This window comes from Nesterenkonia rhizosphaerae (assembly GCF_039544555.1).
Classification (GTDB): domain Bacteria; phylum Actinomycetota; class Actinomycetes; order Actinomycetales; family Micrococcaceae; genus Nesterenkonia; species Nesterenkonia rhizosphaerae.
This window is the reverse complement of record NZ_BAABLW010000007.1, coordinates 56483-285488: the sequence shown is the minus strand read 5'-3', so window position 1 is coordinate 285488 and position 229006 is coordinate 56483. Positions and strand designations below refer to the sequence as shown.

Below are 229006 nucleotides of genomic sequence, written 5' to 3'. Positions count from 1 at the left end.
CATCCTGGTACTCCCCCGGACCCGCCGGATCAGGGATGTGCTGAGCGGCGACGACGGCGGCACGCACCCACTGCGCAGAAACAGTCACAGGCTTCACTGGCATGGGCTCATCCTTCCACGCGCCGCTGACACACCAGATGCGTGGCGAACAATCAGCTGCCGCTTGGACTATTCAGCGGCTGATTCGCCGGTCTTGTCCCTGAGATGCCGGTCGCTGAGCAACATGAAGTCCTTCAGACGCTCATTGCCGCTGACAGTGACGTTCCACGCAGGCCGCAGAAAATCGTTCTTGGCCATCCGGAACTGCAGCTCCCATTCAGCCTGCTTGCCGTAGGCATCGGCCACGCGGCGGGTCCCGCTGGTGAAGTACCCCAGTGAGACGGACACCCGTTTGGAGGCCTCGTTCCAGTCATAGGCGCCAGATTCGGCGTACTCAGCGCCGAAGTGGTCAAAAGCCCACATCAGCAGCGCCGCGCGCTGCTCTTTGCCGTATCCCTTGCCCTGCTCGTCGCTGCGCAGCCAGCTGGCTGAACCGATAGTGCGCAGCACGCGCCAGTTCTCCGCGAAGGCATCCTGCATCCCAATGAGCGGACCCTCTGAGCCGTCGTCGTTGCGCTTGAACACCGCCAGCATCAGGTACCAAGAATCTGGCCCAATGCTCGAACGTTTGGACCACAGCCAGGTCAGCGAGTTCTTCGCCATATCCTCGGGCGGATTCTCATCCCAGGGAGAGATGAAGGGACTGCGGTCAGTGTTCTTGATTCCCGAGGTCGCTGCCGCCAGGTACTGCGGAAAGTCGGTTTCCCGGATTTGGCGCAGCACAAGACGCGGGGACTCGATGCGCAGACCAAAGGGCGGCCAGATGTCCTCCAGCGAATGGCCCGGATCATCAGCGTTAAGGCGGAACTCTTCCATGAAGCAACCCTACGCCGAGCCGAGAGCTCGTACCGGAACTTTGGAAGAACCAGCTCATAGTGCGGAGAGCTCGAACTCCAGGGTGAAGTTATTCAGCAGAGCCGGCAGGTTCCCCGGTTCCAGTGTGTGGCTGGTCAGCTCAACGTCTCGTTGGCCCAGAATCTGCGCTAAGAAATTGGAGGTCAGCAGCAGGACCAGATGCCGTCCGGGGCAGATGGCGGTGCCGCCGGAGAACGGCACCAACGGCCAGTCAGCCCGGGTGCGCGGCTTATCCCATACCTCGGGTGCGAACCGGTGGGCGAAATCCAGATTGCGCTCATCGCGGTGGAAGAAGGGCGCGAAGATCAGCACCGTCGTGCCAGCAGGCATCACCCCGTGCTCGAACTCCACGTCCCGGGTGGTCTCGCGCAGAATCATCGGTGTGGTGGCCCACAGCCGCAGCGACTCCAGTACCGAGGCGCGCAGCAGCGGCAGCATCGGCGCCTTCTCCTCCTGCCCCTGGGCGATCTGCAGCCGGGCTGCATCGAGCCGGTCAGGATGGCTGGCCAGCAGCGCCAGCGTCCGGAAGCTGGCCATACCTGCAGGGTCGAAGGCGAAGAGCCACTGGGGAATCTGGTTCTCCGGCGAAGACTCACTGCCCATCTCCAGGCTGCTCATAAAGGCAGCGATACTGCCGGGCTCACCCTTGTCCAGGGCAGCCTTGATCTGCTGCAGAAGTGATTCGCGGCCGGTCTTGTCCACCGGCTTGAAGAACGCCCAGTTTCCATCTGCACGCAGCTTCTCGGTCAGCTCCGTCAGCTGCTTGTCATCTCTGTAGGACTCACCAAGTACCACCCTGCGCACTACTTTGAACCAGGCGTCTAGGAAATCCGGGTAGGCCAGCACTCCGCCCTGAGCATCAACTGTTTTCAGCAGCTCGGCAGCTTCCTGCTCTACCACCGGCATGAAACTCTCGGCCATTCGATGGATGGGATGCCCATGATCTAGCGCCTGCTCATTCAGTTTCCGGCGCTGGGTGCGTTCGCCCCCGTGGGAGATCAGCGAGGACTTCGGCTCGAAGTGTTTCAGTGCGTTGCGTTTCAGCATCTCCGCAGGCGCAAAGGGTTCCGGAGACTCCTCAAGAATGCGGTGGACATGCTCAGGATCCAGCACCGTGGCCATGTTCATCCCCGGTATCGAGAGCATCAGCGGGCCCTTGCCGTATTTCTCGCTCATCTTCTGCATGCGCTTGACCGCGCGGGCCTCCAGGCCTAGACGCTCGACGACGCCCACTACCTTCGGGCGCCTGATGATGGGCCCCTTAGCAATCGTCGGCAATTCAACTTCGCTCAGGATGGCCAGAGTTTCCAGTGGATTCGCGTGAGGCAGCGGATTGTGAACTGCGGTGGCGGGGGCGGAATGGGCCGCCTCCACAGGGCGCATACTTCCGGTGGTGGGTCGGTTGTGTTCAGGGCTCATGGGTCCAGCTCTCTTCGCAGTGCGTACTCATGGGTCCGCGCATCTGGGGCCGTACCATTCGGCGCGCGCTATGCCCACAGAACCAAACTGACCTGGACAGTCGCTGTGACAATCGCCGACGACCTGCTCAGCGCCACAGGCTGAGGGTGTTACACAAGTCTCACCCTGGATTATTATGAGCTGAATCACTCAGTCGTTCTCTGGAGGCCCACTATGGATGCACCCAATTCCTTGGTGCTAGCAGTCATCGGTGTTGCGATGATGCTCACCGGGTATTTCCTCTATTCGAAATTTTTGGCAAAGAAGGTCTATAAGCTCAACGCTGAGTTCAAGACGCCTTCACATGAATTCAACGACGGCGTGGACTACGTGCCCACCAACCGTTACGTCCTCTGGGGTCACCACTTCACCTCCGTGGCCGGAGCGGCTCCCATTGTGGGTCCCGCCGTCGCGGTGATCTGGGGCTGGCTGCCTGCCTTCCTGTGGGTGACCATCGGCACCGTCTTCATCGCCGGCATGCATGACATGGGCGCGCTGTGGGCCTCCCAGCGCAATAAGGGGCAGTCCATCGGCACCCTCTCGGGCCGTTACATCGGTCCGCGCGGTCGCAACCTCTTCCTGGTGGTCGTCTTCCTGCTGCTGCTGATGGTGGTGTGCGCCTTCGCCGTCGTCATCTCCAACCTGCTGGTGGCCCAGCCCGGCGCGGTCATTCCCACCTGGGGTGCACTGATCGTGGCCCTGCTGGTGGGCCAGGCGATCTACCGGTTCCGGATGAACCTGCTGCTGGTGACTGCTGTGGGCGTTGTTGCCCTGTATGCACTCATCGTCCTCGGTGACAGCTTCCCGGTGACGCTGCCGGATGAGTTCCTGGGCCTGAACCCCAATGGCCAGTGGATTGTGCTGCTGTTCATCTATGCCGCAGTGGCCTCGCTGCTTCCGGTGTGGGTGCTGCTGCAGCCGCGTGACTACATCAATGGTGTGCAGCTGTTCATCGGTCTGGGCATCCTCTACGGCGCCACCTTGATCGCCACTCCCACCGTGGTTGCACCGGCTATCAACAACAACCTGCCCGAGGATGCGCCGTCGATTGTGCCGCTGTTGTTTGTGACCATCGCTTGCGGGGCCATCTCCGGCTTCCACGGCACAGTGGCCACTGGCACCACCTCTAAGCAGCTGGACCGTGAAACCGATGCGAAGTTCGTCGGTTACTTCGGTGCTGTCGGTGAGGGCCTGCTGGCACTGGGCGCGATCATCGCCTGCACCGCTGGTTTCCAGACCGTTGCCCAGTGGGAAGAGGTCTACAGCTCCTTCAGCGCCGGTGGCGTGCCGGTCTTCGTGGAGGGCGGCGGCGCCATCGTCAACAGTGGCCTGGGCATCCCGGTGAGCCTGTCGGCCACCATCCTGGCCACCATGGCAGTGCTCTTCGCCGCCACCACTATGGACACCGGTGTGCGCCTGATGCGCTTTGTGGTCCAGGAAATCGGCGAGATCGCCAAGGTCCGGATCAACATCTACGCCGGCACAGCAGTGGCGGTGCTGGTGGCTGGTGCGCTGACCTTCTCCCAGGGCGCCGATGGTTCTGGCGGCATGCTCATCTGGCCGCTGTTCGGCACTACCAACCAGCTGCTGGCTGCGCTGACTATGGGCATCATCACCGTGATGCTGCTGCGCAAGCGCCGTCCGTTCCTGCCGGTGCTGATCCCCATGGTGTTCGTGCTGGTCATGAGCCTCTACGCCGCACTTGTGCAGATCGGCAACTTCTTCCAGGCGGAGAACTGGCTGCTGTTCACGCTCAACGTCATCATCCTGGTGGCCGGCACCTGGGTGCTGGTGGAGTCCGTGGTCGCCATGCTTGCCACCCGCAAGCAGGATCCCGAGCCCGAGGATGAGGCTCTGACCCCGGATCAGAAGCTGACCACCGGCTGAGATCAGCGTGGGTTTTCTCAGACGTGTCGAAAGGGGGCTGCGTGATTTCTACGTGGCCCCCTATCGGCGCGTTTTCGCTCGGGCCAAGCGTGATGAAGAGGATCTGTTCATGATGCTGGTGCTTTCGGAGGCACTCGGGGTCCCCAACCCGGCCTCCGGTGCCACGTTGGAGCTGCTGCCTGAGATGCTGGAGCGCATGCATGACTGGCATACCCGACAGGGCCTGGATTCCTCCCCCATCGATGGGCTGGCATGCTGCTGAGCGCACAGAACCTGCCTGCGTTAGCGCGCAGCCGAAAAGTGCTGTTCATCGGCGGCAAAGGCGGGGTGGGCAAGACCTCTACTGCCTCCGCCCTAGCCCTGCAGCAGGCCCGAGCTGGCCGTCGCGTTCTTCTGGTCTCCACCGACCCGGCTCATAATCTGGGCCATCTGTGGGAGCGCCCTGTAGGTGATCACCCGGTGCTCCTCGACGACGCCGGGGCCGGCCTGCTTCTGGGCGTGGAGATCGATCCCGGTGCCACCCTGGATGCTCATCTGCAGGAAGTAGGCGCTACGCTGCGGGATTTTATGCCCGAGCATCTGCACCGGCAGGTGGAGGCCCATCTGCAATTGGCACGGCAGTCCCCTGGAACACATGAGTCGGCCATCCTGGAGCGGATTGCGGAGCTGGTGGAGAACTCCGATGACGTCGACCTGATCATCTTTGATACCGCCCCCTCAGGGCATACTGCCCGGCTGCTGGCACTGCCGGAGATCATGTCCGCTTGGACCGAAGGACTGCTGCAGCGGCGGTCCAAGGCGGAGAAGTTCGGTGCCGCCATCCGGGCATTAGACGGCGACGACGACCCGGCCTCCAGCACCGGCGCGAACCGGGACCGGCGGATCCGGCAGGTGCTGACTCAACGGCGGGCCCGGTTTGGGCGACTGCGGGAACTGGTCACCGACGCTAAGCGCTGCAGCTTCGTCGTCGTTCTCACCGCGGAGCGGCTGCCGGTATTGGAATCAGTGGAGCTCTATGAGCAGCTGGCCAAGCTCGGGGTACACGTGGGCGGGCTGGTGGTGAACCGGCTATCCCCCGCTGGTGCCGGTGAATTCCTGGCCGCTCGAGCCGAGCAGGAACAGAAGCATCTAGACGAGCTTCGCAGACTGCTGCCTCAGGCGCAGGTGGATACTCTGCCGATGCTCCCGGGTGATCTGGTGGGAGTTCAGGCCTTGGAGAAGCTGGCGCAGCAGCTGGGCTAGCGGCGTCGTCGGCTCGCCTCAAAGATCCACCTGCTGTGAGCTCAGCCTGCCTCGAGCACCGAATAAAGCACTGACACCAGCCCGTCCTCATCCACGGTGCCGGTGGTCTCATCGGCTACTTCCACCACTTCCGGGACTGCCTGGCCCATAGCCACACCGCGGTGTGCCCACTGCAGCATCTCGATGTCATTGCGCCCGTCACCACAAGCCAGCGTGGACTCGTGCGGGGCATCAACACGCTGCCGCAGAGCCTCCAGAGAGGACGCCTTGGTGACGCCGGCAGCCGCCACGTCCAGCCACGCGGACCAGCCCACTGCATAGGTGACTCCATGCAGTCCGATCTCCTCTACGGCCTCGGCAAAGTCCTGCGCGGTGGAGTCATCGGAGTTGACCACCAGGCGAACAGCTTCTGCCTGCTTCATTTCCTTGAAGCTGACGGGCTCAGCGTGCAGACCGAAGCTCATGTCATCAAAACGTTCAGTAGCGATGAACTGACCAGCTGAGGTCTCAATGGCGTATCGCGCCGTGGGCAGCCGTTCACCCAGTGCCTCCAGGGCCGGGGCTGGATCAAAGACGCGCCGATCCAGAATCTCGTAGCCGTCCTCCAGGGAGGTATCAATACGGACCGTCACTCCACCGTTGGAGCAGACCGCATACCCATGGGTGATGCCAAACGTCTCCACAATTGGAAGGGCCGCAGGAAGCGAGCGTCCGGTGGCGATCACCACAGTGTGCCCGTCTGCCACCACAGCGCGGCCAGCCTGTTTCACGGCTTCTGACATGAGCCCATCGTGGTTGACGATGGTGCCGTCAATATCCAGGCAGAACATCATCTTGCCCTGCTGGTGGATGAAGCTGCCGCCGTCGCCGGCTGCGGGCCGGGAGAACTCTGGCTGCTGGGTCTGCTTCGAAGTCTCAATGGGTGAATTCATGGTGTCTTCAGTCTACGGGTGTGTCATTGTCTGCAGAGTGGGCATCTGACCAGGCGTTTAGCTAGTGTTGAGGCAGGTGTTAGCTGCGTTCAGGTCTCGGGTTTCTGGCCGGAATCAGCAGCGCCGCCCCCAAAGATATAAGGAGACATCCCATGAGCAGCTCATCGGTCACCATCGCCGCAGGCGGCTACACCGCTGAGATCGCCCTGCGCGGCGGTCAGTTGCTGAGGCTGACCAGCCAGGATCCCACCACTGGCAGCGCCCAGAATCTGGTGGTCCCTGCCACGGCAGCCCCTGGTGGCTTTGCCGGTGCCGTGCTGGCCCCCTGGCCCAACCGAGTGGCGAAGGCCGCCTATGTCTTCGAGGACACCGAATACTCCCTACCCGTCAACGAGGAGGAGACCGGTGCAGCGCTGCACGGACTGCTCTATGACGTGGAACTCTCGGTAGACGCCCAGCGCTCCTCCGAGGTGCGCTTGACTGGAGTGATCGAAGCCACCGAGGGCTACCCGTTCCGGCTGGAGACTGTGCTGGTCTACCGTGTGGCAGCGGACCTTGGCCTCTCAGTGAGCCTGATGGTCCGTTATGCACCCCAGGACGACGACGCCGCCGGCTCAGCACCCTTCGGCGCGGGCTTCCACCCTTACCTCACCGCAGGCGATGCACCCCTGAAGGACTGCCGACTGCGCCTGCCCGCCACCACGGTGGCCAAGACCAAACCCAGCGGCAAGGTCGTGGACCGCGGGCCAGTTGCCGGTGACCTGGACCTGACCAACGGTCCGCTGCTGGTCAGCCGTCAGATCGACCATGCCTTCACCGGACTTCCCGACGGCGCTTGGTTCGCCGAGCTCCTGCACGGCCCCTCCGGGCTGTTGGTGCGGATGATCGCAGATACTCCCTGGGCGCAGGTGTACACCGGAGAACGAATCGACCGTGCAGGTGTAGCAGTTGAGCCGATGACCTGCCCGCCGAATGCCTTCAACTCCGGTGAAGACCTCCTGGAACTCGCAGCTGGCGAGTGGTTCCGAGTGGGCCTCAGCATCGAAGCGATTCGCCTGTAAGCGTCTCGCGCCGAGTCCGCGCCCCTGCGTTTTACCCGGGCTTCGGGGTTTTACCCGCCTATATATGGGTGGGTATTTCTCCTAGGGCCGGGTAAAACCAGCAGTGGCGGCCAAGGGCGCGTGAACCCCTTGGGAGCGCCAGCGAGGCAGCAGCGCCCTGACCGAACGCTCTAGGGGATCCAGTGCTGCGGGGCGTCCACGACGCCGCGCAGGGCGCGCAGTGCTCCGCCGCTGACCGCCGGGGCGATTCCGGTGCCTGATTCGCGCACCCGCACACTGGCCCACTCAGCCGCCAGCACGCGCTGCTTCAGCTGGTGTTCAATATGGGGCCGGAGGAGGTCCGTGAGCGGCCCGAACTCCCCGCCGAGCACTACCTCATGGACGTCCACCAGGTTCATCGCGCCCGAGAGCGCCACTCCCAGCGCCGTACCGGCACGTTCAATAGCAGCACGCGCGCGCTGACCGGCCTCATCCTCCCACTCGATGACGCCGACGAGATCCTCTGCACTGGCCCGCGGGTCAAGCCCCGCTGCCTGCAGCAGGGCCCGCTTGCCCGCATAGACCTCCAGACAGCCGCTGGCCCCGCAGCCGCACTGCGGCCCTGAGGGCTCCACCGCAACATGCCCGATCTCCCCGGCCCAACCATGCGGCCCGGCTTCCACCACGCCGTCGATGACCACCGCCGAACCCACGCCCATCTGCGCCGAGACATAGATGAAGGTCTGCTCCTCCCCCTCGGCGGCGGTCAGCTCCTGAGCAACTGCCAGGGCAGCGAGTTTCGCCTCATTGCCGGCCGAGACGAAACCGCCGAAGGTCCCGGGCGCGCCCTCCTGCTGGGACTGGCTCAGCAGCTCCACCAGGTCCAAGCCGTGCCAGCCGAGGTTCGGTGCGCGCATCAGGGTGCGCTCGTCATGGCTGACCAGACCGGGAATCGCCAGCACTGTCCCGATGATTCGGGCGCCCTGGGCCTCAGCCTCAGCGGCAACCCGCAGAGCCATGCTCCCCACAGCCGGCAGTACCTCGGCGGGGTCAGAATCGCGCTGATCGCTTTCGATGATCTCCTCGGCCAGCACCTCGCCAGTGAGATCAAGTGCCCGGGCGGCGGTGAAATCCACATTGACCTCCACGCCCAGTCCGGCCAGGGTCTTGCGTGCTGGGGTCAGCGGCACCGCCGGACGTCCGCGCGTATGCACCGCCACCGGCGATCCCTCGCGCACGATCCCCGCGCTGAGCAGATCATCAACCAGCCGAGACACCGTGGAGCGGGTCATCCCTGTCCGAATAGACAGGTCCGCGCGGGAAAGCGGCTCGGACGAGGCGAAGATCTCCTCGGTGATGAGCATCAGATTCGCTTCCCGCAGAGTCTCCTGGCGGGCTCCGGGACGCAGCGCTTCCTGGTGCGCCGGGCGGTCCCGTCGCTGCGGACGCTGGAAGTCGTGCCGAGCGGCGTCACTGTGACCGTTGACGCTGCCGTTGACGGCGCTGAGACCACGCGTCAGTGAGCGCCGTCCTAGCCGTGCCATTGACCCCGGGCCCGGTACCGGTCCAGGGACCGGCCCAGTCAAGGGCGCGGCGTCGTCGTCGTTCTTCTTGGGCACACAATTCTCAGCAGCAGGTTGGTCAAAAGTGGCGTACGTCACGAACTTGATCTTATCCCCCAAAGCATTTAGGTTTCATCTAGAAACAAATTGAGGGCCGCGTCACATCAGCGGGCGGCCCTGACCTCGACTCTTCAGGAGACCACTATGGCAGCGACGTCATCATCTGAATACAAATTCTCGTTCGGCCTGTGGACCGTTGGATGGACCGCGCGTGACCAGTTCGGCGAGGCGTCCCGCCCGGCCTTCGACCCGTGGGAGTACCTGCCCAAGCTCAAGGAAGCCGGCGCTTCAGGCGTGACCTTCCACGACGACGACGTCGCCCCCTTCGGCACCGATGAGACCGAGCGGGAGAAGTACTTCACCAAGTTCAAGGACGTTGCTGACCAGGTGGGCCTGAAGGTGGAGATGATCACCACCAACACCTTCTCCCACCCGGTGTTCAAGGACGGCGGCCTAACTTCCAATGACCGCTCCATCCGCCGCTTCGGCCTCCGCAAACTGCTGCGCAATGTGGACCGCGCCGCTGAGTTCGGCGCCGAAACCTTCGTGATGTGGGGCGGCCGTGAAGGCTCCGAGTACGACGGTGCCAAGGATCTCTACGCAGCTCATGAACGCTACGCCGAGGGCATCGACACTGTGGCCGCCTACATCAAGGAGAAGGGCTACAACCTCCGGGTCGCACTGGAGCCCAAGCCCAACGAACCCCGCGGTGATATCTTCCTGCCCACTATCGGCCACGCGCTGGGGCTGATCGCCAAGCTGGACAACGGCGACATCGTCGGCCTGAACCCGGAGACCGGCCACGAGCAGATGGCAGGCCTGAACTTCACCCACGGCATCGCCCAGGCGCTGTGGGCCGGCAAGCTGTTCCACATTGACCTCAACGGCCAGCGCTCCATCAAGTACGACCAGGACCTGGTCTTCGGTCACGGCGACCTGACCTCCGCATTCTTCACCGTGGACCTGCTGGTCAACGGCTTCCCCGGCGGCGGACCGAAGTACGACGGCTGGCTGCACTTTGACTACAAGCCCTCCCGCACCGACTACGTCGACGGCATCTGGGACTCCGCGAAGGCCAACGTGGAGATGGTGACCCTGCTGGCTGAGAAGGCCAAGACCTACCGCCAGGATCCCGAGGTGCAGGCTGCGTTCAAGGAATCCGGTGTCTTCGAGCTCGGCGAGTCCACTCTGGGCCAGGGCGAATCCTTCGCCGACTTCCTGGCGGACAAGTCCGCCTACGAGGAGTTCGACGCCGAGAAGGCAGCTCAGCGGAACTTCGGCTTCGTGAAGCTGAACCAGCTGGCGATGAAGCACCTCATCGGCTAATTTCGCATCCCCCTGGCTCGGGTGGACAATTTGCACGTTCTTCGGCGCTCATCGCGCAGCAAATTGTCCACCCGAGCTTCTGCGTCTTGAAAGGATCCACCATGACGACCCTCGTAGCCGGCATCGACTCCTCCACCCAGTCCTGCAAAGTGGTCATCCGCGAGGCGGAGACAGGAGCCTTGGTGCGGCAGGGATCTGCCAAACACCCTGAGGGCACCGAAGTCAGCCCGCAGGCGTGGTGGGATGCGCTGCTGCTCGCCATTGAGCAGGCCGGAGGACTCCACGACGTCGCCGCAGCAGCCATCGGGGGTCAGCAGCACGGGCTGGTGGCGCTGGACGCCGACGGCGAGGTCATCCGGGATGCGCTGCTGTGGAATGACACCCGCTCTGCTGATGCGGCAGAGGCGCTGATTGCCGAGTACAGCGCCGGAACCGGCCCAGAGGCTGTCAACAGTGGTGCTGCCGCCTGGACCCAGATGACCGGCTCTGTTCCGGTGGCATCGCTGACGGTTACCAAGTTGCGCTGGCTGGCCGACTCCGAGCCGCAGAACGCACAGCGCGTGGCTGCGGTCGCACTTCCGCATGACTGGCTGACCTGGAAGCTCTCCGGTGCCGCGGCCCTGCAGGACCTCACCACTGACCGCTCTGAAGTCTCCGGCACCGGCTACTACGACACCGCCCAGGGACAGTACCGCTACGACCTGCTGGCCCGCGCGCTCCGCATCAGCGAGGATCAGGCCCGGAGCATCATCCTGCCGCGCGTACTGGGTCCTGCTGAGCAGGCCGGAACAGGTGACGCGGCCCGCGGTTGGGGCCACCTGGTGCTGGGCCCCGGCGCTGGTGACAATGCCGCAGCAGCCCTGGGCCTGGGCATGAGCACCGGAGATGTGGCCATCTCCATCGGCACCTCGGGCGTCGTGTCTGCCGTTTCACCGAAGCCCATCCAGGACCCGGCCGGGGTGATCAACGGCTTCGCAGATGCCACCGGCGAGTTCCTTCCACTTGCAGTGACCCTCAATGGTTCGCGGGTGCTCGACGGCGCAGCACGAATGCTGGGGGTCGACCATACTGGCCTGGCGGACCTCGCCCTGGCTGCTGAGCCTGGAGCTCACGGACTGAGCCTGATCCCCTACCTGGAAGGTGAACGGACCCCGAACCTGCCACACGCCACAGGCAGCTTCATCGGCCTCTCGCTAGCCTCCATGAACCCTCAGGACGTGGCTCGCGCCGCCGTGGAGGGGCTGTTGTGTGGACTGGCTGATGGGCTGCAGGCAATGACCACATTGGGTGTGCCGGTGAACTCCATCCAGCTCATCGGTGGTGCAGCCCGTTCAGCGGCTGTCCAACAGATCGCGCCGGCTATTTTCGAACGCGAGATTCAGGTTCCCGAGCCCGGAGAGTACGTGGCCGACGGCGCCGCGCGTCAGGCTGCCTGGGTGCTCTCCGGTTCTGATACTGCCCCGCAGTGGACAACCTCAGCGGTGCAGACCTTCACTGCCGAACCAGCCCGGCATGTGCGGGAAGCCTATGCCGCACGCCGCCATCTGTTCGCAGAGCGCAGCTGACGCTGAGACGACGCGCCGACCGGTACCGAACCAGGCCGGTACCGGATCAGACCTGTACCGAACCAGGCCTGTGGCGGAGCTGTCCTGATCCGGCTCAAGGCTGCTGAGTGTTCAGCTCAGGGTCCTCAAGTTCCACAACCTCACGGTCCCCTAGCGGTTCTTCAAGGTCAACTGTGATGGCAATGGCCAGGGCTTCCTCCGTGCAGACATCTGCGGCGTCGGATCGCCAGCCGGTGATGATGGCCACGGCAACCTCTTCCGCGGTCTCCTGAAGCTCATAGCGTTGGCCGTAACATGCCTGATTGCCAGACCAGGAGAGAAAACGCAGCTGCGTCTCGGAGAGCACCTCGTATTCCATCCAAGCCCCGGAGACTTCACTGGTCATCTCTTCGACCAGTTCCGCATCCTGCTCGGGGAAGGGGATGCTCGGCACGTCCTCGCTGCCGGGGAGTTCCGTCACATCCGGCTCCGCCGGTGAAGTAGTGGGCACATGGGCATCGATGCCGTCGCCCGGGGCATCGGTGCCCGGGCTGTCGTCTGCGCTGGCGTCACCGGCGTTCCCGCAGGAGGCCAGCAGCAGCACGACAGCTGCGCTGAGGAGGACGGAGGACAGTCTGCTCGGATTCACAGCCCTACCGTGTCAGGCGGGGCAGGCATTGTGAAGTAGCCGCTGATGATTGTGACGATTTCGAGACGAAGGTGCTCCTCAGCAGCCCTTCCGGTGTCAAGCGGTCCACGTCTGTAGCCGACCGCACATGCCGAATACCCGCGGCTGCGGGCGGGGCTGGCCTCGGATGACTCTCGCCTGGTCAAGATGGCTGCCGTCCCCCAGAGCCAGGGCAGCGAGAGTAGAACGCACCCGCTCGGTCTCTGCGCCCACATTGGCCTCGAAAATTTCAGTCCACTCGGCAATCCGCGGCCGCACCAAATTGACCGCATGGTGCCGGAACCGGTCAAAAGCCCCAGAGCCCTCCGCTTCGATGGTCTCCAGCAGCTGCCGGTAGCCCTCAAGTGCCAGGTCACGGCGCGCCCGCGCAGCGTCGGCGCGTTCAGTTTCGCTGCCTTCGGCTGGCAGTGCCACGGCCGCCCGGTAGGCCTCCGGGTCAGCCACGATCTCCTCCGGAAAGGTCAACACCGCATCCCCCGCCTCGGGAAGCCCGGCGTTGGACATCACCACTGCCAGCTCGAGTCCTTCTATATTCACCAGCCGGTGAATGGTCCCGGGGGTGAACCACAGCAGCGCACCAGGTGCCAGCGCATCGCGCGCCGGTCCTTCCGCACTGATTGTGTGCACCTCGCCGCGACCGGCAGTGACCACGTAGGCCTCGGTGGAGACAGTGTGCAGATGGGGTGAACCGCCGTGCAGGCCGTCGGCAGTCTCCCAGTCGTAGACGCAGAGGTGACTGACAGCGGTGCCGCCAGGGAAGTCCGGCAGGGAGCGTGAGTCCTGACCCGATCGTGAATCGGTCACTGGTTGGTGGTTCACAGCTGAAACTCCTCGGCCCGACGCTGCAGCTCCTGACCTTCGAGCGTCTCGGCAATGAACACGAAGCGATGGTTCAACTGCAGAACACCGTCAGCAGGAAGATGGATTTCCTGGTCGAATGCCGGGGAGGGACTGGCCACAGCGAACGTGCCGGTGCGGGTGAACCACTTCACCGGAGGGACGTCGGTGTGCTCGCTGCGGCTGGTACCGGAGTAGACCAGCACCGTGCCGCCGCCGTCGAGATCATCGTGCTGCGAGCTGAACGCCACCCACTCCGCCTCGGTGCCCATGATCTCGGCCTCGTCGCTAAGACCGGTGGATGAGGTCACACTGCATCCGGTCCACGCGCGCGGGCCGCGCCAGAACCAACCGGTATACCCGGCAGCGGGTCGCCCGGCCGTCGTCGGGCTTCCCAGACGGATGGTTGAGCCACGAACATTTGTTAGCGTGGTATTCAGGTCAACCGCCCAGACACCGCCGCGTCCTGCTTCATCGCCGGGGTGAACTGAGTGCACGCGCTGGACGCGATGCTCATCCATCCAGCGCTGCCCTGCAGCAGTGATCCAATCAAGCTGTTCGTCAAAGACCACCTCGTCCCCACCTGTGGGTTCCTGATGAAAGTTCAGGTGCTTCATGGTTCCAAGGTTGTCTTTCATGACATACCACTGGGCCTCAGTGTCGAAGGAAGCACCTCCCCAGAAGTTCTGATCCTCTACGTGTGACCAGGTGAACTGCAGTCCGGTGTGCCAGCGATGATCCCAGGGACGGCGGATGGAGGCTTCACCACCATCGGTGAAGCGCAGCGGGAACAAATACGGCTTAGGGGCCTCTTCCTGGGGTGAGTCAGGGTTGGTGTTGTACCGCAGGATCTCTGTGGAGCCGACGACGACGGCCGTCTCGTCTCCCTGCTGGTGTACCTGGAATGCTGCGCTCATCCGTTCTGCCTTCCGTAGAGGTGGGGTGCCGGGGTCCAGCGCCAGAAGCTGTTGTCGTATCCGTAGTGGTGTTCCACCTCCACAGTGGCGTCCTGGAAGTCGAATCGCAAGTAGCTGGCTGGGGCTTGGCATGTTGGAAGATGCGCGATGGTAGCGATGCCTCCGGCACCTATAAGACCCATTCTGACGCGCGACATTAGACCCCCTTGTGGTGTGACTGGGATCACGTTATCACTTTTGCGTCACGATGTGACTTAAATCATCAGAATCTCTTGACCAGCCAGTTTGCCCCCTCTACAGTCCAGGTAAGCGCTTGCTGTGATTCAGCTCACAAACGAGGGATTGGTCCATGACAACTACGAGTAGTACGCCTGCCAGCACCCAGCCGCCGGCGCCCGCGGCACCGCCGCCCAGCAGAATCATTCGCACCGACACCTGGCGTCACCACCTCCGCAAGGACTGGAGACTGTATAGCCTGCTGTTGCTCCCCCTGGTGTTCCTGCTGATCTTCCGGTACCTGCCCATGGCTGGCAACGTCATCGCCTTCCGCCGCTACCGACCGGGGTCCAATATCTTCGGTGACGAATGGGTAGGTTTCCACTACATCCAGATGTTCATCAACGACCCTAAGTTCTGGGAAGTCTTCTGGAACACGGTGATCCTGGGCGGGCTGACACTTCTGGTCTGCTTCCCGCTGCCGATCATCCTGGCGCTGATGTTCAATGAAGTGCGCAGTCATAAGTTCAAGCGCATCGCTCAGTCCATCAGTTATTTGCCGCACTTCATGTCAATCGTGATCGTGGCAGGCATCGTGATGCAGCTAACCTCCATCAACGGCACCATCAATCAGGTCATCGGGTCGTTTGGCGGCGAGGCGATCCAGTTCATGGCCCTGCCTGAGTGGTTCCGCACGATCTATATCTCCTCCGAAGTGTGGCAGACAGTCGGTTGGGGAACCATCCTGTACCTGGCAGCACTGACCACCATCGATACACAGCTCTATGAGGCCGCCCGGATCGACGGCGCCAATCGCTGGCAACAGATGTGGCATGTCACTATCCCGGGTCTGATGCCCACCATGGTGGTGCTGCTTGTTCTCAATATCGGCACGTTTATGGCCGTCGGATTCGAAAAGGTCCTGCTGCTGCAGAACCCGCTGATCTACCAAACCGGTGATGTCATCGCTACCTACGTCTACCGACTAGGCATCAGCAACGGCAATTTCTCCTACGGCACGGCGATCGGTCTTTTCGAGGCAATTATCGGCCTGATTCTGATCCTCTCCGCCAACTACACCGCACGCAGAATGACGGGGACCTCACTATGGTGACCACTCACGGATTTACGCCCGGACCGCCGAACGTTCCGGCTGCGCCCACTGCTGAAGCCGCAGGTTTGGAGCCGGAGGCCGGCCAGCCGGACTCCAAGCGACGGCTGGGCCGGGGAACCCCCACCCAGTCCACCAAGATCAAAGATTCGAAGTCCTACACGGTCTTCCGAGTCGTCAATGGCATAGCGATCGTCCTGATCTGCGCGGTGACTCTCTATCCGTTCCTCAACATCGTGGCGCAGTCCTTCTCCTCCGAGGGCTACATCAACTCCGGCCAGGTCAACATCATCCCGCGTGGATTCAACGTCACCACTTTCGAAGTAGTGATGGGCGACCCCATGTTCTGGCGCAACTACGCCAATACTGTGGTTTACACGGTGCTGGCCACAGTGATCGCGATGATACTCACCACCACCTTCGCCTATGCACTAAGTAAGCGACACATCAAAGGCCGCAGCTTTTTCATCGGCGTCGCTGTCTTCACGATGTTCTTCAATGGTGGCCTGATCCCTAACTATGTGCTGATCAATTCACTGGGTATGACCAACACCATCTGGGCGATCGTATTGCCGAACGCCATCAGCATCTTCAACCTGCTGGTGATGAAGGCCTTCTTTGAGAACTTCTCTACCGAACTGGAGGAGGCAGCCGCCATAGATGGACTGACCACCTATGGCATTCTGTGGCGGGTTGTCATACCGCTATCCAAAGCGGTGATCGCCACCATGGTCCTCTTCTACGCAGTGCAGTTCTGGAACTCGTGGTTCCAGGCTTTCCTCTATATGGATCAGCGCGAGCTTTATCCGGTCACCGTGTATCTGCGGAATCTACTCGCTGGTGCCACCGGCACCCAGGACCTCGGCGGAGATCCTGGTGAATCAACACAGATCGCCGCAAATGTCCGGGCAGTCACCATGCTGCTGACCACTCTGCCGATCATCTGTCTCTACCCGTTCCTGCAGCGTTACTTCGTGCGCGGCATCATGCTCGGTTCGGTCAAACAATGAGACACCACCAGACCAACATTTCACTCACTCACCTATGAAAGGACACACCATGAACACCAAGTCCGGTGCCAGCCCCGGAGATGCGGTTACAGCGGCAAAGACGCCGCGCCGACGTCGATATGCTCTGCCAGCGGTTCTCACGATTGCGGCCTTGACCCTCTCCGCTTGTGGGGGTGGAGGAGGCGATAACGGATCAGATGAGCCTGAACCCGTGGATGAGGACGCTGTCGGCGTGGGAGCGATGGAGGATTTCGGTGCCGGGGACAGTTTCGTGGCGACCGAGCCGGTGGAGTTCTCGCTTCTTTATCGCGATCACCCCAACTATCCGATCCAGTCGGATTGGCGTTTCCTGACCTATCTGGAAGAGGAGCACAATGTCACACTCACCACGCAGAACGCTCCGCTGTCTGATTGGGAGGATCGCCGTTCGCTAGTCATCGGCGCCGGAAACGCTCCCGACTTCATCCCGATCTTCATGCCCGGGGATGAGACCCAGTTCGTGGCCGGAGGCGCCCTGTTGCCGGTCAGTGATTACCTGCAGTACATGCCGAACCTCACCGAAAAGATCGATGCCTGGAATCTGCAGGGCGACTTTGACGGTCTCTACCAGGAAGACGGCAAGTTCTATATTCTGCCCGGCATCCAGGAGCAGCCGCTGTACGAGTACGGCATCGCTGTGCGCGGAGATATCTGGGATGAGCTGGGCTATGACGACCCCGAAACCTGGGATGAGTTCGCCGAGCAGCTGCGCGGAGTCCAGGAAGCGTACCCGGATATGATCCCCTACTCCGACCGCTGGGAGATGAATGCGACCCTGAACCAAGCGGCAGCCAACTTCGGCACCCAGGCTGGATGGGGTTTCAGTGACGGCATGTACTACGACGCCGATGCTGATGAGTTCGTCTACGCCCCGGCAACCGAGGGATTCCGCGATATGGTCGCCTACTTCGCTTCGCTGGTGGAGGAGGGTCTGCTGGACTCCGAATCATTGATCCAGGATGATGATCAGGCCATCCAGAAGTTCGCCTCCGGCCAGTCAGCGGCCGTTTTCGCCAATGACCAAGAGATTCTGACCTACCGGGATTCCATCGAAGAAGTCGGCGATGACGACTGGGAGGTGCGTCTTCTTCCCGTTCCTGCTGGTCCTGCTGGCAATAACGTAGCTGGCGGCCAGCTCTGGGGTGGCCTAGTGCTCTCATCGGACGTTGCAGAACAGGACAATTTCATTGCGCTGCTGCAGTTCCTCGACTGGCTTTACTACTCCGATGAAGGACTGGAATACGCCAAGTGGGGAATCGAAGGTGAGACCTTTGAACGCGAAGGAGAACAGCGTGTTCTCAACGAGAACATTGATATCAACAACCTCAACCCTGGCGCGCCTGAGGCGCTGAACGTGGACTACGGTTTCCACAACGGCGTCTGGATGCTGACACACGGCTCCTCTATCGACCTGATGGACTCCATGGCCCGCGAAGAAGTGGTGGAGTTCCGCGAGAAGATGTCAGCTAAGGAGGTCCAGCCGGTGGCACCGCCTCGCCCGCTCAACGAACTGGAGCTTGAGCAGGCCTCGCTGACCGAGAACTCGCTGCGTGACACTACCAACACCCGTGTTGCCGAGTTCATTGTCGGTAACCGTTCTATGGACCAGTGGGACGACTTTGTCGCCGAACTCGAAGGTGCTGGCTTGGCACAGTTCGTCGAACTGCACAATGAGGCCTACCAGCGCCATAAGGAGGCCGGTATCGGTGTCGAGGAAGATATCGACGACTGATCTCTCCTTGAACTGATGCTGATCGGGGCCCCTGGTCCGACGGGTTGACATTCCGGTCGGGCCGGGGGCCCCTCCACTGCACGCTGCAGCGAGATCTCCTCCCGTTGCAGCGCAGATCATGGTACGAAAGGACTCATGAATCCCGAACGTGAAGGCCCGCTGACAAAGCTCACCAACTTCGTCTACCGGCTGTTGGTGATCGAGGCAGCATTTGTACTTGCTGTACTGCCAGCGCTGCTGGGGATCTTCTTTCTCGAACAGGACCCCAGCAATATTCCGCTCTATGCCTTCTTCGCGCTGTTCTTCGGACCGGCGATCACCGCCGGTGTGTACGCCTGGCGCGCTGACCATGACCTTGTGCCATGGCTGCGTTTCTGGAAGGGATGGGCCGACAGCCTCGGCCAGTCCCTGACAGTGTGGACTCCAGCCGTGGTGCTTGCCGCATTGGCAGCATTTAATGCTGCTTTTGCTCAGGTGGAGTTCGGCTTCATCCTGGGCGGTGCGGTCGTCGCAGCTGCCGGAGGAATTCTGGCTATCGCACTGCTGGTGATCATCGGTCATTTCAGTTTCCGGACCCGGGACCTGTTCACCGTGGCCATGTACGGAACGGCCTCCGCACCGGTTGCTGCCCTGGGGATCATCTCGCTGTGCATCCTGGCAGGCGCCATCGTCGTAGTCTTCTCAGACTGGGTCGCGGTGCTGATGGCCTCGCTCTTGCTACTGCTGCTGGGTCGCACCGCTCTGCCGATGATGGTGCAGATTCAGCAGGGACTCGTGACAAAGGACGGCTCCCAGAGGACGGCCTCCCTCTCCTAACCACTCACAAAAGTGAGTATGCCGCCAGTAGTTCATACGCAGACGGGTGTGGCCCGGACCTGATGGTCCGGGCCACACCTTTCTAAGCTGTCAGGCGTCAGCTCAGACGAGCTCCGCCGAAGTCGTCAGCGCCCGTTCACCGGTGATCTCACGCACCGCACCGGTGAGCTCAAGCTCTGCGGCAAGCGGCAGCTCCCCTGCGCTGGGGCCGACCCACAAGTCAATGACGCCCGGCTCCACGATCCGCCGGTAGTCCACTCCCGTGAAGGAGAACCGGTCAGCATGGACACTGAAGCGCACGCTGCGGCTCTCCCCCGGTTGCAGCTCCACCCGCGCATAGCCCAGCAGCTGCCGGACCGGACGTGCCACGGAGGCGTGACGATCCCCGAAATACAGCTGAACCAGCTCGTTCACGGGCCGCTGTCCGGTGTTGGCCACCGTAGCGGTGACCTCCACAGTCCCGTCGACCGCGATCTCCTCCGCGGCGAGCGACAACTCCCGGTACTCAACACTGCTGTAGCTGAGCCCGTGGCCGAAGGGGAAAAGCGGAGTCGGGTCAAGGTTGGAGACTCCAGAGCTGTTCTGGCCCAACGGTGTAGCAATATAGCCTGCTGGCTGGCCGCCCGGATGCACCGGAATCCCGATAGGCAGCCGTCCGCTGGGTTCGATAGCGCCAGTGAGCAGGTCAGCCAGGGCGGGCCCGCCCTCTTCTCCAGGGAAGAAACCCTGAACGACGGCGGCGCAGCGCTCAGCGATACCGCCCAGCGCATAGGGACGCCCTGAGATCACCACGAGCACCACAGGCGTGCCGGTTGCAAAAACGGCCTCCACCAGCTCCTGCTGGGCACCGGGAAGCTTGAGGTCCTCCACATCGCAGCCCTCGCCGGAAGTGCCGGCACCGAACATGCCTGCCACATCTCCAACAGTCACCACTGCGAGGTCCGCTGCCGCAGCGACCTCAGCTGCCTCACCGATGCGACTCTCGTCGTACTCTGTGATCGGCGCACCGAAGGCATGAGTGACTTCGGCGCCGTCGTAGGCCTTCTCCAGAGATTCAAGGATGGAAGGCATAGGAACCCCAATCCCCTTGTGCGGGAAGGTTCCTGCCGGGTACTTGGCCAGCACATGGTTGGGGAAGGAGTAGCAGCCCATCATGGTTCGTGGCTCATCCGCGGAGGGTCCGACGACGGCGATCCGCTTGCCGCTCAGTGTCTGGGCGGGCGCGGGCAGCACGCCGTCGTTCTTCAGCAGCACCAGGGACTGCTGGGCAACCCGACGGGCCAGTGCGCGGTTGTCCTCGGAGTCCAGTTCGACCGACTCGTCGATCTGAGGCTCCCAGTCCTCATCGAGCAGGCCCAGCTCGACCTTCTGGCGCAGCACCCGGCGAACCGAACGGTCGATGATGGATTCCTCGACCAGGCCGTCGCGGACCTGCTGGGCCAGTGTGCGGTAGCCGCCGGTGTGCGGCAGTTCGATGTCCAAGCCGGCGGTGATTGCCAGGCGGGCTGCCTCTGCTTGGTCGGCGGCGACGCGATGCATCTTCTCCAGGAAGGCGACAGCCCAATAGTCGGCCACCACTGTGCCTTCGAAGCCCCATTGCTCGCGCAGCACCTCGGTGAGCAGCCAGTGGGATGCAGCCGGGGGCTCGCCGTCGATGTCGGCATAGGAATTCATCACCGAACCGACGTTGCCTTCGCAGACTGCCATCTCGAAGGGGAACAGGATGAGGTCCATCAGCTCCCGCCGCCCCATGTGCACCGGGGCGTGATTGCGTGCGGCTCGGGATGCCGCGTAACCAGCGAAGTGCTTCAGCGTTGCGATGATCCCTGATTTCTGCAGGCCCTTGACGTAGGCGGTGGCCAGAGTGCCGATGACATAGGGGTCCTCGCCGATCGTCTCCTCGACGCGCCCCCAACGGGCGTCGCGGACCACATCGAGCACCGGGGACAGACCCTGGTGGACTCCGGTGGCGGCCATATCGCGACCGATGGCAGCGGCCATCTCCTCGATCAGCTCCGGGTTGAAGGTCGCCCCCCAGGCCAGTGAGGTGGGGTAGACGGTGGCCTGATAGGCGGTGTAGCCGGTGAGACACTCCTCGTGGGCGATGGCGGGGATGCCGAAGCGGTTGGCGTTGATGATCGCGGCTTGTCTCTCGCGCAGCAGCGCGGCGCCCTCGGGCACCGTGAGGGCCACTGTGCCGTAGGTGCGTGTCAGGTGGCCCTCCCCGTCGACGATCTCACGGTCGAAGGGGAGCTTCCCGGAGGACATGGCATCCTCCATGGGAGCCACTTCACCCTGAGCTTCGTTATCCTCGCGCATCTCCCAGTGAGAGCCCAGCTGGGAGACCTTCTCCTCCAGCGTCATCTGCGTCAGCAGGGCCTCCACCCGTTCCTCCACCGGGAGGGCGGCGTCGTTCCACGGTCCGGTTACACGATCAGCCATTTCTTTCCTTTCAGCACATGTACACGCCGCGCATCTCTGCGCAGACCTGCCCGCCACAGCCGGTTGGATCAGCGGGATGTTCGGAACTACTTGGAGAATCCTGCGGTGAGACCCGCAACGATGTACCGACGACCGAGCATGTAAGCCACCAGCAGAGGCACCGCCGAGAGAACCACGGCGGCAAGGGTAGCGGGCACGTCGATGCCGAACTGGCCCTGATACTCCCACAGGGACAGCGGCAGCACACGCACATCGCGGGACTGGGTCAGGACCAGCGGGAAGAGGAAGCCATTCCAGACCTGCAGGGCCTGGTAGATCCCCACCGTCATCAGAGCGGGCTTTGACATGGGCAGCACCAATGACCACAGGATCTTCCACTCTCCGGCACCGTCGACGCGCATCGACTCAAAGAGCTCATTCGGGATGTCCCGGACGAAGTTCACGATGATCAGTACGCTCAGCGGAATCGCGAAGGCGATCTGCGGCAGGATCAGCGCCCAGAGGGTGTCGTATAGGCCCAGCTCCCGGATGAGGTAGTAGACCGGGATGATGGTGGCCTGCACAGGGATAGCGATGCCCAGCAGGATCAGTTGGAACAGCCGGGTGCCGCCCCAGGAGGTCGATCGGGTGATGTAGTAAGCAGCCATCAGTGAAACAGCGAGCACAACGCTCACAGTCGCTGCCGTCACAATCACCGAGTTGAAGAAGAAGTGGAAGAAGTCGTTCTCGATAACCCGCTGGAAGGGCGCAATGGTGGGCGATGTGGAGGGCAGAAGCTGGTTGTTCGAACGCAGATCCTGGCTGGTACGGAAGGCCGTGATGACGATGTAGTAAATCGGCAGGATGATGATGGCCAGCCATATCCAGCCGAGCACCCCGCCGATGACGTTCGGGGACTCATTGGGTTTAACAGGTTTGCTCCGCCGAACCGGGGGCGCACCTTTGACTCCCCCGTCGGGCTCAGCGGGGTTCAGGGCCTGACCGGCGTCGGGCATCTGGGAGTGTGTGGAAGCGGTATGGCTCATGGGTTAGGCACCTGCCTTATCGGATTCCATCTTGGCGGAGCCGGAGATCTTGTTCAGCAGCAGCGACATCGTCAGACCGATTGCCACCAGGATGACCGCGATGACCGAGGCATCGCCGAGGTTATGGGAGCTGAAGCCAGTGATGTACATGTCTAGGGGCAGGATGCGCACCGCTGATTCAGGGCGGCCTCCGGTGAGCACGAAGATCAGATCGAAGTACGTCAGTGACCCCACCAGCATCAGAGTAGAGGAGGTGATGATCGTGTAACGCAGCTGAGGCAACGTAATGGAGAAGAACTTTCTGAAACGGCCGGCGCCGTCGATGGTAGCCGCCTCATACATATCCGTGGGGATCTGACGGGTGCCTGCCTGGTAGAGCAGTGCGTGGAACGGGATGAAGCACCAACCCACCACCAGGATCATCACGAACATGACGATGTCGGGGTTGGTCAGCCAATCGTTGGGCAGCCACTCGAACGGAAGGGCTGCGGAGAGCCCGTAGTTGGGGCTGAATAGCGACCGGAATGTCAGACCCACTGCTACTGAGCTGAACAGCAGCGGCAGGAAGTACAACACTGAGAGCAGAGCCCGGTACTTCTGTGCTCCGGCCATGAAAACTCCCAGCAGCAGAGAGATCGGCGCTTGGAACAGATAGGAGCCGATCACGAAGAGCACAGTCAGCCGCAGGGAGCGCCAGGTGGCGTCCCGCTCAGTGAGCACGGTCTCCCAATTCTCAGTCCCGGTGAAGCTTGGGCTGCCCAGCAGGTTCCATTCCATGAAGGACAAGACGATGACGCCGCCCAGGGGAACGAGGGCGAAGATGGCAAAGAAGAGGACCGCAGGAAGCGCCATCAGGAACGTGGGTCCCTGACGGCGCTTCCCGTCGGCCCTGCTGTCAGCAGCAGTGGTCATAAGGCAGAGTCAACTTTTCTCGTTGGTCTCGGTTGTTGGGGGCAGTGCTCGTGCGTCAGAAGTCTCAGGCGTTGTTCATCCGGTCGACGAACTCCTCTGGGGTGATCTCGCCAGAGAGGATCTGGGCAAGCGAATCTCCGAACGACTGCTCTTCTGCCGGGCTGATGGCCTGATCCCAGGAGAGCTGGAAGTGGTTGGCATTGGCTACCAGGTCATTGGCGAAGGTCAGGAAGTCCTCCGCCTCGGTGCCGGCGAACCGGTCCTCGATGTCGTTCAGCGGCGGCAGCGAGCCGTTGTTGAGCATCTCATCGACGGTCTCATCGTTGTAGAGGTGATCGCTGATGTAGGAGAAGGCGACTTCCTGCTCCTCTTCGGAGGCGTCAGCGGAGACGGACCAGAAGTTGGCGGGGTTGCCCACAATGTTGCTGGGGTCTCCGGCGCCATCCTCGAGGACAGGGAAGGAGGTGAATCCGAAGTCGCCGGACTCTGCGAATTCGGGGAAGTCCTGGTTGATGGTGGCGTAGACCCAGGAGCCCTGCAGCAGGAAGGCCGCGCGGCCGTCAGCCAGCAGCTGCGCGTCCTCGTTCTGGTCAGCGGTCACCGAGTTGTAGGTGTCGATGAAGCCGTTCTCGCCGAGCTCCTGCATGGTCTCCAAGGCGAAGAGGATGGACTCGTTGTCCCATGCTCCTTCTTCGCCTTCGACCACGGCCTGGAACGCGCCCTCACCGCCGTGACGGTCGGTCAGATAGGCGAGCCACATGTAGGCGGGCCACACGGATCCGCCGGCGAGGGAGAATGCGGCGACGTCATCGACGTCATCGAGCGCGTCGATGATCTCCTCGACGTCAGACCAGGTCTCGGGGAGCTCGAGGCCGTGTTCGTCGAGGACTGCCTGGTTGTAGTAGAGCACCACGGGCTGCACATCGTTGAGTGGGACGGCATAGACGGAACCATCGACGAGACCGTTCTGCCACACCGCGTCATGGACGCGCTGTTCCAGGTCGACGACGTGGTCATCAAGTGGAACCACCCGTTCCTCCTGGACGTATTCGAGCAGCGCACCACCGGTCCAGGACATGATCATGGTGGGGGCGTCACCGGAACCGACCGAGGTGCGGATCTGCTGTTTGTAGGCGTCGTTCTCAATGGCCTCCACAGAGATCTGCTGGTCCTCGTGCTCTTCGTTCCAGCGATCGAAGTCCTCCTGAATGGCCGGCCAGCCGCCGCCGGTGAGGATCCATGCCTCAGCGCCGTCGCCGCTGCCACCGCCGCAGGCGGAAAGAGCGAACAGGGAAGCCGCGGCAACACCCGCGGTCCCCATCTTCAGGGAGTTCTTACGCTTCATTGCGCGGTCCTTTCATCAAGGGAGAGAAACCCTCCGGCAGCTTTCTGCCGATGGGGAGAGTGTGGTGCGGTCCACATTTGGTCTTTCCGTAAGACTAAATAGAAGCCAAGACTGTGTCAAACAACACATGTGTCTTGCGCCACTGCGGACCTGGAGGCCCTGATCCGGCCAGCATCACTTCTGCCCGCTGGCCGGATCAGCCGAGCCAGACCCCGACTCAGGCTCCCGACTGCGTCTCGTTCATCCGCTCGGCGAACTCCTCCGGCGAGATATTGCCCTGGAAGACAAGGTCGAGGTTCTCCAGCAGCGCCTGCTCCTGACTCGGGTCCACTGCTTGGTCCCAGGAGAGCTGGAAGTTCGGCGCCTCACGCACCGAGTCATAGACATAGCCGAGGAACTCACTGTCCTCAGACTCCGCAATTTGATCATCCATCCCCTCCAACGGCGGGATGTTGCCCGTCTCGATCATCCGGCCAACGAACTCATCGTTAAACAGGTGCTCGGAGAGGTATCCGAGTGCCGCGTCCTGCTCTTCTTCTGAAGCGTCGGCGGAGACGGACCAGAAATTGGCGGGATTGCCCACCACACTGGCCGGGTCGCCTTGCCCTCCAGGGATTTCGGGGAATGGCGCGAAGCCCAGATTGCCCGAGGCTACAAAGTCCGGCTGTTCCTCCAATAGACGGGAGTAGACCCAGGATCCCTGAAGAACCATCGCCGCGTGGCCGTCGGCGACCATGTGGGCATCCTCATTCTGGTCAGCGACGACGGCAGCGAAGTTCGGGTCGAAGGCTTCCATTTCTACCAACTGCTGGATCCGCTCCATCGCTTCGATGATGGCCGGGTGAGACCACGCGTCGGGTTCCCCCGCAACCACAGCCTCAAAAGCCTCCGGCCCTCCGATCCTGTCGGTGAGATAGGCCGACCACATCAGCATTGGCCAGACTGACCCTCCAGCGAGCGCGAATGGATAGATGTCGGCGTCGTTGAAGACCTCCACCACCTCCAGCAGCTCATCCCAGTCAGAGGGGACTTCCGCACCCACCTCATCGAAGAGCTCCTGATTGAAGTACAGGATCACCGGCTGGACGTTATTCATCGGGACCGCATAAGTGGCCCCGTCGATGATCCCGTTGTCTGCCACTGAAGGGATAAGCCGCTCCTGCAGCCCCGAGACGGCGTCAGTGATGTCGAGGACATAATCACCGTCTATGTACTCCAGCAGAGTGCCTCCGGTCCAGCCGACGATCAGCGTGGGGGCCTCTCCGGATCCGACGGCAGTGCGGATGCGCTCTTTGTAGACATCATTGGCGAAACTATCCACCGAAAAGGCCTGGTCGGGGTTCTCTTCACCCCAGGCGTCGAAGTCCTCTTCGACCACGGGCCACACGCCCCCGTTGAGCACCCAGGCATTAGGGCTGTTGTCATCGCCTCCGTCGCAGGCAGTCAACGCCAGTAGACCCACAGCAGCCAGGGGGCCGGTGCCTCGTGTCAGACGATTCGTCATCGCCATTCCTTTCCTGGAGAGTGATTTTCCTCACAGCCTTGTGAGCTACGGCGAAACTATTAGCTGCTGGAACATATGTCAACACTCCGGGAACATTTGTTCAGGAAATGACCGCAACCGAGAATCAGGCCACGACGAGGTATAGGCCCCAGGCCAGAAGGAAGGCCATCGCCCCGATTGCTGTGGCGATCACAGACCAGGTTTTCAGGGTGGTCACCGTGTCGAATCCACAGAAACGCCCCACTAACCAGAAGCCCGAATCATTGAAGTGGGAGAAGGTGATGGCACCTGCCACGATGGCAACCACCACCGCCGCCAAGGCAAAGCCATCGAGTCCGAGGGTGGCCACAGAAGGAGCCATGATCGAGCCCGCCGTCGTCGCCGCTACCGTCGCTGATCCCTGAGCCACCCGTATGGCCACTGCCACCAGGAAACCAGCCAGCACCACCGGCAATCCCATCGCATCCAGGCCCTCGGCCACGGATCCGCCGATGCCGGTGGCGGTGAGCACCGCGCCGAATGCTCCTCCGGCGCCGGTGATCAGGATGATCGAACACACCGGGGCGAGCGCGTCGTCGACCAAGCGAGAGATCGCTTCGCCCATCCCCCGCGTGCCGCGACGAGGCAGCAGGTAGAGCAGCACCATCGCCGTCAGTGTGGCGATGAGCAGCGCGATCGGCGTCGGTCCGATCAGCCGGGAGAGCACATAGGCAGGGTTATCCGCAGAGACCGCTCCTGTGGCTTCAAGAGTGTTGAACAAGGTGTTGTAGAAGATCAGCACCAATGGGAAGAGCAGGCAGAAGATGACTGTCCAGAAAGACGGCAGCTCCGACTCGTCTTTCACATCGGGTTCACCGAAGAGCGAGGGCACCGGAAAGTTTGGATAGCCTTTGGCCAGCCACAGAGCCAACCGGTATCCAGCGAAGTACCAGGTCGGCAGTCCCACCAGCAGCGCTACCAGCAGCACCGTGCCGACATCGGCCCCCATGATGGTCGCCGCGGCGGTGGGGCCTGGATGCGGCGGGGTGAGAGCATGCATCATCAGGAAAGCGCCGATAGAGGGCAGCACATAGGTCATGAAACTGCCGCCCAGGCGCCGAGCCACAGCGTAGATGATCGGCAACATCACAATGAAACCGGCATCCAGAAAGATGGGGAAGGCGTACAGCAGCGAAGCAACCGACAGCGCCAAGGGGGCTCGTTTCTCCCCGAAGAGCCGCAGGAGCCGGTCTGCCATCACCTGGGCACCGCCGGATATCTCCACCAGTCGACCCAGCACCGCGCCGAAGCCGATGAGCAGGGCCACATTGGCCAGGGTGTTGCCAAAACCGGCCAGGACCACATCGAGCACCTCGTCGACGGCGATGCCGGCAACCAGAGCTGTGCCCAAGGCCACCAGTACCAGTGCGAAGAACGCATGCATCTTGAGCTTGGCGATGAGCACCAGCAGCACGGCAATAGCCACCAGCGCGATAGCGATCAGAGCTCCAGCGCCGAGCTCATAATTGAGCGTCGTTCCCTCAGACATGAGCACAGGGAGCAGATCTGCTGCGGTCATGGAGAAGCCCCCTTCAACTCTGCTGATCCGCTTGTCGACCCTTGGGCGCCGGGCCGAGTTCTTGGAGCAGCTCACCCATGCGCGCATAGGCCTTGTTGCGGTAGGCGATCAGGGCGGCTTTGGTCTCTTCGTCAAAATCGCCGGTCCACCCCTTCCCGTTCTTGACGCCGTGCCGTCCGGCGTCGACGTTCTCGCTCAGGAGAGTCGGGACCGATAGCCGCTCGCCGTAGGCTTCCGCAAGCGTCCTGAACCCGTTGACGTAGACGTCCAGTCCAGCCTGGTCAGCGATGGCGAAGGGCCCGAAGAATCCCAGGCGGTATCCGAAGGTAGTGCGCACGATGGTGTCAACATCCTCCTGGGTGGCTACGCCCTCTTCGACAACGGCGGTGGCTTCCTTGAGAAGGGCGTACTGCAGGCGGTTCAGCACCATCCCGGGGGTGTCGGCAACCTCGGCGCCCTCTCGACCGCAGCGGACCAACAGGCCCTTGACCGCGGCGACGACATCCGGAGAGGTCGCCTCCCCTGAGACCAGCTCCACACCGGGAATGAACGGGGCGGGGTTGGAGAAGTGAACGGTCAGAAAGCGCTCGGGGTTCTTCACCGCAGGGGCCAGCACGTGCACGGGTATGGTGGAGGTGTTGGTGCCGATGATCGCATCCGGCCGGGCGTGCTCGGAGATGAACCCCAGGACCTCGCGCTTGACCTCGGGGGACTCGAAGACCGCCTCCTCGATGAAATCAGCTTCGGCGACCGCCTCCGCCAGAGTGCGGCCTGCGGAGAGGTTACTGCGGATGGTCGCGGTGGATCCGTCCGGGTAGAGTCCTTGGTCCTCGAAGTCCTGGGCTTCGGCCAGCAGACGCTCAAGCCCGCGCAGCGAGGTGTCCACGTCGACGTCGACGATCTCCACGGTGAAACCGGCCAATGCCAGACTCTGGGCAATGCCGCCTCCCATGTAACCTGCTCCGACGACGGTGGCGGTGTTGATAGTTCTGCTCATGGTTCCTTCTTTCCTGGTGGTTCGGACGCCGGTCGAGCGGCTCAGAGAATTTCTGCTTCTGCACTGATCAATGCGGAGGCGAGCACCTGGCGGATGTAGTCACGGTTTTCTGCGCAGACACCAATGGAGTCGGAGCCGTAGTGCTCGCAGCAGAACGGCCCGGTGAAGCCCAGTGCAAGCGCGCGTCGGATGACCTTTCGGTAGTTGATGACCCCGTACTTCAGCGGCGCCGGCGCCGAAAAGTAGCTGCCAGTGGCGGGGTCCTCGTCGCGGAGATAGGACTTGATGTGCCAGAAGTTGGAGTACGGCAGGACCTTCTCGTACATCTCCTCCCCTTTCGGCATGGGACGGTGGAGGCGGACGAGGTTCCCCAAGTCGGGGTTCAGGCCCACAGCAGGATGGTCGACCTCGGTGATAAAAGCCACCGCTTCCTCAGGTGTACCGAGGAAGGTGTCTTCGTACATCTCCAGGCTCAGCTCGATGCCGTTGGCCCGGGCATGGTCGCCGAGCTCCCTGACCCGCTCGATTGCCAAAGGCCGCAGGGCGGGGTCGTCATGGTGGCCCTCGGCGAGCCAGAACCACAGGGCGTCCTCCTGGGCCGGTGTCAGTGCCTGCATGAACCCGGTGTTGACAATCGTGGCCCCGAACTGCGGCGCGATGTCGATGAGGCGGTGCGCATCGGCGAGATTACGCTCTCCGTACTTCGCGTCGACCACCGAGTTTCGCGTCATGGAGATCGATGAGATCTTCAGACCCTCGCCGTCGAGGACCTGCTCGAACTCGCGCAGCCGATCCTCGGAGAGCTTCTGCAGCGGTAACCAGGCATCTGTGGGGTCGATGTGGTCAAAGCCGAGCTCGCGCATCTGGCGCAGACAATCCGCCCAGTAGGAGGCCGGTGCATCCCAGGTGGGGGTGCCGTCTGGGGCGGTGGAGCCGAACGCGAGCATGTTGCCGGCAATCGGCCAGGATTCTGCGGTGTGCATGATGAGGTCCTTTCGCGGTGGGAGTCTCAGTCAGTGGAAGCCGCGAGAGCCAACAGCTTCAGGTAGCCGGTGACGTCCCAGGCGGCGCGGCCGATGAAGAGCCCGTCGATGGTGTGAATGGACAGCAGATCGGAGGCGTTCTCAAGGTTCACCGAACCGCCATAGAGGATGCCCGCGGTTCGTCCGCCGTAGCGGACTTGGAGCGCGTCGAAGGTCTCTACGAGCTCCTCGGGACGGGCTGGTCGGCCCTGCTCACCAATGGCCCAGATGGGTTCGTAGGCAATCAGCACCCGGGACAGTTCGCTCTCGGACAAGGAGTCGAGGGCACCGGCGGCTTGTTCGAGGATGTACGTGGTGGAGTTCCCGGCCCGGCGCACGGCAGTCGGTTCTCCGATGCACAGCAGCGGGATCAGGCCATGGTTCAGGGTCGCTGCGACCTTCAGCCTCGTGGTCTCGATAGTCTCGTTGAAATGCTCACGGCGTTCGGAGTGGCCGATCTCGATCATCTGGGCCCCGGCATCGGCGGCCTGGGGAACCGAGATCTCCCCGGTCCAGGCTCCAGCGGGTTCCCAATGGGCGTTCTGAGCACCGATGAGCACCCCGTCCGGAGCGCGGGTCAGGTCTCCGAGGGTCTCGGCGACTGCGGCGATCGCAGTATGCGAAGGGATGATGAACGGACGCACTCCAGCGGTGAGGGCAGGGTCCTCGGCCAGCGCCTGCCCCAGGGCCTGAGCGTAGTGCCGAGCCTCAGCTAGCGTCTTGTTCATCTTCCAACTGGTGCCCATCCAACGCTGTTTCATACGTAGCTCCTTACGAGGCTTCTGGCACGTGTAGTCGACTACTGCTGCTTCTGGCCGAGATGGTTGGCAAGAGCCTCCATGAGCATGGCGAAGGAGATCGCCCCCGGGTCGGGAGTGCCCAGTGACTTCTCTCCCAGCACCCGAGCGCGCCCGAGCCGGGCGGTAAGCTCGGCGGTCCTCTCGGCGGCGGCCTTGGCCGTGACCGCAGCGGCCGAGAGGGAGGTGAAGAGATCTCCGCAGCGGTTGAACTCCTTCTCCAAGGTCTGAGCGAAGGGTGCTGCGGCGTCGATCATCGTCTTATCTCCCGGCTGGGCTCCACCGAGGCGCTGCAGCGCGTCCACGGCTGCCAATAGCGCCCGGGTCTTGGTGGCAGGATCGGCGTCGGCCTCGTCACTGAGGACTCCACCGGCGGCGGTGAGGGCGGCGCCCCACAGCGCACCAGAGGTGCCGCCAGCGGATTCGGCCCAGGCGGTTCCGGCATGGACTAAGAGGGTACGGGCCCCGGCACCGCGCTCCAGCGCCTTCCTTCCGGCGTGGACCGCACCCGAGGAGCCAAGCACCATGCCTTGACCATGGTCACCGTCTCCGGCGATCGCATCGATGTGGCCGAGTTCCTCTTCATGAGCGCGCAGATTCTGCTCGAATAACTCAAGGATGTGCTGGATCCCGACGCCCAGCTGACGGGAGTCCTCGGTGGCATCCGGCACTGGTTCCTCCCCCGGGCTGTAGATCTCGGTACGCGGGGTGCGCTCAGAGCTTTCTGCGAGCCCGGAGAAGGTGCCACGGCGGTAGGCCGGAGTATCCACTGGGGCGTTCCAGTAGGTTTCGAGCTCCTCGTCGAGGAATACCAAGGTCAGGGAGAGCCCGGCCATGTCCAGGCTGGTGACGAATTCGCCGACCTCCGGGAGGACCGGTACCAGACCGGCCTGCTCGAACCGCTCTGCCAACCGGGCGTAGACCACGAAGAGCTCCTCGTACTTCACCGTGCCCAGGCCGTTGAGCAGCACTGCGACCCGTCCGCTGTGCTCACTCGGGGCATCGTCAAGGATGCCGTCGAGCAGCAGGTCGGCAACCTCCGAGGCCGTGCCCATCGGCAGATCCTTGATCCCGGGCTCGCCGTGGATGCCCAGGCCGACAGCCATTTTGCCGTCCTCGACATGGAACAGCGGCTCCTGGGCTCCGGGCAGGGTGCAGCCGTCGAAGGCGACCCCATAGGAGCGGGTGGCGTCATTGGCCTTCCATGCGATGCGCTCGGCCTCGTCGATATCGGCGCCGGCTTCAATGGCGGCTCCGGCGATCTTGAACACCGGCAGGTCCCCCGCGATACCGCGCCGATCTCGGTGGTTCTCTGCACTGTTGGAGGCGATGTCATCACTGACCTTGATGATGCGCACATCGACGCCTTCAGCGCGCAGCTTCTCCGCGGCGGCACCAAAATGCAGGACATCGCCGGCGTAGTTGCCGAAGCCCATGATGACGCCGCCGCTGTTCTCAGCATTGCGGGCCACGGAATAGACCTGTGAGGCCGATGGCGAAGCGAAGATGTTGCCGCACGGGGCGCCATGGCCCATGCCCGGTCCTACCCATCCGGCGAAGGCCGGGTAATGCCCTGACCCTCCGCCGATCACCAGCGCAGGCTGCCCTTGGGGTGTTTCAGTCGATCGGACGACGCCGCCGTGGACGGCGGTGACGTACTGCGGATGAGCGGCGGCGAAGCCTCGAACAGCCTCAGCGGGGAAGCCGGACGCAGTGTTGAGCAAATGAGTCATCGATCGATCCTCGAGGTCGTACCGCACCGCGGGGATTCGCAAAGCGCCAGCGGCACAGATGTTCTTTGACGATTGTGCTAGAGACACCATAGGGCACATTCTGTGATGTGTGCCACCTCGTGACTCGGCCGTCGAGAAAATCACAGCGATCCCCAGAAAGTGGAAAACTGAGCTATTGCCCGCTGTACGATGAGCCGATGGAGGCAAGAGCCGTGACCGAGGGGACTTCAGACTCGTCCCGAACACCGCAGGTACGCACCCGTGACCTGTCCACAGAGCAGGAGCGTCTTTACCGCGTGGCCCAGCTGTATTACGAACAGGGCGCCACGCAGGCGGAGATCGCCGAACAGCTGCAGGTCTCCCGCCCCTCGATCAGTCGGATGCTCTCCGAAGCCCGAGCTCAGGGCATCGTCGAGATCCGCGTGCACCGCCCGTCCACATCAGACATGGGGCAACTGCGGGAGGACCTGCAGCGCGGCCTGGGACTGCAGGCGGTGCATCTGGCACCCGGAGACCAGTCGCGCCGCATGGGGCCTGGCCTGGCACCGGCCACGCGCCAGGCGCTCAGCCTGACTGATCTCAGGGCAGGGGACGTCATGCTCATCGCCTCCGGGGAGACGACCTATGCTCTGGCGCAGCACACGCTGGGAGACTTCTCCGGGGTAGTCATCGCCCCGACCGTGGGAGGCCAGGCCGAACCGGATCCATGGCACCAGACCAATGAAGTGGTCAGGGCATTCACAGCCACCTCCGGCGGCTACCCCCACTACTTGTTTGCACCCTCGATGCCGTCGGAGGCCTTATTGGCGGCACTGCAGGACGACCCGGGTTACCGGCAGATCGTCGATGACTGGACTTCGGCCAAGGTCGCACTGGTGGGCGTGGGAGCCGCACCGCGGACCCGCAAATCCATCGCCCGTTCGGTGCCGCGTCATGACCCTACCCTGATGAAGTCGGTGGGTGACGTCTGCTTGGCCTTCTTTGATGCCGATGGACGCGAAGTCGGCTTTCCGGGAAATGAGCGGATGGTGCGCATCCCGGGGCCCACACTGCGGGAGGTCCCCACACGGATCGCCGTTGCTGTGGGCTCGCATAAAGCCACCAGCATTCTTACCGCGGCTAAGGCCGGGTGGTTCAACGTCCTAGTGACCGACGAGGAGACCGCCCGGGCGATCTCCCGGGCCCTGTAGGCCCAGTCCGCGTCGGCCCAGAGATGGATCAGTCACAGCTTCCAGTCTGCTCATAGTTGCTGATGGCCTGCACCTTCTGCGCAGAGGCGCTTGAGGTGTCGAACTCGTGGCTGAGCCACTCTTGGGCGAGCTTGCGGGCCAGCTCTTTGCCGATGACGCGCTGTCCCATGCACAACACTTGAGCGTTGTTGGAAAGCACTGCACGCTCCACCGAGTACGAGTCGTGGGCAGTGACGGCACGAATACCTGCAACTTTATTTGCCGATATCGCCACACCCAGGCCGGTGCCACAGATCAGCAGTGCACGGTCAGCCTTGCCGGCTGCCACGAGCTCGGCAGCCGCAACGGCGATATTCGGGTACGCGGTAGCATCCTCGCCGGAGACGCCCACGTCTTGAACTGAGGTGACGCGCTCATGGGCCTCCAGATCAGCCTTAAGCGCTTCCTTGTAGTCGTAGCCAGCGTCATCGGAGCCGACCACTAGGCGAAGCTTGGGGGTCATCATGCCCTCCTAAAAGGTAGGTCGCAGTGCCCTTTCCATCATACTCGGCATCGCACAAACGTGCTGGACAAGTGTTCAGCACGTTCTCCGAGCGTTCCACTGTCGCGGCCATCAGACCCTCGCCCGTCACCGTGAGAGGACAGTCGCGAGGACTTCCCCCTGGCTTAAGCTCACCGAGGCGCCTCAACGCAGTAGTGCCCGGCGCCTCTCAGGCACCGGGCACTACTGCGAATTGCTAGAAGGTCAGGCGCTGACCTTCTCCAGATGGCTGCGGATGAACCACTGGAACAGCTCAAGCTCCTTGGCCTGGCCGATCAGCAGATCCTCCGTGATGGGGTCAATATCGCCGACCTTGCTGAGCACCTGGCGATGATCCCCGATAACGCCGGTGTACACCTTGTCCAGCTCCGTCAGGTGGCTTTCCGCGTCTGCCTTGAAGAGCGGGTAGTCGCTCCAGGAGCGGTCGCTGACAAGCTCACCGCTGAGCCCGGAGGGAGCCTGGCCCAAGGTCGCAATGCGCTCGGCAACCTCGTCAGCAAACCCACGGACAACCTCGGTCTGGGGATCAAGCATCTCGTGGACTGCGATGAAGTTCGGGCCCACCACATTCCAATGCACGTGCTTGAGCACCAGATGCAGGTCGTTCAGGGCGTGAAGGCGGTCCTGCAGCAGGCCGGCGATCTCGCTGCCGTTGTCCTTGCCGAGGCCGGGGACGGTGTAGTCAGCAGACTTCTGGGTCATCTCAACACTCCTTAGGTGGTGTCGGCGACGCCGGCTTTTTGTCGGCGGTGCCTCAATCGTAGGAACCTCAGGCCCAGCAGCGCCAGGAAGCACAGGCTCCCCTCACCTGCAGGCCCGAAAAGCTCATGACTCTTGCCTATCGAGCCAAGGTGAGTGAAACCTGTGTGGTTTCTGGATGCTGGGCGAAGCCGCAGAACGACGACGGCGCCTGTGCCCCACGTTATAGGCACAGGCGCCGTCGTCAGCTCATAGCCGTTTTCGTGAGATTAAACCGGCTCGATGACCTCGAGACCTCCCAGGTAGGGGCGGAGCGCTTCGGGCACGCGCACGGACCCGTCGGCCTGCTGGTGGTTCTCCAGGATGGCCACCAACCACCGCGTGGTGGCCAGGGTGCCATTGAGGGTAGCCACCGGGCGGGTGGCAGCCCTGCCGCCGTCGTCGCTCTGAGTACGTTCACGAATATTGAGTCGGCGGGCCTGGAAGGTAGTGCAGTCCGAGGTGGAGGTCAGCTCCCGATAGGTGTTCTGGGAGGGGACCCAGCCTTCGCAGTCGAATTTGCGTGCCGCGGAGAGCCCGAGGTCTCCTGCCGCGATGTCCACCACCCGGTAGGGCAGCTCCATCTTCTGCAGCATCTCTTCTTCCCAGGCCAGCAGCTTGGCATGCTCAGCAGCGGAGTCCTCCGCAGAGCAGTAGATGAACATCTCCAGCTTGTTGAACTGATGCACGCGCAGAATTCCGCGGGTGTCCTTGCCGTGGGATCCCGCCTCGCGGCGATAACAGGTAGACCAGCCGGCAATCCGCTCCGGCCCGCGGCCTAGGTCCAGGATCTCATCTGCGTGGTAGCCGGCGATGGCGACTTCGGAGGTACCCACCAGGTAGAGGTCGTCACGTTCCAGACGGTAGATCTCGTCGTCGTGCTCCACATCGAAGCCGGTACCGGCCATAGTGTCCGGGCGCACCAGGGTGGGGGTGATCATCGGGGTGAATCCAGCCTTGACGGCCTGGTCCAGACCCATCTGCATCATGGCCAGCTCGAGGCGGGCACCGATGCCTTTGAGGAAGTAGAAACGAGCACCGGATACCTTCGCCCCGCGCTCCATGTCCAACGCGCCCAACCGCTCAGCCAGCTCCAGGTGGTCCTTGGGCTCGAAGCCCTCGGCGGCGAAGTCGCGCGGGGTCCCCTCAGTGCGCAGGGTCACGAAGTCCTCTTCGCCTCCGGCGGGCACACCGTCATGGATGAGGTTCGGGAAGGAACGCTGCAGCTTCAGCAGGGCGGCCTGTGCATCATTGGACTCGGACTCTGCGGCCTTGACGTCTTCAGCAAGCTGCTTGACCTCGGCCAGCAGCCGCTGCTTCTCCTCGCCCTGAGCCTTGGCCACGGTCTTGCCAAAAGCCTTCTGCTGCGCCCGCAGAGTCTCAAAACGTGTGATCGCCGCAGATCGGGCCTCCGAGGCAGCGATGAGGGCATCCACCGCAGATTCATCCGCCTGCCGCGCTCGCTGGCTGGCCTTGTACTTCTCGGGGTTTTCGATGAGGTCCTTGATGTCGATCACGGGCTACAGCCTAGTCCACCGGCTGCGCCGCCGGAGCCCGCAGTTAGACTTGGGCCCATGAATGACGCCGCCGTCTGGATCCTGCCAGCTGCTCTGGTAGTGGTGTTCGTGCTGCTGATCATCATCGCGCAGCTGAGCAGCCGCCTGAAGAAGTGGAAAGAGCGCGCCACAGAGCTCGAGCACAACATCGAGGTCAGCTCTGCAGTGGCCGCCCACCCCAAGAAACCGCATGAGCGCCTGGTGGGTGTGGTGATCAATGTCAGCAAGGAAGATGCCGATGAAGTGGTCCGGCTGGTTGAAGCCGGCTGCTCGGCGGCGGGGATGCCTGAGCCGCTGATCATGGCCTCCAGTGTGGAAGATCCTGGTTATCTGATGACCCGGCGCGCTCTTGAAGCCGGCTGTGATGTGGTCATCGCTGCTGGCGGTGATGGGACTATTCGAGCGGTGGCCAGTGAACTTGCCGGCACCGATGTGGCCCTCGGAGTTCTTCCATTGGGCACGGGCAATCTCTTCGCGCGGAATATCGGGCTTCCCTACCAGGACATCGCAGCCTGTGTTGATGAGGCGCTGCATGGCCAGCCGCACAAGGTAGATACTCTGCAGCTGAGCCTTGAGCGGCCCGGCGGCCGTAAAGACCACGAAGTTTCCCTGGTCATCGCCGGCGGCGGACTCGATGCAGAGGTCATGGAGGACACCCGCGATGTGCTGAAGCAGCGCGCGGGATGGCTGGCCTATGGTGAGGCCGGACTGCGTCATATCATGGGGTCCCGCAAGACCATCACTATCCAGCTCGACGACGGCGACCCCTCCACTGTGCGAGTGCGCTCTGTCCTGCTGGCCAACTGCGGTTCGCTGCAGGCTGGCATCGAGCTGGTTCCCACGGCGCTCTTCGACGATGGCCATATGGATGCGGTGCTGCTGACTCCCCGGCATGCCTGGGACTGGGCGCGCATCCTGGCGAAGACCACTATGCGGTTCTCTTCGGAAATCCCGATGATGACAGTGCGTCAGGCCGTTCGTGGACGCATCCGCATGGAAGAACCCCTGCCTTTCCAGATCGACGGCGATGCTGTGGGTGAGGTCATCAGCGTCAAAGCTGAAGTGGCGCCGCTGTCGTTGATCGTTAATGGTGTCCAGCGCGCCACGCTGGATAAACCCGACGACTGACCCCGACCCCCTAGGGGAAGAACGGGACTGCCCAGCAGGGCCTCACCGGTTCTGCAGGGAAGCGATCCACGTCTTGGCGGCGCTGAAAGCGGCTTCGGAGACCTCCGGCAGCACCTGCTGGGGCTTCTCATCCGCCCGCGGGTAGGAACCCAGGAAACGCAGTTTCGGGGAGATCCGGTGGATGCCGGCCAAGGCGTCAGCCACCCGGTCCTCCTGTATGTGGCCCTCCAGGTCAATGGAGAAGAAGTAGCTGCCCAGTCCGTTACCGGTGGGCCGGGACTCGATCCGGCACAGGTTGACCCCTCGGGTGGAGAAATGCTCCAGGATCTCCATCAGCGCACCCGGCCGGTCTTCCGGCAGTGGAATCATGATGGTGGTTTTATCCGCCCCGGTCATCGCAGGGATCGGTCCCGGCTTGGCGGTGAGCACGAACCTCGTCACGGCACCGGAGACATCCTCGATGCCAGTGGCGATGATGTGCAGCCCCAGCTGCTGTGCCACAAGCGGAGCACAGATGGCGGCATCGGCAATGGGACGTTCTGCCAGGAGACCGTGGGCTGCCGCGGCCGTGGATGACGCCGGGACATATTCGGCGGTGGGCACAGTAGCCTCGGCCCAACGCCGGACCTGCGCCCAAGCGTGGGAATGGGTAGCTACTGAGCGGATCGCACTGAGCGCTAGCGGCTCTTTTGAGACCAGCACGAAGCTGATGGGCACCAGCGCCTCAGCGACAATGTGGAGGTCATGGGCCACTGAGACAGCATCCAGCGTGGCGGTCACTCCGCCTTCCACTGAGTTCTCGATCGGCACTACGGCGCCGTCGGCCTCCCCGGTATCCACCATGGTCAGGGCCGAGAGGACGCTGGCGGTGGGTACCCGCTGGCAGGAGGCACCTCCGGGCATCTTCTGCAGGGCGGCCTCGGTGAAGGTGCCGTGGGGCCCCAGGAATGAATAGGTGAGAGTGGCAGCTGTCATAGAACTCGCGGTTCTCCTTCTGCAGATTCAAGGGGGCGCCCGTCCTGGATCCAGGCGTCATATCCGCCGGCGACGAAGAACACGGAGTAGCCCTGGGTGGTCAGCCATTGGGTGATCTGCACGCTGCGTCCGCCGGTTCGGCAGATGACGTAGTAGTCCTCGTCCGGGTCCAGCTCTTGCTCAAAGCGGGTGGGAATCTCATCGACTGGGATATGCAGGGCGCCTGGGGCGTGCCCGGCGTCGAACTCATAGGTCTCCCGCACATCCAGCAGGTATGCATCTGCTGGAACCTGCGCAGCTGGAACAGTCTCAAAGTCCATTCTGGCGCTCCTTCCCGTCTTGCGAGGACTTGCCGCTCCAGGGTATCCCGTCCTGTACCACCAGGGTCTTGGCGGGACACGTTGGTCCACATAGTGTGGTGACATGGAGCATCTGCCAGCAGCACCTGCCCCCTCTGCCGACCACATCACCGACCGCTCCATGACTGATTTTCGCGCTGCCGCCGCCTGGCAATGGCGTCAGGCAGTTCTCGATGGCGAGGTCTCAGTGGTGGAGCTTGCCTCCGCTGCACTGACTGCTGCGGCCACCAGGAGCGGGCTCGGCGCATTCGTTCATCTGGACCCGGACTACGCTCTTAGCCGGGCCGAGCAGCTGGATCGGACCATTGCTCAACTGCGTCGGATTCAGGGAACGACGACGGCGGCCGCGGAGCTTTCTGCTCGGGCGCCGCTATTGGGGCTGCCTATGGCGTTCAAGGATCTCGTGCCGGTGGCGGGCATGCCGCTCACTTTGGGTACGCGGGCGCTGCCGGTGCAGATCCCAGCGGTGGATGCACCTTTGGCGCGGAGGCTTCACCGTGCGGGAGCTGTGAGCATCGGTAAAACTCAGGTGCCCGAGCTGGGACTGCACTGCTATTCGGAGAACCAGATTGCCGCTGCTGCCAGGAATCCGCTGGATCTGTCCAGGACAGCTGGTGGGTCTAGCGGAGGGTCGGCCGCCGCTGTCTCTGCCGGAATCCTGCCATTTGCACCGGGCAGCGATGGAGGCGGGTCGGTGCGGATACCTGCGGCTGCCTGCGGACTGGTGGGGCTCAAGCCAGGACGCGGCAGGCTCCCTGATGATGATCAGGACCCAGGCGTGCAGAACCTGCCTGTTTCCGGGCCGCTGGCGTCCTCTGCGGAGGATGCGGCGTTACTTTTTGATGTGATGGCCGGGCATCGTTTTGCGTCGCCCACCGGTAGCCGCACACTCGGGCCGGCCACGGGGCCGGCTCAGCGCAGGGTGCAGCACGCTCTGAGTCAGGGACTGGAGCCGGTGCGGGTGGGCGTCACCATGGAGTCACCTTTCTCTCCGGAGCTGGAGATCGTGCTGGCAGATGATGCCGTGGTCGCCGTGCAGGAGGGCATTTCTCGACTCCAGGATGCCGGGCACATGATTCAGGGGACAGATCGCTGCACCGGTGCAGACCGATTCTGGCCCGCGGACTACTTCGAGAACTTCACGTCCCTGTGGACTTCCCGGCTAGCCGGTGCAGACTTCCCTACTGAGGTCTTCGCCGAACTGGAGCCTCTAACTCAGCACTACCTGGAGGTAGCGGCCTCGCGCTCAGCAGCCGATGTGCAGAAATCACTGACAGCACTTGGGGACTTCAGCGCCGGCGCTGAGGACATCTTCGGGCCCTGGGACGTGATTCTGACGCCGCTGCTGGCTTCGGCACCGCCAGAGATCGGCTGGTTCTCAGCCTTTAGCCCGGAACAGAACTACGTGGAGCAGTGTCGCTTCACTCCGTACAGCTCAGTAGTCAACGTCCTCGGACTCCCGGCTGTCAGTGTGCCTGTGCATACTGACAGCCGGGGCCTGAGCTGGTCGGTGCAGCTTATGGGCAAGCACGGCTCAGAGGAACTTCTCCTGGCCCTTGCTGCGGTGATCATGCGCCGGTAACCTCGGGCGCAGCATCAGTACTGCCGCGGCAGCAGATGATAGGCGCGGATGGCATCCTCACGGCTCTTCTCGGCGGCTAGTTGCGATTGCAGACGTGACCACTGCTTTTCTGCGCGCTGGGTCCGGCGCTCGTGGCTGGCTGCTGCGGATTGCTGAGCCCAGCGAACCAGCTGCTGACCTATATGAATACTTATTCGTTGAGGTATCGAGTAACGGTAAACGGTAGACATGATGATCCTGTTTCATGGCAGAAGACATAGTCCTGCCTGGGAATTTTTGGGCACAAAAAATGAGCGTGACAAATGACCAACAAATCAAGAGTCAAACTTGAGATACGCACTGCTTCTGGCGCCGATTTAGATGAAGAAGTGAGGGCGCTCTAAAAACAAGTGCGGTGATGTGCTTCATTGAAGCGGACGCAGTGGTACGCAGATCAGTTCATATAGATCTACGGCAGCAGCGAGAGTCCCGACGCCGGGCCCCGCGAATCATAGGGGATTCAGCAGGCGGCAGAGACGGATCTGCCGAGTTCGCGGGGCCCAAACACATCTGGGAAACCTCCCAGACGGTTCACCGTTGCTGTTGAAGCATTCATCCTGGTGATATTCATGTGCCCCTCCTCTCAAAGGCTAGATCCGATTAGTGACGTTTATGAAGATAGCACGTAAATACCGGTCGCGGAATCTTTTCGACGAAATTATTACGAACAAGTTTCTGCGCAGCTGGCTGGCATTGTTTGGACCGATTTCCTGAGGGCATGCAGAATGGTCGAGACTCTTTACCAAGCAAGAACTCCAAGTCACTAGTCTCTGGGCTCGCCCAAGCTCACCGGTTCAGGCTCATCGACTGAGGACAGATCCGCTGAGGCCAGCTCATCCCCTGCAATTCGCTCGGCAGGCTTATCTCTGAATCTCGGCGCGGGAGGAGTCCAGGGCTTGAGCTTCTGGAGGATCTCGGCATAGAAGTGGTCGACTGATGAAGTCACTGAACTAATAAAAGAACTGCTGCTGCGCGTCGAGCGTGCGACACCCATCGGGTAGATCTTTGTGACCCGGAACCGTGTGATCTCCTTGCTTGCATCAGGGATGATCACTTTCTCGTCTGCCCGTATCTCGTTGATGTCTGCCGCAACACCACGACCTCGATAGATAGCTTCGATGACGAGATCCGCCTGGTCCTCCCCCAACTGACGAAGCAGCCAACGCACACGGGTGTCACTACGTGCATGGCCGGAAGCCGGGACTGTAGCGGATACATGAATCTGCTGGCCCCGCAGGTCACAGCTGATCTCGATGTCTGCCACGGTGTCGGGGATCCGGATTCTCGCAGCTAGACAGCTATCCCGATTGAGGTGCTCAACAAGCTCCGCAGTCCGCTCAGATGGATTCTGGATATGGCGACGAGGCAGCTGAGGAAGGACCTCTGTACCTAACCTCTGCCCCAGCCTCAAACAGGCAAATCGGATGAGTGCGTCGAACCTGACCGCGATCTCCTCCACCTCAGGATCGCCTTTTCGAATGACCCCCTTCCGAGCAGCGTCTCGAACTCTTATCCACGAGGCTCCCATATCGCTGAAATCGAGTGCCCCGGAGTTCTCATGCTCCAAATAACGGATGAGCTCACCAAGTATCCATGCCTGTTCAGGGTCGTCGATGCCATGAACTTCTTTCTCCATCACTGCCATAGACATGATCCGAACCCACGAGAAGTGGAATACATCAACAGTCTTCAGTTTTCTCTTATCCAACTGCAGGGGGTGCGCCCCAAGGACCGGAGGAATCTCATTGGAAATCGTGATGACCGCGTCGAACTTCTGCTCCTTGGCGACGTCCAGGTACGCTTCGACCTGCTCTACGGCCAGGTCGTTCTTCCCCGTCTTTACTTCGACCAAAGCTGTCCACTGGCGCTTGCCACGACTTACGCGTATAAGTCCATCTGGCCGAACCTGTCTCTTGTCCAACTCAAAAGGCACTTCGATGTACGTCTCAATTTTGCCCGCCGGTGCCCCGCACGACTTGAGAATTGCACGGCCAAAATCACCGACCGCCCCCAGTACTGCCAATAACGCTGACGTCGCGCGCCGCTCCTGCTCCTGCGCACTGCCAATCCCAGATGTAGGGATCAAACGTGCTTCGTGCCAAGTCTTCGGAATCACTGCTTCCCCTCCAATGCCCCATTGAGATATAGATCACTATAAGCAAAGGATCTCCTGGGATTACGTATTGACGTCGCCTCAGACACTCAAGAAGAAGGCCCTCACCAGATCATGTCGATCCGGCGAGGGCCTTCAGAGTTCGTTAGACGAGGCTGCAGCTACCGGGCGTCGTCGTTGTGCATCTTTTCCAAGTCATCACGGTTGACCGGCGTCGCCAGAGCCGCGTCGTCGCCCTCTTCGACGCCGACATCCGTGCCGCGCCAGCGAGCGATCGCACTGAGGACGTGGTAAATCAGCAGAGCAGCGATCGAGCCGATAGCGATGCCCTCCAGTTCAATCTCGCCGAAAATCATTGTGAAGTTGGCAATGGCGATGATCAGCGGCACCCCGGCAGCGGCGAGGTTGATCGGGTTGGAGAAGTCCACCTTGTTCTGCACCCAGATACGCACGCCGAGGATACCGATCATGCCGTAGAGCACCGTGCCAGCACCTCCCAGTACACCATTTGGGACAGTAGCGATGAGCTGACCCACCGGAGAGATCAGGGCCAGCAGGATCGCGAACGCACCTGCCACCCAGTACGCAGCAGTGGAGTAGACACGGGAGGAGGCCATCACACCGATGTTCTCTGCGTAGGTCGTGGTACCCGAGCCGCCACCGCTGCCTGCCAGCATGGTGGCAAGTCCATCTGCCATCAGAGCACGGCCGGTAACCGGATCCAGGTCGCTATTGGTCATCAGCGCCACGGACTTCACATGGCCGACATTCTCGGCCACCAGAACCAGCACCACCGGAAGAAACAGACCCAGTACGCCGATGTGGAACTCCGGCGCAGTGAACTGCGGCCACCCGAACCACTTCACCTGCAGCAGAGCCGAGAGGTCGCCGTCGAAGACTCGATGCAGCGCAGGATCCATATTTGAAAAGTCGACTTCTCCGCGGAACAACGCGACGAAGTAACCGACCACTACACCGAGCAGGATTGAAAGCCGTCCTAGCAGTCCCCGAAACAGCACGCCGGCCACCAGCATGGACACGATCGTCACTGTGGCGGTGATCGGTGCACCTTGGACATTGCCCCAGGCTGCTGGCGCGAGGTTCAAGCCGATCAGTGCGACGATGGCCCCGGTCACCACAGGGGGCATCAGCACCTGGATCCACCGGGCTCCGGCGAAGTGAACCACAACTCCGATGAGAACCAGCAGCGCACCGGTGGCAAGGATGCCGCCAAGAGCACCGCCCATTCCATAACTTCCCATCGCCGCGGCAACTGGGGCGATAAAGGCGAAGGATGAGCCCAAGTAGCTAGGCACGCGGCCCGCGGTGATGATCAGGAACAGGATGGTCCCGATACCTGAGAAGAGAAGCGTGGTGGAAGGCGGGAAGCCAGTAATGAGGGGTACTAAGAACGTGGCACCAAACATGGCGACGACATGCTGGGCCCCGATGCCGAGGGTCTGGAACCAGTTCAGCCGCTCGTCAGGTGTGACGACAGCGCCTGGGCGGATGGTCTTGCCGTCTCCGTGAAGACTCCAGCCAAAGCCGGGAAAGATCTGATTATTCACGGACCACTACTCTATCGGGCAGTTGGCCGCAGACACAGACGTGCCGGGCAGGAAGTTCAGCTCCTGCCCGGCACGTTGTGTGAGTGTGTAAAGCCTCAGGTCCGGTTGTTGTCGCCGGTGACCGAGTCCTTGGCCTTAGAGGCTGCGTCCTTGACGTTCTCTCCGGCGTCCTTCAGTTTGCCCTTGAGGTTCTGACCCTGACCTTCACGCTCAGTTTCTTTGTCCCCAGTGAGCTTTCCGACGCCTTCTTTAGCTGAACCAGAGGCCTTATCGGACTTTGCATCAAACTTGTCATCGAGTCCCATATGGTGACTCCTCTCTGTCGCGGACGTTTCAACCCTCACGCTACAAGTCGCGTACAGCAGTGTGAAGCCGCTCAAGTGGATTCAGTGCAATCTCCCAGTCACTATCCAGACTTCAAAAGCGCCTCGAGGCACAAAAGTTAATCACGAATCAATAACTCTCTCATCTATTCTCAGAACAATGAAGGCTCCACCCAGTGCATCCCGCGGCATGACAAGCCTGTGACCTCACGGCTTTTCTGGCAAGAATTGACCAGGCGGACCTTCGCTGTCGCTTTTTTGGTGTTTTTCATGGCTTCTCCGGTTGATTCCCAGGAAAGCCTCACTAGGGTTGGGCCGTGATGAGTAGCGCCGAAACTTCTCCTGCCCAAAACAGCCCAGAACCCGACGCAGAGCCGATCATCCTGCGGGCTCCTACAGTGGCCGACGGCGCTGACCTCTGGCGTCTGGCTAAAGGCACTGGAGTCCTGGATACCAACACTCCCTACGCCTACATCCTGTGGACACGCGACTTCGCAGAGACCAGCGTGATCGCTGAAATCGGCGGAGAACCCGCAGGCTTCATCTCCGGCTACCACAAGCCCTCAGACCCCCAGACGCTCTTTATCTGGCAGGTGGCCGTGGATTCAGAGTTCCGCGGCCGCGGTCTGGCCAAGAAGATGCTCTTTGAGCTGGTCTCACGCTCCGGCGCCAGTCGGCTGGAGACGACCATCACCGCAGACAACCAGGCCTCGATTGCCCTGTTCACCGCGCTCGCCCGGGAACACGGCACCGAGCTGCAGCGCAAACCGCTGTTCACCGAGGATTACTTCCCCTCCCCTGATGAGACTGGCGAAGACCATGCCGCCGAAGATCTCTACACGGTAGAACCCCTGCAGCAGAGCTGACTGACCCCCTAAACCCCATATCCACACATTCGAACTAGGTATACAAGGACTCACATTATGGCTACTGACATCTTCGAGACCCGCGAATCCCAGGTACGCAGCTACTGCATGAACTGGCCAGCGGTGTTTGAGAAGGCTTCCGGCTGCTACCAGTACACCGAGGACGGCACTCGCTATCTCGACTTCTTCTCCGGGGCCGGCGCTCTGAACTACGGCCACAACCATCCTGAGCTGCGCGACCTGCTGGTGGAGTATGTGGCCAATGATGGAGTCACCCACTCCATGGACATGAAGACCCCGGCAAAGCGCCGATTCCTGGAAACCCTCGAGCAGCTCATCCTGAAGCCTCGGAACCTGGACTACAAAGTGATGTTCCCCGGCCCGACCGGAACCAACACTGTTGAGGCGGCCCTGAAGCTGGCCCGCAAGGTCACCGGCCGCCAGCACATCCTCTCCTTCACCAACGCCTTCCACGGAATGACCCTGGGTGCGCTGTCGGTGACCGGTAACTCCATGAAGCGCCGTGGCGCCGGCATTCCGCTGACGAACTCCTCGAAGATCCCCTACGACGACTACTTCGACGGCGATATCCCAGACTTCATCTGGCTGGAAAAGGTTCTGGAGGACTCCGGCTCGGGCGTGGATAAGCCTGCGGCGGTCATTGTGGAAACCGTTCAGGGCGAAGGCGGCCTCAACGCCGCACGCATGGATTGGCTCAAGGCTCTGGCTGACCTGCTCAAGCGGCACAACATCCTGCTGATCGTCGACGACGTGCAGGCCGGCTGTGGACGTACCGGCAAGTTCTTCTCCTTCGAAGAGGCCGGCATCTACCCGGATATCGTCTGTGTCTCCAAATCCATCTCCGGCTACGGCCTGGCTATGGCTCTGACCCTGTTCAAGCCTGAGCTTGATGTCTGGGAGCCCGGTGAGCACAACGGCACCTTCCGCGGTAACAACCTCGCGTTCGTCACCGCAGCCCGCGCATTGGAACTCTTCTGGTCAGACGACTCCTTCCAGCAGGAGCTCGGTGAGAAGATCCAGCAGCTGCGCGAAGGTCTGGAGAAGGTCTCTGCACATGTGAAGGACTCAACCGTGCGTGGCCGCGGTTTCCTCACCGGCATCTGGTTCCCCAACCCCGATACCGCCGGCAAGGTGGCAGCCGAGGCTTATAAGCGCAACCTGCTGCTGGAAACCTCCGGACCCGAGGATGAGGTCATCAAGCTGATGCCGCCGCTGAACATCAGCTCCGAGGATCTGCAGAAGGGCCTGTCCATCCTGGAGGAAGCCGTCCTGGCGGCCACTGGACAGCACGGCGAGCCCTCCCGCCTGCGTCCCCCGCACTGACAGCGTTAGTCCCGGCGGCGGGCACGGGTCCCGCAGCTGCAGCGGGCTTTAGTAACCCGGGCGCAATCTCTGGTTGCAGTATGAAATACAGGTACGGCACCGTCGTCCCTCACCACGTACTTAAGGAGTGAGTATGTACACCCTGAACATCAACGATCTCAACGGCACCGACCGCGATATCGATACCCCCAACTGGCGTTCTCGCCGCATGGTGCTCGCTAAGGAGAAGGTCGGCTTCTCCCTGCACGAGACCACTTTGCGCCCCGGCACCCACAACGAGTTCTGGTACGCCAACCACATCGAGGCGGTGTACTGCGTGGCCGGCAAGGGCACTCTCACCAATCTGGAGACCGGTGAGAAGCACCAGATCACCGACGGTTTCCTCTACCTCCTGGACGGCCACGAGAAGCACCAGGTGGACGTAGAAGAGGAGATGCGGATGGTCTGCGTCTTCAACCCGCCGGTCACCGGCCGCGAGGTCCACGATGAAGACGGCGTCTACCCGCTGATCGTCGAAGAGGACTAATAGCGCCCTTACCTAGCACTACTGAGGGGTCCTGTGTAACGCCGCTACGCAGGACCCCTCAGTAGTGCCGCCAGCCCCTCACCGCGTCATTCGGTCACGCATTGTGACCATATTCTTGCGCTCTGGGCTGTTGAATCAGAGGAAAGTACCGTCATATCGCGTGACCGAACGATGTGGCTATGAAAACGGTGTGGCGAGGAACAGGACTAGGGCTAGGCCGTGGCCTCGGACAGCATCCGGCGCAGGCGCGCAGGATCAAACTTCCAGAAGTCGCGGACGGTCCCGTTGATGCGCAGCACCGGAATCTCCTCTGCGTACTGAGCGCGCAAGGCGTCGTCGTCGCTGATATCCAGTTCGGTGTAGCTCAGCCCGAACTCGGCACAGGCTGCCGCGGTGACGGCCAGGGCCTCCTCGCACAGGTGGCAGCCCTGTTTAGTCAGAACTTCCACCGAAACCTGCTGTGTCATCTGGACTCCTTTGCTGCGGTGCGGACTAAGGATACAGAAAGACCCCGGCTGCATTAGCCGGGGCCCACTGTACTGAGAAGAAGCTACTACTTCTTATTGCGCCGCTGGTGGCGGGTCTTCCGCAGACGCTTGCGGTGCTTCTTCTTCGCCATGCGCTTGCGGCGCTTCTTGATGACTGAACCCATAGGGGAATACGTCCTTTGTCTGTCGGGGGGCGGGGCACGCGGTGCCCCTAGGCCAAAAAGGTCTCAAGGTAGTGTAACGATTCCGCGCGAACACGGCGAACTGAGACCCCACGACGCCGCCCGCGGGCCCCTCAACGGCCGTGAGCAGTCCGGCCGCGGAACCCTTTAGGCGTGATGGCGGGCAAGGCTTTGCCCGCCGAGAGCGTGGCGGGGTTTCCCCGCCCGCGGAACCAACTCAGTCGAACCAGGGGTCCAGACCGTGCAGCGGGAAGATCTCCTTACGCGTCTGGATCACCGCGCGGTCCACACTGTCCTCGGGGTCGTAGCCGAGTTCCCAGGTCCGCCACCACAGTTCGGCGTCGTCGGTCATCTTCTCCGGTGCTTGCACGCTGTAGGTGGTCTTGATGTGTTCCCGCCAGGCCTGCGGCGTGGTTGCGGCCAGCGGAACCGGGTTTCCGGCGGCGATGGCGGTCAGATGCGTCCAAGCCCGCGGCACCACATCAAATACTGAGTAGCCTCCTCCGCCGGTGGCGATCCAGCGGGACTCGCAGTGCTCTTCGGCCATGTGGCCGATATCAAAGGCCATCTGCCGCTGCGCATCCACGCTGAGGTGAAGATCGCTCATGGTGTCTGCGGAGTGGGAGTCACAGCCGTGCTGAGAGACGATGACCTCGGGTTCGAAGGCCGCGACAAGCGCAGGCACGACAGCGTGGAAGGCTCGCAGCCAGCCGGCGTCACCAGTGCCTTCAGGGATCGCGATATTGACGCTGGTTCCCTCAGCCCCCGGGCCGCCAGTTTCATTAGGGAACCCGGTGCCGGGGAAGAGCGAGACTCCGCTCTGGTGCAGAGAGATGGTCATGACTCGGGGGTCGTTGTAGAAGATCTCCTGGGTGCCATCCCCGTGGTGGGCATCCACATCGATGTAGACCGCACGGCAGGCGCCCAGATCCAACAGCCGCTGAATGGCCAGGGCAGCGTCGTTGTAGATGCAGAATCCTCCGGCCTTAGCGCGGGAGGCATGGTGCATCCCTCCGGCGAAGTTCACTCCGTGCACTGCGGTGCCGGTGTGCAGCTGCTCGGCGAGCATCAGGGTTCCGGAGGCGATGCGGGCGGCGCCCTCGTGCATGTCAGCGAACACCGGGGTGTCCTCGGTACCCAATCCACATCCGCCATTGGGCTCACCGCTCTCAGCAGCACGCTTGACCGCCTCGATGTACTCACGGTCATGGACGCTCAGCAACTGCTCGTCACTGGCCAGGCCCGGTACCAGCATGCTGAGGTTCGGGGCACCAAAGACACCGAGCTCTCGGCACAGCCTTTCGGTCAGCTCCAACCGCACCGGGTCCATCGGGTGGGTGGCATTGAACTTGTAGTTCAGCAGGGCGGGATCCCACACCACGGATGTGGGAAGAGCGGAGCCTGATGAGCGCTGGGTCACAGCCCCAGGGTACCGCCCAGGAGGGTCTATTCTCCCGTTGTGAAGCAGGAGGTAAGCGCGCTGGCTAGGCGTGATCTGCGAAGTACTCCAGCTTATGGACGTCGCCGGAGACCACGATGGTGTCACCAGGAGAGATCAGCGTATCCGGCTGGGCGTAGACGAACTCCTTGCCGGGGGACTTCACACCCACAATGTTGATTCCGTGACGCTTGCGCGGCTGGGATTCATCAATGGTCTTCGACTGCAACGCCTTGGGCGGACGCATCTTCACGATCGCGAAATCGTCGTCGAACTTGATGAAGTCCATCATCTGTCCCGAGACCAGGTGGGCGGCACGGACCCCGGCGTCGTGCTCTGGGTAGATCACATGGTGGCAGCCGATGCGGGTGAGGATCTTGCCATGGGTGGGGTTGATGGCCTTGGCCCACACCTGGGTGACGCCGAGGTCCACCAGGTTCGCGGCGATCAGCACACTGGACTCGATGGAAGTACCCACGCCCACCACGGCGGAATCGAACTCCTCGGCACCAAGCTGGCGGAGCGCTTCGATGTCTGTGGCGTCGGCTTCGACGGTGTGGGTCAGCGAGTCAGCGTACTTCTGCACCAGTCCGCGGTGCCGGTCCACGGCCAGCACCTCTTTGTTCTGGCTGACCAGTTGCTGAGCCAGGGCGATGCCGAAACGCCCCATGCCCACTACCAGGACGGGCTTATTGGTCTTCTCGTTCCTTTTAGCCAATGATCGGCCTTCCCTCGGGATAGCGGTAGCGGATGCGGCTTTGGCGAATGGTCAATGCCGCAGCGAAGGTCATGATGCCCACGCGACCGGCGAACATCAAAGCTGAAAGGACGTAGAGGCCCGACGGCGGGAGCTCTTCGGTCAGCCCTGAGGTCAGCCCGCAGGTGGCGAAGGCGGAGATGGATTCAAACAGGGGGCGCTCTAAGTCTTCCCCGGTGATGATGATCAACGCCAGAGTGGAGAGCAGGACGAAGGTGGCGCCCATGGCCACCACGGAGACACCCACGCGCACAGCCTGAGCGGGGATAGTCCGGCCATGGGCAGAAGAGTCCTCGTGGCCGCGGGCCTCGGCGAGGAAGGCCAGGAAGATCACCGCAAAGGTGGTGACTTTGATGCCACCGGCGGTGGAGGCCGATCCGCCGCCCACGAACATCAGGGCGTTGGTGATCAGCATGGTCTCTGAGTGCTCCATGACGTTCTCCACCACGGAGAAACCGCCTGAGCGCATCATGACCGAGGCGAAGATCGAGTTCTGGATCTTCTCCCCGGTGGTCATGGTGCCGATGGTGTCGAGGTGGTTCCATTCAAGGATGGCGTAAAGCACTGCGCCCACCACCAGGAACAGCGTGGTGATCTCCATGGTGAGCTTGGTGTGCAGGCTCCAGCTCTTGATATGCCAGCGGTATCGCCACAGCAGCAGGAGCACCGGGAATCCGAGGCTTCCGACAAATACGCCGACCATAAGCGTCCACAGCACAATGGGGTCGTGGTTGACCCCGGCGAGGCCGTCGGCGTGAATGACGAAGCCTGCATTGTTGAAGGCGCTGATGGCGTAGAAGATCCCGTGCCAGAATCCGCGCAGGATGTCGCCTTCAATGATGATCAGCCGGGGTATCAGCACCAGCGCGAGGACGGCCTCGGCGACGACGCTGCAGATCACCACGGTCTTGATCAGTGAGCCGACTTCGCCGAGTTTTCCGGTGGAGATGCCTTCCTGAGCCACCAGACGGGTGCGAAGACCCAGGTGATGCGTCACTGAGGCTGCCACTAGTGAGGCCAGCGTCAGGATGCCCAGGCCGCCTACTTGGATGCCGGTGAGGATGACGATCTGCCCGGCCAGCGACCAGTGCTCAGCGGTGTTGACCGGGGACAACCCGGTCACTGAGACCGCAGAGGTGGCCACAAACAGGGCGTCATGGAACTCAGGGGACTCACCTGTTGCTGTGGACCAGGGCATCATCAGCAGTGAGGTGAACAGAGCGATCACCGCGGCGAAAATCAGCAACGCCATGCGCGGGGGTGAGGATCGAGTCAGTCGGCCGACTGCTCGTTTGATCGTCTCCCACGCGGTTGATGTGGCTGCGTCCCCTTGCGGCACGCGCCTACTCTACGACGAATTCCGCCCAGAGGTGATTTCGCAGCTTCAGGGAATAGTTGAGCCGCCAAATGTCAGCACCTGCAGAGGTCCCTTATTGCGGTGCCGAGAGCTCCTCGGTGATCTCCGCCGCCCGGGTGGATGAGGCTTGTGCTCCAGACCGGATCGCGGAGCCCATATCCGCGGCGTCGAAGGTCTCGATGGCTTTCTGGGTGGTGCCGTTGGGGCTGGTGACGTTGCGGCGCAGCTGGGCGGCGTCGTGGGTGCCCAGGTTCTCCACCAGCATTTTTCCGGCACCGTAGATGGTCTGTGCGGCCAGATCTGCGGCCAGCTGCGGATCCAGTCCCATCTCCACGCCGGCAGCGGCCATATGCTCGGCCAGGTAGAAGGCGTAGGCGGGCCCTGAGCCCGCTACACCGGTGAGCGCGTCGATCTGCTCCTCGGGCAGCACGTGGACGCGCCCAGAGGCTCCCAGCAGCTGTGCTACCTGCTCGGTGTGCTGCTGGTCGGTGCTGCGCCCGGGGGTGAGCCCGACGACGCCCAGGCCGACTGAGAGCGGGGTGTTGGGCATAGTGCGGATGACCGGCTGTCCGGGATTCAACGCCTGTTCCATCATTGCCACAGTGACGGCGGCAGCCACGGAGGCGACGACGGCCCCGGGCTTCAGCGCATCCTTGATCTCGGCGCAGAGCCCGGTGATCTGCGGCGGCTTCACGCCGAGGAAGACGACGTCTGCGGATGCAGCGGCGCGCTGGTTGGCCTCAGCTGTGGACTCTTCAGCCAGGACTTGGACTCCGTACTGGTCTGCTTTGGCCTGAGCTGAGGCTGCAGTTCGGGTGGTGGCGGTGATGTTCTCAGCGGGCACTCCAGCACCCAGCAGTCCAGCCAGGATGGCTCCGTTCATCGAACCCAGCCCCAGCATCGCGATTTTCGGTGCAGTCATGTCTCCACTCTAGGGGCAGGGCTGCAGGGGCTGAGGTTCCGTTACCCTCGTAAGCACCTACTCCTGGCCAAGGTGTTTGCGGGCGAAGGCCAGCGATTCAGCGAGCATGCGCTCGCGCTCCCCCACCTGTTTGGCTCCGCGGGTGGCGACCTCCACGGCCACCACGCCGTCGAAGCCCAGCTGCGGGAGCAGCTCAATGGTCTCGGCCACCCGCTGCTCGCCGTGGCCGGGCACGAGGTGATCATCTTTGAACCCGTTGGACCAGCCGTCGGTCAGGTGCACGTGGCGCAGCCGCCCACCGAGTTCGCGCACCGCCTCATAGGAATCCGCCTCTGCCGTGGCTGCGTGGGAGAAATCCCAGGTCACATGGGGGTACGGCTCAGGCACCGGGTCCCAATGCGGCAAGTACATGGTGGCCTCCCGGCCACCGGCCCGCCAGGGGTACATATTCTCCACCGCGATCAGCACCCCGGTGTCCTCCTCGATCTCCGCGATGCCGTCGGCGAAGCCCAACGCGTAGTTGCCCTGCCAGCGGAAGGGCGGATGGGCGACGACGACCTCAGCGCCCACAGCCTTGGCCAGAGCAGCCGAGCGGTGCAGTTTGTCCCAGGCGGATCCCCAGACCTGCTGAGTCAGCAGCAGAGTCGGAGCGTGGATGGAGTAGATCGGCAGCCCGAAGCGCTGTGAATACTCGTTGAGCTTCTCGGCTGACTGCGTCTCGGCACGATGGGTGACCATCACCTCCATGCCGTCGTAACCGAGGTCCTCGGCGATGGAGAACCCCTCGGCCACCCCCATGGGGTACACCGAGGAGGTGGACAGTGCCACCGGAATTTGGGGGGTCTGCTTCTCAGGCACGGGCATGCTCCACGGCGAGTGCTTTGACGTCCTTATGAGTGGGTCGGCGCAATTCCCTGGCCAAATCCACGTGTCCGACGGCGGGTGCGTGCGGGATCTCTACTCCGGCCTCCCGCGACAGTGCGTCCAGCCGGCGCAGAATCAGTCCTTCGCGCAGCGCCCAAGGGCAGATCCTCAGCTCTTCCACCTCAAAGGCACGCATTGCCGCCTCCGCAGCGACGGCACCGGCATAGACCTGCGCGGATCGCATGGCTGATACACCCGGCAGCTTGGCCCGCTCAGCGGCGGTCATCTCCCCAAGCTGCTTCACCAGCGGCTTGAGGTCCCGGTAGGCCAGCGTCCGCGGCACATAGGGACCCTCAGCGGAGGGAGCGGCACCGGTCATCCGCGCCAGGGAGCGGAAAGTCTTGGATGTTGCGGTGATCTCGGTGTGCCGGTTCAGCGAGGGGAACTCCCGGCGCGCGGCTTCAAACTCTTCCCGGGCGTAGCTGCGCAGTGCCTTGATCTGAGCCTTCGACGGCGCTGCGCCGTCGGCATAGGACTCAGGCAGCCACTCCCTGGTCAATCGGCCAGCCCCTAAGGGCACTGAGAGCGCCGTGGAGGGCAGCTCGTCCTGGCCATAGGCCAATTCAAAGCTGCCGCCGCCGATATCGAAGTTCAGGATGTGTCCGGCACTCCAGCCGCGCCAGCGCCGGACCGCGAAAAAGGTCATCGCCGATTCCTGCGCTCCGGTGAGCTCGGTGAGTTCCACTCCGGTTTCGTTCTCCACCAGAGCCAGCACCTCAGCGCCGTTGGCCGCCTCCCGGACAGCTGAGGTGCAGAAGCTGAGCATGTCCTCGGCCCGGTGCCGGGCGGCGAAGCGCACCGCCTCGGAGATGAAGCCCAGAAGCTCCTGCTGGCCCTCGGCGGTGATGGCGCCGTCGTCGTCGAGGTACTTCACCAGCGACAGCGGCCGCTTATGTGAGGCGAAGGCCTCCGGCTTGGCACCGATATGGGCGTCCACCAGAAGCAGATGCACGGTGTTCGACCCGATGTCGAGCACACCTAGACGCATAAGTGTTGTCTCTCCCCGTTAAGCCTTGGAGGCTGCTTTCTTGGCCCCGCCGGCAGTTTTCTTCGCCGGCGTCTTCCGAGCAGTGGACTTCGCTGCGGTTTTCTTCACCGGGCCCTTGGCGCGCTTCTCAGCCAGCAGGGAGAAGGCCTGCTCGGGGGTCAGCGCCTCAAGGGTCATACTGCGCGGGACCGTCACATTGGTCTCGCCGTCGGTGATGTAGGGGCCGAAGCGACCGTCCTTGACCACCACTGGTTTTTCTGTGGTCGGGTCTGTGCCGAACTCGGCCAGCGGCGGCTTGGCGGCAGCACGGCCGCGCTGCTTCGGCTGGGCGTAGATCTTCTTCGCCTCATCGAGTGTGATGGTGAACAGCTGCTCCTCGGACTCCAAGGACCGGGAGTCGCTGCCCTTCTTCAGATAGGGACCGAAGCGTCCGTTCTGGGCGGTGATCTCTTCGCCGTCGTCGTCGGTTCCCACCACACGCGGCAGGGACAACAGCTGCAGAGCCTCCTGAAGCGTCACCGTTTCCAGGGACATGGACTTCAGCAGCGAACCGGTGCGCGGCTTAGGCTGCTTCGGCTTCTTCTTGGGCTTGGGGTTGCCGTTCTTGTAGTACTCGGTGGGCTGAGCGTCCAGGTAGGCCTGGATCTCTTCCTCGGTCATCTCCTCGATGACTTCGGTGACGTAGGGGCCGAAGCGTCCGTCCTTGGCCACGATCTCCCGGCCGGTCTCCGGGTCCGTACCCAGAACCCGGCCGGAGTGCTGAGCCTGTTCGAAGAGCTCCTCAGCTTTGGCTGCGGTCAGCTCATCGGGGGCCAGGTCCTCCGGGAGGTTGGCGCGCTCCATCTTCAGCTCGCCGTTCTCATCGGCTTCACCGTCTGCGTTGGGTCGTTCCAGGTAAGGCCCATAGCGGCCTACCCGCAGGTTGACCCCGGGGGCGATCTCGATGGAGTTGATCGCGCGGGCGTCAATTTCTCCGAGGTTGTCCACCACGGCCTTCAGGCCCTCTTCGCCGGTGGAGGCACCGAAGTAGAAGCCCTGCAGCCAGGCTTCGCGCTCGACCTCGCCGCGGGCGATCTGGTCTAAGTCACCTTCTAGGCGGGCAGTGAAGTCATAGTCGACGTACTGGCCGAAGTGTTCCTCCAGCAGGCGGATCACGCTGAAGGCAGTCCAGGAGGGCACCAGGGCGGTGCCGCGCTTGGTGACATAGCCGCGGTCCATGATGGTGGAGATGGTGGGAGCGTAGGTGGAGGGGCGGCCGATCTCACGCTTTTCCAGCTCCGCCACAATGGATGCTTCGGTGAAGCGCGGCGGCGGTGAGGTCTCGTGCCCCTTGGCCTCAATATCCTCGCTGGTGAGGTTCTCACCCTCCTCCAGTTTGGGCAGGCGCTTGTTGCCGCCGCGGGAGTCGGCGTCGTCGCTCTTCTTCTCCGCATCATCTGCGACCTCTTCATAGGCCTGCAGGAACCCGGGGAAGGTGATGACCGTGCCGGAGGCGCCGAAGGTGGCCTCGCGGTACTTCGAGCCGTGGCTGTCTGCGGCAGTCCCGGTGAGACGCACCGAGGCGGTGAAGCCCTTCGCGTCCTCCATCTGGGAGGCCACAGTGCGCTTCCAGATCAGCTCATAGAGCCGGAACTCATCAGCGGAGAGTTCGTTCTTGACCTGCCGCGGAGTGCGGAAGGAGTCACCGGCGGGGCGGACGGCCTCGTGCGCCTCCTGTGCGGTCTGGTTGCGCTTGCCGTAGACGCGCGGGGAGGCGGGCACGGACTCGCCGCCGTAGAGTTCGGTGGCCTGTTTGCGGGCGGCGTTGATGGCCTCATTCGACAGCGTGGTCGAATCAGTACGCATATAGGTGATGTAGCCGTTTTCATACAGCCGCTGCGCCACCTGCATGGTCACCCGGGAGGAGAACCGCAGGCGCCGGGCCGCATCCTGCTGCAGGGTGGAGGTGGTGAAGGGCGGCTGCGGCCGGCGTGAGTAGGGCTTCTCCTCCACCGAGTCCACGCCGAAGCGGGTCCCGGTGAGGCTTTCGGCCAGGCTCTTGGCGTCGTCTTCGGAGAGCACGACGACGTCCTTGCGGCTCTTCTTCAGCTCGCCGCGGTCATTAAAGTCACTGCCGGTGGCGATGCGTGCCCCGTCTACGGCGTTGAGCTTGGCGGCGAAGGTCTCACCGCCGTCGGTGGAGAAGGTGCCGGAGAGATCCCAGTAGGAAGCTGTGATGAACGCCATGCGCTCACGCTCGCGCTCGACCACCATACGGGTGGCCACTGACTGCACACGTCCGGCGGATAGGCCCTTGCCGACCTTGCGCCAGAGCACTGGGGAGATCTCGTAGCCGAAGAGTCGGTCCAGGATGCGCCGTGTCTCCTGGGCGTCCACCACGTGCGTGTTGATCTCCCGAAGGTTCTCCATTGCCCGGCTGATGCCTTCTTTGGTGATCTCGGTAAAGGTCAGCCGGTAAGTGGGCACTTTGGGCTTGAGCACCTCGTAGAGGTGCCAGGCGATAGCTTCACCTTCTCGGTCGGCGTCAGTGGCCAGATAGAGTTCATCGGCCTGCTTCAGCTGCTGCTTCAGTTCCCGCACCTTGGACTTCTTGGAGTCGGAGATGACGTAGTAGGGCTCAAAGCCGTTCTCGGGGTCCACGGCGAATTTGCCGAAGGGCCCCTTCTTCATGTCCTGGGGCAAATCAGAGGGCTGTGGCAGGTCACGGATATGCCCGGCGGAGGCGTCCACAATGAAGTCATCACCAAGGTACTTGGCGATGGACCGGGACTTCGCGGGGGACTCGACGATGACGAGCTTTTTGCCTGCTGGCACTGATCTCCTTGGAGGCTTACGGGGTTTCAGCACGGCCGACCGGCCGTCGGATGCTCACTATAACAGTGCCTAGATACGCGCCGTTGAGGCGTTCATCTAGGCGCTGAGGAACCCATCTATATAGAGGTCAAGCACCTCGGCGGCCAGAGCATCCTCTTCGGTACCGGTGAGAGAGCAGACTGCGGGGATCAGCTGTGCGGCGCTGAATTCGCCATCGGCGGCACCGAGGAAGCCGGCCGCTGCCGAACTGACCGGCCGCGCCCGGCGCAATCCCGAGCCCTGCCGGGCAATGATGACTTCGGGGTGTTCGGCACCGAAGCGCTGGTAACGCTCCTCGGTGACATCTTCGGCGACCGTCAGCGACTGCTCCAGGATCTGCTCGGAGCTGTGCTGGGCAGCAAGGGCGCGTTCTACGGTGCGTCCGATCGCTGGCCCCAGCGGCTGCTGAACGTCTCCGGTGATCTCTTCGAAGCGCAGCCACAGTGCGGCATCCGGGGTTTCCGGCTTCTGCAGCCACAGCAGACCGAAGCCCACACCGCCCACCTGGCGGGAGGCGAAGTCCCGCAGGTAGTCGGCATAGCGCTGCTGGTACTGCTGCTGGTCACGTTCTTCAGCGGCATCGCGCAGCCAGATCTCCGCATACTGCGCAGGGCTCTGCCGGTCACGCTGGATGACCCAGGCATGGAGTCCAGCCTGCTGCACCCAGCTGCGGGGACGGTTCTCCCAGGCGTCAGCCTGGTCTGCGGTGGGCTGGTCTGCGCCGGACTGATCGGTGCTGGGCTGCTCTCCTCCGGAAGCGGCCGAGTCGTTCACCTTGATCTCCCAGTTGCCCAGCATCTGCGCCGTCCCGCCCGGGTTGAGCACCTCGGGCAGCCCCGCGATCAGCTCGGCCATCAGGGAGTCGCCTTCTCGTCCGCCGTCGCGGTAGATATAGCGCTGATCCTCATCCTCAGCGCTGCGCGGGGTGATGACAAAGGGCGGGTTGGAGACCACCAGGTCGAAGCGACGCCCGGCCACCGGCTCCAGCAGGCTGCCGTGGAGCAGTTCCACGCGCTCTTCCAGGGCCTCCGGATCTAACCGCAGGGCCGGTGCATTGAGCAATAAGTTGAAGCGCGCAAATTCCAGGGCGCGCTCGGAGATGTCGGTACCCACCACATGCTCTGCATGATCCAGCAGATGGACCAGTTGGATGCCGCAGCCGGTGCCCAGGTCCAGGGCCGTCTTCACGGTGCGGCGGTGAGTGGCGCTAGCCAGGGTCAGACTGGCCCCACCCACACCCAGGACATGATCATGCGGCAGCGCCCCGGCCAGCTGATGCGCGGCGAGATCACTGCTGATCCACAGATCCGCTTCCCCGGAGCGGGTCTCTACCTGGTAGGGACGCAAGTCAGCCCGCGGGATCACCCGCCCGCCGTCGTCGGTTCCGGTGGCCAGGACATCAGCAAGGTTCAGCTGCTGCAGGCCGTGGGCCCCAGTGCGTGGCAGGGCCCGGGTCAGCTGATCGCCGGTGACATCGGCTGAGACCAGCCACAGCCCGGTGAGCACTGCGCAGGCGTATTGCTGCCGGGGCAGTGAGTCTTCGTCCAGCAGCTGCTGGATGCGCAGCTGACCAGCCACCAGCTGATCCCGATCCAGGGCTGCCACTGGCTCTGCACCGAGGACTTCGGCCACGCCCTCATTGCTGAACCCTGCCTCCGCCAGGTCCTCACGCAGTGCGGTGATCAGCTGAAGGTCGTGGCTAGCAGGTGGAAGCGTCCCCGGGTAGGAAAGCACTTCGGCGTCGTCGGGGCTCATGCCTCAGCTGCCTGTGGTTCAGGCTGCGGGGTGCCCGTGTGCTGCGCAGCGCTGGCCGGGCGCCGGGTTTTCTCCAGCGGACCCGAGTTCGGGTCAGTAGGGTTCTGGGCCAGCCGTGCCTCACAGGTAGCGCAACGGGTGGTCTCGGGGATGTGCTTGCAGTTCTCGCAGTACAGGGCCAAGGTGGAGCACCCACGATCCACACAGTTATAGAAGGTGGAGGTGGGTCCGGAGCATTTCACGCACTCGCCGATGGTCTTGGCGTCCTCGCTGAACCGGGTGTTCATCCGCCCGTCGAAGACGTAGAGCTCACCTTCCCAGTAGCCGGAGTCCTGGTAGGTCTCCCCGTAGCGCACAATGCCGCCGTCGATCTGGTAGACCTCTTCGAATCCGCGGTTCTTCATCAGCGCGGAGAGCACTTCGCAGCGAATTCCTCCGGTGCAGTAGGTGATCACCGGCTTGTCCTTGAGGTGGTCGTATTTTCCGGAGTCCAGTTCGGTGATGAAGTCACGGGTGGTCTCGGTGTCCGGGACGATCGCGTCCTTGAACTTACCGATCTGGGCTTCCATGGCGTTGCGACCATCAAAGAAGGCCACTTCCACGCCCTGTTTCTTCTTCTCTTCGATCAGCTCATGGACTTCCTGGGGCTTCAGGTGCTGACCACCGCCGACGACGCCGTTCTGGTCCACCTTGACTTCGCCCGGTACGCCGAAAGCCACCAGCTCGGGTTTGACCTTCACAGAAAGCCGTGGGAAGTCCTCAGCGCCGCCGTCGGACCATTTGAATTCCATCTCCCGGAAGGGCTCATAGCTGCGCGTCTGCTTCACATATTGCTTGACGGCCTTCAGTTCACCGCCCACGGTGCCGTTGATGCCGTGCTCAGAGACGATGATGCGCCCTTTGAGGCCCAGATCGCGGCACAGGGCCTGTTGCCAGAGTCTGACAGCCTCAGGGTCAGCCAGCGGGGTGAAGTGATAGTAGAGGACAATTCGGGACATGCTCACACCTACCAGGGTACGCGGGGTCAGGACCGGTACGCGCGTTGGCCGCAACGCCTCGATTGTTATCTGACAGTTGTCTGAAAGGCCTACCTTGATGTGTGACTTTGCTTATATGGTCGAATCATGACAGCAGAACTCAGCGACGCACTTGTCAGCACCTGGGTCACCGGTTGGGCCCGGACCCACGGCTATGAGGTGCAGCACGAAGGCAAGGTCCACTCGGTTGGCCTTCCCGGAACTGACCGCGCCGAATGGGAGTACGTGCTTTACGCGCCATCTGAGACTGACCTGCGCAAAGTGGCCTCAGCAGTCTCCAAGAGCCCCCAGCGGCTGCTCACGGTGATCGCCGAACCCGGTGCCGATGTGCTGGATGTCTCCAGCGTTGATGGCCTGGAGCTGATCAGCGATGAGGAAAAGCTCATGGTGGTGGATATGGACAGTCAGGACGTGGAGGATCCCATCACTCCAGAGACCTTCACCACCCAGCGCGAGGACTTTGACGGCTGGACCCTGCTGACTGTTCTGCAGGGAGAGAATGTGGCCGCCCGCGGACGCATGGCGGTGGCTGATGACTTCTGCATCCTGGACCGTATCTATACCGCCCCGGATTATCGCCGTCAGGGGCTGGGCACTTTCGTGACCCGCGCCCTGCTGGCCATCGCCCATGAGCACGACGTCGACGAGGGCCTGCTGGTGGCCACTCACGATGGTCAGGAGCTCTATGAGTACCTGGGCTGGACCCACCTCGGCGATGTGCACGTGCTGGGCACACCCGGTGCTGCGGATCGCCGTCGACCCAGCCACTCTCAGGTTGATGAGGACATGAACTGAGCTTGGCTAGGGCTCAGGCCGCCTCTGGACTGCGTGAGTAGTCTGGCGCTGCGCACTCCAGGTGCGACGAGTTCGCTACGGTCGCGCATATGAGGGAACCGGTAATGCGCACCGCGGGAGTCGATCTTGCCGCGGGAAACAAGAGAACGGCGCTTGCCGTGATCGAGTGGAATCCGCAAGGCGCGCGCGTCGAGCAGCTCACTCTGAACGTTGACGACGCCGAGATCGTGCGTGTTGCGCAGCAGGTCGCGAAGGTAGGTATCGATTGCGCGCTTGGTTGGCCAGATGAGTTCGTTTCATTTGTCTCCGCCCACGCGAAGCTCACACACGCAGAACCGGTTGATGGAGGCATGGAATGGCGAAGGACGCTCGCCTACCGCGAAACAGACCGGCACGTGCGGCTGCAGACGGGCCGATGGCCGCTCAGTGTCTCTACCGACAGGTTGGGGCTTACGGCTATGCGGTGCGCGGGTTTGCTCGGCCGACTCGCGTCCAGCGGGCTCATAGTAGACCGGTCAGGTAGCCGCGGCGTCGTCGTTGAAGTTTATCCAGGTGCCACTCTTCGGTGCTGGGAATGGGACCTTACCGACTACCGGGTGAACCCCGCCGTGCGTCGTACCCTGATCCAGCAGATGGAACGCGAGGCTCCGTGGATTGACTTCGGATCGCACGCGGAGCTCATGGTCACCTCTGGCGATGCTTTCGACGCCGTACTGGCTGCCTTTACCGCACGCGCAGCCGCAAGAGGGTTGTGCATACCTCCCCCAGTTGAACATCGGCTCCGCGCTGAACGCGAGGGTTGGATCGCGTTGCCTTCATGTGGGCTGGGCGCTCTGCTGTAGCGCCCGGCGCCGGACACCTCGCTGAACACCCCCTGAACACAGCCCGAGGCCCCTTTCCTGCAGTGGATGCAACAAGCACCACGCGGAAAAGGGGCCTCGGTCTATGTGGTCAGTAGTGACTGCTCACCGAGCACCTGGCTACGGGGTAGGAGTACCGCCGTTGGCGTGGAGAGTCTCACCGATGACATAGCTGGATTCCGGCGAGGCCAGGAACACGAATGCAGGTGCCATCTCCACCGGCTGACCGGCGCGACCCAGCGGCGTGTCATGACCGAACTCCGGCAGCGCCTCCTTGGGCTGACCATCAGTGGGCTGGATAACGGTCCACACAGGTCCCGGAGCGACGGCGTTGACTCGAATGCCGCGTGGGGCCACCTGCTGGGCCAGGCCCTTGGTGAAGTTGTTGATCGCTGACTTTGTGGCGGCATAATCCAGCAGGACAGGACTGGGCTGGTAAGCCTGGATCGATGTGGTGTTGATGATGGTGGAACCAGGGCCCATATGCTTCAGCGCGGCACGGCTAAGCGTATACATCGCTTTGATGTTGATCTGGAAAGCTTCGTCTACCTGCTCATCAGTCAGCTCGTCCAGAGAGTCGTTGACGATCTGCTTGCCAGCGTTGTTGATGAGGATGTCGAGTCCGCCCAACTGCTGCACAGCCGAATCGACCAGGTCCTCGCGGTAGCCCTTATCCATCAGATCACCCGGGAGCGCGACGGCGGTTCGCCCGGCATCTTCAATGGCTTTGATGACTCGTTCAGCATCCTTGTTCTCGGCAGGCAGATAGGCGATGGCCACGTCCGCTCCTTCTCGAGCAAACGCCACGGCAACTGCCGCCCCGATGCCGGAATCGCCACCGGTCACCAGCGCCTTGCGGCCCTGGAGACGGCCGAGTCCGCGGTATGACTCAAGGCCGATGTCCGGGACCGGATCAGCCTCGGTTTCAAGACCCGGTTCCTCCTGATGCTGTTCTGGAGGCGAGATCCTAGGGTGCCGCGTGGTGGGGTCATCGAACGCCAGCTGCGTCCCTTCCAGTTCGTGAAGTTCGGGGAATGCGGATGAGGTCGATTCAGTGCTCATGGCCCCGACTCTAGGTGCCGTCCACGAGGACTCTCAAGGGATTCTGCCGGACTCTCAGCGAACTCCCAGGGGCTGGGCGCCGAGAGCGGTCAGGGCGCAGTACGCTGGGGAGGCCATGTCCGAGGATGCTTTCACCCTGCTGCGCCAGGCACGCCTGCCTGCCCAAATCAGCGAGGACGGCCCGCTGCGAGCGGTGCGCACGCTGCCTGCACGCAGCGCCCGGACCGCTGCCTGGCCGGACTGGGTGCCCGCTGAGCTGCGGGCCGCCTTCCGCCAGCGTGGAGCCGGAGAGCTCTACACGCACCAGGTCCAGGCGGCACAGGCGCTGCATGCGGGACGGCATACGATCCTGGCCACCGGCACTGCCTCCGGTAAATCGCTGGGTACTCAGTTGGCCGGTCTGGCAGCAATCTGCGGGGCCCCGGCGTCGCCGGGGGTGACCGCTCATCCCACTGGTGAAGCCACCATGCTCTACCTCTCCCCCACCAAAGCCCTGGCGGCTGATCAGCTGGATGCCCTGGAGGAGTTGGCTGCCACAGTGGGTACGGTGGGGCCAGCCGGCGGGATCCGGCCGGCCTCCTATGACGGGGACACTGATCCGCAGACCCGTCAATGGGTCCGCCAGCACGCCAATGTGGTGCTGACCAACCCGGATATGCTCAACGCCGGAATTCTGCCCAATCACCGGGGCTGGGCGAGGTTCTTCTCCCGGCTGCGGTATGTGATGGTGGATGAGGCTCATACTGCTCGCGGTATCTTCGGCTCTCATATTGCGTTGCTGCTTCGGCGACTGCGCCGGATGGCCCGCTCCTACGGGGCGGACCCGATCTTCGCCGGCGCCTCAGCCACCTCGGGGGACCCGGCCGTCTCCTTTGCCCGACTGATCGGTGAAACCCCGCCCGACGTCGTCGCCATCACCGAGGACGGCTCCCCGCATGGTGCGGTAGATGTGTACCTGTGGGAATCAGCGGACTCGGAGCAGACCGGGGATAACGATGCGCCGCTGAAACGCAGCCTGACGGTGGAAGCCGCCGATATCCTCACCGATCTGGTGGTCTCCGGGCGGCGCAGCCTGGCGTTTATCAAGTCCCGCCGCGGAGCCGAGACCATCGCCCGGATCGCCGCGGAGAACCTGATGGAGGTGGACCCCTCCCTGACCGGCCGGGTCTCGGCCTACCGCTCCGGGTATCTGAAGGAAGAGCGGCGGGAACTCGAGGATGCCCTGCGCAGCGGAGAACTGCTGGGTGTCGCCTCCACCCCGGCCCTTGAGCTGGGCATTGATATTTCCGGACTCGACGCCGTGGTGATTGCCGGTTGGCCCGGGACCCGCGCCTCGTTTTTTCAGCAGCTGGGCCGGGCGGGGCGTTCTGGTCAGCGCGGGGCGGCGTTCTTTGTGGCTGGTGATGATCCGCTGGATTCCTATCTGCTGGCTCACCCTGAGACGATTTTCGACGCCGGGGTGGAGGACGCCGTCACGGATCCGCAGAACCCGCATGTGGCAGCCCCGCATCTGTTGGCTGCCGCCCAAGAGCTGCCGCTGACCACGGAGGACACCGAAGCTGGCGGGCTTTTTGCTGGTCTGCGTTGGCTGGTGGATTCACTGACTGAACAAGGGCATCTGCGCCGTCGTCCGCGGGGTTGGTTCTTTGGACACGACGACGCCTCCGCGGCTTCCTGGGTGAAGCTGCGTTCCGATGGCGCTGGGCCTTACACGATCGTCAACGCCAAGGACGGCACCGTGGTGGGAGACATGGGTGCCGCACAGGTGCAGCCGCAGGCCCATCCGCAGGCGGTGTATGTGCACCAAGGGCGCACCTTCATCGTGGAAGAGCTGGATCTGCAGCAGAACACAGTGCTGGTCAGTCCTGCTCTGCCGCCGTATTACACCCAGGCTCGCGAGACCACCTCCATTGAGGTGCTTCAGACCCGGCGGCAGGAGCCCTGGGGCGCGTTCACGCTGTGTTTTGGAACCGTGGAGGTGACCTCCGCCGTCGTCGGCTTCCAGCGCAAAGCACTGGGGACCTCAGAGGTGCTCTCGGATGAGCCGCTGGATCTTCCGCCTTCACAGCTGCGGACTCAGGCGGTGTGGCTGACTGTTCCGGAGACCACGCTGACTGCCGCGGGGGTGACAGTGGAGCATATTCCGGGTGCTTTGCATGCCGCGGAACACGCGATGATTGGGTTGCTGCCGCTGCTGACCAGCTCGGATCGCTGGGATATCGGTGGGGTGTCCACCGCGCTGCACGGGGATACTGAGCTGCCCACCATTTTTGTCTATGACGGGCATCCCGGCGGGGCCGGCTTCGCCGCACGCGGGTATGAGCTGGCAGCCGAATGGGTGCGGGCGACGGCGGCGGCCATCGACCGTTGTGACTGCGCTGATGGCTGCCCCAGCTGTGTGCAGTCCCCTAAATGCGGCAATAAGAACAACCCACTGAGCAAACGCGGGGCCCTGAATCTGCTGCGCGCGGCCGGGGAGGCTAAGGAGTCTGCGGATACCCGTAGCGGGTGAAGTACTCCTGTGCGTGGCCGGGCAGCTAATTGCCGACCGGCCACGCACAGCCTGGTTTCAGTTCCGACGTACTGGGACTGTCATTACTGGCAGGTGTTGATCTCTGAGTTCTCCAGCACCAGATTGTTGACCTGGATGTTCTCCCCACAGGGATTCTCATTCAGGGCAGTGTCCCGCAGCACCAGATTGTTGAAGGTGATGTCAGAAGTGTTGGCAAACTCGCTGCGTGCCGAGATGCGGATATCTCCTGGTCCTTCCACCACTCCGGAGTCGGTGGCCAAAGTGATGTTGTGACAGTTCTCGATCAGCATCGCGTTGCTTCCGCTGCCGGAGATCTCCAGCTTCTCAATCTCCAGTCCGCCGGATTCGGAGACGCAGAAGAACCCGCGGCCCCCGCCGTGGGCAATCAGCTCTCCCACCCGGATGTTGGTGGGCCAGGCGCCGTCGATCTGACCGTTGCGGTTGGCCATGCGGAAGGCAGCGTAGCCGGTGCCGGCCGCGGCGTTGTCACCTACGACCTTGTCGATATCAGCGTTGACGGTGTCATTGAGGAGCAGGCCCGCGTGACCGGTGTTCACAGCCGTGACGGTGCCGATGCGCAGTCCGTCCACGCCGTAGGTCTCCACCCCGTGGGTTTCGGTGCCGGAGACGTAGACGTCGTCGATGGTGATGTTGCGCGCCTCGCGGACGGAGTCATCATCACGGCTATCGATGCGCATGCCGTGGCCGCCGCTGAGCCGCAGGTCCATCTGGCCGAAGTGGACGTCTGAGGAGGTACGCAGGTAGACACCGAAGTTGGGGTTACCAGTCACCGAAAGGAACGGCACGGAGACGTTCTCAACGTGACGGATGCGCACGACGCCGGTGTGGTCCTCGTAGCTGAAGGGGCCCTCGTTACCGGCCACATGGATCGTGCCGCAGACGGAGAAGGACGTGTGGCTGGGCAGGTCCACACTGGCGTCGGCTGGCATGGTGCCGGATCCGCGGACCACCACGCTTTCCTGCTCAGTGCGCCCCGGAGTCAGGCTATCCACGGCGGCTTGCATGGCCTCAACCATGGAGTAGGTCTCCAGGACCGTCTGGTTTCCGTTGGTAGCGCGCCAGGTGTCGCCAGTGCGCTGAACCTTCGCATCGGCCCCGTCCGGTGAGCATTGTGCAAACGGATTGGAGTTATTGCCGCGGTCGGTCACAGGGGTCAACAGCGGTTCCGGCTGAGCGGAGACCCCGCCGGCGTTGACGGCCAGCACGGTGTAGTAATAGTTGACCTCGCTTGCTCCTTCGGCGAAGTACTGGGTCTGCTCGGTTGTGGCGACCCGTTCGAATCCCCGGTCCGGACTCAGCGAGCGGTAGACGTGGTACTCCAGCACGTCATCACCACCGTTCCAGGTGATGGTGGTGCCTTTCCGGTTGGCTTTGCCCAGGCTGAGCGACTCTGGTGCCGCTGGTGCAACCACGGTGGGATCGACGACGTCGGCGCGTACCGGGACGCTGTAGCCGGATTCCACACCTGCTGCACTCGTCTGGGTCAGGACGTAGTCGTAGCTGTATCCCAGCTCCACTGACTCGTCGGTGAAGGTGTTGGTCTCCACGGATCCCAGGGCCTCGTACTCGGCCCGGTCTGCCGGGGACCTGTATACGGTGTAATTGGCTGCACCTTCGAGTTCCTCCCAGTCCAGGGTCACACTGGGCGGGACCGTAGTGATCTCGCCCAGGCTGACTTCACTAGGCGGGGCGACCTGCGAGATGTGGAGCCCGTTGATGCGCCCGTCGTTGAACAGCTGGAGGGTCAGAGTGCCGTCGTCGACGGTGGTGTAAAGGCTGTGCTCGGCAAACTCACCTGTCCCGCGGGGTTGCAGGCTTCCTTGGTCTTCACCCTGGACGGTGAGCAGGGTGTTGTTCGAGGCGATGGCATCCCCGGAGATCACAGTGACGTGGTAGTCACCGTCCGGGAGGTCCACGCGGAACTCCTCTCCGCCGGCAAGGACGAAGTCCCGGCGCATGTCATCTAAGGATCCGCGGTCTCGGCAGGCCACCGGCGCACTGAGTCCGTAGCCGGTGCTGGGATCATAAAGCGTGGATTCGGTGACTTCGGTGTAGCCGGCGGATACGGGGCCGCCGCTGCAGCCGAAGTCAAAGGACAGAACGTCACCGGCGCTTAAATCTACATCAGGCAGCTGCGGCTCTAACGGCTGCGACTGGGCTGTGGCCGGGGCAAGCCCCAATGGAACTGCCAGCGTGAACGCAAGGGCGAACCCGAGAGTCCGGCGTGGTTTTTGGCGTGTCGGTTGTGTAGTCATTCGCTCCCCCAGGTAGTGATCCATGTCACATTGACACGATTTAACCTATGCGAGGTCTGCGCGGCAGGCAAGGGCTCATTTCAGCAGCACCCCCTCGGGGACACGTTTAGCGCCTGTAACATTGCACAAGGTAGGTTGGTTCCAGCACTATGATTCAGCGCACATACTGCGCTTCGCACCCGCTGGAGGGGCCTAATGGAAACTACCCACGTCGTCGTACTCGTCCTGTATTTGGCAGGACTTGTCGCCACCGGGCTGTGGTTCAGCCGCACCAAGAAAGTCTCCACCGGAGACGACTTCATCTTCGCCGGCCGGCAGCTGCCCACCATCGTGATGGTCGGAACGCTGATCGCCACTTGGGTGGGCTCAGGCACCATCATCGGTGGCGCCAGCTTCGTCTACAGCTATGGCCCGCTGGCGGCCATCATCTTCTTCGGAAGCGGCCCGGTGGGCATGTTGGTCCTGTACTTCTTGGCCCAGCGCATTCGCGTCTCTGAGTCCTACACGGTGCCGCAGATCCTGGAGCTGCGCTTCGGTATTTCAGTGCGCATGCTCGCTGCCATCATCACCGTGCTGGCCTATGTGGGCATCGTGGCCTACCAATTCACCGGCGGCGGCAACATCATCTCCATCGTCACCGGCCTGACTCCCGGCCAGGGCGCCATCATCGCCACCGCGATCATCACGTTCCTGGCCCTGGGCGGCGGCCTGAAATCAGTGGCATGGTCTGACTTCTTCTCCGCGGTCATCATTGTGGTGGGCCTGATCATTGCCGTTCCGGTGGTGCTGGGACAGACCGATGGATTCACCGGTTGGTGGGAGAACCTGCCTGACACTCATCAGAACTTCTCCGGGGGCTTAAGCGCACTGGCTCTGCTGGGCTACTTCCTGCCCACATTCCTGCTGATCATCTCGGATCAGAACATGTACCAGCGGCTGGGTGCTTCCCGTGACCCTGCAGCCGCCCGGCGGTCCATGGCCGGAATGTTCTTCGCCTCCTTCCTGATCTACGCCCCGGTGACCATTCTGGCCACCGCAGCCGTGACGCTGATGCCCGACGGCAACCCCGACGACGCCGTCCTGGGCCTGGCAGGAGACGGAACCCTGCCCGTGCTGCTGGGTGCTCTGATCCTGGCCAGTGCTCTGGCGTTCATCATCACCACCGGATCATCGTTCCTGCTGTCTGTGGGCGGCAATATCGTCTATGACGGTTTTGCCCGCTTCACCGACAAGCCGCTTAGCGACCGGAAGCGGCTGCTCATCCACCGCATCACCATCCTGGTCATCGCCGTTCTGGCGTACGTGCTGGGCACCTTCTTCCCCACGGTCCTTCAGCTGCAGATGTACTCCTACACCGTCTATGGTGTGGCACTGGTGCCGGCGCTGATGGCCGCGTTCTTCTGGCGTCGAGCCACGACGGCGGGCGTGCTGGCCTCCATGGGACTGGGCGTGGTGGTCACCATCGTCTGGGAGCAGGCTGCCAATAGCGACCTCAACGCCGTCGTCGTCTCCCTGCCGGTGGCTGTGGTGACGCTGCTTCTGGTCAGCCTGGTCACCAAACCAAAGACCACTGCTCTTCCTGAAGAGCAGGTTGAGCAGAACGCCTGACCTCGGCGTCTGACCCGGCGTCTGACAACACCGAGACACGCGAAGGGCCTGCCTCCCGCATTCCGGGGTGGCAGGCCCTTCGTCTTGCTGCTTGGATGGGGGTTAGCTGACGACGACGCCGGCGCGGATCACGGTCCGCTCTCGGGACTCATCCCACAGCACCGAGGCGTCCTGCAACGGGTTCTCCTGGAGCACCAGCAGGTCTGCCGGGGTGCCTTCCTCGAAGGTGGCCAGTTCTGGCATGCCGATGATCTCGGCGTTGACCACGGTCAGGGAGCGAAGCAGCTCAGCCGGGCTCTGGGCTTCGGCCTGCAGGGAGATGCCGATGAGCTGATCGTCTTCGAGGTCACCCATCAGGTCACTGCCCCACCCGACCTTCACTCCGGCGTCGGCGGCGATGCGCACCGCGTCCTTGCCGGCATGGAGCACCTCAAGGTTCTTCTGCTGGCTCACCGCCGGCAGTCCGGCCTCGGGGCCGCGGCGGTTCATGGCGTCATAAGCCACCAGGGTGGGGACCAGGTAGGCTCCACGCTCGGCCATCAGCTCGGCGGCGCCCTGGTCGATGAGGTTGCCGTGCTCCACGGTGCGCACCCCGTTGGAGACGGCGTGGATGACGGCGTCGGCGGTGTAGGCGTGTGCGGCCACGTAGCTGCCGCGGCGAGTAGCTTCCTCTACTGCAACCTTGATCTCATCCGAGGAGTACTGGGGGATGCGCAGCGGATCGGTGGGTGAGGCGACGCCGCCAGAGGCCATGATCTTGATCGCGTGGGCGCCGGTGCGGAAGCGTTCGCGCACAGCACGGCGCATGTCATCGGCACCGTCGACCACCTCACCGATGTGCCCGTGGCGTCCGTGGTTGAGGCAGAGGTCGTATTCGGCGGGGCGGGCGTCACCGTGACCGCCGGTCTGGCTCAGCCCCGGGCCGGTGTAGAGGTAGCGGGGGTTGGGCTGGTCATCTGCTTCCAGGGCCTGAGCGAATCCGAGGTCACCGCCGGCGACGTCGCGGATAGTGGTGAACCCGCGGCGCAGGGCGGCCGAGCAGCGGCGCAGCCCGTTGATGGCCACGTAGCTTAAGTGCCGGGTTTCTAGTTCAGGGCCGCTGGTGGCGTGGGCGTAGGCGTGGAAGTGCGCGTCGATCAGCCCGGGGATGACAATGCGCCCGCCCAGATCGACTTCTTCATCGAAGGCACCGCTGATGGTGCCCACCTGGGCGATGACGCCGTCTTCGATGAGCATGTCACCTTCTGTGATCTCCCCATCTGCTGGGTTCAGAAAGCGTCCGCGGCGCAGCGCGAGTGTGGTCATCGGTGATCTCCTTCGGGTTGACGGGCCGGCAGGACGATCTGCCGACGCGGTTCTTCATTGCCAGCCACATCAGTGGCCGCGAATTCGATGATCTGTTCGGTCTCAGTCAAGGCTCGCACAAAGGGGCCCTGGTAGGTGGCCCAGAACGTTCCCGGGCCTTCCCACTGCACCCGTTCCACCCCGGATACTGAGTCTTCAGCGCGGAGGCGGATTTCAGCACCGGAGCCGTTGATGAGCACCTGGTGGGCGGTGACCGGCGGGGTGGAATCGATCTGCAAACGGGCCTCGGCGAAATTCGCAGTGCCCTCGGCGGTGGTGACTCGGGCGCGCAGCCGGTGGACACCCTCTACGTCCAGGGTGAAGAGCGAGCGGTAGGTGTTCCAGGCGCCGTCGTCCACTTGATACTCCAACTGCAGGTCTTGGTCAGTGCTGTTGGAGAGTTGCTCGGCGGTGAGCGTGATCTGCGGGTGTTCGGTGTGCCAGCCGGTGGGCGAGACCTGACCGGTGATGCTGATGGAGACCAGCGGCGGCGCGGTGATCTGGTGCCAGTGGACCGGGAGATGCCAGGTGACGTGTTCAACGGACTCGCATTCGGCACTGTCTTGGAACCTGACCCGCTGGCCCGTGCCCTGCACCGTACTGCTGTTCCGGGCGGGCGCATCACCATGGCCCGGGGAACTGAGGGGCGCCGCGTTGAGGGGCGCGGTGGCAGCAGTGATCAACACCTTTTCGGCTTCCGCCGCGGAGAGCACGCCCTCTTCTCTCGCGGCGCTGACTACATCTGCTGTGCGTGCCAGGAACGCGCGGCGAGTGGGGAACCCGCCGTCGGCCCATAGGCTCTCCAGGACGGTTTGCCCGTTGGGGCGCAGCCGGTTGGGCACGCCTGAGTCTTCCCCGGCGAAGGCGATGGTGTCATCTGCTGCGGTGACGTACATGTGATAGCTGGTGTCGCTGCCGGAGTGGACGGGCTCCCATTGCAGTCCTGCGAAGTCCAGGCTGCCGGTCCGGCGCAGCTGTCGCAGCAGTTCCTCGGTGTTCGCGGTCGGGTCCTCTCCCCCGCCGGTTCGCGTATCCGGGACGAGGCTGCCGTCCAAGGCACGTAAGCCCAGTAGCGGAAGTTGCAGTGAGCTCTGCTGGTCGCTGATCGCGGCGAGCACGACCGGCCCGATCTGCAGGTGCTGCACGGAGGCGTCGTCAATGGTGGGGAGGGCGCGCAGGCGCATGGGCAGTTGCAGATCGACGACGTCGCCGGGCTGCCAGTGCCGGGTGAGGGAGAGGTAAGTGCCGGGCTCAGGGGTGAGGTCGGATCGCTGACCGTTGACTTTCACCACCGGGCTTTCCTGTGCTGATGATGCGGGTGCCAGCCATCCGGGGATGCGTAGGTGCAGTGTGTGTTCGGGGGTGCGCTCATGGACAGCGTCAACCACGACGCGCACCTGGGTTGAGTAGGGGTAGTCCCCTTCAATGCGGAGGCCTATACCGTTGGCCTCCGCGGAGAGCTGGGCTGGTGAGTACAGGCTGATCCAGGTCTGGTTCGGTGCGGTGAAGAAGATGCTGTCCTGGTATTTGACGTGGTTTTCCAGGCCGGTGCCGCCGCAGCAGGTGCCGGTGTTGCCGTACTCTCGGCGGGCACCCGGGTGAACCGGGAACATGTAGGTGACTTCGGGGCTGGTGTCTGAGCGGGTGCTGGCCGAGTCAGCGTTTTTGCGGGAGCCGAGGATCTGATTGGTCAGCGCTTGTTCGATGTAGTCGGTGTAGATCGGATCAGCGGTGCGCATGAACAGCTCGCGGGCCAGTTTGATCATGTTGTAGGCCACGCAGGTTTCAGCGTTTCGGCGGCCGATGTCACCGGCCTGGGTGTTGGGCCGGCCCCATAGCTCGGATTCCCCTGAGCCGCCGTGGGCGTAGGTGCGCCCGGGAACCACCATGTTGAACAGTCCGACGGCGGCGTCGAAGTATCGCTGGTCCCCGGTGAGGTCGTATTCGTGGAGGTAGCCGATGAACTGCGGGATGTGCTGGTTGGCGTGTTTGCCGTCCAGGATGTCTTCACCGCGGGCGCAGGCTTCGAGCAGTTCAGTCTGGTCGAAGAATTGGGCTGCGGCTAGGTGCTCGGGGCGCGCGGTGATCTTGGCTAGCCGGGCGAGGGTCTCGTTCATGCCGCCGAATTCTCCGGCGATGTAGAGGGACCACATCTGTTGTCTGCGCTCGGGCGTGAGGTTGTGGAGGCGGTGGTGAACCCAGTCGGCCATGCCGGTCAGAACGCTGAGTGCCTGCTGGTTTCCGGCGAGTTCGTAGGCATCCAGCAGCCCGGCCATGATCTTGTGGGCGGTGTAATAGGGCGCCCAGATCTCTCCATAGGGAGCGAGGTGTTCCAGGCGAGCGAACTGCCATTCACCATAGGCGGCCAGGAAACCGGGGTGGCTGTAGCGGCCGGTAGCCGCAAGAGCCTGCTGACATTGGGCAAGGCCATCGACGACGTCGTCGACTTTGGTTTTCAAGTGTTGGTCCTGGGTGCCCGCGTAGGCGAGAGCAAGCATGGAGAGGAAGTGCCCGGCGTAGTGGCCGCGCAGCAGGTTGGCGGTTTGGGCTTTGCCTTGGCCGGGGTAGTCGCGTTCGCCCCAGGCTTGCTCGTTTGAATGACCCCAGTCTTCCCAGCCGCCTGGCGGTTCAGCGCCGCGGGTGTCCAGTCCGGCGTTGGCCCGGAACACGGCGAGAATTCGGTCGGTGGGATAGATCCGCGCCAAGTGCAGCATCTTGTCGCGAGGCGGTGCAAAGATGCCAGTGTCATCCAGGGAAGCGAGGCCCGCTTCAACTGGAAGGGTATTGGTGGCAGCTGCAGACGGCACACTGACACCCCGAGGCTCTGCATTTATCGGCACGCTCACCTCCCTCCTTCCTATGTAATTTCACATACTACTGAACGTCGCAAGCCTCCGGGAACGGCTACACCGCCAGTAGGGGGACATAAATCCATGGAGGCAACAGGCGTCGCGTGGACGACGTCGACCGGTTCTATCCGTTGTGGGACTTTTCGCCGTAGCATCGGAGCGCCCGGTCCACGATGAGTCGTCCGGCCGAGAGCTGGCAGAGGTCATTAAGTCGATTGCTACCGACGGAGTGGTTGTCCGCGGCCTTTATGACACCCTCCGAGTGGATGCCGTGAGCCCCTGCGGCAAGACCGAACTCGGCGAGACATCGATGCCGCTGGTACCTGAGTCCAGGCGGGCACCGGATTCTTACAGGGTCTCTGGTGGTCACGACATCGTCAGCGCGAGCGTGAAAGGCGATCAAACTTATGGACGACAAGCGAGTCAACCTGGTGCGTCTGCAAGTAGGTCAGCATTCGCTGGATCTCAGGGCACTTGAGGTTCCGTCGCGATGAGAGCACCGAGACTGTGCGTATGCTTATAGGTCGCCTCGCGTGGGCAAGAATAGAGAAGCCGTCGCGCTCGCATCCTCTCTGTGCTTGCTGGACTGTCGAGACTAGGGACGGCTGACACCAGGAAATCGCTGCTCTGTTGGTACTGTGATCGACCGTAGACTGGTCCTGACGCCGACGACTTGGAGGAGCTGTGCCCCATTCCTCGAAGCATGAACTCGCAGCTCTATCGAAGCTGTTTTCCCCTGGTGTGTTGCGTCAGCTGGGGGCTTCCGGCAGGTCTGCGCAAGTATCCCGGCTCTTAGTGCTTTCAGGAATCTCCCACCGATTGTCTTCGACGAACACCCTAGGTGACGCCTTCGACCTAGCTTTTACATCGCTAAAAGGTGTTGGTAACCGAGATGATTATGTTTATCGCGCAGCTCTCACTCAAAAAATCGCGCTCGGCCGTCATAGTCTTCGAACCGCTACTGTCCTCAACGAACTCCGTGCTGGGAAATCGAAGGCAGACCTCGTAATCCTCAACGGCACCGCTACAGCCTACGAAATTAAGTCAGAACGCGACTCGCTGTCCCGTCTTGAAGGCCAACTTGCTGACTATCGGTCAGTTTTTGCAAGCACATGTGTAGTGACCAGCCCTATGCAGGCGGACCAGGTCCTTAGCCTGGTCCCGGAGGACGTAGGTGTACTAGTCCTCTCCTCCCGCTTCAGGCTTCAGATCCTGCGGGAAGCCATCGACAGCCCGGACCGGATTCAACCGTTGCAACTTCTTTCTACGCTTCGCGTGGATGAGGCACTTCAGGTGTTAGAACTACTTGAGGTCGAGTTCGAGTCCGTACCAAACACTCAGCGCTGGTCGACACTCCAGGAGATCTTCATCAACCTTGACCCTGCTAGTGTCCACAAAGCGTCCGTGCAGGTTTTGAAAGTCAGCCGATCCCAAACGCATATGGCGTCCGTTTTACAGCAGCTACCTGCTACCTTGCGAGCTTCTGTTCTAGCAGCCAAACTTCCTCTAAAGGCGCAGCAAAACGTAGTGAAGGCCGTTTCGCAACCTTTGGAAGCCGTTCTTTCCTGGAGTGAGGAGCAACGTGTATCACCCGTTCTTTAGAGGTAAGCAGTATGAACTCCTGGCAATCCGTGAATCTGCCGAAGTGATTTCTGAGGCAGGTTTTGTTCCAATCATTGAACCAGTACGTGAGACATTCACAGGCCTCAAGCGTGCGCTCGATGAACTAGATACTTACGGTGCCCAGGCCGCCGTTATCGTGAACCCGCATCACGGCGACCACAAGTACGACGGCCAAGGGTTGGTCTCTTACATAGATGAGCTACACCAGATTGGCCGGCGAATAGTGCCGGCAATACTCCTCACCAGTTCGATGGCCACCGAGGAAGCGCTGAACAGGATTGCGTACTACCGCGACCGCCCTCTCATGTTGGTTCATGCGGGCTTCCAAGACGGGGCGGGACTTGCTGCTGGCCTAGATCGTACGGAACTCACGCATGTCTTCTTAGACACCAGGAACTCCCTCTATCGTCGCCATTTCAGAGGCGGTACGAGAGTGCTGGTGCTGGACGGTTTCCAACGAAAGAAAAACTCGGACTACGCTCGAACTGAAGTCGAACTCTTTTCAGAGCTACACATAACCCACGTGGACCAAAGCGCGGACGGGTATGGAGATTTCTTGACTATAGGTGACTACTACGCGGAGGGCGGCGGTCCCGCTTATGCAGTGGCGATCCACCTGACGTTCATCGACCCGCACAAAGATGAAGCTATGTACGTCCATCATTTCGTGTCGGATTCCAACGACACACCAGTCGACCCAGCAGGGAAGTTCCAAGAAGCTCTGAGCAAACTCGTGGCGGTCGCCAACAATGATGACTCGCACTTTGCACAAACGTCAGCGCTTGCAGAGTTCCGCGAGTTACACTCGCGCGGTCACTACCCCGGCCTCGGTTATGTGAAAAAACTATCGATCAAGCATCACCTAGAAACTCTTGCGGAGTTCCACGCCAATGAGTGACCGTCGGTGCTGCGCGACTTGCTTTGGGGGCTACCGCGTCCGAGACAACTTGATTAGCATGTGCAATCCGAGCGTAGGAACCTGCGGCTACTGCAAAACGGAGAACATCGACTGCGTAGATGCCAAGGATCTCGCCCAGTGGTTTGAGCCTTTGATGTCAACATACGAAGTTGCTGACGACGGAGAGCCGATCGTTCGCCTGCTGGCGAAGGAGTGGGACTTGTTCCGTGGCTCAGGCATGAATGAAGCCGAGAGGAAAGAGCTACTTGCTGATGTCCTCGACGACGGGGAAATCGTCCGGAAACTATTTCGTCCGATTGAGAATCCCAAGGACAGCAACTTGCAGGATTGGGATGATCTGCGAGATGAAATGATGCACCGGAATAGGTGGTTCCTTGATAAGCCAATGAATGCGGAGCGCATGGAGGGCCTACTTTCCCGACTTATAGCACCCTCAGTCTCCCTAAACGGTGTGACGTGGTATCGCGCCCGTTTGATGAGCAATGACAAGCCCTACGAACTTAGTCAAATGGGAGCGCCGCCCCGTCACAAGGCCGGGCACGGACGGGCAAACCCGGCGGGGATTCCTTACCTTTATCTGGGATCTACTCAAGCTACCGCTGTCGCAGAGCTTCGTCCCCACACGGGAGAAAATGCTTGTGTCGCCGAGTTCACCATTCCAGACCTGAACTTCGCGGACCTCAGGAATCCTCGGCAGCTCCTATCGCCGCTGCTCGGCGATGAGTCCGAGATCCTAAAGCTTCGAGCAGACCTCCCACTGTTGGAGCGATTGGGCGAAGAGCTAACTCGCCCTGTGCAGCCCCGCGGTGCCCCTTACGAGTACATTCCCACGCAGTATCTGTGCGAGTACATCAAAACGCGAGGCTTCGATGGTGTGATCTACCGCAGCTCAGTTACTAGTGACGACGGCATCAACCTAGCCTTATTCGACCCGTCGATCGCTCAAGCTCAGTGTGTTGAACAAGTCTCGGTCGAAAAGGTAAGCGTGAGTCTCGGCCGCCCGAGTGGGGCTGCCTTGGCTGATCCAAAAAACGAGACGGCTCCGCAGACGAGCTAAGAGGCTGCCGAGAGGTCACCTTGCCGCATGGTTGCGGCGCCCCAGTACGTGCTTAGAGACATCTACTGGCCGCCATCTTTGAATCGACTGCGAAGCCTGCCTCGGCATTACGTCCGTGGGCGCCGAGATAGCTGGGCGCCCACGGACGCGTGGTACATAGCCGTTCCATATGCTCGCCGGGCTTCAGAGGGGCGACGCGCGCGCCGCCCCTCTGAAGCTACCAGGGCTCGATAGTGATGGTAATTCCGGATACAGTCTTCGTGACAGTGATGCGGAAACCTGTTCTCATCGGGTCCTCCTCTCTCTTCGTGATGCCCCCTCTGGTCTTGGCGGACAAGGAGGCATCTTGTGTCTTAATACTGACTTCTCGGAATCATGCGCACAAGCTTCAAGTGAAGGCGTTTCAGCGGACTGAGAAGCGTTCCTGGGCGGTGCTTTTTCTACGTTTCAGCACCTGCGATCATGGGACTGAGCGTAGACGCGTCTGCCTCGGAGCGGTATGTTAAAGAAGGATCTCTGTAGCCCAAGTATCCCGTGTACCCCCGAACCCCTTGTGTCTCCGCTGAAGAGGCCGAAAATATTGAGGAAACAAGCGCTTGGACGTTCCTTCTGACGCCATCGAAGCGATGAATCGTGCCATCATTCGGTCAAAGCGCACTAGTAGCGTGCATTTCCCTATCGAATATGTAAGGAGAGCCGGCGCTTCGATCCCAACTGCCGCGCGTCTCGTGAAATCCCACGAGATTCGTTTGAAGCTGCATATGACCTTGGTTATGCAAGCCACGAAGGCTCCCTATACGCTTCCCAAGCGCCAAACGCGGTACCTGGCACAGTCGCTGAACCTGGACCCGAAAACAGGACCTAGCCGCGTCAATACCGCACTGAAGTGGCTTAACGAGATACAGCTTGTAACTCCCGTGCAACTGCCCGATGGCAGGCCCGGCGTGCTCTTATTGCACCCTGATGGCTCTGGAATCGAATGGGAGGGACGAGGCCGACGCTGGGTCGGGGTGCCCTTTACGTTATGGAGCAATATGTGGATCCTGCGGCTCAGCGGGATAGCAATCGTAGTTTTAATGGCTCTTCTGGAACTCAACGGTGGTTCCACCCATCCCCAGGGTGAGTTGATGGATGGGTACCGGAAAAAGCAATACGGACTCTCAGACGACACTTGGACCCGAGCAACCCAAGAGCTCGAGCTCTTCGGCCTTCTTCAGATGACTGACGTTTACTGGGGAGACGACGAGTTCCCGATCCGGAAACGCAAGCGCTACCTCGTACTACGCGACGCGCTCGACAATACTCCGGATTGGAGTATTGAGGCTCGCTGAGGGCAAACTGAACGTTTCCACAGTGGAAAAACTCAAAAGGCAATCCCAGCAGGGGTTTAAGTTCCCCAACGCCCTGGCAGGGTGCCCGTCTGCACCAGGATGGGACTATGCGCTGCTGGTAGAAACCTGCACCTCATGACGCGAGCTTGGGCGGCTCTTTTGGAGCCACCGGCTCAGATCGTCGTGCGCAGAGGTTCTTCGCGCATCAGTGCGTTGCTGATGATGGCGGGCAAGCTGATACATGCCGCCACTAGAAATGCCACCGCCCCGGCATTGGCATACGTCGGGTCGCCGTGCCCCACTGTCGGGGTGGCAACCGCAAGTGTCCCTACCTGCACCGCCATTACGGTGGCCAGCACCGAGTTCCAGGCCGCGCCGCCGTAAGTCCGGAAGAACGCAATCAGCGAGCTTGCCTGACCCACGCGTGTGACCGGCACAGTGTTCTGCACCGCGATCATCAGGTTCTGCATCTGCGCACCGAAGCCCAGCCCCACCACGAACAGCACCACGCCGGTCAGCCACACCGGCGCACTTCCAGCCGCAGCGGCCAGACCCAACAGCCCGGCAGTGAGAACCACCGCGCCCACCACTAAATATCTCTTCCAACGCCCCGAGCGGGTCACCCACCGGCCAGTCACCGTAGTGGCCACGAGGTTCCCAAAAATCATGGGCACCAGCATCAGCCCCGCCTCAGTAGGCCCCAATCCTCTGCCCAACTGGAAGTACTGCATCAGATACGGCGGAAGCGCACCCAGAGACACTGCAATGCACACCGAGGACACCAGGGCTAAGAACGTGGTCCGATTGGTGATCATTCGCAGCGCCACCACTGGCTCGCTGCTGGCGCGCTCCACCAGAGCAAACAGCGCCAACAGCAGTACAGCGCCAAAGAGAATCGCACCCGACTGCCAAGACACCCACGCGAAGTACTCCTCCACCCCGGCGAAAGACAGCCAGATCAGCAGCGCCGAAGAGGACGCCACCAACAGCACCGACCCCAGGTAATCCACCTTGACCGGCCGCTTCTCTTCCACCACCTGCAGCACCTTGGTCAGCAGCACCCCAGAGATCACCGTCAGCGGGACACCGATCAAAAAGCACCAGCGCCAGCTGGAGACATCCACAATGAACCCACCCAACAGTGGTCCGCCCAGGGTAGAGGTGGTCATGCACAGACCCAGCCAGCCGGCATACTTACCGCGCTCCCGGGGCGGCACCACGGTGGCGATGATCGCCATAGTCAGTGTGGTCACGCCACCCATCGCAGTACCTTGCAGGAGCCGCCCCGCCAGCAGCACCTCCATATTCGGAGCGAACCCGGCAAGCAGGCAAGCCACAATGAAAATCACCGCAGCACACTGAAACAGCCTCTTCTTTGAGACCATATCCGCCAGCTTCCCCCAGATAGGTGTGGAGGCAGCATTGGCCAGCAGGTTGATGATGACCACCCAGGAGTAGTGGATCTGGTTGCCATCTAGATCACTGACAATCACCGGCAGCGCGGTGAGCACAATGTTCATTGAAAGCCCGGCGGTGAAGAACACCGCCAGGATCCCCGCGATCGCCCACCGAACCTGCGACGGGTCCATTGCGGGGGTCATCGGGCGGGTCATTCCTGAGTCAGCTCCGGCTCCTCTGCCAGATCTCCTAACCGCATCGGCACCGCCAGCGGCCGCTTAGCAGCACTGAGCGCAGCCGAATGTTCAGCCTCGCGCCCAGATGATGCTTCACCTTCGCGAAGATGAGCCTTCTTGCTCAAGCACTGCGCGGCGAATCCGCACATCCGGCCCTGACACCAGCCCATACCTATCCGGGTGCTGCCCTTGAGCCCGCGCGGCTCTTCCGCAGAAAGCTCCTCAGCCGCGGCACGGGCCGTCTCCCACGGCACTTCCTCGCAGCGGCAGATGAGCGTCTCATCCTCCAGCCACTGGGTCCAGCCCTCCGGCACGGGGTGCGCCTTATGCATCACCGAAGCAAAGCGCCGGTGCGCAGCACGGGTAGCGCGGTCCCGAACGTCAGCAACGCCGGCCCGCACAGCCTGACCCACCGACGACGACGCCGCACGCCCGGCAATCCGACCCTCAGCCACCGCCGCAGCGGCCCCGGCGACACCGGTAATCTCCCCAGCCAGGTACAGCCCAGGGATGCTGCTGCGCTGATCCGCATCAGCAACACCCACCAGGGAGCCTTCCTCGCCCAGCGTGGTCTGCGCGCCAAGCTGCAACAGCAGCTCCGGCTGCGGCACAAAGCCCCAACCCAGACCCACGACGTCGACGTCGTTAACTTCCCGAGCAGAACCCGGCACCGGAGTCCCCGAGGCATCCAACGCAGACACAGTCACCGAACGAACGGCCCCGTCCCCATGGATGGCAGTCACCGCAGTGCTCCGGTAATAGGGCACTCGATGCTTGGCCAACAGCGCCACATACTCGGCACCCTCAGCAGCTTTGGATGGCACCAGTGCCGCCGCCGCGCCGCCGGGGAACCACCCGGCCAGACTGTTGCTCTCACAGATTGCCGCCACCTCAGCACCGGCGTGAATCACCGATGCAGCAGCCGAAAGCAGGAATGGTCCGGTCCCTGCCAGCACCACCCGGCGGCCCGGGGCCACGCCCTGGGTCTTGATAAAGGCCTGCACTCCCCCGGCTGCCATGACACCGGGCAGAGTCCAGCCCGGCACCGGCAGCTGCCGGTCATAGGTGCCTGGGCACAGGATCAGCGCACGCGCCTGCAGCAGCTGCGGGGCCTGATACGAACCAGGTTTCTGCGCCTCAGGAAGCAGTGAAGCCTGCAGGAGGAAACCCTCGGCACCGTCTCCACCGGCTTGCTCTCGGCGCACTGAGACCACATGCGTTGATGCCAGATGCCGGATCCTCCCTGTATCCACGGAATCCCGAGCCCGCTGCGCCAACCGCTGGTAGATGCTCCAGCTATGGTGCCAACGTCCGGGATCCGTGTCCCCAGCCTCGGGGGCGGCATGGCGCCAGTACTGGCCGCCGAACTGGGTGCCAGCATCCACCAGCAGCACCGAGCAGCCAGCGGCTGCGGCTTCCCCGGCAGCTGCCAAACCTGCCGGCCCGGCACCCACCACCGCGACGTCTAACGCTTCTGCAGGCGCTGCTTCGGCTTCCTGGACTCCGCTGGTCATGACTTATCGGTCTCCACGCTCATGCCGTCTTCCACCTGCACCATGCAGCCGCGCAGCCCAGGAGTGCCATCCACCGTGATCAGGCAGTCAAAGCAGGCCCCGATGCCGCAGAATAGTCCGCGCGGCTCCTGATTGAACCGGGTGTTGCGCCATGCGGTGCGCTGCTGTTCAAGGGTCAGGGCGGCGGCCACGCTGCGGCCGGGTTCGGTGCGCACTGATTCACCATCCACGGTGATGGTCACAGGCTTAGCTGTCATGCCGCTGCCTCCTTCGCTGCCACAGACTGTGCTGCTTCAGAATCTGCTGCGCCGAACCGGTCTGGCGCGAAAGCCGCCAAGTCCAGGTCCGTCGGCTCCCCCGCCACAGCCTGGGCAATCAGCTTGCCCGTGCCTGATGCCAGACCGATGCCGGCACCTTCATGGCCGCAGGCATGCCACAGCCCAGGAGCACGCGGGTCCGGACCGATCACCGGCACATGGTCCGGACTGTAGGGCCGGAACCCGAAATAGTGCCGCAGGATTCTCACGTCACTTAAGAAAGGAAAGAGCTCAACAGCGTTGCGGGCGATGTCCCGGACCGCCGTCGGGCTGAAGGTGGGGTCGAAACCCACCCGCTCGCGGGAGGAGCCGATGAGGATGCTGCCCGCAGGTGTGCCCTCCACCACCGGGGAGGTCTGCAGGCCGTCATCAGAAGAACCGACATTGTCGATGTACTCAGCGGCATAGACCTTGTGGAAGACCTTCGGCGGCAGCGGTTCGGTCACCAGCACGTAGCCGCGGCGCGGCTCCACCGGCACAGTAACCCCTGCCAGCGAGGCCAGCTGACCAGACCACGGCCCAGCAGCATTGATCACCACATCCGCCTGGAACTCCCCGCGGTTGGTGGTCACCCCGGTGATCCGCTCTCCCTGGGAAAGGAATCCGGTGACTTCAGTGTCGGGGTGCACCTGCGCCCCATGAGAGCGCGCCAGGCGCAGCATATGCGCGGTCAGCAGCATGGGCATCAGCTGCGCATCATCGGGGTAGAAAGCGGCACCGACGGCGTCGTCGCTAATGTTGGGCTCAAGCTCGCGCAGCTGGGGTACGTCGATCTCCTCCACCCGGATGCCGTGCTCGCGCTGGGTCCGCAGGGCACGCTGCAGGGACGTCATAGAGGACTCGCGGGAGGCCACAATGATCCCGCCCTTGTTTTCGAACTCCCAGAGGTGGCCGAACTCCTCCAGCTCCCCGCGCCACAGATCCAGCGAGTAATTGGCCAAGTCCAGTTCCGGGCCGTGCTCTTTGTCAGAGACCAGCAGGTTGCCCTCGCAGCTGGACGAGGTTGCGCCCCCGGGTTTGCCCTTATCCAGCACCGTCACTGACATGCCGGCCCGCGCGCAGTAGAACGCGACGGCGGATCCCACCGCACCTGCACCGATCACCAGCACATCAGCGCCAGTCCGGGGGACAGCACTCATTCGGTATCCTCGGCCCGATTCGGCAAGTCACGCACCAGAAGAGGTGTCACCTCCACGGCGTCGGAGGCCTCAGTGCCTTCAGTACCCTGTGCCCACAGCTGGGAGGCATGACCCAGGTGGTGCATGATGACCTCATAGGCACCCTCAGCATCCCCTGCCTGCATACGATCCAGCAGCGTGATGTGCTCGTGAGCAGACTCCACCAGGCGGCCCTCATCCACCAGGCTGCGCAGCGCCTTCAGTCGGGTCTGCCCGCGCAGTCGGGTGCAGAGATCCACCAGGCGGGTATTGCCGGTGTACTGCAGGATCGCGGCGTGGAACGCCCGGTCCTCTGCCAGATAGGTGCGCAGGTCTCCCTCCGCAGCAGCCGCGCTGATCTCTTCGGCCTTGGCTCGCAGCTCCGGGAACGCCGCCTCCGGGAGTCGGCCGGTCAGGGCACGCACCGCCGGGGCCTCCAGCAGCTGGCGGACCGCGGTGGTTTCCCGCAGGTCTTCAGGAGTCATCTCGGTGACCCGGAAGCCCTTGTTCTTGACCGGGACCACCAGGCCATCATTGGTCAGATCCATCATGGCCTCGCGCACCGGGGTGGCAGAGACCCCTAACGGCTCAGCCAGGGCCGGGGCGGAGTAGAGTTCGCCCTCTTCGAGGTCGCCGACGATGATGGCGGTCCGTAGAGCCTCCGTCACCGTGCTGCGCAGGCTCCGGTACTGCTGGATGGTATCCAGTGGAATGTTGTGGGCAGGCATCAGAGTTCGAATCCCTCCGGGTAGGGGTCAGTGGGGTCTAGGAAGTATTGTGCCGTGCCGGTGAGCCAGGCGCGCCCGGTCACCGTGGGTACGACGGCGGGAAGTCCCCCTACCGTGGTTTCTTCCACCAGCCTGCCGATGAACCTGGAGCCGATGAAGGACTCGTTGAGGAAGTCAGTGTCCAGCGGCAGCTCGCCCTTGGCGTGCAGCTGGGCCATGCGGGCGCTGGTGCCGGTCCCACAGGGAGAGCGGTCAAACCAGCCCGGGTGGATGGCCATGGCGTGGCGTGAATGTTCGGCGGTAGACCCCGGTGCCTGCAGGTAGACGTGATGACATCCGCGGATGTCCTCGCGTTCGGGATGCACCGGCATATCTGCGGCGTTGATGGCTTCCATGATGGACAGCCCCGCCGCTAACAGCTGATCCTTAGCCTTGCGGTCAAAGGGCAGCCCCAGTTTCTCCAGCTCCACCACGGCATAGAAGTTCCCACCGAAGGCCAGGTCGTAGGTGACCTCGCCCAGTCCGGGGACCTCCACCGTCGCCTCTTGGCGCAGCAAGAATGAGGGCACATTGCGGATGGTCACTGATTCGGCGCGGCCGTCTGAGACCGCGACGTCGGCCACCACAAGTCCGGCTGGGGTGTCCAGCCGGACTTGTGTGACCGGTTCGGTGACCTCCACCATGCCGGTCTCCACCAGGACGGTACAGACACCGATGGTGCCGTGACCGCACATGGGCAGCAGACCGGAGACTTCAATAAACAGCACGCCCCAGTCGGCGTCGTCGCGTGTTGGGGGTTGCAGGATCGCTCCGCTCATGGCGCTGTGCCCGCGCGGTTCCCGCATCAGCAAACGACGCAGGCCGTCCCGGTGCTCCATGAACCACAGGCGGCGTTCAGCCATGGTCTTACCCGGAATGGGCGCGACGCCGCCGGTGATCACGCGCGTGGGCATACCTTCGGTGTGTGAGTCCACCGCGTGGTAGATGTGGGACGTCCTCATGCCAGCGATCCTTATCTGTTTATGTTCAGTCTATTTGTATCCGTTGGCCAGGGCCTTTTTGGTATCGGCGGTAATCGCTTCTGCCATGGATGCTGAGAGCGGACCGCGCGGTGGCCGGCAGTGACCACCCTTGCGACCTGCGATGTCCATGGACAGCTTGATGGCCTGCACAAACTCAGTCTTGGAGTCCCAGCGCAGCAGCGAATGCAGGTCCGTGTAGATCTCCTTGGCTCGTACCAGGTCCTCCACCTTGCCGCTGGTGGAGAGGCGGTAGAGCTCAATGGTGGACTCCGGAATGGCATTGGGGTATCCGGAGACCCAGCCGACTGCTCCGGCTAAGCCCATCTCTAGCACAGTGTCGTCGGTGCCGATGACCAGATCCATCTCAGGAGCAAGCTCCTTGATTTCGTAGGCACGGCGGACATCGCCGGTGAACTCCTTGACTGCCACCATATTGCCTTCGCCGTGAATGCGGGCGATCAGTTCCGGGGTCAGGTCGACTTTGGTGTCAATCGGGTTGTTGTATCCCACGATCGGCAGGCCGGCTTTGCCTACACGTCGATAGTGCTCGACGACTTCGTCGTTGTTAGCCCGGTAGGAGTTCGGGGGCAGGAGCATGACGCAGTCTGCGCCGGCTTCTGCCGCCTGGTGGGCCCACCGCTCGCTCTGCAGGCTGGAGTAGGCACCCACACCGGCCATCACGCTGAAGCCTTCGGGGGCGGCCTCCACAGCGGTGGTGATGACGCGAGCACGCTCTTCATCAGTCAGGGTCTGGTACTCGCCCAAGGATCCGTTGGGAGCCACCCCGTCGCAGCCACTTTCTGCCAGCCACTTCACATGCTCGGCATAAGCGTCGTAATCCACTGAGTAGTCATCACGGAAGGGCAGTGCAGTGGCAACGATGACGCCGTGCCAGGGTTTGCGCTCGGTCATGAAAGCGTCTCCTTATTTTTGAATGGGCTGTCCGCCTGGGGACTCAACATTATGTGAACTGTAACATTGTACCAGTTACTGACTGGTGATTACTGCGGGAAACTACGCGCCTTGTCCGTGGTGACTGGGCGGTTCTGCTGGGAGGTGAGAGCTTCTGTAAGCAGCTTCCTCCTCCCAATGCTGTGCGCCCGAGATTCCCAGCTTCTGCGGGTCAAACACTGGATTGACCCCGGCCCGCCTTTGCTCGTCGTAGTCCTTGATGACTTTGCGCACTACAGGCGCCATCGCAAGGATCACCAGCATGTTGACCCATCCCAGGAGTCCGTAGCCGATGTCTCCAAGTCCCCACATCAGGTCCGCAGACGCCACGGAACCGAAGAAGGTGATCGCGAGGAACCCGATTTTGAGCACCCATTCAGCAGTACCGCCGCTGCGGCGTCGAATGTAGGCCAGGTTGGTGTCCGCGATGTAGTAGAACGCGATCAACGCAGTGAAGGCGAAGAAGAACAGCGCTAGGGCAACAAAGGCTGGCCCGAACCCGGAGAACAAGGTGTTGACGGCCTCCTGGGTGTAGGCCACGCCTGCCTGCACCCCTGGCACATGTTCGATGACGGTTTCACCGTTGTGCTCCACATTGAAGGAGTCGGTGATCAGGATCATGACTCCGGTAGCGGTGCAGACAAGAACGGTGTCGATGAAGATCGAGAATGCTTGGACCAACCCCTGCTTGGCAGGGTGGGAAACTGCGGCAGCCGCCGCTCCGAAGGTGCCTTCTCCGACTCCTGCCACATTGGAGAAGACCGCGCGGCGCACGCCCCACGCAATCGCGGCACCGGCCATACCGCCCAGGATCTGGTCCATTCCGAAGGCCGCTCCCAGAATCATCTGCAGAGTGGGGACCACCTGGCCGAGATTGGCTCCGATGATCAGGATCGCGAAAACGATGTACCCGACAGCCATCACCGGGACCATGATCTGCGCGGTCTTCACAATGCGGCGGGTTCCGCCAAGGATGGTGAACGCAAGCAGTGCGGTGAGGCCAATAGCAGTCAGCCAGACCGGCACATTAAAGGCCACTTCAATGCTGGAGGCGATGTTGTTGGACTGCACGCCCGGGAAGACGAATCCATAACCCAGCAGATAGAGCGTGGAGAGCACGACGGCGAGCCAGCGGAGTTTGAGTCCGAACTCCACATAGAACGGTGCGCCACCTCGGTGCTCGCCGTCGATCTTGCGTTTGTAAACCTGCGCCAGGACCGTCTCGGCGAATGAGCTGGCTGCCCCGACCAGCGCTGCGACCACCATCCAGAACAGCGCGCCGGGCCCTCCGGCCAGTAGCGCGGTGGCGACGCCGGCGATGTTTCCCACACCGATGCGGCTCGAGAGAGTCAGCAATAGCGCCTGGAACGAGGAGATCCCGTCGTCGTTGTTTTTCTTCTCTGTGATCTGCCGAATCATGTCCGGCAGGCGCCGGAACTGCACGGCTCCGGTGAGGACGGTGAAGAAGAGCCCCACCGCCAGGGCGAAATAGGCCATGGGATTCCAGATCCAGTCATTGACAGCACCGATGAGTTCCATAAAGAACGGCTCCTCCGGGTTGAGGGAGAGGGAAGGGAAGATGTGACGTGCATCTCATTCATTCTTCGTCCACCAGTAGCGAATGTCAACTGTGACATTGCACAAGTACAGCTAGGCGTCATCATCGGGCCAACCGGCCCTATTTACATATGCCTTAGACGAGAGGACCTGTCACTCAGGATGGGAGTGCAGAGGTATGCCTTCTTCTTTGGCTTCCTTCAGCGAGCGGACCAGATGTTTGACGTCTTCTCGAAGGGCATGAGCGTCATAGACGATGCCGTCACGCAGGGTGTACTTCACCCCGCCGACGCGATGCAGACCATCATCAGTCAGCCGCAGGTGCCCATGGCCGTAGAGCACTTTGAGATTGGCCAACGGATCCTCATCCACGATCATCAGGTCCGCTAGTTTCCCAGGCTCCACCGACCCGGTCTCCTCAGCGATTCCCATCAGTTCAGCCCCGTGCAGCGTGGCAGCCCGGATGACCTCAAGCGGCTGGAAGCCGGCTTCGCGCAACAGCTCCAGTTCCTCGATGATGCCGAACCCGAAGGTCTTATAGATGAATCCGGAGTCCGACCCGGCAGTGACCCGGCCGCCGAGGTTCTTGTAGTCGTTGACGAAGGACATCCACTTGGCATACGCGTGGCGCCATGCGACTTCCTGCTCGGTCCCCCAGTCCCCCATATAGGAACCGTGGTTCTCTTCCGAGGGCTGGAAGAAGTCCCACAGCACCGGAGCAGTGAAGTCCTCATGCCATTCAGAGGACCGCACTCGGGCTGCATCCCGGGATCCGATGTAGATATTGAAGGTCGGGCTCAGCGTTGTCCCCAGCTGAAGGAACTCCTCCAGTGTCTGCTCCCAGGCTTTGCTGCCGCGCTCGGCTGTCTGCAGCCACAGATGCGCACCCTGGGCGAACCTGTCGGGCTCGTAGTTGTGGTTGTACCCGGCGGGCACGTGCTGAACAGTGCGGTCACGGAACATCGCCTCGGGCATGCCGTACCAGTGTTCAATACTGCCCAGTCCCCAGCGAGCCGAGGTCAGGGCGTTGACTTGGGAGGCCCGGCGCTGATCGTGATGACAGGCGCTGCCCAGGCCGAGCCGAGCGAGTTCCTCCAGGGCGGCTGAGAAGGTCACCGGGGAGGCGGCGAAGAACTTCACACCCTTGGCCCCGCGTTCGGCCACGTCATTGACCCAGACCACGGCGTCCTGGGCGGTGAGGATGGGTGCCGAACCAGCCGGGCCGGGGCGGAACGCGGGATAGACATGGATACGTGGTGCCGCGATCTCACCGCGATCAGAGCGCTGCGCTTCGCGCACGGTCCAATCCAGGCCGTTGAAGGCCCCCACTTCCCGCACGGAGGTCACACCATGCCCTAGCCAGAGCTTGTAGACATACTCACTGTTCGGGGCCTGCTGAGTGTTTCCGATATGCCCATGGGAATCGACGATCCCCGGCAGCACGTAGTGCCCGGACAGATCCATCTCGACGGCGCCCTCGGCCGCGGGCCGTTCAGTGAGACTGGCGGAGCTGCTGGTCTCCCAGATCCCGGTGATCCGGTTGCCTTCAATCAGGATGTCGGCCGGACCATAGGGGGCCGCGCCCGTGCCGTCGATGACGGTCACATTGCGCAGCACCAGCCTGTCATGAGGACCTTCCCCGCACGTTCTATCCGGCGCGGCGATTTGGTCAGTACCAGCGTCAGTCATATCCGGCTCACTCCTCTTCTGGATTGCTCATTCAGGATCGCCGAGCCGTCTCCCACTCCGGGTTCACCCGGGGCACAGCTTCTAATAGCGCCTGCGTGTAGGGATGCTGCGGTGCATCAAATATCGCATCGCGCGCGCCCTGTTCCACAATCTCGCCGCTGCGCATGACCGCTACCCTATGGGCGATCTGCCGCACGACAGCCAGATCATGGGCGATGAAGATATAGGAGAAATTGCGTTCGCGCTGAAGGTCTCGCAGCAGGTCCAGAACCTGGGCCTGGACCGAGACGTCCAGGGCGGAGACCGCTTCGTCGCAGATGACCAGCTGCGGCTCCACCACAAGTGCTCGGGCGATGCCGATGCGCTGGGCCTGTCCGCCGGAGAACTGGGCAGGGTACCGACCCGAATGGTCCGGGTTCAGGCCCACCCGGTCCATCGCCTCTTTCACCAGTCTCCGATAGCCGCCGGGAACTTTGCGGCCCTGATACCGCAGCGGCGCAGAGATGACCTGCTCCACTGTGTGGCGCGGGTTCAGGGAGGAGTACGGGTCTTGAAAGACCACTTGTACACCGCCGCGGAAGGCGCGCAGATCCGCGCCCTTCTTGCTGGTGACATCAGCACCATCAAATTCGATGCTGCCGGAGGTGGGGTCTGTGAGCCGGGCGGCGATCCTGGCCGTGGTGGACTTGCCGGAGCCAGACTCCCCCACTATGCCGAGGGTCTCTCGGCGACCCACGCTGAAGGAGACGCCTTTGACGGCAGTGAAGACGGTCCGCGGACCGGTGCGGAACTCTTTGACCACATCGGTGACTCGCAGCAGTGGGGTCGCCTGGGTACGAGAATCCTCAGTCATGACACCTCATAGATCGGCTCGGGAAGGTCGACGTCGTCGTCCAGGCGCGGAGTGGCGGCCAGCAGCTGACGTGTGTAGTCGTTGCTTGGCCGGGAGAAGATCTGCTCCGCGGTTCCTTGTTCCACAGTCTTGCCGTAACGCATCACCGTGATCTGATCCGACACCTGGCTCACCACCGCCAGGTCATGGGTGATGAACAGCATTCCTGCACCGGTGGACTCCTGCACCTCGGCCAGCAGCTTAAGGATCTGTGACTGCACGGTGACGTCAAGTGCCGTGGTGGGCTCATCGGCGATAATCAGATCCGGTTCGCAGACCAGCGCCATCGCGATCATGATGCGCTGCCGCATTCCACCGGAGAACTGATGCGGGTAGTGGTTGACCCGGGTCTCGGCGTCGGTGATCTTCACCCGTTCCATGGCCGCGGCCGCCTTGGCCATGGCCGCCTTCCGGGATCCCCCGCGGTGTGCCCGATAGGCCTCCGCGATCTGGAAGCCCACGGTGTAGTAGGGATTTAGTGAGGACAGCGGATCCTGGAAGATCATGGCCATGCGGTTTCCGCGAAGGCGCCGCATCCACCGATCGGACCGTCCCAGCAGCTCTTCGCCGCCGAAGCGGACCGAGCCGGTAGTAGTGGCGTCTCGGGGCAGCAGACCCATCACGGCTAGAGAGGTCATCGACTTGCCCGAACCGGACTCCCCGACGAGCCCCATGGTCCCGCCGGCCGGGATCTCAAAGGACACCTTGTCCACCACGGTGGCGGCAGGGAAGCTGATCGATAGCTCCTGGACATTCAGCAGTGGTTCTGTGCTGAGGCTCATGAGCGGCTCACCCTCACTCTCGGGTCAAGGACCGTGTATGTCAGGTCCACCACGATGTTGGCCACCACCACGGCAAAAGCCGCCAGCAAGGTGACGCCCATGATGACCGGCTGGTCATTGGTCTGAATGGCCTGATAGGCGTAGCGGCCCACGCCGTTGAGTCCGAAGACCGTCTCGGTGATCAGCGCGCCGCCCAGCAGCGTGGCAAAGTCCATGCCCAGCAGGGTGACCACTGGTGTCAGGGAGGGGCGCAGACCGTGGCGCACCATGATGGGGCCAGGTTTGAGCCCCTTAGCCCGGGCGGTACGCATGAAGTTCTCATTGAGAGTGTCAATCATGTTCGTGCGCGTGAGACGGGCGTACATCGAGGCATACATCAGCGCCAGGACCATCCACGGCATCAGATACGTCTGGAACCACCGGGTGGGGTCATCAGAGAACGCTGTCACCGTGGGGAACGGCAGCCACTGCAGCTGCACCACCAGCAGATACTGCAGGATCAGCGCCACAAAGTAGTTGGGAAGAGACACCCCGGCCAGGGCGAACATCATGGCGCCCTGATCCCAGATGCTTCCCTGCTTGACGGCACTGACCACACCGGCGACCACTCCGGAGAGAACCCAGAGCACCGCGGCACCCACGGCAATCGTCAAGGTGACTGGCAGCCGGTCGATGATCGCGTCCATGACATCGCTGCGGGTCTGGAACGAATAGCCGATGCACGGCGCGGAGCAGTAGATCTCCGCGGCTGTTCCGGCCCCGTAGGTGCGTCCGACGAAGATGCCGGCAAAGAAGACCCAGAACTGCGTCAGGAACGGCTGATCGATACCGAGCTGTCGTCGGATGTTCTCGATGGCATCAGGCGTGCAGTACTCACCACAGATGCTCGAGGCTGGATCCGGTGTGAGGTAGAAGAAGATCACGAAGGTGAAGAAGACGACGGCGAAGAGCGTCAGTCCTGCGCCCAGCACTCGTTTAGTCAGGTAGGTGATCATGACCGGCCCCCACTCGCCCAGATTTTCTGGAGGTTGTCTCCCAGGATGGTGAAGGAGAAGACGGTCAGGAACAGGAAGATGCCAGGGATGGCGAAGAACAGCGGGTGGCTGCTGTACCAGGGGACGGCCTGAGCGATCATCTGTCCCCACGACGGCGTCGGGGGCGTGACACCCACGCCGAGGAAGGAAAGCCCGGCTTCGGTGGCGATGAAGTTGGGCACTGCCAGAGTGGCCATCACCACCACTGTGCCGGAGAGGTTCGGCAGCACTTCTTTGAAGATCAGTGTCATCTTTCCGGCACCGGAGGCGCGAGCGGCCTCGACGAACTCCCGGTTCACCAGGGTCATCGTCTGTCCGCGCACCACACGTGCGGTCTGCGGCCAACTGAAGAGACTGAGCACCAGGACCAGCAGCAGCGGCCTATTACCGTGCGGAACTGCGGAGAGCACCGCAATCATAAAAATCAATGCGGGGAAGGCCATCAGGAAGTCCATCAGACGCGAGATGACGGTATCGGTCCATCCGCCCACGAACCCGGCCAGCATGCCCAGGGTGATGCCGATGATCATGGTCAGGGCTGTCGCACAGATGGCGATCAGCATCGAGACTCGGGCACCGTAGACGATTCGGGCGAAGATATCCCGCCCGTTCTGCGGTTCGACTCCGAGCCAGTGGTCCGCGCTGATCCCGCCGAGTCCGCCCAGCGGCAGTCCTCCGGTGGCGGGGTCCACGGCGCTTTCGTCGAACTGATACGGAGTCCATCCGCTGATCTGGGTGATCAGCGGGGCGAAGATCGCCATGATGGTGACGATGAGGAGGAATGCCAGGGAGAAGATCACCGAGGGTTTGCGCAGAATCCTGCGCAGTGCCCCTGCTCCAGGGGGTTTGCTGTCCCCTGAAGGGACCAGATCTTCTTTGACCTCCTCAATCGGTGTTGAGGCCGGTACTGCCATATCTTTGAGTCCTTCGAATCAGTCGGGGTGGAGCCGGACCGACTTTGCCCGGCTCCACCCATGGACATCTGCGGGCTGATTTACTGCTCGCCTGGTTCCAGCAGTCCCAAACCGTTGTAATCGATGTAGCCGGTCCTGGAGGGGTGAGCGTAGGCCCCTCCGATGTTCTCGCCCACCATCTGCAGATTCGTCTGGCGGACCAGCGGCACTACCGGCGCCTGTTCCATGATCATGCGGTTGATATCGGAGTAGGCCGCGTTCTGCTCGTCGAGATCGGTCATGACACCGGCCTCATCAAAGGCGGCGTTGATGTCCTCGTCGTCGAGCTGAGCCAGGTTGTTATTACCGCTGTCGGAGATGCGTTCGCCGTGGAACAGCGGTTCCAGCAGCGGCTGCCCGGAGTACCATCCGCTGGTGCACCAGCCGGTAATCGCCAGGTCGTTCTGCTGGCTGGGGTTCTGGATGGTTTCGTAGTAGTTGGCGGCGTCGATGACGTTGAGCGTCACATCCACGCCGATCTCCGAGAATGCCTGCTGGACCGACTCTGCCTGGGCCTGCCAGACAGGGAGGTTGCGGACGTCCATGGTGAAGCTCAGACCGTCTGCGTAGCCGGCGTCCTCCAGCATCTGCTGTGCGCGTTCCTTATCCCCGCGGTCCTCTTCAGACTCGTAGAGGTTGAACTCCTCGCGACCTGGCACCGCCGGCAGCAGCATCTCGTGGGCGACTTCTGCCAGCAGCGGTCCTCCGGAGGCGTTGACGACGCTCTGCTTATCCACCGCGTAGGTCAGCGCCTGACGCACTTCAAGATTGTCCAGGGGTTCCTTGGTCATGTTGAACCCGAGGTAGGTGGTGCAGGTGGGCAGACCACGAACGGTCCGCTCTGCGAGCTCGGGGTTCTGCTGCACCTGTGCGAGGTTGGCTGCCTGCAAGGGGTTCGTTGATGACGAGATCGCATTCACGTCACTACCCTGCTGAGCCATCATGCGCTGGTCGATGGTGCTGCTGTCGAGGCTGAGCAGGAACTCGTAGGCATCGGCATGCCCGGGACGAATCGGGTCAGTCTCCGGGTCCCAGTGCTCGTTGCGCTCAAGCTCCAGGACATCGCCTTCACGGTAGCTGGCCACCTTATAGGGCCCGGAAGCGATGGGGGCATCAGCGATCTGCGCCGGTGAGTCAACCTGGTCCGCGGGGAAGGGAGCACCCGGGGGTGTCGCCACGATGGCGGGGAAGGAGGCGACCGGCTGATCCAAGCGGAAGGTGATGGTGCGCTCGTCCTCCACGATGATGGAGTCCAGCCCCTCCGGCTCTTCGAAGATTCCGTTGTACTCACGAGCGCCGTCGATGTAGGTCTTCAGATAGTCCGAGCCGATAGCCAGAGAAGGATCGAAGGCGCGCTCAATGCCGAACTTGACGTCTTCAGCAGTGATGGGCGAGCCGTCCTCGAAGTGGATGCCCTCCTTCAGGGTGAACGTCCACTCCGTAGCTTCGTCGTTGGACTCCCAGTCCTCAGCGAGGTCACCGACGAGTTCCATCTCTTCGGTCTCTGGGTTGTAGGTGTACTGCGTCAAGTACCGGTAGATGAGCTGGTAGAGGTTGTTGACGTTGCCGTCGTTTCCTACTGCTGGATCGAGGCTGCGGAAATCGACCCCGCCGAGTACCGTCACCGTGCCGCCTTGCTGCGGGTCTCCGGTGTAGAGGGCGAATCCGTTGTCATCGAGGATGACCTCGGATGAATCCGGGCCCCCGGAAGCGCCACCGTTGCCCTGCGGCCCGGATTCGCCTCCGTTTCCGCAAGCGGCAACAAATCCCAGCGCGGCGACACTGAGAACTGACGTGGTGAGGCGTGTTGCTTTATTCATAGCAGGCCCTCATTCCCTCTCATCATTGGACGATGTGACATTGCACAGTTTTTAGACTAGGTGGGACTTATGTCGTTCGAGTTTCACCATGTAACGACTATGTGACATGACACTATCCTATGATGTGAGCTGTGTCACGTACTATTGTACTAGGCAACAGTGTCTCTGGATTGTGCACGAGGCGTGCCCGGCATGGGCCAGATCAGCCAGGTCACACGGAAGAACGCCCGCCAGAAACTATCCACCGGTTGAGCTCAGATTCGAGGACGCGAAGCGGGACGCTACCCAGGCTCAACACGGCGTCGTGGAACTCACGCAGCACGAAGTCCTGGCCCAGCTCCTGCTCCGCCTTGGCCCTGAGCTCCTGGATCTTCAACTGGCCCAGGTAATAGGCAGCAGCTTGGCCGGGCCAGGAGATGTAACGATCGATCTCGGTCACGATTTCATGCTCGGCAATAGCGGTGTTCTCACGCAGGAAGTCCTGGGCCTGCTCGCGGCTCCAAACCAGAGCGTGCATCCCTGGATCGACCACGAGGCGGACTGCCCGCCACATCTGGAAAGACAGCATGCCCAATCGCTCGTAAGGGGTCTCATACATCCCCATTTCTTCACCGAGCCGCTCGCAGTAGAGTCCCCATCCCTCACCGAAAGCCGAAATGTAGAGGCGACGGAAATCCGGCAAATCCAACTCCAGTGCGAGGGAAAGCTGGAAGGAGTGCCCCGGTGCGGATTCATGGAGTGTCAGAGCCGGAAGGGAGTACAGCGGCCGCGCTGGCAGGTTATAGGTGTTCAGAATGTAACGATCCGGCGCTCCGCGGCCGAAGGTGTCGAAGGCCGCGATCTCTGCCGGTGTTTCCATGATGGAGAACCGCTGCTGCGGCAGTTTGCCGAAATACTGGTGGATCAAGCCGTCGAAGGCCTTGCAGGTGTATGCCGCTTGAGCGACGAGGTCCCTGGGTGTCTTGGCGTAGAACTGCGGATCGGTGCGCATGAAGTTGAAGAGGCCGGGTAGATCGCCTCCAAAACCGACCTCTGCGGCGATGCCCTCCATCTCTTCACGGATCTTCTTGACCTCGGCATTGCCGATATCGAAGATCTCCTGGGCGGAGAGATCAGTGGTGGTGTACTCGCGCAGTTGGGACTGGTAAAAGGCCTCTCCCCCGGGCTGATCAAGTGCGGCGATCGACTCCGGCAGCTTCGGCAGATACTCCTGCTCCAGGAACGTCAGCAGATCACCGTATGCCGGAATCACTGCCTCGCCGATCACCGCCGCGGCCTGCTCCTGCAGACTGCGGCGCAGGGACTGGTCCATAGTGGAAGGCAGGCTCGCAAAGGGGCGGAAGAACGAGACCTCGGATGCTGCGGTGGCTTCTGCAATGGCCCGCACGGGCTCTTCCCGCCCGTTCATGCAAACCCGAGCCGGGCCGAACCCGCGATCCACACCAGCCCGCATATTCTGGATCTGCTGGTCGAAGTAGCGTGGAATCTGACTCAGTTGGTCGATGTAGGCACGGGCTTGATCTTCAGTCTCCAGCACCAAACGCATAGCGGAGAAGGCCATGCGGCGCCAGAACGCGTCATCGGCGGTGGCGGGACGTTCATACATACGGTGCTGCTGCGCCTCCACGAGCACCTGCAGCTGGCTCTCGTAGACGTCATAGTCCACCTGCTGAGCTTGCGGAAGCTCCTCGCGCGGAATCTCCCGAAGTTCCTGCAGCGTCTGCTCCCATCGACTCAACCGTGCCTGCTGGGCCTCTGCGCTGACATCAGGCAGAAATCCATCAACCTGAGCCTTGCCAGTCATGGATCCCAGTTCACTCGTGCGCCAGCTCCATTCGTCCGTGTAGAGGCGGCTGAGTCGATCTGCTGCGGTCTCGTTCATGTGCACTCCTCCTGAGAGCTTCAAGCGCCGATAGTTGTCGATGCGAACCAGATCACACACAGTAACATGTGCAATGTCACAGGCGATAGGGTTTTTTATGACTGTTTCTGCCTCCCGCGTTTTTCACTCACTGATCAACGGGACTCAGCACCCTGGACAGGCCGGTACGATGCGCGCATTCGATCCAGCGAGATCCTCGACGCCGCGACCGAAGAAACCGGTCTGAGCCGACCCCGCCTGGAGGGTGTAAGTGACCTCGCGTTCAAAGCTGGAACTCCCGACGGAGTGGATGCGATCATGGCGACCGCCGCGGAAGGGGCCGCGGCCATGCCGCGCCCTTCGTCAATGGTCAGTCCCGCGACTGCCCTGAATCACGTCCCGAGGACGTCGCCGATCAGCCTCTGCACGCGAGCGACATCGGCGAGGGGCTCCGCCTGACCGTCCCGTATGGGGGCAGACTCGCCGGCAGCCTCAAATGGATCCACCAGTCTATTGAGACCGGCGCGCGCCAAGGCGCCGTCAATGTTCGTGATGCCGCTCAGCGCCAGCACGGACATGCCCTGGTCGAGCGCGGCCATGAGCCGGGCAACGTCCTCGACGGGCAGACGTTCACTGGCTGGTCGAGACTGGGCAGCGATTCTCTCGTAGGCCCCGATCATCACCTGCATACGCTGCTGGAGCGCGACGACGAGATCGCCGTCCCTGGCTGCCGTCGCGATGAACTCCAGCGTGGCGAGCCCGAAGCCTCGCACCAGTCCTGCGGCATCCACACCGTCCGCGTTCTGGGCCGCCGATGGGTCAACGGCACCACTGTCGGCCTTGCGGAGGGGGTTCCAGTCCTCACCGCGCAGCGTCTCCAAGTTGTAGTCCATTGCAGCAAGAAACAACCCCGACTTGCCGTCGAAGTTCGAGTACACCGCCCCTTTGGAGAACCCGGCCTCCGCAGCAATACCTTCCAGGTTCGCGGCGTGGTAGCCGTCACGAGCGAATGCGTTGAGCGCCGAGATCACAAGCGCTTCGCGGGTCTCTCTTCGCTGTTGCGCGTGCGTGCGTCGCTGCCGGAGAGGGTGAGCTGGGTTGGAACCGGGCATGACGTCATCCTAGTTGTTGCCGTACTACGCGCATTCATATACCGTGGGTATATAAATACCGTCGGTATATGAATGGAGGCGCGACGTGAGTGGTGCTGTTTTGGAGGTGGAGAGCCTAACCCGGAAGTTCGGTGCGGTCGTCGCAAACGATGGGATCGGGCTGCGAGTGCATGCCGGGGAGGTCGTCGGGCTGCTGGGCCATAACGGCGCGGGCAAGACGACACTGGTCTCGCAAGTGGTCGGACTGCTGCGACCCCACGGCGGCTCGATCGCGGTCGCAGGCGCAGACGCGGTGGCTGATCCGGCCACCGCGCGCAGATGCGTCGCGCTTCAGCCGCAGTCGCAGGCGCCACTGGACGGCCTCACGCCGAAGACGGCAATCGAGATTGCCGGTCGGCTCCGGGGCATGTCGCGTGCCGACGCCCGCAGCGCTGCGCGCGCTCTGGCTGATGAACTGGACATCGGCGAGTGGTTCAACCGTCAAGCAACTCCCGGCGGCGGCTTGTCGGGCGGGGTCCGCCGTCTCACCGCGTTCGCCATGGCAGCCGTCGCGCCGGTGCCGCTGATCGTTCTCGATGAACCAACCAACGACGTCGACGCCGGGCGGCGTCGACGTCTGTGGAGGACCGTGCGCCGCCTTGCCGACGATGGAGCAGGCGTGCTGCTCGTCACCCACAACGTTGCAGAGGCAGAACGTGTCGTCGACTCGCTCGTCGTCCTCGATCATGGGAGGGTTGTCGCCGCAGGTTCGCCGAGCCACCTCCGAGGATCGGGCGCCGAGGACCTCCAGCTCGAGATCTCGCTCCATTCGGACCACGCCGACCCTTCGGAGTCGCTCCCCGAGGCGCCGATCGCAATCACGCGGCGTGTTCGCTCCGGACGCCGGATGCTGCTCACTCTCGCTGCTCGCGATGCCGAAGCGGCCGTGGCCTGGGCCACGGCCCTCCGGTCATCCGATCAGATCGAGGGTTACGCGCTGGCCCCGGCCACCCTCGAGGACGCATACCTCGCCGCCACGGGCGTGGCCAGCACCAACACTGCGGGAGGCGCTGCCGATGTCTGAACAAACAGCTCTCGCAACGCCGGCACCGAGGCCTGCCGAGCCACCTCCTCGCACGAGCACCTGGTTGAGCTACGGAACCCTGTTGCGCTGGACTATGGCGCAAATCGGCGCCATGCTGCCATTTGTCATCGTGGTCCAGGCTCTGCTCGCGGCCTCGATCATCATCGGATTCGGATTCATCATCCCTGACATCGACACCTCATCGGCACAGTTCCTCTCCACCGGAGCGCCCACGGTGCTCCTGATGGTCATCGGACTCGTCATGGTGCCGCATGGCGTGGCGCAGGCGCGCACCACTGGAGCATTCACCTACTTGCGGACACTGCCCGTACCACGGCCGTTGCTGCTGCTGGCCGAGCTCACGATCTGGCTCGCTGTCTGCCTGCCGAGCGTCGCCGTCGCGGTGCTCGTGGCGCAGCTCCGGTACGGATTCGGCTATTCCTTCAACTGGCCCGTTCTCCTGACCGCATCCATCCTCATTGCGGTCACCGCGGCCGCCGTCGGATATGCGATCGCCGTGATGCTGCCGCCGCTGATCACGCAACTCGTCACCCAGATCCTGGTGTTCTTCGTGATGCTCTTCTCACCGGTCACCTTCCCTGCAAGCCAACTCCCGGCCTGGTTCCAGACCGTCCACGACGTGCTTCCTTTCAGGCCAGCGGCGGATCTCCTCCGTGCAGGGCTGCTGGCGGACACCTACACCACCAGTTGGCAGGACTTTCTCGTCATTCTCGCCTGGTGCGCCCTCGGAGTCACCGTGGGCATCCGCGCGCTGGTCCGCCGAGACTGACAAGTTGCGGGAAGCACTAAGTCGCGCATGGGTGTTCCTTGCTGCACGGCGTAAACGCGAAGATTTCGGTGAAGGCTACGGGCAGCTCGTAGGTGGCCTTCTTCACCGACTCAGCCGGCTCATCCCTGCGTTGATAGTCCTCGGTAGATCTTATGATCGCGGTCTAGATCTGCTGGTGTGGTGCGGGTGCGGATAATGGCTGCGGCAATCAGATAACGGGCCCGTTGGACTCCGGCTTCTGGCCTGCGCCGACACTCCAGGCGAGGAACTCGGCCAGATCCTGGCACTGCTGGATCCGGCTGGGCTGGTGCACATACATCATGTGACCGGCCGGGTAGTACCGGCGCACGATGTCAGCGTGAGCCTCCTGGGGGATTCGCAGATGCGCAAGAACATGCTCGGAGGCCGCAAATGGCGTGGCGGAATCGTGGTAGCCGAAGCCCACGTAGACCTTGAGATCCGGGTTGGCGCGCATGGCGAAGGCCAGGTCCTCGGCCGTATTGACCGAACGGTTCTCAAACTCCTTGTAGGACCACGGATGCACCCTGCGGGAAATGATCTCGTAGACCAGGTCTGAGGAGTATCCGAGCTCTGCGCCCAGAAGGTGATTGATCGCCGCAGTGTAGGGGTACTGGATGATGGGATACGAGGGGTCATCGCCGAGTCCGTCGCCGGTGGCAACACCGACGTGCCCGGTGAAGCGGGAGTCCAGGCGGCCGACTCGAAGCCGCCGAGTACGCAGCAGCTCACCGAAGAAGGCATGGGCATCAACGCGCAGATCAGCGAGCTTCACATACTCCAGACCCAACCCCGTCAGTTCTGCCATCCGTTCGGCGACGGCGTCGAACTCCTCTGTGGGGAGGCGACCACCCTTCGCCAGGGCTCGGGTGTACTCCCCGTAGGCGAACTCTGCTGCCTCCTCCACCAAGGTCTCCACGTCTTTGCCCGGATGGAAGCCGTGGTAGTGCGCAATGGCGGCGTAGGTCGGCAGGAAATGAATGAAGGGCTGGTCATTTCCTTCCGAGAAGAAGACCGTGCCGAAGTCCAGCACAGCGGAGATAAGCATGACTCCATTGATGGCGATGCCGTGGCGCTGGGCCAGATAGCCCGCCAGCGCGGCAGCGCGTGTGGTGCCGTAGGATTCCCCCGCCAGCAGTTTGGGTGAAAGCCAGCGGTGGTTCCGAGACAGCCACAGGCGAATAGCCTCGCCCACAAGATCCCTGTCCCCGGTGAAGCCGTGGTACTCGGCTGGCTTAGCGCCTTCGGCAGCCCGTGAGAAACCGGTGGTCATGGGGTCGATGAACACCAGATCGGCGTCCTTGAGCAGCGTTTCGGTGTTATCGGTGAGGCCATATGGGGGCTTGGCTCGCTCGTCAACATCATTGGCTACCACCCGCCGCGGCCCGAACAGGCCGATGTGCAGCCAGACCGAGGATGAGCCGGGACCTCCGTTGAAGGCAAAGAGCACCGGCCGGGAGGGGTCCGGAGCGCCGTCTACGGTTTTGACGTAGGAGGTGATGAAGACCTGGGCTTTGGGGGTAGCGCCCTTGAACACGCCGTCGTCGAGCTTCTCCTCTGCGATGACCATCCGCCCGGCAGTAGCGCGATATGACAGCTCGCCGTCAGGAAGGGACAGGACGTGCTCGGTGGTGACAAAGTCATCCTGAGCCAGCTGCGGTTCTTCCGGGGAGGTCTTCTCGTCAACGGCGCTTTCGGACATTACTTCTCCTTCATAGGGGCCACGGCACGGCTACCGGCACTCTTATACGGAAATGGTTACCCGTGCGAACCATATCAGTGTGTAATGTGAAATGTCAGTAGCTAGCTCCGCTTCCAGAACACAACCTTCGAGTCCTCTGGGAACTCGCCTGACTCCCTAGTTCTTGCCGTCCTCCCACCGTACTCTCGGCTACAAGCAAGGAATCCGCCGGGAACCCAGATCCTGTGCAACAGGGATCGAGAGGAGTGAGCTGTGGTTGAGAACCAGCAGGCCAACGGTGCCGACTTTGTGGTGTCACGTCTTCAGCAGTGGGGCGTCGAGCGGGTCTTCGGGTACCCCGGGGACGGGAACAATGCTCTAGTGGGTGCCATCAGGCGATCTCAGCATGACAACGCCGGCGTGGATTTCATCCAAACCCGTCATGAAGAGTCCGCAGCCTTTATGGCCGTCGGCTACAGCAAGTACTCGGGTCGCCCCGGCGTCGTCACCGCCACCCAGGGTCCCGGTGCGCTGCACCTGCTCAACGGGCTATACGACGCAAAACTCGACAGTGTCCCGGTGGTGGCCATCATCGGACAGCAGCCGACGACGACCCTGGGCTCAGGTGATCAGCAGGAAGTGGATCTGCACACCCTGTTCCAGGACGTTGCCGGCTTCACGCTCCAGGTTTCCACTGCCGAACAGCTTCCGCTGGCGATCGACAAAGCATTCCGACAGGCACTGAGCTCAGCGGGGCCGGCGGTGGTCATCATCCCCCAGGATATTCAGTCAGGTCCTGCCCCGGAGATCCCGCATGAGCATGGCTACGTACAGACGGCCCCGGCCTGGCAGCCGGCGAAGGTCACACCGGCAGATGCGTCGCTGGAGGAGGCCGCCGCCGTCATCAATGCCGGCAGCAAGGTCGCTTTCCTGGTGGGTCAGGGCGCGCGCAACTGCGGACCCGAAGTGCTGGAGCTCGCTGAAATCCTCGGGGCCGGTGTCACCACGAGCCTGCTTGGAAAGCCCCACATCGATGAGCTGCACCCCCTGGTGGCCGGGACCATGGGCCATCTGGGCACTACCGCCAGTGCTCAGGTGCTGTTGAGCTGCGACACCCTGGTCATTATTGGCTCGAATGACCCCTGGACGGAGTACTACCCAGAACCCGGTTCATGCACCACGGTGCAGATCGATAACGACCCCGCGAAAATAGGCAATCACCATCCGATCGACGTCGGGGTGGTAGGTGACGCGGCCGAGGCGGTACGAGCTCTCAGCTCGCTGGTGGATCCTCCGGCGTCGTCGCGGTGGCGAGAGACCGTTCACCGCCTGGTGGAGGATGAGCACGACGTCGCTGCCCGCCGCGCGCGGGTAGAGATGGAGAGGATCAACCCGGAAGCCGCTGCACGGACGCTCAACGACCATCTCCCTGATGACACTCTGCTTGCTCTGGATGTAGGCAGCTGCGTGTATTGGTACGTGCGACAGATGTCCGTTCCGCCGCAGGGCGCTGCCCATCTCTCCAGCACTTTGGCCAGCATGGGCTGCTCCATCCCCTATGGCACGGCGGCAAAGGAAGCGCGACCTGATCAGCCAGTTGCAGTGCTCAGCGGTGACGGGGCCATGCAGATGCTCGGTATCAATGAGCTGATCACTTTGAGCCACCGTTGGAGGCAGTGGAGTGACCCCCGGTTCGTGATCGTTGTGCTCAACAACGATGATCTGGCAGAAGTGAGCTGGGAGCAGCGGGAGAAGGAGAACGAGCCGCGTTTCCCCACCAGCCAGAGCCTGCCGTCCTTCAACTATGCGAAGTTCGCTGAGCTCAATGGGCTGCGCGGGATATCCATCTCTTCTACGGACGAACTCGAAGACGCCTACCGCGAGGCATTTGCCGCGGACCGCCCGGTAGTGCTTGATGTTCACACTGACCGGGACACTCCTCTGCTGCCTCCGGTGCCATATGCCCTCTCCAAAGCGCCGGGCATGGCCAAGGGACTGGAGGCTGAGGCTGCCGATGGGGATGTTCCGGCAGCGCTGATGCATCGCTATTTGGACATCGAGCAGGATCGATACCTCCCGGCTCAGAACTAGCGTGAAGTGCAGCGTGCAGTCCTTGTCCTGGTAGCCACTGGATTCGTTGGCCTAACATCAGCGAATGCATCGACCACATGTAGCGCCTCGCACGTCCTGGTCGACGATCGCGGCTGGCTGCCGGCAAGCTATAAAGCACAAGGTCGCTGCAGTAAGATCGCAGGGAACAAGAAGGCTCGTATTAGTCTAGATCGTATCGGGAATCCGGACTTCCACACATCGTATTTTACGCGCACGAATACCACCTACAGCACAAAGTCTTCAACGCTTACCCGCGGCGCATACTACTCGGTGCGTGACGTCTAAAAAAACGTTCGCAGGGTGGCCCGGCCTGCTGGCCGGGCCACCCTTGTGTGAAGGGAATCAGCTTGCTCTCTGTTGATGGAGTTTCACTGACCTACCCGGACGGTGATTCCACACTTACTGTCCTTGAGGAAGTTGCATTTAAGGTGGCACCCGGGCTAGCTGTCATAGTGGGGCCTAGTGGCACGGGTAAATCTAGTCTTCTACGGATTATCGCGGGACTACAGCAACCCCTCAGTGGCGAAGTCCTCATTGATAACGCGGACCTGCCCGGGGGTATTGCCGGCGCGATGTACGTCCCTCAGGACTTTCAACTAATCCCCTTCCTGTCCGCGGCAGACAATGTTCGGCTCGCGGCTGAAGTTCACGGTAGCCCTGAGCCCAATGTCGAGTCCCTGCTGCAGACAGTCGGATTGAAAGGACTCGCAGAGCGGAAACCCGAAGAACTCTCAGGAGGGCAGCAGCAGCGACTCGCTCTTGCGCGAGCCCTATCGGTAAACACACCCATTCTGCTCCCCGACGAGCCCACCGGTTCTTTGGATGAAGCCACCAGTATCGAGATCGCGCACTTGCTGCACGAGGTGGCACACAAGAACAAAAAAGTAGTCTTCGCTGCCACACACGATCCGGCTCTTATAGCTGAGGCTGACAGTGTGTTCGAACTTCGCTCGGCGAAAGTGAAGCGTACTCGATGAGACGCACTCGCTTCTCGGCACTCCAAGTAGCGGGGTACGCGAGCCGCTACTACTGGAAGAGTCTCATCCCGCTAATCGTTTGCGTCTTGGTCTTCTCGGGCGCAATCACCGCCGTGTCAACGGTGCGGGACTCCCTAGAGCACGCTGCTAGTACCAGCGTCGGCCATCACTTCTCCGAACACGCACACATCATGCAGCCTACGACTGGGGAAGCTGCATCGACGGGCTTGGACGTAGACACCTGGATTCCTTTAGCCGACACCAGCGCAGCCATACGGCACGGTGACCGGCTGACTCAGAATCCCCTTCGTTCCTATGAAGACCCATCCTTGGTCCTAGGTCGACTGGTTACTGGGGAGCGCCCAGCTGCCAGTACAGACATCATTGTCTCAGCGGCCACAGCGACGGACCTTAGCGCGTCAGTTGGCTCCGAGGTGGAAGTACAGCACGCCGACGGAGCCGTGACATACTCCACAGTCACGGGCATCTTTAAAGACCCGGCCTCGACCGATACTCAACAGGCCTATATGTTGACAGATGTCGACGACGACTCAGTCAGCGCTTTCATAACCACTGAAGACCCGTTCTTGGACAGTGAACAGACGTCTCTGTTCGAGCAGAAGTTGTTCACCTACAACTCCCTGGGAGCCTTGAAGGCCGTCGCAGCAGCCGATGCCTCAGCGACATACTTCACTCATGGCCTGAATGTCCTACAAGGACTCTGGTTAGCGTTTGGGATACTTCTCGGAATAAGTGCATGGGTCCTCGCCCGCTCTCTAGTGCAGCCGTTTCGAGGCCTTATCGCCGCCGGCTTTACCCGCAGACGTACCTTGAAAGTACTCAGCGTGTTGCTTGCCGCAGTCATAGTTCCCTCCGCACTGGCCGGGATAGCTTTAGCTTTGGGTGCCACGTGGTGGGGACGTGAATCGATATCGGGGCTTTTCGCCCAAGACTGGCTAAGCATTGTGCCTCCGGTCTCGCCAATCCTCCTTATACCCCTTGCAGCCGGATCCCTAGGGATTGTCATAGGACTAAGAGCACATTCAGTATCGGAATCCTTTCGTGGTCGCCACTGGCCTTTGCGGTTCAACGCAGACACCCCACGAGTCGCGGTAATCACAGTGATCTCCGCCAGTGTCGTTTCCGCACTATTGGTTTGGGGAGCATCGCAACAATGGGTTTCCCCCGAACCGGCTCTGCTGGCAATCTTTATCACCCTCGTGATCGCTCCATGGGCTTACTCGGCGGTACTTCGCAAAGTTCTCCTCCCGCCTGTGCTGCGACGAGCGACAAGGGAAGGAGGGTTCATTGTCCTTGCCACTGCGATCGTGACTTCAGCGCTGGTCGTCAGCACGGTAACGTTCACGGCGTACACTACGCACGCCTACCGTTCTGCAGAAGCGGCCGCATCTCCCACGATGGCACCGGGCAGTTTGGCAGTAGATGCCATACCCTCAGCGCAGGCAGCCGAGTTGCGCGCATATTACCTTGAAGCAGGCGGAACCGAGCCAACCGCGTATCTTCTTCCGCTGGAAGACGTATCCGACTTCCGAGTGACGTCCCCGGCTGTCGTTCAGTGCATGGATGAACACGAGGAACCTGATCCCTGGTTCGTCACCGAACTCTGCGGCCTAGAACCCAAACTGAGCTACGCCGTAATAGCCCCGGATGGAGGAAACACGGTCCGAGCAGCCCCGGATCTCGTCGATGACGAGGAAACGTTCATCGTCACTTTCCCCTCAGGCCAAAGCGATACCGATCGTCGAATACAGGTGGACGAGGTCGTACCGGATGAAGGGCTAGTTCCGCCACTAGCAGGTGCAGTCATTGGAGAAGAATCAGCACTGATCGGCGAGCTGAACTTACAAGTGAGTGACTTGCGGCAGCTGGTTTTCACAGATTTCTACACGTTCTCGGGACCTGAACAGGCTGCGTTTCGCAGTTACGTATCGCGGATCGCACCGGGAGCTGAGATGGTTCAAATTGATCCCGATTCGTGGGCGAACGAAGCTAGGCTACTCATCACGGTCAATCTGGGCGCAGGCATACTTCTAGTCATCTGTTTATTGATTAGCACGAGGTTCGCTTTGTCATCGATGCGAGAGACACGTGGCGTACTTGCGTTATTCTCGTCCACTGGGCGGATCCAGATCCGTATCGCAGCCTCGTTTATTGCTGTATGGACGGTCGCGCTTATAGCAACCGCTTGCGGCGGAGTTCTCACCGCGTGGCTGATGTCTCTGAAAGACGGTCTTGGAAGCGGATGGCTGTGGGCCATTGCCCCTTCTCTTGGTGGGCTCGCCCTGGTAGCGGCAGGCGTGCATATGTCTCGGATACTACTTAGCCCGGGGTCACCGCACGAACGCACCCGATAGGCCTGACTTATTATCGGCGCACCAGTGGCTGTCTAGGCGGCTAGGAGAGAATCCATGACCACTTACCTCCACATCTTCGAAAGCGCGGACCGAACAGAGATCTACATTGGCATTGCAGACAGTATGAGCAGAGTCTGAGAGCCGTATAACTCAAAGGCTGACGCGCTGAGGGAGAGAGAAGGGGCGCAAATCGTGCAGACAGTCGAACCGTTCGTCCGTCAGGAGGACGCACGTAAGGCAGGGGCTATCGCCATTTACATCGCCCCACGCGTACCGGGTTCGACAACCTCAGCTGCACCCCCCTTGATGTCAGACGCACTGTGCGGGGCGGGATCCCAGTCCACTGGGAGACTGGCGCCTGCCCTGCCATAGGCAGCGTGTGGCGGGGTTTTCCCCTACTGGGCGCAGCACTTGGCTTGCGCCGAGTTTTCCACAATTCACCTCCCTCTCTCGGGCCGGAACCCTCGCGGTGCCGCAGAGTGAAGGTGTCCCCATCACCACGGACACGACACCTTCGCTGAGAGAACGGAGAGAACCATGAGCAAGACCACCTGGCCGAAGCCTTTGGATTCGGCAGAAGGTCGCGCTGCGCTGCGTCGCCTGGAGCAGGACGAGGACGGTTTGGCCACCGCAGAGTACGGGATCGTCATGCTTGCCGCAGTTGCTTTCGCGGGGCTGCTGACAGCTGTGCTGACCTCTGACACCGTGCAGGGCCTTCTGGAATCAGTGGTCCAGCGAGCACTGAGCCACTAACTCCGATGCCAGACCTGAAGGGACGACGACGCCGGGCGGCGCCAGCAGAACCTGCCGAACGCGGTTCAGTCACCGCCGAGTTCGCGCTGGCGCTGCCGGCCGTGGTACTTGTCCTGCTGCTGGTGCTCGGCTTGGGCGTGCACGGGGCCGCCCGAGTGAGTGTGGAAGAAGGTGCCCGGACCGCCGCCCGGGAGCTGGCCCGCGGAACGTCTGCCGATACGGCCTCCCGGCTTGCCCGCGAAGCCGCGGGGCAAGACAGCTCCGTCCAGCTCAGTCATGAGGGCGAATACGCCGTCGTGACCCTTCGGCGCCCGGTCCAGATCCTGGGACTGCTAGAGCTGACTGTGGACCATGAGGCTGAGGCCCATGTCCGCATCGAACAGTTACCCGGAGCCCCGTGATGACCTGCGGTCCTCCACGGCACGGCTTCCGGCCCGGCGAGGACACCGGTTCGGGCACTGTTGCGGCCCTGGCCATCATCTTCACACTGTTGATCTGCTTATCGCTGGTGGCCGTGGTCAGCAGCGTCAGCGCCGCCTCCGTGCAGTCGGCAAGAGCTGCGGATCTGGCCGCATTGGCCGCAGCAGATGCTGCACGCGGGCTGCGCCAGGGGGACCCCTGCACTGTGGCAGAGCAGGTGACGGCGCGCAACGGCGCAGTACTGGAGGCATGCCAGGTGGGCGGGCTCTTCCCTACGGAAGTCACCGTAACCGTCAGCCGTGAAGTGAGTATCGGCTCACTCGCTCAGCAACTGAACCTTCCGGGACTGCGGGTGCACAGCTCGGCCCGGGCCGGCCCACCCGAGGCTCTTCCGTAAGGCCCAGCTGCTGAGGGGGCCGCTATGAAATCGCCATGGTCTTCTGCTCATCATGAGCGCCCTGATAATCCAGGGCAGCTTGCTGTTCCTGCACCGCCTCCGCGTGCTCAGTGGTGACTGCTGTCTGCTCCTGCAACAGCTGCAGGATGCGCTGCACAGCGGGGTTATTCAGCAGGGTCCGCTTAGTGCGCACCAACAGCGTGCGCGTGGGGGTGGGATTCACCACGCGGGCCACGGCCACTTTGCTTAGATCCGCCCGCGCGGTGGCGAAGCTCAACTGGGGCATCAAGGTAATGCCAGCACCGGTCTCCACAAAGGCGACGGCGGTGCCATCGCCCTGGGTCTCCATGCGGTATGGCGGGCTGAATCCGCGGGCTGCACAAGCGTCGTGGACGATCCTGCTGCAGCTGCCCTGGGTTCCGGTGTTATCGATCCAACTCTCCTGCCGCAGATCCTCCAGCTCCACCTCAGGCCGTCCGGCTAGACGGTGACCAGCGGGCAGAACCACCACATAGGGCTCAGTCAGCAGCTCACGGGTCTCATAGGTTTCTGTGGCCGCCGCAGACTGCGGCCACGCTCCAGCTAAGTTGATCTCCACATCCGGATCTTCACCACGGCCCTGGCTGTGCTCCCACAGCCTGAAATCCAGCCGCAGAGCCGGAAACTCCTCAGCCATCCGCGCGGCGATCTGAGGTATCCACGCACCGCCCACAGAGTTCAGGTGCATTATCGTCAACGAACCGGTCCTCCCCTGCCGAAGGTCAGCGGCAAGACTGTTGAGCCGGGACGCCTGGTCCAGCAACGCCTCAGCCTCAGCAGCAAAACGACGACCCACAGCAGTCAGACGTAGCCCTCGCCCGTGGCGTTCCAGGAGTTCCAGGCCTACTTCGCGCTGGAGAGCATGCAGCTGCTGGCTCACAGCCGATGGTGTGTAGCCAAGATTGCCCGCAGCCCCATGCACTGTCCCCTCGACCACCACAGCCAGGAAAGTACGCACTCGGTTGAGATCCATAGCGCCAACCATAAAGCACAGCTAATCAAACATCCATAAATGTTTGCTTGTGCTTCACAATTGCTGGCGCGAGGATTTCTCCATGACGATTCATGCCCCCGTACTGGCCCAGCCCCCACTGCCGAACGCAGCTCCGTCCCGCCGTCGGTCAACACCGTTGCTGCCCGCTCTGGCCGTATGCGGCACTGTCTTGATGAGTGCTTCCGCCTTCATCGTGATGCGCTGGGCCGCACCGGATATTGCACCCGGGCCCTTTGCTTTGCTTCGACTGGTCACCGCCTCAGCAGTGCTGAGCATTCTGCTGCTGGTTCTGCGCCAGCGGCCGATCCGCCCTTCCCCGCGTGTCCTGCTGCTGACCCTGACATTCGGGGTGCTCAGCTTCGCCCTCTACACACTGGTCTTCAACTGGGCCGGACACTTCTTAGATGCCGGCACGGTAGCGTTGATCATCAACTTCTCACCCCTGATGATCGGACTCGGGGCGGTGTTCTTCCTGGGAGAGGCCTTCTCCCGCAGGCTCTTCAGCGGCATCCTCACCGCACTGCTGGGCATCATTCTCATCGCGGTGGCAGGAAGCCTCGGACATGTGGCCATCGTTGGGCTGGTGCTGTCCTTCCTGGCGGCAGTGCTCTACAGCGCTGGGGTTCTGGTCCAGAAGGTCGTTCTGCGCAGCATTGATCCGCTAGCCACCATGTGGATCGGATGCCTCGCCGCCACCGCCGCGCTGCTGCCTTTCACCCCACAGGCGGTGACCGCCATAACCGCGGCCCCGCTCTCCACCATCCTCGGCGCGGTGTACCTGGGGGCCGGACCAACCGCCCTGGGATACCTCTTCTGGGGCTACGCCATGAACCATTTCTCCACCGGACAGCTGGCCTCCAGCAACCTTGCCGTCCCAGCACTGGTGGTTGCGGCCTCAGCTATGCTGCTGGGCGAGACTCCCCCGGTGCTGGCGATCATCGGTGGTGCCATCTGTCTAGCCGGTGTCGGTATCACCCAGCTGCGCAGACCGCCTCAGAGACTCCAGGAGTAGACTGCCTGCCCTCATGACCATCTATATCGACCCGCCGATGTGGCCAGCACACGGCACCGAGTTCTCTCACTTGATCTCCGACCATTCGCTGGAAGAGCTCCATGCCTTCGCCGCTGGTGCCGAACTCTCCCCGCGAGCCTTCGACTTAGACCACTACGATGTGCCGGCATTCCGCTACGAGACTCTGATTGCACGTGGAGCGGTGCCGGTGAGTTGCCACGAGCTGGTGCGGATCCTGATCGCCTCTGGCCTACGCGTCACAGCTAAGGAACGCCGCAACCTGCGCCAGCCCACATAGCCACGGCGGGAATGTCCCACACCGTTTAGCTGCTGATGCCCATGTGAGGCTCTTTTTATCGCTGCCACTGCCGAACCATGTAGCCGAACACCTTCAGGAGGCAGTGCACTCAGTAGAGGCCGCAGCCCCGCAGACTCCGGGCAATCGGCGGCCCGCACTGCGCTGGGTGCCTGAAGAGCAGCGACACATCACACTGGCCTTCTATGGCGAGGTTCCAGACGGCGTCGTCGAGGATCTGAGCACAACGCTTGAGCAGCAGTTGGGCGCCGTAGCGCCGCTGTCTCTGCGACTTCGTGGCGCGGGAGTGTTCTCCGGGCAGGTTCTGTGGGCCGGAGTGCAGACGGAGCACATCTCCTCCCACAGCAGCGGCACCAGTCCGCTGACTGCGCTGATGCGCCTATGCGAACAAGCGGGATCCCAGTACAGCACCAGCGGCGCACCGGCAAGGGAACGACGTCGGGCCCATGTCACTCTGGCCCGGGCCCGCGACAGGCGCCGGGCTGCAGAACAGCTCCAAGCCCGGGCGGCCGCCCTTTCGATCTATGAAGGGCCCTCCTGGCGGGCTGACCAGGCCCACCTGATGCTCTCGGAACTCGGGGCCGGAACATCTGGTGGGCCGCAGCATACGCTGCTGGACCGCGTGCAGCTGCGCGGGTGAGGGGTCGATTGGCAGGCACTGCCCTTCCCTCAGCACCTCCGGCGTGGTGGGATGAACCCATGAGTTCCGAGTCCCTTCCGCTGTTTGATGACTCCGAGATCACCCGGGTGCTGTGTGTGGCCGCCCATCCTGATGACATGGAGTACGGGGGTTCTGCCGCTGCCGCCCGCTGGTCAGCCCGCGGCGTCGAGGTCTCCTACCTGCTGCTGACCGCCGGTGAGGCCGGAATGCGCTCGCGTCATCCGGAAGAGGCCGCGGCCCTGCGCGCACGCGAGCAGCAGGACGCCTGCGCCGTCGTCGGCGTTGAGGATCTTAAGATCCTGGATTTCCCGGATGGCACCCTCCAAAGCGACCTCGCCACTCGCCAGGCGATCGCCAGGCATATCCGGCGGCTGAAACCGGACCTCGTCCTGACCCAGACTTGGGACCTTGAAGTCAGCTGGGGACTCAACCATGCCGACCACCGCGCCACCGGACTGGCCACGGTGGATGCCATCCGCGATGCTGATAATCCCTGGGTCTTCCCGGAGCTGACCCAGCAGGGCCTTGAACCCTGGGCGGTGAGCTGGCTGCTGGTCTTCGGCGGATCCGCCGATCACCTGGTGGATGTCAGCGGTGAGCCGCTGCAGCGCGGCATCGCCTCACTTGAAGCCCACGCCCAGTACCTGGCTGAGCTGGGTGGGGATTTTGATCCACGGATGATGCTGGAGTCCATGACCGAAGCGGCCGCCCAGCGCAGCGCAGACCCCCTGGTCAGCCACGCACTGCCAGTGGCCGTCTTCCCCATGAACTGATCCCGAGCCCGCTCCTCCCTGGCTGACCTCCTATTTCAGTACAGCCTGAAGGACTTCAGGTGTCAGTTCCCGGTCGGCATAGACCAGCCGTACTGCCTGGGGATCCGGGTTGCCGGCATCGGGTCCGCGGTACTGCCGCCGCAGACCCGCTTTCTCCGCAACCCTGGCCGATGCCGGATTGTGCTCCAGCATGTAGGCCACCACCGGCAGGTCTGGCCGATGCTGGGTGGCTGCCTGCACAGCGGCCTGGGAGACGGCGCTGGCGTAGCCCCTGCCGTGGGTTCCCCAGGCAAGCCGATAGCCCAGATTCCAGAACGTCCGGGCCCGGATCATGCACCCGGCGTTGCCGATCACCACGCCGTCAGAGTCTCTAAGGATCCAGACCGAAAGCCCATCGCGTTCCCAACCGGCCATCCAGTACTCAACCATCGTCGCCGTCGTCGTCCGTTCCTGGTGGCACCCGCTGGGCAGATGGGTCCAAACCCGGGGGTCGCTGTAGATGGCGTGGACCGCGTCGATGTCCTCGTGTGCCGGCCGGTCCAGGCTGAGCCCGTTGATCTGCATGCCTCAAACCTATCGGCTCAGCGCTGGCGGCAGACCATTCAGCAGCGCTGTCTGCGCACTAGACTCCCAGTCATGAGCGATGGCATCCATGCTGCTGATTCCCACGACGTCATCCGGGTCCAGGGGGCTCGGCAAAACAATCTCCAGAACGTGTCGGTGCAGATCCCTAAACGGCGTCTGACGGTTTTCACCGGCGTCTCCGGCTCGGGCAAATCGTCATTGGTCTTCGGGACCATCGCCGCGGAATCCCAGCGGATGATCAATGAGACCTATTCAGCGTTTCTGCAGGGCTTCATGCCCACCCTGGCACGTCCTGATGTGGATGTTCTGGAGGGTCTGACCACCGCCATCCTGGTGGACCAAGAGCGCTTGGCGGCCAATATTCGCTCCACCGTGGGCACCTTCACCGATGTCAACGCCATGCTGCGGATTCTGTTCTCCCGGTTGGGTCAGCCGCATATCGGTTCGCCCAATGCCTTCAGCTTCAATGTGGCAACCGCCTCCGGCAAGGGTTCGCTGACTGTGGAGAAGGCCTCCGCCACCAAAAAACCGGCACGCGCGGAGTTCACCGTGCTGGGCGGGATGTGCCCACGATGCGAAGGCACCGGGCATGTCACCGACCTGGATCTGAACCAGCTGGTGGATAAGTCCCTCTCTTTGAACGCCGGGGCCATCACCATCCCCGGTTATAAGCCTGGCGGCTGGTCCGTGCGGTTCTATGCCGAGTCCGGGTTCTTCGATCCGGATAAGCCGGTGGGTCAGTACACCGAGACCGAATGGCATGATCTGCTGCATCGTGAGCCGGTCAAGGTCAAGATCGGCGGGGTGAATATGACCTATCAGGGTTTGGTCCCGCAGATCCAGAAGTCCTTCTTGTCTAAGGACCGTGAGGCTATGCAGTCCCATATCCGCGAGTTCGTGGACCGCGCGGTCACCTATATCAGCTGTCCCGACTGTGCAGGCACCCGGTTGAACGCTTCGGCCAGGTCCGCAAAGATCGCAGGCATCAATATCGCCGAAGCCTGCGCCATGCAGATCACTGACCTGGCCGAATGGGTGGACGGGCTAAAGGAACCTTCGGTGCAGCCCCTGCTGGATTCACTGAGCAAGACCCTGGGGCACTTCACGGAGATCGGTTTGGGCTATCTGTCCCTGGACCGGGCTTCCAGCACACTCTCCGGCGGCGAGGCTCAGCGGGTGAAGATGATCCGCCACCTGGGCTCAGCGCTGACCGATGTCACCTACGTCTTTGATGAACCCACCGCGGGGCTGCATCCCCATGACATCCAGCGGATGAATAAGTTGCTCCTGCGCCTGCGGGATAAGGGCAATACAGTGCTGGTGGTGGAGCATAAGCCCGAGGTGATGGCTATTGCCGATCATGTGATCGATATGGGTCCGCGTGCTGGTTCCGCTGGCGGCCAGGTGGTTTACGACGGCGATCTGGAGGGTTTGAAGAGTTCTGGCACCCTCACCGGGCAGCACCTCTCCTACCGAGCCCAGCTGAAGGACAGCGTGCGCACACCAACCGGGCAGCTGCAGATCCGCGGCGCTGGGACACATAACTTGAAGAACGTCGATGCCGATATCCCGCTGGGCGTGCTGAGCGTGATCACTGGCGTGGCAGGATCCGGCAAGTCCTCACTGATCCATGGGCACGTGGCGGGCCAGGACGGAGTGGTGGCCGTTGACCAGTCCGCTATTAAGGGATCGCGGCGCAGCAACCCGGCTACCTATACGGGCCTGCTGGAGCCCATCCGGAAGGCTTTCGCCAAGGCTAATGGCGTCAAGCCCGCCTTGTTCTCCGCGAACTCGGAGGGCGCCTGCCCAGCCTGCGGCGGTGCCGGGGTGATCGAAACCGATCTTGGAGTGATGGCCTCGGCCTCGGCCCCCTGTGAGGAGTGCGAGGGTCGGCGCTTCCGTCCGGGGGTTCTGGAATACACCCTCGGTGGTAAGAACATCGCGGAGGTGCTGGATCTGCCGGTGACTGAGGCCGCTGAGTTCTTTGCTGCCGGAGAGGCCAAGCTGCCGGCGGCCCATAAGATCCTGCTCCGGCTGGCCGATGTGGGGCTGGGGTATGTGCGTCTGGGGCAGCCGTTGAACACGCTTTCCGGCGGCGAACGGCAACGCCTGAAGCTGGCGGTTCATATGGGCAATGACGGTGGCATCTACATCCTTGATGAGCCCACCACTGGCCTGCACCTTGCGGATGTGGAGAACCTGCTGGGCTTGTTGGACCGGCTGGTGGATTCAGGGAAGACGGTGATCGTCATCGAACATCACCAGGCAGTGATGGCCCATGCCGATTGGATCATCGATCTTGGCCCGGGAGCAGGGCACGACGGCGGCGAGGTGGTCTTCACCGGAACGCCGGCTCAGCTGGTGGAAGCTGACACGCTCACCGCGCAGCATCTGAGCCGCTATATCCGCTGAAGAGGCTGCCGCCTCGGCCTAGCGATGAGCGCAGCTCAGCTGTCCCATTCCCCGAAGTCCCCATCCAGAAGCCAGTGATACCGGATGGTCAGGGCGCGCTCCAGAGCTGCCAGGCCACCGGCGATCAGCAGTGCGGTGTTGGCCCATGCGGGCAGCTGAATAGGTGAGGTGAAGGTCCCGATGTTCTCGGCCACCCAGGGAACGTGGGTGATCGCTTCGATGGTCTGCGGAATCCCCAGAATCAGCGCAATCAGCAGTACGACGACGGCGCCACGGCCGATCCATGCACTCACCGTGGGGTGGCTGCGGTCCAGGGCGGCACGCAGCCCCTCGCCTGAGCGGGGCTCTGGTGTCAGGAGGCGGCCTTCTTTGGCGTGGGCACCCTGGGGTATGAAGTGGATGCGTTTGAGCCCGGTGAGGGTGGCTGCCACTTCGATATGCCCTCCTGGGACGCTGAACAGCGCCGGCAGGTCAGCGGAGGCATGGTGGCGGCCGTTGCGGTAGAGGTCGGCGCGATAGGCCCCGGAGGTGCTGCTGAAGTCGAAGTAGTCCACGGAGACGGTGTAGGTCTCTGTTCCCCCGTCTTGAGCGCGGTGTTCATGGCTGAACATGGACCGAGTCAGCGGCTGCCACCAGCGGTAGGGCTTCACGGGGTGCCCGTCCCCTGGTTTCACCTTCTTCAGCTTCCGGTCGCGTCGCCATCGATTGAGCATGGTTCTACGCTAGCGGCTGCAAAGCCCGACTGCGGCTTTAGATGCCGAGTGCGTCAGGGATCATGCTGATGACCACCGGCACCACACCGAGCACGATGAATGCCGGCAGGAAACAGGCTCCCAGGGGAAGCATCATCTTCACTCCGAGTTCAGCTGCCCGGCGTTCGGCTGCCTGGCGCTGCTCTGCCCGCGCCTGGGCTGCGGCGGCTTCGAGCATGCTGGCGGTGGGCGCCCCGGTGGCATAGGCGAACCGCAGGTGCGAGCAGAACCTGCCCAACTGCGGGTAGGGCGACAAGCTGTGCACGCTGTGGTCCCAGGAGGCTCCAGCGGCGAGACTGCGATAAACCTGCGCTAGCGGTTGTGCCCCGGGGGCGGCGCGCGAAAGCCTGTCCAGGGCCGCTTCGATTCCTGTTCCGGCATGAAGCAATGCTGCTGTGAGGTCCAGCAGCGTGGCGGCATCAACTTCTCCATCATTGGCGGATGGTTTCTTCGTCCGCGCACGCCAGACTCGCAGCGCAGCAGCGTGGCGCCTCGGGGTTCGCGCCGGTGCTGGCACAAGAAGGAGCACCGCCGCAATAGCCAGGGCCGCAACCGCTCCGGCCAGCAGGGCTCTCATGGCATCTCCTGCAGTACGGAGGAGATCAGCCGGTGGCTCCATAGTCGCCCGAGAAGAAGGCATACTGCTCCGATCACCAGGCATAGCATCCCCAGTCCGCCGCCAAAGAGAATCTGCAGCGGGTCAGCTCCCATCAGATGTCCCAGCAGTATGCCTCCAGCTGGCAGCAGAGTGAGGATCAGCTGAGTGAGCTTCGGCCCGGCGGTCGCGGTCTCCACAGCTGCCCGCAGTTGGGCGGCTTCTTCGAGGGACTGCGCCATCTGTTCCACCAGTTTTGATAATGGAGCTCCGGTCTGAGAGGACAGTGTCGCTGCTGTCATCAGGCGCTGCAGCAGTCCGCGGATCTCCGGGTCGGTTGCTTGTTCGGCACAGCGCCGCAGGCCCTCAGCGCTGCCGACTCCGGCTTGTAAGGAGCCGCTGACCTGCTGAGTGATGTCACTGAAAGGGTGCTCTGCTGCACTGTGACTCCAGTGCCGATGCAGCTCCGCCCAGGCCTGGGCCTCCCCGCGGCCGGACTGCAGGAGTGCGGCGAACTGCCGCAGTAAAGATGCTGCCTCCTTGCCCAGCTGCAACTGATGAACGCCCCGACGTCGCAGCCAGCTGCTGACCGGCCACTGGTGCAGGCCCCTCCGCGGGCTGCCGGTGCCTCCGGAACCGTCGGGTCCTGAGCCGGCCGGTGCAGGCCGAATCAGGAGCAGCACCGAAGAGATGATCAGCAGCCCGGCCGCAGTTGCCCACAGCCCGGTCATTCTTCTTCCCTATGCCGGGGCCCCGCTGCAGGGAAGTCTCCACCTGCGCCACCGGGTGGCAGCATCATCCGGGGATGGGGAAGGTCAGCGAAGAACCGGTCCCATTCTTCCTGTGGTTCTGCTGCGTCATGGGTGACGGTGAGCACCGGCCTCATCCGGATGGCCCCGTCCTGATAGGTCAGTGCCGAAAGCGCCACCGGTAGCCGAGAACTGCCCCGGCGTTCCACATGAATGACTGCATCCAGGGCAGCACCGGCTTGCAGGCCCACTGTCTCGGGGCTGAGTCCGCCGAGGGCTCCCATGGCAATGAGCCGCGCTGGAACGGCATGGGGTGAGTTGGCGTGCAGCGTGCCACCGGCACCGTGATGTCCGGTGTTCATCGCGGTGAGGAAGTCACGCAGCTCCCCACCCCGGCACTCCCCCACAATCAACCGGTCCGGCCGCATCCGCAGGGTCTCTCGCACCAGCTGACCCATCCCGACCTGGCCGGTGCCTTCGATATTGCCCTGGCGGCCCTGCAGATGCAGCACATGGGGGTGCTCGGGCATGAGCTCGGCGGTGTCTTCCACCACGATGATCCGTTCGGTGGCGGGAACCTCGGTGAGCATGGCCGCCAGAAGCGATGTTTTCCCTGAGCCAGTGGCCCCGGAGATCAGATAGTTCATCCTTTGCCGGATCAGATATCGCAGTACCGGCAACCAGACCTGCGGGCTGATCCACTGGGTGGCCAGCTGTTCAAGTGTTGCTGAGGACCCCCTGGCCACACGTACCGAGATCATGGTTCCTTCCACTGCGACCGGGGGCAGCACCGCATGCACCCGGTAGGTCCCGATTCGCCCGTCTGCGCAGGGATGTCCCTCATCGAGTCGGCCACCAGCCACCGAAATCAGCCGGCGAGCCAGGGCACGGGATTGTTCCTCACTTTCGAGTCTGACTCCGGTGCTGCGCAGCCCGCCGTCGCCGTCGGTCCAGATCTCTCCGTGGCCATCCAGGACCACATCCGTGATGCCAGGCTGTTCAGCAAATTGCTGCAGCGGACCCAGGCCCACTAACTCATCGCGGAGTTTCTTGACCAGCTGCTGTGTGGTCCCCGAGCCCAGCGCCAGGCCCTCGGAGCGTACGGCTTCGGCGATCCGGGCCGCTGTCACCGGTTCAGCTGAGGTGGTCAGCTTGTCCCGCAGCGCCTCGAGCTGCTCAGTGCGCACTGGTCACCCCCGATGTCTCCAAGAGGCGCCCGATCAGGGCCGCTCCGCGGGAACTGCGCAGCATTTCATAAGCAGTGCTGAGGTCATCGCTGCGACGCAGCCAGCGCTGTTCGGCCACATCGGCAATCACCGGCACTCCGGTGGCCTGCTGCATCTGTGCACTGTCCCAGCCGGTGGCAGCACGGCCATTGGTGACCACTGAGATCTCTGGCTGCCGGCCGGGCTGCCGGTGCAGCTGGGATATCAGCTCCCGAGCGGAGGCCGCGCCCCGTGGGCACGGTGGTGTGATCAGGAATAGGTGGTCAAGGTAATCGGTGAGTCCAAGAATCGTCTCGGGCCGGTGGCCGGCATCTATGAGTACTGCGTCGAAGGATCGCCTACCGGCATCCGCTGCGGCCAGCACAGCTTGTGCGCCCGGAGCCGGTGTCCGCCCGGTCAGTACCGCGATGCCTTCCCATACCGGCAGCCCGGTGCGCAGATGCGCCGGGGAGAGCCGGCCTTCTGTCTGAGAGAGCAGCTGCCAGTCCAGCTGACCACTCAGTTCTGCTGCCGGGTCTGCAGCGCTACCGCTGCGACGACGGTTACCCGCCCGCCTCCGGGACCGGATACCTGAGTTCTCCGGGACCAGTTCGAAGATTCCGCTGCCTGGTCCGCTGCAGGCGTCCAGCAAAAGCGGTACAACCTCCCGCACTGCCAGCTCGGCGGCACACAGGTAGGCGATAGTGGTGCAGCCGACCCCGCCGAAGACCCCGGCCATCGCAACGACCGGGGCGCGGTGCTGCTCGGTGATACGGCTGCTCAGATACTCACTGAGCCACGCTTCAGCTGCCGGAAGCGGCACAGGAGTCAGCTGCGGATGCTCGGCGGCGGCCTCCCAGAGGTTCCCCGCGGCACGGCCCACTAATAAGACCGGTTCATGAGTGGGGGCCGTTGCGGCAGCCTCCGGCGAACAGAGCACCGCCACCGGTCTGACCGGCTGACTGCCCCGGGCCTTCAGCGGCGCCTCTGGTCGCGGACCGCCCGGTGCCGGCCACTGGCTGGAGCATTCCAAGCGGGCACCGATCACCGCGCTGATCAGCGCAATCTCATCGCGCAGCTGATCATCAGTGGTGACCAGCAGCAGCCGTGGTTCATCACCGGCGGCGGCTTCATCTGCCGGTGATGGTGAAGTCCGTTCTGCCGGTTGGGCGCGAGTCATGTTTCCAGACTGATCCCTCACCTAGGAACCGCGCAGGCTTCCTGCTACTGACTGGGGAGCCTGTCGGCGCGCCAGAGCCGTTGTGCCGGCCTGGGGAAAACCCTGCCTGGGGGAAACTCTGTCCGCTCAGCCACCGGCGGCCCCGGACAGATCCAGCTAACTCCGGCGGAACTGCCGAGGGTCCAGCTCCCGGTCGGGATCCCACGGCTCAGCCCAACCCAGCCGATCCAGCATCCGGTCCAGCAGAATCCCGGTGAACCCCCAGACAAAGGAATCATGGGTCCAGAACGCCGGTGAGCTCAGTTTCACGTTGTCACGCATCAGCACTGCCGAATAGCGGCTCTCAGCGGCGACCAGTTCCTTCACCGGAAGCTGCAGCACCCGCGCCACCTCGTCCTCCGAGGGAGTGAGCACACCGCAGTCCCTGGTCACCGCCAGCACCGGGGTCACCATAAATCCGCTGACAGGCACCGGAGCCGGGGGCAAAGTACCCAGCACGACGACGGTGCTCGGATCCAGTGCCGTCTCCTCCTGGCTCTCCCGCAAGGCGGTGGCCACGATGTCCGCATCAGTGTCATCGGCGGAGCCACCGGGGAAAGAAATCTGTCCGGGGTGCTTGCGAAGCCCGGTCGCCCGCTCGGTGAGCAATACTCGGGGGCCCTCGATGGACCCGGTGCAGCTCATCAGCACCAGTACGCCTGCCTGGCGTGCGTTCAGCGGATCCACCGTCGGGGTGGTCGGCGGCTGCTCCAGGGGCAGCGGATTCCACCAGCCGCCAGCTGCCGCGGCCTCAGGGAACGCCTGCTGATAACCCCGGGCGGAATCGAGTAGTCGGGTCAGAGCCGAGGCCACGCCGTCGTAGTCTGTGGGCACCGGTACGGCCGGCTCCGTGCGAGAGGCAGCTGCCCGCGCCGCAGCGGGCTCGGGGTCCAGCGGGTCTGCCTGATCCGGTGCCGTCATAGTCGTTGAAACCCCTTCATCTGCGCCTCAGGCGCTGAGCGGATAGCCCTCAGCGCGAAGCTGACGGCGGCTGGCCCCGGCCCGCATCTTCTCCAGCAGGTCCTCCCGCCCCGGAGCCAGCTCATACTTCAGCAGCTGCTTGGCAAGCTCTGGGTTGGTCTCACCCTCACCGTAGGAGGGGCATAGCTGAGCAATCGGGCACGCACCGCATGCCGGACGGCGGGAATGGCAGATGCGCCGCCCGTGAAAGACCAGCCGGTTGGACAGTGCGGTCCAATCCTTGGGCTCAAAAAGAGCCGCGACCTCGTGCTCGACCTTCACCGGATCCTGCTGCTGGGTCATCCCCAGGCGCCTGGCCAGCCGCCCGAAATGGGTGTCCACCGTAATCCCCGGCCGACCGAAGGCATTGCCGAGCACCACGAACGCCGTTTTCCGGCCCACGCCGGGAAGCTTCACCAGCTCGTCCAAGGAGTCCGGAACCTGGCCTCCATGACGCTGGACCAGAGCCGCGGAAAGACCCAGCAGTGAGGTGGTCTTGGCCTTATAAAAACCGGTGGGTTTGATGATGTCGCTGAGTTCCTGCTCATCGGCATCTGCCATGGCCGCAGCATCGGGGAACCGGCGGAACAGTTCGGGAGTAATGGAGTTGACGCGCACATCGGTGGTCTGTGCTGAGAGCACAGTGGCCACCAGCAGCTCGAAGGGATTCTCAAAGTCCAGCTCCGCTGTGGCATAGGGATAGACCTCGCCCAGTATGCGGTTGATCCGGCGCACCCGGCGCTTCTTACCCGTCAGCGTCTTGTCCATCACCTCCATCCTATGCACCCGCAGGAGGTCACCGGGCATCGCAGACGTGAACCGTTCGTCGCCGCAAAACAACCGCTTATCTGCAATAGATGTCACCGAACTCTCGCGATCTCGCCTGTACCGCCTCACCGCGTTATTGTGATGCCTGACACACACGTCACCCAAGGAGGATACGTATGACCACGACTCCCGCTTCTGAGAGCGTCCAGACCTTCCCTCCCAGCGAGGATTTTGCTGCCGACGCCGTGGCAACCGCGGAGAAATATGAGACCGCCGCAGCCGACCGGCTGGGCTACTGGGCCGAGCAGGCTCGCAGCGTGCTCTCCTGGGACAAGGACTTCAGCGAAACTCTCGACTGGTCCGATGCACCCTTCGCCAAGTGGTTCGTCGGCGGAGAACTCAACGCCTCCTATAACGCGGTGGACCGCCATGTGGAGGCCGGCAATGGAGACCGCGTCGCCATCCACTTCGAAGGTGAGCCCGGGGACACCCGCACCATCACCTACGCGGACCTGAAGGACGACGTCGCCCGCGCGGCTAACGCGTTTGAGTCCCTGGGAGTCACCAAGGGTGACCGCGTGGCCATCTACATGCCGATGATTCCCGAAGCCATTGTGACCATGCTGGCCTGTGCGCGCATCGGTGCGATCCACTCGGTGGTCTTCGGCGGATTCTCCTCCGACGCCCTGCGCTCCCGCGTCGATGATGCTGAGGCCAAACTCGTGGTGACCGCCGATGGCTCCTACCGCCGCGGCAAGCCTTCACCGCTGAAGCCCAATGTGGACAGCGCCCTGGCGAAGCCCGGGCACACAGTGGAGCACGTCGTCGTCGTCCAGCGCAATGGTGAGAGCGTGGACATCGAAGAAGGACGCGACCTGTGGTGGCACGAGCTGGTCGCCGAGCAGTCCACCGAGCACGCCTATGTGCCCCACGATTCCGAGCATCCGCTGTTCATTCTCTACACTTCCGGGACCACAGGTAAGCCCAAGGGCATCCTGCACACCACCGGCGGCTACCTGACCCAGACCGCGGTGACGCACCGGCACTCCTTTGACCTAAAGCCTGAGCAGGACATCTACTGGTGCACCGCCGATGTCGGATGGGTCACCGGCCACAGCTACATCGTCTACGGTCCGCTGGTCAACGGTGCGACCCAGGTGGTCTACGAAGGCACCCCGGACAGCCCGCATAAGGGACGGCTCTGGGAGCTGGTGCAGAAGTACAAGGTCACCCAGTTCTACACCGCGCCCACATTGATCCGCACCTGCATGAAGTGGGGCCGGGAGATCCCGGATCAGTACGATCTCTCCAGCCTGCGTGTGCTGGGCACCGTGGGTGAAGCCATCAACCCCGAAGCATGGCTCTGGTTCCGCGATGTCATCGGCGCCAATAACGGTCCAGACAATGCTCCCAAGGAGCACCCGGCACCCATTGTGGACACCTGGTGGCAGACCGAGACCGGCGCGCATATGATCGCCCCGCTTCCCGGTGTCACCGCCACCAAGCCCGGTGCAGCACAGACCCCTGTGCCAGGCATCGAGGTCGGCGTGGTGGACGAACTGGGCGAACCGCTGGGCAACGGCCAGGCCGGCCTGCTGGTCATCAAGGAGCCCTGGCCCGCCATGCTGCGCGGCATCTACGGCAACCCCGAGCGCTATAAGGAGACCTACTGGTCCCGCTTCGGGAACCTGTATTTCGCCGGCGACGGCGCCCGCTATGACGACGACGGCGACATCTGGCTCATGGGCCGTGTGGATGACGTCATGAACGTCTCCGGTCACCGACTCTCCACCACCGAGATCGAATCCGCCCTGGTAGCGCACGAGGCAGTGGCCGAGGCCGCCGTCGTCGGCGCTAAGGACGCGACCACCGGTGAAGCGGTGGTGGCATTCGTGATCCTGCGCGGCAACCACGAAGGTGATGACAAGGACGCGCTGGAGCTTCAGCTGCGCGCACATGTGGGCAAGGAGATCGGGCCGATCGCCAAGCCGCGCAATGTCCTGGTGGTCCCGGAGCTGCCGAAGACCCGTTCGGGCAAGATCATGCGCCGTCTGCTGAAGGATGTGGCCAATGGCAATGAGGTCGGCGACGCCTCCACGCTGGCCGATCCGAGTGTCATGATTCAGATCGCTGAGGATATGCGCGCCAAGCACGACTGAGAGCCTCAGCTCATCTCTTAAGCCCACACCACGACGGCGCTCTCCGCACACAGCCGGAGGGCGCCGTCGTCGTCTGCGGTGGTGCGTCAGCCTCCCCGGCCGGCGCGAACACTCGGGCTCAGCAGCGCGGAGGCGTCGGCCTGGCTGCCCGCGAGCTGCGGCGCCCAGCCGTCAGCTCCAGAGAGATACGCTGCCACCGTGTGGGAATCCTCCAGCTCGCGAGGAAGCTGGGGACGCTCACCTGAGCGCTGGGAACCTGGGCCGCGGTTCTTATGCTCGAAGAATCGGGCTTCTCGCCACGAGAATCCGCTCATATCAGTCCATGGGTCGGACTGTATGTGGGCGCCCAGCCACGAACGACGCACCAGCACCTGAGGTCGCGCTGACGGGTCACCGCCAGGATGCCACGGCCGGCCCAGATGGACCGTGCGCCTAGCTGCCTCAGAGACGAACTCGCACTCATCGAAGAGGAACCCGTATGGCAGGGAACCATCGAGGCTGCTGGCGGTGACGTAGCCGTTGTTCGACTCTCCCCTATCCAGAGACTCAATCCGGCAGCGGTCGAAGACGGCGGTGCCGCGCCCAAAGATGAAGTCCACATCGCCCTGGACATGGCTGCCGGTGACGTACTGACGCGCCTGGACACCGGCGCTCGGGGAGTTTGCGTACAACGTGTCCTGCCGCCCCACGCATCGCACGTTCCTCAGCACCGCATAGTCTCCGGCGAGCAGCAGGGCGACCGCCTGAGTGCCTGAGATCTCCGGGTGAGAGGCAGGGTCGAAGTCATTGGCAAAGGTGAGGTTCTCTGCTTCAAAGTAAGGCCCATCCACGCGAACCGACGCGCTCCCGGTGGTGCCGTAGGTTCCTCCCCCGGGGTGCGGCGTCCCATTGGCGTTGTTGAAGACCAGCACGGTTTCTTCCGCGTGGGAGCCCAGTCCGAGGAACGTCACCCTCTGCTTGTCGCGCGGGACATGGATGACCTGCCGGTACTCCCCTGGGGCGATGGCGATGATGCTGCGACGGTCTGAGTTCGAGGCCACGGCGTCCACGGCCTGCTGCACGGTGGCATAGCTCCGGCCCGGGCCCACTGTGAGAATGTTCGCGTCGTCGATGGTGCGTTCGGCAGGCCAGTGCACCGCGTGAAGGGGATCGATCAGGGCGCCGCGCTGGGAGAACCACGCCCCGCGCACTATGCCTTGATCGACGAGCGCGTCTGCAACGAGCCGCGCGACCGCGAGGGCCCCTGCAGCCTGGAAGTGCGTGTTGTCCTCTGCCCCTTGTGGATACTGCGGGTGCTGGCCCGGGGCCAGATGCATGAAGTGCTGTTTGGTGGCCTCCGGACCGAGCTGCTGCCAGAGAGCCCGTGACTTTTCGGTCAGGTCCACCAACGGGACCTGCAGCTGCACTGCGAGCTCCGCCATCGCTCGGGGGTACTCCCCGTGAGTGCTTCCGGCCTGACCCGAGGAGTCGAACCGGCGGCGCTCGACGGGTGTCACAAGCACCGGCGATGCACCCTGGGCACGCGCACCATCGACGTACCGTGTCAGGTACTGCTTAAAAGTGGAGTCAGGAAGAGTGCCTCGCTCCGGGTCGTCAGTCTTGGAGTCATTGTGACCGAATGAGATCAGCAGCACATCGCCCGGCTGCATCAGATCCAGCACCACATCGAGCTTGCCGTTGTCATAGAAGCTCTTGGAGGACGCCCCCGACCAGGCGTAGTCGAACGTGCGGACCCCCTTGCCCATCAGCAGCGGCAGTGCCTGGCCCCAGCCCGTGCGGGGGCGGGCGGCGTGCTCATAGACCGAGGCCGTGGAGTCCCCGACGACGAATACGACAGGTTCCCTGGGGCCGCTGGCAGGGCGCACAGCCGATGTCGCAGCAGCGGGACTCATCGGAAGCATGCTGGCGGCGAACACCCCCGCGGTAAGGCCTGCGGCGGTGCCGAGCATCGTGCGGCGCGAGAGGCGCCATTCGCCGGTGCCGCGCCGGTTGCGCGGATCATTCTCATTCATACGTACGGAGTCCTCCTAGTATCTCGTCCCACCGGACTGCGGCTCGTCTTTGAGTCCGCATATGCGCGGCACCTCGTCAATATGTGATGCCCGTCACACAGCGGATTTCTTCAAACTAGCAGTCGGCGAGTCAGGCAAGGTAGGTGAATGCCGGACCGATAACACGCAAGTCCCTGCGGGACTCGCGCCGATGAGGAGCCCCCACTCGGCATGTGGTTATGTACGCTGTGGAAATGGCTGATAACGGACGTCTGCTCATTGTTCATGGACCGAATCTGAACCTGCTGGGCACCCGCGAACCGGAGATCTACGGTGCCGAGACCCTAGAGGACATCAACGAGCTGTGCCGCAGCACCGCCGCTGAGCGTGGCTTCGCCGTGGACACCGTGCAGTCCAATCACGAAGGCGAACTGGTGGATGCCATTCAGGCTGCGCGCGGAGCGCAGGAGGGCATTGTCATCAACCCCGCCGCCTACACCCACACCTCAGTGGCGATTGCCGATGCGCTCAAGGCAGTGGACCTGCCGGTGATCGAGGTGCATTTGAGCAACGTGCATGCCCGCGAGGCCTTCCGGCAGCACTCCTTTGTCTCCCCGCTGGCCAGCGCCGTCATTGCAGGCGCCGGGTCCAACGGCTACCGATTCGCCGTCGAACATCTGATCTCCCTGCTGGAGCAGCAGGACTAGCCCAACGCTTCAGCGCCACCGGCGCGAGGCCCGAGACCGGGCTGCCGCAGTCGCCCGCCGGCGTTTGGTAGGACTGAAACCTGCGGTATGGGGCGGAAACGGCGCTATTCGGCAGGTTTCAGCCCTGTCAGGCTCACCCATTGCGCAAGATGTGCGACGCCGGGCTCATAAGGCGGCCTCAGCGATCCACGCACTGGCCGGTGGAGACGGTGTCCACGTAGCTCTCGGGACTGCTCAGCACCTCGCCTGCCGCCTCGGCGGTCACGGCGAAACCAACTGCGGTGCCTTCCACGGCGCGGGCGAACACCACCCCGACTGCCTGACCGTCGTAGTTGATCAGCGGTCCGCCCGAGTTGCCCTGCCGGACATCGGCGTTGACCTGGTAGATCTCCAGCTCACTCGGTGAGCTGCCATAGATATTGTTCACGCTGGAGACTTCCCGGGCCTGGACCACTGCGCTGCCCGCCTGGAAGGGCCCACCTGCCGGATAACCCATCACGAAGGCCCGGGCACCGGGATCCAAGGGACCACCGATGGGCACCGGCGCTGCAGTCAGCGGCTCCACCGCCAGCAGCGCCAGGTCTTTACCGGGGTCGAAGTACACCGCACGACCAGTGACCACCTGCCCGTCTGGCATTTCCACTGAGGGTTCGGCCACACCGGCGATCACATGCGCATTGGTCACCACTCGGGTGGGCGACACCGCGAAGCCGCTGCCGGTCTGCGACTGCCCGCACTGTTGGGCCACACCGCTGATCCGCCCCACCGATGCTGCCGCCGTGGTTGCCGCGGCGGTGAGGTCCTCGTTGCTCGGCGGCTCCGGGGACTCCGGAACCAGCAGCTGGGCCAGCTCCGGAATGTCTGAAGCCAGGACCGTGCTGCGGACCTGGGCAAACCAGCCTTCCACCTGTGCCGGTAGAGCACGGTCAATGGTCTGCAGCACCACCGACTGCCTCATATGCTGATTCACCGCGGGGAAGCCCATGGCCTGCACCGAGAAGCTCAGCGCAGCAATCACCACGACGGCGACCACCAGGTTCACCACGCCGCCCACCAATGAGCCCAGGGTGCGCATAGTGGGTGACCGGAACATCCGCTGCACCTCAGCCCCTGCGGTGGTGCCCAGCGCATGACCGGCCACCACCAGTACGATCGCGGCGCCGATGACAGCCACAATCCGCCACAACGGATCAGGGACCCACCCCGCAACCAGCGGGATGGAGAAGAACGCCGCGGTAGCGCCCACTAGGAAACCGGCAGCACCACCAATGGTGGCCCAGACCCCGCGCGCCAGTCCCGCGGCCAAGAAGCCGATCAGCACCAGCACCAGAATTACATCGAGCAGGGTCACGCCCATCCGCCGTTTCCTTCTTTCCTCATGCAAGCCTCACCGCCGCGGCTGGCCAGTCCGTCCCCAAGAATCCCATATTCAGGTCACGCCCAGAGCAGACAACACGGCCAAATCGTTTCCTTAGGAAGTGTCCTACCTGGTAACTTCTTATCAACCGCTATCACGCCTTACCCAAGAAGAATGGACAGGCCCATGGATCTCGATGTGCTGCGCCGCGCACCTCTGTTTGCCACGCTCGACGATGAAGTCTTCACAGCGCTGACCAAGGAGCTCACCGAAGTTGAGCTCTCCCGGGGCTCCTCCATCTTCCATGAGGGTGACCAGGGCGACCAGCTGTACTTCATCATCTCCGGCAAGATTAAGCTGGGGCGCTCCACTCCCGACGGGCGTGAGAACCTGCTGGCCGTGCTCGGCCCCGGTGAGATCTTCGGCGAGATGGCCCTGTTCAACCCGGCACCGCGCACTGCAACTGCCACCGCGGTCTCCGAGACCCGCCTGGCGGGCCTGAAGCACGACAACCTCAAGGACGTCATCACCTCGACTCCTGAGGTCTCTGTGCAGCTGCTGCAGGCGCTGGCTAAGCGCCTGACCCGCACCAACGAGTCCCTGGCGGACCTCGTCTTCTCCGATGTTCCCGGCCGTGTGGCCAAGGCGCTGCTGGACCTGGCCGACCGTTTCGGGCGTCCGGCACCGGATGGCATCCTGGTCGCCCACGAGCTCACCCAGGAAGAACTGGCTCAGCTGGTGGGTGCCTCCCGCGAGACGGTGAACAAGGCCCTGGCGGAGTTCGTTCAGCGCGGCTGGCTGCGCCTGGAAGCACGCGCCGTCGTCATCCTAGACATCCAGCGCATCCGCCAGCGCTCCCGCTGACCTACGTTAGGCTGAAGGCATGGCTGACATGACACAGTGGGAATACGCCACCATTCCGCTCATCATCCACAACACCAAGGGCATCCTCGATCAGTGGGGTGACGACGGCTGGGAGCTTGTCACCGTGCTCCCCGGACCTGACGGCAATGCCCCAGTGGCCTACCTCAAGCGCCCCAAGCAGGTCTGAGTCCCCGATGTCTGCAGTGGAGCAGCGCCTGGCTGATCTGGGCCTTACCGTGCCCGAGGTGGTCCCGCCGGTGGCGGCCTACCAGCCAGCCGTCGTCGTGGACAATGTCATCTATGTCTCCGGCCAGCTTCCGCTGGTCAACGGGGAACTCGCGCTGACCGGCAAAGTCGGAGCCGAGGTCTCTCCAGAGCAGGCATATGACCTGGCGCGGATCTGCGGACTGAACCTCATCGCTGCGCTGAAGCACGCCGTCGGGGATCTGGATCGGATCACCCGCATCGCCAAGGTCGGCGGCTTCGTCGCCTCCACCCCGGACTTCACCGGCCAGCCCAAGGTGATCAACGGTGCCTCCGAACTGCTCGGCGAGGCCTTCGGTGAGGCCGGACAGCACGCCCGCAGTGCTGTGGGCGTACCTGTGCTGCCACTGGACACTCCGGTGGAAGTTGATCTGATCGCCCACTTCAGCTGAGGAACTGGTTCTCTCGTGTCGACCCTGAAGAAGGCGGCTGCTGCTGCCGATTTTGTGCCCGTGATCATCGGCACGGATCTCAACGCCTATCACATGGCGGCCTCCTTCCATGAGGCCTATGGGGTGAAGCCGCACCTGCTGGGCAAGATCCGCATGGGCTTCACCCATTACAGCTCCATCATCGCCTCCACCACCCTGGTGGAGAACCTCGACGACGCCGAGGTCTTCGTCCGTGCGCTGCAGCTGTTCGCAGAGAAACACGACGACGGCCGTCCGCTGCTGCTGGTGGGCACCAATGATCACTATGTCCGGCTGATCATTGAGAACGCCTCCACCTTGGAGACCCGCTACCGCTTCAACTACCCCAGCCTGCAGCTGCTGAATCAGCTGCAGGTCAAGGACGCGTTCTACCCGCTGGCTCAGGAGCACGGCCTGGCCATCCCGGAGACTCATATCCACCATGTGGGGCAGCCGGTGGACTTAGACATTTCGCGCTACCCGGTGATTCTGAAGCCCGGCAACGGTGTGCAGTACTACCGCAATAAGTTCGATGGCCAGGAGAAGGTCTACCGCCTCTACTCACTGGAGGAAGTGGTGGCCGTCATTGAGAAGATCGAGGCCAGCGGGTACCGAGATACCCTGATCATCCAGGACTTCATCCCCGGTGATGACACCTACATCTGGGATTCAGTGCTGTACCTGAACTCCGAAGGCCAGGCGGAGTTCGTGAACTTCGGGCAGGTCATGCTGCAGGAGCATGAAGCCAGCGCCATCGGTAACTACACAGCCATCCTCTCGCGCTTCAACGAAGAGGTCATGCAGCAGTTGAAGGGCTTCCTCGAAGCCATCGGGTATACCGGCCTGGCGAACTTCGATCTGAAGTACGACGCCCGCGATGACGAATTCAAGGTGTTGGAGGTCAACGTTCGGCAGGGCCGCTCCAGCTGGTACGCCACCGCCCAGGGACATAACCTGGCCGGCTATCTGGTGGAAGATCTGATCCGGAACAATCGCAGCAGCCAGTGCACTTTTGTAGAGAAGGAAGTTCTCTTCAGCGTGGTGCCTAAGTACATCCTGCGTGAGTACGTCACCGAGCCGACTGTGCGCGACGACGTCGCCCGGCTCATCCGCGAGAAGAAAGTCCGCAACCCGCTCTACTACCGCGGGGACAAACATCTGCTGCGTCGTGCCTGGCTGGCTGTGCGTGCAGCGCGGTATCGCAGGAAGTACGCCACCGCCACCTGGCGTGAGCAGCTCAGTTAGAGGCTGCAGTGCGCAATCTCCTGACTGGAGCCCCACCGGCCGGGGCGACGTTGTGCCTCTGCGCGCTTCTGGTGACCGCGTGCAGCCCGGCGGAGTCTGATACCGCAGCTGTTGCGGGAGCCGCCGATGTGCCCAGTCTCGAATCATTGACGCATACACAGAAGCAGGATCTTGAGGGCGCCGGATACTCGGTACCCTTCTCCGGCAGCGGACAAGGTGATTACGGGGCCTTCTCGTTCGAGTTTCCAGCCGATTATCAGCGGGAATGGCTCACACTCTACTTCTCCTGTGCCGGTGCCGAGGGCGAAGGGCAGGTAACTGTCAGCACCGCGCAGAGCACCTCGCACCAATCAGCACCGTGCCCGGCGGATGAGGCACCGCTGCCGCTGACCGGAGAGCTGTGGCCCTACGGGGACGGGCTGGAGGTCACAGTGGAGGACATGCCCGACGGCGCGGCCTGGAGCTTCTCTTTCGCCGCTGCCGCAGAATCCCGTTGACCCGCAGCAGGGACCCGGTGCAACCTTAGGCCGGGGTGATCTCCAGCAGCGTGGCCTCCGGCGGGCAGTTCAACCGGATCGGGGCCTTCGCAGAGGTTCCGATCCCCGCAGAGACATGCACGGCGACATCCCCGCCATGGGATCCCCGACGGTAATGCAGTCCTTTGGCGTAGCGCCTCGGCAGATCGCAGTTGGTCACGATCGCTTGCTCTCCTGGCAGGCATACCTGTCCACCGTGGGTGTGACCGGCCAGTACCAGATCCGCCCGGGCATCGGCGAAGGTCTCCAGCACACGCAGCACTGGCGCGTGGGCCACTGCGATTCGTAGATCTGGCGTCTGGGATCCGTAGGCGGTCTCGGGCCAGCCGGTGAATTCGTCCCGGCCAATATGCGGGTCATCAACGCCGCTCAAGTGCAGGCTCAGACCGTTGATTCGTACCGCAGCGTGCGCATTGCTCAAGTTGGCCCAACCCGAGGACTCAAAACCTCCAAAGAGCGCGTCGGTGGGAAGCACCTGCGCCTCAGGATCCAACGTGGAAGGTCCCAGCAGATAGCGCAGTGGGTTCTTCAGCTTCGGTGCGTAGTAATCATTGGAACCAGGTACAAATGCCCCTGGGAATTCACGCAGCGGAGCCAGTGCTTCGAGGACTTCAGGTACAGCCTGGTGGTGCGAGAGGTTGTCACCGGTATTGATCACCAGGTCCGGCTGAAGTTCAGCCAGTTCCTGAAGCCAGCGGAACTTCTGCTGCTGCCCCGGGACGTAGTGAATATCCGAGATATGCAGAATCCGCAGGGAGGTGGGCACCCCAGCCACTGGCACACTGACCCTGCGCAGGGTGAACTTTTTCAGCCCCACTTGGTTGGCGTAGGTCAGAGCACCAAGGCCAGTGACTGCAGTGATTGCCGCAGCCGCGGCGGCAGCCCGCAATCCGGTAACCCCTCTCGAAGACCAGCGACCGTCACGACGACGATCAGTCGTCGTCATCGTTGTTGTCGTCCTCGTCCGAGCTGTCGTTGTTACCGGAGTTGTTGCTGTTATTCGAGCTGCCACCATTACGACCGCCGGGCAGAGCGCCGGAGCGCGGGTAGCTCTCTCGCCGATTGTCGAACTCGGAGTTGGGAGACTCCCGGAAGTCTCCGGTGTCGTAGTTCCGTCCGACTTTTTCGATGTACTCGTACCACATGGGCTGCGCCATCGAAGAGCCGTAGAACCATTCGAACGGGCCCTGATTGCCGATTCTTCTTTCGTTCAGCGACTGGATGTCCTCCAGACGGCCGATCTGGGCCACGGAGGTCAAACCCTTAGTGCTTCCGGCGAACCAGGTGTGCGAGTTCTCACCGCTGGTGCCGGTCTTGCCCAGCATGGGGAAAGGCGGGTTGCCCGCAGGGAAGGGGCTGTTGTTGGTCGGGGAACGCTCGGCAATATTAACCAGGGTGTCATTGACCTGAGCCACTACGTCCGCATCGAGCTTTTCGCTGCAGTCCTCTTCCGGGACGGGGTAGGAGTTCCCCTGCCAGTCAGTGATTTCCAGGAAGACGCGCTCCTCGCACTGAACTCCATCATTGGCGAAGACGGTGTAGGCCGAGGCCAGGGTCAGTGGCGCGAGTTCGGTACCGCCCACGGTAAAGGAGGGCTGAGAAGGGTTCATGCCCTCACCGTCACTGGCGCGCACAATATCCAGGCGGTCAGTCAGATCGGTGATATCGCACATGTCCATATCGAAGGCCGTGGCAAGAGTCGCAGTGTTCACGGAGTTGTACAGGCCGTAGTCAATGGACATACGGCGATTCATATTCTCGCCGACGTTCTCCACGCTCCACATGTCGCCTTCTTCGCTGTCGGCTTCAACGCCGAGGCGGAAGCCACCGCCAGGTAGACAGGAGGCATCCACCCAGTCGCCCTGTTCGAATTCAGAACCGGTGGCATCAACAATGTCATTCATAGAACCGCCCTGCTCCACCCAGGCAGCTGCCACGAAGGGCTTCAGCGTAGAGCCCACCGGAAGGGCGTTGGGTCCACCGCCGAATTCAGGTCCGACATTCATATTCAGCGTGGTGGCCCCGTCCGCAAAACTCCGATCTGGATCGTATTCAGTGGACTGGGCCATGGCGACGATATTGCCGGTATTGGGCTCGACAGAGATGATGGAGGCCACAGCACCGGAGTCGTCCCCGGGGGGCACCGTTGCCATGACTTCGTCTTCGGCGGCCCGCTGGGTGTCAGCGTCCAAGGTGGTGACAATGTCCAGACCGCCGCGGTAGAGCATCGTCTTGCGTGCTTCCTCATCCTCACCGAATGCTTCGTTCGACAGAACCTGGCGCTGAACGAAGTCGCAGAAGTAGTTGGCGAAGGACGCCTGCGCACAACCGTGCGGCTGCGGATGCGGATCCACACCCAGCTCAGCTTCGCGTGCTTCCCGGTGCTCCTCTTCGGTGATGTATCCCAGGGAGAGCATGTTGTCCAGCACCACATTGCGGCGCCATGTGGAGTTCTCCGGGTTGTATTCCGGATTGAAGTAGTTCGGCGACTGCACCATGCCGGCCAGGGTCGCGGCCTGCTGCAAGTTCAACTCACTGGCTGGAATGCCCCAGTAGTACTGCGCTGCGGCTTCCACACCGTAGGTCTGTCCACCGAGCAGGACGATGTTGAGGTAGCCCTCAAGAATCTCGTCCTTCGTCATTTCCTGCTCTACAGCAACGGCCAGCTTCATCTCACGGAGCTTGTCCGCATAAGTCTTGTCGTTGATGCCGGAGAAGAGCACCCGGCCTTCCCCGCGCACGATCGCGGCATTGTTCAGCACGTTGTTCACGTACTGCATGGTGAGGGTCGAAGCACCCTGCTGGGTGGAGCGGGTGAGGTTATGCACCAGAGCGCGGGCTGTGCCGCGGGCGTCCACTCCGCCATGTTCGTAGAAGCGCTCGTCCTCGATCGCCACAATGGCGTCCTTCATGTACTGGGAGATCTCGTCATAGTCGACGGGCTGACGGTTCTCCTCATAGAAGGTCGCGATGAGCGTCTCGCCGTCGCTGGCGAACACCCGGGTAGGGGTGGACAGCGGCTCCTCACTGAGTTCAGCCGGAATTTCTTCCAACAGGTCGCTGCCAGCGGTGGCCGCAGCACCTCCGGTCGCAGCCAGGGGGAAGACAAGCCCTGCGGCGAGCAGGCCGCACAGGGCGCTCACACCCAGGAAGGACATGATTTTGCCCACGGTGGTAGCCGTGTCAAAAAGGGGAGACTTGCGAGACGCCATGAGATCTATGGTAACGAGGCCGTCAACTTATTCTTCCCAGGAAACCCCGTGCGGCCCACCAGGAACTCTTCCGAGATTCTCTTGGGACCCTTCCCCTAGCCGAAGCGCAGCATGTAAAGTTGTTGCAGTATGCAACGATCGGATGGGACACAGGAACGGTACGAAAGCGGGCGTCGTCGTACCCTTTGGCAGTCCATGAAGCGCCTGGGTCCCTATCTCGAAGGCCTGAAGCTGCGGTGGATCTTAGGCGTGTTCGCTGCCATCGGCGCCGGAGTCGTGGCGCTGACTATCCCCCAGGTGCTCGGCTCCCTCGTTGACCATCTCGGGGACCCCACTGCTACTACCGCCGTAGTCTGGACCGCGGTGGCAATCACCCTGGGGCTGGGGATCCTCGAAGCGGTGCTGGTGTACCTGCGGCGGCTGTTCGTCATCCCGCCGGCCTCAGACGCTGAGACCTCCATGCGCACCACGCTCTTCGGCAAACTGATCCACCAGTCGGCGGCTTTTCACTCCGCCTGGGACGCCGGTCAGCTGCAATCACGTGCCATTGCCGACCTGAATCTGCTGCGTCGGTTCTTCGCCTTCGGCTCACTGATGCTGGTGACCTCAACTGTCATCATCATCTTCGGCTTCAGCCTGATGTTCCGTGAGTCCGCGCTGCTGGGCTTCCTTTTCCTCTGTGCCGCGATCCCGATCATCCTCATCGGCCCGCGCTTCCGCCAGAAGTTTGTGCACTTCTCCCGCGCCTCACAGGACAAAGCCGGGGACGTCGCCACTCGGGTTGAGGAGTCCGTGCACGGAATCCGCGTACTGAAGGCCTTCGGCCGCGGTGACTACGCCCGGCAGGGTTTCGTGGACGAGGCAGATGAGCTGCGCGGCCTGGAGGTATCGAAGGCCTACACCCTGGCGCGGTTCCAGATGCTGATGATTCTGCTGCCCGAGGGCGTACTGGGGGCGTGCCTGATCGCCGGGCTCTACCTGACCGCGCAGGGTGACATGAGCGTGGGCGCGCTCGGCGCCTTCTTCACCACCGCGGTGATCCTGAAGAACCCCATTGAAGGTGTGGGCATGCTGCTGGGCATGGTCTTTATGGCCAAGACCGCCATTGACCGTCACGTTGATGTGATCGACGTGGAACCTGAGATCACCGAACCGGCAGAACCCGTCACTGCCGCCGAGCAGGGGCTGGTGGAGCTCGACGACGTGCACTTCCGCTACCCCGATCAGAAGCCTGAAGAGCGCGATCTGCTCAATGGTGTGAGCCTGCGCATCGAACCCGGTGAGACCATGGCGCTGGTCTCCGGCACCGGCGGTGGCACCTCAACGCTGCTGAATCTGATCCCTCGGCTCTATGACGTCACCGGCGGCACCATCCGCATTGACGGAACTGATGTGCGCCAGCTGAGCCTGGCAGATCTTCGCTCCCGGGTGGCCGTGGCCTTTGAGGAGCCCACCCTCTTCTCGGCCTCAGTACGCGCCAACGTCCTTCTGGGCACCGGACACCAGCGTGATGACGACGACGCCCAGCACCCGCAGCGACCCGGCGCACCAGCAGATGAGCAGCTGGAGGATGTACTGACCGAGGCGCTCCACACCGCCGACGCCGAATTCGTGGAGAACCTTCCGGAGGGCGTGGACACCCGCATCGGCGAAGAAGGTCTGAGCCTTTCGGGCGGTCAACGCCAGCGCCTGGCCCTGGCCCGCGCGATCGCCGCCAAGCCCTCAGTACTGCTGTTGGATGATCCACTGTCGGCATTGGATGTCCGCACCGAGGAGCGCGTCACCGCCCGGCTGCGCGAGGTGCTCACTGGTACCACCACGCTCATTGTGGCCCACCGCCCTTCCACCGTGGCGCTGGCAGACCGAGTGGCACTGCTGCATGAAGGCCAGATCATCGATGTGGGCACCCATCACGAGCTGCTGCAGCGCAGCGAACTCTACCGCCGGGTGATGAGGCCCCCGGCCCCTAGTGGTCAGGACCTGATGGACGCCCTGGACCCCGCCGAGGCGAACCCCACCAGCGAGAGCTACCAGGAGGTGCGGCCATGAGCCAGCAGCAGAGCCCCGAGCCCACCCGCCTGGTCAGCCCCACCAAAACCACCGACCACTCCACCGCCGGTGAGCCCGACCCGTTCGAACATCTGCGCGGTACTGCCGGAGAAGAACAGGTCAGCCTCAATAAGGCCGAGCGGAAGTTCATTCGCCGTCGTTCCTGGAAGCTGCTGGTACGCACCTCCGAGGGCGTGCGCCTGAAGCTGCTGCTGACCGCCCTTGCGGTGATCCTGGCCCAGGCCTGTCAGGCCGCCACTCCGCTGATTGTCAGTCTGGCGATTGACTGGGGGCTGCCGCGGGTCATCGATGGGGAAACCCAGGGACTGTGGATCCCCGGCGGCCTCTACGTCACCTGCGCGGTGACCGCCGGCATCATGCTGTTCCTCTATACCCGCATGACAGCGGAGGCCTCCCAGCAGATGCTGTTCACCCTCCGCGACGAGGTCTTCCGCAAGACCCAGGAGCTGAGCCTGGATTTCCACGAGGACTACACCTCCGGGAAGGTCATCTCCCGGCAGACCTCGGATCTGGAATCGCTTCGCGAACTTCTCGACGGCGGGGTCAACTCCCTGGTCCAGGGCCTGATGTTCATGTTCTTCACCACTGTGACCATCTGGATCATGGACTGGCGCTCCGGGCTGGTGCTGTTGGCGGCTGCGGTGCCGATCGCGTTCCTGGGCCGCTGGTACCAGAAGAACTCAGAGGTGGCCTACCGGCGCACCCGCATCTCCTCCGCGCGGATGATCGTGCACTTCGTGGAGAGCATGACTGGCATCCGAGCGGTGCAGGCCTTCCGCCGGGAAAGCGCCCGCACCCGGCAGTACAAGAAGCTCGCCAAGGTCTACCGCGATGACATGGTCCGCTCCATCGGACTCTTCGGTGTGCTGCAGCCGGGGCTGATGCTGGTGGGCAACCTCAGTGTGACCGCAGTGCTGCTCTGGGGCGGCTTCCGGGTGCTCGACGGCGACCTGGGCGTTGGTGCGCTGGTCGGCGTGGTGCTGGCCACCAAGCGTGTCTTCCAGCCCCTGGACATGATCGCGATGTTCTACAACTCCCTGCAGTCAGCCACTGCTGCCCTTGAGAAGGTCTCGGGCCTGTTGGAGGAACGGCCCAAGGTGCGCGAGGCCAAGCACCCGGCACACCTGGCTGAAGCACGCGGTGAGCTGGAGTTCCGTGACGCTGAATTCCGGTACAACCAGGATGGCCCGTTGGTGCTGAAGAAACTGGACCTGCATATCCCCGCCGGACAGACGGTGGCAGTGGTGGGCCGCACCGGAGCCGGCAAGACCACATTGGCCAAGCTGTTGGCGCGCTTTTATGACGTCAGCTCCGGGACCGTGACCCTGGACGGTGTGGACCTGCGCCAGCTGGCCACAGCCGATCACCACCGGCATGTGGCGATGGTAACCCAGGAGGCTTTCCTGTTCTCCGGCACCATTCGGGACAACATCGCCCTGGGTCGCCCCACAGCCACAGATGAGGAGATCGTCGCCGCGGCCAAGGCCGTAGGCGTCCACGAGTTCATCACCGCCCTGCCGGAGGGCTATGACACCGACGTGAATAAGCGCGGTGGCAGGCTGTCTGCAGGACAGCGGCAGCTGGTCAGCTTCGCCCGTGCCTTCCTGGCCGATCCGGCAGTGCTGATCCTGGATGAGGCCACCTCATCCCTGGATCTGCCCTCTGAGGCGCTGGTCCAGGAGGGTCTGGAACGCCTGTTGGGCAACAGGACCGCGCTGATCATCGCCCACCGGCTTTCCACAGTGGCGATTGCTGACCGGGTCCTGGTGGTTGATGCCAGACACATCGTGGAGGACGGTTCACCGGAGGAGCTCATCGCCGCTGGCGGATACTTCTCCAAGCTGCACTCGGCGTGGTCCGCCACGATGGGCAACTGAAGCGCCTACACCTTGACCAGCGGAATCACGGCCGAGAGATCCGCACGAATCCCGGAGGCCGAGATTCGCCCCTGCCCCGATGCGTCCGCCCAGGACAGCTGACCGGTAGCAAGCTGAAGCCAGGTCTCGGCGTCGAACTCCACCACATTCGGCGGGGTGCCGCGGGTATGGGTGGGCCCTTCGATGCACTGGGTCACCCCTAGCGGGGGCACCCGGACTTCCACGGAATTCCCTGGTGCCCGTTCGGCCAGCTCTTCCAGCAGGAACCGCACAGCAGTGGCCAGGGTGCGCCGGTCAGCGGCTCCCCCGTTCCAGGAGTGAACGGCAGCCATGCCTGCCTCGGCGGTAATGCGGCGTCGTGCCATGGGGTGTCCTACAGGACTGCCGTGACGGAGTCCGACAGCCGCAGGCTACCCACCACAGCATCTGTGACACCGCCGGTGATAGCCGGAGTGATCTTCTTCAGCACCGGCCCCAGGGCCTCGACGTCGATGGTCCCGTGGGCTGCCAGCAGGCTCAAGCCCACCAGTGAGTTTGCGCGGTGGCTTCCGTCCAGGGTTTTCACTGCCACCGCGGTGCCATCAGGTGCAGCTACCACCAGGACGCCTTCGGCCCCGTATTTGGCCAGCACGCCGAGTTCTTCCATCACCACGGTGTTGGCCTCGCCGCGGCCTTGGACGGCCCAGGGGTAGTCCAGCATGGCCTGCGCCACGGTGAAGGCGTGAACCTCCGCCTCTCGGCCCCGCGGGTTGCGGTAGTCCAGCGCAGCCGCGACTTTGCCGATGCCGCGGGCCAGTCCCGTCAGTGAGATGGCAGGGGCGGGGGCGCCGCACCCATCAACACCTACTGCTGCCGGTTTCTCCCCGCAGTATTCCTCCAGGACCTCCATCACAGTCTTCTGCAGTGGATGCTCGACCTCGGCATATGTGGCCAGCCGCCAACCGCTGGTGCGGCAGGCAGCCAGGAATGCGGCGTGTTTGCCTGAACAGTTGAAGGCCAGGGCCGTTTTGTCCTTGCCGGCCTCAAAGTGGACCTTTAAGTCCTGGGGGCGTGCCGGCAGCGCGGTGGGGCATTTCAGGTAGGACTCGTCCAGGCCTTCCTTGGCCAGCACCTGCGCGGCCAGCTCTTGGTGCTGGCGGGAGCCCACGTGGGATCCGCAGGCCAGGGCTACGGCCTCGGGGCTGATGAGCGCGCCGGCACGCAGCGCTGCCACCGCCTGCAGGGGCTTCAGCGTGGACCGCGGAAACACCGGCTTCTGCGGAGCCCCCAGTGAGGTGATGACTTCACCCTCGGGGCTGACCAACACAGCCGAGCCGATATGGCGGGATTCAACGACGTCGGCGCGGGTCACCACGGCCAGTTCAGCGGACTCAGCGGCGGAGGCGGTATGCACGGAGCTCATGCGCTCCAGCTTATCCACGCCCGCTACCGGTGCTAGTCGACGTCGGCTCCCGTCGCCGAGCCCCCCCCAGCCGACCAGCCGCCGCCCTAGCCGGTCCGCCTACCCCTGCCACCCGAGCCGCGCCGTCAGCCCCGCCGCCGGCCCAGCCACCTCAGCCCCCTAAGGCACCCCCGCCCCGCCGCCCGCGTCATCGCACCATAGTTCCGCAAATCCAGGCTTGCGCAGCTGGGGGGTGTTTGCGCGAAGCGGGGTGCGATGACGCGTCCCCACAGACCAGCCGCCGCCCGATAGGCTTAAGCCTTGTGAAGGTACTTGTGGTCGGCCCAGGCGGCCGAGAGCACGCAATTGTCCGGGCGCTTCTGCGCGATTCCTCCGTGACCCAGGTGCATGCCGCACCCGGTAACGCCGGCATCGCCCGGGACGTCACCTGTCACGCGGTGGATGCCTCCGACGGTGCCGCAGTCACCGAGCTGGCCCAACGCGAGTCCTATGACCTGGTGGTGGTGGGCCCGGAGGCTCCGCTGGCAGCAGGGGTCTCAGATGCTCTGCGTGCCGCCGGTATCCCGGTGTTCGGCCCGTCCAAGGACGCCGCACAGCTGGAGGCCTCCAAGGCGTTCGCCAAAGACGTGATGGCCGCCGCAGGTGTGCCTACCGCTCAGGCCGTCCACGCTGCTGATGCCGAGACCGCCGCCGCGGCGCTGGACCGCTTCGGCGCCCCCTATGTGGTGAAGGACGACGGCTTAGCCGCCGGCAAGGGAGTGGTGGTCACCTCAGACCGTGACGCCGCTCTGGCTCATGCCCAGGCCTGCTTCTCCGCCGGCGGCACAGTGGTGATCGAGGAGTTCCTCGACGGCCCCGAAGTTTCTCTGTTCGTGCTCAGCGATGGCCAGAATCTTGTGCCGCTGAGCCCGGCTCAGGACTTCAAGCGCATCTTCGACAATGATGAGGGCCCCAATACCGGCGGCATGGGTGCCTACACCCCGCTGGATTGGCTGCAGGGCTACACCGAGACCGGCGACGACGGGGTGACCCGTGATTTCACCGGCATTGTGATGGACCAGGTGGCCCGGCCGACTGTGGAGGAGATGGCTCGCCGCGGCACACCGTTTATTGGGGTGCTCTACTGCGGGCTGGCCGTCACCTCCCGCGGAGTCCGCGTGGTGGAGTTCAATGTCCGCTTCGGCGACCCCGAAACCCAGGCGGTGTTGGAGCGCCTGGAGACCCCCCTGGGACAGCTGCTGCTAGATGCAGCCACCGGGGAGCTCGGCGCCAGCCGGCAGTTGGCATGGCGCGATGGCTACGCCGTCGACGTCGTCCTTGCCACCCAGAACTACCCGGACTCTCCGCGCAAGGGTGATGTAGTCACCGGGGTGGAAGAAGCCGAGGCACTCGAAGGCGTAGCCGTGCTGCACGCCGGGACTTCCACTAACGACGACGGCGCCCTGGTCACCGCGGGTGGCCGCGTGCTGGCCGTGGTGGGAACCGGTGGCACTCTTGCTGAGGCGGTGGAGCGCGCCTATGCCGGTGTGGAGAAGATCAGCTGGGACGGTGCCCAGCACCGCAGCGATATTGCCGCCAAGGCACTTGCCGGACACATCCGTGTCAGCTCACCGGAAAGGCAGGCATGAGCGTGGAGACCGCATCCCTTGAGGGCTGGCAGCATCTGGCCTCCGGCAAAGTCCGCGAGATCTACACACCCGCGCCCGGCTCCAGCTGGGAGGGCCAGGACGTTCTGCTCATGGTGGCCACCGACCGGATCAGCGCCTATGACCACGTGCTCTCCCCCGGCATCCCGGATAAGGGCAAGATCCTCACCCAGATGAGTCTGTGGTGGTTTGAGCAGTTGGCCGCCGCTGGGATCAATAATCATGTGGTCTCCACTGAGGTTGGCCCAGGGGCGATTCCGGAAGCGGTGGCTGGCCGGTCCATGATCGTGCGCAAGCTGAAGATGGTAGAGGCCGAAGCGATTGTGCGCGGCTATCTCACCGGCTCCGGACTGTCAGAGTATCGGGCCAGCGGAACCGTCACCGGCATTGCGCTGCCCGAGGGCCTAAGCGATGGTTCCCGGCTGCCCGAACCGCTGTTCACCCCCTCCACCAAGGCGGAGCAGGGCGATCATGATGAGAACATCAGCTTTTCCCGGCTGGAAGAGGTCATCGGCGGCGAACTGGCGCAGCGGCTGCGCGATGCCGCACTGAAGGTCTATGCGCTGGCGGAGGAGACCGCTCGGGCGGCAGGCATCATTCTGGCTGACACTAAGTTTGAGTTCGGGCTGGATGAGCACGGTGCGCTGATCCTGGCTGATGAGGTCCTGACTCCGGACTCCTCCCGGTTCTGGCCGGCAGCGGGCTGGGAGCAGCACGTTCAGGCGGGCACCGCCCAGCCAAGCTTTGATAAGCAGTTCGTGCGCAACTGGCTGACCAGCTCGGAGTCCGGCTGGGAGCGCGACGGCGACCTCGCCCCTCCAGCTCTGCCCGCCGATATTGTGCAGGCCACCCGGGAGCGCTACCTGGATGCTTTCCGCCGCCTCACCGGCACCGAACCTGTGCTCTGAGATCCTGCTACTGCAGGGTGTCGGCGATCTCCTCTACCGTGGCCCGGTCTTCGCCGGAAACAGCGGAAGTATCGGCCACTGGCACCGCATGTTCGAGCTCCAGCTCACCGGCATGGGAATCCCGGGCTTCCGGGGATTCAAAAGTGCTCAGCGCCAATTCACCCAGCTCCGTGTGAATGCAGGAGATCTCGGTCTCCACTCCGGTGGCCATGGGCATGGTCTCCGCGCACTGATAGCCGCGTTCGGCAGCTGCGGAGCTGAAGTCCTGGCTATTGGCGGAATCCTCCCCGCCGCAGCCGGCCAGCAGGATCGCGGCGCTGAGCCCGGTGAGGGCGAGGAGCATTCGTTTCTGTGTCTTCATTGCAGGCATCGTAGGCAGTAGTCCCCCGCGTGATTCAAGGGTGGGGCGCGGATCGTCACTGGACTGTGATGTGCCACCGCCCCCACAGCCAGGCAGCTGCCCGCGCCGCACCGCAGGTGTGCGCTTGGGCAACACGCGGCCCGGATGACCGGCTATGGTCTCCCGGTGCTGTCACTATGTGTGGCAGAGGTCTCTGCTTCCCCCGCCTTCCCCGCTGTCTTCCCCCAGAGGCCTCCAGAAGGAGCCCGCTGTGCTGACGCATCAGCCCTCCGCACGCACCGAGAAGGTGCCTGCGGTCGAGCCCAAGCGCCCTGTGCCGTCCCCACGCGGAAGTCTCCGCACCCGCCATGCCATCCAGCGAGCTGCCGCCGAGCGTGAGAAGGGCCGAATCCATGGCCTGGACGCCCTGCGTGCTCTTGCCGTGATGCTGGTGATCGTCTACCACATCAGCCCTTCGTGGGCTCCTGGCGGATTCATCGGCGTCGATGTCTTTTTTGTGATCAGCGGTTTCCTGATCACCTCGCTGCTGTTGCGCGAATACCGCGACCACGGCCGCATTAACCTGCGTCAGTTCTACCTGCGTCGGGCCAGGCGCCTATTGCCGGCCATGGTTCTGGTGGTGGCCATCTGCACAGCAGCGGCCGCGGCGCTTGGCGGGGACGTACTCTCCGGGCTGGGTCTTCAGCTGGCAGGAATCGCCACATTCACTGCCAACTGGGTACAGCTGGCAGGCAGCTTCGACTACTTCAAGACCTCCACCGCCGGGCTCTTTGATAATTTCTGGTCACTGGGCATCGAGGAGCAGTTCTATCTGCTGTGGCCGGTGGTGCTGATCGCCTTCCTCGTCCGCGCCCGGTTGCCCCGGCAGGCGTTCTCCCGGATGCGATCCCATCTGGTCGCCGTAGCGCTGCTTTCCGCGCTGCTGATGGGCGCGCTGGTCTGGTTCGGCTACTCCAATGCGGCGTATCTGGGTACCTTCACCCACCTCTACGGGCTGCTGCTGGGCGCGGCTCTGGCGATGAGCCCGCGTATGTTCCGTCAGCGCGCACTGGCTATCAGCACCGGGACACCGACGACGACGGTGCCCCCGGGTGCAGCTGGTGAGGTCTCCGGGCACGCCGCCGCCGCTGAAGCCTCAGCGGATCCGGCCCCGCCGGCACGTGCATCGTCGGCATCGTCGGCAGGATCTGCGCCGGCAAGTGCGGCCTCCACCACTGCCTCCCCGTTCTCCGGGATGCTGCACAGCGCAGGCCGGGCAGGGCTGAGCCTGATCCTGGCCTTGACCGGCCTGGCCGCCGTCGGCGTATTAGCTTTCAGCCCCCTCGGTGAGGTTCCCGGACGTGAGCCGCTGCTGACCCTGGGCGGCACGGTAGCCGGGCTGCTGCTGGTGGGAGCCTGCTTAGCGGCACCGGCACACCGAGCACGGCTGCTCGACTCCGGTGTGGCCGGGTGGATCGGCACCCGCTCCTACGGCCTCTACCTCTGGCATTTTCCGCTGATAGTGCTCACCGATCAGCTGGTGGCCACCTTCGGCACACCGGCCGGACTGGATCACACCCAGGCCCGGATCCTGGCCGTCCTGGTTTCCGTGGTGGCTGCCGACTTAAGCTACCGGTCCGTGGAGGTGCCGGTGCGCCGAAACGGCTTCAGCTTCCTGGCTCAGGTTCCACTGCGTGCAGCTGCTGCCGGTCTGGTGGTGGCGCTGCTGGTCAGCTCCGCAGTGTGGGCCCACACCCGAGCTCCCCAGCAGACCACCCTGGAACAGACGCTCTCCCAAGGGCAGGCCTACACCGAGTCCTTCGGCGATGATCCGCTGGACACCACGGAGGAACAGCCCGCAGCTGCACCGCAGAACGACACCGCAGCATCGGATGAGGCGGTGTCGGATGAGGCTGAGGCAGACGGAGCAGAAACCCCCGACCGAGAGGCTGACGGGCAGGACGCACCGCAGGCCCCCGAACAGGATTCCGCTGAGCAGGGCTCACCCCCGCAGGATTCAACCCCGGCCGACGCCGACTCAGCGCCATCGTCGTCGGCCGCTGAACCGGAACCTTCCACTGCCCCGCACACGCCCCCGGCACAGACCCAGCCGCCGGCCCCCGAGGCAGCGGATCCTCCGGCCCGTTCGGCACAGATGGTGGCGGTCGGGGATTCGGTGATGCTGGCTTCCTCCGAGGCGATGAGTCGACGTTTTGACGTGGTCATCGACGCCGCCGAATCACGACAACTCATTCACACACCCGAGCTGGTGGCACAGGCGGTGGCGCAGGTGCCCGCGGCCAGCACGGTGATCCTCGGGGCAGGGATCAACGGGGTCGGCGGCGAGTCGGATCTCCGCCGGGCCATCACCAACGCTGGCGAGCGCACCGTAGTGCTGGTCAACCTCTATGGCCCGATGAGCTTCACCGCCTCGCATAACGCGATGCTGCAACGCGTGGCGGCCGACTACGGCCACGTGGTGGTTGCTGACTGGCACGGCCGGATCAGCGGCAGCACCCAGCATCTGCAGGCTGATCAGGTACACCCGATCGGCCCCGGTGGCGATATCTACGCCGATGCGATTGCCGCTGCCCTGGGGCGGTAGACTGGAGGACATGTCTTCTCACGAGCAGCGCCGTCAGGTGACAGTTCGTACCACCCCTAAGCTCGTCCCGTTTCTCGTGGCTGGGCTGGCGGTGGCCTTCACCGCAGCCGTGATTACTGTCTACGCCACAGCCCCAGCGGAGAACTACAGCCGCCCGGCATCCCTGGGATATATGACTTTCGTGTACTGCCTTCCGGCGCTGGCCCTCAGCGCAACCGCGTGGTTGGCCACGGAGAAGGTCCTGCGGCGTCGAGCGTCCACTTACGACATCACCCCCGCGGAGAGGAAGTAGCCGCATGGCCCGCCCCGACGGTCGCCTGAACCACAACCTTCTTGACGAGGACCCCCTGCCACAGGATGAATGCGGGGTCATCGGTGTCTGGGCACCTGGGGAGGAAGTCTCCAAGCTGGCCTATTACGGCCTCTACGCCCTGCAGCACCGCGGTCAGGAATCTGCCGGAATCGCCACCAGCGACGGCAAGCACATCAAGGTGTATAAGGATGTCGGCCTGGTCTCCCAGGTTTTTGATGAATCCACCCTGAGCGCCCTGACCGGTCATATCGCCCTGGGACACTGCCGCTACTCCACCACCGGCGGCAATCAATGGTCCAACGGGCAGCCCACTCTGGGCGCCACCCCGCACGGGACGGTAGCCCTGGGGCATAACGGCAACCTCACCAACTCCGCTGACCTCTATGACCGCATCGTGGAACGCCACGGACGCACTGACTTCGGCGAGCTGGCTCAGGGCAACACCACAGACACCGCCCTGGTGACCGCACTGCTGCGCGACCAGCCCGGGGATTCCCTGGAGGAGCAGGCACTGGCGCTGCTGCCCACGCTTAAGGGTGCGTTCTGTCTGGTGTTCATGGATGAGAACACGCTCTACGCCGCCCGTGACCCGCAGGGTGTGCGCCCACTGGTGCTGGGTCGGCTCGACCGCGGCTGGGTAGTGGCCTCGGAGCAGTCGGCACTGGCCACCGTCGGTGCCTCGATCATTCGCGAGATCGAGCCCGGCGAGTTCATCGCCATTGACGCCGACGGCATCCGCAGCCACCGCTTCGCCGAGGCCAAACCGGCGCGCTGCGTCTTCGAATACGTCTACCTGGCCCGGCCGGACGCGAATATCAACGGCCGCAGCGTCTACGAATCCCGTGTGGAGATGGGACGTCAGCTGGCACGTGAGGACACCCACGACGCCGATATTGTCATCCCCGTGCCAGAATCAGGCACCCCGGCCGCGGTGGGCTACGCCGAGGAATCCGGGCTGCCCTTCGCCCAGGGATTCATCAAGAACGCCTATGTGGGCCGTACCTTCATCCAACCCTCGCAGACCCTGCGTCAGCTGGGTATTCGGCTGAAGCTCAATGTGCAGGCCCATGTGGTGCGCGGGAAGAGGGTCGTCGTCGTCGACGATTCGATTGTCCGCGGCAACACCCAGCGTGCCATTGTGCGGATGCTCAAAGAGGCCGGTGCTGCCGAAGTTCATGTGAAGATCTCCTCACCGCCGATCAAATGGCCCTGCTTCTACGGCATCGACTTCGCCACCCGCGCGGAGCTGATCGCCAACGGCGCGACCATTGCGGAGATCACCGCGGCCGTGGGCGCAGACTCCCTGGCCTATATCTCTGAAGATGGCATGATCGCCGCCACCGGTCAGCCGCGCTCTACGCTGTGCACCGCCTGCTTCTCCGGCGAGTACCCCATTGAGCTGCCCCCGGAGGATCGGCGCGGCAAGCTGCTGCTGGAGCAGCCCGCATTCCCCGGGATGTACAAGCGGGTGCAGACCGGCTGCGAACCGGGTCCGGACAGCGAGTTTGAGCTTGATGACACCGAGCGGCCGCTGCGCGATGCGCTTGGTGAAGCTGCGCCGAGCGAAACCAGCCTGAGCGAGTCAGCACAGAGCGAATCCGCACCGGAGGATTCTGCCCAGGACACTGCCGAGTCCCTCACCACGAAAGCGAGCCGATGACAGAGACCAGCAGCCGCACCCCCACCACCTATGCCTCGGCAGGCGTGGATGTGGAAGCCGGTGACCGCGCCGTCGAACTGATGAAGGCCCATATTGAGGCCACCCACACGCCTCAGGTGATGGGCGGCGTCGGTGCATTTGCTGGACTCTATGACGCTTCTGAACTCAAGCGGCTGCCGCGGCCTCTGCTGGCCACCTCCACTGATGGGGTGGGCACCAAGGTGGCAATCGCGCAGGCGATGAATATCCACGACACCATCGGCTACGACCTGGTGGGCATGGTGGTTGATGACATTGTGGTCATGGGTGCCAAGCCGCTGTTCATGACTGATTACATCGCCTGCGGGAAGGTGGAGCCGGCCCGGATTGCCAGCATTGTCTCCGGTATCGCGAAGGCTTCGGCTGAGGCCGGCACCGCGCTGGTGGGCGGGGAGACCGCTGAACACCCGGGGCTGCTGGGTGAGCATGAGTACGACGTCGCAGGTGCGGCCACCGGCGTGGTGGACGCCTCCGCTGTGCTGGGCCCCGATCGGGTGCGCGCCGGTGATGTGGTGATCGGCATGGCATCTTCCGGCATCCACTCCAATGGCTACTCGCTGGTGCGCCGCATCGCCGCAGATGCTGGCTGGGCCTATGACCGCGACGTCGCGGAGTTCGGCCGCAGCTTGGGCGAGGAGCTTCTGGAGCCTACGCGTCTCTACACCCAGCCCTGCCTGGATCTGGTCACCGCGCTCAACGGTGATCCTGCTGAGGGCGAGATTTCTCCCGAGGCGCCCGTGCGCGGCTTCAGCCACGTCACCGGAGGCGGTCTGGCTGCCAACCTGGCACGAGTTCTTCCAACCGGCCTGCTGGCCACTGTGGACCGCTCCACGTGGGGGTGGCAGCCGGTGTTCCGCGTGCTCAGCGAGCTCGGCGGCGTGCCGCAGGCCGATGCTGAGCGGACCTGGAATCTTGGCGTAGGCATGGTGGCCGTGGTGGCCGCAGAGCAGGCTGATGCGGCTATCGCCCAGCTCAACGCCGCGGGTCAGCGCGCCTGGGTGATGGGGGAGATCAACCGCTACGACGCCGCTGACTCCCGTATCGCGGCAGCCGGCGAGGACTTTGTGCAGGGCGCCAAGGGTGTCGACGGCGGCGGCGTGCTGCTGACCGGCTCCTACGCCGACTGAGGCTCCGGCTTTCTGTTCCGCCCCGATCCGAGAACTGCGACTCTCGGTCGGATCGTTATTAATTTGCAATAGCAACCTGTTGTTTGCCGCTGCAATGTAGGTCATGCTGGTGGCACACCATCTGTCGCACAGAAGGAAGCCGCTCATGACTGCCCGACTCCGCACTTCGATACTCTCAGCGCTGACCGCCTTCGGGCTGATCTTGGCCGGTTCAACGGCTGCCTCTGCGGCCGGTGAAGAGATCCCCTTTGATCTCCACGGCACCGTTGAAGGTTCAGAGATCACCTTCGAATGGGAGGAGATCCCCCAGGCCGAGGCCTATCAGTGGACCTTCAATGTGGCGGGCACTGACGGCGTCTTCGACTCTGACGAGATTACTGAGACCAGCGCAGTCATCGACGTCGAGGAGATGGGTCTGGCCGGAAACGAACCAGAAGACTATCTGGAGATGAACCTGACGCTGGGCTTCGGTGTTGCCGGTGTCTTTGCTGATCCTCAGCAGTACTACGCCTTCGAACAGCTGCGTTTCCAGCTGGTTCAACTCGACGACGGTTCCTTCACCGTCGGTCCTCCTTATTCGGATCCGATGCTCAGCGAGGAGGAGGCTGAGGCGCACTTCGCCGAGCACTTCACCGTGGTTGAGGATTCCGCAGAGACGGAATCTCCCACTACCGAGCCCTCCCCCACTACTGAGAGCCCCGAGCCCACCGAGGAGACCAGCGCATCTCCCACACCACAGGAGACTGACTCTCCAGAGACGGCACCGGCCAGCCAGGAGGACCCGCTGGGCGGCTGGGGCACTCCGCTGATGATCGGCCTGGGAGTGCTGGGACTGGTGCTCATCGGCGTCGGCATTGTCATGGCCGTCCGACGCGGGCGCGCCTAACGCGGCTGAGCGTCCAGCTCGCTGTCCACTTGCTTGGGAAGATCCGCAGGCGGGCTGCCGCCCAGGCGAATAGCATGCCGACTGGCAGCAGAGCCGTGCCCAGAATCGAGAAGATCAGCTGCGCGTCTGTCTGCTGACCTAACAGGGGCGTCAACCGAGCGACAGAGATCAGCCCGTTGAATATCAGCGCGAACGCAGCGATACCCATCAGCAGCCAGCTTCCGCGGCCGGGGTCGCCGAACAGCCGATTCGCCCGCTGGGGCCACGGGCGGCCGGTCTGACGCTGGCGCTGCCGCAGCAGTTCTTCGCGCTGAGCCACAGTGATGTTGCCGGGCGTGACCGTGCGCTGTGTTCGCCTGGGCTCATCTGCACGAGACATGAAGGACCTCCTACCTGCCACGCCAGGTCAGGCTTTGCCGCTCAACAAGGGGGTATCCAGCAGGCGTAGCCGAGTGGCGACGGCGCCGCGCCACCCACTACCCGCGCCACCCACTACCCCCGCCACCGGACCCTCGCCAGCGGACCCTCGCCAGCTACCCAGCGCCACAACGGATGGGAACCAGCAGCAGCCGCGCGCGCGAATCTCCCACCTCTTGTGGCGGTTTTGGCCGGAAATCCGGCCCGCGGCGCCACAACGGATGGGACGCGGTCGTCTTCCGCGGCAGAATAGGCCTTGTGATTCGGCTTTTTATTGACTGCGACCCGGGCATCGACGACGCCATCGCCCTGGGCTATGCCCTCTGCCAGTCGGACGTGGAGATCACCGGCATCGCGGCCAGCGCCGGTAACGTGCCGGTGGATGCGGTCACCCGCAATGCGCTGGCCTGGCTGGAACTCACCGGCCGCACCGACATTCCCGTGCACCGCGGGGCCGAGAACCCAGTAGCGCACCGCGCGGGCGACCCGGCTCCGATCTTCGCCGACGACACCCACGGTCCGCTGGGTGCAGGTCACGCAGTGCTCGATGAACCGACGACGACGGCGCATCAGCTCTCCGCCGCCGAAGCCTGGGTGCAGGCCGCCCGAGCACATCCGGGCGAAGTGGTCGGCGTCGTTCTGGGTCCGCACACCAATCTGGCGCTGGCGCTACGCCTGGAACCGGAACTCCCCACCCTGCTGAAGCGGCTGTTCATCATGGGCGGGGCCTTCAACTACCGCGGCAACACCCATCCGACCACCGAATGGAACATCACCTGGGATCCGGAGGCTGCCGCTGAGGTTTTCGCGGCCTTTGGCACCCCGGGGACCCCGCTGCCGGTCATCGGCCCCATCGAGGCCACCGAGGCAGTGGTGATGACCCCGCAGCTGCTGGAGAAGATCACTTCCTCATCCTCAGCAGCACCCGGCTGGCAGCAGTATCTGGGGCAGCTGGCTGAGGCGCTGCGCTTCTACTTCGAGTTCCATGAATGGGACGGCCACGGCTACCTGGCGCAGATCCATGACCCCTATGTGACCGCCGCGGCCATCGGCTGGGCGCGGTCACAGGCGGCAGATTCGCTCCCGGGCGCTGAACAGGAGATAATCCCGTGGGCGCATACCGCAGATGCCGCCGTCGATGTGGAACTGACCGGCACCCTGACCCGCGGTGAAACGGTGGCCGATTGGCTCGGCCGCTGGAACCGGCAGCCCAATGCCACCCTGATTCGCAGCCTGGATGCCTCGCAATTCTTGACGCACCTGGCCGAGACCCTGATGAGAGGACCTGACCAATGAGTACCGACCCGACCTCTGGGCAGGGGTCCGCTGCAGCCGCGGCGGATCCCGGAGAAACCCAAAACAGCACCCCCGCCCACAACACGTCCGGCGCTTCTGCCCGCGCCGGGAAGGCTCCCGCAGCCTTCGCTCAGACCGGCAGCCAGTTCTACGCAGTGCTGGTCTCACTGCTCGCCGCGTTCTACCTGATCTCCAATATCGCCGCCACCAAACAGATGGACTTCGGCGGCTGGGTGGTCGACGGCGGCGTCTTCCTCTTCCCGCTGACCTACCTTCTCGGCGGCGTCATCTCCGAGGTCTACGGATTCAAAGCCGCCTTCCGCGCCGTCCTGGTGGGCTTTTCCGTGATGCTCATAGGTGCCGTGGTCTTCGGCCTGGTGACCATCTCCCCGGCCGTCAGCGATGCCTATAACCAGGAGGCCTTCGAGGTCCTCTTCGGCTGGGACGGCATGTATGTGCGCATCCTGATCGCCTCACTGCTGGCCTACCTGGCCGGGCAGCTGATGAACTCCTTCGTCATCGTCTGGGTCAAAGGACGATTCGGTGAGTCCAATCTGTGGGCCCGTATCGCCAGCTCCACCATCTTCGGCCAAATCCTGGATACCGCGCTCTTCGGCCTGATCGCCTTCACTGCGCTCTTCGGCCTAGACCCGCTGATGAGCTGGGGACAGTTCGCCAGCTACTTCATCTTCGGTGTGCTCTATAAATGCGCGGTGGAGTTTGTGCTGATGCCGGTCACCTACACCGTGGTCTCTCAGCTCAAGCGCCGCGAGCCCAGCTACAGCTCCCACTGAGCACACCCCTCACCGACGTCGGCCCTCCTGCCGGGCCTGGATCTACCAGCCCGGATCTGCCGGACCGGATACCCGACGCCGCGCCTTAGGCACTGCTGCTGCGCCCTGCGCATACGGCCTGCACCTGCGCACTGCACCTGCGGCCTGCTCCGCTCATACCTCACCATCGGCAACAACCCTGCTGCCGGTCCCTAGGAAAGGAACACCTGATCATGTCCGCTGAACCAACATCTGGGCAGGGATCCGCCGCCACCGCCGCGGGTCCCGGAGAACTCTCATCCTCGCGTCTTCCAGCACCGGCCTGGACTCTGGCTGCCATCGCCGCCGGCTCCCTGGTCATCCTCGGCACCTATCTGTGGGTGCTGACCAGCCAGCCTGCCACCCTCGGCCAGGACCTCGGCCACACCACACTCGGGGTCATGCTGGGCTACCTGGTCGGCGCGGTGCTGATCGCCGCTGGCACCCTGCCCCGGATCCCGCGCGGCATCTTCGCGCTGATGCCGGTGGCCATTGCGCTGAATATCGTCACCGGGCAGGTGGTGGGCACGATGACCCCCATCCCGCTGTATCTGGACTCTTTGGGTACCGTGCTGATCGGCGTTTTGGCCGGACCTGCCGCCGGTGCGCTGACCGGGATTCTCGGCAACGTCATCTGGGGTGTGACCATCAACCCCACCGTCATCGCTTTCACCGCAGGTGCCGCCTTCATCGGTGCTGCAGCAGGCTGGGCCGCCCGCTTAGGAGCCTTCCGCGCACTGTGGTGGGCAGTACTGGCAGGTGCCGTCGCCGGTATCCCCACTGGTGCACTGGGCGCCCCAGTTGCGGCCTTCCTCTTCGGCGGCGGCCTCGGCGTGGGCACCGGAGGCGTCGTCGCGACCTTGCAAGCAGCCGGGCTGGAGATGCTGCATGCCACCTTCGCCCAGAGTGTGGTCAGCGATATTGCAGACAAAGCCCTCATCTTCGCGCTGGCCTTTGTGGTGATCTGGGCACTGCCGCGCCGGCTGCGCTCGCGCTACCCCTTCACCGGACATTCCTTCACCCCTCGCGCCTCCCATCCGGCGGCGCCGCAGACTGCCCCACGCAGCCAGGCCGAAACAGCTCAGTGACCCCTTCGGCTGCTGCCCGCCGTCTGCACCCCTCCACGGAGTTGGTGCTGCTGCTGTGCGGGCTGCTGCTGGTCTACGGGGTCCCTTCGCCGCTGGTGCCGGCAGTCGTGCTGCTCGGCGCGGCAGTCGGCGCTGCAGTGACGCGGCATCTGCGGCTGAAATCCTGGGCGCTGACACTGCTGGTGCTGGCAGGGCCCATGCTGGTGATGGTCACCATCATCCAGGGCTTGTTCTACCCCGGCGAGGCCGTACATATCCTGTGGTCGGCCGGCCCGGCGGCGATCACTGCGGAGGGCCTGGCTGTTGCCCTGCAGCTGTGGCTGCGGGTGGCGGCCATGATCGGTCTCTGTGCCTTATTCGCCTTCGGCGCCGACGCCGCGCGGGTCTTTGACGCGATGATCGGACTGCGGTTGCCGCTTAATGTGGCCTATGTCTGTGCTGCGGCCATGAATCTGCTGCCGCTGCTACGCGAACGCACCGCGCGGACTATGGCGGCCCGTGCCGCCCGAGGCTGGGACACCACATCCCTGCGGGTCCGGCTGCGCCTGCTGCCCGGTATCCTCTCGGGCCTGCTGACAGCGCTGCTGGTGCAGTTGGACCAGCGTCATGATGCACTGAATCAGCGCGGTTTCGGCGCGGTCCCACGGCCAGCACCGGCCCGGTTCTACGCTTCAGGCACCGGCCAGCAGGTGCTGCGCTGGTCAGCGGCCCTAGGCAGCAGCGCTCTGGTGGTCCTGGCGCTGCTTGATCTGTTGCCGCTTCCCACCGCCAGTGACTTTCTGGAGGTCCTCTATGGCTGAGCCGCTGCTGGACGCTGCCGGGCTGACCTTCCGCTATTCGGCCAGCTCTGCCGCCGCGCTTGATGGCATCAACCTCCGGCTCGCCCCTGGGGAGTCCATGGCGGTCCTGGGCCCGCTTGGCTCTGGGACGTCCACGCTGTGTCGGGCGGCAGCGGGGATGCTGGCTGATCACGGCCAGTTCAGCGGCGAGCTTCGGGCATCCCCCGCCGGGCTGCTCGGCGATGATCCAGAGGCTCAGCTGACCGGCATGGGTTCTACTGTCTGGGACGAGGTGCTGCTCCCGGCCCGGCTGACCGGATTCAGCCTTGAGGCGGCAGCACATCAGGCACTAGCGCTTCTGGACCAGCTGGGCCTGACCGAACTCACCCACCGGCCGGTATTCGAACTCTCCGGAGGACAGCGCCAGCTCACCGCCTTAGCCTCGCTGCTGGTCATGGGTCGGAAGCTGCTGATCCTTGACCAGCCCGGCCTTTCCCTGGATGCAGCTGCGCGATCCACACTGCGCCGGGTGCTCGCCCAGCACTGTGCCGAAGGTGGTGCGGTGCTGGTGGCAGGGCATCAGCATGATGAGCTCTCCGGGTTCTGCCAGCGCACCGTCTTTCTGGATGAGGGCCGCCTCAGCGGCGTCCAGGATGGACAGCCCTCCCGGGAACAGCTGAGTCTCCATGGGGTCTGGGATACCGCCGACGACGCCCCCGGGGCTGAACGCGCAGGCTCAGAGACCTCCTCGCCTCACCCGGGAGACACATTGCTTCAGGTAGAGGCTCTGTCTCTGCGCCGTGGCGGAAAGCCAGTGCTCGACGGCGTCGGGCTGGATCTGCGCGCAGGCGAAATCACCGCAGTACTTGGACCCAATGGGGCTGGCAAGTCCAGTCTGCTGCTGGGCCTGGCCGGGCTGCTGCCTAAGGAATCCTCTGGCCGGATCATCGGTCCCGCCGGGGTGGAACTCAGTACAGCTAGCGCGCATCGCCGGGCTGGCTATCTGGCCTGGACAGGACAGGACCCCGGGGATCAGCTTTCGGCGTCCACTGTTGAGGCCGAACTGCGCTACGCCACCCCGAAGAGGGCCTCCAGGCAGGACATTGCGGACCTTCTAGACCGGGTGGGGCTGGCGGATCACGCTGAAACCCACCCTTATGATCTCAGCGCGGCACAGCGTAAGGATCTGGTGCTTGCCGCGGCCCTGTTGCTGCGCCCTCGGGTGCTGTTATTGGATGAGCCGACTCTGGGGCGGGATGAACCGGCCATGGATCGGCTATCAGCGGTGCTGAGGGGCTTTGCCGACGGCGGCGGGGCTGTGCTGGTGACCACCCATGATCATCGCTGGGCAGCGCAGATCAGTCAGCAGATCCTGCGCGTCCCAGCTCAATGATCCGCTCGACAAGGCGCTGCCGGGCCACCGGGTCCAGGGTGTGCGGGCTGTTGGCCTCCCAGAACCAGAGACCGTCAGCTGCCAGTTGTGCGATGAATGCCCTGAGCTGGTCTTCGGAGGCATCGGCGCCAGGCTGCGGCACGCCCCAGCGTGACTCCACGCTGTCCCAGGCGGCCTGGGCCTGCGGGTCCTCGGCGGCCTCGAGCATCAGCAGCAGCTCGGCCCGGTCGGGGTTCTGCGAGGCCCTGACGTAGGCGGCCAGTCGCTCCTCGGCGCTGAGATCCTCTAGCCGACGATCCTCGAGTCCGCGCACCCCAGCCGCCTCGCCGTCGTCGTGGTTCTTTGTGGCGCTGGTGCCGGCTTCCTGATGCAGGTGTTCTTCCCACTGCCCGGCCACATGCTCATGTAATCCGCGCAGCAGGTCCTCACGGGAGGGGAAGTGGTAGATCAGCCCGCCCTTGGTCAGCCCGGCTTCCACCGCCACCGACTCGTAGGTCAAGGCGGTGACGCCTTCGCGCTGGACGATGCGCTTGGCGGCTTCGAGGATGTGATCACGTTTGGACTGTCTCATCAGGAGTCAACCTTACGCATCAGAGTCAGTGGTTGTTCGGGTATGCCTGGGATTCGGTGCCCGGAGTGTAGCGGCGCAGCAGCAGGGCTGCAGCGATGGCACCCAGGACCATGACGGCGGCGACGGCGGCCAGCACGGTGAGGAAAGCGGTGTCGAAGGACTCCGCGGCCGCAGCAACCACTGCGGCATCTGGGGCGTCCAGGGCTACTGCCGGTGGCTGAGCTGCCCAGTCGCTGAATTCGGCAGGCAGCGTGAGCGTACGCGTGTACACAAGGGTCAGCAGCGACCCCATGGTGGCCACACCGACCAGCCCGCCGAACTCGTAGGAGACCTCCTCCAGGGAGGCCGCCATACCGGCCCGCCGCGGCGGAACGTTGCCGATGATCGCGGTGGAGGCCACAGACATCGAGGCACCCAGACCCGCACCGACCACCAGGATCCCGGCCACCAGCAGCGCCAACGAATCCTGCCAGGCCGCAACGACAGTGATGAGGCTGCCCACGGCGGCGGCGCTGATGCCACCGCCGATGAGCACCAGCAGACCCACCCGGTGCAGCACCGCGCCACCGAAGAGCGCAAAGGGCAGTGAGGCTGCCGCCAATGCGCTGACCACCAGCCCTGCTTCCAGCGGGGTGAAGCCTTCTACCAGCTGATACCGCTGGGTGACCACCAGCTGGATGCCCACAATGCCGAAGATGCTGGCTCCGGCGGCCACCACCCCGCCGCTGAAACCGCGGTTCTTGAAGATCGCGAAGTCCACCAGCGGCTCGGTGTATCGGGCAAGGCGCAGCTGGCGGCGGGTGAAGATGGTGAGCACGACGACGGCCACCGCGGTCGCACTGATCGCCACGGTGTAGTGGATAGGCGCTTCGGCCCAGGTTTTAATCGCCAGCACCGCCGCAGCCATGCCCACCAGAGCCTGACCTGAGGAGAGGACATCCCAGCGGCGAGCGGGGTTGGTGAGGTTGCGCGGGCCGACCAGGATCATCAGGATGCTGGCGGCGATGACGAGCGGGACGTTGATGAGGAAGACCGAACCCCACCAGAACTTCTCCAACAGCAGCCCGGAGACGATGGGCCCCAGAGCCATGCCCACTGTGGCGGTGGCTGCCCAGACGCCGATGGCGATATTGCGTTCACGCTCGAGCGCGAAGCTGATGCGGATCAGCGCCAGGGTTGCTGGCATCATGGCGGCGGCGCCGACTCCCAGAAACGCCCGGGCGATGATGAGCTGTTCGGCCACCGGGGCGAAGGCCGCCGTCAGGGAGGCCAACCCGAAGATCACCAGGCCGATCTGGAAGATCCGCTTATGTCCGAAGCGGTCGCCGAGGGAACCTGAGCCTAGGAGCAGGCCTGCCATCATCAGCGGGTAGGCGTTGATGATCCAGAGCTGCTGGGATGAGCTCGCCTCCAGTTCACTGCTGAGGGTGGGCAGTGCGGTGTAGAGGATCGTATTGTCCAGGGCGATCAGCAGCAGCGCCGTGGAGACGATGCCGAGCACTGTCCAGCGCTGCCATCGAGACAGTGAGGTGTCCGGGGCGGTGGTTTTGAGGGAGGCGGTCACCTAAAAACTGTACCGTACGTACGGTAAAGTTTGACTGTTGTGTTGATCACCCGAGATCCTCATCCAGCTGCTTCAGTGCGGGTGCGATCCGGGTGCGCCAGCGCCAGTCAGCCTTGGCATCGGCCCGTGAGGGCCCGCCATTGAGCACTGCCACCGGTTTGCCTGCCCGGTGCATGCGCAACGCGATGGAGAACCCGCTCATCACCGCCATTGAACTGCCCACCACCAATAAGGACGCGCTGTGCTGGATGAGTTCATCAACGGCCGCTTTGCGCTCAGGCGGAACAGTCTCACCGAAGTAGACGACGTCGGGCTTGAGGGTATCGGCCCCACAGACCAGGCAGCGCACCATGTGGAAGCGCTGCACCCATGAGGGGTCCAGGCTGACATCACCGTCGGGGTTGACGTTCTCCGCAGCCACCATGGCCGCTTCGGCATAGCCGGGGTTCGCAACTTCAAAGCGCTGATCCAGATGCCTGCGGTCTTCACGGCTGCCGCAGGTCAGGCAGTGCACGGTGGCCAGGTCGCCGTGGAGTGCAACCACCGGGTCGCTTCCGGCGGCTGCGTGCAGACCGTCCACATTCTGGGTGATGAGTCCGCTGAGGATTCCGCGCTGCTGCCAGCTGGCCAGCAGATGGTGAGAGGCATTGGGAACGGCAGCCCCCATATGCCTCCAGCCCACAAAGCTGCGCGCCCAGTAGCGGTGCCGGGCTGCGGCGTCGTACTTGAACTCCTGGTAGGTCATCGGCCGGTGCCGGTGCAGGGAGCCTTCGGGGCCGCGGTAATCGGGGATGCCGGAGTCGGTGGAGACACCGGCTCCGGTCACGCAGAGCACGTCCCCGGTTTTGAGCATGGCAAGGATGCCCGCGTGCGCAGCCTGCTCGGGCTGCGGGGGCACGGAGTCTTCGACGATTCTGGCGATTGAGCGCAATGCTGCGCGGTGGGCTTTCTCAGCCTGCGCCGTGAAGACTGCTTCTTCGGCCACGTGGGGCCTAGCGATCATCCTCGTCGTACTCGTAATAGATGTCCGACTTTTCATCGGACTCGAAGCTGCTGCTTTCAACGCGATCCGAACGGTCTCCCCGAGCCTGGGCGAGTTCCCTCTCCAGTGCAGTCAGGTCGGTGTTCGGGGTGAAGTACTTGATCTCCCGCGCCTGCTTAGTCGCTTTCGCCTTCTGACGGCCACGCCCCATGAGCGGGACCCCCTTAACGTCGTCTCTGTGCAGCTCTCGCGATGGCTGGCGGGCTCATCGCGGGCATGACTATGTGGATGAAGTGGTTCGTGCCTTCTAGGTTAACATGAGAGCCACTGTTGCGTCGCGCTGACTGGGAGGGGCAGAGGCGGTCAATGAGCGAATCTGAACTGAGAGATTCTTCTGAACAACCCTTGTCCCGCCGGGCGAGGCGGGCTGCACGCGGGGATACCGGCAAGCGTTTGAACGCGATTCCGTTCCTGATTGCCGCTGTAGTTGTGGTGGTTCTCACGATTGTGCTGCTGTGGTGGTTCCTGATGAGAGAGCCCGCCGCGGAGGAAGAACCCTGGGCCTGGAACGATGAACCAGGGCTTGACGGTCTGCACGCCCACCAAGTCCCTTCCGAGGACTGGGAGACCGGCTGGTGCCTGCGCGATTACGAGGATGAGACCACTCCGGCCGATGTTGCAGACTGCGACCGCGGCTATGACGCGCAGGTGCTGTTGCGGCGCAATATCAGTGACGGCCCCTATCCCGGCGATGAGACTGTCATCGATACCGCCCATCAGTGGTGCCATGACGAGCTGGAGCTGGATTCTGCTGCGGTGGACAGTGCCGACTACGAGCTGCAGATTCAGTTGTGGCATCCCACCGAGTCCACCTGGCGCCGCGATTATGACCGCATGGTCTCCTGCTTCTTGACCCGTGCCGACGGCGGACAGCTCACCGGCAGCTTCCTGCCCGACCCTGAGGACGACGAGACCCCCTCACCTGATGATGAGGGGGCTGGCGTCGAGGTGGTGGAGGAGCCTCGCGATACTGAGGACTCCGATGAGGGTGAAGAAGAACCTGCGGAGGAGTCGGACTAAACCTGCTTCTTCCGCACGGTGAGCCCGTGGACCTCGGTACTCTCCAGGGAGAGATCCTCGCGGTCCACCTCTACGGTGTCGCCGTCCTCGATGTCCCCTGCGAGCAGGGCGCGGGCCAGCTGATCACCGATCTCCCGCTGCACCAGACGGCGCAGCGGCCGGGCGCCATAGGCCGGGTCGTAGCCGGTGAAGCCCAACCATTCCTTGGCAGCTTCGGTGACCTCCAAGGTGAGCCTGCGGGAGTTCATGCGCTCCTGCAGGGAGGCGATCTGCAGATCCACAATTGAGGTCAACTGCTCCATAGAGAGCGGATCGAACATCACGATGTCGTCCAGGCGATTGAGGAATTCGGGCTTGAAGCTGGCGTTGACCACGCTCATCACCCGCTCCTTCTTCGTCTCCTGTTCCAGGGTTTGGTCCACCATGAACTGGGAGCCGAGGTTGGAGGTCAGGATCAGCACCACGTTGCGGAAGTCCACGGTGCGGCCCTGCCCGTCGGTGAGGCGCCCGTCGTCGAGGACCTGCAGAAGGATGTCGAAAACCTCGGGGTGGGCCTTCTCCACCTCATCCAGCAGGATCACCGAGTAGGGGCGACGGCGCACGGCTTCGGTCAGCTGGCCACCCTCATCGAAGCCTACGTACCCCGGAGGGGCGCCCACCAGCCGGGCCACCGAGTGCTTCTCGGAGTATTCGGACATATCGAGGCGGACCATGGAGCGCTCGTCGTCGAAGAGGAACTCCGCCAGCGCCTTGGCCAGCTCGGTCTTGCCCACGCCGGTGGGACCGAGGAAGAGGAAGCTGCCGGTGGGCCGGTTGGGATCGGCCACACCGGTGCGTGCCCGGCGCACGGCGTCGGATACGGCGGATACGGCCTTCTCCTGGCCGATGAGCCGGGCTCCGATGAGCTCCTCCATCTGCAGCAGCTTGGCGGTTTCGCCCTGCAGCAGTCGGCCGGCGGGAATCCCGGTCCAGGCGGAGATGACTTCGGCGATGGCGTCGGCGTCGACCTTCTCCGGGACCATGCGGTCTCCGGTTTCCATGTTGGCCTCGGCTTCTTCGGCGGCGATCAGCTCCTTCTCCAGGGCTGGGAGTTCCCCGTAGAGCAGGCGTGAGGCCTCGCCCAGGTCGCCTTCGCGCTGGGCGCGTTCGGCGGCGGATTTCAGCTCATCCCTGCGGGCACGCAGCTCGCCGGCCTTGACGTGGGCGGAGCGTTCCTGCTGCCAGCGGGCCTGCAGCTCACGCAGCTGCTCCTCCTTATTGGCCAGCTCTTCCTGCAGGGCGGCCAGGCGCTCCTGGGAGGCGGGGTCCTTTTCGGCTGTGAGCCACTGCTCCTCAACCTTGAGGCGGTCCACTTCACGGCGCAGCGCGTCGATCTCCACCGGATCGGAGTCGATCTCCATCTTCAGCCGGGAGGCAGCCTCGTCCACCAGGTCGATGGCCTTATCCGGCAGCTGGCGACCACTGATGTAGCGATCGGAGAGCGTGGCTGCCGAGACCAGTGCGGCGTCGGAGATCTCCACACCGTGGTGGGCCTCGTACTTCTCCTTGATCCCGCGCAGGATCGCCACCGTGTCCTCCACTGATGGCTCTCCCACGTAGACCTGCTGGAAGCGGCGCTCCAGGGCGGCGTCGGCCTCGATGTTCTCGCGGTACTCATCAAGGGTGGTGGCACCGATAAGGCGCAGCTCACCGCGGGCGAGCATGGGCTTGAGCATATTGCCGGCGTCCATGGAGCCGTCAGAGGAGCCACCGGCGCCGACTACGGTATGGATCTCATCGATGAAGCTGATGATCTGGCCTTCGGCGGCTTTGATCTCGTCCAGGACGGCCTTCAGGCGCTCTTCGAATTCGCCGCGATATTTGGATCCGGCCACCATGGCCCCCAGATCCAGGGAGATCAAGGTCTTCCCCCGCAGTGCGTCCGGAACGTCACCGGCCTCAATACGCTGGGCCAGACCTTCGACGACGGCGGTTTTACCGACGCCGGGCTCGCCGATAAGGACGGGGTTGTTCTTGGTGCGCCGGGAGAGGACCTGGATGACGCGGCGGATTTCGGAGTCACGGCCGATCACCGGATCCAGCTTGCCGTCGCGGGCCAGGGCAGTGAGGTCAGTGCCGTACTTCTGCAGCGCCTCGGAGGTGGTCTCCGGGTCCGGTGTGTCCACGGTGCGGCCTTTGCGGATTTCCGGCAGGGCCTTGCGCAGCGCTTTGGCGTCGGCTCCGGCTTCTTGGAGCGCTTTGCCGGCGGGACCATTCTCCTCGGCGACGGCGATCAGCAGGGTGTCGGTGTTGATGAAGGTGTCCCCGAGCTTGCTCGCCTCGGCCTGAGCGGCACGGACAATGTTGAGACCAGCCGGGGAGAACTGCGGCTGCGCTACGGAGGAGCCGGAAGTGGAGGGCAGCTGCTGGATAGCCGCGGAGGCGCGCTCAGAGACCAGATCCGGATCAGCGCCAACCTGCTTGAGCAGGCGGACGCCGTCTGACCCGCGCTGGTCCATCAGCGCTTTGAGGATATGGGCCGGTTCGATCTGCGGGTTACCGGCGATGCTGGCGTTGTTTGAGGCTGCTGAGATGGCTTCTTGGGACTTGGTGGTCAGCTTCACATCCATGGGCTTAGCACGCCCCCTTTCTGGTTCACACAGTAATCAGTGACGCCCATTCAGCGATAGGGGTGACGGACGCCGACAAACTTGAGTCAACCATACTCAACTTATTTCTCGACGGGTCTATTCCGGAGCAGCCTGGGACAGCGAAGTTGTCCAGCTGTAGGTTCTCGTTCAAGTTGATCAATTCTCACTTTCGTGCCCACCACTTGTCAGATTTCTCAGACACCTGTCGCATCTCACCTACGCAGTGTGAACGGGCACGATGTGAGTCCCTGGTGGTGCGGCACAGTCATCAGAATCGAGGGGTGGATGACCGAAGACCCGAACGTCGTACTAGTGGCCAGGAAGCCTACGACAACCCCCCCCCAATGATTCAGATCACACTTAGGTCATTTGAAGCAGACACATCGTGCAGATATCTATCATATTTCTAAAACAACACATATCATCAATCATATTTAACGTGAGCCTGCATTTAACTCCGACGATCAGCGTCGGGTGACGGCTCCTGATAGGAGAGGACTCTCGTGGCAGATAAAAAAGTAATATTTGTAGCGTTTGCAATCGAGGATGAAAGGCAGCGGGACTTCCTGAAAGGTCAGTCACTCTCGCCTAGAGCGCCCTACGAGTTCGTCGATATGTCGGTCAAGGAGGCATACGACACTGAGTGGAAGAACAAGGTGCGCACCCGTATCAAGCGTTCAGATGGAGTGATCGTTCTGGTCAGTAAGAACTCGGCGACCTCGAGTGGGCAGAAGTGGGAGATCCAATGTGCGATAGAGGAGGGCAAGTCGATTCGAGGAATCTACGCGTATAGCGACGACCGGTCTTCGATCGCAGGGGTGAACACCTACACCTGGAGCGATGCCAACATCAGCAATTTCATCGACAGCCTCTGAACGCTATGCGTAAAGCACTGATAGTCGGGATTGATCATTACGACAACATAGGGTCACTGCGAGGATGCGTCAATGACGCCTACAGCGTGTATGGGGCCCTAGAGCGCCACTCCAACGGGACCCTAAACTTCCCTAGCCCGAGATTGCTGATCAGCACCGGTCCCGGACATGCCGTAGAGAAGTTGACGTTGAAGAACGCAGTCCGCGAGTTGTTTAAAGACGACGCAGAAATAGCCCTGTTCTACTTCTCTGGACACGGTTACTTGGAGGACACTGGAGGGTTCTTGTGTTCCAGCGATGTCAGCACAGGCGATGATGGACTCTCCTTGGTCGAGGTGATGACGATGGCGAATGAATCGCCCGCTAAGAACAAGGTCATCATTTTGGATAGTTGCCACAGTGGCGCAGCTGCCACAACAACGGTCGGGGCGGTGCAGGCAGACATCCGTGAAGGTGTGACCATCTTGTCTGCGTCAACCGCGAATCAGTACGCCATGGAACAGGGTGGATCCGGGGTTTTCACAGACTTGTTCGTCGATGCCCTCAACGGAGCCGCAGCCAATCTCGTCGGAGACGTCACGCCAGGTAGCGTTTATGCTCACGTCGATCAGTCGCTGGGCCCCTGGCAACAGCGACCGGTTTTCAAAACGAACGTGAAGACATTCGTCTCGCTCCGCACTGCTGAACCTCCCATCGCTTTGACTGATCTCCAGCAGCTCACTCAGATTTTTCCGGAACCATCGACGGTGTTATCGCTTGACCCGTCCTTCGAGCCGGCCCGCTCTGCTGAGGAGGCAGCCAACCCAGAAATTCCAGACCCGGATCCATTGAACACCGCCACTTTTAAAGTGTTGCAGAACTACGTGAAGGTCAATCTCGTACGTTCGGTCGATTCCCCACACATGTACTACGCGGCAATGGAAAGTAAGGCGTGTGTATTGACTGTGCTCGGACAGCACTACTGGAACCTCGTCAACGATGGGCTGATTTGATGCCAGAGGACCTCTCCGATTTCTTCGAAGCACCTGCGACCTTGGAACTCGTTGCAGCAGTTGAACACGAGCGGTGGTCGCACTGGCAACGCTACCTGCACGGCCAATGTTCTTCCTTAGAAGATGGAAGCCTGGTCATCCCGGCTCACCTCGTCGCTCAATGGTCAAAACAAATGAGTACGCCTTATAAAAACCTCTCAGAAAAGGAGAAAGAAAGTGATCGGGAACAGGCACGGGAGTACATCACTGCTATGCAGCGTGCGCTAAACCTCTGAGTGTCGGAGCAATGCACGTTAGGTGATCTTTCTACGTGCACGGCACCGCGGTTTGGCGTTATAGGTTCTTCACACGCGCTCGACTCCGGACTGATCGAGCCAGCGAGCTAACAAACTGAAGGCTGCTAGTTGTTCGAGAGCAAGTTGCTTCTCACCTCCGTCGCTTGTTGCATCAGCTCATGCTGCATCAGGCCCAACCGATCTCCTGCAAAGCGGAAAGTACAGCCGAGGAGGTGATAGAACTCGGCAACTATCAACCTTCTGACCGTGTTGGCCGCCTTGCTCCTGGGGATCGGCGTACTCATTGCGCTAATCGGCACATTAAACACGTTGCGCCTGACAGCGATCGAACGACACCAAGTGATCGGGCTGCAAAGAGCACTCGGGCTTCCGCGGTTTCAGGTCCGAGCTGCAATAACCTACGAGTCGGTCATGTTGTCCATATTTGGCGGCGTCATCAGAGTCGTGCTCGGTTCACCGGTGGCTATCGTTGGTGCGTACTCCCTGGCAAACAATCTTCGCAGGGCTGCGGTTCGCCCTGAACTTGCCACCGGCTTTCTTCGCGACCACCCTGGTCCTCGCCATCGTCGTGGGTGTGGCCGCAGTCATGATCACGGCCAGAAAAGCAATGCGAGTGCCGCCGGTCGCGTCGGCGCCAAGATGAAGATCGCGCCGTGGGCGTCCTGCTCGGGTTCGTTGGAAGCTACGGCAGCTCAAGGACTCGAACCACAGGTTGCTGACCTTCGCGCCGTGAACCGCTCCGGGCACTAAAGGGTCGCGACTCATCCCCAGTGCCGGTCCCAGCTACACAGAGATCATGAGCTACATCGAGTCCCACTGTGAAGACTCAGGTTTGAATCCGGACGGTGTGGCACTGCGCGCCGGGGTGTCACTGCGCACGCTGCAAGCCATGTTCGCGGCGGAGGGGACCTCCCCCGCGCGAGAGATCAGAAGGGCGCGGCTCGCTCGCGGTCACCAGTTGCTCCTGAGGGCAAGGGCGTGGCGGAGTCGGCGTACTACTGCGGAATCAACGATGTCGGCACCTTCAGCCGTGCTTACCGGCGCAGCTTCGGTTGACCTCCCGTCGCCGCGAAAGGTCTGCACGTGATCCCGACGGCCGCGTGAGCGTGCAGAGTGATTACACGCACCACTCGCGCTAGGAAATACTGCGCCCCTTGCGAGCAATGTCAGTAGTGTGGAGCTATGACCTTTCCTCGAGTGTGAGAAGGCATGATGACATTCTCACTACCTGAAGTTCAGTGATGACTGGCGTCACGGCTACACGAGTGCTGCCGAGGTCACTCATGTCCACGATGATGACGGGCACTGGGTCAAAGGGAGGTTAAGGGGAGAATCATGGGCACACCGGGATACCCAAAGGTCCGCTCAGCGCTTCGCTTTAAACCTGGCGGAGGCTTCTGCATCAACCGATTCGTGAGCAACGTCCTAGTAGTACTGACGGTGGGAATCTTGCTGATAACAACGTCCAGCTGCGGGATGCCTAGGCCCCACGGCATGAGCGCTGAGGCCTACCAGGAGATCGTTGAAGACATTCAGACTGGTCTCCCCCCAATGTTTGCTGACTTAGAGGGTGCCGTCTTTCGGTCCCGCAGTGGTCAGCTGGACGAGTCACCGAGTGGGCGGGAAGGTTTTGGTGAAAGTGTCGGTGCCCGAACCATGCTCAACGCCGACATCCTGGCGGAGGTCGACTCGGCTGAGCATGCTGAACGGGTGATGTCAGCGATCGAAGAATCATGGCCCGCTGCTCACGGTTGGAAATTTCTCGGTGAAGAGGAACTGCTCCCGAACTTGAGCAGGCATGATGGAATTCGCGAATACCTGGAGTTCAGCAGGGACTGGCGCCACGATTACACGACTACTGCCAAGGTCGGGCACGTCCACGACGATGAGGGTCACTGGGTCAAGGTGAGCTTTATGGGTGAACTGGTAGTCCACCGAGACGCCGACAGGTCCGGTGGGCGCATCAATCTGCCGCTGACGCAGGACGATGTGTGAGCAGCTTCAACTACGCCCGGCTAACAGCACTCGCGCTGGTCATCCTGCTGGTCACGACGAGCTGCGGGCTCATTCCTCACGGGCGACGTCGTCGGTTCCCGTCACTACGGCTCATACCAGGGCCCGAGACCGTCTGGGGTTCGGCACGTAGGGGTTCGTTGAGGTGATCACTGTGCCGTCTCCACAAACGCCGCACCCCATTCATTCATCAACGCGACCAAAGGTGCCAACGACCGCCCCCGCTCAGTGAGTGAATACTCCACTTTGGGTGGCACCTGCTCAAACACCTTGCGCAGCACAATGCCGTCCTGCTCCAGTTCACGCAGCTGACGAGTCAGCGTCTTGGTATTCGCCAGCGGCACTCGTCGCCCCAGCTCCCCAAAACGATGTGGCCGCTCCAAAAGGCACTTCACCAACGTCAGCTTCCACGCCCCACCTAGGACTGATACAGCCACCTCAACCGGACACACCTGCATAGCCCGCTCCACCGGTAAACGCATTTACCCCTCCTAGCGACATTAATGTCCGTACTACACAATCATCACCCGAAAAGGCACGATTGGCCTATGACCAAACAGCAGACCATTCTGTGGGTGAGCGCCCACCCAGAACCCAAGTCGCTGACACATCAGCTCCGCCGCGACGGCATCGCTCACCTCCGCAGCCAGGGCTATGAGGTCCTAGAGTCTGATCTCTACACGATGAACTGGGATCCCGTCGTTCGGCCTGCGGACGGTCAGCTACCCGAGGGAGAGCGGTTCAGAGTCTCTGCCGATGTTCGACAGGCCTACCTCAGTAACGCGCTGCCCGCTGAGCTCCAGGCAGAGCACGAGAAGATCCTGCGCGCTGATGTGCTCCTGGTGCAGTTTCCGCTGTGGTGGTATGGGATGCCGGCCATTCTCAAAGGATGGTTCGACCGGCTTTTCGTCAGCGGATTCGCCTTCGGCACAGACCCTGAGACTGGAAAGCGACTGCGCTACGAGCAGGGGCCTTTTACCGATAAGCGGGCGCTAGTCCTCACGACGCTGGGTGATCGCCCGGCGTCGATTGGGCCACGGGGCAAGAGCGGCGAGATCACCGAGTTGCTGCACGGCATTCTGCACGGAACTTTCGCCTACACTGGAATGAGTGTCCTGAAACCGTGGGCGCTACCTAGCGCTGACTTCACTGAGGACTACCAGAAGGTGCGTAAAAGCCTTCTGACGAAACTGGACGAGTTGCATAGCGAGACGCCGATCCCTTATCGACCTCAGTTCACTGGTCAGTACAGCGATCAGTGGGAACTAGTGCCAGAGATCAGCCCCGGCGAGACTGGCCTCTCCATCCACATCGACAACACCGACCTCAGGTAAGCGATTCACTGTGGTTGATGTAGCGGTACTGCCTGCGTTCATCGCAGTGATTCTGCTGTTTCTGATACCCCCGGGCCCCGATATGGCCTTCATGGTGGCCGTGGGCCTTGAAAAAGGGAGCGGAGCAGCGGTGTCCGCGATCCTCGGCATTGGTACGGGAATGAGTCTTTACGCTGCCGGTGCCGTTGCGGGGATCGGACGCCTCGCGGAGGAACACCCGCTGATCTTTGACCTGGTGAAGATTCTCGGTGCCGGTTACCTCATATGGTTAGCCATCGGGACCATCCGTAGTGCCCGTCGAACAACCACGACCCACAAGAGCAACCTGACCACTCGCCCCTATGTGCGGGGCCTCGCGATCAGCCTCACGAACCCTAAGATCATCCTCTTCTTCGTGGCAGTACTGCCGCAGTTCATAGGAGATGCGCAGAACACAGCACTCCAGCTAGCGATGTTGGGCGCTGTTAACGTCTTGATGGAAGTCATCTTGTACGGGGCGATCGGCGTTCTCGCCGGAACTTTCAACGCTCGTTTCGAAAACTCCGGACGAGGAGGCGCGGTGCTCAGCTACATCGCCGCAGCGGTATACCTGGGGCTCGCTGGGGTTGCCCTCGCCGATGTTGTGAGCGGAGCCTTACTCCCCTAGTCCTTTGCAACTGGTGGTGGGGTAACGTCGTCGTCATGGGTGGGACACCTCCAGCACGGCGCACCATCAGGCTCTTTCCCGACTATGGGCGAGACTGGCCACTCTGGGAGAACACGACGTCGACGTGGGACGTCGGATACACCACAACTCCGGAAACGTACGGATTGTCAGAACCCCTTAAAGTCGAGATCGCCTCCTGGAACAAGCTTTGGGAAGACCACTTTGACCCCTTCGAAGGGTGGGATGACGATGCCAACCGTGCGAAGTGGACCGCCGACGGCGAAGCCATCGCGGCTCGACTGCGACACGAGGTACGAGCTTTCGCTGATGTCCAGTACGAGCCGTGGCCGGTCACCTCCACACGTGGCCAGGACTAATCGTCCCGTCACGTCCTTCAGGAGCGCGCGGATCGGATCCCTCCGTGTGCACTGGCCACTATCGACCGCTGTCCATCACAATTCTGCGGACTGGCCCAATTGGAGGACATTGGCAATGAGGCGGTCGAGCACTGTATGTGCTTGCCGTCGAGCTCCGGCCGGGTCGGCATGCTGAGCCACCCATAACGCGGCTTCATTCATCGCACCTGAGAGTTGTGCGGTCGCCGCGCCCAACAACTCGGCAGGAACTCCTACTTCCGCGAGAGACTCACGCAAATGTGTAACGGAGTTCGCTTCATCAAGGCGTCGCCACTCTTGCCAACCGATCACCGAGGGAGCGTCCACCAAGAGAATTCGCACAGCCGCCCCAGTAGTAATCGCGTCGAGAAACGCATGGGCCCCGGCTCTGAACTGATCACTTGCGTCCCCCTCCACCTTCTCCGCGGACTCGACCACCGCAGACGCAACCGTGGACTGGAGTCGAGCGGCTACCTCTCGAAACAGCCCCTGCTTACTCCGGAAGTGGTGGTAGACCGCGCCCCGGGTCACCCCCGAGGCCTCAGCGACATCGTCAACCGAGACTTCGTTAAAGCCGAAAGAGGCGAACAGCTCAGTTGCTGCACCGAGCACGTTCTGTGCAGTTTGAGCTGCGGAGGCCGCAGAGGCGCGAGGCATTAGCACTTCCTTTACGTACACAGTGTATGTATTCTCGAACTTGATACATCCTCAGTGTACGTAAAGGAGATTTCAATGCCTGTCACCAGCTTCTATCCGGTCCTCATGTCGAAAAACGTCGCGGCGGCCGCGAACTTCTACCGCAGCGAGCTCGGATTTGAAACGACGTATGTCTCAGACTGGTACGTCAGTCTGCGACTGAAGAAGTTCGAACTAGCGATCCTGGCCCATGACCACGTCACTGTCCCAGAGAAGTATCGAGGCCTCCCAAGTGGAATGATCCTGAACCTGGAAGTCGATGACGTTGACAGGGTCTACAAGGAGATGACCGCACATTCTGGTATGGAACCGGTTTTGACACTTCGGGACGAGGAGTTCGGTCAACGTCATTTCATCGTTGAAGCTCCTGATGGCGTTCTGCTCGACATCATCCAGCCCATCCCACCTAGCACTGAGTTTGCGGCTGCGTACTCTGACAGATAATCCTGTCCCGCAGCCGTATAGGGATCCTTCATTGGCACAGGCACGACATGCCTCACGGCAGGTCTGCAGCATCGCGCGCACCACGTGCTTGTTCTGTCCGGTGAGGCGCGTGAGGATCCGCCCGGTTGTCAGGCAAATATCGGCACAGTCTTGGTCTGTGCTGATGCACGCCACCAACTCTCCGGCCGTCGGCTCGCTGAGACAGGCATCAGCGCACGCCGTGCAGGTCTGCGAACATTCAAACAAGCGGCAATACACTCAGCGAGCTTCTGCTGATCGATTCCGAGCTCTTCTTTGGGATGTGCCTGAAGCATGGACTTCACGTGAGACATGGTGTTTCTCTCGTCGCGGGGGGTGATGGCCATGAATCTCGGCTGACAATGGACGCCAGTGCGTATGACGCTACTGTTGTTCCCCGCCGTTTTGAACCCGTACAGGTCCTGCATTTGAACTGCGTTGTCGAGCAAGGGCATGGCAAGGATTGCAGGACCGGCCGGGCGCCTGGCCTTGGCCATCGAAGAACGCCCCGACCCTGTGGGATCGGCAGAACCGCGCAGCGGCATGCCACCCGATGCACGTAAGCCGATCCCTCAGCGGGTCCCACTCAGGATGGATTTGTACGCACTGAGAACCAGCTCAACACGCTTCCTGGGATCCTTTGAATCACAGGTATTAGTTCGCCACTCAGCTGATGACGCAAAGAAATGTGAGTCCGGATGTGGTCCTCATAGTGAGGTCACGCTCAATTCCTCGCGGATTGTTGAGGAGCCGGTCCGGATCGTAGACATAGGCGAGAATGGCATCGCAGTCAGGGTGGGCGGGGTAACGACCAGCGTCGATGAAGAGTTCTTCGCCAAGTTTCTGCGCGCTCATGCTCGCTCGGGTCATCTTGGTCTCGACAACGACACCAACCTCGGGGAGAACGAAATCGACGCGTGAGTTGGCGCCACCTCTGGATGGTACGTAGTCCTCCGGTCGAACATCGTCGAAGAGCGTGCGCAGCAGCGCCTCGACGACCACCTGCAATTCCCTTTCGTCTCTTATAGCTTCTCCAACAGACCAATCTGGCCTTCGTTGTTGCAGAACGCGAAGGAACTCGGGCAGCCTGCGCAACACGGCAGCCAGATCTGCGGCTACGCGTTCGGAGGGAGATTCCTCCGGCGCAGCTTCCAAAAGGAGGTTGCGCTGCTGCTCCAACCGACTCCGAACGTTGTTAAATGGATGCTGCCATCGACCCATAGGGAACGTGCCGTCCTCCGCCCTAATAACAGACTCTTTGCGGGGCTCACCGAGGAACTGGCTGATTCCCGTTTTGAACAGGCTTCCATCCCGGTGCTCATCGAACTTCTTTACAGCGTCCGCTGGCAGAACCTGACGCGCGCGCTGATGCCAGCTGCGGTAGTCCCGGCGCAAATCCGCAACGCCAGCTGGGTCCAGCTCTTCATCCCCTTGGAGCAACGACATTCGTTCCTCTAACTCCTCTGACTCATCGATCAGCTGGCTATTAACGGAAGGCCGGGGTGCGGGAATGTTCGCCATAGCTCCATGGTAAGAGGACGCCTTGACGAACGTGTGCCGGAAGCTCGGCGGAATTGGGCACGAAGGTCGCCGGTCCAGAGAATGCGTTTCCAGTACCAGAGGGCTAGCGATCACATTGGGCTGTCGTCTACGGTGCCCACACTTCACAAGTCCACCGGTGAGAGGAGGGCTGCCGACCGCCCGTAAGCCGGTCGGCGATCGTGCACGCTCTGCTTAGTCGAGACCTTGCGCCCCTGTCATCACATGGATGCCCGTTTACCCCGCCCGATAAAAATGCCCGCAGAGGTGCCCTATCTGCTACACGTTCAAGAGCGGGTAGACAGAGAGCCCCTGGCACATGTCCTCTTAGTCGGTCGTGGCTTTCTATCAGGCGTACGTCGGACGTCGCTCGTCATCCTGGCGTCGCTGGTTCAGTGTCAGGCGCAAGCTCAAGGCCGCGTAGTAGAGCACGTAAACGCCGGACAGGCCGATCAGCCACAGGTTCGGTGAGGGGTACTGGATCAGAATCACGGCGTATAGGACCAACCACAGCGCGGTAAGCGTCATGGTCAACCACCACGCAGCCTCGGTGCGGGACGGGTACACGTACTTGACTGGAATGAACACGAGCACGGCCAGAACAAGCAGCGTGGTGGTGGTCGCGGCGGTGCTGGCGCCGAGCACAATGAGGTAAAACGCCGCAATGTTCCAGTAGCTGGGGAACCCGACGAAGAAATGGTCGTCAGTCTTCGCATCCGTGCGGCAGAACTGGTAGCAGGACGCGAGCAGGGGCACTGAAGCCAAGACACCGCCGAGCCAACCGCTCGGCAGATAGCCACCGCTCCATAGGAGCACCATCGGCGCAAAAACATAAGTGATGTAGTCGACGATGTTGTCCAGCAGCGCACCGTCAAAACCCGGTACCAGGTCCTTGACGCGGAAGCGGCGCGCCAGAAAACCGTCAGAGCCGTCGATGATCATCGCGGCAAGGAACAACCACAGCACAATCTCGACTTCCCCGGCATAAGACATATGCACCATGAGCAGCGCAAGGACCACACCCAGGGCCGTGTAAGCATGGACCGACATCGCCCTCAGGCGATGCCAAGAACCGGTTTGCGGTGCCGACATGGCCTCACCCTAGTCCGCTCAATGTGTCGAGAGCCACATTGGCCTCACAGTCAGGCCGGAGTAAAGCTGCCTCACGTCGCCGGGTATATTGATCAGAAATCGATTGCAACTTCTTCGTCGCTTCGGGCGACTCATAGGCAGCACCGCCGTGGCGACGTCCACGGAACAAGCCATGGGAAGAGAAACGATGAGACTAAGCCCCCAGACCATCACCGTCCGCGCTGTCGCCCTGACCGCTGTTCTGGCCCTAGTGGCCTGCGGATCAGAGGAGCAGGCAGAGTTCGAGGACGTCGATCCCTCCGCTGGCCCTGAAACTGCTGATGAGACTCAGCAGACTGCCGAGCCGGAAAATACCGAAAGCCCGGACCGGCAGCCGAACACCGAACCCCTCGGGACAGATGCGCCAGCCTCGGCGGGAGTCACTGCCACAGCTACCTTCCTGCCGCATTACGGTTCGAGAGGGCCCTCAGACGAGGTGACATTAGAGGCCACCATAGGTCCGGTTGTCCGTGACGGTGACCTCGCGTCCTTGCCCCTCGAGTTTGACTACCTGGAGGGCGAGGGGGAGCTGAGTACTATGGACTTCCTTTTCGGCCTCGCCGGAATTTCTGAAGGCAACATAGCCGGAGGGCAAGTGCGGCTGATAGACCCTGAATCAATGACTGTGGCAGAGCTGGCCAGGAATAATGGCGGCGAAGGAAAGGTGGCTGTAGCGTCGGGCTCCTCCGATGACGGTATCGGAAACGGAGCTCAGCCCGGTGAAACCCTGCACTGGTTTGGTCTCTTCGACGCGCCCGAGAGCGATACGGTCAGCATTCTGCTTCCGCACTTTGGTCTGATCTCCAACGTACCGGTGGTGGACGGCGACCTGGACGAACCCAATGCCACTGAGGAGCGTTTCGACTATCCCGATGTTGCCGGGAAGAGTCACAAACTGGTGGCCTGGCGCGACACCCCTGAATACTCCATTGAGATCAAGGGAAATGAGACTACCGTCAGCCTGCCCTCGGACGTGCTCTTCGACGTCGACTCCTCAGATCTCTCCTCTGAGGCTGAAGCGGCACTGCGGGCCGCCGCACAGGAAATGACGGGCACTGAAGGCGGAGAGCTACGCATTGTGGGCCATACCGACGATGTGCTGGATGAAGCGTATAACCAGACACTGTCCGAAGAGCGAGCTGAAGCCGTGCACCAACGGCTGCAAGACCTGGCCGACCTCGAGGCGTTCGATGACGTATCAACCGCTGGCGAGTCTTTCCGCCAGCCGATCGCTGACAACACCTCCGAGGAGGGGCGGGCTATGAATAGGCGCGTGGAGCTGCACTTCACCACAGTGAGCGCCCCTGAGGAGCGAGTGGTGGAAGGGGAACTTCCCGAACCCCAAGGCCCAGTCGGATCGGCTGACGAGAAAATCACCGTCACCGCCGGTGACAACGGTCCCTACGCCAACGAAGAGGTCATTCTCAGCGTGGAAACTCTTGAGCGGCATAACGGTCTCATCGTGGCCGGCATCCGGGCCGAGTCCACTGAAGAGGATGCGAACATTAACTGGCCCTTTGCCCTCGGTGCTGGAGGAGTGCACAGGGCTGGCGTAAGCCAGGTCGGCTCGGTGGATCTGCCCTACTTGGTGGCAGGAGACCATTGGGTTGAACCACTACGGTATTTCGTCACCGACGTAGATGTTGATGAGGACAACCCCGAAGAGTCGGACATTTCAGGCCGGGACTTCCACCGCCTTACCGACGTACTTTTCGGGTCCTACCGGGACTACAACGAAGGCGATTCGGCGGTCGCTTACCTGGTCTACCCGGATATCGGTGGGGATGTGCTGACCCTGGAGTCGCCAGGCGAGCATGAAGGCACCGACTGGATGCTTCGGCAGATAGGGGTCAACCCATGGCGATTCGAGGACGTTCCGGTCACAGAAGCAGGCCCCTGACACACGACGAGAGCACCCACCAGATCCGGTTAGTGATCACGCTGCCCTGTCAGCAAAATTCAGCGCCCGACGAATCGCGTTAATAGCGAAACAAGCACCCGCGCCAGCGAGCTGTACCCTGTCGCGAGAAACCAACGGCGGCTACGGTGAAAGACAAGAGCACCTTTACTCAGCCCGCGCGTCTGGAACGGAGGTCCCTGTGGCGATGCATCCGATAGTGCCGGTGACGCATCTATCCGAGATTGCTGCCGCGAAGCCGGTCACCCTGGACTTCGGCGATGTTGAGCTTGGCGGATACGCGTGGTGGGACGAACGCAGCGCGCCGGCGATTCTGTTACTGCACGGCTGGGGCGAAGACGCGTCGACGATGGCGCCGGTTGCTCAGCACATTCGATCACGTTCCTGGCATGCAATAAGCATCTCGATGCGTGGATGGCCAGGTCAAGCGGTGTCGATGATTACGGGCTCAGCGCAGCGCACGACATCGGTCGTGTTCTTGACTGGATCAGACAACAGCCTCGAGTGTCATCGACCGCTTTATTGGGATTTTCGATGGGTGGGACCATGGCGGCTTTGGCGGCTGCGGAACATGAACGCGGCGAGCTTGCGGGCCTGACAGTCGTCAGTGCACCCAGCGATCTCATCACGTTCTATCGCGATACTGCCTATGAAGGCGTGCGGCGATATCTAGACGCCACGTTGCAGACCAGCCAGTGGCGAGATTCGTCTCCTTTGACCCACGCCAAGTACCTGGTTCACCCCATCCTTATCGTGACCGGGACACAGGATCTGATGACTCCGCCAGAGCAGGGCAGACAGCTAGCTCAGGCAGTTCCGACTTCGAGACTGCTGGAACTTCACGGGATGGGCCATCACCCATCATCACAAGACTGGAAGCGGATCCTGACCGAATCAGCTCAATTATTCGGGCTGTAAGTGGAGTCCTGAGGTACAGAACCGGACGCCCTGCCGACTTTGATGTGCGCGCCCACGGGCTGAGCCGCATAATAAGGCTCATGCGTGCCCTAGTTCTCGATCATCCTCAGGCGGTTCCGGAAGTGCGAGAGGTGCCGATCCCCGCCGCTCCCCCAGGCGGGGTGGTGGTGCGGGTTGAGGCGACCGGCCTGTGCCGCAGCGACTGGCACGCATGGGCAGGTCACGACGACGGGGTCCCGTTTCCGCATGTACCAGGACACGAACTCGCCGGCGTTGTGGTGGAAGCAGCCCCAGAGGTCCGCAAATGGCAGCCCGGAGATCGAGTGACCGTGCCCTTCATCTGTGGCTGCGGCAAATGCTCGTGGTGTCTGCAGGGAGATGCCCAGGTATGCCCCCAACAGCAGCAGCCGGGTTTCACTCATTGGGGATCATTCGCCGAATACGTGGCACTCCACGCAGCTGACACCAACCTCATTGCCGTGCCCGAACAGGTGGAGATGACCACGGCGGCCGCGCTCGGCTGCCGTTTCGCCACCGCCTACAGGGCACTGGTGGGCCGGGCTCGTGTCCAGCCCGGTGAGTGGGTGACCGTCATCGGAGCAGGTGGGGTGGGCTTGAGCACTGTCATGATTGCGCGGGCACTAGGCGCTCGCGTCATCGCCGTGGACCGCCACCAAGAAGCCCTCGATGCCGCGGCAGCACTTGGAGCAGAGTCCGTTCTTCTCGCCGACGGCCGCGACATTCCGGCTGCGGTGACCCAAATAAACGGTGGCAGCCACGTCTCCGTGGACGCCGTCGGAAGCACCCAGACCAGCGCCGACGCGCTGCTGAGCCTGCGCCGTCGCGGTCGTCATGTTCAGGTGGGACTGCTAGCTCCTACCGACGGGCACCCACGGATCCCACTGGACCGCGCGATCGCCTGGGAGCTGGATGTGCTGGGGAGCCACGGAATGGCCGCCGCAGACTACCCCGCCATGCTCAAGCTCATTGCTCGAGGCGATCTGGCACCCCAGCACCTGATCGAACGCACTATTGGGCTACAGGAGGCCGCCCAGCTTCTGCCTGGGTTCAACACCGCCACCGTAGCGGGCATCACGGTCATCAACCCTCAACTGGATGTGCCCAGCGCTCGGACTACAGACCCCTCCTGACGGCCTACGCTGGTGCCATGCACATAGAAACCCGATCTGCACGCGATCTGACAGCAGCGGAAATCCATGCCGTACTGAAGCTTCGCTGCGAGGTCTTCATCGTTGAGCAGGACTGTGTCTACGCAGATATTGATGGACAGGATCTGTTGGATGACACCATTCACCTGTGGGCTGTTGAGGACGGGGAGGTGCTCGGCACTATCCGTATCCTGCGGGCCCACAGTGCTCATCCCGCCATCGGCCGAGTCGTCACAGCTCCCGCATGCAGAGGACGCGGCGTCGCGGCAGCTCTGATGGCCAAAGGCATAGAAATCTGCGCATCCGCCACGACTATTCGTCTGGATGCCCAGGAACATCTTGAGACCTGGTACGAGCGTTTCGGATTCCGGCGCAGTGGAGAGTCCTATATGGACGGGAAAATCCCCCACGTTCCCATGACCCGCACGTAGAAGGAAACTGACTCTGGGATTCCACAACCCTGGGCGCTAGGATGAGTGCACTTTTCCACGCCAACGTTGCGGAGAACAGCATGAGCACATCGATTGCTGAGCAGAGCACGGCTGAACTCGGCGGACGCCTGAGTGTCCTCACCAGACAGCGAAATGACCATATCGAGCTGGATAAGCTGCTGAATAAGCTGGATCAGACCCATGGCCCGGAGCAGGATCAAGTCCTGCTGGATATCTATCGCTTAGTCTTCCCGCACGCCTTCGCCGAAGAGTCTGTTTTATGGCCGGTGATGCGCCGCGTCTTGGACGACGGGCAGGCTCTGACTCTCGAAGTGGAGCAGGAGCACCAGGAGGTTAACGAGCTGGTCAGCCGGCTGGAAGGCATGGAGCACAGCGACGAGCAGCGGGCTCCCGTCCTTGCGAGGCTGATCGAGGTGCTCCGGGAAGACGTTCGGGACGAGGAGGACGAACTGTTTCCGCGTCTGCAGCGGGCCCTTGCGATGTGGCAGGTACAGGCCCTGGGCCTTGCGTGGGAGGTCCTCCGCCGTACCGCTCCTACCCGAGCCCATCCGGTGGTTGCCCGTCGGCCTCCGGGCAATGTGCTTGCCGCTGTGCCGCTGACAATCCTCGACAGAGCTCGAGACGCACTCGACTATAGGGCCCTGCGAACTCCCGGCACTAAGAAGGCTTCGGCAATCCGCTCTCTCAGCACCGCCTTGGGACACGCTGCCGCGCGGGTAGAGCGTCTCCCCATCATGCGGCAGGGTGAGGATCCCTCTACCCGGCTTGCGGGTCATTCGGCAGGAACTTGAGTTCGCAGGCTGACACAGTATGTGCAGGACCCGAGATACGGTGGGTCAGTGCTGCCGGACTCTCACCCTTACCTTCGCCGCCTTACCTCGTCGCACGTTGACCGTCACGGCCTGCAACGCCGTGACGAGGACTGGCTGGAAAGCATCTGGCAGCAGTCAGACACTCACGTGCTTTACGTGGAGCGAGGCAGGGCGTTGATCAGCACAGGAGAGCAAGCTGGGGATTCCGGGGAGACTGGCGTTCCGCATCTTCAGCTCGTGCCAGCCGAAGGGCCTCTTCCGGAGGAGGCGGTCTACCTCGGCGAAGTGCCCGCTGAGCATTCACCTCTACGTCCTGACGCCAGCGCAATCGGGCACGTCGTGGCGGTTTCGCTGACCGACCTATCCGAAGCACATGGCAGCAGCGCCAACGCCGAGAATGTGATGACGGCGGACTTGCGCGCTATCGGCCATGTGCTGCCCGCCGTTGAGGCAGAGCTGCTCACCTACGCCGCAGCTGTCACAACATGGCACGCCTCCTCGGCCTTCTGCTCCGGCTGTGGCGGCACAACCAGGGTCGCCAGCTCCGGCTGGGAACGCACCTGCACTCAATGCGGCACCTCTCACTACCCCCGCACTGATCCCGCGGTGATCACCGCGGTGATCGACGCCGAAGACCGGCTTCTGTTGGGATCGGCGCAGCGGTGGGAGTCTTCGCGATTCTCGACTTTCGCCGGCTTTGTCGAGGCCGGAGAATCTCTGGAGGACGCCGTGGTCCGAGAAGTTCAGGAGGAGGCTGGAATCGTAGTAGAGAGGGTCGAGTACGCCGGCTCGCAGCCCTGGCCATTCCCGAGGTCGCTTATGGTGGGGTTCTTTGCCCATACCTCTGATACCAATGCCAGTGCCGATGACGAAGAGATCCGTGAAGTGCGCTGGTTCACCCGGCGGGAGCTTCGTGACGAGGTGGTCTCAGGCGCGGTGACGCTGCCTCCGCGTTCGGCGGTATCTTACGCGCTGATCGCTGCCTGGTACGGCGGCACCCTGCCAGAACCGGCGTGATTCCGGCTGGGCACCGTCCTGGGGATGGAACTGCCGCGGGTGCTTACTTCTTTCTGCTGGTGATCAGAGCCACGGCGATTGCCGCCAACCAGGTGTCTTTAGCCAGCGCGGTGCCGTCCTGAGTGGGCCGTACGCCGTCGGCCTCAGTCATCGCATCATTGCGGAAGTACATGCTCAGCAGTCCTGCCGAAAACCCACCCAGAGCCAGACCAGCCAGGCGGTTACTGACTACCGGTGTCAGCAGGGCAGCGCCCACGCCGATCTCTCCCCACGCCAGGGCCTTGCCGAACTTCTGCGGCGGCAGGTTCTTCACGGCGGGAATGCCGGTTGCGGCCATGTCCTGCAGACCTGCAGCGGACTCGGCGTTCAAACGCAGCTTGCCGATTCCGGAGTTCAGGATGAATGCCCCCGGTATGGTGCGCAGGGCCAGTGTTGAGAGTTTCATAGCCTTCTCCATCTCTTGAGTGGACCGCGTGAGGTTCCTTGAATATCTCTACCCACGCCAGCGTACCGGGGCCACATGGGCATTCAAGGAACGACCTTGCTGGCCGCCCAGGACCACTATTCACACTGCGGAAGAGCCACCAAGTGTTGCGCGATGTGACGTCGACGCGTATCGATGCCACCAGCAGACGGCACGCGCTGCACAATGGATCCATGCAACAGCTGACCTTCCGCGGACTGTCCATCGCCTTCGACAACCAGGTGCTCGAACCCCGGCCTTGGACCCAGGCGCAGTCCGCGTGGGCTGCTGAGTTGTTGAAGGCAGCTCCAGCAGGTCCGGTGTTGGAGCTCTGCGCTGGGGTAGGGCACATTGGTCTGGGCGCTGTGCGAGACCTGGACCGAGAACTCGTCATGGTGGACATCAACCCCGCCGCAGAACGGTTCGCACTGGCCAACGCGGCCGCCAACGGTCTGACTTCCCGCGTTGAGTTCCGGCGGGACCGAATCGACGCTGCCCTTGGCACAGACGAACGGTTCGGCCTGATCGTGGCGGACCCACCGTGGGTTCCCTCTGCCAACACCACCATGTTCCCTGAAGACCCGCTTATCGCCATCGACGGCGGCGATGACGGTCTCGACCTGGCACGGACATGCGTCGACCTCATCGATCGCCATCTGTCCACGGGAGGATCCGGGCTGCTACAGGTGGGCAGCACTGCCCAGGCACAAACCATTGCCGACTACGCAGCAGAGAACCTCAAAGTCGCCGAGACGCGCGTCTACGAGCGCGGCGTGCTGGTGCACCTGGTGCGTGAGAACCCGATCGCTGAACCCAGGGCGATCAGTCCCGCGGACGCTTAAGCAGCAGCTTATGCGTGCCGTCGCACCAAGGCTTGATCTTGGACCCGCCACACCTGCAGACAGCGCTGACTGGTCGCTCTGTCCGGTATTCGTTGCCGTCCTCGTCCTGCACCACGTGATCACCACGCAGCAGCATGGGCCCGCCCGGGCAGAGGATCACGTCGGGATGGTTCACTTCCGAGTCCCTGCTCATGCGTCCCACTGCTTCAGCATCCGCTCGGCGTAACGGTCCTCCAGGTCCATCGAAGTCCAGGCACCTAAGTACACATCGTCGTAGAGATCAGGCTCCTCCTCGAGCAGGGCACCGCAAATGGTGCGCACCGCAAGCTGCTCGTGTACGGCGTCGGCTTCAACATGCTCGGTGTAATACCCGATCATGGACTCGGGGAAACCCAGTCGCTCCAGGCCTCGAGCCATTCGTCGCGACGGACCGGAGCTGGTGGCCTCAAAGGCTGCCAGGAAACCCAGGGAGGCCCCGCGAAGCCGCCGGTTGAGACCGAACAGCGACATCGCGTTGTTCTCCTCGAGCACCTCCAGGGGTACCTCATTGATGTAGGCCCCGTAACGAGAGTCCAGACCGCTGTCCTGAAGGCCGCGGCTGAAGAGGTGGGCATGAAGACGATTCGGATCACCGTCTCCGTACTCGTCGAACTGCAGCTCGACCACGGCTGCTTTGACGCGGTCGGACAGTCGGGGGATCACCCACGTCGTGTGGTCGGCTTCCTTCAGGTGGTAGATGGAACGGTGCCGCAGCAGCTGGCGCACCTGGTCGTCAGTGGCCTTCCGCTGCACATACGCCGCAATCGACGGGCCGTCATGGCTTGCAACAAAAGTAAAGAAATCCTCGGCAAAGTCAGCAGGATCAGGAATCTCCGGCACCCTGGAGCGCAGCGTCTGCTCGAAATCAGCCTCTAAGTCGCGGCGCACACTGATCAGCTGCGGATCCCACTCCAGCTCGTCGGCGACATCCTCGAATCCCCGGTAGTGCAGCTCATAGAGGACCCACAGCGTCAGCTGCGCGTCCTCAGGACTATCTGGTTGCGGCGCCTGAGCCAGCTGAGAGGTCCTACCCGCACGCATCCCCTCCAGAACAGCATCGCTGAGGGCACCTCTGCCTTGTGGGCTCAACATGGGGAATCACCCCATTCCGACACAGGAACGGTCGGAGTTCTGCCGGTATAGCAGCTGCGCATCCACATCCTCATCTCACGCCTAGTCAAAACGTGCCCTCAAGCTCATTCCAGAGCGACCTTAATCCATCGAACCTTAAACAGGCTGAGATGCATCGCAGGTCGGAAGTACCAACTAGGGTGACTATATGAGCCGACCAGAGACTCCTCGACACCGGGTCCGCAGATGGCCGCTGCTGAAGAAACTGCCTCTGGCATTGGCTGGGTCTGCGGTCGCTGTCCCGGTGGCCGCAGCACTTTCGGTAGTCGTGCTGGACCTCATCGAACAAAGTGAGCGCAAGAACCGAGACGCGCCCCGGCCAGGCTCATTCCAGGCGCAGGTCGAGGAATCGCCCCTGAGTATTTACACCGACGGCGAGACGCTCTATGCCGACATGCTGGACGCTATCGAGTCCGCCCGGGATTCCATCCTGATGAAGACCTTCATCTGGAAAGACGATGAAGTCGGCCAGCGTTTCATCGACGCCTTCAATGCCGCTGCTCGCCGCGGGGTCAAGGTCTTCATCATCTACGACGGATTCGCGAACATCGTGGTGCCGCGGTCTTTCTATGCCCAGCTCTCCGAGGACATCAACGTCTCACGCCTGCCAGTGCTGGATAAGAATCTCTGGAAGGCCCCGCTGCGCTACACCGGTTTCAACCACTCCAAGATTCTGGTCGTCGATGACTCTGTCGGATTTGTCGGCGGCTACAACATCGGGTCGATGTACGCCACAAAATGGCGGGACACACACCTGCGCGAGGTAGGTCCGGCAGTGTGGGGGCTGCGCCGGACCATGGCACGACTCTGGAACGAGGATCGCGACCCCGCAGATCACATCCCCTGGATCGCCCCTGATGGATGGAATCCCTCAGTTCGAGTCGTTGCGAACCTTCCTGTCGAGCTCGTCTATCCCATCAGGAACATGTACCTGAGCGCCATCGACAGGGCCAAAGACCGTATTTGGATCTCTACGCCATACTTCGTCCCCGACCAGCAGATTCTCCAGGCGCTGATTCGGGCGTCCGAACGCGGCGTGGATGTCCAGGTCATGGTGCCCAAAGAGTCCAACCATGTCATCAGCGACTGGGTATCCCGAGGGTTCTTCGGACAGATGCTCGACGCCGGCATCACCATACTGCTCTACACCAGCAGCATGATGCACTCGAAGACCGCCACAATCGATGGGCAATGGTCAACCATAGGCACCGCCAACATCGACAGACTGTCCCTGTCATTCAACTATGAGGCCAATGTCGAGATCATCGACTCAGGATTCGCTCAAGAGATGGAAAAGCTCTTCCGAAGCGACCGTGAGCACTGCGAGGAAGTCAGTGCCCCGGAATGGCGGCAGCGCCATCCCATGGCCCGGCTGACCGAGCAGGCTCTTAAGCCTCTACGCCCCATGCTGTGACGATTGCTGTTCTCACGCGCCAACACGATTTTTGTGGTGCCCGGATCACCGCAGGTCGGGGAGCAAATCCCTCAGATCTATGACCTCTACCCCCGCTTGCCGCGTATATTCCGAGACTGTGATGTTCTCAGTAAGGCCAGGCCACTCCCTCACCCGCAACGCGGCCTTTGCTACGGTCTTCTTTGCGTTCCTCAGGCTATGACCTAGGAAGCGAACGGGACGCTCCCCCACGACATAGACTTGCCGACGTCGGCCAGTAGTATCCATCGAAAGTCCAACCACATCAGCAAAAAGTCCACGTTGTCTCATGGAATCTCGGCCTTTCCAGGACGCCAACTTGAACTCCGCGACCCGTAAAGATGTTTCAAGGTCATAGGCCCGACCTGGATCGTTGCCTGCACCTAACGAGGGCCGCTTGGTCACCACTTCGCCCGGTTCCAGCACTCGGGGCAGAACCTGAGCGATCGCGGCAGCGTGGATCAATGTGTCTATCACCCCGACGCGCTCCCGAACTGTAAGGGCATCTTCAATGAGTGCCGCGCTGAATTCGGTGTCGCCAAGGATTCGACACGCTTCATCCCTATCAGCGCCATTTAGTTCACGTTCCAGCTCGGAGATTGTGCTGGTTAGGGGAGCTGCGCTCAGTAGGCGCGCCATTCGACCGAACGAAGCGGAAGCTGCTGCACCGTCGACGCTCATACCCCTCCAAAGTCGTTCAATTAACCGAGGATGTGCTCCCAAGAGCACTCATCAAGGAAACGTCACGCTCCGCAGCTTCATCATGCCTCTTACCTGCGCGAATTCGTGAGTGGTTCAACACTACAAGGATTGTTCTCCCTTATCTCACGATTTCGAGGCACACTTGGTCTCATGGGTGCTTCAGACTCGGTGACGACACAGCGCTCCACACTTCATGAGTGGACTCAAGCCTTAGCGGAGTCGAAAGGCTTCCCCGGCGGTGGCGCAGCGGCGGGTGTGATGCTCAGCATCGCGGCATCGCTGACTTCAATGGTCGCCGGTTATACCGAGCCAGCAGAGCACCACCGCGAGGACCTGGCCGATATCCGTTCCCGAGCCCAGGCTCTCGCTGAGGAGGCCCTGCAGCTGGCCGATGACGACGCCGCCGCTTCTGAAGCTTTCGGTGCCGCCTTCCGAAAGCAGGCCGGTCCAGAGCGCCAGCGCGCGATCGAGGAGGCTTCGGTCTTCGCCGCTGAAGCATCCGCGGCCTTGGGAACCAAAGCCATCGCCGCTATTGATGACCTGGAGTGGTTGGCCGTCAACGGCAAGTCCGCACTTATCGCAGACGTAGCGGTCGCCCTCGGCGCGTTGCGAGCCGCCATGGTTGGTGCCCGCACAAACGTCAGCTTCGATCTCCATACGTTGACGTCTGCAGGAAACACGCTGCAACAGATAGAAAAAGACCACCCCCGGCTGTGGAACACCGTGACGCGACTCAACACCGCTCTGGACCGCGTGGACGACATAGTCCACGGCATAGACCACCGAGCCGCGCCCACCGACACCGCTGTGACCCCCAGCGACCCCGAAAGGCACTGACATCAGCTCCGCATCCCCTAGGACGTCAGGCGCCGGACCGCACGCCCGGCGTCTGATCGCCAGTGGTCATACCGTTGACGTCCATGGCACATTTACCCCGCAGTGTCCGCCGATCATCCTGGTCCACGGGATCGGAATGTCGGCTGAGTACTTCCTGCCCTTCGCACACGCGCTGTCAGCCACTCATGACGTTTACGCCCTGGACCTGCCCGGTTACGGGAGGACCCCGAAACCAGCGCGGGCGCTGACCGTCCCTGAGCTCAGCGAGGTTGTGGCGGATGTTATCGCCGCACTTCAGCTGCAGGCACCCGTCGTCGTCGGCCATTCCATGGGTTGTCAGATCGTGACGAACCTCGTTGCCAGCCATCCGGGGCTCTGCGCCGGCTACATCCTCATCGGCCCCACAGTAGATCCAGAAGCGCGCAGCCTGCCGGGCCAGGCCTTCCGGCTGCTGCGGGACATGCTGCGCGAACCGCCCAGCAGCAACGCGGTGGTCCTCCGCAGTTACTTTCAGATGGGTCCGCTACGGTATCTGCGCACCGCTAAGTACATGCTTGCCGATCACACCGAAGAAGCCATACCGCAGTGCCAGGTGCCGGGGCTGGTGGTTCGCGGGGCCCGGGATCCCATCGCATCATCTGAGTGGGTCCGAGAGCTGGTGCAGCTGGCACCAGATGGCGCTCTGGTGGAGATCCCCGGTGGCCCCCATGCCGTCCAGCACAACAGAGCAGCACAGCTCGCGGCTGCCTGCCTGCCGTTCCTTAACGCCGTCAATGATCAGCGTCCCGGCTCGCAGTCGGCCACACCGAAGCCATGACCTCGACACGACGGCGCACGGGCTGGTCCTTCTTGGCTGGGCCGCGCCGCGCACTGTCAACGGTGGCCGAGGTCAGTACGGCTCTCGGTGCCTGGGCGCATGACTACACCTACGCCCTGCAGCGGCAGGCGGCCGGTCTGGTGCTGCGCCCTGATCCGCAGGCGTACCGCCTCCCCGCCTCGGATAAGCCCGCGGTAGTGCTGCTGCCAGGGATCTATGAAACCTGGGCGTTTATGCGCCCTGTGGCAGAAATCCTGCATCAGGACGGCTATGACGTGCACGCCGTTGTGGAGTTGGGCTACAACGGGGGCACCGTTGAAGACATGGCTCAGGTAGTTGAGCGCTATATCCGCCTAGCCGGCATCCAGCGCTGCGTGATGGTCGCACACAGTAAAGGAGGACTCATCGGCAAGACTCTGCTGTCCCGGCAGAACAAGGACGCCAGGCTCCACGGGCTCGTGGCGATCAACACGCCCTTCCAAGGGTCACCCTTGGCTCGCCTTCTTCCACTTCCGGCCCTTCGAGTCTTTCTGCCAAGGTCACCGGAACTGACTGAGCTCGCCGCCAGCCGGCAGGTGAACAGCCAGATCGTGTCCATCTATGGGCTTTTCGATCCCCATATCCCTGGCGGCAGCCGCCTGGAAGGAGCCCACAACGTGCAGCTGGACACTCGCGGGCATTTCCTTCCGCTCGGTCACCGACTGGTGCACCAGGCAGTTCTCGACGGCGTCCGGAGGCTCTCACGTTGACGGCACCCCGGGTACGGTTCTCGCCAGCACCGATCCGGGCCGGTCACATATGTATCAGTGCTGCCGCCAGGAGTGCTGGGGGTCGTATCCGAGTTCACGACGAGCCTTCTCAATGGAGAGCAGGGTGTCATTGACCCCAAGGTCGCCTCGCAGAGGCACATCGGGGAACACTTCAGCGACCAGTTCCGCATTTGGCCGCGACATCACGGTGTCGGCCGCAGCGATGATGTACTGCTCAAACCCCGGTTTACCCACCGTCAGTGCGCGCTCAATGGCCTGCGCGCCGTCGCGCGCATCGATATAGCCCCAGAGGTTCCATTTCCGCAGCGAGGCGTCCTCATCGAAGGCGGGAAACGCGGCATAGTCTTCTGGGTTCATCACATTGGAGAAGCGCAGCGCCGAGATGGATAACTGGGGGTTCCAGCGCACCAGCTGCACCGCCATCTGCTCCTCAAGGTGCTTCACCAGGGAATAGGTGGACTCCGGACGCGCTGGATACTCTTCATCCACCGGGATGTAGGGAGGCGGCACATCGAACGGCAGACCCAGGACGGTCTCGCTGGAGGCATAGGCGATACGCTCAATGCCCAGCCGCGTCGCAGCCCAGAAAACGTTGAAGGTCGCGGCGATGTTGTGATGGAAGGTGGCCACGTCCGGGCGGATACCCGGGGCCGGGATAGCCGCTAAGTGCACCAGGGCATCAACGCCGTTGTGCCGGTCGGTGACTGCGCCGAGCGCGTCGACAACCTGGCCGTAATCTGTCAGGTCCACCTGCACGAACCCCGAGTCCCTGACGCCTTGGACGTCGAGTCCGATGACGTCATAGCCAGCGTCGCGCAGCTCGCGCACCACCACTGAACCGAGCTTCCCCGTTGATCCTGTCACTGCAATGCGCATGATGCCCCTTATTAACTAATAGTCAGTGTTGCCTGGATCACAACATAGCGCACCCGCCCTGGGCGTACACCGGACTTGGCCTCTGAGTCTGGATTACCCCGCTCCCAAGTCGGAATCGAGCTCCGGCCCGGCGGCTATACGGATCGGCCCGCGGGCATGGATATCGGCGGGCTGATTCTTCTGGCTGATCATTACCTGTCCCGCTTCGGCCAGCTGCCCGGCTGTCTCCCGAGCTAGCGGCATGACGTCCCGCCAGTCCTCTCCCGCTGCCACGCGGGCGGCGTCGCTTGGGCAGATGGTGGCACCTTCCCGGTGCCGCAGCAGCGCGCGCATAGTGGCGGCGAGACGCTCTCGACGCCCGTCCTCAGTAGGTTCCCACCACGGCTCACCCCGCTCCCCCAACGCGACCTTGGCGTCCTGCACGCGATAGCGCACCGCATCCCCATGTTTCTTGACTAGGCGCCGCGCAGTCATCAGCTCTTTGACGAGTTCGGAGCGTAGCTTCTCAGGAATGGCAGGGTCCGAGGCACGCCATTTGCGGCCCTCAACAATGATGTAGCGGTCGTCACCAGTCCTCTCGTGCTCCGTCACGTGATGCACTGTACGCCGGAGCCCGCCTCTTGATCCAGGGTCCACGGCGGACGTAGTTTGAGTCCATGTGCTGCCATGTGCTGGGGACCTGGACGGACTCTTAGGTTAGGCGTGATTGAGTAACCCCATGCCAGCGCGCATCATATCCATAGGCACCGCTGTTCCGCAGACTCGGCTGCGGCAGGAAGAGCTGAGCGCCTTCTTCGCTAAACAGCCTGACACCAGCCGCCTCACCAAGCGCTTGATCAGTGCTGTCTTCGAAGCCGCGGCCATCTCTACCAGGCACACCGTGCTCCCTGGACTGGCCGGGGAACCGGATGGGGACTTCATCACCAACGACGGCGTGCTGCTGGCTCCCAGCACAGGCCTGCGCAATAACCTCTACCGCCAGGCAGCCCCCGAGCTCGCCTCTGAAGCAGTTCGTGCGGCGCTGACTGAAGGCGAGGTGAGTCCGGCGCAGGTCACTCACCTGATCACCGTGTCCTGCACCGGCTTCTTCGCCCCGGGCATCGACTATCGACTGATCCGCGACCTGGACCTGCCCACCAGCGTCGAACGCGCCAATCTGGGATTCATCGGCTGCGCCGCCGCGCTGCCGGCGCTGCGGTTAGCCTCTCAGATCACTAGTGCCCGCCCAGACGCCGTCGTCCTGGTGGCCTGTGTTGAGCTGTGCTCGCTGCACATCCGCAAAAGCTCCGACCCGGAGCAGATTGTTGCGGCTTCAGTCTTCGCTGATGGTGCTGCCGCTGCGCTGGTGACCGCCGACGGTTCCGTAGGGCCCAAAGGAGGCATCGCTCTGACACGTTTCGCCACTGCGCTGACCGATGAAGGGGAGGCAGACATGGCCTGGACTATCGGGGACGAAGGGTTCCACATGCGACTCTCCGCGGAGGTCCCGCGCATTGTGGGGCGCGAAGTTCGCAGCGCGGTGGATCACCTTCTGCAGCAGGATGACCCGCCACGGGTATGGGCAGTGCATCCGGGAGGACGAAGTGTCCTAGACCGGGTGGAGAAAGGCCTGGGCCTCGAACCCCATGCCCTGGACGCCTCACGAACGGTGCTGCGCGACTACGGCAATATGTCCAGTGCGACCATCCTGTTCATTCTGCGCCGGCTCCTCCATGATCCGACAGTCATCGGACCCATCGCGACGCTGGCGTTCGGACCGGGCCTCACCGTGGAGTCTGCGCTGATGGAGAAGACTCGGGCTGATGGCCAGAACTAGGTAGGAGCAGTCATGGACCTGTCTGTACGAGACGAGAACCTGCGCGAACTCATGGACGACGCTGACTGTGATCCGCAACGGCTGCAGGCCACCCTGCGACGCTTCGGGATCGTCAACCGGATGATCTCCGGATGGGACACGGTTTACCGGACCAGGCTTCGGCAGATCCTCCGAAGCCTCCCGCAACCGGCCAGAGTGTTGGATCTGGGGTCAGGCGGAGGCGATGTCATCGACCGTCTGGCCCACTTGAGCGCCAGGGACAAGCTCCACGTCGAATGGACCGGCGCCGACCCCGACCCACGAGCATATGAGGCGGCGGTGGCGCGGCAAATCCCCGGCGCCACGTTTCACTGCGCTGATGCCGATGCTCTCTTAGCAGGCGGGGAGGTCTTCGACGTCGTGATCTCCAATCATGTACTGCACCATCTGAGTTCCAGCGAACTCATGCATTTCACCGCAGCCTCACGGCACCTTGCCTCCACAGCAGTCCTGCACAGCGATATTGCTCGAGGACGGCTGGCCTACGGCCTCTTCGCCATTGGCATCACCCCCTTGGCTCCAGGAACGTTCCTGCGCACTGACGGTCTGCGTTCCATTCGCCGCAGCTACCGGCCGCAGGAATTGACCCACGCGCTGGGTGCCCCCTGGAGTGTCTCCTCGCCAGTGCCGTTTCGTCTGCTCGCCGAGGCACCAGGCCGTGCCTGAGGTCCTGGTGGTCGGTGCCGGACCCGTCGGCCTGCTGCTCGCCGGGGAGTTGCGGCGCCGCGGCATAGACGTCGAGCTCCTGGACCAACGCCCGCAGGCCAGTCCCGGCAGCCGGGCCATTGGCATTCATCCCCCGGTGCTGGCAGCACTGGAGGCCTCAGGGCTGACGGAAAGACTATTGGAGGGTGCGGTGCGCGTGACCCGCGGTGAAGCCAGATCCGCGGGACAGGTAGTGGGCGCCGTGCGTTTTGACCAGATATCAGCACGGTTGAATTCGGCACGGTTCCCCTTCGTCGCGACGCTCCCACAGGCTGTGACCGAAGGACTTCTGGGTGCGGGCGCACCTTCACCAGAGCGCGGAGTCCGCGTTACCGGCATTCTGTCCGGGGACCATCACGTGCAGGTCCACACCGACGCTGGAGAGCGCCGCGCAGCGGTGACAGTGCTTGCCGGTGGCGCGCATTCCCGCCACCTGGTCTACGCCCGTCCAGAGGCATATGAGTATCCCGATCGCTATCTGATGACCGATGCCCACACCCCGAATTCCGCAGACGAATCCACCGCGGTGGTCCACCTCGACGCCGACGGAGTGCTGGAGTCCTTCCCGCTACCCGGACAGCGGCGCAGATTTGTCGCCTGGGACGCCCCAGGCGCCTCCAGTGAGCCTGTGCAGATGCGAGCCCGGCTGAGTAGAGCGCTGGAAGGGCGGGAAGAAGCCGACGTCGATGAGGTCAGCGGCTTCGGAGTGCGCAGGTTTGTTGCTCCACGCCTGAGGAATGGTCGAGTGTTCGTCATCGGAGATGCCGCGCATGAGGTCAGTCCCATAGGCGGGCAGGGCATGAATCTGGGGCTTCTGGACGCGGCCACACTGGCGCCGCTGATCGCTTCCTGGGTACGTACCGGCACTGTGGCTGACACTGAGCTCCAACACTGGGAACAGTCCCGGCTTCGTTCGGCCCGACGCGCAGCCGCACTTGCCGGTCTGAACACCCGACTGGGACGTCCGGCGAAGGAACCGCTGAATGCCGCGCGGCGGAACCTGGTGCGAGCCATGCTCGGCCCAGGCACGGGACGGATCTTCGCTCGGGCCTACGGCATGGGTTTCGACCTGGATGCCGCACCGCCCCGCAGACGCCCCGCAGTAGGCGGCATTGGCAGGACGCCCATCAAGTAGTGAGGGAACCGCCTGAGGCCACAAGCTGGGCGGCCAGGACCAGCGCAGCGAACATGGCAAGGCGGAACTGCATCCGCCCCATCCGCTCACGCCGACCTAGTGAGACCGTGATGACTGCGACCACAAGGACCAGACCAAAGAAGACCCAGGAGAGCGCAGATACCTCCGCAATGTCCCATTCCCTGGGGCCTGCAGTGGCGGCGTATGCGCCTGCCACCAGCGCTGCCGAGGCAACCAGGGCAGAGGGGCCACCGCCAAGACGGTGCGGAAGCCCTCGGATACCGGTCTGGGCGTCGTCGTCCAGATCAGGGAGAACGTTGGTCAGGTGCAGCGCAACACCTAGTGCAGCCCCAGCACACCACGCCCACGCTGCTGCCCACTGCGGCTGGTCAGCCGAAAGAACTGCCAGCGACGGGAAGATCCCAAAAGTGACCATATAAGGGACCACTGATACCGGCGTTGCCTTCAGACCGAGGTTATAGGACCAGGCGGAGATGAGCGCCACCGCATGAGCACCCAGCAGCGGAAGTCCAAGCGGGGCGGAGAGGCCGAGGGCTGCGACCACGCAGAGGATTGCGGCGGTCCATGCTGTTCGGACGGTGATATCGCCGCGAGCAATGGGCTTGTCCGTGCGCCCCACGGCGCGGTCCCGCTCGGCGTCAATAGCATCGTTGGACAGGCCGATAGACAACTGGCCGGCAAATACCGCTACTACCAGCAGCAGGATCCGCCACAGCTCGAGCCCAGCGCTGACCGCGAGAACTCCTGCCAGTGCCGTCACCACCATGGTGGGACCGGGGTGAGAGGATCGCCATAATCCGCGTACCAGTGGAGTGCTTGTCATGGGTCTTAGTCTGACACCGGGTCTCTACGAGCGCGGGCACACCTTGCCCGGCACTCAGCAGGCAGGTTCTGACTCAGCGCTTAGATTTGCGGTATCCGGCGCTGCGAGCAGCAGATTCGGTCTTGAAGCACTCCTCCGGATTGGTCCGGCTGTAGAACTGACCTCGAGGCACGTGGTAGATCCACTCGCCGCTGGAGCTGTGATTGCCCTTAATGGGGTATCCAGCGGGGCAGTCCCATGATCCGGAGCGAGGCGCGCGACTGACTGGGCTGCTGCTCTTGGAGGTACTGCGCGAGGACGACGCCGCAGGCGCGCGCTTGACTGAAGCCGTGGCCTTGGATGCCTTGGTCACCGTGGTGTGTCCGGACTTCTTTCCGGTGACTTTCACAGTGATCTTCTTGCCCTGCTGAGCTGAGCTGACCTTGTAAGTCCGCTTAGTGGCTCCCTTGATGCGCTTGCCGTTGGAGAACCACTGGTAGCTGAAGCTGGTCTTCGACGTCCAGGTGCCGGTCTTAGCGGTCAGAGTCTTGCCCACCTGAGCGGTGCCGCTGATAGTGGGGGTACCAGCACGCATGACCTTGGCGGTCTTCGATGAATTGCGCTGGGCCGAGGCGTGGCCAGACTTCTTGCCGGCGACCCGTACAGCGATCTGTTTACCCTGCTGGCCAGTGCTGACCTTGTAGGTGCGCTTGGTGGCACCCTTGATGCGCTTGCCATCGGCAAACCACTGGTAGCTCAAGGACGTTCCGGAGCTCCACTTACCTGGCTGAGCCGTAAGCGTGCTTCCCACAATGGCCTTCCCCGAGACCTTGGGGGACCCGGTGCTCAACGGACGAGAGCTCATCTTGGAAGTGCGCTCCACTGTGGTGTGACCGGATTTGGTGCCCACCACGGTGACACTGATCCGCTTGCCGGCATCGGCGGAGCGGATCTTGTACTGAGTGCTCTTGGTGCGGCTGACCACTTTGCCTTCGACCCGCCACTGGTAGGTGAAGGCTGTGCCCGCGGTCCATTTACCGGGCTTGGCGGTGATGGTGCCGCCGGTGCGCACATTGCCCGAGAGTGTGGGGGTAGCGGCCTGGGCCACTCGCGTGGTGGCCGCGGAGGTCTTCTGGGCGCTGGCATAGCCGGTGGCAGCTCCGCTCACGCGCACCGAAATCCGCTTACCCACCTGACCGGAGGGAACTTTATAGGTTGATTTCGTGGCGTTCTTAATGACCTTGCCGTCACTGAGCCACTGGTAGGAGAGTTTCGCACCGGAGGTCCAGCGCCCCGGACGGGCAGTGAGCGTAGACCCGACGACGGCGGCACCGGTCACTGTGGGTGTGCCGGCAGTGAGGACCTTCGGCGACGCCGTCGTTCTGGTGGGTGACGGCTGTGGGCTCACCGAAGGCGCCACGGTGGGTGCCGGGCTCGGAGTCACACTCGGTGAAGATGAGGATGTGGCCGACGGCGCTGGACTGGCTGAGCCACTGGGACTGGTTGAGGCGGTGGGGCTGGCGCTTGGAGAGGCCGGCTCGGTCACTGGCGCCTGGGCCACCTGGAGCTCATCAACCGCGGTGGGCTGCTCAGTAGCGGCCGATGCCGGCGCACCGGCCCCAAAGAGCAGACCGGCGGTCAGGGCGAAGGTGGTGGTTGCGGCACCGAAGGCGCGCAGTGCTGAGGCAGTTTTCATGAAGACCCCTGGTGATCCAACGCTGAGTGAAACGCTCGCCACCGGGGCGTGCTGAGCAAAGCTTATACCAGCAAAGGACCTTTGTGTGAGGAAACTAACGTTTTAATCATCCAGCGTTGTGGCCAGCGGTTTTTCCTCGACAAAAAGCAGCAGCACAGTCGACAGCAGTGCCAGCGGCACCATCCAGAGGAACAGCGGAATCAGCGCCTCGTTATAGGAGCCCACCACCACTGAATGCAGCGGCTCGTCCAGGGCGTTGACCAACTGCGGGGTCAGTGAATTCGCCCCGACATCCCCGGCGGCCTCTGGGATCCGTTCGGTCAGCAGCTCCCTGAGACGGGTGGCGAAGAGCGAGCCCACCACCGCTGAGCCCAGGGTGGCTCCGACTTGGCGGAAGTAATTCTGCCCGGCCGTAGCGGTACCCACTAGCCGCAGTGGGAAAGAGTTCTGGGCCACCAGGGTCAGCAGCTGCATGCTGCAGCCCAGACCAAGTCCCAGCACAGCCAGGTACAGGCATTCCAGAACGATGGGAGAATCCGCGCTGAGCGTGGAGAGCAGTCCCAGCCCCAGTGCGGTGATGACAGTACCGGTGACCATCACCGCCTTGTAGCGCCCGGTGATACTGACTCGTCGGCCCACAATCACCGAGGCCACCAGCAGAGTGCCCATCATCGGGATCATGAGCAGCCCGGCCTGGGCGGGGCTGTAACCGGTGACCATCTGCAGATAAGTGGGCATGTAGCCCATGGCACCGAACATGGCCACGCCAGTGATGAGACCAGCAATCATGGTCAGCACAAAGTTGCGGTTGCGGAAGAGCAACAGCGGCATCACCGGCTCCTTCGCCCGGGACTGCACCCAGATGAACAGCAGGGAGGTGACGACGGCGGCCGCAGCCAGACCCAGAATCAACGGGGAAGTCCACTCGTATTCCGCACCGCCCCAGGTGGCTACCAGGACGATCGCGGAGGTGGCCACGCCCAGCAGCGCCATGCCGGCAATATCGATGCGGCGGCGTTCCTGCTTCTGCCGGGCCGGCAGCTTCAGCAGTACCGCGACGCCCACCAGGGACAGCAGCCCCAGAGGCACATTCATCCACAGCGTCCAGCGCCAGCCGGGACCGTCAGTCAACCAGCCGCCCAGCAACGGCCCGGCCACCGAGGAGAAGGCGAAGACGCCACCCATGACACCCATGTACCGGCCGCGTTCACGTGCCGGAACGACATCAGCGATAGTGGCCTGGGAGAGAATCATCAGCCCTCCGCCGCCTAAGCCCTGCACGACGCGAGCTGCCACCAGCTCCCCCATGCTCTGGGCCGCTCCGCCGGCGCCGGAACCAATGACAAAAAGCACGATCGCCACCAGGAACAGGGGCTTGCGTCCGAACATGTCGCCGAGCTTGCCGTAGACCGGCATCATGATGGTCGAGGCCAGGATGAAGGCCGTGATGACCCAGGCCATGTGCTGGACCCCGTCGAGCTCGCCCACGATTGTCGGCAAGGCGGTGGCGAGCACCGTCTGCCCCAGGGAGGCCATGAGCATGGTCAGAATGAGCGCGGAGAAGATCAGCCCGAGATGGGCGTTAGGGCCGGGATTTTCGGCCGCGGGCGAGGGCGAGTGTGGAGAATCAGGCGTACTCATCAGTTCTCGCCGACCACCTTTCGGAATAGCGCGATGGATTCATTGATGAAGGGCTCGAGATCATCAGCCGCAGCCCTTTGGTAGCGGAGGAAGGCGTGCTTGGTGATGGCCCCGGAGAGCAGGAGTCGAACATCGAGCAGGTCCGCTGCCGCGTCGTCGACCTCGTGAGCGGCGGTTGCGGCTTCCACGGCCTCGCGCACCAGATGCTCGACATCAGTGACCAGCTGCATCACCCGGCCGCGAAGCCCAGGGTGGATCGCCACGATCTCTCGACGGCGCAGGGAAGTCTGCTGAGGCAAAGCGGTGCGCAGGATAGCGACGAACAGGTGCGCCACGCGGGTCAGCTCGTCCTGCTCCGACTCTGCGTAGCGACGGGCAGCATCCTCGGGCACCTGGGGCAGGCGGGTTCCCAGGATGGCGTCTTCTTTGGTGGGGAAATAGTTGAAGAACGTGCGCCGGGAAACTCCCGCTCGCGATGCGATCTCCTCCACAGTGGCGGCGGACAGCCCCTGACCTTCGGCCAGTTCGTAGGCCGCCAGATGGATGGCATCCCAGGTGTCACGCTGGTTCTGTTCACGACGCGTCAGCTTTTCTTGCACTAGTGCAGTTTATGCACTTCCGCATTTTTGCACAAGTGCAACTTTTCCCGAGGTGATGGACCGCTCAGCCCAGCAACAAGGAACGGATCGCGGACTCAGGCGTTCGCGAAGTGTCCAGAAGATTGCCGCGACGGTACTGCTTAAAGACCCTCGGGTCGATATAGGAGCTCTTGGCCACGGCGGGAGTGTTCCCGAGCCCTTCGGCGCAGGCCTCGATCGCCGCACGTTCAGCCTTAGCCCGCTCCCGCGCAGTGGACTTCGCCCCTGTGCGTGCCAGGGACTCAGCCGCCAGGATCGTGCCGCGCAGCGTGCGGAAGTCCTTCGCGGTGAATCGACCACCGGTGACCTGGCGGATATAGGCGTTGAGCTGCTGGGGCCGAAGCGCGGCTCGTCGTCGTCCCTCTCGCCAGGACAGCAACAGCGAGCGGGTCCGCCCTTGAACCAGTTCCTCAAGCTGCGGTGCCAGCTCCGGATCCGAGAAGCTGACCTCCTGGACCTTGCCGCCCTTAGCCGGAAAACAGAAGGTCAACGTGTCCCCGGCTACCGCCAGATGCCGGCATTGCAGTGTGGTCAGACCCCGATTGCCGCTCTGCCGCAGATAGGTGCGCGAACCCGCTCGGATGGCGGAGCGGTCGAGGATGCGGAAGGAGATAGCCAGTACTTTCTGCCTGTCCATCCCCTCCTCTTTCAGCGCCTGGGTGACCCTGGCACGCGCTGCAGGCAGCTTTGAAGCAAGATCGAGGGCACGGGAGAATTTGCCGCGATCCCGCCGGTTCGCCCAATGCTGGTGATAGATGTACTGTTTGCGTCCGGCGTCGTCGGTCCCCACCGCCTGCACATGGCCATGGGCGTCCACACAGATCCATACCTCTTTCCAGGCGGGCGGAATCGCCAGTGCATCAATACGTACACAGTCCTGCTCTGAGGCGGGCCGGCCGTCATCATCAACGTAGCGAAAGCCGGAATCGTCACTGAGGCGTTGGAAGCCGGGGTCCTGGAACGGGCGGACGCGTTTGAGTCGTGGCATATGCGCCTCCTCTCTGACCCGCCAGAGACTAATACCCCCTGCTCAGCGCAACCTGGAGATGGCGCTGGGTGCAAACGCTCGAGGGCCGCTGCAGCTATCGCCCTGCTTTGAGATACGCCCCAGGGGTGACGACGTCGTGGCCATAGTCCGCAATGATGAGACCTATGATCAACGCACTTTCGCTGAGCATGACCGCTGGCACACCCGATGACCTCAACCTAGTCCAGGAAGGCTCCTGGATCAGTCAGCTGCAGAACTGGGTGGATGGACTGCCCGAAGCCCTGCAGTGGCTAGGCGTAGTGGCCATCGGTGCGGTGCCGTTCATCGAGTCCTACAGTGGACCGTTCATCGGCATGATCGTCGGCCTGCCGTGGTGGGTCGCGCTGATCTGCGGCGTGCTGGGCAACGCCGCAGCAGTAGCGATTCTGATCTATGGGGCGCACGGCATCCGCTCCGCGGTCACCAAGAACGCCGAACCCAAGGAGCTGTCCGAGAAGCAGATCGCGCGACGGGCAAAGATCAAAAAGTACTTTGACCGCTTCGGTGTGCCCGGTGTGGCCATCCTGGGCCCCTTCGCACTCCCCAGCCAGTTCACCGCACCGCTGATGGTCTCCTTCGGCGCAAACCGCCACCTGGTGATGATCTGGATGGCAGTCTCGATCGTGCTGTGGGGTCTACTCTCGGTGGGCCTAGGCTTCGCGTTCCTCTACCTAGCCGGCTGATCCTGGCGCACCAAAAGCTGCCGAGGGCTAGCGCTGCTCATCATCGGGTGGGTAGCGCTGGGCCTCGCGTGAGCCCTGGGTGAGATTCTTCAGGTCAGTGTCGTCATCAAAATTCGAACCGATGGCGCCGGCTGCGACTCCCATGGAGGCCGAGAGCCAGGCCACGTCGATGTAGTTCACCAGCGTGGCCTCCTCCACCCCAATATTGTTGGCCATAAATTCTGGCTCAATCAGCAGCAGCCCCATCACCAGGATTCCTCCAAAGAGCATCAGGTACAGGGCGGTGACGCTGACCAGAAGGGTCGCCACGGTGGAGGCGTTATACATAAACGCTTCTTTTGTGCCCCCGACGGTACCCGGGCGGTCCCAGAGTTTATTGGAGAGCAGCAGCCACAGCACCACGATCAACACCACCAGCACTGACACCATTGCCAGTCGCCACGGCGGCAAGAAGTTCGCCATCTCCCAGATGGTGCTGAAGAAGATGCCGAAAGCACCGGTAGCGGCAGCGGCGGCGAAGACACCGGAGAGTTTCGGCAATGACAAGAGCGGCTTATTGGCGGCCACCATACCCAGAGTCATCCAGAGCCGTCCGGGGAACAGACCCGAAGGCGTGACGAAGTAGGATTCCCGACCCTGCTGCTGCTCCACATGGGTGACCAGGCCGCCTTGCTCATGGGCCTCATCCACTGAGTCATAAACCAAGGCATCCACGCAGCGACGCAGCTCTTTAGACAGACTGGACTTCACCGCCACCGGGCCCATCGCCGGCAGGGAGACCACACCGAGCTTCTCGACAAAATGCAGTTCCGCTGACTTGACCTTGCGGCCCGCGGTGCGAGGGACTTCCGTAATGACGATGGAGACATCTGCACCGTCTTCGCGGGCCCACTCCAGGACCCGCTCCAGATCCAGGGTGGCGTCCTGACGCAGCGGGATCAGCAGCTGCTTGTGCTTAATGGTGGCACCACGGCTCCAGCCCTCACCCTCATCTTCCAGGAGTTTGCGCACCTGATGCGATGTCCGGCCGGGATCCGAATACAGAGCAATGGTGAAACTCTCGGCGTCGCCGGAGGTCTTGTTGAGCCGGTCGATACCTGGCTTCCTCTGCTCCGCGGCAGCACTTTTAGCTGCCGACGATTCCTGGGCGTCGTCTCGTCCCTGTGTGTACTCAGTCTGCCCCTGATTCTGCTGGGACTCCGACTGCGCGGCCTCTTCCTGTCGAGCATGCTGATTCACGGTGCACACGCTAAACACCGCCGCTCGCCACGGCCTTGACAGATGCTGGACGCTCCCAGGATGCCGCCAGGTCTTCTAGCGGCGCCCCTTCAACTGCCTCCTCACCGGCGAATAACGTAAAGAAACTGCCGAAACTAGCCCCTCAACGGGGGCAGTTCCGGCAGTTTCTTTACGCAAATTACTGGAGCCGCAGGGCCATTACGCCTGAAGACGCTCAAGCACCAAGGGCTTGACCCTGCTAGTCACGCCGGCGCGTACACGCCGCGCACGGCTCTCGGCCCACCGGGCCATCACCCCTGAAGACGCTCAAGCACCAAGGGCTTGACCTTGGTCCCATACAGCTCGATGGCCCTCATCATGTGCTCGTGAGCCAGGGAGCCGTTGCCGTATTTCAGGCCGAAGCGGGAGATCCCCAGCTGATGCTTGGTCTTTACGATCTTCTCCGCCACAGTCTCAGGTGAACCCACATACAGCGCGCCGTGGGTGATCTCCTGCTCGAACTGATCTCGGGACGGGTAGCCGTTGCCCCAGCCGCGCTCGCGACCCAGCTGCGCCATAGTCTCGGCCCAGGAGGGGTAGAAGATGTCCTTGGCCAGCTCGTCGGTGTCGGCAACAAATCCATGGGAGTGGCTGGAGACCCGGAAGTCTGCAGTCTCGGGGCTAGTCGCGTGGCCAAACTCCACCAGTGCCCGCTTATACAGGTCCACAAACGGCGCAAACCGGTGGGGGGCACCGCCGATGATCGCCAGTTCGAGCCCTACGCCGTGGCGTGCAGCGCGCACCACCGAGGCAGGTGTTCCGCCGACGGCGATCCAGGTGGGCAGGCCATTCTGATGCTCAGTCTTGGGGAAGATCTCCTGGCCCTTCAGCGCGGCCCGGGTTTCACCGTTCCAGCTGACTTTGCCCTCACTGCGCAGCTTCACGAAAAGGTCTACCTTCTCTTCGAAGAGCTTTTCGTAGTCGCCGAGGTCGTAGCCGAACAGCGGATAGGACTCGATGAAGCTGCCGCGGCCCAGCGAGACCTCAGCCCGCCCACCGGTCAACCCATCGATCGTCGCGAAACGCTGATAGACGCGCACCGGATCATCCGAAGAAAGCACCGTGACAGCTGAGATCAGCTTGATCCGTTCGGTGGAGGCACCGATCGCCGCCAGCACCACATCCGGGGCCGAGATGGCGTAGTCCGGCCGGTGGTGTTCGCCTACACCGTAGACATCCACCCCGGAGCGATCAGCCATCTGCGCCTCGGCCAGCACGTTGCGCAGCACTTCCGGGTGGGAGAGCTCGCGAGAACCATCAGCGCTCTTGGTGACATCACCGAAGGTATGCAGGCCAAATTCAAACTGCTCGCTGTGCCGCTCAGTGCTTAAGGAGGGGGCGGACTCAGTGCTGGAGTGCTCAGTGCTGGAGTGCTCAGTGCTGAGCTCTGGGCTGCGGGGCTCTGGGGTGACGGGCTCTGGGCTGGTGCTCACGGGATCTCGCTTCCGGTGCCTAGGGGGTTAGGTGAGCCCCAGGTGCTTTCAAGATCACCCAGAGCTGCTCTCACTGTGGTGAAACGACGACGCCGCCGCGTCCATTCCTTAAAATTTGAACGTCTTTCTCAGCTGGACTGGATCTGCTGCAGCGCCACACGGCGGCCTTCTTCAATATGCTCCTGCGCCTCTACGACAGCCGCCGCGGCGTCGCCTCTCAGCACAGCCTCCACCAGGCGGCGGTGCTCCCGCAATGATGCCTGCCCTCGGGATTCGTCCAAGTAAATCCGCTGCGAGGGGTAGGGCATCCCCGCCCAGAGCTGCTCGATGAAACTGACCAGCTGCTCATCACCGCTGAGCCGGTAGAGCGCAAAATGCAGCTCTTCATTCAGCTCCGCCAGCCGGATGGGGTCAGAGGGCTCTTCGCTCCGCTGCAGCAGCAGTTCAAGGCCCTCAGCTCCCGGAACATCACCGCCAGCCGCGCCCCGCATGGCGACCGTCTCAGCAGCAAGTTTCACCGCCATCGGCTCCAGCACAGCACGCAGCCGGTAGATCTGCTCTACCCGCTCACGGCTCTGATCAGCAATAAAAGTTCCGCGGTGAGCATCATGGACCGCATAGCCCTCGGAGACCAGCCGGTTGAGCGCCTCCCGGACCGGCGTCAGGCTCATCTCGAGCAACTCAGAGAGTTCCTTCAGCGTCACCCGCTGACCCGGAGAAAGCTCACCGGTGCGGATACTGCGCCGCAGTGAGGCATAGGCCGCGGCGGCCTTACTCACCGGTTGGACAGGCGAATGCGCCACGGATACTCCCTCACGCTGTTCTCTTGGTGTGGGAGCCGATTCTACAGGCGAGGTGACGCAGCGCACACCGGCTGCGGCGTCGTCGCCGGTGCGATCACTCGTAGACGTGGGGCGCAAGGATGCCGATGACATCCAGGTTGCGGTACTTCTCGGCGAAGTCCAGGCCGTAGCCGACCACAAACTTATTGGGGATGTCCATGCCGACGTACTTCACATCGATGTCCACCTTCACGGCCTCCGGCTTACGCAGCAGGGTGCAGATCTCCACCGAGGCCGGGCCGCGGGATTCAAGGTTGGCCTTCAGCCAGGACAGTGTCAGGCCGGAGTCGATGATGTCCTCGACGATCAGCACGTGGCGGTTCATCAGGTCTGCGTCGAGATCCTTCAGGATCCGCACCACACCGGAGGACTTGGTGCCCGAGCCGTAGGAGGACACCGCCATCCAGTCCATGGTCACATGTGATTTCAGGGCACGGGAGAGATCCGCCATGACCATGACTGCACCCTTGAGCACGCCGACCAGCAGCACGTCCTTGCCTGCGTAGTCGCGGTCGATCTGGGCGGCCAGCTCGTTGATGCGTTCCTGGATCTCTTCAGCGGTGTAGAGAACCTCGGTGAGATCGTCCTTGACGTCAATCGCGTCCATATGAGGTGCGTGCTCCTGTTATCTGGGCGGGGGAACGAGCACCAGTTTCCCATATTCGGCGGTTCCGCGTGCGCCACGGTAAACGCTGACCTCCCCCTCCAGCTGGACCGGCCCAGCAGAGCGGCTGCCGGTGATCAGTTTCTCCGCCGCCGTGAGTCGCTCAAAGCTGGGGTTGGGGGCGCCGACGGCGACCGCGGCCAGCGCCAGTACACGACGACGGATGGCCGGTGGTTCCTCGCGCAGTGGCTTGAGTTTCAGCCGTAGGGTGCCGGTGTGATCGGGGTCTTCCAGCAGCTGGGCGAAGACTTCTTTGGCGTCCTGTTCCAGATAGGCGGCGTCAGCTGCGGCAATATCTGCAGTACGTGCCAGCGACTCCCGGATGGACACGGAGAGCTGCTCCTCGAGAAAGGGCAGGATCTGGGTGCGGATGCGTGAGCGCAGATAGCGCGGATCCGAGTTGGCAGGATCCTGCCAGGGATCCAGGTGGTGGTGGGCGCAGATCGCCTCGGTGTCCTCCCGGGTGAGATCCAGCAGCGGCCGGTGGAAGGGACCGCGCTGCCGCGGAATACCCGCCAGCGACCGGGTCCCGGAACCGCGAGCCAGACCCAGCAGCACCTGCTCTGCCTGGTCATCGCGGGTATGGGCCAGCAGAATCCGAGTGGCGCCGAGTTCTTTCTTTGCGGTGCGGAACGCCCGGTACCGAGCGGTCCGGGCGGCGGCCTCAGGTCCGTCTGCAGAGTGCAGGTCCACCTGGGCGGGGAAGATCCGCACCGGGTCCAGCCCGAGTCCTTTCAGCTGCCGGACTGCGCGCCCGGAGATCTCCACGCTGTTGGGGTGCAGGTGATGGTCCACCACCACGGCGCCCACCCGGGCACCGGCCAGCGGACCATTGGTGCGCTGATGGTGCCAGGCAGCGGCGGCTGCCAGCGCCAGCGAGTCCGCGCCGCCGGAGCAGCCCACCAGGGTCAATCCCTCGGGGTCCAGAGCCTCCCCCACTGCTTTGCGGGCGGCGTGCAGAGCCGCAGGCGCCTTAGCCACCTGACCGCTGGCCCTGCAGGCCCATCCGCTGGATCCAGAGATCTGGCTGGTGCAGTTCATCCTCGGTGGGCAGGTGCTGCGGGGCTTCCCAGATGGTGTTGAAAGCCTCCATGCCCACCGCATCCACAATGTGACTCACGAACTTCTGTCCATCGCGGTACTGGGCGGCTTTCATATCCAGCTGCAGCAGCTTCCGCACCGCACGCTCCAGCGGGCTGCGACGGCGCCCGCGATCGTTGAACCGGCGTCGAATAGTCTTCACTGAGGGAACAATCGAGGCATCGACAGCATCCATCACCACGTTTGCGTGGCCCTCCAGCAGGCTCATCACCGCAGTCAGATGGGACATCACGGCCCGGTCCTCCGGGGACTGGATGGCTTCCAGGAGCCGGTTGCGGGGACGGGTGGATGAAGCGCCTTCTGCCGAGGGGTCCGCGGAGGCGTCGTCGTGCCCGTTGTCCTTTCTGCCTTTCAGCTCGGCTTTGAGCTGCTTGGCGGCCTCGGCGAGCTTCTGCGGCAGAGAATCCGCCTGGCCCATGGTGTTGGTGGAGAGCTGGGTGATCTGCTCTTGGAGGTGTTCAGCCAGCCATGGGGCGGCAGCGAACTGGACCCGGTGGGTCTGCTCATGCAGGCATACCCACAACCGGAAATCAGCGCGGTCCACATTCAACTGGGTAGCAATATCCACCACGTTGGGGGCTACTAGCAGCAGGCGCTGCTGGTGGAATGGCTCGAACTGACCGAGCACATTGGCCGAGAGGAAGGCCAGTACCGCCCCGAGTTCGGCACCGGTGACTGCAGAGCCCACTACTTGACCAGTGCTGCCCTCCTTGGCCAGCTCCGGTTTCTTCTCCACGGCAGCTTTCAGAGCCGGAGCCAGCATCTGCCGGAAGCTCTCCGCATTGGCGGCGGACCATCCGGCACGGTCCACGATCAACACATCGGAGGTGTCCTCCCCTAAGCCACGGGCGGCATGGAGGCCGGTGATCTGATGGACATGCCCCACAGCCTCAGTGGCGGCTTTACGCAGGGCCTGGACCTCGGAGGCGGCCTCACGCCGAGTCAGCCGCGGGCCAGGGGGTGCCAGTCGCGCGGCTGTGCTGGCGGCCAGCTCCCAGTTGATGAGCAGTTCAGCGGCCTGAGCCTCGGTGATCTCCTGCGCAGAAGTCATGGACCCATCACACCACAAGGGGCGGGCCCTGGATACGGGCATTTCGCTGCCGGCACCAAGCCAGCGGAACCGGCTGGTCAACGGGTACGGCGGATACGCTTAAGCGACTATGACTACCGACCAGCACCCTGATCACCCCGGCCAGCCCTGCGCTGAGCCCTCCGGGGAGAGTTCTGCCCTCACATCCGGGACTGAAGCCGGCACCGGCGAGCACCGGCCGTGGACAGAAGACCCCGAGTTCGTCACCCTCTACGACGTGGAGAACGCCGGAATGTGGGATACCGACTTCTATCGGGACCTGCTGGATGAGCTTGGTGTGCAGACGGTGGCTGATATCGGCTGCGGCACCGGCGGACTGGCCCTTGAGTTAGCCGCTGCCGGCATCCGGGTCACCGGTGTGGAGCCTGCGGGGGCGATGATCCAGGTGGCTCGGCAGAGGATCGAACAGCGCATCGCCGAGCCAACTAGCAGCGACCACCCCGGGGCTGCGCTGGCTGAGCGCATCACGCTGATTCATGGTTATGCCGACCAGCTGGAATCCGGCGCAGCTGATGCTGCGGTGATGGTGGGTCATGTGGCGCAGTATTTCCTGCACCGCTCTGAGTGGGACCAGGTGCTCGCCGAAGCGTTCCGGGCGCTGCGGCCCGGCGGGTGGCTGGCGTTTGAATCTCGCAATCCTGCGGCACTGGAGCTAGATGCCTGGGATGAAGAGAGCACCCGGGAGACCCAACCGCATCCTGGAGGCGGGGAGTTCACCTCCTGGCTGGAGGTGCTGAGCATCGAGCCAGATGACGACGACGGGGACCTCATCACCTGCCGGGCGCACAGCATCATGCCTGACGGGCGGAAACTCAGCGCTGATGAACCGCTGCGCTACCGACCGCTGCACGTGCTGTGCGCCTCCCTGGAACAGGCCGGTTTTGTACTCGAGCAGCTGTGGGGCGACTGGGACAGGTCCGAGCTGGACGAGGACTCCCCGGAGATCATCATTCTGGCGCGCAAGCCCGCTGCTTCCAAGGAAAGCAGCCGCTAGCATCCACCGCGCTAAAAGGGGCGGGTTTTCACTCCAAACTCTTCGCATACTGTCCGTGCGGACCGGTGCGTGCCAGCGGTTCGCCGTCCAGGGCAAGGATGAACCCGGACCGGTCGGGATCCTCTCGGGGCAGCTTCGCGGCGATCTGCGGGAAGACCCCGAGCCCTTCATTGCTGACCCAGCGCACTCCGGAAGCCTGCACTTGCTCAACGAAATGCGCCCGCTCCTCAGCGGAGAGATAGACAAGCACCGCGGAGTGGAACACCACCGGCACCGCGCCCTCGGGTACCTCAGCCAGCGCCTGCGGCAGCAGCTCGTTGAGGTCACCGGTGAAGATTCGCGGCGGCTGCTCGCTGACTAGCTGGGCGCCGGCTTCCAGACGTTTGAGCCGATACTCCATGCCAGGCCACACCAGGGCTTTAAGCCAGTCCAGATCCTCAGGATTCCGCAGGTCCAGGGGGTTGACGTCGATCCCGCCGCGCCACGCCACCTCCGGCAGCTTCTCTGGTGCCTGAATCCCGGTGAGTTCACTGGTCAGCTCTACTGCGGAGTTCAACACACCCCGCGGAGTCAGCCGGGCGCCGTCGTGCGCTGTGCTCTTGCCCGTCTCCAGATCGACGGGCTCACCGCTGGCATCGACCGCGGTATCGGTGAACCGGTAGTGGATCGGCCAGGCGTCGGGGTAGAGGCAGAGTCCGGCGCTGCTGCCTACTTCCAGCAGAGCCAGTGGCCGCCGGGTCTGCTCCGCGATGCGAGAGAAAGCCAGGTTCAGCACAGCTAGTCGGCCTGCCTCATTGGTCTGGGTACGCCGGGTGAGCATGAGATGGCGGATCTGGTCCCACTGCTGCAGGACTGCCTGACGGACCTGCGCCCAGGGCAGCAGCGGCACCTGAGCGATCCTGGCCGCAGCGAATAATAGGTTCGCCTGGCGCTTGGGGGCAGGAAGCTGCAACAGCTTCTCCAGGAGTTCGGCATCGGCAGCAACCCCTTCGGCCCAGTCCTGGTACAGCGGGGACACCGGAGCGGCTTCCACCTGAGCGAAATGGCGGTAATACTCCCGGAGCTCCGAACTGGCATCATCAGCAGGCATCTCGCGCATGCGCTCAACCTACCCCGACCTCTGAAAAGGCGTCACCCCCGGCGTCGCCCCAGGCCAGGTGAGGACGCCATGGAAAGCTGTGACCGCCAAGATACGTCACTGTCCCAGGAGTCAGCCCGGGGAGATCGTGGTGGGCTTCTCCGGCGGGATTGTCACAAATAGCTGGGCTTCGGCAGCCTGTGCGAAAGTACCGGGTATGAGTCTGAGGTTTGGGACACATCGCGCTGCGCCTGCTGGCTGTTCGAGCAGCAGCTCTCGCAGGACCTCTGCCCCCGGGGTTGTGGCACTCGCAGGGCTGCTGGGCCTAATGCTGAGCTCCTGCGCGGAGAACCCCTTTGATACCGACAGTGAACCTGCCGGTACCGGGCTCAATCCCGAGCTTCAGACCCCAGCAGCTGAGCAGAGCACCCCGGAATCCCCGGCCGCGGAGTCTGTTCACTCCCCCGAGGCGACCTCCGAGGATCCCTCGGGCACGGAGACCGCAGCGGGCGCAGACTCTGCAGCGGAGGGAAATGACCACGAGCCAGTCGGGACGCAGCTGCCGGAGGATCTCTCCGTGCCGCAGGAATGGCTCATCAGTACGGGCGAAGCCTGGCCAGAATCGGCCGGCCATGGGGCATCCATGCCAGTGCTGAACCGCCAGGATGAATGTCTGCTGCAGGAGCAGATGCCTGAGATACTCGGCCGCACCGCAACTATTACCGACACCGGGTTTGGCCCCCTGGGGGTTGATGCCCAAGCGCAGGATTCCTACCGGTACCTGTGTAACTTCTGGTCCCGTGGCCACTACTCCGGCCGACTGCAGTTGCTGGTAGCGGGCTCAGGCGAGGATGCCGCGGCCATTGCTGAGAACTTCCAGGACCAGCCCAGCACCGAGGTGCAGGAGAACTCCGTGGAGACGGTGAAGCTCGGGGATGAGGAGTTTCAGGTGCTCAGCCGTTGGTACCCGGTGCCCGAGCATGGGTTATACGAGGCCTTGTTCTACGACGCCGATCAGGAGGCTTTTGCCGTGCTGGAGGTGAACTCACTGGATGAAGAAGCGTGGGAAGAGGGCTCACCTGAACAGGTCGCGGAGTACTTGGGGCACATCCTTGCCGGCGAGTGACGCTGAACAGAACCCCACACCCCGCCACGGGCACTCCGCCGTTACCTGGTGGATTTTGGGCTCCTGCACCGGGCTGAGGACGGCTCCCAGTACCGTCGGTAGACTCATCTCTTGTGACTGGCACTGACTCCCGCAAAGACGCACACCCTTCCCTCCCGCCGCAGGTCTCGGACGTCTTCGATCCTCAGCAGTGGCGGCTCGTGGAAGGCTTCGAGTTCACTGACATCACCTATCACCGGCGGGTGGAGCGCGACGACGACGGCGCAGTGGTGCGCGATCTTCCGGCGGTACGTATCGCTTTTGACCGTCCCGAGGTGCGCAATGCTTTCCGCCCGCATACCGTCGATGAGCTATACCGGGCGCTGGATCATGCGCGGATGACCCCTGATGTGGGAGCCGTACTGCTCACCGGCAACGGCCCCTCCCCCAAGGACGGTGGACACTCCTTCTGCTCTGGCGGAGATCAGCGCATCCGCGGCCGTGATGGATACCGCTACGCCGAGGGTGAGACAGCCGAAACGGTGGATCCGGCACGGGCGGGTCGGCTGCACATTCTGGAGGTGCAGCGGTTGATCCGCACGATGCCGAAGGTGGTGATCGCTGTGGTCAACGGCTGGGCTGCTGGCGGCGGGCATTCTCTGCACGTGGTGGCTGATCTGACTATTGCCTCCCGTGAGCACGGGAAGTTTAAGCAGACAGATGCCACCGTGGGGTCCTTCGACGCCGGTTACGGTTCGGCGCTGTTGGCCCGCCAGGTGGGCCAGAAGAAGGCCCGGGAGATCTTCTTCCTTGCCCGGGAGCATTCGGCTGAGGAGATGGTGGCCGCCGGTGCGGTCAACGAAGCAGTGGACCATGTGCGCCTGGAAGAAGTGGCCTTGGAGTACGCAGCGGATATTGCGCGACAGTCACCGCAGGCTATCCGCATGCTGAAGTTCGCGTTCAACGCCGCCGACGACGGGCTGGCCGGTCAGCAGGTTTTCGCGGGTGAGGCCACCCGCATGGGCTATATGACTGATGAAGCGGTAGAGGGCCGCGATGCCTTCCTGCAGAAGCGCGACCCCAACTGGTCCGACTTCCCGTACTACTACTGACCATTGCCTCGCCCCGGGGCTGGACGTACTGCCACTAGTAAGCTCCAGCAGCAGCTTCGCAGCGCATTGCGCTTTGTGCCTACTTGTCCCGAGTCAGATTGCGGAAACTGACTAGTCCCCTGGTGACTGAATTGCGGGACTTCGGTGAGGGGGTTTCCCGCATGCGGCGGGAAGTACTTAGCAGTACCTGACGCGATCGCGTACAAGTAGGGATTATTTAGCTCGCCACACCTCACTAAGGTCGATATTGCGCGCTTTAGACGCACTCGGTTAATCCATAGCTGAGGGGGACTTTTGTTTTTTCTAACTGACCTAGTGATAAATCAACCCATAGATTCCGGCGAACATGAGCCCCTCACGAATAGGGGCAGAGGACGCTGCCCCATGGCGGACCTCACTCCTGCGGGCCGGCCCATCGGAAGCTGCTCCTAATGGTAGAACTCGCACGTCACGCCGACCTTGAACGGCTGAACACTTTACTCGTTCATCATCATGTCGCTGCTCTCACCGGGCGTATCGGCTCAGGGACCAGCCTCTTGTTGCGCAGTCTGGAAAAGCGTTGGGCAGGGCGAACCGTCCAGATCCCCTATCACCGCGCTGAAGCCGCGATCCAGCGCTCCGGTCTCGACATAGTCCTGGCGGGGCTGCGGTCACTGGACGCGGAGAACTTCTCCATCGACGTCGAAGGCCAGAACATCCCGGCCTTCGATCTTGCATCGACGGTGCTGAAGGCTCTGCCCTCGGCGGAGATCCCCGATAATACGCTGATCATCATCCCCGGCTGCGACGACATGGATGACACGTCACAAGCGGCACTGGGCCACCTGCTCCGCCGTATGAGTGATCCTCGAGTGCGGATTGTCATTTCCGCCCGGCGCATCACCGATAAGAGCCCGTTTGCGGGGATCCCCCACCTGGACCTGCGGACGCTCAGACGTGAAGAAATGATCGATCTAGCTCACCGCGCCACGGCAAAACGCATCTGTCCTGCGGCCGCAGCACTTGCTGTCCGCGCCGCGGCGGGCCGTCCTCATGCTCTTGGTCTGATCCTTCAGGACATGACCGAAAGCCAGCAGGCAGGCAATTTCGCCATGTCCGTCCCTCTTCGCCTTGGTCCCGAAGCTGTGTCCTTGGCCCACGATATCGTGGGGCAGCTCGACGGCACTCTTGAGTACATCCTCAAGATGCTCTCCCTGGCACCATTGACGTGCTTCAGCGCGTTGCAGCGCGAGATTCCCGATGCGGCTTTGCATGTGGCAGAACTCGAGTCCCGAGGGGTTGTGGAACGTCGCGGCTCGCTCTTGATGATGACAGATGAGCTGGTGCGCTCCGCTATGCATTGGTCCATGAGCGGCAGCACGCGCAACGCTCTGCACCAGAAGCTCATTAACAGCTGCTCCGAGCACCATGTGGAAATGGGAAACTGGCATCGCTCCTTCTTGGAATTGGACGAGCAGACCGCAGCGGCTCTCGCGGCCAACGCGCTGAGCTTGGTCAGGGGCGGACTAGTCGATGCCGGCATCGAACTCATCGAACGGTCGATCAGCCTGTGCGCAGAGGCCAGTGCGCTCGGAGAGCGTCTGACCGATTTAGCGGAAGCGCTTATCGATCGCGGCGAGTTCGTGTTTGCTGCCCGGTACCTGCAATTCGCTCGCGAGTCCACCGAATGCCCTGTCACGGTCCGGGCTCGCGGCCTCGAGATTCAGCTCGAGTACCTCCAATCCCAGACACTTCCTAACCGGCTTCTCAACAACTGGACCCGGGGCGAGCGTTCCGCAGCTCCCCGGGAGGTTGCCAGACTTCAGCTGATACTTGGCCATCTGCACTGCGACCGCCGCGAAGTCGCCGAGGCGCGCCAGTTGCTCAAAGAGGCAGAGGCGCTGAAGGAACACTTCAGCTTGGATGAGAAGCAACTGCATGACGGACTCAGAATGTCCATTGATGCCGTTCGCGGAGACGACCAACTCGCTCTGGCACGGTTCAATGAGCTCAGCGCTCTGGAGTCCGATGAGCTCAGCCCGCAGTATCTGCTGAACATGGCCTCGGCGCTGATGCTGACCGAGCACTACGAATCAGCCCGCGCCTGCTTGGACGTGCTGATGCACACACGCTCCGACAACGCGACCTGGGCAGTCCAGGCTATGTACCTCAAGATAGAGATCGCGATCCGGGTGGGGCAGATCGGTCACGCGATGGTGCTCCTCGATTCGCTGACCGATGGTCTGCACCCTGAACACGGGGTGCGCAGGGACAGGCTGCTGCTCATGCAGTGCTGGCAGCTGCTGATGAGCGGAAGAGCCAGCGACGCCGAAGAAAAAGAAGCGGAGCTGGCTGCCTACGCCAATAAGACCGGCAACGGGGCAATGTTGGCGGCGCTTAGCGCTTTACAGGGCAGTTATCTACTGCGTGTGGGCCTTCACGCCGAAGCAGCGCGGCACCTACAGCGCTGTGACGAGCGCTGCCCCGGCGAACTGAACCCCAACCAGTATCGGCATGAACCGGACCTAATAGAAGCGCTCATTCGATGCAATAGACGCGAACATGCCGCACTGGTCCTGCAACGACTGCGAACTAGAGCTACACGTGCCCCTTCTGACTGGGCGCAGAGCGCGATCAAGCGTTGCGAGGCTCTGCTTGCCACTGGGCAGCAGTCCGTTGAGCTGCTTCAGGATGCACTGCGTGATCATCGGGGCTCCGTCTACACCCAAGCGCTGCTCCACACCGCCCTGGCTGATCGTCTGGCGACATTGGGGCTAGCCTCACGTTCTCGCGATCACACGCTCATCGCGGCTTCCCTGTTCAGGGAGATCGGCGCCAAACAACCTGTTATCCCGGAACCGCCGTCGCGTCCGGGGTCGGGCGCGTCCAGATCATTTCCTCCAGAACTGAGCAATCTCAGCGATGAAGAACGCCTGGTCGCCGAACTGGTCAAGGCGGGCTTGAAGAACCGCGAGATCGCAGCACGAATCTACGTCTCGTTGCGGACGGTCGAGCTGCGTCTTACCAGCGTCTATCGGAAACTCGGGGTTTCCTCACGCACCGAACTGGTCGCACGACTAGCTGGCACCCCAGTGCGCGAGGACGTCAAGAGCCCGAGCCCGCACCCCTCCAATAGCTAGCGCGCATACCGGGATAGCGGCTTGCCGCAGCACCCCCGCGGGGGTCCGCAAGAAGCACTGAAATGGCTTTAACGGACGAATTTCCACACCTAGCGTGAAGGTCACCGCAGGAATTCGGACGTCCTCAAAAGCTCTACCTGCTTCGAGAAATACGGACTCAGCTTCACGGGAGTGGACATGATCGAGACACACTATCCGGCACCGGAGATTGCAGCACCGGGCAATCGCAAGCCTGGCAAGCTCGCTCGCGGTCTTCGGAAACACAAAAACTGGTTGCAGATTCTTCTGGACGCAATCGCCTGGATCTTGGCGGCCACGCTGGTTGGGCTGGCTTCTGAGAACCCCTGGACCATAGGTCTCACCTTTGCTGTGCTCATAGCCATCGTCCTGCACCCGGGGATGCTCCGCTTATACGGCAGCCGACTCCAATATGGCAGTTTGTCCGAGTACGGGGCACTCGTCGCGCTGACAGTGCTCCTCGGATGTATCTTCTTACTCGTACACCCCGCTGACACCGCGCTCGCGGTGCTGATGGTCACCGCCTCGCTGGTCCTGATGTCCGGAACCCGCTGGCTTCTTCTATATATCCACCAGCGGACATCGCGTCCTCGATCGGCCGAACGCGTGTTGATCATCGGAGCGGGAGACGCCACAGAATCACTGGTTCGGCAGATGCTCTCAGATCCAGCTGGCCCCTATCTGCCCGTGGGGTTGATCGACGATGATCCGCGCAAACGGCAGCTGAGCATACAGGGCGTGCGCGTCCGCGGAAACAGCGAGGACGTCGCAGACCTGGTTGATGCCCTCGACGTTGCAGGCGTCATCGTCGCTATCGCCGACTCCAAGCCTGAGTTCCTCGCTGCCTGCCGCGAGCGGCTGCGATCCTCCGGGTGTTGGCTACGGACCATTCCCCCACTTGCCGACCTCGTGAATCGGCGAGTGGACGTCAGCGATATTCGCGATCTCAAGGTCGAAGATCTCATTGGACGCAGTCCCATTCACACAGATATGACAGAGATCCGGGCAAAAATTCAGGGCAAACGCGTGCTGGTCACCGGGGCCGGAGGATCCATCGGCAGCGAACTGTGCCGCCAGCTCTGGGACTTGGAACCGGAGAGCCTCGTCTTGCTAGACCGGGACGAGACTGCTCTGCACGGTGTAGAGCTGGCCCTCTACGGTTCAGCCCTGCTGACCTCCCCAAACACGGTTCTTGCTGACATTCGCGATCAGCAAGCGCTGGATCGCATTTTTGCTGAAGCCAGACCGCAGATCGTCTTCCATGCTGCCGCACTGAAACACCTCCCGGTGCTGGAACGGTTCCCCCAGGAAGCGTGGAAAACAAATGTGCACGGCACACTCAATGTCCTCCGGGCGGCAGAATCAGTTGGAGTCGAGACCTTCGTCAACATTTCAACCGATAAGGCTGCCTCTCCGACCAGCGAACTCGGACGAAGCAAGAGGGTTGCTGAACGCTTGGTCAGCGGCATGACGAGAACCTCCACCGGCACATATTTGTCTGTGCGCTTCGGGAATGTGCTGGGTTCACGCGGGTCGGTGCTGCTCTCCTTCCAAGAGCAGATTCGGCAGGGGGGTCCGGTGACCGTCACCGACCCAGAGGTGACCCGTTACTTCATGACAATTCCCGAAGCCTGCCAACTCGTCCTGCAGGCGGCGACAATCGGACAGGACGGTTACGTCATGGTCCTTGATATGGGCGAGCCAGTGAAGATCGTAGACATCGCGCGCAATCTGATCGCTATGTCTAACACCCCCACCGACATCGTCTTCACTGGTCTACGCGCCGGAGAAAAGCTCGAGGAGGAGCTCTTCGGTAACTACGAGGGATCAGTCATGAAGATTCACGACAAGATCAGCCGGGTTGAAGCTCCCGATCTAGAAGCCCGGTTACTTCCTGCCACTGATGCCTCACGGCAAGAAATTGAGCTTTTCTACACCAATGTTTGCACTGGTCCACTACCCCAACTCGTTGACTTCACCAGAGTCGAAGCGATCGGAGAGCCGCATGCTGCCTGAGCCAATGTCACCCGGGGCAACGGTGCTCTACCCTGATCAGCACGGCCTGCAGGTGCTGTGCGCCGACAACCCACAGGACTTCCAGATCTGGCTGAGTGCCTGGCACGAATGCGCCGGAGGGGATACGTTCTCCCACCCGGCATACCTCGCGGAACGCGCGGGAATAGGCGAGCGCCCCCGCGCCGTGGTCTTCTCGCACTGCAGTGGATCACGGGTGCTGTACTCCTTTTTGCAACGTCCCATCTCCCAGGACGCGTGCGGACACCCGGTGCCGGAAGGGTATTACGACATCACCACACCGCTGCTCTACGGTGGTCCACTGCTGGCACAGGCCGAAGGAGCAGATGCGCCCACAGTGATGACTGACTTCTGGGAAGCGTTTCATGATTGGGCACTCACCGAGGGCATCGTCAGCGAGTTTCACCGGGTGAATCCGGTCATCGGCACTCTGCCCGGCTACCCCGGAACGTTTCGCGAACATGCTCCTCATGTTGTGAAGAGCATCGCTGGCAAAACCGAAGACGAGCTGCTGCTGGATACGTCCAAAGACTTCCGGCGAAAGCTACGGCGGACACGCGAGGCCGGGATGGAGCTTCTCGTAGATGAGACCGGTCACCATATCGAGACCTTCATTGATCTCTACTATGCGACGATGCGTCGCCGGAACGCCGACGTCCGATTCTTCTATGACGAAGAATTCTTCGACATGGTGCATCGGGTCTTTGAAGGACAGATCGCGTATCTGTTCGCCATCCACGAGGGAGCTGCAGTTTCCACCGAAATGGTCCTCTACTGCGGAGACACCGCCTACTCCTTCCTAGGTGCCACCGAGGAGTCCAGCCTCAGGACGGGAGCCAATATCTTTCTGTCCCATAGTGCGTTCGTCTACGCGCAATCTCGCGGAGTCCAGAACTATGTCCTCACCGGCGGAATCAGCAATACCGAAGAAGACAGCCTGCTGCGCTACAAGTTCTCGATGGCCAAGAGTGGCCGTCGCAGCTATTACACGGGCCACCAGGTGATCGACCTGGACCGTTACACACAGTTGAGTGCGTGCCGGCCGGAGTCCACCTTCTTTCCCTCCTATCGGGCACCACAAGTCTCGTGCACGGGTCTCTGCTCGGCGGACAGAAAGGTCCGAACATGAATGCTTCAGTGGAGATCTGGGACGCCGAAGTGGAACAAGAGCGCGCACGCTGGAGCCAGCTCTGGACAGACTCGCCCATGAAACATCCCTTCGCGCAGCCCGACCTATGCAAGCTCCTTGCGCCCGCGAACGGACGCCTCATGGCTGCCGTGCTCAACGACGGCCCAGGCCACGTGCTTTACCCCTTCTATCTGCGCGAGATCCCCGAGACGACGGCCCCCAGCAGCGATTCAGGAGCCGTGGCCGGCAAGGACATCACCTCGCCCTACGGCTACGGCGGGCCGCTGCACTGGGGATTGAAAAACTCCAATGCCACGGCCGCCAGATTCTGGACTGAGTTCGATGCCTGGGCTGCAGCTGAAGGGGTTGTCAGCGAGTTCGTCCGGTTCTCCTTATTCCCCGAAGAGCTGTTGCCCTATCCAGGACCAACTCGAGCCCGTCAGCTCAACTACGTTCGGGACCTCGATGTCCCGGATGAGGAGCTCTGGGATGGAGTTGAGTCGAAGGTGAGGCGGAACGCCCGACGCGCCCGACGCGAAGGGGTCAGGATCATCATCGATGACCAGGGAACCAGAGTTGAGGACTTCCTGCGTATATATCTGGGCACCATGGACCGCCGTGCTAGTGCACAGTGGTACCGCTTCGATCGCACCTTTTTTGAGGGCCTCCATCTGGCCCTGCCAGGACAGTTCGCGTATGTCTTAGCCGAACTCGACGGTGAGATCGTCTCCGCCGATCTGCTGCTGCTGGGAACCACTACGGGATACTACTTCCTCGGCGGAACTGAGGCGTCGTCGTTCTCCGTCCGTCCCAACGATCTGGTCAAAGTAGAAGCGATGAACTGGCTGCGCTCGACTGGCCGACGCCGCTACGTACTCGGCGGCGGCGTCCATCCCCAGGACGGACTGGAGCGCTATAAACGCGGTTTCGCCCCACATGGCGCGGTCTCCTTCAGCACCGGTGAACGAGTTCTGGCTCCGCAGCACTACGAAAGACTGGTGGAACGAACACGGAAGAGTTTTTCTGACTGCGGCACAGCCTGGGATGAGTCCGACGACTTCTTTCCGCCCTACCGCCGACAGGTGCCGGCGCGGCTGCCCGCGCTGCAGACTGCCGGAGGTGCCACCTCATGAGTTATGTACGCGTAAAACGCTTCCTCGACATACTGGGGGCCCTATTCGGGCTGGTGATCCTCAGCCCGCTCATCGCCATCATCTCGCTGCTAGTGCTGATATTCCATGGCGCGCCAGTCATCTTCGTTCAAGAACGCGCGACTCAGCATGCCAGGGTCTTCCACCTGCGCAAGTTCCGCACCATGCGTCAAGTGGACCCACAGCGCGGCCTGGTCACCGACGAGGACCGGCTGACCGGGTTCGGGCGTCTGCTGCGATCAACCAGTCTGGATGAGCTGCCCAGCCTCTGGAATGTTCTCATCGGCGACATGAGTCTGATCGGCCCCCGGCCACTGACCACCGATTACCTGCAGCTCTACACTCCCGAACAGGCGCGGCGCCACGAGGTCCGCGGCGGCCTCAGCGGACTGTGCCAAGTCAGCGGACGCAATGAGCTTCCCTGGGACGAGAAGTTCGACCTCGATATCCAATACGTCGACACCATGAGTTTCACTCTCGATCTGAAGATCTTGCTGAAAACCTTCACCGCTGTCATCAGCCGTCGCGGCGTGACCACGGAGAACGAGGTCACTGCAACGAGCTATGGCGGGTCGCTGAGATCTGATCGTGTGGTGTTCCGCCAGGACGCTGCGAGCCGGGACAAAGTCAGCTGGACCGTAGAGACGAAGTCCGGGCAGAGGGTCGGCAGATGCGCCATGCTGAAAACCGGGGAACGCTCACAGATGATCGGCTTCCATCCGGAGCCCGCCGTCGATGAAGAAACCCAGCGGGAACATCAAGCCCTCTACCCCGAGATCCTCACGTTGCTGCTGAACCGAGTGCGCAGTTCGGACGCGGATTACGCGGTGTGCTCAACCTCTCCCGTAGGCACCGATACTGAACAGCTATACCTCAGGGCAGGCTTTCATCGTCTGACTGCCGACCTGGTCCCCACTGTGCTGCCGATCGCAGAACTCATCTCGGACCGGGAGACCTTCATGTACCACGTGCTGCACGATGAAAACAACGACATCACTGAAATGAGACTGGCATCATGAGCGCTTCTGGAGCACAGAGGACCGCCACCGGCTACGTCGCCACGGAAGAACAGATCCTGCTCTCCTCACCGGATGTGGGCCCCCTGGAGGAGGACTACCTGCTGAGAGCGTTCCGCAGCGGATGGATCGCGCCGGCGGGGCCGGACCTTGCAGCATTCGAAGAGGAACTCGCGGCGCAGACCGGAGTCGAACACGCCGTCGCGGTCTCATCAGGAACAGCAGCTTTGCACCTGGGGCTCCTAGGCGTCGGAGTCCGTCCGGGAGACTCTGTGGTGACCTCCACGATGACCTTCGCGGCAACAGCGAATGCCATCACCTACTGTTCAGCTGCTCCGGAGTTCCTCGACTGCCTCGACGACGGCAACATGGACCCGAACCTGCTGCGCGAGAAGCTTGATGAAGCAAGCAGACTAGGGCGCCTTCCAGCGGCGATCGTGCCGGTGGACATCCTGGGACGGCCCGCCGACTATGACCGGATCCTTCCCCTTGCGGCAGAGTTCAACATCCCTGTCGTCGTTGATGCTGCAGAATCCCTGGGTTCACGCTACGGCGAGCGTATGGTCGGCAGCCTGGGACAGGCGAGCGTGGTCTCCTTCAACGGAAACAAGATCATGACCACCTCCGGGGGCGGAGCACTGCTGACCAACGACGGCGAACTGGCCACCTATGCCAGATACCTCTCGTCTCAGGCCAGACAGCCGGTGGCCCACTACGAGCACACCGAGATCGGATTCAACTACCGGCTCAGCAACCTCTTAGCCGCCCTGGGCCGGGCGCAGCTGATCCGCTTGGACTCGATGATTTCCCGACGCCGAGTGGTGAGATCCCGCTACGCGAGCCAGTTCCAGCACGTTCCTGGAGTCGAACTGTTCGGAGCAGAGAACCCCCACCGCGACAACTGCTGGCTCACCGCGGTGATCATCGACCCTCACCAGGCAGGTTTCACGTCTGAGGAATTGGCGAAGTGGCTGGCCGGCTTCGGTATCGAAACTCGACCCTTGTGGAAGCCCATGCATCTGCAGCCGGCCTTCTCCAGCTGCCCTGTCCTGGGCGGGGCAACAGCGGAACGGCTCTTCCACACAGGCCTAGCGCTTCCCAGCGGCTCGGCCATGAACGATGACCAGGTTGATCGAATACTCCATGCCATAGACCGTTTCCTCTGCGGGTGACCGCTGACCTCCTGCGGTGGTCCGCAGGCGCCCATTCAACCTCTGGTCTGCAGCACATCAGCGGACCTACGGTCAAGACAGTGCTGATCGGCAGATAGGGACCGGTCGTGACAACAGCACCGGAAGAGCACAACGGGTCTTTGCTGATTCGATCGGAGACAGACATGAAACTCAAGGAGCACCTCGCTCTCCTGCGACGCTACTGTGCTCTGCTCATCGTGGCCACCCTTCTCGGTGGCTTCGCTGGTGCAGGAGTCTGGCTGCTGATGCCTACCACCTACAGCGCTAGGACTGAGCTCTTCGTCTCCGTGGATACATCCGGCGGCGCCTACGAACTGCACATCGGGTCGAGTTTCATTCGCGAACGCATACAGACCTATGTGGGGATGACCAACAGTGCCCCGGTCCTCCAACCCGTCATAGACGAACTCGACCTGCACACCACTCCCGATGCGCTGGCCACCCGGGTCGAGGCTTATACCGACCCCCGAACCGTGCTGATCACCGTAGAGGCTACCGAGGATTCCCCTGAAGCCGCCCAGCAACTGTCCGCTGCCGTTGCCGACAGTCTCGTCTCCGTCATTGGTGATATCGAGAACCCAGAGAATGAAGCAGCGAACCAGATTCGCCTGACCGTCTCCAATCCTGCCGTGGCACCGCAGCACGCAGACGGACCCGCCGGGTGGCTCTACGTTGCGGCAGGTCTTCCCGTAGGTTTCGCATTAGGCCTGGGACTTGCCCTGCTGAGGGCGGCGTTGGATAACAAACTGCGCAGCCGAGAGGATATAGAACGGCTCAATGCTGGACCCGTACTCGGGTCGATTCCTCAGGACACTCGCGCCAAGAGCCCGTTGCTCGTTTCACAGCTGCGCGTGGACGATGCACACGCCGAAGCCTTCCGTCGATTGCGCACCAACCTGCGCTTCGCCCAGGTGGATGACCCCAACCCGGTCGTCCTGGTCACTTCAGCCCAGGCTAAAGAGGGAAAGTCCTCCACCAGCATCAACCTGGCTATCACTGCGGCACAAGCGGGCAGTCGGGTGGCTCTGATCGACGTTGACCTCAGACAGCCCACGGTGGCAGCCAGAATGGGCTTGGAGAATGCGGCCGGTCTCACCACCGTACTGCTGGGTGCCGCCGACGTCTCCGAACTGCTGCAGCCGTGGGGAACCGACGAACTCTACGTGCTCACCGCCGGCGAGATGCCGCCAAACCCGGTGGAGCTGCTGGACTCCAAAGCGATGAGCACCCTGATGACTCGACTCAGTGCTGAGTTCGATCTCGTCATTCTCGACAGCCCCCCGCTGCTTCCCGTGGCAGACTCTCTGGTCCTCACCAAATACGCCGGTCAGGTCCTTCTCGTAGCCGGCGTCGGTGAGGTGCGACTCAATCATTTGATGGAGGCGGTAAACAGCCTCAGCGCCTTCCATATCCCCACAGGCGTTGTGCTGAATAAAGTGCCTCGGTCCATCAGCGACAACTATGGCTACTCCGCGCGCTACCCCAGCCGGCCGGCCAGCACCAGCACCTCAGAAGCCGAACGCAGTAGCGATCCGCTACGGAATCTCGGCATAGGTCCCACCCCACCTATCTGGACGGCACAATACGTACACCCGGCATTCCCCGAAGATATGAGCCCAGGCACCAGCAAGCTGAGGAGTCAGTCATGAGGATCGGGGTGCTGGCCAGCGTGGGCCACATGGTGGATTCGTTCTTCTCCGACATCATCGCCTCGTGGACAAACGCCGGGCACGAAGTCCTGGTCGCCGCAGGTACCGGCACAAGTGACGGATCCGGGCATGTGATCGAGGGACTGACACGCCGACCGGGCCCCGGCGCGGTGCGTGCGTGGTCAGGCCTTAGCTCCTGGGCGCACGAGGAGAAACTCGACGTAGTCCTCACGAACACAGCTACCGCTTCTGCCTTAGCCCGCACAGCACGTCTGACCATTCCCGTTGTGTATTTCTGTCACGGACTGCACTGGAACGAAGGGCGAGGAGCTTCTGACCGCATCTGGCAGCTGGCGGAACGAGTACTTCTGCTGAAGACCTCAGGGGTCATCACCATCAACTCCGACGATCACGCGTGGTTCAGCGGACGCATTCCGGAAGATCGGATCCTGCGCCTTCCTACTGGTGTCGGCCTCCGGCCGGAGTCATACCCTCGCATCGCTCCCCCGTCGGCAGAAGGCGGTTCGGAAAGAACCGTCATGCGACTTGCATGGATCGGAGAGTTCAGTACCCGCAAGCGACCTCATCTGGCCCTCGACGTCGCCGATTACCTGCGCAAAGAAGGCGTGGACTTCACACTTCAGATGGTCGGCGAGGGTTCGCTGCTGGATTCAGTCAATGCCGCTATCAGCCGTCGCGGGCTCGAGAAGCACGTGGCGGCCGAGGGAACCGGGAATACAGCCCAGGTACTGGCTGACAGTCATGCGCTCATTCATACATCCGCATGGGAAGGTCTGCCGCGGGTCATGATGGAAGCACTGGCCGTTGGTCGGCGGACCTACGCATTCGACGTCAAGGGGGTACGAGACATACCCCAGGCTGTCCTCTTCCCGGAGCGGGAACCGCGTGCACTAGCGGGCCAACTGGCGACAGACTGGAGAGCCGGTCGCCTCCTGCAACCGATCGCGTTCGATCCTGCCACCCTGGACGTCTTCCGCTCTGCCGAGGCAATCAGAGTTTTCCTCGAAGAAACGGTCAGCGCCTCGGCCAAAGTCCACAGGATGCCCTCGCCTGTAGAGACTGAGCCTGCCAGGTCCCAGACCGCCTATGAGACGACATGAGTACCCAGCAGCCTCTCGTCTCTGTCATCATCCCCGTATACAACGGCGAGAAGCATCTAGCGGAATGCCTGGACTCAGTTCGGCACCAGTCATACCGGAAGCTTGAAATTATCGTCATCAATGACGGTTCAACCGATAACACCGAGAGCATTCTGCGTGACTTTGCGCAGCAGGACCGCCGTATCATCGTCACTCACCAGACCAACGGCGGTGTCTCCTCTGCCAGAAATGCAGGTCTGGAGGTAGCCAGTGGCTGCTGGGTCATGTTCGTCGACGCCGATGACAAGATGTGCGATCCGCATCTGGTCCAGACCGTAGTCCTTGCCGGTGAGGGTGATGCGGACCTGATCTGCTTCGAGACCTCCAGCGACGAAGACTGCAGCACATATGACATGGACTCGGACACCACCACAGAGCAGCCGAGCGACATCGTAGAACGCGCCCGGGAATACAGCATCGACGGCAATGCCCTGGCTGAGATGATCGCTGGCGAAACTCTCAACGCTCTCTGGGACAAAGCCTATCGCCGCGACACCATCACCGAACGGCTTTGCCGTTTTCGTCTAGGTACCAGGATGGGGGAAGACCTCATGTTCAACCTCAGTTACGCGCGTGTTGGCACGAAGGTGCTCTCGCTGCCAATGGTCGGGTACTTCTACCGGCGGTCCAATACCGAATCCGCGACCAGCCGATATCTCCCCGGAAAGTACGACGACCTCATGGAGGTGTGCGACTACATCCATCGATGGGCTCACCAGTTCGACGTCGAACAAGTACGCGGCGCCGCCGACTACATCCGGGCCAAGAACGTCGTCTCCTGCATTCGAGACCTTCACCATCACGACTGCGAGCTCTCTTACCAACAGCGGCTTGCAGTCGCACAGCGCTATAAGTCGCTGGTCCCTTCAGTACGTGTTGTCGGAGTCGGTCCCAAGAGAAGGCTACTGGGAGAGTTCTACAACCGGCTCGGGTACCGTTCGGTCTTCCAGCTGACTCGAGTGCTCGCTCGTTCTCGATGAGTGCCGAATGGGATCTCATGGAGCAAGGATTCACGGTACTGGCCGTGTGCACTGGCAATGTGTGTCGCTCCCCGTTGACCGAGCGGCTGCTGCAGCATGCACTCGATGACGTCGCTCCCGGTCAGTTCAGTATCTCCAGTGCGGGAACACTTGGGCTGACAGGACAAAGTGTGGAACCGCAAATCGCCGAAATCGCTGCGGAGCAAGGAGTCTCCCTGAGCGGTTTCACAGCAAGGGAGCTGACTCCAGATCTCATCCTCCAGGCCCACCTCATCCTCACCATGGAGCGGGACCACCGCAGTCGCATAGTGCAACTGGTCCCGGCAGCGCTTAAAAGAACCTTCACCCTGCGGGAGTTCGCCCGTATTCTTCCCCACGTGCCACCCGAGACATCAGCTCAGCCGGCCCAGCGGTGGCACTCGTTGGTCGCGATGGCACAACGGCACCGGCGCCCGCCCGAGAGCCCGGAACTCGACGACGTTATAGACCCCTACGGGTGCTCAGGCAAAGTCTATGAGGACATGACTGCCCAACTAGTTCCCGCGGTCAACGCGCTGATCGACTGGGAACGCGGATGCTCCTCGAAAGCGTCGTAGCACCATGACCCTGCTTCTTTTCTCACTCGCCTCACTCTGGATCGCGGCGTTCACCCTCTTGGGGCAGGTACGCTACGTGCGCCACTGGACGAACACCCTCTTCCCGCTGGCAGCGCTGGTCGCCCTCAACACCATCATCGCTGTTCGCGAGAACTTCGAAGTTGTCGACAAGATGCGCTATGGACGCGAGTTTGAGGTGTTGAGCTTCACTCCATTCAGCGAAGTACTCACGGATTTTGTCACTAACGGCAGGGAACCGGCTTTCCTGGTGTTCAACTGGATCATCGGCCTGTTGACCCGGGACATGATGGTTTTCTTCACGATTACTGCCATAGTCTGCAATCTTCTGCTGATCCTGGCGCTCTGGATAATACTCGGAACCGGTTGGCAGACCGCCGTCGTGCTCTTCACGACCTTCTGCTTCGGCTTCTTCCTCGACTACTCCAGCTTCTTGCTCAGGCAGGGACTGTCCATTTCATTTCTGATGCTCGGGCTGGCCTTGGTCTTGCGCAAGTCCCGAATTCTGCCAGTAATCGCAGTACTGGCGATCGGAGTGTGCTTCCACTGGTCGGCATTGCCAGCCGCCCTGGTCATCCTGCTGGTCAAACTGGTGCGCTGGCGGAATGAGGTGGTGCTAGTGCTTTGGCTCCTGGTCACCGCCACCTACTTCACCGGAGTAAATGCACGCCTGGCAGAACCCCTGGGGTCAAGCATCGAACAGGTGGAGACATACTCCAACCCAGATCTGGCCATCAATTACGCAGGGGGGACTAATCGACCGATCTTCTGGGTCTTAAGCGCTGTCCCTCTGGGCATCTCCTACCTAGCAACCCGTACGGCGAAGGCCCTGCCCAGCTGGTATCCCCAGCTGTTCACCGCTTACGTACTGCTGAACTGCTACTTTCTGCTGATGGGCTTCGTGTACTTCAGCGACCGTCTTGCAGCCTATTCATGGTCTCTCATTCCGCTGCTTATCTGCACCCCGGTCCTGTCCTATCACGGCCGAGGGCAGACGGCGGCGCGGCTAGGTCTGCTGGCCGCTTTCGCCATATGGGCGATCTACTTCGGCTCTTTTGACGCCTTGACTCCGGCGTAGGCGGCCCAAGCTCGGGCACGATAATCTTCCGCGGACCGACCCCAGGGGTGCCTGACGCGCTGATGGTGCATTGAGCCGGTGCCAAGAGCGCTGAGCGTACCGCTCAATTCGCTGAATCTCGGAGCCACGAAAGGTGGGGCGATGCCAATGTCTCGGGCAAAGGCCGCGCATTTCTCGTGGTGATCAACAATTGCTACAGGGGTCCCCAGCAAATAGGAGACGATAGCGCCGTGCAAACGCTGGGACCACACCAAGCTGGCGCGCGAGAGAATACCGACGACACCAGCAATGCCCACTGCCCCGTAGTCGACTACCTGCACTGAGCGTCCTTCTCGTCTCAATTGCCCGGCGATCCTGGTTGCCAGGGCATGGTCACCCAGCCGCGGATGGGCATGCAGTGCCAGCAGGGTGATCTCGGGATCCGCTGAGCCAAGCGCGCTGGAGACGGCATCGGCGAGTTCATTCCCTGACATCCCGGCGGCACTGGAGGGACAGATCACCAGCCCACTGCGCGGGCCCTGTGCTGGCCCCAAGCGGCTGCTGAGGGCTGCCAAATCTCCGCCGAGTACACCGTAGCCCTCCATGCGGTCGAAAGACTCCTGATCACGTACCACCACCCTGTCGAACCTTCGAAGCTCGGAAACCACAGCACGGTGGTTCGCTGAGTTCGCGAAGGGCCCGACCGAGACACCCAGAGCCTCGTAGGATCGGTTCGGAAGATGTCTGCGCAGCCTGGCAAGGCCGGCGACCTCGCTGAAGACTGATCCGCCGGCATATACGAAGGTGTCGGCCCAAGCAGCCCCGCGCGCGGCACTGACCAGACGCCGGAGTGCCGCGTCTGGTCGCGGATGAGAGAAGTTCTGCCGCGGCCGTTCAAAAGCACGCACCTCGGCCCCGGGCCACAGGAGGCCAGCGTTTTCCTCGCACACCTCCCTGAAGAGATCGTCGCCAAAATTTCCCCACCCGAAGTAGCCCAGCAACTGCACTTTCGGTGTTCTGGATGTCATGAGCCCGCGCCTCCCCTATCAGCCGTTGACATCGCCCTGGCCTGTTGCGAGCGTGCCAACAAGTCTGCACCGATATACCGGCACAGAACGCCGACCAGAACCGCCAGGCTGCCGGCCTCGATGGCTCCCATCCCGGCTACACCGCTGGATATGCCGCTTACTCCCACAACCGCAATTGACACCATCCCGACGACGGTCATCACCCAGTACCGGTTGAGCACCAGATGGAAGGATGACAGCAGATACGTCGGAATGCAGATCACCGCGGCAAGTGCGAAGAGGAACACCGCCAGCCTAGGGATCTCGAAGTCCGCACTGTAGACCAGCTGCAGGAGTGCGGGGCCGGCCACTACCGCCACTACGACCATCGGTGAGAGCACCGCCATGGTGAGATAGCCGTTCCTGAGGTTCATCTGTCGCAGCGCCGCTGGTCCCTGACCCTCCAGGTGGCGGCGATAGGCCGGCAGGATGGCTGTCTGGACCGAAGCGCCCAGCAGGTGAGCGAAGGTCACCAGGTACGCTGCACTGGCGAAGACACCGATATCCGCCGTCGTTCCAATGGAACCCACGATCACCAGCGGCAGGTAGGTCAGCACGGACTGGATGCCCTGAGACATGGCCAGCGGGATCCCGTGGGTGATGAGGAGGCGAATATCCTGGGTGAGCGGCTGACGGACTCTCCGGCCTTCCGGGGGTGTTGCCGAGGCAAGGAAAACGGTCACCGCGGCGCCAAGAATGGCGACGGCGGCGCCCACCCACAGTGCGGTGACCACAGAGCCGGAGATGAGCATCACCGCGGTGGTGGCCATCATGGTGGCCAGCGCATCGAGCATAAGCAGCGCACCGAAAGCGCCCAGCCTTTCGGTGCGCTGAATGCGTGCGAGGTACAGGTCAGCGGTTGAGTTGGCGATCTTGATGACCAGAATCGCACCGGCCACGCTCCACTCCTGCGTCGGAGCCAATAGGAGGAGCGCACCGAAGGACAGGACCACCGCGGCAGCGATCCCCCCTAACCTCAGGCACAGATAGGCTCTCCAGCTGACCGCTGACTGCAGGGTGATGTAGAGGTTGCGCAGTCCAAGCTGAGCTGTGATGAATATCGGGGCCATTACCGCGATAAACGATGAATAGACACCAACAGCCTCCGGACCAGCAAAGCGGGCAAAGAGCCAGACCACATACCACTGAGCAGCTGCTCCGGCGATATTGCCCGTACTCACCGCAAGGATCGCCAAGCGATGACCGGTCACGTTGTGAGTCACTATGAGGTCTTCGCTCTACCTGGCCGCAAGACTGTGGTCCGGGTGTTTATCCTGGCGCAGCTGTGTCCCGAGGGCGGCGTACAGGGGAAGCACTCGGGTGAAAGCTGCATAGAGCCACGGTTGCAGTGGCAGATCCCACGCGCCGATGTACTCGTACGCATCTGCCCCCATATCGGCCTTGAACCTGACAAGACCGGCCGCGGGGTCCTGATCGTCGACGGTGTCATCCACCCCGCCGAGATCCAGGAGATCAGCTTTATCGCCTATAGCCTGCTGGATGATGGACCAATAGGCGGCGTTTGAAGGTTTAAGGTCAGGCCGCTCCATACTCATGGCTGAGAGAACCCCTTCGGCGCGTCCTCCGACCTGGGCCGTAGCAAGGACCGCCACTGCCGATCCCTCATGCTGAGCTATGTGCATGTTAAAACGTCCAGGGAATCCATTGCCTAAGGTGTCCCACATGGCTTCGAAGTAACTATAGGACTGGGCTGCGAACGCGTTCCGGCGAGCCGTCTCAGTGTAGAGCCGGTAAACGTCGTCGAGATCCTGACCGGAGCCAGGTACCAGCTTGACTCCAAGTCGATCGGCACGCCGAATACTCTTGCGCCATGCTTTGGTCATTCCGGCTAGGACCGCCTCCTCGCTGCGTCCTTGAAGGTGCAGCCAAAAATTGAAGCGCGGATGGCTGGCATCACTTTGCTCGTCCTCCGGCGCCTCACGCCACCCGGCAGCGCGCAAAGTGCTGACCAGCCGAGTTCCTATCGGGTTGATCTCCGTTGGGGTCATGTCAGAGATACGGCTGACCACCGGATCGGCCAACCCCGCCTTCACCGTGGCGGCGTCCCACTTTCGCAGACTGACCACTGGGGTGATCCGCACCCCGAAGACACCGCGTGAGCGCAGGTAATGACCCAGTGCTGCCAGCTGCTCGGCCACATGCGGATCATTCCAGTCAAGCAGGGGACCCTGCGGAATGAAGGCGAATGATCGGCTTGTCCCGGGCACGCGGCGGTAGCGGAGAACGGCGACGGCGTGCACGCGGGACTGCTGGTCGAACCAGCCGATGAGTTCTGGTTCCCACTGGCCACGCCGAGCGTCGCCCCATTCTGGAGTTTGCTGGTAGCTCGCTTCTGGGTGCTTGCGAAGGAACCACCAGTATTCGTCCTTCGAGATCACCTCGACCGTATACACATGCCCAAGGTATCCCCGCCTCAGCCCGATGAACCCAGACTTTGCGGTCCTTCGCACCGAGATTGCGGCAACCCGCCGTGATGCCCCAAAAATCGCCGGTATACCGAAAACTCGGCCGGACCCTGTTGACGCTAAAGGTCAGCACAATCGACTGTTGATGCATGAGCACAGACATGCCGGCGGTCGCACTGGGGCGACTTCCCCGGCGTCAGGGCCAGCAGTGGCCTGCTCACCATAGACGCCCTCCGGCGACGGGGCACCCCCCTGCCCGTCGTCGGAGGGTCTGCGGCACGTCGCGGGGTGCTCCACCGCCGCGTCCTTCCTCAGCAGTTCATTGCCCGCTACAGGGTGAGCCGTTGCCATGATCAGCGTTCTTTACTAAGTCAACTGCGCCAAGGCTAGGAACAACGCGCCCAGCCAGATCCACCCCGGGATGATGAAGGCGCGCTGCACCAGTCCAAGCCGCGCTGAAGCCCCCGTCCACGCCTTGTCGAACAGAATGAAGCAGACGATCAGATAGACCGCCATCACGGCTGAGAGCACCTGCCACACAAGATCCGGATGCATGAAAGCAGCCACCACCGCGGCAGCGGGCAGGGAGAGAAACACTCCAGCGCCGGCGGAATCGTGTAACGCGTGGTGCCTGCTGTGCTCTTGGGGGATACCAGCAGGGGCACCCTCCGGATAGCTGAGCATGGGGTCCATCCGGAAGATCCCGGAAAGGACGAGGCTGAGTCCGAAGATCCCCAGGATTGCACCAAGCAGAAAGCTCACACCGCTCACCAGGATGCCTGCGGCCCCCACAGCGATACCAATGCCGCAGATGATGAAATTGGCCGTTTGGACCCAGCCGCGCTGACCTAGGGCAAGCGCACTGACCGGATGCCGAATGCTCGAATAAGCCCGCCGAGTCCACCCGTCGAGCAGAAACACCACGATGAAGGTCACAGCGGAGACCGCGCCTATCCAGTACGTCACAGCGCCTCCTCCATCCGACTACCGCCAATGCACCAGCAGCCCAGCGCATCACCGGTACATTGCATCACCAGTACCTTGCATCACCAGTACACTGCACCGCAGGCGGGCAGCACAGTGCCGAAAGTCATGACTCCACCTCCTGGTGTCCAGACGGCCGGAGACTCCACCGGCGCGGAAGGTGCATTCGCTAAGCTGACACTGGACCGCATTACTCACTGACCACTACTGACAGGGGAGCTGACACATGCCTTGGATCGCATGGGTCGCCATCGTGGGGATCATCGTCTTCGGCCTGACACAGGTGATCAGCATGGTCACCGGCCGTCCCCTCCCCGGCGGATCGGGCACCTCCGAGGAGCTCGAGGAGCTGCGCAAGCGCATCAAGAAGCTGGAAAAGGCCCACTCCGCCGGAGAGCTTGACCCGCCTCGCGTCCCTAGCAAGGCAGAGGAGAACATGGCAGCCGAGGATCGCTGGCGCCTCGACATGCTGGAGACCCGCCTCGAAGAGCTCGAAAAGCGGAACAAACCCGACGACGGCGCATGAGCACCTGGACCGAGCGCGCCCTCCACACTCTGCGCGAGGCCATGGCGGGCCAAGTCCCGCCGGTTGAGTTCCTGCCTGCAGAACCAGGCGGTGAACCACGGTGGATACAGCGGCCAGATGTCCTCCGCACCCACAATCAGGCGGTGGGTTCCCTGCAGCGGCAGGCGGATCCGGGCACCCAAGCGCAGATGTCACACCGCTCAGATTCAGAAGCGGCGAACCCGGCCGCGGCAGAACACCCCGCCGTCGTCGTACGTACCTCCGGTTCCACCGGCACTCCTAAGCAGACGCTGCTGTCAGCTGCGGCTCTGCGCGCCTCAGCCCAGATGACCGCTGAGTACTTCAGCCGGCGCGGTCTCGGCGGACACGGCCAATGGCTGCTGACCCTGCAGCCCTCCTATGTGGCCGGACTGGCGGTGTTGAGCCGAAGCGTCGTGGCGCAGACCCAGCCGGTGCCACTGCTGGAGAACACTACAGACCCTGAGACGTTCGCCGCTGCCGCCGAGCAGCTCACCGCTGAGCATCGCTATGTCTCGTTGGTTCCCACGCAGCTGAAGCGACTTCTGGATCATGCCGCAGGCAACGACGACGCCCGCCTGCTAGCCGCCCTACAGCGCTTTGACGCGATCCTGCTCGGCGGCGGGGCATCCAGCACTGAGCTGGTCAGCGCGGCTGAATCCGCTGGCCTGCATGTGGTGCGCACCTACGGCATGAGCGAGACCTGCGGCGGCTGCGTGTATGACGGCATTCCACTGCCTGGTACGGAAGTAGAACTCGACGACGACGGCCGGGTGCTTCTCTCCGGCCCCCAAGTAGCGCTGGGCTATCTGGATGAACAGCTGAGCGCGGAGCGGTTCGATACTGATGCTTCCGGCCAGCGCCGGTTCCGCACCGATGATCTCGGTGTCCTCACCGATGGGGTGCTCTCCATCACCGGGCGGATCGACGATGTGATCAATACCGGGGGCGTGAAGGTCTCCGCGGAGAAGATCCGGCAGGTGCTGGAGGCAGATCCGAAAGTCAACGAAGCTTTCGTAGCCGGCATCCAGGACGCTGACTGGGGGCAGCAGGTGGCCGCAGTGATCGCCCTGAAGGACTGGCCAGAGGGAGACTTCGCTCCGCTGCCGGCCGACGGAGCCCCTGAGGCGCCGTCGTATCCGCCCGCCCAGTGGTGGAGGGACCTTTCCGCGGAAATCCGGCAGCAGCTGGGCCCCGCGGCAGTCCCCAAGTCGATCAACTACGTCAAAGATCTCCCGCGGCTGAGCAGCGGCAAACCGGACCGGCAGGCAATGATCAGGATGGTCTCACGCGCCGATTAACGTTCGGTGGCGCAGTATGACCATAATTTGTGAGGTTTTCGGCCCGAACTATCGACAAACTGCGCCACCGAATGAAGCGCGGGCCCCAGAAAGGGATGACTATGGCAACTGCCGCTCAATGGATCGCCGGTTCCCGGCCCCGCACTCTCCCTATGGCGGTCGCGCCGGTGCTGATCGGCGCGGCAGCGGCATTCGCGCAGCCGAGACATTTCGGCTGGTTTGCCTATGCTCCGCTGGCTGAGACGACTTACAGCCCTCCGAGTGAAGCCGTCACCGCGCAGCTCATTGCCGCGCTGCTGGCCTTGGTGGTCTCGCTAGCCCTGCAGGTGGGCGTGAACTACGCCAATGATTACTCCGACGGCGTCCGCGGCACCGACGACGACCGCGTGGGTCCCATGCGGCTCACCGGTTCCGGCGCGGCCAAGCCGGCCCAGGTCAAGGCCGCAGCTTTCGGCAGCTTCGGAGTGGCCGGGCTCGCCGGGCTCGGCATTGTGCTGCTGACCGGACAGTGGTGGCTCATTATCGCCGGAGTCATCTGCGTCCTGGCCGCCTGGTGGTACACCGGCGGATCAAAGCCCTACGGCTACATGGGCCTGGGCGAAATCATGGTGTTCATCTTCTTCGGGCTGGTGGCTACCCTGGGCACCAGCTACGCCGTGATTGAGACCGCTGCTGCTCGTGGGGTGGAGGCGGAGTTCC

207 protein-coding genes and 3 pseudogenes (2 of these 210 cut by a window edge) are annotated in these 229006 nt (G+C 62.6%); 101 read left to right on the top strand and 109 right to left on the bottom strand.

The features are described 5' to 3' along the window. From ABEA23_RS06985 to ABEA23_RS06975, 3 genes are all read right to left on the bottom strand, one after another. A protein-coding gene (locus ABEA23_RS06985) for a DNA glycosylase AlkZ-like family protein (RefSeq protein WP_345477350.1) crosses the window boundary here: on the bottom strand, positions 1 to 103 show its beginning. 1097 nt of this gene lie to the left of the window's left edge; 103 of the gene's 1200 nt are visible here — the first part of the coding sequence; it begins with the start codon at positions 101 to 103; its stop codon lies off the left edge, out of view. 65 nt (positions 104 to 168) lie between these two features. Next, complete coding sequence (locus tag ABEA23_RS06980; protein ID WP_345477349.1) at positions 169 to 915, bottom strand: GNAT family N-acetyltransferase; 747 nt, start codon at positions 913 to 915, stop codon at positions 169 to 171. A gap of 54 nt (positions 916 to 969) precedes the next feature. Next, positions 970 to 2373, bottom strand: coding sequence for a cytochrome P450 (locus ABEA23_RS06975; RefSeq protein WP_345477348.1), 1404 nt, complete (start codon positions 2371 to 2373; stop codon positions 970 to 972). 213 nt (positions 2374 to 2586) lie between these two features. Between ABEA23_RS06975 and ABEA23_RS06970 the strand changes: the two genes are divergently transcribed. Genes ABEA23_RS06970 through ABEA23_RS06960 form a run of 3 tightly spaced genes read left to right on the top strand, consistent with a single transcriptional unit; the run spans position 2587 to position 5541 of the window. Beyond that, positions 2587 to 4299 (top strand): carbon starvation CstA family protein, encoded by a 1713-nt coding sequence (locus ABEA23_RS06970; protein WP_345477347.1) that lies wholly within the window; start codon positions 2587 to 2589, stop codon positions 4297 to 4299. A gap of 52 nt (positions 4300 to 4351) precedes the next feature. Then, entirely contained in the window at positions 4352 to 4561 is a 210-nt protein-coding gene (locus ABEA23_RS06965) for a cory-CC-star protein (RefSeq protein ID WP_345477346.1), read from the top strand. Continuing rightward, positions 4552 to 5541 (top strand): ArsA family ATPase, encoded by a 990-nt coding sequence (locus tag ABEA23_RS06960; RefSeq protein WP_345477345.1) that lies wholly within the window; start codon positions 4552 to 4554, stop codon positions 5539 to 5541. The genes ABEA23_RS06965 and ABEA23_RS06960 overlap by 10 nt, the downstream gene beginning before the upstream one ends. Before the next feature lie 41 nt (positions 5542 to 5582). Here ABEA23_RS06960 and ABEA23_RS06955 read toward each other — a convergent pair whose 3' ends face one another. Next, positions 5583 to 6473 carry an HAD family hydrolase gene (locus ABEA23_RS06955; RefSeq protein ID WP_425577139.1) on the bottom strand — a complete coding sequence of 297 codons (891 nt, stop codon included), beginning with the start codon at positions 6471 to 6473 and terminating at the stop codon, positions 5583 to 5585. 152 nt (positions 6474 to 6625) lie between these two features. On the opposite strand from ABEA23_RS06955, the gene ABEA23_RS06950 reads away from it, so the two are divergent. Further along, complete coding sequence (locus ABEA23_RS06950; RefSeq protein WP_345477344.1) at positions 6626 to 7534, top strand: aldose epimerase family protein; 909 nt, start codon at positions 6626 to 6628, stop codon at positions 7532 to 7534. 170 nt (positions 7535 to 7704) lie between these two features. Here the strand turns inward: ABEA23_RS06950 and ABEA23_RS06945 are convergent, their stop codons facing one another. Further along, entirely contained in the window at positions 7705 to 9174 is a 1470-nt protein-coding gene (locus tag ABEA23_RS06945) for an ROK family protein (protein WP_345477343.1), read from the bottom strand. Between the two features lie 105 nt (positions 9175 to 9279). Here ABEA23_RS06945 and xylA point away from each other — a divergent pair, with 105 nt between their 5' ends. Together xylA and xylB are read left to right on the top strand one after the other, a co-directional pair. Continuing rightward, complete coding sequence (gene xylA, locus ABEA23_RS06940) at positions 9280 to 10461, top strand: xylose isomerase (RefSeq protein WP_345477342.1); 1182 nt, start codon at positions 9280 to 9282, stop codon at positions 10459 to 10461. Positions 10462 to 10562: 101 nt separating this feature from the next. Continuing rightward, positions 10563 to 12026 (top strand): xylulokinase, encoded by a 1464-nt coding sequence (xylB, locus tag ABEA23_RS06935; RefSeq protein ID WP_345477341.1) that lies wholly within the window; start codon positions 10563 to 10565, stop codon positions 12024 to 12026. Positions 12027 to 12120: 94 nt separating this feature from the next. On the opposite strand, the gene ABEA23_RS06930 is transcribed toward xylB, so the two are convergent. The 4 genes from ABEA23_RS06930 to ABEA23_RS06915 all read right to left on the bottom strand — a co-directional run bounded on the left by ABEA23_RS06930 (position 12121) and on the right by ABEA23_RS06915 (position 14644). Continuing rightward, complete coding sequence (locus tag ABEA23_RS06930) at positions 12121 to 12654, bottom strand: hypothetical protein (RefSeq protein ID WP_345477340.1); 534 nt, start codon at positions 12652 to 12654, stop codon at positions 12121 to 12123. 96 nt (positions 12655 to 12750) lie between these two features. Continuing rightward, positions 12751 to 13512: a cupin domain-containing protein gene (locus tag ABEA23_RS06925; protein WP_345477339.1), complete on the bottom strand. Its 762-nt coding sequence runs from the start codon at positions 13510 to 13512 to the stop codon at positions 12751 to 12753. Further along, positions 13509 to 14447 (bottom strand): DUF6807 domain-containing protein, encoded by a 939-nt coding sequence (locus ABEA23_RS06920; RefSeq protein ID WP_345477338.1) that lies wholly within the window; start codon positions 14445 to 14447, stop codon positions 13509 to 13511. Before ABEA23_RS06920 ends, ABEA23_RS06925 begins: the two co-directional genes overlap by 4 nt. Then, positions 14444 to 14644, bottom strand: coding sequence for a hypothetical protein (locus ABEA23_RS06915; protein ID WP_345477337.1), 201 nt, complete (start codon positions 14642 to 14644; stop codon positions 14444 to 14446). Before ABEA23_RS06915 ends, ABEA23_RS06920 begins: the two co-directional genes overlap by 4 nt. 152 nt (positions 14645 to 14796) lie before the next feature. Between ABEA23_RS06915 and ABEA23_RS06910 the strand changes: the two genes are divergently transcribed. The 4 genes from ABEA23_RS06910 (at position 14797) to ABEA23_RS06895 (ending at position 19371) form a co-directional block, all read left to right on the top strand. Beyond that, positions 14797 to 15777 (top strand): ABC transporter permease, encoded by a 981-nt coding sequence (locus tag ABEA23_RS06910; protein ID WP_345477336.1) that lies wholly within the window; start codon positions 14797 to 14799, stop codon positions 15775 to 15777. Continuing rightward, positions 15771 to 16784, top strand: coding sequence for a carbohydrate ABC transporter permease (locus ABEA23_RS06905; RefSeq protein ID WP_345477335.1), 1014 nt, complete (start codon positions 15771 to 15773; stop codon positions 16782 to 16784). The genes ABEA23_RS06910 and ABEA23_RS06905 overlap by 7 nt, the downstream gene beginning before the upstream one ends. Before the next feature lie 49 nt (positions 16785 to 16833). Further along, a complete protein-coding gene (locus ABEA23_RS06900; protein WP_345477334.1) occupies positions 16834 to 18555 on the top strand; it encodes an ABC transporter substrate-binding protein in 1722 nt (573 codons plus the stop codon). A 135-nt stretch (positions 18556 to 18690) separates the two neighbouring features. After that, a complete protein-coding gene (locus tag ABEA23_RS06895) occupies positions 18691 to 19371 on the top strand; it encodes a hypothetical protein (protein ID WP_345477333.1) in 681 nt (226 codons plus the stop codon). 102 nt (positions 19372 to 19473) lie between these two features. Here the strand turns inward: ABEA23_RS06895 and ABEA23_RS06890 are convergent, their stop codons facing one another. From ABEA23_RS06890 to ABEA23_RS06845, 10 genes are all read right to left on the bottom strand, one after another. After that, a complete protein-coding gene (locus ABEA23_RS06890; protein WP_345477332.1) occupies positions 19474 to 21813 on the bottom strand; it encodes a glycoside hydrolase family 3 N-terminal domain-containing protein in 2340 nt (779 codons plus the stop codon). A gap of 86 nt (positions 21814 to 21899) precedes the next feature. Continuing rightward, on the bottom strand, positions 21900 to 22838 hold the full coding sequence (locus ABEA23_RS06885) for a carbohydrate ABC transporter permease (RefSeq protein ID WP_345477331.1): 939 nt from the start codon (positions 22836 to 22838) through the stop codon (positions 21900 to 21902). A gap of 3 nt (positions 22839 to 22841) precedes the next feature. Beyond that, a complete protein-coding gene (locus ABEA23_RS06880; RefSeq protein ID WP_345477330.1) occupies positions 22842 to 23750 on the bottom strand; it encodes a carbohydrate ABC transporter permease in 909 nt (302 codons plus the stop codon). Between the two features lie 64 nt (positions 23751 to 23814). After that, positions 23815 to 25095, bottom strand: a complete 1281-nt coding sequence (locus tag ABEA23_RS06875) for an extracellular solute-binding protein (protein ID WP_345477329.1) — start codon at positions 25093 to 25095, stop codon at positions 23815 to 23817. A gap of 217 nt (positions 25096 to 25312) precedes the next feature. Then, positions 25313 to 26599, bottom strand: coding sequence for an extracellular solute-binding protein (locus tag ABEA23_RS06870; protein WP_345477328.1), 1287 nt, complete (start codon positions 26597 to 26599; stop codon positions 25313 to 25315). A 124-nt stretch (positions 26600 to 26723) separates the two neighbouring features. Continuing rightward, positions 26724 to 28127 (bottom strand): GntP family permease, encoded by a 1404-nt coding sequence (locus ABEA23_RS06865; RefSeq protein ID WP_425577204.1) that lies wholly within the window; start codon positions 28125 to 28127, stop codon positions 26724 to 26726. Positions 28128 to 28170: 43 nt separating this feature from the next. Continuing rightward, positions 28171 to 29154 (bottom strand): 3-hydroxyacyl-CoA dehydrogenase family protein, encoded by a 984-nt coding sequence (locus ABEA23_RS06860; protein ID WP_345477326.1) that lies wholly within the window; start codon positions 29152 to 29154, stop codon positions 28171 to 28173. Positions 29155 to 29195: 41 nt separating this feature from the next. Next, positions 29196 to 30137, bottom strand: a complete 942-nt coding sequence (locus ABEA23_RS06855; protein ID WP_345477325.1) for a sugar phosphate isomerase/epimerase family protein — start codon at positions 30135 to 30137, stop codon at positions 29196 to 29198. A gap of 26 nt (positions 30138 to 30163) precedes the next feature. Next, positions 30164 to 30937, bottom strand: a complete 774-nt coding sequence (locus ABEA23_RS06850; RefSeq protein ID WP_345477324.1) for a triose-phosphate isomerase — start codon at positions 30935 to 30937, stop codon at positions 30164 to 30166. Positions 30938 to 30975: 38 nt separating this feature from the next. Continuing rightward, the gene (locus ABEA23_RS06845; protein ID WP_345477323.1) at positions 30976 to 32706 is read right to left on the bottom strand and encodes a dihydroxyacetone kinase family protein; all 1731 of its coding nucleotides are present in this window, start codon (positions 32704 to 32706) and stop codon (positions 30976 to 30978) included. A 212-nt stretch (positions 32707 to 32918) separates the two neighbouring features. On the opposite strand from ABEA23_RS06845, the gene ABEA23_RS06840 reads away from it, so the two are divergent. Next, entirely contained in the window at positions 32919 to 33896 is a 978-nt protein-coding gene (locus tag ABEA23_RS06840; protein ID WP_345477322.1) for a sugar-binding transcriptional regulator, read from the top strand. Positions 33897 to 33924: 28 nt separating this feature from the next. Here ABEA23_RS06840 and ABEA23_RS06835 read toward each other — a convergent pair whose 3' ends face one another. From ABEA23_RS06835 to serS, 3 genes are all read right to left on the bottom strand, one after another. Next, positions 33925 to 34398, bottom strand: coding sequence for a ribose-5-phosphate isomerase (locus ABEA23_RS06835; protein ID WP_345477321.1), 474 nt, complete (start codon positions 34396 to 34398; stop codon positions 33925 to 33927). A gap of 243 nt (positions 34399 to 34641) precedes the next feature. After that, a complete protein-coding gene (locus tag ABEA23_RS06830) occupies positions 34642 to 35139 on the bottom strand; it encodes a Dps family protein (protein WP_044495278.1) in 498 nt (165 codons plus the stop codon). A 266-nt stretch (positions 35140 to 35405) separates the two neighbouring features. Then, complete coding sequence (serS, locus tag ABEA23_RS06825; protein ID WP_345477320.1) at positions 35406 to 36692, bottom strand: serine--tRNA ligase; 1287 nt, start codon at positions 36690 to 36692, stop codon at positions 35406 to 35408. 57 nt (positions 36693 to 36749) lie between these two features. Between serS and ABEA23_RS06820 the strand changes: the two genes are divergently transcribed. Next, on the top strand, positions 36750 to 37859 hold the full coding sequence (locus ABEA23_RS06820) for a diacylglycerol/lipid kinase family protein (RefSeq protein WP_345477319.1): 1110 nt from the start codon (positions 36750 to 36752) through the stop codon (positions 37857 to 37859). Positions 37860 to 37901: 42 nt separating this feature from the next. Here the strand turns inward: ABEA23_RS06820 and pheA are convergent, their stop codons facing one another. Both pheA and ABEA23_RS06810 read right to left on the bottom strand, forming a co-directional pair. Continuing rightward, a complete protein-coding gene (gene pheA / locus ABEA23_RS06815) occupies positions 37902 to 38834 on the bottom strand; it encodes a prephenate dehydratase (protein ID WP_345477318.1) in 933 nt (310 codons plus the stop codon). Then, a complete protein-coding gene (locus ABEA23_RS06810) occupies positions 38831 to 39154 on the bottom strand; it encodes a rhodanese-like domain-containing protein (protein WP_345477317.1) in 324 nt (107 codons plus the stop codon). Before ABEA23_RS06810 ends, pheA begins: the two co-directional genes overlap by 4 nt. A 103-nt stretch (positions 39155 to 39257) precedes the next feature. On the opposite strand from ABEA23_RS06810, the gene ABEA23_RS06805 reads away from it, so the two are divergent. Continuing rightward, positions 39258 to 40775 (top strand): amidase, encoded by a 1518-nt coding sequence (locus ABEA23_RS06805; RefSeq protein WP_345477316.1) that lies wholly within the window; start codon positions 39258 to 39260, stop codon positions 40773 to 40775. 14 nt (positions 40776 to 40789) lie between these two features. On the opposite strand, the gene ABEA23_RS06800 is transcribed toward ABEA23_RS06805, so the two are convergent. From ABEA23_RS06800 to ABEA23_RS06785, 4 genes are all read right to left on the bottom strand, one after another. Further along, on the bottom strand, positions 40790 to 41005 hold the full coding sequence (locus ABEA23_RS06800; RefSeq protein ID WP_345477315.1) for a hypothetical protein: 216 nt from the start codon (positions 41003 to 41005) through the stop codon (positions 40790 to 40792). 572 nt (positions 41006 to 41577) lie between these two features. Further along, positions 41578 to 42666 (bottom strand): hypothetical protein, encoded by a 1089-nt coding sequence (locus ABEA23_RS06795; protein ID WP_345477314.1) that lies wholly within the window; start codon positions 42664 to 42666, stop codon positions 41578 to 41580. 422 nt (positions 42667 to 43088) lie between these two features. Continuing rightward, positions 43089 to 44495, bottom strand: coding sequence for a uracil-xanthine permease family protein (locus ABEA23_RS06790; protein ID WP_345477313.1), 1407 nt, complete (start codon positions 44493 to 44495; stop codon positions 43089 to 43091). A gap of 95 nt (positions 44496 to 44590) precedes the next feature. Continuing rightward, positions 44591 to 44800, bottom strand: a complete 210-nt coding sequence (locus ABEA23_RS06785; protein WP_345477312.1) for a CsbD family protein — start codon at positions 44798 to 44800, stop codon at positions 44591 to 44593. A 338-nt stretch (positions 44801 to 45138) separates the two neighbouring features. Between ABEA23_RS06785 and ectA the strand changes: the two genes are divergently transcribed. The 3 genes from ectA (at position 45139) to ABEA23_RS06770 (ending at position 47554) form a co-directional block, all read left to right on the top strand. Continuing rightward, positions 45139 to 45684, top strand: a complete 546-nt coding sequence (ectA, locus tag ABEA23_RS06780) for a diaminobutyrate acetyltransferase (protein WP_345477311.1) — start codon at positions 45139 to 45141, stop codon at positions 45682 to 45684. Positions 45685 to 45741: 57 nt separating this feature from the next. Next, positions 45742 to 47028 (top strand): diaminobutyrate--2-oxoglutarate transaminase, encoded by a 1287-nt coding sequence (gene ectB / locus ABEA23_RS06775; protein ID WP_345477310.1) that lies wholly within the window; start codon positions 45742 to 45744, stop codon positions 47026 to 47028. A gap of 133 nt (positions 47029 to 47161) precedes the next feature. Then, the gene (locus ABEA23_RS06770) at positions 47162 to 47554 is read left to right on the top strand and encodes an ectoine synthase (protein WP_345477309.1); all 393 of its coding nucleotides are present in this window, start codon (positions 47162 to 47164) and stop codon (positions 47552 to 47554) included. Positions 47555 to 47766: 212 nt separating this feature from the next. Here the strand turns inward: ABEA23_RS06770 and ABEA23_RS06765 are convergent, their stop codons facing one another. From ABEA23_RS06765 to trhO, 11 genes are all read right to left on the bottom strand, one after another. Next, positions 47767 to 48021, bottom strand: coding sequence for a glutaredoxin family protein (locus tag ABEA23_RS06765; RefSeq protein WP_044495263.1), 255 nt, complete (start codon positions 48019 to 48021; stop codon positions 47767 to 47769). A gap of 86 nt (positions 48022 to 48107) precedes the next feature. Further along, the gene (locus ABEA23_RS06760; protein WP_081652675.1) at positions 48108 to 48206 is read right to left on the bottom strand and encodes a 30S ribosomal protein bS22; all 99 of its coding nucleotides are present in this window, start codon (positions 48204 to 48206) and stop codon (positions 48108 to 48110) included. Between the two features lie 235 nt (positions 48207 to 48441). Then, a complete protein-coding gene (locus ABEA23_RS06755; protein ID WP_425577203.1) occupies positions 48442 to 49587 on the bottom strand; it encodes an acetoin utilization protein AcuC in 1146 nt (381 codons plus the stop codon). 121 nt (positions 49588 to 49708) lie between these two features. Continuing rightward, entirely contained in the window at positions 49709 to 50380 is a 672-nt protein-coding gene (locus ABEA23_RS06750) for a potassium channel family protein (protein ID WP_345477308.1), read from the bottom strand. Beyond that, complete coding sequence (locus tag ABEA23_RS06745; RefSeq protein ID WP_345477307.1) at positions 50373 to 51758, bottom strand: TrkH family potassium uptake protein; 1386 nt, start codon at positions 51756 to 51758, stop codon at positions 50373 to 50375. Before ABEA23_RS06745 ends, ABEA23_RS06750 begins: the two co-directional genes overlap by 8 nt. A 91-nt stretch (positions 51759 to 51849) precedes the next feature. After that, complete coding sequence (gene proC / locus ABEA23_RS06740) at positions 51850 to 52698, bottom strand: pyrroline-5-carboxylate reductase (protein WP_345477306.1); 849 nt, start codon at positions 52696 to 52698, stop codon at positions 51850 to 51852. Between the two features lie 57 nt (positions 52699 to 52755). Further along, complete coding sequence (locus ABEA23_RS06735; RefSeq protein ID WP_345478635.1) at positions 52756 to 53496, bottom strand: sugar phosphate isomerase/epimerase family protein; 741 nt, start codon at positions 53494 to 53496, stop codon at positions 52756 to 52758. A 52-nt stretch (positions 53497 to 53548) separates the two neighbouring features. Then, positions 53549 to 54610, bottom strand: a complete 1062-nt coding sequence (locus ABEA23_RS06730; RefSeq protein WP_345477305.1) for a Ppx/GppA family phosphatase — start codon at positions 54608 to 54610, stop codon at positions 53549 to 53551. Positions 54611 to 54628: 18 nt separating this feature from the next. After that, complete coding sequence (gene topA / locus ABEA23_RS06725) at positions 54629 to 57424, bottom strand: type I DNA topoisomerase (RefSeq protein ID WP_345477304.1); 2796 nt, start codon at positions 57422 to 57424, stop codon at positions 54629 to 54631. Between the two features lie 96 nt (positions 57425 to 57520). Further along, positions 57521 to 59218, bottom strand: coding sequence for a DUF7059 domain-containing protein (locus ABEA23_RS06720; protein ID WP_345477303.1), 1698 nt, complete (start codon positions 59216 to 59218; stop codon positions 57521 to 57523). Then, the gene (trhO, locus tag ABEA23_RS06715; RefSeq protein WP_345477302.1) at positions 59215 to 60222 is read right to left on the bottom strand and encodes an oxygen-dependent tRNA uridine(34) hydroxylase TrhO; all 1008 of its coding nucleotides are present in this window, start codon (positions 60220 to 60222) and stop codon (positions 59215 to 59217) included. The genes ABEA23_RS06720 and trhO overlap by 4 nt, the downstream gene beginning before the upstream one ends. 120 nt (positions 60223 to 60342) lie before the next feature. On the opposite strand from trhO, the gene ABEA23_RS06710 reads away from it, so the two are divergent. Together ABEA23_RS06710 and ABEA23_RS06705 are read left to right on the top strand one after the other, a co-directional pair. Further along, positions 60343 to 61050, top strand: a complete 708-nt coding sequence (locus tag ABEA23_RS06710) for a GNAT family N-acetyltransferase (protein WP_345477301.1) — start codon at positions 60343 to 60345, stop codon at positions 61048 to 61050. 89 nt (positions 61051 to 61139) lie between these two features. Then, on the top strand, positions 61140 to 61892 hold the full coding sequence (locus tag ABEA23_RS06705; RefSeq protein ID WP_345477300.1) for a DUF429 domain-containing protein: 753 nt from the start codon (positions 61140 to 61142) through the stop codon (positions 61890 to 61892). 138 nt (positions 61893 to 62030) lie between these two features. On the opposite strand, the gene ABEA23_RS06700 is transcribed toward ABEA23_RS06705, so the two are convergent. Further along, positions 62031 to 62972 (bottom strand): SDR family oxidoreductase, encoded by a 942-nt coding sequence (locus tag ABEA23_RS06700; protein WP_345477299.1) that lies wholly within the window; start codon positions 62970 to 62972, stop codon positions 62031 to 62033. 115 nt (positions 62973 to 63087) lie between these two features. On the opposite strand from ABEA23_RS06700, the gene ABEA23_RS06695 reads away from it, so the two are divergent. Further along, entirely contained in the window at positions 63088 to 65484 is a 2397-nt protein-coding gene (locus ABEA23_RS06695; RefSeq protein WP_345477298.1) for a DEAD/DEAH box helicase, read from the top strand. A gap of 83 nt (positions 65485 to 65567) precedes the next feature. On the opposite strand, the gene ABEA23_RS06690 is transcribed toward ABEA23_RS06695, so the two are convergent. Then, positions 65568 to 67781 (bottom strand): fibronectin type III domain-containing protein, encoded by a 2214-nt coding sequence (locus tag ABEA23_RS06690; RefSeq protein WP_345477297.1) that lies wholly within the window; start codon positions 67779 to 67781, stop codon positions 65568 to 65570. 195 nt (positions 67782 to 67976) lie between these two features. On the opposite strand from ABEA23_RS06690, the gene ABEA23_RS06685 reads away from it, so the two are divergent. After that, complete coding sequence (locus ABEA23_RS06685; RefSeq protein ID WP_345477296.1) at positions 67977 to 69389, top strand: sodium:solute symporter family protein; 1413 nt, start codon at positions 67977 to 67979, stop codon at positions 69387 to 69389. A gap of 102 nt (positions 69390 to 69491) precedes the next feature. On the opposite strand, the gene ABEA23_RS06680 is transcribed toward ABEA23_RS06685, so the two are convergent. The 3 genes from ABEA23_RS06680 to ABEA23_RS14300 all read right to left on the bottom strand — a co-directional run bounded on the left by ABEA23_RS06680 (position 69492) and on the right by ABEA23_RS14300 (position 74082). Then, complete coding sequence (locus ABEA23_RS06680) at positions 69492 to 70694, bottom strand: metal-dependent hydrolase family protein (RefSeq protein ID WP_345477295.1); 1203 nt, start codon at positions 70692 to 70694, stop codon at positions 69492 to 69494. Next, a complete protein-coding gene (locus ABEA23_RS06675) occupies positions 70691 to 73579 on the bottom strand; it encodes a beta-L-arabinofuranosidase domain-containing protein (RefSeq protein ID WP_345477294.1) in 2889 nt (962 codons plus the stop codon). The genes ABEA23_RS06680 and ABEA23_RS06675 overlap by 4 nt, the downstream gene beginning before the upstream one ends. 380 nt (positions 73580 to 73959) lie before the next feature. After that, complete coding sequence (locus ABEA23_RS14300) at positions 73960 to 74082, bottom strand: recombinase family protein (RefSeq protein ID WP_486348352.1); 123 nt, start codon at positions 74080 to 74082, stop codon at positions 73960 to 73962. 184 nt (positions 74083 to 74266) lie between these two features. Between ABEA23_RS14300 and ABEA23_RS06670 the strand changes: the two genes are divergently transcribed. The 4 genes from ABEA23_RS06670 to ABEA23_RS06655 all read left to right on the top strand — a co-directional run bounded on the left by ABEA23_RS06670 (position 74267) and on the right by ABEA23_RS06655 (position 78512). After that, complete coding sequence (locus ABEA23_RS06670; RefSeq protein ID WP_345477293.1) at positions 74267 to 75184, top strand: sce7726 family protein; 918 nt, start codon at positions 74267 to 74269, stop codon at positions 75182 to 75184. After that, on the top strand, positions 75165 to 76103 hold the full coding sequence (locus ABEA23_RS06665) for a sce7725 family protein (RefSeq protein WP_345477292.1): 939 nt from the start codon (positions 75165 to 75167) through the stop codon (positions 76101 to 76103). Before ABEA23_RS06670 ends, ABEA23_RS06665 begins: the two co-directional genes overlap by 20 nt. 154 nt (positions 76104 to 76257) lie before the next feature. Further along, on the top strand, positions 76258 to 77181 hold the full coding sequence (locus ABEA23_RS06660) for an RES family NAD+ phosphorylase (RefSeq protein WP_345477291.1): 924 nt from the start codon (positions 76258 to 76260) through the stop codon (positions 77179 to 77181). A gap of 596 nt (positions 77182 to 77777) precedes the next feature. Then, complete coding sequence (locus ABEA23_RS06655; RefSeq protein ID WP_345477289.1) at positions 77778 to 78512, top strand: hypothetical protein; 735 nt, start codon at positions 77778 to 77780, stop codon at positions 78510 to 78512. A 173-nt stretch (positions 78513 to 78685) separates the two neighbouring features. Here ABEA23_RS06655 and ABEA23_RS06650 read toward each other — a convergent pair whose 3' ends face one another. From ABEA23_RS06650 to ABEA23_RS06575, 16 genes are all read right to left on the bottom strand, one after another. Beyond that, a complete protein-coding gene (locus ABEA23_RS06650; protein WP_345477288.1) occupies positions 78686 to 80113 on the bottom strand; it encodes an MFS transporter in 1428 nt (475 codons plus the stop codon). Positions 80114 to 80121: 8 nt separating this feature from the next. Then, on the bottom strand, positions 80122 to 81660 hold the full coding sequence (locus ABEA23_RS06645; RefSeq protein WP_345477287.1) for an FAD-dependent oxidoreductase: 1539 nt from the start codon (positions 81658 to 81660) through the stop codon (positions 80122 to 80124). Next, positions 81657 to 81917, bottom strand: a complete 261-nt coding sequence (locus ABEA23_RS06640) for a (2Fe-2S)-binding protein (RefSeq protein WP_345477286.1) — start codon at positions 81915 to 81917, stop codon at positions 81657 to 81659. The genes ABEA23_RS06645 and ABEA23_RS06640 overlap by 4 nt, the downstream gene beginning before the upstream one ends. Beyond that, a complete protein-coding gene (locus ABEA23_RS06635) occupies positions 81914 to 83116 on the bottom strand; it encodes an NAD(P)/FAD-dependent oxidoreductase (RefSeq protein WP_345477285.1) in 1203 nt (400 codons plus the stop codon). Before ABEA23_RS06635 ends, ABEA23_RS06640 begins: the two co-directional genes overlap by 4 nt. Continuing rightward, a complete protein-coding gene (locus ABEA23_RS06630) occupies positions 83113 to 83862 on the bottom strand; it encodes a GntR family transcriptional regulator (RefSeq protein ID WP_345477284.1) in 750 nt (249 codons plus the stop codon). Before ABEA23_RS06630 ends, ABEA23_RS06635 begins: the two co-directional genes overlap by 4 nt. Further along, on the bottom strand, positions 83862 to 84863 hold the full coding sequence (locus ABEA23_RS06625; protein WP_345477283.1) for a proline racemase family protein: 1002 nt from the start codon (positions 84861 to 84863) through the stop codon (positions 83862 to 83864). The genes ABEA23_RS06630 and ABEA23_RS06625 overlap by 1 nt, the downstream gene beginning before the upstream one ends. A gap of 30 nt (positions 84864 to 84893) precedes the next feature. Further along, positions 84894 to 85796, bottom strand: a complete 903-nt coding sequence (locus tag ABEA23_RS06620) for a dihydrodipicolinate synthase family protein (RefSeq protein ID WP_345477282.1) — start codon at positions 85794 to 85796, stop codon at positions 84894 to 84896. 102 nt (positions 85797 to 85898) lie between these two features. Next, complete coding sequence (locus ABEA23_RS06615; protein WP_345477281.1) at positions 85899 to 87374, bottom strand: alanine/glycine:cation symporter family protein; 1476 nt, start codon at positions 87372 to 87374, stop codon at positions 85899 to 85901. Between the two features lie 171 nt (positions 87375 to 87545). After that, positions 87546 to 89081, bottom strand: coding sequence for an amidohydrolase family protein (locus ABEA23_RS06610; RefSeq protein WP_345477280.1), 1536 nt, complete (start codon positions 89079 to 89081; stop codon positions 87546 to 87548). Positions 89082 to 89112: 31 nt separating this feature from the next. Continuing rightward, on the bottom strand, positions 89113 to 89934 hold the full coding sequence (locus ABEA23_RS06605) for an ATP-binding cassette domain-containing protein (protein WP_345477279.1): 822 nt from the start codon (positions 89932 to 89934) through the stop codon (positions 89113 to 89115). After that, positions 89931 to 90755, bottom strand: a complete 825-nt coding sequence (locus tag ABEA23_RS06600; protein WP_345477278.1) for an ABC transporter ATP-binding protein — start codon at positions 90753 to 90755, stop codon at positions 89931 to 89933. The genes ABEA23_RS06605 and ABEA23_RS06600 overlap by 4 nt, the downstream gene beginning before the upstream one ends. Further along, the gene (locus ABEA23_RS06595; RefSeq protein ID WP_345477277.1) at positions 90752 to 91750 is read right to left on the bottom strand and encodes an ABC transporter permease; all 999 of its coding nucleotides are present in this window, start codon (positions 91748 to 91750) and stop codon (positions 90752 to 90754) included. The genes ABEA23_RS06600 and ABEA23_RS06595 overlap by 4 nt, the downstream gene beginning before the upstream one ends. Further along, a complete protein-coding gene (locus ABEA23_RS06590; protein ID WP_345477276.1) occupies positions 91747 to 92703 on the bottom strand; it encodes an ABC transporter permease in 957 nt (318 codons plus the stop codon). The genes ABEA23_RS06595 and ABEA23_RS06590 overlap by 4 nt, the downstream gene beginning before the upstream one ends. Before the next feature lie 80 nt (positions 92704 to 92783). Next, positions 92784 to 94562, bottom strand: coding sequence for an ABC transporter substrate-binding protein (locus tag ABEA23_RS06585; protein ID WP_345477275.1), 1779 nt, complete (start codon positions 94560 to 94562; stop codon positions 92784 to 92786). Positions 94563 to 94773: 211 nt separating this feature from the next. Continuing rightward, entirely contained in the window at positions 94774 to 96444 is a 1671-nt protein-coding gene (locus ABEA23_RS06580; protein WP_345477274.1) for a DUF885 domain-containing protein, read from the bottom strand. A gap of 371 nt (positions 96445 to 96815) precedes the next feature. Further along, entirely contained in the window at positions 96816 to 97535 is a 720-nt protein-coding gene (locus tag ABEA23_RS06575; RefSeq protein WP_345477273.1) for a TetR/AcrR family transcriptional regulator, read from the bottom strand. Positions 97536 to 97620: 85 nt separating this feature from the next. On the opposite strand from ABEA23_RS06575, the gene ABEA23_RS06570 reads away from it, so the two are divergent. Beyond that, positions 97621 to 98598, top strand: a complete 978-nt coding sequence (locus ABEA23_RS06570) for an ABC transporter ATP-binding protein (protein WP_345477272.1) — start codon at positions 97621 to 97623, stop codon at positions 98596 to 98598. Beyond that, the gene (locus ABEA23_RS06565) at positions 98591 to 99388 is read left to right on the top strand and encodes an ABC transporter permease (protein WP_345477271.1); all 798 of its coding nucleotides are present in this window, start codon (positions 98591 to 98593) and stop codon (positions 99386 to 99388) included. Before ABEA23_RS06570 ends, ABEA23_RS06565 begins: the two co-directional genes overlap by 8 nt. 208 nt (positions 99389 to 99596) lie before the next feature. Here ABEA23_RS06565 and ABEA23_RS06560 read toward each other — a convergent pair whose 3' ends face one another. Further along, positions 99597 to 101108 (bottom strand): S10 family peptidase, encoded by a 1512-nt coding sequence (locus tag ABEA23_RS06560; protein WP_345477270.1) that lies wholly within the window; start codon positions 101106 to 101108, stop codon positions 99597 to 99599. 252 nt (positions 101109 to 101360) lie between these two features. Here ABEA23_RS06560 and ABEA23_RS06555 point away from each other — a divergent pair, with 252 nt between their 5' ends. From ABEA23_RS06555 to ABEA23_RS06530, 6 genes are all read left to right on the top strand, one after another. Continuing rightward, positions 101361 to 103178, top strand: coding sequence for a thiamine pyrophosphate-requiring protein (locus ABEA23_RS06555; RefSeq protein WP_345477269.1), 1818 nt, complete (start codon positions 101361 to 101363; stop codon positions 103176 to 103178). Between the two features lie 368 nt (positions 103179 to 103546). Next, a complete protein-coding gene (locus ABEA23_RS06550; RefSeq protein WP_345477268.1) occupies positions 103547 to 104176 on the top strand; it encodes an ABC transporter ATP-binding protein in 630 nt (209 codons plus the stop codon). A gap of 461 nt (positions 104177 to 104637) precedes the next feature. Beyond that, positions 104638 to 106551 carry an ABC transporter permease family protein gene (locus ABEA23_RS06545; protein WP_345477267.1) on the top strand — a complete coding sequence of 638 codons (1914 nt, stop codon included), beginning with the start codon at positions 104638 to 104640 and terminating at the stop codon, positions 106549 to 106551. A 537-nt stretch (positions 106552 to 107088) separates the two neighbouring features. Further along, a complete protein-coding gene (locus ABEA23_RS06540) occupies positions 107089 to 107304 on the top strand; it encodes a DUF4244 domain-containing protein (protein ID WP_260072957.1) in 216 nt (71 codons plus the stop codon). 5 nt (positions 107305 to 107309) lie between these two features. Then, the gene (locus ABEA23_RS06535; RefSeq protein WP_345477266.1) at positions 107310 to 107705 is read left to right on the top strand and encodes a TadE family type IV pilus minor pilin; all 396 of its coding nucleotides are present in this window, start codon (positions 107310 to 107312) and stop codon (positions 107703 to 107705) included. After that, the gene (locus ABEA23_RS06530) at positions 107705 to 108121 is read left to right on the top strand and encodes an Rv3654c family TadE-like protein (RefSeq protein ID WP_345478634.1); all 417 of its coding nucleotides are present in this window, start codon (positions 107705 to 107707) and stop codon (positions 108119 to 108121) included. The genes ABEA23_RS06535 and ABEA23_RS06530 overlap by 1 nt, the downstream gene beginning before the upstream one ends. 22 nt (positions 108122 to 108143) lie before the next feature. Here the strand turns inward: ABEA23_RS06530 and ABEA23_RS06525 are convergent, their stop codons facing one another. Next, positions 108144 to 109133, bottom strand: coding sequence for a LysR family transcriptional regulator (locus ABEA23_RS06525; protein ID WP_345477265.1), 990 nt, complete (start codon positions 109131 to 109133; stop codon positions 108144 to 108146). Positions 109134 to 109215: 82 nt separating this feature from the next. Between ABEA23_RS06525 and ABEA23_RS06520 the strand changes: the two genes are divergently transcribed. From ABEA23_RS06520 to ABEA23_RS06505, 4 genes and pseudogenes are all read left to right on the top strand, one after another. Next, complete coding sequence (locus ABEA23_RS06520; protein ID WP_345477264.1) at positions 109216 to 110166, top strand: DMT family transporter; 951 nt, start codon at positions 109216 to 109218, stop codon at positions 110164 to 110166. Between the two features lie 13 nt (positions 110167 to 110179). After that, positions 110180 to 110452, top strand: a pseudogene (locus ABEA23_RS06515) (DUF4031 domain-containing protein); the annotation flags it as partial. Between the two features lie 55 nt (positions 110453 to 110507). Then, positions 110508 to 111122 carry an RNA 2',3'-cyclic phosphodiesterase gene (thpR, locus tag ABEA23_RS06510; protein WP_425577134.1) on the top strand — a complete coding sequence of 205 codons (615 nt, stop codon included), beginning with the start codon at positions 110508 to 110510 and terminating at the stop codon, positions 111120 to 111122. Between the two features lie 59 nt (positions 111123 to 111181). Then, entirely contained in the window at positions 111182 to 111916 is a 735-nt protein-coding gene (locus ABEA23_RS06505; protein ID WP_345477262.1) for a PIG-L deacetylase family protein, read from the top strand. A gap of 30 nt (positions 111917 to 111946) precedes the next feature. Here the strand turns inward: ABEA23_RS06505 and ABEA23_RS06500 are convergent, their stop codons facing one another. Then, positions 111947 to 112480 (bottom strand): GNAT family N-acetyltransferase, encoded by a 534-nt coding sequence (locus ABEA23_RS06500; protein WP_345477261.1) that lies wholly within the window; start codon positions 112478 to 112480, stop codon positions 111947 to 111949. A gap of 72 nt (positions 112481 to 112552) precedes the next feature. Between ABEA23_RS06500 and ABEA23_RS06495 the strand changes: the two genes are divergently transcribed. Then, positions 112553 to 114913 carry an ATP-binding cassette domain-containing protein gene (locus tag ABEA23_RS06495; RefSeq protein WP_345477260.1) on the top strand — a complete coding sequence of 787 codons (2361 nt, stop codon included), beginning with the start codon at positions 112553 to 112555 and terminating at the stop codon, positions 114911 to 114913. Positions 114914 to 114948: 35 nt separating this feature from the next. On the opposite strand, the gene ABEA23_RS06490 is transcribed toward ABEA23_RS06495, so the two are convergent. The 7 genes from ABEA23_RS06490 to nth all read right to left on the bottom strand — a co-directional run bounded on the left by ABEA23_RS06490 (position 114949) and on the right by nth (position 121161). Continuing rightward, on the bottom strand, positions 114949 to 115626 hold the full coding sequence (locus ABEA23_RS06490; protein ID WP_345477259.1) for a hypothetical protein: 678 nt from the start codon (positions 115624 to 115626) through the stop codon (positions 114949 to 114951). 37 nt (positions 115627 to 115663) lie between these two features. Further along, positions 115664 to 116242 (bottom strand): type II secretion system F family protein, encoded by a 579-nt coding sequence (locus ABEA23_RS06485; RefSeq protein ID WP_345477258.1) that lies wholly within the window; start codon positions 116240 to 116242, stop codon positions 115664 to 115666. Then, complete coding sequence (locus ABEA23_RS06480) at positions 116239 to 116991, bottom strand: type II secretion system F family protein (RefSeq protein WP_345477257.1); 753 nt, start codon at positions 116989 to 116991, stop codon at positions 116239 to 116241. The genes ABEA23_RS06485 and ABEA23_RS06480 overlap by 4 nt, the downstream gene beginning before the upstream one ends. Next, positions 116988 to 118196, bottom strand: a complete 1209-nt coding sequence (locus ABEA23_RS06475; protein ID WP_345477255.1) for a TadA family conjugal transfer-associated ATPase — start codon at positions 118194 to 118196, stop codon at positions 116988 to 116990. The genes ABEA23_RS06480 and ABEA23_RS06475 overlap by 4 nt, the downstream gene beginning before the upstream one ends. Next, positions 118186 to 119394 (bottom strand): CpaE/TadZ family protein, encoded by a 1209-nt coding sequence (locus tag ABEA23_RS06470; protein ID WP_345477254.1) that lies wholly within the window; start codon positions 119392 to 119394, stop codon positions 118186 to 118188. The genes ABEA23_RS06475 and ABEA23_RS06470 overlap by 11 nt, the downstream gene beginning before the upstream one ends. A 156-nt stretch (positions 119395 to 119550) precedes the next feature. Continuing rightward, the gene (locus tag ABEA23_RS06465; protein WP_345477253.1) at positions 119551 to 120354 is read right to left on the bottom strand and encodes an NUDIX hydrolase; all 804 of its coding nucleotides are present in this window, start codon (positions 120352 to 120354) and stop codon (positions 119551 to 119553) included. A 27-nt stretch (positions 120355 to 120381) separates the two neighbouring features. Further along, complete coding sequence (gene nth, locus ABEA23_RS06460; protein ID WP_345477252.1) at positions 120382 to 121161, bottom strand: endonuclease III; 780 nt, start codon at positions 121159 to 121161, stop codon at positions 120382 to 120384. 176 nt (positions 121162 to 121337) lie between these two features. Between nth and acs the strand changes: the two genes are divergently transcribed. Beyond that, positions 121338 to 123320: an acetate--CoA ligase gene (gene acs / locus ABEA23_RS06455; RefSeq protein ID WP_345477251.1), complete on the top strand. Its 1983-nt coding sequence runs from the start codon at positions 121338 to 121340 to the stop codon at positions 123318 to 123320. 86 nt (positions 123321 to 123406) lie between these two features. Here the strand turns inward: acs and ABEA23_RS06450 are convergent, their stop codons facing one another. After that, positions 123407 to 125332: a pectinesterase family protein gene (locus ABEA23_RS06450; protein ID WP_345477250.1), complete on the bottom strand. Its 1926-nt coding sequence runs from the start codon at positions 125330 to 125332 to the stop codon at positions 123407 to 123409. 233 nt (positions 125333 to 125565) lie between these two features. Here ABEA23_RS06450 and aroQ point away from each other — a divergent pair, with 233 nt between their 5' ends. Further along, on the top strand, positions 125566 to 126018 hold the full coding sequence (gene aroQ, locus ABEA23_RS06445; protein WP_345477249.1) for a type II 3-dehydroquinate dehydratase: 453 nt from the start codon (positions 125566 to 125568) through the stop codon (positions 126016 to 126018). 178 nt (positions 126019 to 126196) lie between these two features. On the opposite strand, the gene ABEA23_RS06440 is transcribed toward aroQ, so the two are convergent. Beyond that, a complete protein-coding gene (locus ABEA23_RS06440; RefSeq protein WP_345477248.1) occupies positions 126197 to 127375 on the bottom strand; it encodes a MarP family serine protease in 1179 nt (392 codons plus the stop codon). A gap of 186 nt (positions 127376 to 127561) precedes the next feature. On the opposite strand from ABEA23_RS06440, the gene ABEA23_RS06435 reads away from it, so the two are divergent. From ABEA23_RS06435 to ABEA23_RS06415, 5 genes are all read left to right on the top strand, one after another. Beyond that, positions 127562 to 128239 (top strand): Crp/Fnr family transcriptional regulator, encoded by a 678-nt coding sequence (locus tag ABEA23_RS06435; protein WP_345478633.1) that lies wholly within the window; start codon positions 127562 to 127564, stop codon positions 128237 to 128239. Positions 128240 to 128258: 19 nt separating this feature from the next. Continuing rightward, the gene (gene sp36, locus ABEA23_RS06430) at positions 128259 to 128426 is read left to right on the top strand and encodes a Sp36 family protein (RefSeq protein ID WP_187118361.1); all 168 of its coding nucleotides are present in this window, start codon (positions 128259 to 128261) and stop codon (positions 128424 to 128426) included. Next, complete coding sequence (locus ABEA23_RS06425; protein ID WP_425577131.1) at positions 128386 to 128895, top strand: RidA family protein; 510 nt, start codon at positions 128386 to 128388, stop codon at positions 128893 to 128895. The genes sp36 and ABEA23_RS06425 overlap by 41 nt, the downstream gene beginning before the upstream one ends. A gap of 15 nt (positions 128896 to 128910) precedes the next feature. Then, positions 128911 to 130158: a carboxylate--amine ligase gene (locus tag ABEA23_RS06420; RefSeq protein WP_345477246.1), complete on the top strand. Its 1248-nt coding sequence runs from the start codon at positions 128911 to 128913 to the stop codon at positions 130156 to 130158. A gap of 146 nt (positions 130159 to 130304) precedes the next feature. Further along, positions 130305 to 130655 (top strand): hypothetical protein, encoded by a 351-nt coding sequence (locus ABEA23_RS06415; protein ID WP_345477245.1) that lies wholly within the window; start codon positions 130305 to 130307, stop codon positions 130653 to 130655. 25 nt (positions 130656 to 130680) lie between these two features. On the opposite strand, the gene ABEA23_RS06410 is transcribed toward ABEA23_RS06415, so the two are convergent. Both ABEA23_RS06410 and ABEA23_RS06405 read right to left on the bottom strand, forming a co-directional pair. After that, complete coding sequence (locus tag ABEA23_RS06410; protein ID WP_345477244.1) at positions 130681 to 131640, bottom strand: metallophosphoesterase; 960 nt, start codon at positions 131638 to 131640, stop codon at positions 130681 to 130683. Next, complete coding sequence (locus tag ABEA23_RS06405; protein WP_345477243.1) at positions 131627 to 133906, bottom strand: transglycosylase domain-containing protein; 2280 nt, start codon at positions 133904 to 133906, stop codon at positions 131627 to 131629. The genes ABEA23_RS06410 and ABEA23_RS06405 overlap by 14 nt, the downstream gene beginning before the upstream one ends. A gap of 195 nt (positions 133907 to 134101) precedes the next feature. Between ABEA23_RS06405 and ABEA23_RS06400 the strand changes: the two genes are divergently transcribed. Together ABEA23_RS06400 and ABEA23_RS06395 are read left to right on the top strand one after the other, a co-directional pair. After that, on the top strand, positions 134102 to 135955 hold the full coding sequence (locus ABEA23_RS06400; RefSeq protein WP_345477242.1) for an ABC transporter ATP-binding protein: 1854 nt from the start codon (positions 134102 to 134104) through the stop codon (positions 135953 to 135955). After that, positions 135952 to 137853, top strand: a complete 1902-nt coding sequence (locus ABEA23_RS06395) for an ABC transporter ATP-binding protein (RefSeq protein WP_345477241.1) — start codon at positions 135952 to 135954, stop codon at positions 137851 to 137853. Before ABEA23_RS06400 ends, ABEA23_RS06395 begins: the two co-directional genes overlap by 4 nt. Positions 137854 to 137858: 5 nt before the next feature. Here the strand turns inward: ABEA23_RS06395 and ABEA23_RS06390 are convergent, their stop codons facing one another. Continuing rightward, positions 137859 to 138218 (bottom strand): sterol carrier family protein, encoded by a 360-nt coding sequence (locus tag ABEA23_RS06390; protein ID WP_345477240.1) that lies wholly within the window; start codon positions 138216 to 138218, stop codon positions 137859 to 137861. Positions 138219 to 138226: 8 nt separating this feature from the next. Further along, a complete protein-coding gene (locus tag ABEA23_RS06385) occupies positions 138227 to 139255 on the bottom strand; it encodes an asparaginase (protein ID WP_345477239.1) in 1029 nt (342 codons plus the stop codon). Positions 139256 to 139557: 302 nt separating this feature from the next. Between ABEA23_RS06385 and purD the strand changes: the two genes are divergently transcribed. Then, positions 139558 to 140883 carry a phosphoribosylamine--glycine ligase gene (gene purD, locus ABEA23_RS06380; RefSeq protein WP_345477238.1) on the top strand — a complete coding sequence of 442 codons (1326 nt, stop codon included), beginning with the start codon at positions 139558 to 139560 and terminating at the stop codon, positions 140881 to 140883. Then, the gene (locus tag ABEA23_RS06375; protein ID WP_345477237.1) at positions 140880 to 141809 is read left to right on the top strand and encodes a phosphoribosylaminoimidazolesuccinocarboxamide synthase; all 930 of its coding nucleotides are present in this window, start codon (positions 140880 to 140882) and stop codon (positions 141807 to 141809) included. Before purD ends, ABEA23_RS06375 begins: the two co-directional genes overlap by 4 nt. A gap of 7 nt (positions 141810 to 141816) precedes the next feature. Here the strand turns inward: ABEA23_RS06375 and ABEA23_RS06370 are convergent, their stop codons facing one another. Then, entirely contained in the window at positions 141817 to 142170 is a 354-nt protein-coding gene (locus tag ABEA23_RS06370; RefSeq protein WP_345477236.1) for a hypothetical protein, read from the bottom strand. A 250-nt stretch (positions 142171 to 142420) separates the two neighbouring features. On the opposite strand from ABEA23_RS06370, the gene ABEA23_RS06365 reads away from it, so the two are divergent. From ABEA23_RS06365 to ABEA23_RS06345, 5 genes are all read left to right on the top strand, one after another. Next, on the top strand, positions 142421 to 144754 hold the full coding sequence (locus tag ABEA23_RS06365; RefSeq protein WP_345477235.1) for an acyltransferase family protein: 2334 nt from the start codon (positions 142421 to 142423) through the stop codon (positions 144752 to 144754). A 10-nt stretch (positions 144755 to 144764) separates the two neighbouring features. Beyond that, positions 144765 to 145046: a hypothetical protein gene (locus ABEA23_RS06360; RefSeq protein WP_345477234.1), complete on the top strand. Its 282-nt coding sequence runs from the start codon at positions 144765 to 144767 to the stop codon at positions 145044 to 145046. A gap of 4 nt (positions 145047 to 145050) precedes the next feature. Beyond that, a complete protein-coding gene (gene purF / locus ABEA23_RS06355; protein WP_345477233.1) occupies positions 145051 to 146727 on the top strand; it encodes an amidophosphoribosyltransferase in 1677 nt (558 codons plus the stop codon). Next, positions 146724 to 147893, top strand: coding sequence for a phosphoribosylformylglycinamidine cyclo-ligase (gene purM, locus ABEA23_RS06350; RefSeq protein WP_345477232.1), 1170 nt, complete (start codon positions 146724 to 146726; stop codon positions 147891 to 147893). The genes purF and purM overlap by 4 nt, the downstream gene beginning before the upstream one ends. Before the next feature lie 145 nt (positions 147894 to 148038). Further along, complete coding sequence (locus ABEA23_RS06345; RefSeq protein ID WP_345477231.1) at positions 148039 to 148779, top strand: hypothetical protein; 741 nt, start codon at positions 148039 to 148041, stop codon at positions 148777 to 148779. On the opposite strand, the gene ABEA23_RS06340 is transcribed toward ABEA23_RS06345, so the two are convergent. Further along, positions 148751 to 149158 (bottom strand): hypothetical protein, encoded by a 408-nt coding sequence (locus ABEA23_RS06340; protein ID WP_345477230.1) that lies wholly within the window; start codon positions 149156 to 149158, stop codon positions 148751 to 148753. The genes ABEA23_RS06345 and ABEA23_RS06340 overlap by 29 nt on opposite strands. Positions 149159 to 149454: 296 nt before the next feature. Between ABEA23_RS06340 and ABEA23_RS06335 the strand changes: the two genes are divergently transcribed. The 5 genes from ABEA23_RS06335 to ABEA23_RS06315 all read left to right on the top strand — a co-directional run bounded on the left by ABEA23_RS06335 (position 149455) and on the right by ABEA23_RS06315 (position 154564). Continuing rightward, the gene (locus ABEA23_RS06335; RefSeq protein WP_345477229.1) at positions 149455 to 150492 is read left to right on the top strand and encodes a nucleoside hydrolase; all 1038 of its coding nucleotides are present in this window, start codon (positions 149455 to 149457) and stop codon (positions 150490 to 150492) included. Beyond that, the gene (locus tag ABEA23_RS06330) at positions 150489 to 151286 is read left to right on the top strand and encodes a queuosine precursor transporter (RefSeq protein WP_345477228.1); all 798 of its coding nucleotides are present in this window, start codon (positions 150489 to 150491) and stop codon (positions 151284 to 151286) included. Before ABEA23_RS06335 ends, ABEA23_RS06330 begins: the two co-directional genes overlap by 4 nt. 212 nt (positions 151287 to 151498) lie before the next feature. Further along, complete coding sequence (locus ABEA23_RS06325) at positions 151499 to 152392, top strand: histidine kinase (protein WP_345477226.1); 894 nt, start codon at positions 151499 to 151501, stop codon at positions 152390 to 152392. Continuing rightward, positions 152389 to 153192, top strand: coding sequence for an energy-coupling factor transporter transmembrane component T family protein (locus ABEA23_RS06320; protein ID WP_345477225.1), 804 nt, complete (start codon positions 152389 to 152391; stop codon positions 153190 to 153192). Before ABEA23_RS06325 ends, ABEA23_RS06320 begins: the two co-directional genes overlap by 4 nt. Continuing rightward, complete coding sequence (locus ABEA23_RS06315; protein ID WP_345477224.1) at positions 153185 to 154564, top strand: ATP-binding cassette domain-containing protein; 1380 nt, start codon at positions 153185 to 153187, stop codon at positions 154562 to 154564. The genes ABEA23_RS06320 and ABEA23_RS06315 overlap by 8 nt, the downstream gene beginning before the upstream one ends. Here the strand turns inward: ABEA23_RS06315 and ABEA23_RS06310 are convergent. Genes ABEA23_RS06310 through ABEA23_RS06295 form a run of 4 tightly spaced genes read right to left on the bottom strand, consistent with a single transcriptional unit; the run spans position 154530 to position 157892 of the window. Continuing rightward, positions 154530 to 155135, bottom strand: a complete 606-nt coding sequence (locus ABEA23_RS06310) for a TetR/AcrR family transcriptional regulator (protein ID WP_345477223.1) — start codon at positions 155133 to 155135, stop codon at positions 154530 to 154532. The genes ABEA23_RS06315 and ABEA23_RS06310 overlap by 35 nt on opposite strands. A gap of 25 nt (positions 155136 to 155160) precedes the next feature. Then, positions 155161 to 156699: an MFS transporter gene (locus ABEA23_RS06305; protein WP_345477222.1), complete on the bottom strand. Its 1539-nt coding sequence runs from the start codon at positions 156697 to 156699 to the stop codon at positions 155161 to 155163. A gap of 46 nt (positions 156700 to 156745) precedes the next feature. Continuing rightward, entirely contained in the window at positions 156746 to 157702 is a 957-nt protein-coding gene (locus ABEA23_RS06300; RefSeq protein WP_345477221.1) for a Sir2 family NAD-dependent protein deacetylase, read from the bottom strand. After that, a complete protein-coding gene (locus tag ABEA23_RS06295; protein WP_044495166.1) occupies positions 157692 to 157892 on the bottom strand; it encodes a DUF3073 domain-containing protein in 201 nt (66 codons plus the stop codon). The genes ABEA23_RS06300 and ABEA23_RS06295 overlap by 11 nt, the downstream gene beginning before the upstream one ends. Before the next feature lie 155 nt (positions 157893 to 158047). On the opposite strand from ABEA23_RS06295, the gene ABEA23_RS06290 reads away from it, so the two are divergent. Beyond that, positions 158048 to 158761, top strand: a complete 714-nt coding sequence (locus ABEA23_RS06290; RefSeq protein ID WP_345477220.1) for a hypothetical protein — start codon at positions 158048 to 158050, stop codon at positions 158759 to 158761. On the opposite strand, the gene clpB is transcribed toward ABEA23_RS06290, so the two are convergent. Next, positions 158758 to 161370 carry an ATP-dependent chaperone ClpB gene (gene clpB / locus ABEA23_RS06285; protein WP_345477219.1) on the bottom strand — a complete coding sequence of 871 codons (2613 nt, stop codon included), beginning with the start codon at positions 161368 to 161370 and terminating at the stop codon, positions 158758 to 158760. The two genes, ABEA23_RS06290 and clpB, sit on opposite strands and share 4 nt — an antisense overlap. Positions 161371 to 161894: 524 nt before the next feature. Between clpB and ABEA23_RS06280 the strand changes: the two genes are divergently transcribed. The 5 genes from ABEA23_RS06280 to ABEA23_RS06265 all read left to right on the top strand — a co-directional run bounded on the left by ABEA23_RS06280 (position 161895) and on the right by ABEA23_RS06265 (position 165549). Continuing rightward, positions 161895 to 162266, top strand: coding sequence for a TIR domain-containing protein (locus ABEA23_RS06280; protein ID WP_345477218.1), 372 nt, complete (start codon positions 161895 to 161897; stop codon positions 162264 to 162266). A gap of 5 nt (positions 162267 to 162271) precedes the next feature. Beyond that, positions 162272 to 163258, top strand: a complete 987-nt coding sequence (locus ABEA23_RS06275) for a caspase family protein (RefSeq protein WP_345477217.1) — start codon at positions 162272 to 162274, stop codon at positions 163256 to 163258. Then, complete coding sequence (locus ABEA23_RS06270) at positions 163258 to 163533, top strand: hypothetical protein (protein ID WP_345477216.1); 276 nt, start codon at positions 163258 to 163260, stop codon at positions 163531 to 163533. Before ABEA23_RS06275 ends, ABEA23_RS06270 begins: the two co-directional genes overlap by 1 nt. Before the next feature lie 267 nt (positions 163534 to 163800). Next, complete coding sequence (locus tag ABEA23_RS14235; protein WP_425577130.1) at positions 163801 to 164304, top strand: FtsX-like permease family protein; 504 nt, start codon at positions 163801 to 163803, stop codon at positions 164302 to 164304. A gap of 744 nt (positions 164305 to 165048) precedes the next feature. Further along, positions 165049 to 165549 carry a hypothetical protein gene (locus ABEA23_RS06265; RefSeq protein ID WP_345477215.1) on the top strand — a complete coding sequence of 167 codons (501 nt, stop codon included), beginning with the start codon at positions 165049 to 165051 and terminating at the stop codon, positions 165547 to 165549. A 167-nt stretch (positions 165550 to 165716) separates the two neighbouring features. Here ABEA23_RS06265 and ABEA23_RS06260 read toward each other — a convergent pair whose 3' ends face one another. Then, entirely contained in the window at positions 165717 to 166049 is a 333-nt protein-coding gene (locus ABEA23_RS06260; protein ID WP_345477214.1) for a winged helix-turn-helix transcriptional regulator, read from the bottom strand. A 66-nt stretch (positions 166050 to 166115) separates the two neighbouring features. Between ABEA23_RS06260 and ABEA23_RS06255 the strand changes: the two genes are divergently transcribed. Genes ABEA23_RS06255 through ABEA23_RS06245 form a run of 3 tightly spaced genes read left to right on the top strand, consistent with a single transcriptional unit; the run spans position 166116 to position 167924 of the window. Next, a complete protein-coding gene (locus tag ABEA23_RS06255) occupies positions 166116 to 166901 on the top strand; it encodes an NAD(P)H-dependent oxidoreductase (protein ID WP_345477213.1) in 786 nt (261 codons plus the stop codon). A gap of 10 nt (positions 166902 to 166911) precedes the next feature. Then, entirely contained in the window at positions 166912 to 167547 is a 636-nt protein-coding gene (locus tag ABEA23_RS06250; RefSeq protein WP_345477212.1) for a LysE family translocator, read from the top strand. Positions 167548 to 167582: 35 nt separating this feature from the next. Next, a complete protein-coding gene (locus tag ABEA23_RS06245; protein WP_345477211.1) occupies positions 167583 to 167924 on the top strand; it encodes a hypothetical protein in 342 nt (113 codons plus the stop codon). Positions 167925 to 167999: 75 nt separating this feature from the next. Here the strand turns inward: ABEA23_RS06245 and ABEA23_RS06240 are convergent, their stop codons facing one another. After that, a complete protein-coding gene (locus ABEA23_RS06240; RefSeq protein WP_345477210.1) occupies positions 168000 to 168599 on the bottom strand; it encodes a TetR/AcrR family transcriptional regulator in 600 nt (199 codons plus the stop codon). A 75-nt stretch (positions 168600 to 168674) separates the two neighbouring features. Here ABEA23_RS06240 and ABEA23_RS06235 point away from each other — a divergent pair, with 75 nt between their 5' ends. Beyond that, positions 168675 to 169082 (top strand): VOC family protein, encoded by a 408-nt coding sequence (locus ABEA23_RS06235; protein WP_345477209.1) that lies wholly within the window; start codon positions 168675 to 168677, stop codon positions 169080 to 169082. Positions 169083 to 169169: 87 nt separating this feature from the next. Here the strand turns inward: ABEA23_RS06235 and ABEA23_RS14295 are convergent. The 3 genes and pseudogenes from ABEA23_RS14295 to ABEA23_RS06225 all read right to left on the bottom strand — a co-directional run. Continuing rightward, positions 169170 to 169340: pseudogene (locus ABEA23_RS14295) on the bottom strand (four-helix bundle copper-binding protein); the annotation flags it as partial. A gap of 426 nt (positions 169341 to 169766) precedes the next feature. After that, positions 169767 to 170621 (bottom strand): PD-(D/E)XK nuclease domain-containing protein, encoded by an 855-nt coding sequence (locus ABEA23_RS06230; protein WP_345477208.1) that lies wholly within the window; start codon positions 170619 to 170621, stop codon positions 169767 to 169769. 366 nt (positions 170622 to 170987) lie between these two features. After that, positions 170988 to 171731, bottom strand: coding sequence for a CDP-alcohol phosphatidyltransferase family protein (locus tag ABEA23_RS06225; protein WP_345477207.1), 744 nt, complete (start codon positions 171729 to 171731; stop codon positions 170988 to 170990). Positions 171732 to 171918: 187 nt separating this feature from the next. On the opposite strand from ABEA23_RS06225, the gene ABEA23_RS06220 reads away from it, so the two are divergent. From ABEA23_RS06220 to nudC, 6 genes are all read left to right on the top strand, one after another. Then, positions 171919 to 173670 carry an OmpA family protein gene (locus ABEA23_RS06220; protein ID WP_345477206.1) on the top strand — a complete coding sequence of 584 codons (1752 nt, stop codon included), beginning with the start codon at positions 171919 to 171921 and terminating at the stop codon, positions 173668 to 173670. 303 nt (positions 173671 to 173973) lie between these two features. Continuing rightward, on the top strand, positions 173974 to 174606 hold the full coding sequence (locus ABEA23_RS06215; protein WP_345477205.1) for an alpha/beta hydrolase family protein: 633 nt from the start codon (positions 173974 to 173976) through the stop codon (positions 174604 to 174606). Between the two features lie 80 nt (positions 174607 to 174686). Continuing rightward, positions 174687 to 175757 (top strand): zinc-dependent alcohol dehydrogenase family protein, encoded by a 1071-nt coding sequence (locus ABEA23_RS06210; protein WP_345477204.1) that lies wholly within the window; start codon positions 174687 to 174689, stop codon positions 175755 to 175757. A gap of 17 nt (positions 175758 to 175774) precedes the next feature. Then, on the top strand, positions 175775 to 176206 hold the full coding sequence (locus ABEA23_RS06205; protein ID WP_345477203.1) for a GNAT family N-acetyltransferase: 432 nt from the start codon (positions 175775 to 175777) through the stop codon (positions 176204 to 176206). Between the two features lie 80 nt (positions 176207 to 176286). Next, positions 176287 to 177018 (top strand): hemerythrin domain-containing protein, encoded by a 732-nt coding sequence (locus ABEA23_RS06200; protein ID WP_345477202.1) that lies wholly within the window; start codon positions 176287 to 176289, stop codon positions 177016 to 177018. Between the two features lie 21 nt (positions 177019 to 177039). Further along, a complete protein-coding gene (nudC, locus tag ABEA23_RS06195; protein ID WP_345477201.1) occupies positions 177040 to 178056 on the top strand; it encodes an NAD(+) diphosphatase in 1017 nt (338 codons plus the stop codon). Positions 178057 to 178099: 43 nt separating this feature from the next. Here nudC and ABEA23_RS06190 read toward each other — a convergent pair whose 3' ends face one another. Then, positions 178100 to 178501, bottom strand: coding sequence for a hypothetical protein (locus ABEA23_RS06190; protein ID WP_345477200.1), 402 nt, complete (start codon positions 178499 to 178501; stop codon positions 178100 to 178102). 212 nt (positions 178502 to 178713) lie between these two features. Between ABEA23_RS06190 and ABEA23_RS06185 the strand changes: the two genes are divergently transcribed. Continuing rightward, positions 178714 to 179361, top strand: coding sequence for a methyltransferase (locus tag ABEA23_RS06185; protein ID WP_345477198.1), 648 nt, complete (start codon positions 178714 to 178716; stop codon positions 179359 to 179361). Here ABEA23_RS06185 and ABEA23_RS06180 read toward each other — a convergent pair. Together ABEA23_RS06180 and ABEA23_RS06175 are read right to left on the bottom strand one after the other, a co-directional pair. Beyond that, positions 179342 to 179497 (bottom strand): CDGSH iron-sulfur domain-containing protein, encoded by a 156-nt coding sequence (locus ABEA23_RS06180; RefSeq protein WP_345478632.1) that lies wholly within the window; start codon positions 179495 to 179497, stop codon positions 179342 to 179344. The genes ABEA23_RS06185 and ABEA23_RS06180 overlap by 20 nt on opposite strands. Positions 179498 to 179550: 53 nt before the next feature. After that, positions 179551 to 180492 (bottom strand): iron-containing redox enzyme family protein, encoded by a 942-nt coding sequence (locus tag ABEA23_RS06175; protein WP_345477197.1) that lies wholly within the window; start codon positions 180490 to 180492, stop codon positions 179551 to 179553. A gap of 187 nt (positions 180493 to 180679) precedes the next feature. Between ABEA23_RS06175 and ABEA23_RS06170 the strand changes: the two genes are divergently transcribed. The 4 genes from ABEA23_RS06170 to ABEA23_RS06155 all read left to right on the top strand — a co-directional run bounded on the left by ABEA23_RS06170 (position 180680) and on the right by ABEA23_RS06155 (position 185068). Next, the gene (locus ABEA23_RS06170; RefSeq protein ID WP_345477196.1) at positions 180680 to 181945 is read left to right on the top strand and encodes a phospholipase D-like domain-containing protein; all 1266 of its coding nucleotides are present in this window, start codon (positions 180680 to 180682) and stop codon (positions 181943 to 181945) included. 870 nt (positions 181946 to 182815) lie between these two features. Then, positions 182816 to 183502: a cyclodeaminase/cyclohydrolase family protein gene (locus ABEA23_RS06165; protein ID WP_345477195.1), complete on the top strand. Its 687-nt coding sequence runs from the start codon at positions 182816 to 182818 to the stop codon at positions 183500 to 183502. 1 nt (position 183503) lies between these two features. Then, positions 183504 to 184319 carry an alpha/beta fold hydrolase gene (locus tag ABEA23_RS06160; protein ID WP_345478631.1) on the top strand — a complete coding sequence of 272 codons (816 nt, stop codon included), beginning with the start codon at positions 183504 to 183506 and terminating at the stop codon, positions 184317 to 184319. Further along, positions 184316 to 185068, top strand: a complete 753-nt coding sequence (locus ABEA23_RS06155) for an esterase/lipase family protein (protein WP_345477194.1) — start codon at positions 184316 to 184318, stop codon at positions 185066 to 185068. The genes ABEA23_RS06160 and ABEA23_RS06155 overlap by 4 nt, the downstream gene beginning before the upstream one ends. Before the next feature lie 54 nt (positions 185069 to 185122). On the opposite strand, the gene ABEA23_RS06150 is transcribed toward ABEA23_RS06155, so the two are convergent. Together ABEA23_RS06150 and ABEA23_RS06145 are read right to left on the bottom strand one after the other, a co-directional pair. Next, a complete protein-coding gene (locus ABEA23_RS06150; RefSeq protein ID WP_345477193.1) occupies positions 185123 to 185965 on the bottom strand; it encodes an NAD-dependent epimerase/dehydratase family protein in 843 nt (280 codons plus the stop codon). 93 nt (positions 185966 to 186058) lie between these two features. Continuing rightward, positions 186059 to 186556 (bottom strand): DUF3253 domain-containing protein, encoded by a 498-nt coding sequence (locus ABEA23_RS06145; RefSeq protein ID WP_345477192.1) that lies wholly within the window; start codon positions 186554 to 186556, stop codon positions 186059 to 186061. A gap of 127 nt (positions 186557 to 186683) precedes the next feature. Here ABEA23_RS06145 and ABEA23_RS06140 point away from each other — a divergent pair, with 127 nt between their 5' ends. From ABEA23_RS06140 to ABEA23_RS06130, 3 genes are read left to right on the top strand one after another with little or no spacing between them, the layout of a single operon-like run. Next, positions 186684 to 187781 carry a type III polyketide synthase gene (locus ABEA23_RS06140; protein WP_345477191.1) on the top strand — a complete coding sequence of 366 codons (1098 nt, stop codon included), beginning with the start codon at positions 186684 to 186686 and terminating at the stop codon, positions 187779 to 187781. Positions 187782 to 187793: 12 nt separating this feature from the next. After that, positions 187794 to 188486, top strand: coding sequence for a methyltransferase domain-containing protein (locus tag ABEA23_RS06135; RefSeq protein WP_345477190.1), 693 nt, complete (start codon positions 187794 to 187796; stop codon positions 188484 to 188486). Beyond that, positions 188479 to 189660 (top strand): FAD-dependent oxidoreductase, encoded by a 1182-nt coding sequence (locus ABEA23_RS06130; protein ID WP_345477189.1) that lies wholly within the window; start codon positions 188479 to 188481, stop codon positions 189658 to 189660. The genes ABEA23_RS06135 and ABEA23_RS06130 overlap by 8 nt, the downstream gene beginning before the upstream one ends. On the opposite strand, the gene ABEA23_RS06125 is transcribed toward ABEA23_RS06130, so the two are convergent. From ABEA23_RS06125 to ABEA23_RS06105, 5 genes are all read right to left on the bottom strand, one after another. After that, positions 189653 to 190504 carry a UbiA family prenyltransferase gene (locus tag ABEA23_RS06125; protein WP_345477188.1) on the bottom strand — a complete coding sequence of 284 codons (852 nt, stop codon included), beginning with the start codon at positions 190502 to 190504 and terminating at the stop codon, positions 189653 to 189655. The genes ABEA23_RS06130 and ABEA23_RS06125 overlap by 8 nt on opposite strands. Positions 190505 to 190577: 73 nt before the next feature. Beyond that, positions 190578 to 192179 (bottom strand): sunset domain-containing protein, encoded by a 1602-nt coding sequence (locus ABEA23_RS06120; protein ID WP_345477187.1) that lies wholly within the window; start codon positions 192177 to 192179, stop codon positions 190578 to 190580. 102 nt (positions 192180 to 192281) lie between these two features. After that, entirely contained in the window at positions 192282 to 193820 is a 1539-nt protein-coding gene (locus ABEA23_RS06115; protein WP_345477186.1) for an MDR family MFS transporter, read from the bottom strand. Next, the gene (locus tag ABEA23_RS06110; RefSeq protein WP_345477185.1) at positions 193820 to 194419 is read right to left on the bottom strand and encodes a TetR/AcrR family transcriptional regulator; all 600 of its coding nucleotides are present in this window, start codon (positions 194417 to 194419) and stop codon (positions 193820 to 193822) included. Before ABEA23_RS06110 ends, ABEA23_RS06115 begins: the two co-directional genes overlap by 1 nt. 64 nt (positions 194420 to 194483) lie before the next feature. Beyond that, positions 194484 to 195446: a DNA topoisomerase IB gene (locus tag ABEA23_RS06105; RefSeq protein ID WP_345477184.1), complete on the bottom strand. Its 963-nt coding sequence runs from the start codon at positions 195444 to 195446 to the stop codon at positions 194484 to 194486. 164 nt (positions 195447 to 195610) lie between these two features. Between ABEA23_RS06105 and ABEA23_RS06100 the strand changes: the two genes are divergently transcribed. After that, complete coding sequence (locus ABEA23_RS06100) at positions 195611 to 196168, top strand: hypothetical protein (RefSeq protein WP_345477183.1); 558 nt, start codon at positions 195611 to 195613, stop codon at positions 196166 to 196168. Positions 196169 to 196195: 27 nt separating this feature from the next. On the opposite strand, the gene ABEA23_RS06095 is transcribed toward ABEA23_RS06100, so the two are convergent. The 6 genes from ABEA23_RS06095 to ABEA23_RS06070 form a co-directional block, all read right to left on the bottom strand. Then, a complete protein-coding gene (locus ABEA23_RS06095; protein ID WP_345477182.1) occupies positions 196196 to 197407 on the bottom strand; it encodes a hypothetical protein in 1212 nt (403 codons plus the stop codon). Positions 197408 to 197697: 290 nt separating this feature from the next. Continuing rightward, positions 197698 to 198738 carry an LLM class flavin-dependent oxidoreductase gene (locus ABEA23_RS06090; protein ID WP_345478630.1) on the bottom strand — a complete coding sequence of 347 codons (1041 nt, stop codon included), beginning with the start codon at positions 198736 to 198738 and terminating at the stop codon, positions 197698 to 197700. 269 nt (positions 198739 to 199007) lie between these two features. After that, on the bottom strand, positions 199008 to 199682 hold the full coding sequence (locus ABEA23_RS06085; protein WP_345477181.1) for a GntR family transcriptional regulator: 675 nt from the start codon (positions 199680 to 199682) through the stop codon (positions 199008 to 199010). Positions 199683 to 199776: 94 nt separating this feature from the next. Next, the gene (hpt, locus tag ABEA23_RS06080) at positions 199777 to 200328 is read right to left on the bottom strand and encodes a hypoxanthine phosphoribosyltransferase (protein WP_044495104.1); all 552 of its coding nucleotides are present in this window, start codon (positions 200326 to 200328) and stop codon (positions 199777 to 199779) included. Positions 200329 to 200346: 18 nt separating this feature from the next. Continuing rightward, complete coding sequence (gene tilS, locus ABEA23_RS06075; RefSeq protein ID WP_345477180.1) at positions 200347 to 201366, bottom strand: tRNA lysidine(34) synthetase TilS; 1020 nt, start codon at positions 201364 to 201366, stop codon at positions 200347 to 200349. Then, positions 201359 to 202537, bottom strand: coding sequence for a zinc-dependent metalloprotease (locus tag ABEA23_RS06070; protein WP_345477179.1), 1179 nt, complete (start codon positions 202535 to 202537; stop codon positions 201359 to 201361). Before ABEA23_RS06070 ends, tilS begins: the two co-directional genes overlap by 8 nt. 109 nt (positions 202538 to 202646) lie before the next feature. On the opposite strand from ABEA23_RS06070, the gene ABEA23_RS06065 reads away from it, so the two are divergent. Then, positions 202647 to 203570, top strand: coding sequence for a class I SAM-dependent methyltransferase (locus tag ABEA23_RS06065; RefSeq protein WP_345477178.1), 924 nt, complete (start codon positions 202647 to 202649; stop codon positions 203568 to 203570). A gap of 28 nt (positions 203571 to 203598) precedes the next feature. On the opposite strand, the gene ABEA23_RS06060 is transcribed toward ABEA23_RS06065, so the two are convergent. Next, on the bottom strand, positions 203599 to 204669 hold the full coding sequence (locus tag ABEA23_RS06060; protein ID WP_345477177.1) for a DUF2332 domain-containing protein: 1071 nt from the start codon (positions 204667 to 204669) through the stop codon (positions 203599 to 203601). Positions 204670 to 204949: 280 nt separating this feature from the next. On the opposite strand from ABEA23_RS06060, the gene ABEA23_RS06055 reads away from it, so the two are divergent. The 14 genes and pseudogenes from ABEA23_RS06055 to ABEA23_RS05995 all read left to right on the top strand — a co-directional run bounded on the left by ABEA23_RS06055 (position 204950) and on the right by ABEA23_RS05995 (position 222006). Next, a complete protein-coding gene (locus ABEA23_RS06055; protein WP_345477176.1) occupies positions 204950 to 205774 on the top strand; it encodes a hypothetical protein in 825 nt (274 codons plus the stop codon). A 36-nt stretch (positions 205775 to 205810) separates the two neighbouring features. Then, a pseudogene (locus ABEA23_RS14230) lies at positions 205811 to 205876 on the top strand (DUF2087 domain-containing protein); the annotation flags it as partial. Between the two features lie 11 nt (positions 205877 to 205887). Beyond that, positions 205888 to 206865 (top strand): 1,4-dihydroxy-2-naphthoyl-CoA synthase, encoded by a 978-nt coding sequence (locus tag ABEA23_RS06050; protein WP_345477175.1) that lies wholly within the window; start codon positions 205888 to 205890, stop codon positions 206863 to 206865. 431 nt (positions 206866 to 207296) lie between these two features. Beyond that, positions 207297 to 209984, top strand: a complete 2688-nt coding sequence (locus ABEA23_RS06045; RefSeq protein ID WP_345477174.1) for a helix-turn-helix transcriptional regulator — start codon at positions 207297 to 207299, stop codon at positions 209982 to 209984. Positions 209985 to 210161: 177 nt separating this feature from the next. Beyond that, positions 210162 to 212018 carry a polysaccharide biosynthesis protein gene (locus ABEA23_RS06040; protein ID WP_345477173.1) on the top strand — a complete coding sequence of 619 codons (1857 nt, stop codon included), beginning with the start codon at positions 210162 to 210164 and terminating at the stop codon, positions 212016 to 212018. After that, on the top strand, positions 212008 to 213165 hold the full coding sequence (locus tag ABEA23_RS06035) for a GNAT family N-acetyltransferase (RefSeq protein WP_345477172.1): 1158 nt from the start codon (positions 212008 to 212010) through the stop codon (positions 213163 to 213165). Before ABEA23_RS06040 ends, ABEA23_RS06035 begins: the two co-directional genes overlap by 11 nt. Then, positions 213162 to 214298 carry a GNAT family N-acetyltransferase gene (locus ABEA23_RS06030; RefSeq protein WP_345477171.1) on the top strand — a complete coding sequence of 379 codons (1137 nt, stop codon included), beginning with the start codon at positions 213162 to 213164 and terminating at the stop codon, positions 214296 to 214298. Before ABEA23_RS06035 ends, ABEA23_RS06030 begins: the two co-directional genes overlap by 4 nt. Further along, the gene (locus ABEA23_RS06025) at positions 214295 to 215335 is read left to right on the top strand and encodes a sugar transferase (protein ID WP_345477170.1); all 1041 of its coding nucleotides are present in this window, start codon (positions 214295 to 214297) and stop codon (positions 215333 to 215335) included. Before ABEA23_RS06030 ends, ABEA23_RS06025 begins: the two co-directional genes overlap by 4 nt. Beyond that, positions 215332 to 216504 (top strand): DegT/DnrJ/EryC1/StrS family aminotransferase, encoded by a 1173-nt coding sequence (locus ABEA23_RS06020; protein WP_345477169.1) that lies wholly within the window; start codon positions 215332 to 215334, stop codon positions 216502 to 216504. Before ABEA23_RS06025 ends, ABEA23_RS06020 begins: the two co-directional genes overlap by 4 nt. Positions 216505 to 216611: 107 nt before the next feature. Beyond that, positions 216612 to 218174 carry a tyrosine-protein kinase domain-containing protein gene (locus ABEA23_RS06015; protein ID WP_345477167.1) on the top strand — a complete coding sequence of 521 codons (1563 nt, stop codon included), beginning with the start codon at positions 216612 to 216614 and terminating at the stop codon, positions 218172 to 218174. After that, positions 218171 to 219295, top strand: coding sequence for a glycosyltransferase (locus ABEA23_RS06010; protein ID WP_345477166.1), 1125 nt, complete (start codon positions 218171 to 218173; stop codon positions 219293 to 219295). Before ABEA23_RS06015 ends, ABEA23_RS06010 begins: the two co-directional genes overlap by 4 nt. Beyond that, on the top strand, positions 219292 to 220314 hold the full coding sequence (locus ABEA23_RS06005) for a glycosyltransferase family 2 protein (protein ID WP_345477165.1): 1023 nt from the start codon (positions 219292 to 219294) through the stop codon (positions 220312 to 220314). The genes ABEA23_RS06010 and ABEA23_RS06005 overlap by 4 nt, the downstream gene beginning before the upstream one ends. Then, positions 220311 to 220910, top strand: coding sequence for an arsenate reductase/protein-tyrosine-phosphatase family protein (locus tag ABEA23_RS06000; protein ID WP_345477164.1), 600 nt, complete (start codon positions 220311 to 220313; stop codon positions 220908 to 220910). The genes ABEA23_RS06005 and ABEA23_RS06000 overlap by 4 nt, the downstream gene beginning before the upstream one ends. A gap of 4 nt (positions 220911 to 220914) precedes the next feature. Beyond that, positions 220915 to 222006, top strand: a complete 1092-nt coding sequence (locus tag ABEA23_RS05995; RefSeq protein WP_345477163.1) for an EpsG family protein — start codon at positions 220915 to 220917, stop codon at positions 222004 to 222006. On the opposite strand, the gene ABEA23_RS05990 is transcribed toward ABEA23_RS05995, so the two are convergent. The 4 genes from ABEA23_RS05990 to ABEA23_RS05975 form a co-directional block, all read right to left on the bottom strand. Further along, positions 221970 to 223013, bottom strand: a complete 1044-nt coding sequence (locus ABEA23_RS05990; RefSeq protein WP_345477161.1) for a polysaccharide pyruvyl transferase family protein — start codon at positions 223011 to 223013, stop codon at positions 221970 to 221972. The genes ABEA23_RS05995 and ABEA23_RS05990 overlap by 37 nt on opposite strands. Continuing rightward, positions 223010 to 224275: a lipopolysaccharide biosynthesis protein gene (locus tag ABEA23_RS05985; RefSeq protein WP_345477160.1), complete on the bottom strand. Its 1266-nt coding sequence runs from the start codon at positions 224273 to 224275 to the stop codon at positions 223010 to 223012. Before ABEA23_RS05985 ends, ABEA23_RS05990 begins: the two co-directional genes overlap by 4 nt. Positions 224276 to 224290: 15 nt before the next feature. Beyond that, positions 224291 to 225451 carry a lipid II:glycine glycyltransferase FemX gene (locus ABEA23_RS05980; RefSeq protein WP_345477159.1) on the bottom strand — a complete coding sequence of 387 codons (1161 nt, stop codon included), beginning with the start codon at positions 225449 to 225451 and terminating at the stop codon, positions 224291 to 224293. 393 nt (positions 225452 to 225844) lie between these two features. Next, positions 225845 to 226444: a DUF998 domain-containing protein gene (locus ABEA23_RS05975; protein WP_345477158.1), complete on the bottom strand. Its 600-nt coding sequence runs from the start codon at positions 226442 to 226444 to the stop codon at positions 225845 to 225847. 244 nt (positions 226445 to 226688) lie between these two features. On the opposite strand from ABEA23_RS05975, the gene ABEA23_RS05970 reads away from it, so the two are divergent. The 3 genes from ABEA23_RS05970 to ABEA23_RS05960 all read left to right on the top strand — a co-directional run. Continuing rightward, a complete protein-coding gene (locus tag ABEA23_RS05970; RefSeq protein ID WP_044495084.1) occupies positions 226689 to 226988 on the top strand; it encodes an SND2/TMEM208 family protein in 300 nt (99 codons plus the stop codon). After that, positions 226985 to 228307, top strand: coding sequence for an AMP-binding protein (locus ABEA23_RS05965; RefSeq protein WP_345477157.1), 1323 nt, complete (start codon positions 226985 to 226987; stop codon positions 228305 to 228307). The genes ABEA23_RS05970 and ABEA23_RS05965 overlap by 4 nt, the downstream gene beginning before the upstream one ends. 101 nt (positions 228308 to 228408) lie before the next feature. Then, on the top strand, positions 228409 to 229006 hold the 5' portion of the coding sequence (locus ABEA23_RS05960) for a 1,4-dihydroxy-2-naphthoate polyprenyltransferase (protein ID WP_345477156.1). 401 nt of this gene lie beyond the right edge of the window; only the first 598 of its 999 coding nucleotides appear in the window; the start codon lies at positions 228409 to 228411; its stop codon lies beyond the right edge, outside the window.

What these genes read in the sequence shown, in the direction of transcription:
- ABEA23_RS06980 (WP_345477349.1), bottom strand. Translation starts at nt 915, where the DNA reads ATGGAAGAGTTCCGCCTTAACGCTGATGATCCGGGCCATTCGCTGGAG.
- ABEA23_RS06975 (WP_345477348.1), bottom strand. Translation starts at nt 2,373, where the DNA reads ATGAGCCCTGAACACAACCGACCCACCACCGGAAGTATGCGCCCTGTG.
- ABEA23_RS06970 (WP_345477347.1), top strand. Translation starts at nt 2,587, where the DNA reads ATGGATGCACCCAATTCCTTGGTGCTAGCAGTCATCGGTGTTGCGATG.
- ABEA23_RS06960 (WP_345477345.1), top strand. Translation starts at nt 4,552, where the DNA reads ATGCTGCTGAGCGCACAGAACCTGCCTGCGTTAGCGCGCAGCCGAAAA.
- ABEA23_RS06955 (WP_425577139.1), bottom strand. Translation starts at nt 6,473, where the DNA reads ATGAATTCACCCATTGAGACTTCGAAGCAGACCCAGCAGCCAGAGTTC.
- ABEA23_RS06950 (WP_345477344.1), top strand. Translation starts at nt 6,626, where the DNA reads ATGAGCAGCTCATCGGTCACCATCGCCGCAGGCGGCTACACCGCTGAG.
- xylA (WP_345477342.1), top strand. Translation starts at nt 9,280, where the DNA reads ATGGCAGCGACGTCATCATCTGAATACAAATTCTCGTTCGGCCTGTGG.
- xylB (WP_345477341.1), top strand. Translation starts at nt 10,563, where the DNA reads ATGACGACCCTCGTAGCCGGCATCGACTCCTCCACCCAGTCCTGCAAA.
- ABEA23_RS06920 (WP_345477338.1), bottom strand. Translation starts at nt 14,447, where the DNA reads ATGAGCGCAGCATTCCAGGTACACCAGCAGGGAGACGAGACGGCCGTC.
- ABEA23_RS06915 (WP_345477337.1), bottom strand. Translation starts at nt 14,644, where the DNA reads ATGTCGCGCGTCAGAATGGGTCTTATAGGTGCCGGAGGCATCGCTACC.
- ABEA23_RS06910 (WP_345477336.1), top strand. Translation starts at nt 14,797, where the DNA reads ATGACAACTACGAGTAGTACGCCTGCCAGCACCCAGCCGCCGGCGCCC.
- ABEA23_RS06905 (WP_345477335.1), top strand. Translation starts at nt 15,771, where the DNA reads ATGGTGACCACTCACGGATTTACGCCCGGACCGCCGAACGTTCCGGCT.
- ABEA23_RS06900 (WP_345477334.1), top strand. Translation starts at nt 16,834, where the DNA reads ATGAACACCAAGTCCGGTGCCAGCCCCGGAGATGCGGTTACAGCGGCA.
- ABEA23_RS06895 (WP_345477333.1), top strand. Translation starts at nt 18,691, where the DNA reads ATGAATCCCGAACGTGAAGGCCCGCTGACAAAGCTCACCAACTTCGTC.
- ABEA23_RS06890 (WP_345477332.1), bottom strand. Translation starts at nt 21,813, where the DNA reads ATGGCTGATCGTGTAACCGGACCGTGGAACGACGCCGCCCTCCCGGTG.
- ABEA23_RS06885 (WP_345477331.1), bottom strand. Translation starts at nt 22,838, where the DNA reads ATGAGCCATACCGCTTCCACACACTCCCAGATGCCCGACGCCGGTCAG.
- ABEA23_RS06880 (WP_345477330.1), bottom strand. Translation starts at nt 23,750, where the DNA reads ATGACCACTGCTGCTGACAGCAGGGCCGACGGGAAGCGCCGTCAGGGA.
- ABEA23_RS06875 (WP_345477329.1), bottom strand. Translation starts at nt 25,095, where the DNA reads ATGAAGCGTAAGAACTCCCTGAAGATGGGGACCGCGGGTGTTGCCGCG.
- ABEA23_RS06870 (WP_345477328.1), bottom strand. Translation starts at nt 26,599, where the DNA reads ATGACGAATCGTCTGACACGAGGCACCGGCCCCCTGGCTGCTGTGGGT.
- ABEA23_RS06865 (WP_425577204.1), bottom strand. Translation starts at nt 28,127, where the DNA reads ATGTCTGAGGGAACGACGCTCAATTATGAGCTCGGCGCTGGAGCTCTG.
- ABEA23_RS06860 (WP_345477326.1), bottom strand. Translation starts at nt 29,154, where the DNA reads ATGAGCAGAACTATCAACACCGCCACCGTCGTCGGAGCAGGTTACATG.
- ABEA23_RS06855 (WP_345477325.1), bottom strand. Translation starts at nt 30,137, where the DNA reads ATGCACACCGCAGAATCCTGGCCGATTGCCGGCAACATGCTCGCGTTC.
- ABEA23_RS06850 (WP_345477324.1), bottom strand. Translation starts at nt 30,937, where the DNA reads ATGAAACAGCGTTGGATGGGCACCAGTTGGAAGATGAACAAGACGCTA.
- ABEA23_RS06845 (WP_345477323.1), bottom strand. Translation starts at nt 32,706, where the DNA reads ATGACTCATTTGCTCAACACTGCGTCCGGCTTCCCCGCTGAGGCTGTT.
- ABEA23_RS06835 (WP_345477321.1), bottom strand. Translation starts at nt 34,398, where the DNA reads ATGACCCCCAAGCTTCGCCTAGTGGTCGGCTCCGATGACGCTGGCTAC.
- ABEA23_RS06830 (WP_044495278.1), bottom strand. Translation starts at nt 35,139, where the DNA reads ATGACCCAGAAGTCTGCTGACTACACCGTCCCCGGCCTCGGCAAGGAC.
- ABEA23_RS06820 (WP_345477319.1), top strand. Translation starts at nt 36,750, where the DNA reads ATGAATGACGCCGCCGTCTGGATCCTGCCAGCTGCTCTGGTAGTGGTG.
- pheA (WP_345477318.1), bottom strand. Translation starts at nt 38,834, where the DNA reads ATGACAGCTGCCACTCTCACCTATTCATTCCTGGGGCCCCACGGCACC.
- ABEA23_RS06810 (WP_345477317.1), bottom strand. Translation starts at nt 39,154, where the DNA reads ATGGACTTTGAGACTGTTCCAGCTGCGCAGGTTCCAGCAGATGCATAC.
- ABEA23_RS06805 (WP_345477316.1), top strand. Translation starts at nt 39,258, where the DNA reads ATGGAGCATCTGCCAGCAGCACCTGCCCCCTCTGCCGACCACATCACC.
- ABEA23_RS06800 (WP_345477315.1), bottom strand. Translation starts at nt 41,005, where the DNA reads ATGTCTACCGTTTACCGTTACTCGATACCTCAACGAATAAGTATTCAT.
- ABEA23_RS06785 (WP_345477312.1), bottom strand. Translation starts at nt 44,800, where the DNA reads ATGGGACTCGATGACAAGTTTGATGCAAAGTCCGATAAGGCCTCTGGT.
- ectA (WP_345477311.1), top strand. Translation starts at nt 45,139, where the DNA reads ATGAGTAGCGCCGAAACTTCTCCTGCCCAAAACAGCCCAGAACCCGAC.
- ectB (WP_345477310.1), top strand. Translation starts at nt 45,742, where the DNA reads ATGGCTACTGACATCTTCGAGACCCGCGAATCCCAGGTACGCAGCTAC.
- ABEA23_RS06770 (WP_345477309.1), top strand. Translation starts at nt 47,162, where the DNA reads ATGTACACCCTGAACATCAACGATCTCAACGGCACCGACCGCGATATC.
- ABEA23_RS06765 (WP_044495263.1), bottom strand. Translation starts at nt 48,021, where the DNA reads ATGACACAGCAGGTTTCGGTGGAAGTTCTGACTAAACAGGGCTGCCAC.
- ABEA23_RS06760 (WP_081652675.1), bottom strand. Translation starts at nt 48,206, where the DNA reads ATGGGTTCAGTCATCAAGAAGCGCCGCAAGCGCATGGCGAAGAAGAAG.
- proC (WP_345477306.1), bottom strand. Translation starts at nt 52,698, where the DNA reads ATGACTGCACCGAAAATCGCGATGCTGGGGCTGGGTTCGATGAACGGA.
- ABEA23_RS06735 (WP_345478635.1), bottom strand. Translation starts at nt 53,496, where the DNA reads ATGGGGGTGGCCGAGGGGTTCTCCATCGCCGAGGACCTCGGTTACGAC.
- ABEA23_RS06730 (WP_345477305.1), bottom strand. Translation starts at nt 54,610, where the DNA reads ATGCGTCTAGGTGTGCTCGACATCGGGTCGAACACCGTGCATCTGCTT.
- ABEA23_RS06720 (WP_345477303.1), bottom strand. Translation starts at nt 59,218, where the DNA reads ATGAGCCCCGACGACGCCGAAGTGCTTTCCTACCCGGGGACGCTTCCA.
- ABEA23_RS06710 (WP_345477301.1), top strand. Translation starts at nt 60,343, where the DNA reads ATGACAGCAGAACTCAGCGACGCACTTGTCAGCACCTGGGTCACCGGT.
- ABEA23_RS06705 (WP_345477300.1), top strand. Translation starts at nt 61,140, where the DNA reads ATGAGGGAACCGGTAATGCGCACCGCGGGAGTCGATCTTGCCGCGGGA.
- ABEA23_RS06700 (WP_345477299.1), bottom strand. Translation starts at nt 62,972, where the DNA reads ATGAGCACTGAATCGACCTCATCCGCATTCCCCGAACTTCACGAACTG.
- ABEA23_RS06695 (WP_345477298.1), top strand. Translation starts at nt 63,088, where the DNA reads ATGTCCGAGGATGCTTTCACCCTGCTGCGCCAGGCACGCCTGCCTGCC.
- ABEA23_RS06690 (WP_345477297.1), bottom strand. Translation starts at nt 67,781, where the DNA reads ATGACTACACAACCGACACGCCAAAAACCACGCCGGACTCTCGGGTTC.
- ABEA23_RS06685 (WP_345477296.1), top strand. Translation starts at nt 67,977, where the DNA reads ATGGAAACTACCCACGTCGTCGTACTCGTCCTGTATTTGGCAGGACTT.
- ABEA23_RS06680 (WP_345477295.1), bottom strand. Translation starts at nt 70,694, where the DNA reads ATGACCACACTCGCGCTGCGCCGCGGACGCTTTCTGAACCCAGCAGAT.
- ABEA23_RS06660 (WP_345477291.1), top strand. Translation starts at nt 76,258, where the DNA reads ATGTCAACATACGAAGTTGCTGACGACGGAGAGCCGATCGTTCGCCTG.
- ABEA23_RS06650 (WP_345477288.1), bottom strand. Translation starts at nt 80,113, where the DNA reads ATGACCCCCGCAATGGACCCGTCGCAGGTTCGGTGGGCGATCGCGGGG.
- ABEA23_RS06645 (WP_345477287.1), bottom strand. Translation starts at nt 81,660, where the DNA reads ATGACCAGCGGAGTCCAGGAAGCCGAAGCAGCGCCTGCAGAAGCGTTA.
- ABEA23_RS06640 (WP_345477286.1), bottom strand. Translation starts at nt 81,917, where the DNA reads ATGACAGCTAAGCCTGTGACCATCACCGTGGATGGTGAATCAGTGCGC.
- ABEA23_RS06635 (WP_345477285.1), bottom strand. Translation starts at nt 83,116, where the DNA reads ATGAGTGCTGTCCCCCGGACTGGCGCTGATGTGCTGGTGATCGGTGCA.
- ABEA23_RS06630 (WP_345477284.1), bottom strand. Translation starts at nt 83,862, where the DNA reads ATGCCTGCCCACAACATTCCACTGGATACCATCCAGCAGTACCGGAGC.
- ABEA23_RS06625 (WP_345477283.1), bottom strand. Translation starts at nt 84,863, where the DNA reads ATGAGGACGTCCCACATCTACCACGCGGTGGACTCACACACCGAAGGT.
- ABEA23_RS06620 (WP_345477282.1), bottom strand. Translation starts at nt 85,796, where the DNA reads ATGACCGAGCGCAAACCCTGGCACGGCGTCATCGTTGCCACTGCACTG.
- ABEA23_RS06615 (WP_345477281.1), bottom strand. Translation starts at nt 87,374, where the DNA reads ATGGAACTCATCGGTGCTGTCAATGACTGGATCTGGAATCCCATGGCC.
- ABEA23_RS06610 (WP_345477280.1), bottom strand. Translation starts at nt 89,081, where the DNA reads ATGACTGACGCTGGTACTGACCAAATCGCCGCGCCGGATAGAACGTGC.
- ABEA23_RS06605 (WP_345477279.1), bottom strand. Translation starts at nt 89,934, where the DNA reads ATGACTGAGGATTCTCGTACCCAGGCGACCCCACTGCTGCGAGTCACC.
- ABEA23_RS06600 (WP_345477278.1), bottom strand. Translation starts at nt 90,755, where the DNA reads ATGAGCCTCAGCACAGAACCACTGCTGAATGTCCAGGAGCTATCGATC.
- ABEA23_RS06595 (WP_345477277.1), bottom strand. Translation starts at nt 91,750, where the DNA reads ATGATCACCTACCTGACTAAACGAGTGCTGGGCGCAGGACTGACGCTC.
- ABEA23_RS06590 (WP_345477276.1), bottom strand. Translation starts at nt 92,703, where the DNA reads ATGGCAGTACCGGCCTCAACACCGATTGAGGAGGTCAAAGAAGATCTG.
- ABEA23_RS06585 (WP_345477275.1), bottom strand. Translation starts at nt 94,562, where the DNA reads ATGAATAAAGCAACACGCCTCACCACGTCAGTTCTCAGTGTCGCCGCG.
- ABEA23_RS06580 (WP_345477274.1), bottom strand. Translation starts at nt 96,444, where the DNA reads ATGAACGAGACCGCAGCAGATCGACTCAGCCGCCTCTACACGGACGAA.
- ABEA23_RS06575 (WP_345477273.1), bottom strand. Translation starts at nt 97,535, where the DNA reads ATGCCCGGTTCCAACCCAGCTCACCCTCTCCGGCAGCGACGCACGCAC.
- ABEA23_RS06565 (WP_345477271.1), top strand. Translation starts at nt 98,591, where the DNA reads ATGTCTGAACAAACAGCTCTCGCAACGCCGGCACCGAGGCCTGCCGAG.
- ABEA23_RS06560 (WP_345477270.1), bottom strand. Translation starts at nt 101,108, where the DNA reads ATGTCCGAAAGCGCCGTTGACGAGAAGACCTCCCCGGAAGAACCGCAG.
- ABEA23_RS06540 (WP_260072957.1), top strand. Translation starts at nt 107,089, where the DNA reads ATGAGCAAGACCACCTGGCCGAAGCCTTTGGATTCGGCAGAAGGTCGC.
- ABEA23_RS06535 (WP_345477266.1), top strand. Translation starts at nt 107,310, where the DNA reads ATGCCAGACCTGAAGGGACGACGACGCCGGGCGGCGCCAGCAGAACCT.
- ABEA23_RS06530 (WP_345478634.1), top strand. Translation starts at nt 107,705, where the DNA reads ATGACCTGCGGTCCTCCACGGCACGGCTTCCGGCCCGGCGAGGACACC.
- ABEA23_RS06525 (WP_345477265.1), bottom strand. Translation starts at nt 109,133, where the DNA reads ATGGATCTCAACCGAGTGCGTACTTTCCTGGCTGTGGTGGTCGAGGGG.
- ABEA23_RS06520 (WP_345477264.1), top strand. Translation starts at nt 109,216, where the DNA reads ATGACGATTCATGCCCCCGTACTGGCCCAGCCCCCACTGCCGAACGCA.
- ABEA23_RS06505 (WP_345477262.1), top strand. Translation starts at nt 111,182, where the DNA reads ATGAGTTCCGAGTCCCTTCCGCTGTTTGATGACTCCGAGATCACCCGG.
- ABEA23_RS06500 (WP_345477261.1), bottom strand. Translation starts at nt 112,480, where the DNA reads ATGCAGATCAACGGGCTCAGCCTGGACCGGCCGGCACACGAGGACATC.
- ABEA23_RS06495 (WP_345477260.1), top strand. Translation starts at nt 112,553, where the DNA reads ATGAGCGATGGCATCCATGCTGCTGATTCCCACGACGTCATCCGGGTC.
- ABEA23_RS06490 (WP_345477259.1), bottom strand. Translation starts at nt 115,626, where the DNA reads ATGCTCAATCGATGGCGACGCGACCGGAAGCTGAAGAAGGTGAAACCA.
- ABEA23_RS06485 (WP_345477258.1), bottom strand. Translation starts at nt 116,242, where the DNA reads ATGAGAGCCCTGCTGGCCGGAGCGGTTGCGGCCCTGGCTATTGCGGCG.
- ABEA23_RS06480 (WP_345477257.1), bottom strand. Translation starts at nt 116,991, where the DNA reads ATGACCGGGCTGTGGGCAACTGCGGCCGGGCTGCTGATCATCTCTTCG.
- ABEA23_RS06470 (WP_345477254.1), bottom strand. Translation starts at nt 119,394, where the DNA reads ATGACTCGCGCCCAACCGGCAGAACGGACTTCACCATCACCGGCAGAT.
- ABEA23_RS06465 (WP_345477253.1), bottom strand. Translation starts at nt 120,354, where the DNA reads ATGACGGCACCGGATCAGGCAGACCCGCTGGACCCCGAGCCCGCTGCG.
- nth (WP_345477252.1), bottom strand. Translation starts at nt 121,161, where the DNA reads ATGGACAAGACGCTGACGGGTAAGAAGCGCCGGGTGCGCCGGATCAAC.
- acs (WP_345477251.1), top strand. Translation starts at nt 121,338, where the DNA reads ATGACCACGACTCCCGCTTCTGAGAGCGTCCAGACCTTCCCTCCCAGC.
- ABEA23_RS06450 (WP_345477250.1), bottom strand. Translation starts at nt 125,332, where the DNA reads ATGAATGAGAATGATCCGCGCAACCGGCGCGGCACCGGCGAATGGCGC.
- aroQ (WP_345477249.1), top strand. Translation starts at nt 125,566, where the DNA reads ATGGCTGATAACGGACGTCTGCTCATTGTTCATGGACCGAATCTGAAC.
- ABEA23_RS06440 (WP_345477248.1), bottom strand. Translation starts at nt 127,375, where the DNA reads ATGGGCGTGACCCTGCTCGATGTAATTCTGGTGCTGGTGCTGATCGGC.
- ABEA23_RS06435 (WP_345478633.1), top strand. Translation starts at nt 127,562, where the DNA reads ATGGATCTCGATGTGCTGCGCCGCGCACCTCTGTTTGCCACGCTCGAC.
- sp36 (WP_187118361.1), top strand. Translation starts at nt 128,259, where the DNA reads ATGGCTGACATGACACAGTGGGAATACGCCACCATTCCGCTCATCATC.
- ABEA23_RS06425 (WP_425577131.1), top strand. Translation starts at nt 128,386, where the DNA reads ATGCCCCAGTGGCCTACCTCAAGCGCCCCAAGCAGGTCTGAGTCCCCG.
- ABEA23_RS06410 (WP_345477244.1), bottom strand. Translation starts at nt 131,640, where the DNA reads ATGACGACGACTGATCGTCGTCGTGACGGTCGCTGGTCTTCGAGAGGG.
- ABEA23_RS06405 (WP_345477243.1), bottom strand. Translation starts at nt 133,906, where the DNA reads ATGGCGTCTCGCAAGTCTCCCCTTTTTGACACGGCTACCACCGTGGGC.
- ABEA23_RS06400 (WP_345477242.1), top strand. Translation starts at nt 134,102, where the DNA reads ATGAAGCGCCTGGGTCCCTATCTCGAAGGCCTGAAGCTGCGGTGGATC.
- ABEA23_RS06395 (WP_345477241.1), top strand. Translation starts at nt 135,952, where the DNA reads ATGAGCCAGCAGCAGAGCCCCGAGCCCACCCGCCTGGTCAGCCCCACC.
- ABEA23_RS06390 (WP_345477240.1), bottom strand. Translation starts at nt 138,218, where the DNA reads ATGGCACGACGCCGCATTACCGCCGAGGCAGGCATGGCTGCCGTTCAC.
- ABEA23_RS06385 (WP_345477239.1), bottom strand. Translation starts at nt 139,255, where the DNA reads ATGAGCTCCGTGCATACCGCCTCCGCCGCTGAGTCCGCTGAACTGGCC.
- ABEA23_RS06375 (WP_345477237.1), top strand. Translation starts at nt 140,880, where the DNA reads ATGAGCGTGGAGACCGCATCCCTTGAGGGCTGGCAGCATCTGGCCTCC.
- ABEA23_RS06370 (WP_345477236.1), bottom strand. Translation starts at nt 142,170, where the DNA reads ATGAAGACACAGAAACGAATGCTCCTCGCCCTCACCGGGCTCAGCGCC.
- ABEA23_RS06360 (WP_345477234.1), top strand. Translation starts at nt 144,765, where the DNA reads ATGTCTTCTCACGAGCAGCGCCGTCAGGTGACAGTTCGTACCACCCCT.
- purF (WP_345477233.1), top strand. Translation starts at nt 145,051, where the DNA reads ATGGCCCGCCCCGACGGTCGCCTGAACCACAACCTTCTTGACGAGGAC.
- purM (WP_345477232.1), top strand. Translation starts at nt 146,724, where the DNA reads ATGACAGAGACCAGCAGCCGCACCCCCACCACCTATGCCTCGGCAGGC.
- ABEA23_RS06345 (WP_345477231.1), top strand. Translation starts at nt 148,039, where the DNA reads ATGACTGCCCGACTCCGCACTTCGATACTCTCAGCGCTGACCGCCTTC.
- ABEA23_RS06340 (WP_345477230.1), bottom strand. Translation starts at nt 149,158, where the DNA reads ATGTCTCGTGCAGATGAGCCCAGGCGAACACAGCGCACGGTCACGCCC.
- ABEA23_RS06330 (WP_345477228.1), top strand. Translation starts at nt 150,489, where the DNA reads ATGAGTACCGACCCGACCTCTGGGCAGGGGTCCGCTGCAGCCGCGGCG.
- ABEA23_RS06325 (WP_345477226.1), top strand. Translation starts at nt 151,499, where the DNA reads ATGTCCGCTGAACCAACATCTGGGCAGGGATCCGCCGCCACCGCCGCG.
- ABEA23_RS06315 (WP_345477224.1), top strand. Translation starts at nt 153,185, where the DNA reads ATGGCTGAGCCGCTGCTGGACGCTGCCGGGCTGACCTTCCGCTATTCG.
- ABEA23_RS06310 (WP_345477223.1), bottom strand. Translation starts at nt 155,135, where the DNA reads ATGAGACAGTCCAAACGTGATCACATCCTCGAAGCCGCCAAGCGCATC.
- ABEA23_RS06300 (WP_345477221.1), bottom strand. Translation starts at nt 157,702, where the DNA reads ATGATCGCTAGGCCCCACGTGGCCGAAGAAGCAGTCTTCACGGCGCAG.
- ABEA23_RS06295 (WP_044495166.1), bottom strand. Translation starts at nt 157,892, where the DNA reads ATGGGGCGTGGCCGTCAGAAGGCGAAAGCGACTAAGCAGGCGCGGGAG.
- ABEA23_RS06290 (WP_345477220.1), top strand. Translation starts at nt 158,048, where the DNA reads ATGAGCGAATCTGAACTGAGAGATTCTTCTGAACAACCCTTGTCCCGC.
- clpB (WP_345477219.1), bottom strand. Translation starts at nt 161,370, where the DNA reads ATGGATGTGAAGCTGACCACCAAGTCCCAAGAAGCCATCTCAGCAGCC.
- ABEA23_RS06275 (WP_345477217.1), top strand. Translation starts at nt 162,272, where the DNA reads ATGCGTAAAGCACTGATAGTCGGGATTGATCATTACGACAACATAGGG.
- ABEA23_RS06270 (WP_345477216.1), top strand. Translation starts at nt 163,258, where the DNA reads ATGCCAGAGGACCTCTCCGATTTCTTCGAAGCACCTGCGACCTTGGAA.
- ABEA23_RS06265 (WP_345477215.1), top strand. Translation starts at nt 165,049, where the DNA reads ATGAGCGCTGAGGCCTACCAGGAGATCGTTGAAGACATTCAGACTGGT.
- ABEA23_RS06260 (WP_345477214.1), bottom strand. Translation starts at nt 166,049, where the DNA reads ATGCGTTTACCGGTGGAGCGGGCTATGCAGGTGTGTCCGGTTGAGGTG.
- ABEA23_RS06255 (WP_345477213.1), top strand. Translation starts at nt 166,116, where the DNA reads ATGACCAAACAGCAGACCATTCTGTGGGTGAGCGCCCACCCAGAACCC.
- ABEA23_RS06245 (WP_345477211.1), top strand. Translation starts at nt 167,583, where the DNA reads ATGGGTGGGACACCTCCAGCACGGCGCACCATCAGGCTCTTTCCCGAC.
- ABEA23_RS06240 (WP_345477210.1), bottom strand. Translation starts at nt 168,599, where the DNA reads ATGCCTCGCGCCTCTGCGGCCTCCGCAGCTCAAACTGCACAGAACGTG.
- ABEA23_RS06235 (WP_345477209.1), top strand. Translation starts at nt 168,675, where the DNA reads ATGCCTGTCACCAGCTTCTATCCGGTCCTCATGTCGAAAAACGTCGCG.
- ABEA23_RS06230 (WP_345477208.1), bottom strand. Translation starts at nt 170,621, where the DNA reads ATGGCGAACATTCCCGCACCCCGGCCTTCCGTTAATAGCCAGCTGATC.
- ABEA23_RS06225 (WP_345477207.1), bottom strand. Translation starts at nt 171,731, where the DNA reads ATGTCGGCACCGCAAACCGGTTCTTGGCATCGCCTGAGGGCGATGTCG.
- ABEA23_RS06220 (WP_345477206.1), top strand. Translation starts at nt 171,919, where the DNA reads ATGAGACTAAGCCCCCAGACCATCACCGTCCGCGCTGTCGCCCTGACC.
- ABEA23_RS06210 (WP_345477204.1), top strand. Translation starts at nt 174,687, where the DNA reads ATGCGTGCCCTAGTTCTCGATCATCCTCAGGCGGTTCCGGAAGTGCGA.
- ABEA23_RS06205 (WP_345477203.1), top strand. Translation starts at nt 175,775, where the DNA reads ATGCACATAGAAACCCGATCTGCACGCGATCTGACAGCAGCGGAAATC.
- ABEA23_RS06200 (WP_345477202.1), top strand. Translation starts at nt 176,287, where the DNA reads ATGAGCACATCGATTGCTGAGCAGAGCACGGCTGAACTCGGCGGACGC.
- ABEA23_RS06190 (WP_345477200.1), bottom strand. Translation starts at nt 178,501, where the DNA reads ATGAAACTCTCAACACTGGCCCTGCGCACCATACCGGGGGCATTCATC.
- ABEA23_RS06185 (WP_345477198.1), top strand. Translation starts at nt 178,714, where the DNA reads ATGCAACAGCTGACCTTCCGCGGACTGTCCATCGCCTTCGACAACCAG.
- ABEA23_RS06180 (WP_345478632.1), bottom strand. Translation starts at nt 179,497, where the DNA reads ATGCTGCTGCGTGGTGATCACGTGGTGCAGGACGAGGACGGCAACGAA.
- ABEA23_RS06175 (WP_345477197.1), bottom strand. Translation starts at nt 180,492, where the DNA reads ATGTTGAGCCCACAAGGCAGAGGTGCCCTCAGCGATGCTGTTCTGGAG.
- ABEA23_RS06170 (WP_345477196.1), top strand. Translation starts at nt 180,680, where the DNA reads ATGAGCCGACCAGAGACTCCTCGACACCGGGTCCGCAGATGGCCGCTG.
- ABEA23_RS06165 (WP_345477195.1), top strand. Translation starts at nt 182,816, where the DNA reads ATGGGTGCTTCAGACTCGGTGACGACACAGCGCTCCACACTTCATGAG.
- ABEA23_RS06155 (WP_345477194.1), top strand. Translation starts at nt 184,316, where the DNA reads ATGACCTCGACACGACGGCGCACGGGCTGGTCCTTCTTGGCTGGGCCG.
- ABEA23_RS06150 (WP_345477193.1), bottom strand. Translation starts at nt 185,965, where the DNA reads ATGCGCATTGCAGTGACAGGATCAACGGGGAAGCTCGGTTCAGTGGTG.
- ABEA23_RS06140 (WP_345477191.1), top strand. Translation starts at nt 186,684, where the DNA reads ATGCCAGCGCGCATCATATCCATAGGCACCGCTGTTCCGCAGACTCGG.
- ABEA23_RS06135 (WP_345477190.1), top strand. Translation starts at nt 187,794, where the DNA reads ATGGACCTGTCTGTACGAGACGAGAACCTGCGCGAACTCATGGACGAC.
- ABEA23_RS06125 (WP_345477188.1), bottom strand. Translation starts at nt 190,504, where the DNA reads ATGACAAGCACTCCACTGGTACGCGGATTATGGCGATCCTCTCACCCC.
- ABEA23_RS06120 (WP_345477187.1), bottom strand. Translation starts at nt 192,179, where the DNA reads ATGAAAACTGCCTCAGCACTGCGCGCCTTCGGTGCCGCAACCACCACC.
- ABEA23_RS06115 (WP_345477186.1), bottom strand. Translation starts at nt 193,820, where the DNA reads ATGAGTACGCCTGATTCTCCACACTCGCCCTCGCCCGCGGCCGAAAAT.
- ABEA23_RS06105 (WP_345477184.1), bottom strand. Translation starts at nt 195,446, where the DNA reads ATGCCACGACTCAAACGCGTCCGCCCGTTCCAGGACCCCGGCTTCCAA.
- ABEA23_RS06100 (WP_345477183.1), top strand. Translation starts at nt 195,611, where the DNA reads ATGATCAACGCACTTTCGCTGAGCATGACCGCTGGCACACCCGATGAC.
- hpt (WP_044495104.1), bottom strand. Translation starts at nt 200,328, where the DNA reads ATGGACGCGATTGACGTCAAGGACGATCTCACCGAGGTTCTCTACACC.
- ABEA23_RS06070 (WP_345477179.1), bottom strand. Translation starts at nt 202,537, where the DNA reads ATGACTTCTGCGCAGGAGATCACCGAGGCTCAGGCCGCTGAACTGCTC.
- ABEA23_RS06065 (WP_345477178.1), top strand. Translation starts at nt 202,647, where the DNA reads ATGACTACCGACCAGCACCCTGATCACCCCGGCCAGCCCTGCGCTGAG.
- ABEA23_RS06060 (WP_345477177.1), bottom strand. Translation starts at nt 204,669, where the DNA reads ATGCGCGAGATGCCTGCTGATGATGCCAGTTCGGAGCTCCGGGAGTAT.
- ABEA23_RS06045 (WP_345477174.1), top strand. Translation starts at nt 207,297, where the DNA reads ATGGTAGAACTCGCACGTCACGCCGACCTTGAACGGCTGAACACTTTA.
- ABEA23_RS06040 (WP_345477173.1), top strand. Translation starts at nt 210,162, where the DNA reads ATGATCGAGACACACTATCCGGCACCGGAGATTGCAGCACCGGGCAAT.
- ABEA23_RS06035 (WP_345477172.1), top strand. Translation starts at nt 212,008, where the DNA reads ATGCTGCCTGAGCCAATGTCACCCGGGGCAACGGTGCTCTACCCTGAT.
- ABEA23_RS06030 (WP_345477171.1), top strand. Translation starts at nt 213,162, where the DNA reads ATGAATGCTTCAGTGGAGATCTGGGACGCCGAAGTGGAACAAGAGCGC.
- ABEA23_RS06025 (WP_345477170.1), top strand. Translation starts at nt 214,295, where the DNA reads ATGAGTTATGTACGCGTAAAACGCTTCCTCGACATACTGGGGGCCCTA.
- ABEA23_RS06020 (WP_345477169.1), top strand. Translation starts at nt 215,332, where the DNA reads ATGAGCGCTTCTGGAGCACAGAGGACCGCCACCGGCTACGTCGCCACG.
- ABEA23_RS06010 (WP_345477166.1), top strand. Translation starts at nt 218,171, where the DNA reads ATGAGGATCGGGGTGCTGGCCAGCGTGGGCCACATGGTGGATTCGTTC.
- ABEA23_RS06005 (WP_345477165.1), top strand. Translation starts at nt 219,292, where the DNA reads ATGAGTACCCAGCAGCCTCTCGTCTCTGTCATCATCCCCGTATACAAC.
- ABEA23_RS06000 (WP_345477164.1), top strand. Translation starts at nt 220,311, where the DNA reads ATGAGTGCCGAATGGGATCTCATGGAGCAAGGATTCACGGTACTGGCC.
- ABEA23_RS05995 (WP_345477163.1), top strand. Translation starts at nt 220,915, where the DNA reads ATGACCCTGCTTCTTTTCTCACTCGCCTCACTCTGGATCGCGGCGTTC.
- ABEA23_RS05990 (WP_345477161.1), bottom strand. Translation starts at nt 223,013, where the DNA reads ATGACATCCAGAACACCGAAAGTGCAGTTGCTGGGCTACTTCGGGTGG.
- ABEA23_RS05970 (WP_044495084.1), top strand. Translation starts at nt 226,689, where the DNA reads ATGCCTTGGATCGCATGGGTCGCCATCGTGGGGATCATCGTCTTCGGC.
- ABEA23_RS05965 (WP_345477157.1), top strand. Translation starts at nt 226,985, where the DNA reads ATGAGCACCTGGACCGAGCGCGCCCTCCACACTCTGCGCGAGGCCATG.